This is a genomic window from Paenibacillus sp. AGC31 (assembly GCF_057334655.1).
The window spans coordinates 1-230,686 of record NZ_JBHFJH010000032.1 but is presented as its reverse complement, the minus strand read 5'-3'; the positions used below and the strand labels follow the sequence as shown (position 1 = coordinate 230,686).

Annotated in this window: 215 protein-coding genes and 3 pseudogenes (1 of these 218 cut by a window edge); 39 read left to right on the top strand and 179 right to left on the bottom strand. The window is 45.2% G+C overall.

Features of this window, described 5'->3' with window-relative positions:
- Positions 1-382 carry the beginning of a hypothetical protein gene (locus tag ACE04G_RS20690; protein ID WP_449004443.1) on the bottom strand. The gene continues 1,310 nt to the left of window position 1, outside the view, so the window shows 382 of its 1,692 coding nt (coding positions 1-382); the start codon lies at positions 380-382; its stop codon lies off the left edge, out of view.
- Entirely contained in the window at positions 379-7,089 is a 6,711-nt protein-coding gene (locus tag ACE04G_RS20685; RefSeq protein ID WP_221824885.1) for a DUF7507 domain-containing protein, read from the bottom strand. Before ACE04G_RS20685 ends, ACE04G_RS20690 begins: the two co-directional genes overlap by 4 nt.
- A 233-nt stretch (positions 7,090-7,322) precedes the next feature.
- On the opposite strand from ACE04G_RS20685, the gene ACE04G_RS20680 reads away from it, so the two are divergent.
- On the top strand, positions 7,323-8,462 hold the full coding sequence (locus ACE04G_RS20680; protein WP_221824887.1) for a GGDEF domain-containing protein: 1,140 nt from the start codon (positions 7,323-7,325) through the stop codon (positions 8,460-8,462).
- 103 nt (positions 8,463-8,565) lie between these two features.
- On the opposite strand, the gene ACE04G_RS20675 is transcribed toward ACE04G_RS20680, so the two are convergent.
- Both ACE04G_RS20675 and ACE04G_RS20670 read right to left on the bottom strand, forming a co-directional pair.
- Complete coding sequence (locus tag ACE04G_RS20675; RefSeq protein ID WP_449004442.1) at positions 8,566-9,087, bottom strand: hypothetical protein; 522 nt, start codon at positions 9,085-9,087, stop codon at positions 8,566-8,568.
- A 71-nt stretch (positions 9,088-9,158) separates the two neighbouring features.
- Positions 9,159-10,799, bottom strand: a complete 1,641-nt coding sequence (locus tag ACE04G_RS20670; protein ID WP_449004441.1) for a GGDEF domain-containing protein — start codon at positions 10,797-10,799, stop codon at positions 9,159-9,161.
- 301 nt (positions 10,800-11,100) lie between these two features.
- Here ACE04G_RS20670 and ACE04G_RS20665 point away from each other — a divergent pair, with 301 nt between their 5' ends.
- The 6 genes from ACE04G_RS20665 to mnhG are packed head-to-tail and all read left to right on the top strand — an operon-like array spanning position 11,101 to position 17,009.
- Positions 11,101-14,055, top strand: coding sequence for a Na+/H+ antiporter subunit A (locus tag ACE04G_RS20665; RefSeq protein WP_449004567.1), 2,955 nt, complete (start codon positions 11,101-11,103; stop codon positions 14,053-14,055).
- Position 14,056: 1 nt separating this feature from the next.
- Positions 14,057-14,395: a Na(+)/H(+) antiporter subunit C gene (locus tag ACE04G_RS20660; protein WP_036670645.1), complete on the top strand. Its 339-nt coding sequence runs from the start codon at positions 14,057-14,059 to the stop codon at positions 14,393-14,395.
- Complete coding sequence (locus tag ACE04G_RS20655) at positions 14,388-15,866, top strand: Na+/H+ antiporter subunit D (RefSeq protein ID WP_221824895.1); 1,479 nt, start codon at positions 14,388-14,390, stop codon at positions 15,864-15,866. Before ACE04G_RS20660 ends, ACE04G_RS20655 begins: the two co-directional genes overlap by 8 nt.
- Before the next feature lie 6 nt (positions 15,867-15,872).
- Entirely contained in the window at positions 15,873-16,349 is a 477-nt protein-coding gene (locus tag ACE04G_RS20650) for a Na+/H+ antiporter subunit E (RefSeq protein WP_047842677.1), read from the top strand.
- Positions 16,349-16,633, top strand: coding sequence for a Na(+)/H(+) antiporter subunit F1 (locus ACE04G_RS20645; protein ID WP_017688855.1), 285 nt, complete (start codon positions 16,349-16,351; stop codon positions 16,631-16,633). Before ACE04G_RS20650 ends, ACE04G_RS20645 begins: the two co-directional genes overlap by 1 nt.
- Positions 16,617-17,009: a monovalent cation/H(+) antiporter subunit G gene (gene mnhG / locus ACE04G_RS20640; protein ID WP_221824897.1), complete on the top strand. Its 393-nt coding sequence runs from the start codon at positions 16,617-16,619 to the stop codon at positions 17,007-17,009. Before ACE04G_RS20645 ends, mnhG begins: the two co-directional genes overlap by 17 nt.
- Positions 17,010-17,143: 134 nt before the next feature.
- On the opposite strand, the gene ACE04G_RS20635 is transcribed toward mnhG, so the two are convergent.
- The 6 genes from ACE04G_RS20635 to ACE04G_RS20610 form a co-directional block, all read right to left on the bottom strand.
- Positions 17,144-18,259, bottom strand: a complete 1,116-nt coding sequence (locus ACE04G_RS20635) for a rhamnogalacturonan acetylesterase (protein WP_339185387.1) — start codon at positions 18,257-18,259, stop codon at positions 17,144-17,146.
- A gap of 256 nt (positions 18,260-18,515) precedes the next feature.
- Positions 18,516-19,535: a dienelactone hydrolase family protein gene (locus tag ACE04G_RS20630; protein WP_339184483.1), complete on the bottom strand. Its 1,020-nt coding sequence runs from the start codon at positions 19,533-19,535 to the stop codon at positions 18,516-18,518.
- A 191-nt stretch (positions 19,536-19,726) separates the two neighbouring features.
- Complete coding sequence (locus ACE04G_RS20625; protein WP_449004440.1) at positions 19,727-21,973, bottom strand: MMPL family transporter; 2,247 nt, start codon at positions 21,971-21,973, stop codon at positions 19,727-19,729.
- A 114-nt stretch (positions 21,974-22,087) separates the two neighbouring features.
- Positions 22,088-23,242, bottom strand: coding sequence for a type III polyketide synthase (locus ACE04G_RS20620; protein WP_449004439.1), 1,155 nt, complete (start codon positions 23,240-23,242; stop codon positions 22,088-22,090).
- Between the two features lie 234 nt (positions 23,243-23,476).
- Positions 23,477-24,097: a flavin reductase family protein gene (locus ACE04G_RS20615; protein ID WP_076217035.1), complete on the bottom strand. Its 621-nt coding sequence runs from the start codon at positions 24,095-24,097 to the stop codon at positions 23,477-23,479.
- Positions 24,098-24,263: 166 nt separating this feature from the next.
- Positions 24,264-25,262: an ABC transporter substrate-binding protein gene (locus ACE04G_RS20610; RefSeq protein WP_486094659.1), complete on the bottom strand. Its 999-nt coding sequence runs from the start codon at positions 25,260-25,262 to the stop codon at positions 24,264-24,266.
- 220 nt (positions 25,263-25,482) lie between these two features.
- On the opposite strand from ACE04G_RS20610, the gene ACE04G_RS20605 reads away from it, so the two are divergent.
- The gene (locus tag ACE04G_RS20605; protein WP_449004437.1) at positions 25,483-26,133 is read left to right on the top strand and encodes a hypothetical protein; all 651 of its coding nucleotides are present in this window, start codon (positions 25,483-25,485) and stop codon (positions 26,131-26,133) included.
- A gap of 150 nt (positions 26,134-26,283) precedes the next feature.
- On the opposite strand, the gene ACE04G_RS20600 is transcribed toward ACE04G_RS20605, so the two are convergent.
- A complete protein-coding gene (locus ACE04G_RS20600; protein WP_449004436.1) occupies positions 26,284-27,507 on the bottom strand; it encodes a multidrug effflux MFS transporter in 1,224 nt (407 codons plus the stop codon).
- A gap of 6 nt (positions 27,508-27,513) precedes the next feature.
- Entirely contained in the window at positions 27,514-28,257 is a 744-nt protein-coding gene (locus tag ACE04G_RS20595) for a GTP pyrophosphokinase (protein WP_036608962.1), read from the bottom strand.
- Positions 28,258-28,691: 434 nt separating this feature from the next.
- Here ACE04G_RS20595 and ACE04G_RS20590 point away from each other — a divergent pair, with 434 nt between their 5' ends.
- Both ACE04G_RS20590 and ACE04G_RS20585 read left to right on the top strand, forming a co-directional pair.
- Positions 28,692-29,381 (top strand): alpha/beta hydrolase family protein, encoded by a 690-nt coding sequence (locus ACE04G_RS20590; RefSeq protein ID WP_486094687.1) that lies wholly within the window; start codon positions 28,692-28,694, stop codon positions 29,379-29,381.
- Between the two features lie 86 nt (positions 29,382-29,467).
- Positions 29,468-30,184 (top strand): YoaK family protein, encoded by a 717-nt coding sequence (locus tag ACE04G_RS20585; protein ID WP_449004435.1) that lies wholly within the window; start codon positions 29,468-29,470, stop codon positions 30,182-30,184.
- Between the two features lie 125 nt (positions 30,185-30,309).
- Here the strand turns inward: ACE04G_RS20585 and ACE04G_RS20580 are convergent, their stop codons facing one another.
- A complete protein-coding gene (locus ACE04G_RS20580; protein ID WP_036608744.1) occupies positions 30,310-31,206 on the bottom strand; it encodes a LysR family transcriptional regulator in 897 nt (298 codons plus the stop codon).
- Between the two features lie 138 nt (positions 31,207-31,344).
- Between ACE04G_RS20580 and ACE04G_RS20575 the strand changes: the two genes are divergently transcribed.
- From ACE04G_RS20575 to ACE04G_RS20565, 3 genes are all read left to right on the top strand, one after another.
- Positions 31,345-32,049: an O-methyltransferase gene (locus ACE04G_RS20575; RefSeq protein ID WP_449004434.1), complete on the top strand. Its 705-nt coding sequence runs from the start codon at positions 31,345-31,347 to the stop codon at positions 32,047-32,049.
- Positions 32,050-32,126: 77 nt separating this feature from the next.
- A complete protein-coding gene (locus ACE04G_RS20570) occupies positions 32,127-33,437 on the top strand; it encodes an MFS transporter (protein WP_449004433.1) in 1,311 nt (436 codons plus the stop codon).
- A 148-nt stretch (positions 33,438-33,585) separates the two neighbouring features.
- The gene (locus ACE04G_RS20565) at positions 33,586-34,701 is read left to right on the top strand and encodes an AbrB family transcriptional regulator (RefSeq protein ID WP_449004432.1); all 1,116 of its coding nucleotides are present in this window, start codon (positions 33,586-33,588) and stop codon (positions 34,699-34,701) included.
- A gap of 128 nt (positions 34,702-34,829) precedes the next feature.
- Here the strand turns inward: ACE04G_RS20565 and ACE04G_RS20560 are convergent, their stop codons facing one another.
- The 13 genes from ACE04G_RS20560 to ACE04G_RS20500 all read right to left on the bottom strand — a co-directional run bounded on the left by ACE04G_RS20560 (position 34,830) and on the right by ACE04G_RS20500 (position 52,094).
- Positions 34,830-35,033 carry a hypothetical protein gene (locus ACE04G_RS20560; protein ID WP_017688872.1) on the bottom strand — a complete coding sequence of 68 codons (204 nt, stop codon included), beginning with the start codon at positions 35,031-35,033 and terminating at the stop codon, positions 34,830-34,832.
- 75 nt (positions 35,034-35,108) lie between these two features.
- A complete protein-coding gene (locus ACE04G_RS20555; protein ID WP_449004431.1) occupies positions 35,109-35,372 on the bottom strand; it encodes a YkgJ family cysteine cluster protein in 264 nt (87 codons plus the stop codon).
- 222 nt (positions 35,373-35,594) lie between these two features.
- A complete protein-coding gene (locus ACE04G_RS20550) occupies positions 35,595-36,443 on the bottom strand; it encodes a chemotaxis protein (RefSeq protein WP_221824917.1) in 849 nt (282 codons plus the stop codon).
- Positions 36,444-36,669: 226 nt separating this feature from the next.
- Positions 36,670-38,688 (bottom strand): PTS system trehalose-specific EIIBC component, encoded by a 2,019-nt coding sequence (treP, locus tag ACE04G_RS20545; protein WP_449004430.1) that lies wholly within the window; start codon positions 38,686-38,688, stop codon positions 36,670-36,672.
- 28 nt (positions 38,689-38,716) lie between these two features.
- Positions 38,717-40,438, bottom strand: coding sequence for an alpha,alpha-phosphotrehalase (treC, locus tag ACE04G_RS20540; RefSeq protein WP_449004429.1), 1,722 nt, complete (start codon positions 40,436-40,438; stop codon positions 38,717-38,719).
- A gap of 376 nt (positions 40,439-40,814) precedes the next feature.
- Complete coding sequence (gene dctA / locus ACE04G_RS20535) at positions 40,815-42,170, bottom strand: C4-dicarboxylate transporter DctA (protein ID WP_339184446.1); 1,356 nt, start codon at positions 42,168-42,170, stop codon at positions 40,815-40,817.
- A 238-nt stretch (positions 42,171-42,408) separates the two neighbouring features.
- On the bottom strand, positions 42,409-43,101 hold the full coding sequence (locus ACE04G_RS20530; protein WP_339184443.1) for a metal-dependent hydrolase: 693 nt from the start codon (positions 43,099-43,101) through the stop codon (positions 42,409-42,411).
- A 103-nt stretch (positions 43,102-43,204) separates the two neighbouring features.
- Positions 43,205-44,890 carry a glycoside hydrolase family 13 protein gene (locus ACE04G_RS20525; RefSeq protein ID WP_486094651.1) on the bottom strand — a complete coding sequence of 562 codons (1,686 nt, stop codon included), beginning with the start codon at positions 44,888-44,890 and terminating at the stop codon, positions 43,205-43,207.
- Between the two features lie 371 nt (positions 44,891-45,261).
- Positions 45,262-45,720: a VanZ family protein gene (locus ACE04G_RS20520; RefSeq protein ID WP_221824926.1), complete on the bottom strand. Its 459-nt coding sequence runs from the start codon at positions 45,718-45,720 to the stop codon at positions 45,262-45,264.
- A 42-nt stretch (positions 45,721-45,762) separates the two neighbouring features.
- A complete protein-coding gene (locus ACE04G_RS20515; RefSeq protein WP_221824928.1) occupies positions 45,763-46,632 on the bottom strand; it encodes an effector binding domain-containing protein in 870 nt (289 codons plus the stop codon).
- Positions 46,633-46,896: 264 nt separating this feature from the next.
- Entirely contained in the window at positions 46,897-49,329 is a 2,433-nt protein-coding gene (locus tag ACE04G_RS20510) for a glycogen/starch/alpha-glucan phosphorylase (RefSeq protein WP_449004427.1), read from the bottom strand.
- A gap of 465 nt (positions 49,330-49,794) precedes the next feature.
- Positions 49,795-50,898 (bottom strand): glucose-1-phosphate adenylyltransferase subunit GlgD, encoded by a 1,104-nt coding sequence (glgD, locus tag ACE04G_RS20505; RefSeq protein WP_076217120.1) that lies wholly within the window; start codon positions 50,896-50,898, stop codon positions 49,795-49,797.
- A 26-nt stretch (positions 50,899-50,924) separates the two neighbouring features.
- On the bottom strand, positions 50,925-52,094 hold the full coding sequence (locus tag ACE04G_RS20500) for a glucose-1-phosphate adenylyltransferase (RefSeq protein ID WP_449004566.1): 1,170 nt from the start codon (positions 52,092-52,094) through the stop codon (positions 50,925-50,927).
- A 625-nt stretch (positions 52,095-52,719) separates the two neighbouring features.
- Between ACE04G_RS20500 and ACE04G_RS20495 the strand changes: the two genes are divergently transcribed.
- Complete coding sequence (locus ACE04G_RS20495; protein WP_449004426.1) at positions 52,720-55,206, top strand: P-loop NTPase family protein; 2,487 nt, start codon at positions 52,720-52,722, stop codon at positions 55,204-55,206.
- On the opposite strand, the gene ACE04G_RS20490 is transcribed toward ACE04G_RS20495, so the two are convergent.
- The 4 genes from ACE04G_RS20490 to ACE04G_RS20475 form a co-directional block, all read right to left on the bottom strand.
- Positions 55,177-56,265, bottom strand: a complete 1,089-nt coding sequence (locus ACE04G_RS20490) for a D-alanine--D-alanine ligase family protein (protein ID WP_449004425.1) — start codon at positions 56,263-56,265, stop codon at positions 55,177-55,179. The two genes, ACE04G_RS20495 and ACE04G_RS20490, sit on opposite strands and share 30 nt — an antisense overlap.
- A 44-nt stretch (positions 56,266-56,309) precedes the next feature.
- Positions 56,310-57,248, bottom strand: a complete 939-nt coding sequence (locus tag ACE04G_RS20485; RefSeq protein ID WP_449004424.1) for a tyrosine-type recombinase/integrase — start codon at positions 57,246-57,248, stop codon at positions 56,310-56,312.
- Positions 57,249-57,406: 158 nt separating this feature from the next.
- Positions 57,407-58,558 (bottom strand): iron-containing alcohol dehydrogenase, encoded by a 1,152-nt coding sequence (locus ACE04G_RS20480; RefSeq protein ID WP_449004423.1) that lies wholly within the window; start codon positions 58,556-58,558, stop codon positions 57,407-57,409.
- A gap of 246 nt (positions 58,559-58,804) precedes the next feature.
- Positions 58,805-60,499: a M3 family oligoendopeptidase gene (locus tag ACE04G_RS20475; RefSeq protein WP_449004422.1), complete on the bottom strand. Its 1,695-nt coding sequence runs from the start codon at positions 60,497-60,499 to the stop codon at positions 58,805-58,807.
- Positions 60,500-61,103: 604 nt separating this feature from the next.
- Here ACE04G_RS20475 and ACE04G_RS20470 point away from each other — a divergent pair.
- Positions 61,104-61,859, top strand: a complete 756-nt coding sequence (locus ACE04G_RS20470; RefSeq protein ID WP_449004421.1) for a hypothetical protein — start codon at positions 61,104-61,106, stop codon at positions 61,857-61,859.
- 117 nt (positions 61,860-61,976) lie between these two features.
- Positions 61,977-62,189, top strand: coding sequence for a cation:proton antiporter regulatory subunit (locus tag ACE04G_RS20465; protein WP_017688899.1), 213 nt, complete (start codon positions 61,977-61,979; stop codon positions 62,187-62,189).
- A gap of 50 nt (positions 62,190-62,239) precedes the next feature.
- Here ACE04G_RS20465 and ACE04G_RS20460 read toward each other — a convergent pair whose 3' ends face one another.
- Positions 62,240-64,987 (bottom strand): PAS domain-containing hybrid sensor histidine kinase/response regulator, encoded by a 2,748-nt coding sequence (locus ACE04G_RS20460; protein WP_449004420.1) that lies wholly within the window; start codon positions 64,985-64,987, stop codon positions 62,240-62,242.
- A 210-nt stretch (positions 64,988-65,197) separates the two neighbouring features.
- Between ACE04G_RS20460 and ACE04G_RS20455 the strand changes: the two genes are divergently transcribed.
- Positions 65,198-66,022 (top strand): protein-glutamine gamma-glutamyltransferase, encoded by an 825-nt coding sequence (locus ACE04G_RS20455; RefSeq protein WP_405132106.1) that lies wholly within the window; start codon positions 65,198-65,200, stop codon positions 66,020-66,022.
- Positions 66,023-66,207: 185 nt separating this feature from the next.
- On the opposite strand, the gene infC is transcribed toward ACE04G_RS20455, so the two are convergent.
- The 24 genes and pseudogenes from infC to ACE04G_RS20335 all read right to left on the bottom strand — a co-directional run bounded on the left by infC (position 66,208) and on the right by ACE04G_RS20335 (position 91,192).
- Positions 66,208-66,699, bottom strand: a complete 492-nt coding sequence (gene infC, locus ACE04G_RS20450) for a translation initiation factor IF-3 (RefSeq protein WP_017688902.1) — start codon at positions 66,697-66,699, stop codon at positions 66,208-66,210.
- Positions 66,700-66,819: 120 nt separating this feature from the next.
- Positions 66,820-67,752 (bottom strand): manganese-dependent inorganic pyrophosphatase, encoded by a 933-nt coding sequence (locus ACE04G_RS20445; protein ID WP_076217128.1) that lies wholly within the window; start codon positions 67,750-67,752, stop codon positions 66,820-66,822.
- A 444-nt stretch (positions 67,753-68,196) separates the two neighbouring features.
- Positions 68,197-68,664, bottom strand: coding sequence for a metallophosphoesterase family protein (locus ACE04G_RS20440; protein WP_405132105.1), 468 nt, complete (start codon positions 68,662-68,664; stop codon positions 68,197-68,199).
- On the bottom strand, positions 68,616-68,948 hold the full coding sequence (locus ACE04G_RS20435) for a metallophosphoesterase family protein (RefSeq protein ID WP_405132104.1): 333 nt from the start codon (positions 68,946-68,948) through the stop codon (positions 68,616-68,618). The genes ACE04G_RS20440 and ACE04G_RS20435 overlap by 49 nt, the downstream gene beginning before the upstream one ends.
- A gap of 99 nt (positions 68,949-69,047) precedes the next feature.
- The gene (locus ACE04G_RS20430; RefSeq protein ID WP_405132103.1) at positions 69,048-70,055 is read right to left on the bottom strand and encodes an LLM class flavin-dependent oxidoreductase; all 1,008 of its coding nucleotides are present in this window, start codon (positions 70,053-70,055) and stop codon (positions 69,048-69,050) included.
- A gap of 235 nt (positions 70,056-70,290) precedes the next feature.
- Positions 70,291-72,228 (bottom strand): LTA synthase family protein, encoded by a 1,938-nt coding sequence (locus ACE04G_RS20425; RefSeq protein ID WP_405132102.1) that lies wholly within the window; start codon positions 72,226-72,228, stop codon positions 70,291-70,293.
- A 115-nt stretch (positions 72,229-72,343) separates the two neighbouring features.
- Positions 72,344-74,704: a putative PEP-binding protein gene (locus tag ACE04G_RS20420; RefSeq protein WP_405132101.1), complete on the bottom strand. Its 2,361-nt coding sequence runs from the start codon at positions 74,702-74,704 to the stop codon at positions 72,344-72,346.
- A 260-nt stretch (positions 74,705-74,964) separates the two neighbouring features.
- A complete protein-coding gene (locus ACE04G_RS20415) occupies positions 74,965-76,059 on the bottom strand; it encodes a fibronectin type III domain-containing protein (RefSeq protein ID WP_449004419.1) in 1,095 nt (364 codons plus the stop codon).
- 168 nt (positions 76,060-76,227) lie between these two features.
- Positions 76,228-76,545 carry a hypothetical protein gene (locus ACE04G_RS20410; RefSeq protein ID WP_449004418.1) on the bottom strand — a complete coding sequence of 106 codons (318 nt, stop codon included), beginning with the start codon at positions 76,543-76,545 and terminating at the stop codon, positions 76,228-76,230.
- Between the two features lie 376 nt (positions 76,546-76,921).
- The gene (locus ACE04G_RS20405) at positions 76,922-77,101 is read right to left on the bottom strand and encodes a YolD-like family protein (RefSeq protein WP_221824952.1); all 180 of its coding nucleotides are present in this window, start codon (positions 77,099-77,101) and stop codon (positions 76,922-76,924) included.
- Positions 77,102-77,111: 10 nt separating this feature from the next.
- Complete coding sequence (locus ACE04G_RS20400) at positions 77,112-78,428, bottom strand: sensor histidine kinase (protein WP_449004417.1); 1,317 nt, start codon at positions 78,426-78,428, stop codon at positions 77,112-77,114.
- Complete coding sequence (locus ACE04G_RS20395; RefSeq protein ID WP_221824957.1) at positions 78,415-79,110, bottom strand: response regulator transcription factor; 696 nt, start codon at positions 79,108-79,110, stop codon at positions 78,415-78,417. The genes ACE04G_RS20400 and ACE04G_RS20395 overlap by 14 nt, the downstream gene beginning before the upstream one ends.
- A 26-nt stretch (positions 79,111-79,136) precedes the next feature.
- The gene (locus ACE04G_RS20390; protein WP_449004416.1) at positions 79,137-80,261 is read right to left on the bottom strand and encodes a dimethylarginine dimethylaminohydrolase family protein; all 1,125 of its coding nucleotides are present in this window, start codon (positions 80,259-80,261) and stop codon (positions 79,137-79,139) included.
- A gap of 557 nt (positions 80,262-80,818) precedes the next feature.
- Positions 80,819-81,133 (bottom strand): annotated as a pseudogene (locus ACE04G_RS20385) (VOC family protein); the annotation flags it as partial.
- A 147-nt stretch (positions 81,134-81,280) separates the two neighbouring features.
- Positions 81,281-82,747 (bottom strand): helix-turn-helix domain-containing protein, encoded by a 1,467-nt coding sequence (locus ACE04G_RS20380; protein ID WP_449004415.1) that lies wholly within the window; start codon positions 82,745-82,747, stop codon positions 81,281-81,283.
- A gap of 300 nt (positions 82,748-83,047) precedes the next feature.
- Positions 83,048-84,046 (bottom strand): ABC transporter substrate-binding protein, encoded by a 999-nt coding sequence (locus tag ACE04G_RS20375; RefSeq protein ID WP_449004414.1) that lies wholly within the window; start codon positions 84,044-84,046, stop codon positions 83,048-83,050.
- Between the two features lie 176 nt (positions 84,047-84,222).
- On the bottom strand, positions 84,223-84,597 hold the full coding sequence (locus tag ACE04G_RS20370; RefSeq protein WP_221824966.1) for a hypothetical protein: 375 nt from the start codon (positions 84,595-84,597) through the stop codon (positions 84,223-84,225).
- Positions 84,598-84,619: 22 nt separating this feature from the next.
- Entirely contained in the window at positions 84,620-85,282 is a 663-nt protein-coding gene (locus tag ACE04G_RS20365) for a 3'-5' exonuclease (protein WP_221824968.1), read from the bottom strand.
- Positions 85,283-85,343: 61 nt separating this feature from the next.
- On the bottom strand, positions 85,344-85,922 hold the full coding sequence (locus ACE04G_RS20360) for a histidine phosphatase family protein (protein ID WP_405132100.1): 579 nt from the start codon (positions 85,920-85,922) through the stop codon (positions 85,344-85,346).
- Positions 85,919-88,141: a class I SAM-dependent methyltransferase gene (locus tag ACE04G_RS20355; RefSeq protein WP_221824970.1), complete on the bottom strand. Its 2,223-nt coding sequence runs from the start codon at positions 88,139-88,141 to the stop codon at positions 85,919-85,921. The genes ACE04G_RS20360 and ACE04G_RS20355 overlap by 4 nt, the downstream gene beginning before the upstream one ends.
- A 280-nt stretch (positions 88,142-88,421) precedes the next feature.
- Complete coding sequence (locus tag ACE04G_RS20350) at positions 88,422-89,234, bottom strand: aminoglycoside phosphotransferase family protein (protein WP_221824972.1); 813 nt, start codon at positions 89,232-89,234, stop codon at positions 88,422-88,424.
- A gap of 13 nt (positions 89,235-89,247) precedes the next feature.
- Complete coding sequence (locus ACE04G_RS20345; RefSeq protein WP_221824975.1) at positions 89,248-89,838, bottom strand: GNAT family N-acetyltransferase; 591 nt, start codon at positions 89,836-89,838, stop codon at positions 89,248-89,250.
- 8 nt (positions 89,839-89,846) lie between these two features.
- Positions 89,847-90,293: a RidA family protein gene (locus ACE04G_RS20340; protein WP_221824978.1), complete on the bottom strand. Its 447-nt coding sequence runs from the start codon at positions 90,291-90,293 to the stop codon at positions 89,847-89,849.
- A complete protein-coding gene (locus tag ACE04G_RS20335) occupies positions 90,290-91,192 on the bottom strand; it encodes an AraC family transcriptional regulator (protein WP_221824981.1) in 903 nt (300 codons plus the stop codon). Before ACE04G_RS20335 ends, ACE04G_RS20340 begins: the two co-directional genes overlap by 4 nt.
- A gap of 127 nt (positions 91,193-91,319) precedes the next feature.
- Here ACE04G_RS20335 and ACE04G_RS20330 point away from each other — a divergent pair, with 127 nt between their 5' ends.
- From ACE04G_RS20330 to ACE04G_RS20300, 7 genes are all read left to right on the top strand, one after another.
- The gene (locus ACE04G_RS20330; RefSeq protein WP_221824983.1) at positions 91,320-92,609 is read left to right on the top strand and encodes a Gfo/Idh/MocA family oxidoreductase; all 1,290 of its coding nucleotides are present in this window, start codon (positions 91,320-91,322) and stop codon (positions 92,607-92,609) included.
- Positions 92,610-92,728: 119 nt separating this feature from the next.
- On the top strand, positions 92,729-94,546 hold the full coding sequence (locus tag ACE04G_RS20325) for a sensor histidine kinase (protein WP_221824985.1): 1,818 nt from the start codon (positions 92,729-92,731) through the stop codon (positions 94,544-94,546).
- Complete coding sequence (locus ACE04G_RS20320; protein WP_221824987.1) at positions 94,521-96,077, top strand: response regulator; 1,557 nt, start codon at positions 94,521-94,523, stop codon at positions 96,075-96,077. Before ACE04G_RS20325 ends, ACE04G_RS20320 begins: the two co-directional genes overlap by 26 nt.
- A 116-nt stretch (positions 96,078-96,193) precedes the next feature.
- Positions 96,194-97,108, top strand: coding sequence for a carbohydrate ABC transporter permease (locus tag ACE04G_RS20315; protein WP_221825208.1), 915 nt, complete (start codon positions 96,194-96,196; stop codon positions 97,106-97,108).
- A gap of 5 nt (positions 97,109-97,113) precedes the next feature.
- Positions 97,114-97,953: a carbohydrate ABC transporter permease gene (locus ACE04G_RS20310; protein ID WP_221824990.1), complete on the top strand. Its 840-nt coding sequence runs from the start codon at positions 97,114-97,116 to the stop codon at positions 97,951-97,953.
- Between the two features lie 38 nt (positions 97,954-97,991).
- Positions 97,992-99,320, top strand: coding sequence for an ABC transporter substrate-binding protein (locus ACE04G_RS20305; protein ID WP_221824993.1), 1,329 nt, complete (start codon positions 97,992-97,994; stop codon positions 99,318-99,320).
- A 23-nt stretch (positions 99,321-99,343) separates the two neighbouring features.
- Positions 99,344-100,999, top strand: a complete 1,656-nt coding sequence (locus tag ACE04G_RS20300) for an MGH1-like glycoside hydrolase domain-containing protein (protein ID WP_221824995.1) — start codon at positions 99,344-99,346, stop codon at positions 100,997-100,999.
- A 171-nt stretch (positions 101,000-101,170) separates the two neighbouring features.
- On the opposite strand, the gene ACE04G_RS20295 is transcribed toward ACE04G_RS20300, so the two are convergent.
- Positions 101,171-101,515: a hypothetical protein gene (locus tag ACE04G_RS20295; RefSeq protein WP_215075235.1), complete on the bottom strand. Its 345-nt coding sequence runs from the start codon at positions 101,513-101,515 to the stop codon at positions 101,171-101,173.
- 124 nt (positions 101,516-101,639) lie between these two features.
- Between ACE04G_RS20295 and ACE04G_RS20290 the strand changes: the two genes are divergently transcribed.
- Positions 101,640-102,062, top strand: a complete 423-nt coding sequence (locus tag ACE04G_RS20290; protein ID WP_405132098.1) for a hypothetical protein — start codon at positions 101,640-101,642, stop codon at positions 102,060-102,062.
- Positions 102,063-102,261: 199 nt separating this feature from the next.
- On the opposite strand, the gene ACE04G_RS20285 is transcribed toward ACE04G_RS20290, so the two are convergent.
- The 13 genes from ACE04G_RS20285 to ACE04G_RS20225 all read right to left on the bottom strand — a co-directional run bounded on the left by ACE04G_RS20285 (position 102,262) and on the right by ACE04G_RS20225 (position 118,334).
- Positions 102,262-105,435 (bottom strand): bifunctional cytochrome P450/NADPH--P450 reductase, encoded by a 3,174-nt coding sequence (locus ACE04G_RS20285; RefSeq protein WP_449004413.1) that lies wholly within the window; start codon positions 105,433-105,435, stop codon positions 102,262-102,264.
- A gap of 299 nt (positions 105,436-105,734) precedes the next feature.
- Entirely contained in the window at positions 105,735-106,289 is a 555-nt protein-coding gene (locus ACE04G_RS20280; protein ID WP_449004412.1) for a glutathione peroxidase, read from the bottom strand.
- A 213-nt stretch (positions 106,290-106,502) separates the two neighbouring features.
- Positions 106,503-107,228, bottom strand: a complete 726-nt coding sequence (locus tag ACE04G_RS20275) for a LutC/YkgG family protein (protein ID WP_449004411.1) — start codon at positions 107,226-107,228, stop codon at positions 106,503-106,505.
- Entirely contained in the window at positions 107,218-108,738 is a 1,521-nt protein-coding gene (locus ACE04G_RS20270; RefSeq protein ID WP_449004410.1) for a LutB/LldF family L-lactate oxidation iron-sulfur protein, read from the bottom strand. The genes ACE04G_RS20275 and ACE04G_RS20270 overlap by 11 nt, the downstream gene beginning before the upstream one ends.
- Positions 108,735-109,463, bottom strand: a complete 729-nt coding sequence (locus ACE04G_RS20265) for a (Fe-S)-binding protein (protein ID WP_449004409.1) — start codon at positions 109,461-109,463, stop codon at positions 108,735-108,737. The genes ACE04G_RS20270 and ACE04G_RS20265 overlap by 4 nt, the downstream gene beginning before the upstream one ends.
- 271 nt (positions 109,464-109,734) lie before the next feature.
- On the bottom strand, positions 109,735-110,496 hold the full coding sequence (locus ACE04G_RS20260; protein WP_221825011.1) for a DeoR/GlpR family DNA-binding transcription regulator: 762 nt from the start codon (positions 110,494-110,496) through the stop codon (positions 109,735-109,737).
- Position 110,497: 1 nt separating this feature from the next.
- Positions 110,498-111,991, bottom strand: a complete 1,494-nt coding sequence (locus ACE04G_RS20255; protein WP_076216147.1) for a rhamnulokinase — start codon at positions 111,989-111,991, stop codon at positions 110,498-110,500.
- Between the two features lie 235 nt (positions 111,992-112,226).
- Positions 112,227-112,742 carry a DUF2500 domain-containing protein gene (locus ACE04G_RS20250; protein ID WP_256704335.1) on the bottom strand — a complete coding sequence of 172 codons (516 nt, stop codon included), beginning with the start codon at positions 112,740-112,742 and terminating at the stop codon, positions 112,227-112,229.
- Between the two features lie 111 nt (positions 112,743-112,853).
- A complete protein-coding gene (pepF, locus tag ACE04G_RS20245) occupies positions 112,854-114,656 on the bottom strand; it encodes an oligoendopeptidase F (protein WP_221825014.1) in 1,803 nt (600 codons plus the stop codon).
- Between the two features lie 392 nt (positions 114,657-115,048).
- On the bottom strand, positions 115,049-115,408 hold the full coding sequence (locus ACE04G_RS20240) for a winged helix-turn-helix transcriptional regulator (protein ID WP_062833989.1): 360 nt from the start codon (positions 115,406-115,408) through the stop codon (positions 115,049-115,051).
- 266 nt (positions 115,409-115,674) lie between these two features.
- A complete protein-coding gene (gene hxlB / locus ACE04G_RS20235; RefSeq protein WP_221825015.1) occupies positions 115,675-116,238 on the bottom strand; it encodes a 6-phospho-3-hexuloisomerase in 564 nt (187 codons plus the stop codon).
- Positions 116,239-116,242: 4 nt separating this feature from the next.
- Positions 116,243-116,875 (bottom strand): 3-hexulose-6-phosphate synthase, encoded by a 633-nt coding sequence (gene hxlA, locus ACE04G_RS20230; protein WP_036670570.1) that lies wholly within the window; start codon positions 116,873-116,875, stop codon positions 116,243-116,245.
- Between the two features lie 376 nt (positions 116,876-117,251).
- Positions 117,252-118,334, bottom strand: coding sequence for a lactonase family protein (locus tag ACE04G_RS20225; protein WP_221825016.1), 1,083 nt, complete (start codon positions 118,332-118,334; stop codon positions 117,252-117,254).
- A gap of 213 nt (positions 118,335-118,547) precedes the next feature.
- On the opposite strand from ACE04G_RS20225, the gene ACE04G_RS20220 reads away from it, so the two are divergent.
- Positions 118,548-119,477, top strand: coding sequence for an AEC family transporter (locus ACE04G_RS20220; RefSeq protein ID WP_449004408.1), 930 nt, complete (start codon positions 118,548-118,550; stop codon positions 119,475-119,477).
- On the opposite strand, the gene ACE04G_RS20215 is transcribed toward ACE04G_RS20220, so the two are convergent.
- The 5 genes from ACE04G_RS20215 to ACE04G_RS20195 all read right to left on the bottom strand — a co-directional run bounded on the left by ACE04G_RS20215 (position 119,455) and on the right by ACE04G_RS20195 (position 123,482).
- The gene (locus ACE04G_RS20215) at positions 119,455-120,045 is read right to left on the bottom strand and encodes a DUF2062 domain-containing protein (RefSeq protein WP_449004407.1); all 591 of its coding nucleotides are present in this window, start codon (positions 120,043-120,045) and stop codon (positions 119,455-119,457) included. The genes ACE04G_RS20220 and ACE04G_RS20215 overlap by 23 nt on opposite strands.
- A gap of 58 nt (positions 120,046-120,103) precedes the next feature.
- The gene (locus ACE04G_RS20210) at positions 120,104-120,562 is read right to left on the bottom strand and encodes an OsmC family protein (RefSeq protein WP_338594104.1); all 459 of its coding nucleotides are present in this window, start codon (positions 120,560-120,562) and stop codon (positions 120,104-120,106) included.
- A gap of 20 nt (positions 120,563-120,582) precedes the next feature.
- Positions 120,583-121,350, bottom strand: a complete 768-nt coding sequence (locus tag ACE04G_RS20205) for a DeoR/GlpR family DNA-binding transcription regulator (RefSeq protein ID WP_449004406.1) — start codon at positions 121,348-121,350, stop codon at positions 120,583-120,585.
- Between the two features lie 137 nt (positions 121,351-121,487).
- On the bottom strand, positions 121,488-122,618 hold the full coding sequence (locus tag ACE04G_RS20200; protein ID WP_449004405.1) for an NADH-dependent flavin oxidoreductase: 1,131 nt from the start codon (positions 122,616-122,618) through the stop codon (positions 121,488-121,490).
- 186 nt (positions 122,619-122,804) lie between these two features.
- Positions 122,805-123,482: an SOS response-associated peptidase gene (locus ACE04G_RS20195; protein WP_091016984.1), complete on the bottom strand. Its 678-nt coding sequence runs from the start codon at positions 123,480-123,482 to the stop codon at positions 122,805-122,807.
- A 228-nt stretch (positions 123,483-123,710) separates the two neighbouring features.
- On the opposite strand from ACE04G_RS20195, the gene ACE04G_RS20190 reads away from it, so the two are divergent.
- The gene (locus ACE04G_RS20190; RefSeq protein WP_124114211.1) at positions 123,711-124,232 is read left to right on the top strand and encodes a zinc metalloprotease; all 522 of its coding nucleotides are present in this window, start codon (positions 123,711-123,713) and stop codon (positions 124,230-124,232) included.
- A gap of 43 nt (positions 124,233-124,275) precedes the next feature.
- Positions 124,276-124,947: a hypothetical protein gene (locus tag ACE04G_RS20185; RefSeq protein ID WP_449004404.1), complete on the top strand. Its 672-nt coding sequence runs from the start codon at positions 124,276-124,278 to the stop codon at positions 124,945-124,947.
- A gap of 132 nt (positions 124,948-125,079) precedes the next feature.
- On the opposite strand, the gene ACE04G_RS20180 is transcribed toward ACE04G_RS20185, so the two are convergent.
- From ACE04G_RS20180 to ACE04G_RS20135, 10 genes are all read right to left on the bottom strand, one after another.
- Positions 125,080-126,990 (bottom strand): AraC family transcriptional regulator, encoded by a 1,911-nt coding sequence (locus tag ACE04G_RS20180; RefSeq protein ID WP_449004403.1) that lies wholly within the window; start codon positions 126,988-126,990, stop codon positions 125,080-125,082.
- 236 nt (positions 126,991-127,226) lie between these two features.
- Positions 127,227-128,321, bottom strand: a complete 1,095-nt coding sequence (gene msrB, locus ACE04G_RS20175; protein ID WP_449004402.1) for a peptide-methionine (R)-S-oxide reductase MsrB — start codon at positions 128,319-128,321, stop codon at positions 127,227-127,229.
- A 16-nt stretch (positions 128,322-128,337) separates the two neighbouring features.
- A complete protein-coding gene (locus tag ACE04G_RS20170; protein WP_449004401.1) occupies positions 128,338-128,919 on the bottom strand; it encodes a redoxin family protein in 582 nt (193 codons plus the stop codon).
- A gap of 18 nt (positions 128,920-128,937) precedes the next feature.
- A complete protein-coding gene (locus ACE04G_RS20165) occupies positions 128,938-129,663 on the bottom strand; it encodes a cytochrome c biogenesis CcdA family protein (protein WP_339185385.1) in 726 nt (241 codons plus the stop codon).
- A gap of 34 nt (positions 129,664-129,697) precedes the next feature.
- The gene (locus ACE04G_RS20160) at positions 129,698-130,738 is read right to left on the bottom strand and encodes a sensor histidine kinase (protein WP_449004400.1); all 1,041 of its coding nucleotides are present in this window, start codon (positions 130,736-130,738) and stop codon (positions 129,698-129,700) included.
- A complete protein-coding gene (locus tag ACE04G_RS20155; protein WP_427465834.1) occupies positions 130,735-131,439 on the bottom strand; it encodes a response regulator transcription factor in 705 nt (234 codons plus the stop codon). Before ACE04G_RS20155 ends, ACE04G_RS20160 begins: the two co-directional genes overlap by 4 nt.
- A 77-nt stretch (positions 131,440-131,516) precedes the next feature.
- Entirely contained in the window at positions 131,517-132,068 is a 552-nt protein-coding gene (locus tag ACE04G_RS20150) for a hypothetical protein (protein ID WP_221825040.1), read from the bottom strand.
- A gap of 161 nt (positions 132,069-132,229) precedes the next feature.
- Positions 132,230-134,779: a beta-mannosidase gene (locus ACE04G_RS20145; protein WP_449004399.1), complete on the bottom strand. Its 2,550-nt coding sequence runs from the start codon at positions 134,777-134,779 to the stop codon at positions 132,230-132,232.
- 247 nt (positions 134,780-135,026) lie between these two features.
- Complete coding sequence (locus tag ACE04G_RS20140; protein ID WP_449004398.1) at positions 135,027-136,058, bottom strand: LacI family DNA-binding transcriptional regulator; 1,032 nt, start codon at positions 136,056-136,058, stop codon at positions 135,027-135,029.
- A gap of 187 nt (positions 136,059-136,245) precedes the next feature.
- Positions 136,246-137,193 (bottom strand): DMT family transporter, encoded by a 948-nt coding sequence (locus ACE04G_RS20135; protein ID WP_076216195.1) that lies wholly within the window; start codon positions 137,191-137,193, stop codon positions 136,246-136,248.
- A gap of 165 nt (positions 137,194-137,358) precedes the next feature.
- Between ACE04G_RS20135 and ACE04G_RS20130 the strand changes: the two genes are divergently transcribed.
- The gene (locus tag ACE04G_RS20130; RefSeq protein WP_339184367.1) at positions 137,359-138,234 is read left to right on the top strand and encodes a LysR family transcriptional regulator; all 876 of its coding nucleotides are present in this window, start codon (positions 137,359-137,361) and stop codon (positions 138,232-138,234) included.
- Between the two features lie 42 nt (positions 138,235-138,276).
- On the opposite strand, the gene ACE04G_RS20125 is transcribed toward ACE04G_RS20130, so the two are convergent.
- The 5 genes from ACE04G_RS20125 to ACE04G_RS20105 form a co-directional block, all read right to left on the bottom strand.
- On the bottom strand, positions 138,277-138,474 hold the full coding sequence (locus ACE04G_RS20125) for a DUF3040 domain-containing protein (RefSeq protein ID WP_237175835.1): 198 nt from the start codon (positions 138,472-138,474) through the stop codon (positions 138,277-138,279).
- Between the two features lie 29 nt (positions 138,475-138,503).
- Positions 138,504-138,986: a tetratricopeptide repeat protein gene (locus ACE04G_RS20120; RefSeq protein WP_339184364.1), complete on the bottom strand. Its 483-nt coding sequence runs from the start codon at positions 138,984-138,986 to the stop codon at positions 138,504-138,506.
- A gap of 239 nt (positions 138,987-139,225) precedes the next feature.
- A complete protein-coding gene (gene cyoE, locus ACE04G_RS20115; protein WP_339184361.1) occupies positions 139,226-140,083 on the bottom strand; it encodes a heme o synthase in 858 nt (285 codons plus the stop codon).
- A gap of 157 nt (positions 140,084-140,240) precedes the next feature.
- Positions 140,241-140,807, bottom strand: coding sequence for a hypothetical protein (locus ACE04G_RS20110; protein ID WP_221825058.1), 567 nt, complete (start codon positions 140,805-140,807; stop codon positions 140,241-140,243).
- A 546-nt stretch (positions 140,808-141,353) separates the two neighbouring features.
- Positions 141,354-141,707 (bottom strand): DUF3243 domain-containing protein, encoded by a 354-nt coding sequence (locus ACE04G_RS20105; RefSeq protein WP_036609024.1) that lies wholly within the window; start codon positions 141,705-141,707, stop codon positions 141,354-141,356.
- Between the two features lie 246 nt (positions 141,708-141,953).
- Between ACE04G_RS20105 and ACE04G_RS20100 the strand changes: the two genes are divergently transcribed.
- A complete protein-coding gene (locus ACE04G_RS20100) occupies positions 141,954-142,169 on the top strand; it encodes a hypothetical protein (protein ID WP_076216209.1) in 216 nt (71 codons plus the stop codon).
- 111 nt (positions 142,170-142,280) lie between these two features.
- Here the strand turns inward: ACE04G_RS20100 and ACE04G_RS20095 are convergent, their stop codons facing one another.
- From ACE04G_RS20095 to ACE04G_RS20040, 12 genes are all read right to left on the bottom strand, one after another.
- Positions 142,281-143,198 (bottom strand): NAD(P)/FAD-dependent oxidoreductase, encoded by a 918-nt coding sequence (locus tag ACE04G_RS20095; RefSeq protein ID WP_091017013.1) that lies wholly within the window; start codon positions 143,196-143,198, stop codon positions 142,281-142,283.
- A gap of 388 nt (positions 143,199-143,586) precedes the next feature.
- Positions 143,587-145,218, bottom strand: a complete 1,632-nt coding sequence (locus ACE04G_RS20090; RefSeq protein ID WP_339184356.1) for an S-layer homology domain-containing protein — start codon at positions 145,216-145,218, stop codon at positions 143,587-143,589.
- 94 nt (positions 145,219-145,312) lie between these two features.
- A complete protein-coding gene (locus ACE04G_RS20085) occupies positions 145,313-145,912 on the bottom strand; it encodes a nitroreductase family protein (protein WP_074094703.1) in 600 nt (199 codons plus the stop codon).
- Positions 145,913-146,058: 146 nt separating this feature from the next.
- Positions 146,059-146,313, bottom strand: coding sequence for a hypothetical protein (locus tag ACE04G_RS20080; protein ID WP_221825065.1), 255 nt, complete (start codon positions 146,311-146,313; stop codon positions 146,059-146,061).
- 136 nt (positions 146,314-146,449) lie between these two features.
- Positions 146,450-147,313 carry an AraC family transcriptional regulator gene (locus ACE04G_RS20075; RefSeq protein ID WP_339184354.1) on the bottom strand — a complete coding sequence of 288 codons (864 nt, stop codon included), beginning with the start codon at positions 147,311-147,313 and terminating at the stop codon, positions 146,450-146,452.
- A gap of 65 nt (positions 147,314-147,378) precedes the next feature.
- A complete protein-coding gene (locus tag ACE04G_RS20070; protein ID WP_076216217.1) occupies positions 147,379-147,927 on the bottom strand; it encodes a glutathione peroxidase in 549 nt (182 codons plus the stop codon).
- Between the two features lie 189 nt (positions 147,928-148,116).
- Entirely contained in the window at positions 148,117-149,013 is an 897-nt protein-coding gene (locus ACE04G_RS20065; RefSeq protein ID WP_339184352.1) for a carbohydrate ABC transporter permease, read from the bottom strand.
- An 18-nt stretch (positions 149,014-149,031) separates the two neighbouring features.
- Positions 149,032-149,913 carry a carbohydrate ABC transporter permease gene (locus ACE04G_RS20060; RefSeq protein WP_074094700.1) on the bottom strand — a complete coding sequence of 294 codons (882 nt, stop codon included), beginning with the start codon at positions 149,911-149,913 and terminating at the stop codon, positions 149,032-149,034.
- Between the two features lie 208 nt (positions 149,914-150,121).
- Positions 150,122-151,438, bottom strand: a complete 1,317-nt coding sequence (locus ACE04G_RS20055; protein ID WP_339184350.1) for an ABC transporter substrate-binding protein — start codon at positions 151,436-151,438, stop codon at positions 150,122-150,124.
- 168 nt (positions 151,439-151,606) lie between these two features.
- Positions 151,607-152,458 carry a response regulator transcription factor gene (locus ACE04G_RS20050; RefSeq protein WP_221825073.1) on the bottom strand — a complete coding sequence of 284 codons (852 nt, stop codon included), beginning with the start codon at positions 152,456-152,458 and terminating at the stop codon, positions 151,607-151,609.
- Positions 152,459-152,481: 23 nt separating this feature from the next.
- The gene (locus ACE04G_RS20045; protein WP_449004397.1) at positions 152,482-154,302 is read right to left on the bottom strand and encodes a sensor histidine kinase; all 1,821 of its coding nucleotides are present in this window, start codon (positions 154,300-154,302) and stop codon (positions 152,482-152,484) included.
- Between the two features lie 198 nt (positions 154,303-154,500).
- Positions 154,501-155,268, bottom strand: a complete 768-nt coding sequence (locus ACE04G_RS20040) for a helix-turn-helix domain-containing protein (RefSeq protein ID WP_405132083.1) — start codon at positions 155,266-155,268, stop codon at positions 154,501-154,503.
- A 152-nt stretch (positions 155,269-155,420) separates the two neighbouring features.
- Between ACE04G_RS20040 and ACE04G_RS20035 the strand changes: the two genes are divergently transcribed.
- Positions 155,421-157,685 carry an FAD-dependent oxidoreductase gene (locus ACE04G_RS20035; RefSeq protein WP_405132082.1) on the top strand — a complete coding sequence of 755 codons (2,265 nt, stop codon included), beginning with the start codon at positions 155,421-155,423 and terminating at the stop codon, positions 157,683-157,685.
- A gap of 243 nt (positions 157,686-157,928) precedes the next feature.
- Here the strand turns inward: ACE04G_RS20035 and ACE04G_RS20030 are convergent, their stop codons facing one another.
- The 16 genes and pseudogenes from ACE04G_RS20030 to ACE04G_RS19955 form a co-directional block, all read right to left on the bottom strand.
- On the bottom strand, positions 157,929-158,351 hold the full coding sequence (locus tag ACE04G_RS20030; RefSeq protein ID WP_405132081.1) for a DUF1801 domain-containing protein: 423 nt from the start codon (positions 158,349-158,351) through the stop codon (positions 157,929-157,931).
- Positions 158,352-158,370: 19 nt separating this feature from the next.
- Positions 158,371-159,171, bottom strand: coding sequence for an aminoglycoside phosphotransferase family protein (locus tag ACE04G_RS20025; protein WP_405132080.1), 801 nt, complete (start codon positions 159,169-159,171; stop codon positions 158,371-158,373).
- 11 nt (positions 159,172-159,182) lie between these two features.
- Positions 159,183-159,458: a hypothetical protein gene (locus ACE04G_RS20020; RefSeq protein ID WP_091031581.1), complete on the bottom strand. Its 276-nt coding sequence runs from the start codon at positions 159,456-159,458 to the stop codon at positions 159,183-159,185.
- Positions 159,459-159,622: 164 nt separating this feature from the next.
- Entirely contained in the window at positions 159,623-160,162 is a 540-nt protein-coding gene (locus ACE04G_RS20015) for a GNAT family N-acetyltransferase (protein WP_449004396.1), read from the bottom strand.
- Between the two features lie 204 nt (positions 160,163-160,366).
- Positions 160,367-161,554: a glycoside hydrolase family 5 protein gene (locus ACE04G_RS20010; RefSeq protein ID WP_449004395.1), complete on the bottom strand. Its 1,188-nt coding sequence runs from the start codon at positions 161,552-161,554 to the stop codon at positions 160,367-160,369.
- Positions 161,555-161,761: 207 nt separating this feature from the next.
- Entirely contained in the window at positions 161,762-162,178 is a 417-nt protein-coding gene (locus ACE04G_RS20005; protein ID WP_405132078.1) for a hypothetical protein, read from the bottom strand.
- Positions 162,179-162,204: 26 nt separating this feature from the next.
- Positions 162,205-163,232 (bottom strand): annotated as a pseudogene (locus tag ACE04G_RS20000) (alpha/beta fold hydrolase).
- Between the two features lie 51 nt (positions 163,233-163,283).
- On the bottom strand, positions 163,284-163,919 hold the full coding sequence (locus ACE04G_RS19995; protein WP_449004394.1) for a hypothetical protein: 636 nt from the start codon (positions 163,917-163,919) through the stop codon (positions 163,284-163,286).
- Positions 163,916-164,455: a GNAT family N-acetyltransferase gene (locus ACE04G_RS19990; RefSeq protein WP_449004393.1), complete on the bottom strand. Its 540-nt coding sequence runs from the start codon at positions 164,453-164,455 to the stop codon at positions 163,916-163,918. Before ACE04G_RS19990 ends, ACE04G_RS19995 begins: the two co-directional genes overlap by 4 nt.
- 167 nt (positions 164,456-164,622) lie before the next feature.
- Positions 164,623-165,075, bottom strand: coding sequence for an NUDIX hydrolase (locus ACE04G_RS19985; RefSeq protein WP_405132076.1), 453 nt, complete (start codon positions 165,073-165,075; stop codon positions 164,623-164,625).
- Positions 165,076-165,242: 167 nt separating this feature from the next.
- Positions 165,243-165,701 carry a GNAT family N-acetyltransferase gene (locus ACE04G_RS19980; protein ID WP_339184316.1) on the bottom strand — a complete coding sequence of 153 codons (459 nt, stop codon included), beginning with the start codon at positions 165,699-165,701 and terminating at the stop codon, positions 165,243-165,245.
- Between the two features lie 26 nt (positions 165,702-165,727).
- The gene (locus ACE04G_RS19975) at positions 165,728-166,267 is read right to left on the bottom strand and encodes a P-loop NTPase family protein (protein ID WP_405132075.1); all 540 of its coding nucleotides are present in this window, start codon (positions 166,265-166,267) and stop codon (positions 165,728-165,730) included.
- Positions 166,264-166,806, bottom strand: a complete 543-nt coding sequence (locus ACE04G_RS19970) for a GNAT family N-acetyltransferase (protein WP_339184312.1) — start codon at positions 166,804-166,806, stop codon at positions 166,264-166,266. The genes ACE04G_RS19975 and ACE04G_RS19970 overlap by 4 nt, the downstream gene beginning before the upstream one ends.
- 2 nt (positions 166,807-166,808) lie before the next feature.
- The gene (locus ACE04G_RS19965; protein ID WP_260633026.1) at positions 166,809-167,309 is read right to left on the bottom strand and encodes a GNAT family N-acetyltransferase; all 501 of its coding nucleotides are present in this window, start codon (positions 167,307-167,309) and stop codon (positions 166,809-166,811) included.
- 25 nt (positions 167,310-167,334) lie between these two features.
- On the bottom strand, positions 167,335-167,691 hold the full coding sequence (locus ACE04G_RS19960) for an NIPSNAP family protein (protein ID WP_221825102.1): 357 nt from the start codon (positions 167,689-167,691) through the stop codon (positions 167,335-167,337).
- A gap of 125 nt (positions 167,692-167,816) precedes the next feature.
- Positions 167,817-168,188: a hypothetical protein gene (locus ACE04G_RS19955; RefSeq protein ID WP_221825105.1), complete on the bottom strand. Its 372-nt coding sequence runs from the start codon at positions 168,186-168,188 to the stop codon at positions 167,817-167,819.
- A gap of 290 nt (positions 168,189-168,478) precedes the next feature.
- Here ACE04G_RS19955 and ACE04G_RS19950 point away from each other — a divergent pair, with 290 nt between their 5' ends.
- Positions 168,479-169,066, top strand: coding sequence for an SMI1/KNR4 family protein (locus ACE04G_RS19950; protein WP_449004392.1), 588 nt, complete (start codon positions 168,479-168,481; stop codon positions 169,064-169,066).
- A gap of 109 nt (positions 169,067-169,175) precedes the next feature.
- On the opposite strand, the gene ACE04G_RS19945 is transcribed toward ACE04G_RS19950, so the two are convergent.
- The 9 genes from ACE04G_RS19945 to ACE04G_RS19905 all read right to left on the bottom strand — a co-directional run bounded on the left by ACE04G_RS19945 (position 169,176) and on the right by ACE04G_RS19905 (position 178,206).
- Complete coding sequence (locus ACE04G_RS19945; RefSeq protein WP_221825111.1) at positions 169,176-169,706, bottom strand: P-loop nucleotide/nucleoside kinase family protein; 531 nt, start codon at positions 169,704-169,706, stop codon at positions 169,176-169,178.
- Positions 169,707-169,718: 12 nt separating this feature from the next.
- Positions 169,719-170,204: a GNAT family N-acetyltransferase gene (locus ACE04G_RS19940; protein ID WP_313771520.1), complete on the bottom strand. Its 486-nt coding sequence runs from the start codon at positions 170,202-170,204 to the stop codon at positions 169,719-169,721.
- 240 nt (positions 170,205-170,444) lie between these two features.
- Positions 170,445-170,975, bottom strand: coding sequence for an AAA family ATPase (locus tag ACE04G_RS19935; RefSeq protein ID WP_486094606.1), 531 nt, complete (start codon positions 170,973-170,975; stop codon positions 170,445-170,447).
- A gap of 191 nt (positions 170,976-171,166) precedes the next feature.
- Positions 171,167-172,228 (bottom strand): polysaccharide deacetylase family protein, encoded by a 1,062-nt coding sequence (locus tag ACE04G_RS19930; protein ID WP_449004390.1) that lies wholly within the window; start codon positions 172,226-172,228, stop codon positions 171,167-171,169.
- A 221-nt stretch (positions 172,229-172,449) separates the two neighbouring features.
- Positions 172,450-173,502 (bottom strand): ABC transporter substrate-binding protein, encoded by a 1,053-nt coding sequence (locus tag ACE04G_RS19925; RefSeq protein WP_449004389.1) that lies wholly within the window; start codon positions 173,500-173,502, stop codon positions 172,450-172,452.
- Positions 173,503-173,574: 72 nt separating this feature from the next.
- On the bottom strand, positions 173,575-174,549 hold the full coding sequence (gene yjfF / locus ACE04G_RS19920) for a galactofuranose ABC transporter, permease protein YjfF (protein ID WP_017689006.1): 975 nt from the start codon (positions 174,547-174,549) through the stop codon (positions 173,575-173,577).
- Positions 174,539-175,582 carry an ABC transporter permease gene (locus tag ACE04G_RS19915; RefSeq protein WP_083657362.1) on the bottom strand — a complete coding sequence of 348 codons (1,044 nt, stop codon included), beginning with the start codon at positions 175,580-175,582 and terminating at the stop codon, positions 174,539-174,541. The genes yjfF and ACE04G_RS19915 overlap by 11 nt, the downstream gene beginning before the upstream one ends.
- A 4-nt stretch (positions 175,583-175,586) precedes the next feature.
- The gene (locus ACE04G_RS19910) at positions 175,587-177,098 is read right to left on the bottom strand and encodes a sugar ABC transporter ATP-binding protein (protein ID WP_449004388.1); all 1,512 of its coding nucleotides are present in this window, start codon (positions 177,096-177,098) and stop codon (positions 175,587-175,589) included.
- Positions 177,099-177,183: 85 nt separating this feature from the next.
- On the bottom strand, positions 177,184-178,206 hold the full coding sequence (locus ACE04G_RS19905) for an ABC transporter substrate-binding protein (protein ID WP_449004387.1): 1,023 nt from the start codon (positions 178,204-178,206) through the stop codon (positions 177,184-177,186).
- 242 nt (positions 178,207-178,448) lie between these two features.
- Here ACE04G_RS19905 and ACE04G_RS19900 point away from each other — a divergent pair, with 242 nt between their 5' ends.
- From ACE04G_RS19900 to ACE04G_RS19890, 3 genes are read left to right on the top strand one after another with little or no spacing between them, the layout of a single operon-like run.
- Positions 178,449-180,260, top strand: a complete 1,812-nt coding sequence (locus tag ACE04G_RS19900; RefSeq protein WP_211081381.1) for a cache domain-containing sensor histidine kinase — start codon at positions 178,449-178,451, stop codon at positions 180,258-180,260.
- 5 nt (positions 180,261-180,265) lie between these two features.
- Positions 180,266-181,855 (top strand): response regulator, encoded by a 1,590-nt coding sequence (locus ACE04G_RS19895; RefSeq protein ID WP_449004565.1) that lies wholly within the window; start codon positions 180,266-180,268, stop codon positions 181,853-181,855.
- On the top strand, positions 181,848-182,813 hold the full coding sequence (locus ACE04G_RS19890; protein WP_449004386.1) for a sugar ABC transporter substrate-binding protein: 966 nt from the start codon (positions 181,848-181,850) through the stop codon (positions 182,811-182,813). The genes ACE04G_RS19895 and ACE04G_RS19890 overlap by 8 nt, the downstream gene beginning before the upstream one ends.
- A gap of 117 nt (positions 182,814-182,930) precedes the next feature.
- Here ACE04G_RS19890 and ACE04G_RS19885 read toward each other — a convergent pair whose 3' ends face one another.
- From ACE04G_RS19885 to ACE04G_RS19860, 6 genes are all read right to left on the bottom strand, one after another.
- Complete coding sequence (locus ACE04G_RS19885; RefSeq protein ID WP_449004385.1) at positions 182,931-183,455, bottom strand: GNAT family N-acetyltransferase; 525 nt, start codon at positions 183,453-183,455, stop codon at positions 182,931-182,933.
- 166 nt (positions 183,456-183,621) lie between these two features.
- Positions 183,622-183,816 (bottom strand): hypothetical protein, encoded by a 195-nt coding sequence (locus ACE04G_RS19880; RefSeq protein ID WP_449004384.1) that lies wholly within the window; start codon positions 183,814-183,816, stop codon positions 183,622-183,624.
- Between the two features lie 79 nt (positions 183,817-183,895).
- Positions 183,896-184,309, bottom strand: coding sequence for a GNAT family N-acetyltransferase (locus ACE04G_RS19875; protein WP_449004383.1), 414 nt, complete (start codon positions 184,307-184,309; stop codon positions 183,896-183,898).
- Positions 184,310-184,492: 183 nt separating this feature from the next.
- Positions 184,493-185,431, bottom strand: coding sequence for a hypothetical protein (locus ACE04G_RS19870; RefSeq protein ID WP_449004382.1), 939 nt, complete (start codon positions 185,429-185,431; stop codon positions 184,493-184,495).
- Between the two features lie 15 nt (positions 185,432-185,446).
- Positions 185,447-186,217 (bottom strand): methyltransferase domain-containing protein, encoded by a 771-nt coding sequence (locus tag ACE04G_RS19865; protein WP_449004381.1) that lies wholly within the window; start codon positions 186,215-186,217, stop codon positions 185,447-185,449.
- 66 nt (positions 186,218-186,283) lie between these two features.
- Complete coding sequence (locus ACE04G_RS19860; protein ID WP_339307947.1) at positions 186,284-186,454, bottom strand: class I SAM-dependent methyltransferase; 171 nt, start codon at positions 186,452-186,454, stop codon at positions 186,284-186,286.
- Positions 186,455-186,611: 157 nt separating this feature from the next.
- Between ACE04G_RS19860 and ACE04G_RS19855 the strand changes: the two genes are divergently transcribed.
- Positions 186,612-187,061, top strand: a complete 450-nt coding sequence (locus ACE04G_RS19855) for a DUF1569 domain-containing protein (protein WP_339307945.1) — start codon at positions 186,612-186,614, stop codon at positions 187,059-187,061.
- A gap of 107 nt (positions 187,062-187,168) precedes the next feature.
- Here ACE04G_RS19855 and ACE04G_RS19850 read toward each other — a convergent pair whose 3' ends face one another.
- The 28 genes and pseudogenes from ACE04G_RS19850 to ACE04G_RS19715 all read right to left on the bottom strand — a co-directional run bounded on the left by ACE04G_RS19850 (position 187,169) and on the right by ACE04G_RS19715 (position 206,584).
- Positions 187,169-187,672, bottom strand: a complete 504-nt coding sequence (locus ACE04G_RS19850; protein WP_449004380.1) for an HAD-IA family hydrolase — start codon at positions 187,670-187,672, stop codon at positions 187,169-187,171.
- Between the two features lie 107 nt (positions 187,673-187,779).
- Positions 187,780-187,914, bottom strand: a complete 135-nt coding sequence (locus tag ACE04G_RS19845; protein ID WP_449004379.1) for a hypothetical protein — start codon at positions 187,912-187,914, stop codon at positions 187,780-187,782.
- 12 nt (positions 187,915-187,926) lie between these two features.
- Positions 187,927-188,406: a DinB family protein gene (locus ACE04G_RS19840; RefSeq protein ID WP_449004378.1), complete on the bottom strand. Its 480-nt coding sequence runs from the start codon at positions 188,404-188,406 to the stop codon at positions 187,927-187,929.
- A gap of 35 nt (positions 188,407-188,441) precedes the next feature.
- On the bottom strand, positions 188,442-189,230 hold the full coding sequence (locus ACE04G_RS19835; RefSeq protein ID WP_449004377.1) for an AAC(3) family N-acetyltransferase: 789 nt from the start codon (positions 189,228-189,230) through the stop codon (positions 188,442-188,444).
- 84 nt (positions 189,231-189,314) lie between these two features.
- On the bottom strand, positions 189,315-189,851 hold the full coding sequence (locus ACE04G_RS19830) for a phosphotransferase-like protein (protein WP_449004376.1): 537 nt from the start codon (positions 189,849-189,851) through the stop codon (positions 189,315-189,317).
- 54 nt (positions 189,852-189,905) lie between these two features.
- Positions 189,906-190,388 carry a DinB family protein gene (locus ACE04G_RS19825; RefSeq protein WP_449004375.1) on the bottom strand — a complete coding sequence of 161 codons (483 nt, stop codon included), beginning with the start codon at positions 190,386-190,388 and terminating at the stop codon, positions 189,906-189,908.
- A 30-nt stretch (positions 190,389-190,418) separates the two neighbouring features.
- On the bottom strand, positions 190,419-191,075 hold the full coding sequence (locus ACE04G_RS19820; RefSeq protein ID WP_449004374.1) for a DUF4367 domain-containing protein: 657 nt from the start codon (positions 191,073-191,075) through the stop codon (positions 190,419-190,421).
- Positions 191,076-191,114: 39 nt separating this feature from the next.
- Positions 191,115-191,669, bottom strand: a complete 555-nt coding sequence (locus ACE04G_RS19815) for a helicase (protein ID WP_449004373.1) — start codon at positions 191,667-191,669, stop codon at positions 191,115-191,117.
- A 182-nt stretch (positions 191,670-191,851) separates the two neighbouring features.
- Entirely contained in the window at positions 191,852-192,379 is a 528-nt protein-coding gene (locus ACE04G_RS19810) for a YfiT family bacillithiol transferase (protein WP_449004372.1), read from the bottom strand.
- A 300-nt stretch (positions 192,380-192,679) separates the two neighbouring features.
- Entirely contained in the window at positions 192,680-193,081 is a 402-nt protein-coding gene (locus tag ACE04G_RS19805; RefSeq protein WP_449004371.1) for an NUDIX hydrolase, read from the bottom strand.
- Positions 193,082-193,204: 123 nt separating this feature from the next.
- A complete protein-coding gene (locus ACE04G_RS19800; RefSeq protein ID WP_449004370.1) occupies positions 193,205-193,561 on the bottom strand; it encodes a hypothetical protein in 357 nt (118 codons plus the stop codon).
- Positions 193,562-193,647: 86 nt separating this feature from the next.
- Entirely contained in the window at positions 193,648-194,172 is a 525-nt protein-coding gene (locus ACE04G_RS19795) for a P-loop NTPase family protein (RefSeq protein WP_221825149.1), read from the bottom strand.
- 199 nt (positions 194,173-194,371) lie between these two features.
- On the bottom strand, positions 194,372-194,575 hold the full coding sequence (locus ACE04G_RS19790; protein ID WP_036670472.1) for a helix-turn-helix domain-containing protein: 204 nt from the start codon (positions 194,573-194,575) through the stop codon (positions 194,372-194,374).
- Positions 194,576-194,677: 102 nt separating this feature from the next.
- Entirely contained in the window at positions 194,678-195,079 is a 402-nt protein-coding gene (locus ACE04G_RS19785; RefSeq protein WP_449004369.1) for a GNAT family N-acetyltransferase, read from the bottom strand.
- A 133-nt stretch (positions 195,080-195,212) separates the two neighbouring features.
- Positions 195,213-195,434: a helix-turn-helix domain-containing protein gene (locus ACE04G_RS19780; RefSeq protein WP_449004368.1), complete on the bottom strand. Its 222-nt coding sequence runs from the start codon at positions 195,432-195,434 to the stop codon at positions 195,213-195,215.
- 265 nt (positions 195,435-195,699) lie between these two features.
- Positions 195,700-196,353 carry a lysozyme inhibitor LprI family protein gene (locus tag ACE04G_RS19775; RefSeq protein WP_449004367.1) on the bottom strand — a complete coding sequence of 218 codons (654 nt, stop codon included), beginning with the start codon at positions 196,351-196,353 and terminating at the stop codon, positions 195,700-195,702.
- Positions 196,354-196,558: 205 nt separating this feature from the next.
- Positions 196,559-197,209: a DUF4304 domain-containing protein gene (locus ACE04G_RS19770; RefSeq protein WP_449004366.1), complete on the bottom strand. Its 651-nt coding sequence runs from the start codon at positions 197,207-197,209 to the stop codon at positions 196,559-196,561.
- Positions 197,210-197,425: 216 nt separating this feature from the next.
- On the bottom strand, positions 197,426-197,959 hold the full coding sequence (locus ACE04G_RS19765) for a GrpB family protein (protein WP_449004365.1): 534 nt from the start codon (positions 197,957-197,959) through the stop codon (positions 197,426-197,428).
- Positions 197,960-198,147: 188 nt separating this feature from the next.
- Positions 198,148-198,606 (bottom strand): annotated as a pseudogene (locus ACE04G_RS19760) (VOC family protein).
- A 120-nt stretch (positions 198,607-198,726) separates the two neighbouring features.
- Entirely contained in the window at positions 198,727-199,497 is a 771-nt protein-coding gene (locus ACE04G_RS19755) for a nucleotidyltransferase (RefSeq protein WP_449004364.1), read from the bottom strand.
- Between the two features lie 57 nt (positions 199,498-199,554).
- The gene (locus ACE04G_RS19750; protein ID WP_221825157.1) at positions 199,555-200,181 is read right to left on the bottom strand and encodes a Type 1 glutamine amidotransferase-like domain-containing protein; all 627 of its coding nucleotides are present in this window, start codon (positions 200,179-200,181) and stop codon (positions 199,555-199,557) included.
- A gap of 253 nt (positions 200,182-200,434) precedes the next feature.
- Positions 200,435-201,334: a GIY-YIG nuclease family protein gene (locus ACE04G_RS19745; RefSeq protein ID WP_221825160.1), complete on the bottom strand. Its 900-nt coding sequence runs from the start codon at positions 201,332-201,334 to the stop codon at positions 200,435-200,437.
- Positions 201,335-201,617: 283 nt separating this feature from the next.
- Positions 201,618-202,715, bottom strand: a complete 1,098-nt coding sequence (locus ACE04G_RS19740) for a Gfo/Idh/MocA family protein (RefSeq protein ID WP_221825162.1) — start codon at positions 202,713-202,715, stop codon at positions 201,618-201,620.
- Between the two features lie 58 nt (positions 202,716-202,773).
- Positions 202,774-203,946 (bottom strand): Gfo/Idh/MocA family protein, encoded by a 1,173-nt coding sequence (locus ACE04G_RS19735; protein WP_221825164.1) that lies wholly within the window; start codon positions 203,944-203,946, stop codon positions 202,774-202,776.
- Positions 203,943-204,857 carry a sugar phosphate isomerase/epimerase family protein gene (locus ACE04G_RS19730; RefSeq protein ID WP_449004564.1) on the bottom strand — a complete coding sequence of 305 codons (915 nt, stop codon included), beginning with the start codon at positions 204,855-204,857 and terminating at the stop codon, positions 203,943-203,945. The genes ACE04G_RS19735 and ACE04G_RS19730 overlap by 4 nt, the downstream gene beginning before the upstream one ends.
- Positions 204,858-205,198: 341 nt before the next feature.
- Positions 205,199-205,696, bottom strand: coding sequence for a metallophosphoesterase family protein (locus ACE04G_RS19725; RefSeq protein ID WP_047842548.1), 498 nt, complete (start codon positions 205,694-205,696; stop codon positions 205,199-205,201).
- A 34-nt stretch (positions 205,697-205,730) separates the two neighbouring features.
- A complete protein-coding gene (locus ACE04G_RS19720; RefSeq protein ID WP_076208829.1) occupies positions 205,731-206,165 on the bottom strand; it encodes an Rrf2 family transcriptional regulator in 435 nt (144 codons plus the stop codon).
- 41 nt (positions 206,166-206,206) lie between these two features.
- On the bottom strand, positions 206,207-206,584 hold the full coding sequence (locus tag ACE04G_RS19715) for a DivIVA domain-containing protein (RefSeq protein WP_017689054.1): 378 nt from the start codon (positions 206,582-206,584) through the stop codon (positions 206,207-206,209).
- 199 nt (positions 206,585-206,783) lie between these two features.
- On the opposite strand from ACE04G_RS19715, the gene ACE04G_RS19710 reads away from it, so the two are divergent.
- Positions 206,784-207,350, top strand: a complete 567-nt coding sequence (locus ACE04G_RS19710; RefSeq protein WP_449004363.1) for a TraR/DksA C4-type zinc finger protein — start codon at positions 206,784-206,786, stop codon at positions 207,348-207,350.
- A 191-nt stretch (positions 207,351-207,541) separates the two neighbouring features.
- Here ACE04G_RS19710 and ACE04G_RS19705 read toward each other — a convergent pair whose 3' ends face one another.
- From ACE04G_RS19705 to ACE04G_RS19675, 7 genes are all read right to left on the bottom strand, one after another.
- Positions 207,542-208,234, bottom strand: a complete 693-nt coding sequence (locus ACE04G_RS19705) for an ArsR/SmtB family transcription factor (protein ID WP_449004362.1) — start codon at positions 208,232-208,234, stop codon at positions 207,542-207,544.
- A gap of 133 nt (positions 208,235-208,367) precedes the next feature.
- Positions 208,368-209,657, bottom strand: coding sequence for an MFS transporter (locus tag ACE04G_RS19700; protein ID WP_449004361.1), 1,290 nt, complete (start codon positions 209,655-209,657; stop codon positions 208,368-208,370).
- Positions 209,658-209,917: 260 nt separating this feature from the next.
- Complete coding sequence (locus ACE04G_RS19695) at positions 209,918-210,193, bottom strand: barstar family protein (protein ID WP_449004360.1); 276 nt, start codon at positions 210,191-210,193, stop codon at positions 209,918-209,920.
- 14 nt (positions 210,194-210,207) lie between these two features.
- Positions 210,208-210,648 (bottom strand): ribonuclease, encoded by a 441-nt coding sequence (locus ACE04G_RS19690; protein ID WP_449004359.1) that lies wholly within the window; start codon positions 210,646-210,648, stop codon positions 210,208-210,210.
- Positions 210,649-210,910: 262 nt separating this feature from the next.
- On the bottom strand, positions 210,911-211,918 hold the full coding sequence (locus ACE04G_RS19685; protein ID WP_449004358.1) for a Gfo/Idh/MocA family protein: 1,008 nt from the start codon (positions 211,916-211,918) through the stop codon (positions 210,911-210,913).
- A 2-nt stretch (positions 211,919-211,920) separates the two neighbouring features.
- Entirely contained in the window at positions 211,921-212,295 is a 375-nt protein-coding gene (locus tag ACE04G_RS19680) for a replication termination protein (RefSeq protein ID WP_105598241.1), read from the bottom strand.
- Between the two features lie 515 nt (positions 212,296-212,810).
- Positions 212,811-213,959 (bottom strand): acyltransferase, encoded by a 1,149-nt coding sequence (locus ACE04G_RS19675; protein WP_449004357.1) that lies wholly within the window; start codon positions 213,957-213,959, stop codon positions 212,811-212,813.
- A 72-nt stretch (positions 213,960-214,031) separates the two neighbouring features.
- Here ACE04G_RS19675 and ACE04G_RS19670 point away from each other — a divergent pair, with 72 nt between their 5' ends.
- Positions 214,032-214,424: a YidH family protein gene (locus ACE04G_RS19670; protein ID WP_017689063.1), complete on the top strand. Its 393-nt coding sequence runs from the start codon at positions 214,032-214,034 to the stop codon at positions 214,422-214,424.
- A gap of 177 nt (positions 214,425-214,601) precedes the next feature.
- Here the strand turns inward: ACE04G_RS19670 and ACE04G_RS19665 are convergent, their stop codons facing one another.
- The 11 genes from ACE04G_RS19665 to ACE04G_RS19615 all read right to left on the bottom strand — a co-directional run bounded on the left by ACE04G_RS19665 (position 214,602) and on the right by ACE04G_RS19615 (position 229,560).
- Positions 214,602-215,207 carry a general stress protein gene (locus ACE04G_RS19665; RefSeq protein ID WP_017689064.1) on the bottom strand — a complete coding sequence of 202 codons (606 nt, stop codon included), beginning with the start codon at positions 215,205-215,207 and terminating at the stop codon, positions 214,602-214,604.
- Positions 215,208-215,556: 349 nt separating this feature from the next.
- A complete protein-coding gene (gene hrpB / locus ACE04G_RS19660; protein ID WP_449004356.1) occupies positions 215,557-218,076 on the bottom strand; it encodes an ATP-dependent helicase HrpB in 2,520 nt (839 codons plus the stop codon).
- Between the two features lie 153 nt (positions 218,077-218,229).
- Complete coding sequence (locus tag ACE04G_RS19655; RefSeq protein WP_221825180.1) at positions 218,230-219,036, bottom strand: SDR family oxidoreductase; 807 nt, start codon at positions 219,034-219,036, stop codon at positions 218,230-218,232.
- Positions 219,037-219,219: 183 nt separating this feature from the next.
- Positions 219,220-220,062 carry a hypothetical protein gene (locus tag ACE04G_RS19650; RefSeq protein ID WP_221825183.1) on the bottom strand — a complete coding sequence of 281 codons (843 nt, stop codon included), beginning with the start codon at positions 220,060-220,062 and terminating at the stop codon, positions 219,220-219,222.
- Positions 220,063-220,072: 10 nt separating this feature from the next.
- The gene (locus tag ACE04G_RS19645; protein WP_124114120.1) at positions 220,073-220,825 is read right to left on the bottom strand and encodes a vWA domain-containing protein; all 753 of its coding nucleotides are present in this window, start codon (positions 220,823-220,825) and stop codon (positions 220,073-220,075) included.
- A gap of 255 nt (positions 220,826-221,080) precedes the next feature.
- Positions 221,081-223,156, bottom strand: a complete 2,076-nt coding sequence (locus tag ACE04G_RS19640; RefSeq protein ID WP_221825185.1) for a protein kinase family protein — start codon at positions 223,154-223,156, stop codon at positions 221,081-221,083.
- A 158-nt stretch (positions 223,157-223,314) separates the two neighbouring features.
- Positions 223,315-223,590 carry a WXG100 family type VII secretion target gene (locus tag ACE04G_RS19635; protein ID WP_017689071.1) on the bottom strand — a complete coding sequence of 92 codons (276 nt, stop codon included), beginning with the start codon at positions 223,588-223,590 and terminating at the stop codon, positions 223,315-223,317.
- 188 nt (positions 223,591-223,778) lie between these two features.
- Entirely contained in the window at positions 223,779-224,327 is a 549-nt protein-coding gene (locus tag ACE04G_RS19630) for a WXG100 family type VII secretion target (protein ID WP_017689072.1), read from the bottom strand.
- A gap of 6 nt (positions 224,328-224,333) precedes the next feature.
- On the bottom strand, positions 224,334-225,164 hold the full coding sequence (locus ACE04G_RS19625; RefSeq protein WP_221825187.1) for a hypothetical protein: 831 nt from the start codon (positions 225,162-225,164) through the stop codon (positions 224,334-224,336).
- Between the two features lie 16 nt (positions 225,165-225,180).
- Positions 225,181-229,185, bottom strand: coding sequence for a type VII secretion protein EssC (gene essC / locus ACE04G_RS19620; RefSeq protein ID WP_221825189.1), 4,005 nt, complete (start codon positions 229,183-229,185; stop codon positions 225,181-225,183).
- A gap of 54 nt (positions 229,186-229,239) precedes the next feature.
- Positions 229,240-229,560, bottom strand: coding sequence for a hypothetical protein (locus ACE04G_RS19615; RefSeq protein WP_221825192.1), 321 nt, complete (start codon positions 229,558-229,560; stop codon positions 229,240-229,242).
- 422 nt (positions 229,561-229,982) lie between these two features.
- Here ACE04G_RS19615 and ACE04G_RS19610 point away from each other — a divergent pair, with 422 nt between their 5' ends.
- Positions 229,983-230,222 (top strand): hypothetical protein, encoded by a 240-nt coding sequence (locus ACE04G_RS19610; protein WP_074094612.1) that lies wholly within the window; start codon positions 229,983-229,985, stop codon positions 230,220-230,222.
- Positions 230,223-230,316: 94 nt separating this feature from the next.
- On the opposite strand, the gene ACE04G_RS19605 is transcribed toward ACE04G_RS19610, so the two are convergent.
- The coding region (locus ACE04G_RS19605) for an IS3 family transposase (RefSeq protein WP_486094295.1) at positions 230,317-230,686 on the bottom strand (370 nt) is incomplete at its 5' end.

The window sequence follows — 230,686 nt, the reverse complement described above, 5'->3', positions numbered from 1 at the left end:
CTTGGAAGTGGTATCGCAACGTGGCTCCCGGCGCGATTTCAGCTGGAGGCAATCCTCTCTCCGGTGATGCTCCCGGTAATGGAATACCATCACGCAATACACTGTTGGGAAGCAGTGCCGTCTCTGCAGATAGCTGATCCAATAGGTGCACTAGGGCCGTAAGATTTCCGGTGTTAACAATTTCAACAAGGTAGATAAGAGACTGCCCCAAGGCAGCCTCTGTGACATTGCAGACTTTTCTGACTTCAAGCCTGGGGCCGATCCACGGTGTTACAACTGTATTCGAATAGGATACCTGTTCCAGTTCAGTCGCACCCGAGCTGAATCGAACCAGGGACTGATTCTTTAGCCAATGGGACAACGGACCGGAAGATTGGCTCATATCACCACAACCTCTACTCTGAATGTAACCGTAACGGAAGCACCCGCAGCAATCGAACCAAGCGTGATGCCTGTATTCGGATTGCCTGTTGGTCTTGGCACACCATCCACCGTAACACTTCCTGGCACAAATACTGTACCGACAGGTACCGGGTCAACCATGACCACATTATTCACCACTTCAATGCCGCTATTGGTTACTACAACCGTATAGGTGATTACATCACCAACAACTGCATCAATGGCACTTGTGCTTTTGGCAACAACAACATTTGGTGCAGATACAGGGATAACCAGAACATTCGAAGATACGGTCCCCGTCAACAGACGGCCATCTGGTGGGCTAAATGTATAGTTGGCCACCGCCTGGTTAACCAGTTGCTGATCCTGCGGTAACGAATCTACAGTCACTTCGAGGGTAACCGTTACAGTAACCGTACCTCCGGACGGTATAGTACCCACAACGATGCCCGTCTCCGGATTGGCACCTGGCTGTGGAACACCATCAATCAGAACACTGTTGGGAAGCAGCACCGCTCCGTTCGGTATACTGTCGATTAATGTCAAATTAGCAGCAAGATTCCCACTATTAATAATGGCAAAAGAATACGTGATGGTGTCACCAATCGTTGCATTGGAAGTGCTCCCTGTTTTGGTTAAGTCAATAATCGGCTGATAGATTGGTGTTACAACCGTATTGGAATACGCTGCTCCCGAGAAAACACCCGATGTGAAACTTACGGAAGACTGACTGCTTACTTCCGGTGGTGTTGGCAGTGTATTGACCCGCACTGCATACGATACCGCTATCGATGCTCCAGGGGCTAAACTACCAAGGGCTATGCCCAGCGCAGGGTTGGCCAAGGCACGTGGGACGCCGTCCACCAGAACACTGCCTGTAACAAATGTGGTGGCTGGGTTAATCGGATCGGTGATCACAATGTTGTTTACCGGGTCAATTCCTTCATTGGTCACAACCATTTCATATACAATCGTGTCGCCTACCACGGCATCAACTACCGAAGCCGTCTTGACTACACTCACATTCGGAGCAGATACTTGAATGTTGAGTGCGTTGGACGTAATCGTGCCTCCAAGTGTTCTTCCATCAGGTAAGGTATACGAAAATGTCGCAGAAGCCTGATTGGTAATGGACTGGCTCAAAGGTAACGTCACAATCACCACGGAGAAGGTAACTAGAGTTGTTGTGGAAACGACACCAAGCGGAATACCCGAAGCTGGATCTGCACCTGGCGCAGAAGCCCCGTTAATAATAACGCTATTTGGAACAAGCTCTGTTCCTGCCGGAATGGTATCCGTTAAAGTGACAGATGCCCCATAGTTCCCGGTATTGGAAATGGCGATGCTGTACACAACGGTATCCCCCACTGTGGCTACTGTCTGATCTCCCGTTTTGACTGCAGCCAGAATAGGTTGATAGACCGGAGTTGTAACTGTGTTGGAAAATGTGGTCGCTGAGAAAGCCCCTGATGTAAAGCTGACCGTGGACTGATTGTTTAACACTGCACTCGCCGGGAGCGCCGTAACCTGCACACTAAATACAACGGTTACCGTAACGCCAGGTGCGATGGAACCCAGTGTTATTCCCGTAGAAGGATTGGCTCCAGGGCGCAGAACACCATCGACAAACACGCCGGTTGGCGCAAGAACGGTACTTGTCGGCACTGCATCCGTGAAAACCACATTGTTCACCGTTGCGATTCCGTTATTGGTTACCGCGATGCTATACGTTACGACATCACCAACAGATACCGCCGTCGAAGTTGTTGATTTGACGACATCGACATCTGGTGCCGATACAGTAATAGTCAGCACATTGGATAGAACAGACTCCGTGATGTTCCGCCCATCCGGCAATGTATATGATAGAGCTACCGTAGCCTGATTCACCAGTTGTTGCGGACTTGGCAGCGTATCAACAACCACTGAAAAGGTAATGGTGGTCGTAGCTCCGGGAGCCACATTGCCTGCGGGGATGCCCGTTGCCGGATTTCCTGCTGGCAGTGGTTGACCGTTCACAATAACGCTATTTGGAACAAGGATGGTTCCGGCTGGAAGGTTATCTGTCAGGTTAATCTGGGCTCCATAGTTTCCCTGATTGCTCAAGGTTATCGTGTAGCTGACCGTATCCCCAACGGTAGCATTTTGTGTACTGGCTGTTTTTTGTGCTAAAAGAATAGGCTGGTACACCGGAGTGACCACGGTATTAGAGAATGTTGTGCTTGAGAACGTACCTGAGGTAAAACTGACCGTAGAGCGATTGCTCAACTGATCACTTGGCGGGATCACGTCGACACGGATACTGAACGTGACCGTCGCGGACGTTCCGGGCCCCAATGTCCCAAGGGATACTCCACCTGCCGGATTGGCTCCAGGTTGCGCAACCCCATTCACTGTGACACTCCCTGTAACAAAGGAGGCTCCGGCTGGAATCGGGTCCGAAAACTGAATATTGTTCACCGGTGCAATTCCGCTGTTGGTCACCAGAATGGAATAGGTCACCGTATCGCCTACAGTTGCCGCAGTGGAAGCTGTGCTTTTGACAACAGCGACGTTTGGTGACGAGACCGGGAACGTGAGTGTATTCGATGTGGCTGAGCCAGTTAACGTCCGCCCATCTGGGGGTGTAAATGTAAAGGATGATGTAGCAAAATTGCTAAGTTGCTGCGGAGATGGAAGTGAATCCACAACAACGGCAAACGTGACAACAGCCGTCGCCCCCGCTGCTACAATACCTACTGGAATACCTGTTCCTGGTGTTACTCCCGGCTCTGGCACACCGGATACAACCACACTGTTGGGTACAAAAGTAGTCGCAGAAGGAATGTTGTCTGTGAGAGTAACATTTGCTTCCAGATTGCCAGCATTGCTGACCGTTACCGTGTATACAACTGTATCACCTACAGTTGCATTTACGGTATTTGCTGTTTTGACAAGTGAAATCTGCGGTTGTATGACCGGAGTCTGAGTGGTATTGGACGATGATGACCCTGAAAATGAACCGGATGTGAAGCTGACCGTCGACTGATTGTTAATCTGCGAAGGAATCGGCATGGTAATCGTCACCTCAAAAGTTACGGTAACCTCGGCTCCTGGAGCCAACGTACCGATTGGAATGCCGGCGGTCGGATTGGAGAGCGGGAACGAAGTCCCGTTCACAATGACACTTCCGGGTACAAATGGGGTATTCGAAGGAAGAGGATTGACATATACCACATTATTAACAGCTACTGTGCCGTTATTACGAATAACAGATGTGTATCGAATAACATCCCCGACTACGCCGTACTCTACATTGTCACTGTTAACAATCGTAACATTGGGCAGAGACACTGGAATAGTGATGGTGTTTGATGACGAGAGACCGGCAACCGTTCTCCCACTTGGAAGCGTGTAGGCAAATGAAGCAACCGCCTGATTAATTAACTGCCTTGCATCTGGCAAACTGGTAACCGTCGCAACAAAGGTGACCGTTGCACCTGAACCCGCAGCAATCTCCCCTAGACTGATTCCCGACTCCGGGCCGACCCCAGGTGTAGGTACGCCATTAATAATGACACTATTTGTGCTGAATACTGCTCCAGCTGGAATGGGATCTGTCAAGGTAACCGTTGCAGCTATATTACCTGTATTGTTAATTTGGATGGTGTAATTAAACGTATCGCCGACCGTCAAACTTGTTGTACTTGCTGACTTCACCACTTGGATCACTGGCAGAAATATGGGGGTATTTACTGATATGGAAGAAGAAACACCATTAAAACTGCCTGATGTAAATGCTGCATTGGCCCGGTTACTAACCAAACCCGTGGATGGAACAGAACTCACTCGGGTCTGATAGGTCACAGTTACACTGCTTGAGCTATTTAATGTACCCACTGCGATTCCCGCAACGGGACTTGCGGTGGTAACAGCAGATCCATTAATCGTGACACTACCCGGGACAAATTCAGAGCCGGATGGTGCATCCGAAATCACCAGATTTTGTACTGCACTAATTCCTGCGTTTGTTGCAACAACGGTATACGTAAGCACATCTCCTACTGTCGCATCCGGTGTGTTTACTGTTTTACTAATAGAAACATTGGGAGCCGATGCAGGTATACGAACGATATTGGATAAGCTGCTGCCGGAGAGATTCCGTCCACTTGGAAGCTGGTACATATAACTTGCAGTCCCTTGATTCTCCAGTGTTGGGGGAGTCGGAAGTGTGGTGAGTGTAACGCGAAACACCACCGTAGCTGTAACTCCCGGCAGGAGGCTACCCAGTGTTATTCCGGTTAACGGGCTGGCTCCAGGACGTGCAGTACCATTCACGGTTACCGAATCCGGGACAAACGTCAACCCCGCTGGAATGGTATCGGTCACATTCACTTGAGTCGTTATGTTTCCACTGTTCGTGACCGCAAGTGTGTATGCAATCTGATCCCCCAGTGTCGCATTGGTTTGGCTTGCCGACTTGTTGATACCGACAACGGCTTGGTAGACAGGGGTTGTAATGGTATTGGAGTTGGAAATGCCCGTGAACGAACCAGAGCTATAGGACACTACCGCTCGATTGACTAATGAACCTGAAGCAGGCAGAGACTGCACATTCACCTGAAATGTCACCGTTGCAGAACTTCCTGCATCCAATGTCCCAATAGAGATGCCACTGCTCGGATTCGCAGACGGTACGACAGTTCCCCTTACGGTTGCACTGCCGGAAACAAATGTTGCTCCGGCAGGGAGCGCATCTGTAAGTACCACATTGTTAATCACCTGAATACCGCTGTTGGTAGTAACTACGGTGTACGTGAAGGTCTCCCCGACAGCAACATCGGTAACGGATGCTGATTTTACCGTGGTCACATTGGGCAATGTTACCGGGATTGTTAAGGTATTCGAGGCGATGTTTCCCGTGACCGTCCGACCATCAGGTGAATTGAAGGAATAAGAAGCCGTCGCCTGATCCACAAGAGTCGGCGGTGTCGGCAAGCTTGTTACAAGTACCTGAAACGTCACCGTATTGGTACTTCCTGCCGCCAGGCTACCCAGATTAACCCCGGTAACCGGATTGGCGCCAGCAATCACATTTCCATTCAGACGAAAGCTACCTGCTACATATGAGCTGCCACTTGGAATGTTATCCCTCAATGTAACGTTGGCCGCAACATTCCCTCCGTTGTTCACCTGGAGTGTATAGGTTACCTGGTCACCCACCGTGGCATTGGTGGTACTCGCCGATTTCACAATGGACAGGTTTGGCGAATAAACAGTAAGGGTGGAGTTATTGGACGGAATAACTCCGGTAATGACCGGCCCCCCTGCTACACTTTGAAATGTAAAGGCTGCATTGGCCGAATTCACCAGTTGCAGGATACTTGCATCCTGACCGATGCGTGCTCGATAGGTTACAACGACACTGCTGGATAAAGTTAACGAACCCAGTGGAATGCCTGCCGTCACATCAAGTGTTGGACGGGATATACCTGCAACCGTGACACTGCCTGGAATAAAGGTAAGACCTGCAGGAAGTGAATCGGATAAAACAACACTGGCCGCACTCGCAGTGCCTGCATTGGTAACGGTAACCGAATATAGAATACTATCCCCGGCAACTGCACCGGCGGCGACCGTTGCCTTAGCCAATGTGATCTTGGGCGCATTAATATCAACTTGAATCGCATTGGCGTTGACAATGTAGGCATCCCCCGAGGTCGTTAATGTCAACACCGCAGATGACTGGTTATTGATCAGTCTTGCTGAAACATCCACATTGGTAATATCCCAGCCTTGACGTCCACCGATAATATTGGTACCTGGAGCTCCGTTAATCTGATTTCGTGTCCCAAACGTTCCTGTTGTATTAAGCGCTCCGGTATCTCCGTTAATCTGAGAAGCAAAAAAGTTCGCAGCTAGATTATTGGGCCCGGACAAAGCAACCGATGTAGCTGAGGTTGGCCCGAATAATGCCTGGTCACCGGTCCGGTTCGCGTCGCCCTCCTGCGCACTAAACAGTATTCTTCCTCCCAATGCACCAGAGATTGGCGTAGCAAATCCAGTCAGTGTGGTAACAACTGGTCCAGAGTTGGCTTGAACCAGTACCCCACCTGCACGCAAGGACATGTTGCGAAAGGGCAGACTGGGATTCTGATAAATGACTCCAAGTGTCCAGCCTGCATGATTGGCTGTAGAATCATTAGTGATGACAATAGTCCCTACCACTGCTCCAGTGGTGTATGTACCGGCTCCCCCATTTTGTACAAGTGAAGTAACATTGGCTGAACGCACATAGCCGGCAGCGCCGTTCCCCAGATCAAACTGATTATAAGTAGCTGGGTCAGGAGTAATACTGGCTGTCCCTGCGGGAGTAATAAACGTAACTGGATTGTTGATGGCAGCACTCAGATTGACTGTACCATTGATGTAACTGCCGCCCCAGATCAATTCTGCATATAGAACGGTACTTCCAGCAGGCAGTGTAAGAATGGCTGCTGAACTGTTGCTCTGATACAGACTTGTCGTTCCCAATGGATAGATGCCGTACTGGAGGCTGGTGTTGGTTGTGGTAAAACCTCCAATACTGTCCTGTGTTCCGGGTACCCCTGCTGTTTCCGAACGACTCAGTCCAAGCGTATTTCCTGTAAATGTAATTGCTCCCGTAGCATTAACGGTTGAACGAACGACAAGAGGAATGAAGATCACCTCCCCTTCATCAATGATTTCCTACATATGGATCGGAGCCATGTTATATAGTCTATGAGTGTATCATTGAGTTTTGTTTGTCCTCCATAAAAAGTTTGTGACAACGCGAAACTTCTGTGAGTCTTGTTTTCATAGAACAGTTAAATACATTTGCGTTTTGTTCATTGTGATTTATAATCATCTTATACGAGAGTAATTCTGTCGTACCATTATGATGCAGTCAGCGGTGATATATGAAAGGTTTCGATACTCACAATAGTCATATTCCAACAGAATACGAGTTCAAACATTCCAAATGGATTCAAAAAATGCTCCATGCCTACTGGGTTGTTATTATTGCACATTTCGCCATTCAGATTGGCTGTTTCCTGTATCTGGAGTATGATCGCACACCTACAGATTTCTTGATAAATGTCCTGTTCTGGCCTACGGCCGTCAGCAGTTCATGCATTTTGTTCGCAAGTTGGGTTGATCGGCGCTCCAGCTCATATTCCTTTTACACCATGTCTATAGCCAGCACGGTTATCGCTTGGACGATTATTTATGTCAACTATGACATTCGGATTATATTAGCAATCTGTCTGTTGCCCATCTTCGCTTCAGTTCTGTTCTTCAGCAAAAAGAGAGTCTGGATTGTTTTCCTGATGCAGATGATTGGTTACCTTCTCGTTCTGTTCGACCCTGCCTACCGATCCTACCTTTCTTCATTTGACATGGTATCCATTCCTGCTTTTCTAATCTTAGGCACATATGTAGCACAGGTTATCGTAACCAGCGGCGTTGAGGTGCTCGATGATCTTGAGGCCAGCATGCTTGCCAAGCAGGACCTTATTGTGCGAAATGCCATTATGACCAAACAGTCCAAAACAGACGGTTTAACCAACCTTTATAATCAAAGCTCATTCAAGGATTATTATGAAAAAGCATTTGAGTATGCCAACAGTGGCATGAGTCTGCACCTGGCCCTGATCGATATTGATGACTTCAAATCCATTAATGATACCTTTGGTCATCGGGTTGGAGACATCATTTTGGAGAAAGTGTCCCTGATCATTCAGGAAACCATTACCTCAAGTGATATTGCAGCACGGTACGGGGGCGAAGAGTTCGCCTTATTGATATTTGAGCAATCTTTCAAGCAGGCCTATGCCTTGGTGGAACAGATTCGTCAGAAGATTGCCCTGATGGGCCATCTTGAACTTGAAGGAGCTTCCGTCACGGTGAGTATCGGTCTCAAAAGCTACAGTCCTAATCTAACCAAAGACAAACTGTTCGAGGAAGTGGATGCCTGTCTGTATGCAGCCAAACGAACAGGTAAAAATAAAACCGTAACATCACTTGATCTGACTTCATCCTTGTCAGAGAAACTATAAATAAAAAAGTTGTGCTGTACACCGAAGTTCCGGTTTGTACAACACAACTTTTTTTGGGTCTGAATACGATCAGCAGGCCAATCTTCTTCATACGTCTATGTTTTCATTCCGCCCATTCCCAGCGATGACGATTTTGCTCCAGTCCAGGATGCAGGTATTCGGACGATCCGTCAATGATGAGACGCAGCTCTTTGATCCAATCCTTGAAGGAATCAAATGAAGCAAACATATTTGCCATCTCTATCGTGAAATAAAGAAAGTGAGGGGCTGGATATTCCGCAGTGATATGGCGCAGCGCGCTATCCACAGGTGTATATTTCTTTCTCTTGCCCTCAAGCCCCTCCACACGTATACGAGAAGTTGGATGTTCTCGCCGCCAATCATGCAGGCGGTCTTCTCTTTTGTAATATGCCCGTATCGGTTCCTTGCTCATGCGCTTAAACGTACTCTCGTGTAAAGGATACAGCACAAGTTGTACGAATGAACGGGTATCCACTGTTGAAGCGGCACGCTCGAGTTGCTCATTAGTTACATGTTCAAACGAGTCATAAAAAGTCAGTGTGCCTTTGCGGCTGGCCGCAGGTGGCTCATAACCATAAGGTACAGTTGTATATTTTCCAGACATTTCACCCCTCCTTGTTTATACGTACATTCGCACAAAGATGATTGGGATAACCCAGCTAATGTTATTATACGCTAATGGTCCTGCTTCAACTCGGAATAAAATGTCATTCTGTTCTTGCCTGAACGTTTGGACTCATACAGAGCTTCGTCCGCCATCCGAATAATCTCACTTGGGTTGTCGCTGTTGGTTGGATATTCAGCACCTCCAATGCTACATCCAATTCGGATTCGCTCGTATTCGATAATAAACGGCTTGTTCAGACTTTGAATGATGGCTTCTGCATAAGCCATGGCTTCTTCCCTCGGATGACTTCCAACAGACTGAAGTACAATCAGGAATTCATCTCCGCCCAATCGGACGGTTATCCCCTTCACTTGACCAAGAGCAGACAGTCGCTGGGCCACTTTCTGTAGCAGCACATCTCCAGTCTGATGTCCAAGTGTATCGTTGACCCGTTTGAATCCATCGAGATCCAGATAGAGAAAAGTCAACGTGTGATTTTCACTTTCGGTCTCCAGAGACTCCTCCAGATACACTTCAAGGGCAGTCCGATTCGGCAGTCTAGTCAGCTGATCAAAATGCGCCAGATTCTGCATCACGACCAGCTCTGAGTCTTTATTCATAAGAGAGGTCAGCATATCCCGAAGCGAACGGGACAACACTTCAATCTCCTTAATTCCCTTAATCGCAGGAATCTCAAGCTCTTCCCCTGCACGCAGTCGATTGGCTACTCTGGTAAGACGCACAAGGGGGGCAGAGATCAGACGTGAGACAAACCAGCCAATCAGTGCAAACAGCACAGTAACGGCGAGTCCAGTCCACACATTAAACCACATCAGATCAAACACAGAAGCAAAAGCAGACGACTTGACTTGACGAATGACTACGGTCCAGCCTAATCCGGGATAATCCAGATGGCCCTGGCTGTAGGCAAACCCTGTCACATATTCATTACCGTCAGGCCACTTTTCAATGGACCAACTGCTTTTGTTGTGCCGGGCCTCTTCGATACCAGGCAATACCAACGGTTTACCGACCCATTCCTTCGGCCCGAGTAGCACGGTATGTTCCTTTTTGCTCACGATAAAAAACTCAATGTCTTTTTCTTCCCTTTTCAATGGGGCAAGTACGGATTCCTCGACTTCCTTCGCCCATTCCCAGCTTAAATGTGCAGCGAGCACACCTTGAATCATTTCTTTGCTATCCTTCAGCGGAAAACTGATATCGACAAATTGCAGCGGCTCTCCCGTTGGATTCGGAAGCAGCTTGGCAAGAAGTACTGCATTATGCACATCTCCAATGAATTTACCCTTTATTCCCTCCTGATACACAGGTCGCTCTGATAAATTTTCCCCAAGCAAGATACCATCCGTGGCAGCTAACACTTTTCCCTTCGGGTCCATGAATCCAACCCATGAGAATGAGGGAAAGCTATCTTGTAACTGATCCAGCAGCATCTGAATCTCATCAGGTTGGAATCCATCTTCCAACGAAGCCATTTGGCCCAGCAGGTCCAGTTCACCCGCGCGAGCGGACATGAATCGATCCAGCTTGTCCGAAGCCTGTGAGGCCGTGCCTGTAAGCGAGTGACCAATCTCAGTCTCTACAGCAACAAATGACTTTTGGCTAAAAATAGACCCAATCGTCAGGGTAACAAGCAAGGATAACACAGCAAAGATGACTGTAAGCACAGTTCTAATTTTGAATGACATTACTTCCTCCATTACACGGTGAAACCATCTTGCCTTTCAACATAACTATGCTGCAAAGAGTACACGGAATGTCACCTAATCGTTTTCATATTTATCGGAACTTGTATGTTTTTTTATTATACATGCCCATATAATATTATACTGAAATCTTCACCGTGTTTCTTCCATTCAAAGAATAGACACGATTCTGTATATACATACTTGGGTTATGAATATAGAGAGCAAGCATATCCTTCAAAGGATCATGCGCCTGTATGTCACAGAGAGAGTAATCGAAATACTAAACATTGGGGGTGTAATGTTGAGCCTGCTTCATGTTGCTGTTATTTTGCCTTTTGCCGCTGGCATTTTTCTTGCCATGCTGCATCGTTTCTTCCGTAAAAAACATTTGGGATGGCCGGTTCTCCTTGTCCCGGCACTATTATTTGTATACTTTGCGAGTCTCATACCCGCTGTGTCACAGCGCAATACCGTATCTGGAAATATCCCGTGGATTCCTTCACTGGACATTGGATTTAATCTGTATCTGGACGGTCTGAGCCTCATGTTGACACTGCTAATCACCGGAATCGGTGTCCTCGTTGTTCTCTACTCCATCTTCTACATGGATATGAAAGAAGCGCTGAACCGTTTCTACCTGTATCTGTTGATGTTCATGGGAGCCATGTTGGGCGTGGTGCTGTCTGATAATATGATCGTGCTCTACGGATTCTGGGAATTGACCAGTATTACGTCATTCCTGTTGATTGCATTCCATTACAAACGTAAAGCCTCGACTTCAGGAGCACAAAAATCATTCCTGATTACGGTATTTGGTGGTTTCGCCATGCTTACCGGATTCATGATGATGTATCTCATTACCGGAACATTCAGTATTCGTGCAACCATTACAGGATTGGGTCAGTTTCAGGAGAGCGCATTATTTCTACCCGCACTTGTCTTGATCCTGATTGGAGCTTTCACCAAGTCAGCTCAGTTCCCATTTCATATCTGGCTGCCGGATGCCATGGAAGCTCCGACACCTGTTAGTGCCTATCTTCACTCAGCCACCATGGTTAAGGCCGGACTGTACGTTGTAGCCCGGTTTACACCAATCTTCGGTGGACAGGGACTCTGGTTCTGGCTCGTTACCGGCGTTGGTCTTCTGACTTTGTGTTATGGATCATTCCTGGCGGTGAAAAAAAACGATCTCAAAGCGATTCTCGCCTATTCGACCATCTCTCAACTTGGTCTGATCATGTCCCTCTTAGGGGTTGGATCTGCTGCTCTCTACTTCGGATATGGCGAATCCTCTGCGATGTATACCGTGGCAATAACCGCTGCACTGCTTCACCTGTTTAATCATGCGACCTTCAAGGCCGCTCTGTTTATGGTCGTAGGCATTGTCGATCATGAAACGGGTACACGTGACATTCGAAAGCTCGGTGGACTTGCTTCATTCATGCCAATTACATTCACCGTGGCTTTGATCGGTTCACTTGCCATGGCGGGTATTCCGCCGTTCAACGGATTCCTGAGCAAGGAGTTATTCTTCCAGGCGATGGTGGAAGTCACGCATCTGCGAATCTTTGGACTTGGGTCCTGGAGTGTTCTATTGCCGGTATTCGCTTGGCTTGCAAGTGTGTTTACCCTGATCTATGCGCTTATTATCGTGTTCAAAACATTCCTCGGTCGTAGCCAAAGCGAGATCCCTGCCGAGAAGCTGCACGAAGCGCCCGCTGGCATGCTCATTCCGCCTGTTGTTCTAGGTGTTCTTGTCATTGTATTCGGACTCTTCCCGAATCTGCTGGCCGGTTCACTGATTGAACCGGCAATGGCAGCTGTGCTTCCATCCCTCTTGAATGGGAATGAGCGCTTCGATGTACATTTCTCCCTGTGGCATGGATGGACTCCGGAACTGATTATGACGATCGGAGTTGTGATTCTCGGAATCACTCTCTACAAGCTGTTGCCACGATGGAGGAATATTTATGAGCACTATCCACAAGGATTAACGATTAACAATATGTACCATGTCGTACTGGATAATCTCCAGCATTATGCACGCAAATGGACGGAAGCCTATATGAATGGCTCGGTTCGTAATTATCTCGTTTACATTTTCTCATTCACGGTCGCGTTGCTGGTCTATGCCTTCTTCCGTTCAGGTGAAAATATTACCTGGAATCTGCAGGGCAATGCACCTTACTCATTCTATGAGGTGGTACTGCTAGTCACGCTCATCGGTGCTGCAGTTTCGATTCCTTTTGCCAAGAACAGACTGTCGGCAGTCATTATGACCGGAGCAGTTGGTTACCTCGTAACCCTGCTGTTTGTACTTTTCCGGGCACCGGATCTGGCGTTGACACAGATGATTGTTGAGACCGTGTCCGTTGCATTGTTCCTGCTCTGCTTCTACCATCTGCCTGAGCTTCAACGTGGCAAATCAAGCCGCAGTTATCTCACGGTAAATATGATCGTAGCGATTGCAGTCGGGATCGTCATGACTTTTGTTGCATTGGCCGCAAGCGGAACAGCATCACTGGACAGCATTTCAACCTTTTTCCTTCAGGAAGCGTATGACTCGGCTGGTGGTAAAAATGTCGTGAACGTGTTGCTGGTAGATTTCCGTGGCTTCGATACGTTATTGGAGATTATGGTGCTTGGCGTTGCTTCATTATCCATCTACTCCATGATTAATCTGAACCTCGAAGCGAAAGACCTCGGAGCCCGCTTGAAGTTCCGTAAGAAGGACGAGATACAGGATTCCGAACCTGCTCTGGATGATGAAGCGGACAATACGAAAAAGTATGGTAACCGGGAACGCAGCTCATCCTCGTGGGATACCGTCCCCTTGCAGAGTAATGATGTATTGCTGCAAACGACCACCAAAGTCGTTGTGTTCATCATACTGACGTTTGCCATGCACCTCTTCTTTGCAGGTCACCACAATCCGGGCGGAGGTTTCATCGGCGGCTTGGTAACAGCGGCAGCACTCGTATTGATTGCTCTGGCATTCAGTACAGATACGATACGCAAAGCGTTACCGGTTGACTTCCGTATTCTAACAGGAATCGGATTGGGTATAGCCTTACTTACAGGTGCGGGTTCATTTATATTCGGAGTCCCGTTCCTAAGTCAAACCTTCGGCTATTTCGAACTTCCTTTGCTGGGAGAGACAGAACTCGCCACGGCCATGCTATTTGATCTTGGCGTGTATCTCGCTGTCCTGGGTGTCACCATGACCATCATTCTACAGATCGGGGAGGATCGCTGATATGGAAATATTGATGTGTGTAGCCGTTGGCATTCTGTTTGCGGTTGCCGTCTTTTTAATCTTGTCGCGGAGCCTGCTCCGTATCGTACTAGGCATGTCCATACTAACCCATGGCGTGCATCTGCTCTTGATCACCATGTCACGTCTCAAAACCGGGGCACCACCACTGCTTGGGGAGATGGCTGAACGTTATGTCGATCCTCTTCCTCAGGCTTTGATACTCACTTCGATTGTTATTAATTTTGGACTCACTGCGTTCTTCTTTGTTCTCTCCTATCGTTCTTATCTGAAGCTGAAAACAGACGATATGGAAGAAGTAAGGGGGCGCCCATATGAATAATCTCGTCGTTCTGCCCATTCTGTTGCCTTTGATTACAGGTGTTCTGGCCCTGCTATTTTTCCGAAAAATAAATATCCAGCGGATCATTAGTGTCATTGGACTTTTGTTTACAGCAGCGGTCTCAACGATACTCATTACGCGGGTAGCTCAGACTGGAGTTCTAACGCTTAATATGGGTGGATGGGCACCTCCCTATGGTATTGTGCTTGTTGCAGACATGGTCTCGGCGCTACTTGTCGTTGCCGCTTCCATCATTGCACTGGCGTGTCTGCTGTATGCGTTCCGCAGTGTGAACAAGGAGCGGGAAGAGCATCACTTTTATCCGTTCTTTCATTTTCTGATCGCAGGAGTTAACGGTTCATTCTTAACCGGAGATTTGTTCAATTTGTTTGTCAGCTTTGAACTGATGCTCATCTCTTCTTATGCACTGATCGTATTGGGAGGTACGGAAAGACAGCTTCGGGAAACGATCAAATATGTCCTGATTAACATCGTTTCTTCAGCACTGTTTGTCGCTTCCATCGGCTTCCTCTACTCCATTACTGGCACACTGAACATGGCAGACTTGTCGGTAAAGATTGCTGAAGTGGGACAAAGTGGGGTCATTACCCTGATTGCCGTACTTTTTCTGATCGTATTTAGCATCAAGGCCGGACTGTTCCTGTTCTTCTGGCTGTCGGGCTCTTATGCGGCACCACCTGCTGTCGTCACTGCATTGTTCGCAGGATTGCTAACCAAGGTTGGCTTGTACGCGATTGTGCGAACATTCACACTGATCTTCTATCATGATCCGGATTTCTTCCATGCACTGATCGGATGGATGGCTGGTGCAACGATGGTCCTTGGTGTCATCGGTGCGATCTCATACCGCGATGTAAACAAGATTCTCATCTACAACGTGGTCGCAGGTGTAGGGTTTGTCGCTTTTGGTATGGCCTCGGCCAGTCGCCCTGCACTGGAAGGTCTGCTCTTCTATATGCTGCATGATATGTTGATCAAAACATTGCTCTTCCTGCTCGGCGGTGCCTTGATCGCTGTTGCCGGAACATCCAAACTCGATAACATGGGCGGGCTGATCCATCGCTATCCGCTGCTCGGCTGGATGTTCTTCATCAGCGCACTTGCCTTGGCAGGTTTGCCGCCATTTAGTGGATTTCCAGGGAAGTTGCTTCTCTTTGAAGGAGGCTTGCAGGCAGGCCTGTATGGTCTTACCGGCATTGCGGTGCTTTCGAGCTTATTGATGTTATATTCGGTACTACGCATCTTCATACAAGCGTTCTGGGGCGAACCACCTGCCGGGGTTACAAGACGCCCTTACGCGGTGAACGGCCTTCTGATTCCTGCCGGAATTCTGTTTGTATTCATCATCGTAATGGGTGTGGGGGCTGAAGGCATGTTCCAATTGACCTCCCGCGCAGGCGATATTCTACTGCATCCCAATATTTATATTGATGCCGTATTGAAGGAGTAGATGTCTATGGCCTTTCAGATTGTACTGAATCTTATCATTGCTTTTGTATGGATGTTTCTGAACAATGCCTGGAATGGTGTTGGTTTTCTCATAGGTTACCTGCTCGGACTGCTTCTCATCGGGGGGATGCGCAGATTCTTCCCCCAGCGCTTCTATGTTGTTCGAGTCTGGGCCATCTTCAAACTGATTACACTGCTGTTCAAGGAACTGGTGCGAGCCAGCATTGAGGTTATACGCCAGATTATCAAGCCAAAGTTAGATATAAGGCCCGGTATTTTTACGTATAAAACTCAATTGTCCTCGGATTGGGAAGTTACTCTGCTCTGCTTACTCATCTCATTGACACCAGGTTCTCTGCCGCTTGAGATCTCGGGTAACCAACGCAAACTGTTTATTCATGCACTGGATATCAAGGATGAACAGAAAATGAGAGATGATATCCAAAATACATTCGAAAAAGCAATTATGGAGGTGACGCGTTAATGTTATCCTCGCTGTTGTTCATCTCATTGCTCATTCTCTCCTTAGCCATTCTGGGTTGCTTGTACAGGGTGCTTCGGGGACCATCCATGGCTGACCGGATCACGGCACTGGATACCATCGGTATCAATGTGATTGCCATCGTTGCCGTTCTGTCGATGATGCTGCAAACCCAAGCCTATCTGGATATTATCTTGCTGATTGGCATTTTGGCTTTTCTAAGTACAGTGGCATTTGCACGTTATATCGAACGGGGGGCGGTATTCAAAAATGATGGAGATCGTTAAAGTAGCCACTGAAACCGCTATAGGTCTACTCGTACTGCTCGGTGCACTACTCAGTGCACTCAGCGCATTTGGACTTATTCGTCTGCCTGATGTATATCTACGTGCCCATGCCGCAACCAAAAGTATGACACTCGGAGTGTTCTGTGTATTAAGCGCTACATTTTTCTACTTCTGGTATTTCGATAACTATATCAGTGCCCGCTTGTTGTTAGGTATCCTGTTTGTATTCATCACGGCTCCGGTCGCCGGACATCTGAACGGACGGGCCGCCTATCGCACTGATGTACCCCTGTGGGAGCAGAGCGTACAAGATGAATTGGAACCCTTGTTAAAAGGGAAAAAAGTGAACCATGAAGCCAAGGATATGATGGAGTAATCCCCAGCCTGGGCATAACAAATAACCCCGAGGATCAGCCGCCCGTTTCGCGGGTTGTTCTCGGGGGTATTTTTTTTATTTTGCATACACGGATCCTATCAGCCGTGATTATGCAGACTGTTTAAGTAGTAAAGTCAGAATCCATTCAGTCCCTGTCTTCTCAGATCCGCAGCCACAATACGTGCAAGCTCCGCAGCCCCTTGACGATTCGGATGCAGACTATCCCCTGTCATATACAGAGCAAGTGTTGCAGCAGGACCAATAGACGTGAAATAGGCAGAACTCAGCTTGTTCAGTTCAACAAGGGTGACTCCCTCTTCCTGAGCAAGTGCACGTGTGGATTGATTGTACCAGCGGTTCTCCGCTTGATGTACATTGGCTGTATTAAAGTCTGTTGCCCGGCCCTGAGGCGTGGAGAGGATCACCGTTGCTCCTTTGTTCTTCGCCTGACGCACCATATCCCGCATAATTTCCTTGAACTGTGCCTCCGTTGTATTATTCTTGGCATTGGTATCGTTAATTCCGAATTGCAAAATAAAATAATCTCCCGGCTTGATATACTTCAGAATCGCTTCCATCTGACCATCATCGCGGAAACCTCTCGCAAATTGACCACTTGCCGCCATATTTCGAACCTGGAAGGTGGAATTGTTCACATAGGACGGAAACAGCTGTCCCCAACCTCCTTGTACACTGCTACCCAGCGGATAGTAATTGCAGACTGTTGAGTCACCACCAATGTAGATTGTGCGGTTGGTAACGGTCTGATTGGATAACTTTCGGATTTCGAGTGCACTAAGTGTGAAGGCGGTGCCTGTCTTTCCTTCCGTAACCAGGAGGTTTAATTGCCCGTCAGTCACCGGAACTTGAAATTGGTCCGTTGCCCCGTTGCCCGTCATATTAATAATCTGGTACACACCTTCTGCAGCTACACTCGCTCTGGAGGTGTTACCCAGGATCACTTTAACTTCATATAGGCCATTGGACAGATTCACATTGAAGGTATTGGTGCTCTTGGTGCCGTAAGTCAGAAACTGCACAGCGTCACTCTTAACCCCGCTTCCTGAGGCAGACACATTCCTCATCTGTGCAGGTGTGTTGAAGCCATAACCTTTCGTAGGCGTATAGGCATCTCCTGCGGACACGCCTGTGTAACCGCTCTCAACAGCACCCGAACCAAAATCAAATCTGTAATTGTCCGTTGCCGCTTCGGCGACTTGCCCTCCACTGCTTCCCAAACCGATGCCCATTGTACTCGCAAACAGAACAAAACAGAGCAGAAGCTTTACTGATATTGACCATTTCATCACTGAATTCTCCTCTCGAATATACTACGAAGACAGAATAACCTTCCAATCGCTGTTATCCCAGATTTTTCGATTTCCTTTTCTCAAGGGAAAATCCGGTGATAAAGGCGAACGCTTCGCTTTTTCAGGTTTTTTCTATCTTCTCCGTTATCGTGTAAATGATTAGTTCAACTTATATAGATGGTAATAAGCCTCAGCTTCACAGCACTTGATCAAGCCAGTCATAAGCCTTCGCACCGCTAATCTCATGTCCACCTGTAAAGAAATCCGCATCCAGTGATTCTGATGCTCCCGCCTGCTCATATATGTGTGTCAAACGGGCATACGCCTCTCTCGCTGCATGGATTGGGAACACCTGATCATCACTTCCGGCTTCAACAAAAAGTGGCCTAGGCACAATCAGGCCGATGAGATCCGGCAACTCCGCTTCACGCAGGATACCTGGCACATAGTTGTCCAGACAATGGTTCCGATCCAGTATGCTGCCCTGGAATGTACTTGCATAACCACTTACTACAGTTGCCCTGAACCGTTCATCCAACGCGGCTGTAAATGCGGTCACCAACCCACCACCCGAGATACCCATGCTTCCAATTCGCTCCGAATCCACTTCTGGCCGGGTCAATACATAATCCAATACACGTGTTGTTTCATACACCCTATGACCGGCGAGGGTCTTCCCCACCATGAGCAGATGCGCAGCAATCTTCGTGCAGGAGCTTACCCCTGGTGGCGCATCGCGGTCCTCTTCCAATCTTCGATCACCAAATCCGAGCAGCTCTGGAGCCGCAACCACATATCCACGCTTCACAAGAGCTACTGCAAAGTCCTTGTGTAATCCGGGCTCTCCTGTCCGTGGCGATCCATCCGGTTCCATGCCCGATATCTCTCGGCTACCGTAGCCATGCCCATGACAAGCAACAATAGCAGGTCTCTTTGTATCAGTAACGCTTCCATCACCCGGAATTAATAAATATACAGGCATGCGAAGTCCTGCATAGGTCGTGATTTCAATCCGCTCCCGAATATATCCGTCACATGTAATGCGCTCCAGTAAGACAGGATTCAGTGTGGCCGCCATCGTTGGAAAACCGCCCAGCCGCTCTTTCACACGAGTACGTAACTGACTGCACCATAACTCCAGGGGTTGATCTGCATGATACGCGGAACGACCACGAAGATTCGTTTGTTGTTGTAGATAGGCTTCAATATCAGACATGGGCCTGTGTCCCTCCTGTTTTTCATAAGATAACGTAGATAAAAGACTGTTGTATGGAATTAATCCCATCCATTATAGAACATCTAGGTCACCCATGAATTGAACATGTTTGCCTGTTTTGAATGGAATCACATGATTTCTAGCCAAAAAAAGGATATCTCCAACCTGAAGACAGGTTACGGAAATACCCTTCATTTCGTCTGACCTGGCAGCCACCAGTTCCACCTGCCCATTAATTTCATCAATGCTGGTACCAGTATTAGACGGATTAATGTAACGTCAATCAACACCGCTGCCGTGATTCCGATCCCTAACTGCCTCACACCTGCAACTTCGGCAAAAGCAAACGGCACGGTCACCGCAAGCAGAATTGCCGCTGCGGAGGTAACCAGACGGCCAGTGGAAGCCAATCCCTGTTGGACAGCCACATCACTGTCTCCGGTTCGTCTATACACTTCCTGAATACGGCTCAGCATAAACACACCATAATCCATGGATATGCCAAACACCAGTCCTGCAATGAATACAGGAATCATAATGGCAATAGCTGACGGCTCCATACCTAGATGTCCTTCATTGAACACCCACACCAATATGCCAAATGAAGCGGCTAAGCTGAGCAGATTCATCACAATTGCCTTGATTGGAATGAGCATCGATCGGAATGCCGCCAGTAACACAAGATAATTGGTGACCACTACAAATACCAGCACTTTGGGCAGTTGACTTGTGACTTCCTGCATTATTTCATACTGCTTGGCAGCTTCCCCACCATAACGTAGTTTTACGTTGTTGGAACCTGGTGCATGATCGCTATTCCTCATTTGTTCCAGCCAGTCTGCGACCTGCTCCGACCCGGGCTCCCCGTACACGTTGGCTATCAACCGTATGGAGTGATCAGAGACCGTTGAACGCAGCCATGCCGTCCTTGCTGACTCCTTGCCTTCTATGGAAGGAGTTAATGCCGACGGTGGAATTTGAAAAAGGCTTTGCGAGCCAGTTTGATTCGGCTGTAATAGGCCCCATGGTGAAACAATGCTCAATACGCCTGAGTCCTGCAGTAGTTGACGGGCTTTATTGTGGGCCAAATGCCAGTGAGAGGCAGTCAACAGTTCCTGCTGTCCGCCAATCACGATCTCGATGGCGGAGGTATTCTTTTGCCCCAAATCATGTTGCAACTGCTCTGCTGCCTGGCGGGAGTCCATTCTCTCTGGCAGTGAAGAGGCATCCGGGACGGACAGTTCCAGCCGGGTTACTGGATAAACACACAGGAGAAGCACAACCGTACCTCCAATGGCCATACTGACGGGTCGTTTCATGACCATTGCTGACCATCGATGCCAGACCGAGCGTCTGGGTAACCAATGGACTAACTTTCGCCTGAATACCCGATCCGCAGACAGTGACAGGAGAGCTGGCAGCAGCGTAACATTTAACAGTAGCGACAGGAGTAGAACAATAATGGCCCCCAAGGAGACACTTAGAAACATCGGCAGTCTGATCCAGAGCAGACCCAGCAGCCCAAGGAGCACGCAAGCTGCCGAGAACAACACTGCTCTGCCTGCTGTACGCAATGTTCGCTGAAGAATCTCACTCCGCAAAACCTCGCTCTGCATATCCAGGCTGCTACCCGTAACGTTAGCTTTGCCTTCATCTTCGTAGACGTGCTGAAGTTCTTCCCTGTACCTGCTCAGGATGATCAGGGCAAAGTCTATACTCAGTGCCATGCCCACCATGGGAATCACATTAATGATAAAGTTGGACAATTCCAGATGATAACCAAGGAGTGACGTAACTCCCATAGCGGTAATTACAGCACTGATCCCCATCATGACAGCAATCAACGCGGCATATAGCCCCCTGAATGCAAAACACAAAATGACCAGGGCAATCGGCAGTCCCACCATCTCTGCCCGTTCCAGATCACGAAAGCTCAGATGATTGACATCCTGCTGGACGACTGCCTTTCCCGTCAATCGCACCGTACCTGGACCGTCTGTTGCCAGTACGGCGCGCAACTGCTCCAGCGGAGGACCCATCTGATGCGCGAGCACATCCATTTTCACAAGGGCATATGCCCTTTGGTCTTGAAGCGTTAACCTTTCGCTAGCATCCAGAGGGGACGTGATAGAGGTTACTGCAGGCAGCACTTGGACCTGTGTCAAACGATCCTTGATCCACTGCCGGAACTGTAACGGTGAGGTATTTTCCTTTTTCTCAAAAACCAGAATAACCGGATCAGCAGGAGATCCGAATTCGTCCTCCAGAACAAGTTCAACCGCTTGCGCATCCCCGTGAACCCGTTTTAAGCCGTGATCCTGAACAATGTCAGGTAACTTCCACGCCCAGACCGCTGACATCCCGATGATAAATACCCAGCAGAGAATAATGAACCGCGGATATCGGCTGATGAAGGCAGCAAGTCTGCGATAACCCATACCTTAGCTCCTCTGCGATCAGATTAGTCATTCGATTATATTCATTGGCAAGGGTAAGATCATAAGCACGTTCATACACTTGCGGTGTATATCTCCTTCACTCGGGTTCGTGAACTATTGAATGCCATGATTCACAGGTGTTCTGTTCGCTATGGGGGCAGGGATGTATGTAAAAGGAAGTAACTCTGCTGTTAATCCCGGGCCAAAGGCCAGCGCTATCCCACTGGAATGCTCTTCCTTCTGTCTGTAATCCTCGCGGATCGCTTGAAGAACAAAAAGAATCGTCACGGACGACAGGTTGCCATAATCCCGCAGGATGTTTCGGCTGTAGGAGACCTGCTCATCTGTCAACTGATACAGCTTCTGAATGGCATCCACGATGCCTCTGCCTCCCGGATGGATCGCCCATATTTCCGGTAAACCGCTCCCCTCCAGCAACCGTTCTACCTCTGGACCGAGATGCAAACCAAGCAGCTTCGGAATCTGTGGTGACAGGTAGAGATCAAAGCCTGTATTGCCCACTTCCCAGATCATTTCTTCTGCACAATCCGGGAGTAGCGTTGAGTGCCCTCGGCCCAGTCGAAAACATTCATTGCGGTCTGTTCCGGATGCACCAATAACACAGGCAGAGGCTCCGTCTCCGAAAAACGATGCGGCATACAGGTCGTCCCGTTTGGCAGATGGCTGAAAGTGAAGTGTGCATAGTTCCACACACACGATGAGAACCGTAGCTTTCTGATCTGTCGTTACGATTGAATTCGCCAGTTGGATCGCCTTCAGACCGGCTGCACATCCTTGAAACACCAGTGGAATCCGGTTGATCTGCGGTGACAATTCAAGCTGCTGGATCAGCCGAACATCAAGTCCGGGCAGGAATTGCCCCGTGCAACTCACCGTAATGAGATGTGTAATTTCCGAGGAGATTACGTCTGCATCCTGAAGGGCCTGTCCGGCCGCCTCCAGACCAAGTGGAACAGCAGCGGCTTTGTATTTGCCCATACGCTCGGATGTAGTCGGAACCTCCTCCGCATTGGTAAAGGGTAAATATCGACAAGAATCAACAGGCTCAAGCAGATTCGGTTCACACGTATAACGAGTCTCCACACCGCACTGATTAAAGATCCGTTTGGCCCACCTTCTCGCATCCGGCTCATGTTCCAGCGCTTGCGCGAGACGGGCAGACACATCCTTTTGCTCAATACGGTGGGCAGGCCATGCCGTTCCTATTCCCATAATACTTGCCCCAGTATTTGCCTCAAGCTGGTTCATCGGCTTAACCTCCTATATCGTACGTGTTCAAAAGCAGGCTTTTTAAACAACCTATATATAAAATAGGTTCATATGACATGTGTGCAGGATATAGTACAAGTCTATTCACTCCCTGTCCGGTTTATGTTCATATTAACAAGCAAAGGCGGACAACATATGCGAGTTTCGCACGTGCTGTCCGCCTTTGCTACAGGATTAAACCCATTCCTATATTACATATTCGATCTTTCAGAACTATTCAGGTCGAATCACTGTGAATCTCTCCCCAAGCTTGGCATAATCATTACCCGCCAGTCGGCTGACTGGTTTCAAATGGTCCATCAGGATATAGCCCTTGTCCGGATTGTAGACTTGTTCGCTGAAATGATACTGTACAATGCGTACCAGCAGCAGGTCACTCACCGGTTTGCCCTCATCATTCGTTATCGGAATGTGCTGATACAGCTCACACTCCATCCGAATGAGTGCTTCCTGAATTCCTGGCACAGCAACCTTGGTACTTGGCACTGTAGTAAGTTTTGTCCGCTCAAGCTCACTTTCGTGGGGTTCCAGTATGGCTGCTGTTTCATTGACTTCTGTTATGATTGCTTCATCACAGATATGCACGACCAGTTCTTGATGAGCAAGCACATTACGTGCAGTATCTTTCATGATACCGTCTTTACGTGCAATGGATATGGATAACAACGGCGGGTCCGAACTAACCACATTAAAGAAACTAAACGGCGCCGCATTAATTACACCATTCTCATCTGAGAGTGTCGTCACAAAAGCAATTGGACGTGGTACCACCGAACCACTCATCAGTTTATAATTGTCTCTTCCCGTTATTTCACGTGGATCCAATGTATACATATGTAAATATCCCCTTCCATGCTCGTGTAACAAGTGTCAATTTCACTTCAGGACACGATAACACACTCATATTTATTATATAACGTAAAATGCTGAATTAACAAAAAAACTCCCTGGTGCGATTGCACCAGGAAGTAGGAACATGTTTTTTCATACCGACTATTTCTTATTTAACAATGCTGTTCTGAATGTCTTCCATAATTTGAAGGTTCGCTTGAACTCCGCTGTACAACCAGCTACTGGACCGGGTGAATTCAAAGACATTACCTGTCTTTACAGCAGGAATGCTCTGCCATACGGCATCTTTCAGCGCTTCTGAGCCTGCTCCCTTGTCACTGTTCACCAGGAATAGATAGTCTGCGTCCATTTCCGCGATCTTCTCCAATGAAATCTCAGACCAGTTACCCGTTGCCTTCGCAGATGCTTCCTTCACAACATTAGGCTCTGCAAGTCCAAGTTCGTTGTACATCACTTCACCACTGGAAACATTGTTGCTTACAACATAAAACTTGTTATTGAACAACCACAACGCTGCGGCCGACTTTGTTCCTCCAGTAACAGCAGTTACTTTTTCTTTGATTTCCTTTGCCTTGGCATCATAATCGTCAAGCGCCTTCTGCGCTACATCCGATTTGTTCAGAAGCTCGCCGATCTTGAGCAGAGCCTGACGCGAGTCCTTGTTGACCTCATCTCCGAGTACATAAGTAGGGGCAATTTTGTTGTACTGTTCGTATTTCTCCCCTTCAACTGTACTTTCAGAACCCATAATAATCAGGTCTGGTGAGAAACTGGCCATGGCTTCAAAAGGTAGATCACTTGCAATACCAGGTATGCCATTCAGATCGGTTTGCAGATAATCCTGCAAACCACTGCCGTTGTTGATGGCCCATTGTGCTGCTGGCTTAACACCGAGTGTAACAAGATGGTCTTCCAGATAAGAGGCGATGATGCGCTCCGGATTAGCCGGGATGGTAACCTCGTGTCCCATTGCATCTGTTAATGTGCGCTCTGTAGCGGATTCTGTTTGTGTCTCTGTCTCCGTTGTTGTATCGTTCTCTCCTGCTGCTCCATTCTCAGCCGTTTTTGTACCACACGCGGCCAACCAGATGGACATAACCATCACCGTAATCAGAAGTATGATCATCTTTCTATTTTTCTTAAGCAATTTGTTAACCCCTCTCATTTCATTATAAAAACCTTATTCGGCGTTATTGTGACAGATTTTAATGTTCAAAAATATTGATACATATAATATCCGTATGTACATTTGTCCGATTTCATTGACAATGATAATTGTTATCAGTTCAGTTGTCAATCCGATTATGCGACGAGTTGATCATATACAATCTTCTTGACGGCACTCACATATAGGCGGATGCCGCCATATGCTGAATGCAGAATACGACGACAGGAAGGATGTTCTGTACATGTATTACGAATATAACCCTTATCTAAGTTATGGAGAAGACCGTTCATTTCAATTGCCTCCACTGTTCCCGGGAGGTGGCGGTGGCGGCACACCGGGTGGTCCGACGTTTCCGGGTATACCTGGCGGTCAAGGCTCCTATCCTCCATACATTCCAGGCGGAGTACCCGGTCCGTATATCCCCGGAGGCATTCCAGGTACAATCCCGGGTACAGCACCGGGTGTACCTACGCAACTGACTCAAGGAAACCTGCCCACCCTGCTTAGTGCCTATCCTCGTCCGGTAGGTCAGCCTCCGGCAGAGATGCTTTTTCTGTATAACCTGATCAAAAGCAGCCCGGGTCTGCTTCCGCTCTTCCTCCAGCAACAGCCGCAAAACCTCACTCAAGCTGTGCAATTTGCACAGACTGGTGCAGCGGCACCACGAGATAACGAAGAACGTGCGCTGCCCAACTTTTGTTATAACCGGTGGTCCCTTGTCTTCACATACAATGATGTCTACCTGATGTGGCCTGCGATTAATCTGTTTGGTTTTGTGGTGGGGTACTTCTATCCATTCCTCACGCCAGGTATACTGTCCAATACACAGATTTTGTTTGCGCTCTGTTAAACCTGTCCTTACCTACAGCAAGAGCCTCATTTGGAAGCATGATTCCTTCCAAATAAGGCTCTTTTTCGTTCTTTTAACCCAAAGTCACTTTACACTATTAAGACTCCATAAACGCAAGGTTGTGCAGAATCAGTGCATTTAACTCAATACTTAATTGTTCTGGCGCTTCCTACCTCTACTGACCATTAGGAAATAAATCACCAAGGCACCGAGATCAGCACACGCAATAACGATTCCCATTGGCACAGCTGTTCCTTCTCCCCCAAGACCTACGAGGGGAGCGACAATACCTCCGAACAGGAACGTCATCACACCAATAAGTGCAGACGCACTGCCTGCCGATTTCTCCTGATTGGCCATTGCCAAGGCGAAGGACGCGGTATTGACCAACCCAACACTGGATACCACCAGAAATAACGGAATCAGCACAGAGATCAGATTACCTCCGGCCAGAATGGCGATGAGCAGTGAAGTTCCTCCGAGCGCCGCGGTTAGCAGCCCCGCGATTAACAGCCGGGTTTCAGATACCTTACCTGCAAGTCTGCCAGCAACCTGACTGGCCAGAATAATGCCTACCCCGTTAATGGCGAAGCATACACTGAACATTTGCGGGGATACCCCGTATATCTTCTGAAGCACAAACGGTGAACCGGATATGTAGGCAAACATGCCAGCCGCTACGAAACCCTGGGTCAACGCATAACCCATAAACTGACGATCCCCTGCGATTTGGCGAAACGTAATTAATGTCTGCTTCAGTCCCCCGCTTGATCTGCGGTTGGAAGGCAGTGTCTCCCCGAGACCGAAAATGACAGCCAACAACGTCAGTATACCGATGAGGCTAAGCATAATAAATACGCCGCGCCACGACGTATACGTCAACAATTGTCCACCAATGATTGGTGCAGCAATCGGGGCTACGCCGTTAATCAGCATTAACAGAGAGAAGAACCGTGTCAGTTCTGGGCCCGAATATACGTCTCTGACGATTGCGCGCGAGATGACAATCCCTGCCGCTCCAGCTACTCCTTGAATGAACCGCAGCACAACAAAAGAGCCCATCGTCAGGCTAACCAGGCAAAGTATGGAGGCGATCGTATAGAGCACAAGCCCTGCAATGAGCGGTGTTCGCCGACCACGTACATCACTTAGAGGTCCGGCAAGCAACTGTCCAACCGCAAGTCCAATCATACAAGCCGTCAGACTGAGTTGAGCATACGAAGTAGAAGAACCAAACTCATCAGCCAGCGTGGGCAACGCGGGTAAATACATATCCAGGGACAACGGCCCAAAGGCCGACAGTGTCCCCAGAATTAAAGCCATCCGTACACGAGATGTAGAGTTCGTGTTCAATGAAGCTGTTGTACTTTTCATCAAATACTACTCCCCGCTACCCAGCAGCTTGAGCAGGTTGGACGGCAGTGTGAACTGTTGATTGTTAATAATAATACGGCGTAATTCTTCTTCATCCCGCTCGTTATCCGCGTCCTTGATCTCCTGAATTTCCCGGTGAAGTCGCTCCATCTGTTGATCCAGCGCATTTGCCGAATCTGCCGCACTCTTTAACTCTCTCGTCAAATGCTCGGGAACATCCTTATTGTATTTATAAAAAATCTTATGCTCCAGACTCGCCCAGAAATCCATCGCGATTGTACGGATCTGAATCTCCACACATGCTCGTTCCTCACCATTGGACATGTACACAGGCACTTCCACCAGAAGGTGAAGGCTTTGGTAGCCGTTTGGCTTTGGATTCTCGATGTAGTCTTTGACCTCCAGTACACGCAGATCACTCTGGTTGCACAGCATATCCTTAATGCGATAGATATCCGAGATAAAAGAACATGTAATCCGTACCCCGGCGATATCCTTGATATTTTGCTTGATGCTCTCAAACGTTAACTCATGATTTTTGCGGAACATCTTATTCATAATGCTCTCAGGAGATTTCAGTCTGGACTTTGTATGCTCAATTGGACTGTAATCATGCAAAGACTGGAATTCTTCCTTCAGGACTTCAATCTTGGTCTCCATTTGATCCAGAGCAAATTTATAGATCATCATAAATCTGGTAATTTCATATTTGAATTTCTTGAATTGATCGATTGGATGTGGAGCGTTCATCATGGCTTTCTCCCTTTCTTTCTGCACACTAAAATTAGTTTTATGAATATGAGAACAAGCGGTCAATCCACAGGTCTCCTGAACCATTATAAATCATATGGAGCCAATAAACGAATTTCTCACATTTGGGCTGGCGATTCTGCCTGGAAGGTATGGGAAGTTATTTTACGCGCATCCTATAGAAACATCCCTGTCATTTGGCCCGCAATTATTAATAAAAGAGGTGGATTTTCCTGCTCTATCAAGTGACGTATTCATCCGATACACTTCGGGTTAAAGCTTATTTATACCTGCCACAAGGTTGTTCATTACCTGATATCACGACATATGAAACTTCTCATTCCGGCTCTGTCTCCTCTGCCTTTCCGGAATTCGCTTCCATACATAAGTCTCTACATTTGCAACCGCTCGCCAGCCACTACCCTTCTGCCAGAATGCATGATATCGCTCACACACAGGAACAGTGGCCTGTGCTGATCTATTGTCGCGGCGGACTTGGCAGCTATGGCGGGGTAAATACCGTTTGGCTTGAGCAATTTGTACATAAAGGTTATATCGTGTTCGCTCCATCCTATCGTGGCAACGAAGGAGGTGAAGGTCGTGACGAGTATGGCGGGAAAGATGCCGAAGATGTGCATGCCGCTTACCGGTTGATGAAACGATTACCTTTTGTCGATCCGACTCGGATATCGTTAATGGGGTTCTCCCGTGGAGCCATTAATGCTGTACATACCGCAACTGCCTATAATGAGGGACTGGACAGAGTACATAAGTTAGTTCTTTGGAGCGGTGTCGCCGATGTGGAACGCACTTACCATGAGCGAACCGACCTGAGGCGCACATTGAAACGGGTGCTGGGTGGCTCCCCACGCGCAGTTCCGGAAGCTTATCTCGCCCGTTCTCCCTTGTCAAAAGCGAACAAACTATCTTGTCCCGTGCTAATCATGCATGGCACATCGGATACACAGGTGAATTACAGTCATGGCACCCGAATGTATCACTGGCTTAAACGCCGAGGTGCGGATGTCACATTTCACGCTTATGGCGGGCAGGATCATCATTTTCACGAGAAAATACATCAGTCAGCGGTTAACAATATGTTTGATTGGCTCGCTGCACCTTAAATCTTGCGCGATGAATTTCATTTTGAAGATGCATGGGTTATGGCTGTATACTGGAGGAGCTACGTTTTTTTGAAAGGACGGATAGGATGAATCAAAGCACCCTCCAAAAATACGCCATGTTGCTTCTCTGTATGTCTGCCGGAATGGTGGACCTGATCGGATATCTGGGACTGGGGCATGTGCTCACAGCCAATATGACGGGAAATATTGTTTTGTTGGGTATTGCCATTGCCCGTGCTCAGGAATTTGTCGTGCTGCGGTCACTGCTTGCTCTCATTGGTTTTATTACTGGCAATGCCATTGCAGCACATATGGTTGGACCTGTGCAGACCAAAAATGGCTGGTCTTCTAAGGTCACAGCCGTATTTACTGTTGAAAGCATATTGCTCCTGCTGTTCGCGATCGCCATGATTAGTCCATTTTCAGAACAACTGTCTTATCTGTTAATTGTCATCCTAGCCGTTGCAATGGGGATGCAAACAACTGCGGCACGCCGCATTGGAATTGCTGGCATCTCAACAACCGTGCTCACCAATAATTTGGCCGCTGTGGTTGAGGATACCGTAAACATCCTCAAAAAGCTGCGACATGCGAATATCCGATCGTTAACCAAAGCCTTGTCCACAGACGCCTACCTTCGTGCAGGTGCTGTTGTCATCTATTTGATCGGCGTCATTGCAGCCGCATTGTTATTCCACCGTGTGCCCATGATTGCAGTCTGGATTCCTGTCCTGATCATTGGCGGCGTAACCCTATACGCCCGATTACATGCATGGGGAACTTCACAACAAAGCGAAAGTTAATAAAAGTTAATAGTAGAAGAAGCAATCTGTCCATTCAAGAGGCTGTGCAAAAATCCACTTTAGGATACTGAAAACTGGTCTTTTTGAACATGGACTTTAAGTTATTTTAAGTACAATCACGCTATTTATTTCATCAAAGCAGCTTCTTGGCGGATAAGCTTGACCAGATGCTGTGCAGCAGGTGATAATACCTCCCCGGCTCGTGTACATACGGCAACCGTATTTCTCAGCTGTACACCTCGAACAAACACACGTGCCAGCCTGCCTTGCTGCACATCTTCGTTCACAACCAAAGAAGATATAAAGTTGGCCCCATAACCTGCCTTCACCGCACTAATCGTTTCGTTCAGCCCGTTGAACTGAAGCGCAATGCGGGGAGCGGCCAGGTTATTTGTTGTGCAAAGGGAAACGAGTCGCTCACGCGTGGCACTGCCTTCTTCGCGCATGATAAACGGCTCCGCCATCATCTCATGCAGCTCGATTTCTTTGCCCGCATACGGATGGTCAGGGTGCACAACAAACCACATCTCATCGTCAAACAATTCATCCCATTGGACACCTGCATGTGTAATGCCACTTCCACCATACACTGCAATCTCTGCCTCATAACGAAGTAATTGGTCAAATGCCATCCGGGTGTTGGTTGTGCTAACAACAATCTCCACATCCTCGTGCATTTGCTTAAACCGCGCAATCCAGCCCGGCAGCAGAAAATTCGAAGGCAAGTAGGTTGCCGTAAGACGGATCAGTCCTTTCTTGCCCTCCCGAAAATCCTGCACAAAATTCTCGACATCCTGCTCCAGCATGAACAGACGTTCCGCATAACCTGTCAACTGTATCCCCGCATCCGTAAGCACCAGTCTTCTTCCCTCCGAAACAAAAAGCTGGATTCCCAATTCACGTTCAAACTTCTTCACCTGAGAAGATACTGCTGGCTGACTAATATTTAGTTCCTCTGCGGCACGAGTGACCCCGCCATATCTCACGATGGCATGAAATAATCGTAATCCATGCAGATTCATGTTTACACCTCTTCCACGTCAATTACATAATCTAAAGTTATATTATCATACATAATATATATTTTATTTATATATCTGCTTCATTTATAGTTGAAATATGAAATCCAATACAAGGAACAAGGAAAGGAACATGTGAACATGAAAAATATAAATACGACCAACCTACAGCATACCTGGACTCAAGTCGACGACTACATGAATGATCTGCTGATTCCATCAGATTCCCTGCTGGAACATACACTGCAAAGCAATGCCGAAGCTGGACTCCCTGCTCATGACGTAACACCAAATCAAGGAAAGTTACTTCAACTCCTGCTTCAAATCCAAGGCGCATCCCGTGTACTTGAAATCGGCACATTGGGTGGATACAGTACCATCTGGATGGCAAGAGCGCTGCCTGAACACGGACGCATCGTCTCACTGGAATCAGAATCACACCATGCAGACTTGGCCCGGGCCAATCTCACACGAGCAGGGCTGATGCACAAGGTTGACCTTAGAGTTGGTCCTGCCCTAATCACCCTTCCCGATGTTCAGGAAGAATACAGAGAACCGTTTGATATGATCTTCATCGATGCTGACAAACCGAGTAATCCCGATTATCTGAGATGGGCCCTGCGACTGACTCGGCCGGGGAGTCTTATTATTGGTGATAATATCGTCAGGGACGGTGAAGTGATCCGCACAGACAGCACAGACCCCAGAGTTCAAGGCGTTCGATCATTCCTGCAGTTGATCTCGGATCACCCTCGGCTTGAAGCTACAGCACTGCAAACGGTTGGTAGCAAAGGTTACGATGGATTCGTCATTGCTCGTGTGATTGATGCCCCTGAACCAAAATAAACAGTGGTCAATTCTTCCGCAAATTCCCCTTTCCTGTTAAACTGGAATCACTGCACAGGTAGACTGGGGGGAACCACTTGAGAGTTTTACAACATATTAATGATGAAATTCGCGGCTGGTCCCGCAATATTCAACTGTTTTTCCTGGCTAGCATTCTGTATCAGATCGGAAATGGCATGTTCTCTGTCTTGTACAATCTGTACATTCAGGGTCTGGGCTATAATGATACAATGAACGGCCAGATTGTAAGTATTCAATCACTCGCAACAGCCATTATGTTTGTTCCTATCGGTCTATGCGGTGATCTGTTCAGCCGCAAGCGATTACTCATTACCGGGGCGTTATTCAGCGGAATCTTTCTGATCGGACGCTCCTTCGATTATTCGGCTACAGGGCTGATCTGGTTCGCTGTATTCTCTGGCCTTTTCGCTGGGGTATTCCAAGTACTGGCCATTCCTTATCTGGCGGAAAACGTCAAGAAAAGCCAGCGGCTGAAAATGTTCAGTTATTATTCATCCCTTGTGCTCGCTTCCCAGGTGCTTGGTAGCCTGGGTGGCGGTGTATTCGCAGATTTGTTACATACGGCAGGACTCGCCAAAGTGACCGGATTGCAGACGGTTTTATTTGTCGGTGGTGCAGCAACACTAGCTGCATTTATTCCACTGTTATTTGTAACCGAAGGCAAGGCTGCTCCGCAGACCACGATTACGGCGCAACCCGTTCTTCAACCCGATTCGGGTCTAGAAGGAAATTCAACGAATACCCCAAGCACGGACGATTCGATCACGAAGAAAAAAGATTCCCGACTGATTGGTCAGTTTATAGTGACTCAGTTGTTAATTGGATTAGGTTCCGGACTGGTTGTACCGTATCTGAATCTGTATTTCACCAATCGATTCTCGGTTTCTCTGAGCGGCATGAGCTTACTAATTGCACTTGGTCAGATTATGACGATTGTATCCATGCTGATTGGTCCTACCCTGGCGGCAAAAGTCGGAAGCGTAAGAGCCGTTGTCATTTTCCAGGTCATGTCGCTGCCTTTCCTTCTATTAACAGGCTTCACCAATCTGTTGTTCATCGCTTCGCTCAGTTTCTTATTCAGACAAGCATTAATGAACGCAGCCAATCCCATTCATTCAGCGATACTGGTGGATCGGATCTCGGACAAACGTCGTGGCATTGCCAATTCACTGATGCAGACCTCGTTCATGATTGGATGGGCGACCATGGGACCCGTTCAATCCTATCTGGTCACTACATACGGAACGTACTGGGGTTACGCGATCACATTCAGCATCACAGGCTGTCTATATGTTATTTCATCACTGATGTACTTTGTAATGTTCAGAGAACCCAAACCTTCCGCTACGGCTCTCGCAGGATCTTAATGAGTTGAACAGTAGCAGTCTGGTTGTTCCGCAGATAACGCAACGTATCTAATCATCAGGAGTGATCACACATGAACATGAATCCTTCATTAAACCTGAATGCATACCCGAATCTCATACCACCTCATTCAACCGGTAGGCTAAACGGATGGAACTGATGCGCAAGCTTGGTTCCCACGTTGTCTTTCGGTTTTTTCTTAGTCTGGGTGTCTCTGTTCTTGGCGGATTGCTGTTCACAGCCATTCATACACCGATCCCGTGGTTGCTCGGCCCAATGGTATTCATGCTGCTTGGTTCCCAAGTCGCCAAATGGCCACTCATGTGGCCTGCCTCTATTCGGGACTACGGCATTCTGATTGTTGGTTATTCGATTGGACTCACCTTAACAAAAGAGGCACTGCACGGCATTTTGCAACAACTTCCTATGATGCTTCTGATGACCTTGCTGTTAATCGGATTGTGTGTAATTACGGCCTACATCGCTTCAAAGGTAACCGACTTTGACTTCCCCTCCCTGCTGGTTGGCAGCATTCCAGGAGGACTGTCCCAGATGGTGTCCCTTGCAGAAGAGATGAAATCTATCAATCTGACGCTAGTTACCTTTTTGCAGGTGACTCGGCTGATCATGATTGTCTTCTGTGTTCCGTTCCTGCTGTTCAGTCCGTGGATTGGAGGTACCGCAGGTGGAGGTTTGGATCATACGTTCATTGACGTAGCGACGTGGGGTTCCCTTTTCCCCGAGATTCTTGTCTATGCTCCGCTCTGTGTAGCGGGTGCATGGGTTGCACGCAAACTCCGATTTCCGACAGCCTTTATGCTGGGTCCCATGATTGTCATGTGTGTCGTTCAATTAAGTACAACGATGCACACGCCCAGTCTGCCAACCTCCCTCTTAAACGTATCGCAATTGATGATTGGCAGCCACGTTGGACTGATGCTCAAGCCGGAACAGTTGCAACGTAAGACACAGACGGTGACCCTAGCCGTGATTAGCAGTGTACTTCTCATTGCTGGTGCGCTTGGATTGAGTTATCTGTTAATGAATGTATTCTCCCTCTCGGCGGCTACCTCACTACTCAGTATGGCCCCTGGCGGAATGGATCAGATGAGTATCATGGCACATGAAGTGAATGCCGATCTTTCGGTTGTATCCGGGTACCAATTATTTCGCATCCTGTTTATTTTCTTCATCGTCTCTTCCGTACTGAAGATGATTCTTGTACATATGTTGAAAGAAAAGAAAGTTAAGCCCTCACTTCAATGATCATATTTCTAGCTGATCCCATGACAAAGAGAGTATCCATTGATGTCACGTCCTGCGGATACTCTCTTTTATTTGTACAGACTTAACTTCAGCATTTGGCTTCATTCAATTTTAAGCATAATGACTACTTATGAATAAATTCGGTTGTACATCCAGCCTACAATGCCCACCGTAACCACTGTTGCCCCAATAATAAATGCATAATAGCCAATCTTACTTTTGGACTCCGAAGTCTGATGGTCATAATAATCCGAGTTACGTCGGTAAAACCCCATCCATAACTCTCCGATCATATTCACTACAACCAATACAAAACGTTTAACAAGCCCCATTGTATTCGCGTCTCCTCTCTAATCAACCTTCTTCCCTATTAAGTATAATTATCCCAATTCATTAAAACAACCTACTCATATTACCTTTGGTGCAGTTTCTTGCTCCAACCAGGTTAGAATATCAAAGGCTTCTTGGTCGGTGCTACCACACATCGCTTCCTCAGCTTGCAATCCACTGCATACCGCAGGACGATCTTTTTGGCCAAAAATTCCGCAGCGATTATCATCGGTAAGCTGCACACAACGTACACCTGCCGGCTTGCCATGAGCCATGCCCGGTATGGGTGACGATATTGAAATCGCGATACAACATGCGGCACAGCCTGTCCTGCATTCCATACACATTCCCTCCTAATTTTAATACTTATAGTACTGACAATACGTGTTCAAAAAGACCGGTTTTCAATACCAAGAAGATGGGATGAAGATAGAAATGGAGTAGCGGAGCGTAGATAGAGCTACGTGAGCAACGGACATTTCGGCTGAATTCCATATTCGATGCTGATGATGCCATTAGGCATCCTTCGTAATCAAAAGCGGACTTTTTGAACTACCTCTTAATTATGAACGATTTATCCAGGTCCAGGTTCGAGCCAGTCCCTGAGCAATTCTCCGATTCATACTTCGATTGGAAAAATACCCCCCATGACTTAGCGGATTCCAACTCATAGCCACGCCGCCAGAGTTCACTTCAATGTCTTCTTTGACCGCTTTCTCATAAGCGGGATCAATGGGGCGTAATGGATAACCCAGAATATCATCCCGATCGTAGAAGTTCACCCACTCCCCTTCCAGCCCAGCATAGTACTGATTCACATGGGAAGAGGGCACCTGAATTGGACAACTAAAGTCATGGTAACGCAAACTCCATAAGGGCAAGGTTGTACCAAACGAGTAAAAATGGGTCAGGGTATCCCCCCGCTCCAGAGCCGAGTTCACATCCACAACCTCAGGCACACGACTGGACGGATATTGCAGATCGTAGAAGAAGTTACTGGCGATTACGGCACCCAAACTATGGGCAACCACACAGAGCGGAGCTTCCGGTCCATTACGCTGTGCAAGGGTATGCATCGCCTGATTCAACGTTCGATGTACGGCATCGTAGTTATGGCCTTGATTTTCCACCGGTTGATAAGCAACCGCATCAGCCAGGTAGTGGATGACAAATCGGCGCAACGCCTGAAAGTTCAATCCCGGAGAGCTGACGAGCTGTTGAAAGAGCGCCTCTTCCCGCTCCTCAAATACATCCGCCCAATATACAGGTTCGATATCGAGCATCTGTTTGGAGGCTCCAGGCAAGACCATCACCTTGTCCAATTCCTTATGCAAACAAGCAATCAGCTTGTCCGCGTACCCATCCTTCCGCATACCCAGCCCATGAATAACCATCACCGCAATACGTGTCATGGCTCTCCTCCTCATCGATCTAGGATCTCTTTCTCCACCATATGAACGCCACGACTCGAACATGCCTGAAGCTTGCTTTGTCAGAAGAACCTTTCCAACCACCATTATTTTAAAAATGTGATTCTTCCATTTTATATACAGTTTACCATGATCGCCATGAAAATAACGATCTCACAACAAAAAAGGAGCTGCACATCACGCAGCCCCTTCTTGTTGTTGTATTCAATTAACCTTTCAGATGAACCTTCAACACACCATTTTGATTGGATCTAACATCACCTGTCGTGACTTCCACCCGTTCAACCATATCCTGACCATCTGGAATGATAATCGGGGTAATCAGCGGGTATCCCGCATCTTCAATTACCTTACGATCAAACTCCAACAGCTTTTGTCCAGCCTTTACATGCTCGCCAGCTTCCACATGCATGTTGAAGCCTTCACCCTTGAGGGATACGGTATTAATCCCGACATGGATCAGAACCTGTAATCCACTCGCGTGTTCAAGAATCACCGCATGTTTACTTTTGATCACATGAGCTACCTGAGCATCAAACGGGGCAACAACAACATTGCCGGAAGGTTCAATTGCTACACCCTCACCCATCTGTTTCTCGGCAAAAGCCGGATCTGGTACTTGCTCCAGTGATACGGCCTGGCCTGTTAATGGCGCCATGATTTCCAGTGTATTCACGGCTTCGTCTCCTACTTGAGCTGCACTACGTGTGCGCTGGTTTGGATCTGTTTTTGCAGTTGAAGAGGTAACACCCGAAGCAGACTGCGACGTAACCGCTTTAGGCTCATTAATGGTTTCATTGCTTGCACTACGATCTTCTTTTCTCAGTTTGGCTCTGCCAAAAAGGACGGTCAGTACAAATGGTACAACCAGGACAATCGCCATGCCGATGAAGAAGACACCCCATTTGTTAGGGAAAATCGACAGGAATCCCGGTACGCCACCTACACCGATGGATGTTGCCTGAACATTATTCATCGTCAGCAACACACCGCCAATCGCGGAACCGACCATACCAAAGATAAACGGATAACGATAACGGATATTCACGCCGAAGATCGCCGGCTCAGTTACCCCGAGGAAGGCCGATACCGAGGACGTTGCTGCAAGTCCTCTCATTTTCTTCTCACGCAGGACAAGCATCATCGCAAGTGCCGCTGAACCCTGTGCGATATTAGACAATGCCAGCATCGGCCACAGGAACGTACCACCCTGACTACCGATGAGCTGAACATCGACCGCGAGGAACGTGTGATGCATACCGGTGATAACGAGCAAAGCGTATAAACCACCGTAGATCAGACCACCCAGCGCCGCGTATGAATCGTATACATAGATCAAGCCGGATGTAATTGCATTTGCAATAGCAAATGTAACCGGTCCAATAATCGTAAATGCCAAGAATCCGGTAATCAGCAACGTAACTGGTGCAACGACCAGCAGTTTAATTGAATCATGTACCCTTTTGTTCAGGAAAATTTCCATCTTTGCAAGCAGATAGGCCGATACCAGTACTGGCAGAACCTGCCCTTGATAACCGATCTTCTCAATCTCCCAACCGAACAGATTCCATGTTGGCACCGTGCCATTATTCACAGCATCAGCGTAACCATATGCACTCAGCAGATCGGGATGTACCAAAATGAGACCCAGCACGATCCCGAGCAGCGGACTGCCTCCAAACCTTTTTACAGCTGCCCAACCAATTAGAGCCGGCAGGAACGTGAAGGCTGTACTGGCAATCGTATTAATAATGGACGCAAGATCCTTCCAGGCTGGATAAACATCCACCAGTGATTTTCCATCAAAGAAAATGCCTGGACCTGTCAGAATATTGTTAATCCCGAGCAAAAGACCTGCCGTAATGATTGCAGGCAAGATCGGAATGAAAATATCCGAGAGTGTTTTAATCGCTCGCTGAATTGGATTTTGCTTTTTACCAGCAACCACCTTCACATCATCCTTGGAAGAACGATCTCCCCCGGTAATCTGAATCATCTCATCATAGACTTTATCTACCAGACCAGGCCCAATAACGACCTGGAATTGTCCTTGGGAAGAGAATTGTCCTTTAACCAGATCATTCTGATCCAGACTTTCAGTATCCACTTTACTCTCATCATACAAGGCAAACCGGAGTCGTGTAACACAGTGTGTAGCAGCTTCAATATTCTCTTTGCCACCGACTGCCCGGACGATCTCCTCAACCTGTTTTTTATCGATTGCCATAGTGTCACTTCCTATTTATAAAATGTGATTAGTCCTGTTGTGGCACAAGCCACATATAGGATGCATACGGACTGAGAGAGATTTCCTGCGTCAGCGCAGGGGCTGCCTCCGTATTTCCTATGAGTAACTCTGCTGATTTGCCTGTAATGTGATCATTCCAGACCACTTCCGGAAGCGAGAACGTGACGTCTCGTTTACTGAAGTTGGATACAACAATCAGGGTTTCACTTCCATTGGTCCGTGCGTACGCGAATACATCCGGGTGTGCATCGTCCAATCGTTCATACAGACCGTCGATCAGCACGTTAACCTGTTTACGTAGGGCAATCAATTTGCGGTAGTGGTAGTAGATCGAATCTGGATCAGCCAGCTGCTGTTCCACGTGAATGGAAGGATACCGCTCATCCACCTTCAGCCAAGGTGTTCCGGTAGTAAATCCGGCGTTCTTACTTCCATTCCACTGCATCGGTGTGCGGGAGTTGTCCCGGGAACGCTCTTTTACAATGTTGAAAGCCTCTTCAGCGGATTTACCTCGTTCTTCCTGAAGCAGGCGGTACATGTTCGTTGATTCGATATCGCGGAACTCGCTAACGTCATTCCAGACCGGATTCGGCATGCCGATCTCTTCACCCTGGTAGACATAAGGTGTACCTTGCATGCCGTGTATCGTTGTTGCAAGCATCTTCGCACTTTCGGCACGATAATCACCATCATCGGCGAATCGGGATAATGCCCGAGGCTGATCATGGTTATTAAGGAACAGGGCGTTCCAGCCACCACCAGCTTGCATGCCTGTCTGCCACTCACTAAAGAGCTGCTTCATCGCTTCGAAATCATACGGCATCAGTTCCCACTTCTGACCATTCGGATAATCCACTTTCAGGTGATGGAAGTTAAACGTCATCGAAAACTCCCGGGAAGCCGGGTTCGAATATTGGATACAATGTTCCAGTGTTGTGGAGGACATTTCCCCTACGGTCACCATGTTGTAAGGCCCGAATACTTCATCGTACATCTCGGTGATGTACTCATGCACACGCGGTCCATCCGTGTAGTATTTGCGTCCATCACCCGGTGACACGCTACCATCATCATCAGGGAACCGCTGGTCTTTGGAGATCAGGTTGATCACGTCCATACGGAAACCATCCACACCTTTTTCGGCCCAGAACTTGATCATATCCCGTACAGCTTTGCGTACTTCTTCATTCTCCCAATTGAGATCTGCCTGCGTTTTATCAAATAAAGTCAGGAAATATTGTCCCGTCTGTTCATCGAACTGCCAAGCAGGCCCACCGAACTTGGATTGCCAGTTGTTTGGCACACCGCCATCCGGAGCAGGATCTTTCCAAATATAATAATCCCGATACGGATTATCCTTGGAAGAACGGGATTGCTGGAACCACTCATGATCGGTCGAGGAGTGATTCACCACGATATCAATCATCAGTTTCATATCACGAGCCTTCAGACCTTTCAGCAATTCGTCAAAATCCTCCATCGTTCCATAATCCGGATTAATCCGATAATAGTCCGCTACGTCATACCCATTATCATGCTGCGGAGATACATATACCGGCTGCAACCACACAATATCGATACCCAGATGCTGCAAATAATCAAGCTTCTCGGTTAATCCACGAATATCTCCAGTACCCGATCCGGTTGTATCATTAAAACTCTTCGGATATACCTGATACACCGTTGATGTCTTCCACCAAGATGACGGAGTTGTGTTATTAGAACTCATGTTAACGCCTCCAATAAATTGTAATGCTCTTATGTGATGTTCTCGGTTAACTTCATATCTATATTACATAAGTAAACATGTATATACAAGTTGAAACTATAATATGTATATTCTTCGCCTCTTCTACACATTCCCCATAAATCTTTCCTCTGTAACATTTATTTTGGAACCTGCGTTCGTGAACCCAATGATATCTGTATTGGGACAACAAAAAACCGTCTGTTCTTCCCACCATTGGTGCGGGCAACAGACGGTCTAATTTGGTTGAACTTGGTTGAACTTTTTAAATGTATTCTACTGTTTTTTACTGTTGTAATGGATTGTTATTATAGGGTTGCTGTCACTTGACTTCATCACCACAGCGGAGACACGCCTCTTACGACATCTCCGGTGAAACTACGGTTTTCCCTTGTTTTTCCTGCATATTCAACATTAATAAAGATAGTGCAGCTTGCTCTTCCCTTTCCAGTTCAGCAGCACTGATCTCACCAGAGAGTACGGCACGCATTCGCTTTTGATCCAGCAGACCTTCCCATTTTGCCACCACAAATGCTGCGACACAGTTGCCCATCAGGTTGGTGAATACACGCATTGTATCCATGAATCGATCTGCACCAAGCAGCAGAGCAACCGCTGCTACCGGAAAAGCATTGACAGCCACTGCCGTTGCAGACAGGGCCAAGAATGCGGAGCCAGGTACTCCTGCCATGCCTTTGGAACTTAACATCAACACCAGCAAAATCGTAATCTGCTGCATCAATGTCAGTTCAATCCCTACGGCCTGAGCAACAAAAACCGTTGCCAAGGATAAATAGATCGAAGCGCCATCCAGATTAAACGAGTACCCCGTCGGCACTACAAGACCCACAACCGCACGATCACAACCCGCCTTGGTTAGTTTGTCCATCATGCGTGGCATCACCACTTCTGAGGATCCGGTTCCAATTGCCAGCATCACTTCAGAACGGGTATACTTCACAAATTGCAGGAAATTCAGCCCGGTAATCCACCAGGCAGCCAATGCCAGCATGACCAGAAACAGCAGCGCTGCGCCGTAACAGGCCAGAATTAACAGACCAAAGGATGATAAAGTGGAAGCCCCATAGGCACCTACCGTGTAAGCCATGGCTCCAAATGCACCAATTGGCGCGAGTTTCATGATATAACCGATGATGCGGAACATAATGCCGAGCAAGTTCTCAATCAGCGTAAGTACATTCTCTTTTGCCTTACTCTCCGTTGCTGCCAGCGCAACCCCGAACAGGCAGGCCACGAGCAGTACTTGCAGAAGTGCATTTTGTGCAAAGGCATCCACAACACTTGTCGGAATAATATTCATGATAAAGTCTACCGTGTGCGGTAACTCGGAACCATTGGTTTTCGCTTCAATGCCGCTTGCGTCTATGGTTGAAGGGTCCACGTTCATTCCGGCACCGGGGCGAAGCAGATTGGCTGTTCCCAATCCAAGTACCAGCGCCACTGTAGTTGCAATCTCGAACCACACGATGGCTTTCAGCCCGATGCGACCTACCGACTTCAGATCACCGATTTTGGCAATGCCTGTTACAATCACCATGAAAATCAGTGGTGCGATGATCATCTTGATCAATTTGATGAAACCTGTTCCGAGCGGTTGCAGCAAGCTACCCAGATCCGGCCACAGAATGCCTACGCCAATCCCGATGATTACCGCTACAATAATTTGAAAAAATAATGATTTCATAAATGACATGAACGCTCCCCCTGTTTGCGGTCAATTCGGATTTCTGTTTGGTTTCCGTGTAACTTTTTATATCATTCTAAAAGGGAGTTCAACAATGGAATTTCAATGTTTTTGTCATTTGTACCAACTCTATCGGTGAAAATTGAACCTAAAACCGAAAAAAGACGAATATCACGTCAGTTATCTTAACGTGATATTCGTCTTTATCCATAAATCCATTTATTATTGAACAGCGGTTAAATGTGCATCACAGGGTAATAGATTCTCCGGGGGCGAGCACACGGCCTTCCAACCCTTTTCCAGCTAGTTGTTGCACGAAGTGTTCCGCATCCTGACGAATCACCGGGAATGTATCATAATGAACCGGAATCGTCAGTTTGGCATTAAACCATTCGGCCGCTTGCAGCGCATCCTCAGGTCCCATAGTGAAATGTCCACCAATCGGCAAGAAAGCTACATCAATATCATGACGATCACCGATCATTTTCATATCCCCGAAGAGACTTGTGTCTCCGGCATGCAAAATCGTTTTACCACCAATATTAATGATATATCCAGCAGGCAAACCTGCATACATGATCCGTTGTTCTTCTTCCAGCACAATCCCCGAAGTATGGAACGCCTGAATCATTTTGGCTTGAGCAAAATCAAGATCTACCGTTCCGCCCATGTTCATGCCGAGTGTATCCAGACCTTTCCAAGACATATATGTAGCCAATTCCACAATAGCCACAACTTTGGCGTTATTTGCTTTGGCAATAGGCTCAGCATCGAGGATGTGATCCATATGTGCATGTGTCAGCAACACAATATCTGTCTTAATATCTTCAGGCTTCGTGACGGCAAGCTCGTTGCCACGCAGGAAGGGATCAATGATCAGAGACTTTTCTTCTGTGCCCAGCTGAACACTGGAGTGACCGTGGAACGTAATATTCAACAACTTGGATTCCTCCCGACATATGTTTTGATTATTTTGAAACCACTATTCATTATAAATCATAGCTCTTCACCAACGCAAAATTACGCTAGCCTCCGTGTCACCGCTACTTACGATATACCCTTGCTTCATACGGCTGAAGCTGAATGGCACCTTCATCGGTAGAATAACGTCTGCTTACGTTACTAATGATCAGTTTGGCATGCTCGGAATCCCAGCCTTCCGGCCAGTGCATCTCAGGTTCATGGCCACGGAAATTCAGAATGACCAGCATCTGCTCATCTTCCAGCGTTCGGGTATAGGCATAGATATCCGGATCATCCGGCAGTAACAGCTCATATGCGCCATAGATAAGCACTTTATGTTGTTTGCGAAGCGCAATTAACTTACGGTAATAATGCAAAATGGATTGCGGATCACTTTCGGCATCAGCCACATTAATCTCAGGATAATTATCATTCACCTGAATCCACGGCTGCCCCTGGGTAAACCCTGCGTGTTCCGTCTCATCCCATTGCATCGGCGTGCGGGCATTATCGCGGCTCTTCAGCCAGATCGCCTGCATGACTTCGTGCTTCGACTTACCTTGACCAATGTAATGATTGTAATAATTTTTGGTCTCAATGTCCCGGTATTGTTCGATATCCTGAAAAGCGACATTGGTCATGCCGATCTCTTCTCCTTGATAGATGTAGGGGGTCCCTTCGAGTGTAAGCATCCATGTCGCCAGCATTTGAGCAGAACGCACCCGATATTTACCGTCATCACCAAAACGGGAAACCGGACGTGGCTGATCATGGTTGCCCATATAATTGGCGTTCCAGCCTCTACCATGTAAAACTGTTTGCCACCGGCTCATGATTTCTTTGAGATCTGTCAATTTCCATTCCTTATAGTTCCATTTACCAATTCCGGAGGATTTGGCATCGATAAACATATGCTCAAACTGGAATACCATATTAAGTTCGTCACGATCCGTCCCCACATAAGCCAAGGCCTGCTCAGGCCCAAGTCCGGAAGTCTCGCCAACCGTCATGGGTCCGTAAGGTTTCAGGATCATGTTATTCAGTTTCTTCAAAATCGAGTGTACCTGTTCCAGGTTGGAAAAGAGCTGATACGCTGGAACCACCGGCAGATTATCCGGATTGTGGGCACTTGGCAGACCCTCTGCCTTGGCGATATGCGCTACTGCATCGAAACGGAATCCGTCGACCCCTTTTTCCAGCCACCAATGCACCATCTCATACATCTCTTCTGCCATCTGTGCATTGTTCCAGTTGAGATCCGGTTGCTGTTCCGAATACAGATGCAGATAATACTCATTTGTCTCGGGATCATGCTTCCACACCGAACCTCCAAAATAGGACTCCCAGTTATTCGGCACCTGACCATTTTTGCCTGAACGCCAAATATAATAATCCCGTTTCGGATTTATCTTTGATGAACGCGATTCAGCAAACCACGCATGTTCATCCGACGTATGATTCAGTACCAGGTCCATCATGATCTTGAGACCACGCTTGTGTGCCTCTGCCAATAATCGATCAAAATCCTCCATCGTCCCATACTTACGTAAAATGCCGTAGTAATCCCGGATATCATATCCGTTATCTTGTCCTGGTGAATCATAAATGGGACAGAGCCAGATCACATCTACGCCTAAATTCTCCAAATAATCGAGCTTCTCATAGATTCCCTGCAAGTCGCCATATCCATCCCCGTCCGAATCTTTAAAGCTGCTCGGATAAATCTGGTATACCACACTCTCTTTCCACCAAACGATATCGCCCACCTCGCTCTCATCATTGTTCAATATATAAATTGAACAAAAGAATATTTACACTAGACACTCCGATGACAGAACAACCTTCCGATCGCTGTTATCCCCAGATTTTATGAATTCCCCTTATAAGGGGAAAATCCGGTGATAGCGTATGCTTCCGATGCAGCTTTCTTTCAGAAAGCTTTTAGGCGAACTCTTTCGCTTCCTCAGGTTATTTCTGTCCTCTCCGTTTCGTGTAAATGTTTAGTTCAATTTATATATATAATCTCTGCTCACGATATAAATAAGCCGTTAATATGTTTTATCCGAAATGATTCCCTTGTAAACATTTGAAAGGTATCTTATGCAAAAAGACCCGGTGATGGACCGCGATCTGCGGCTCAATTCCGAGTCCTTCTTTGTGAAAATAAAATTAACTTAAATCCGGCGTAACCTATCCAGGCACCGATCGTGTTCAGAATGATGTCATCCACATCAAACGAACCTACACGTGTAATCAATTGTGTGACCTCGACACCCAGCAGAAGCAAAACAACTGTAGATGTAAAGGTCAGGAACGAACGACACCTCCGAAACAACCATGGAATCCAGATGCCCAACGGAATGAACAATACGATATTGCCAAACAGGTTTTTGACCCAGGTATCTGTATTGTACCTCTCCCTCTCCAATAGAAGTGGCCGAATGGTCTCGAAGGGTACGAGATTATATTGATAATACATGCCTGGTGTTCGGCCGCTGATGAACAGTAAAATGCCCATAATCAGTATGTAAAGGACTGCCATGCAAGCAACAATGGTCAGCATCCACTTGGAGTGGAGCCACGACTTTTCGTTCATTCCTTCTATCCTCCGACCTTGTTTTCCGCGAAGCGGTAAGGTCTATTTTAACGGGATATAGATCTTCATGTCCAGTTGTTCAGGGGTCGATTTCCAGACATCTGTCACTTCAAAGTCCGGCCCTTCCCTCCGTTCATAGTTCGACTGCGGCAGCCAGCTGCCATAGATCATTTTACGGATATCCTGCCCGGAGCCTTCCACGGTGAACTCTGCATACAAGCCGCCGGGAATTTCAATCGAGGTAAAACCGGGTTCTAGTATCTGCGATGCTCCACCGCTTTCTTCACCCACAATAAAAGAAAATGCTCCATTCTCTTCAAAATGACAAGCCACACCGTATGCCATATCAGGGCGTGTCCTCTCCGGGATAACCATGAATCTCTGTTCCAACCCAAAATCGTGATAAAATCCGGGTATCTCGGCATAATGCTGATTGTCATTCAGATTGGTCTTATAATCATAGCCGACAATCCAGTTCGGTTCCCGTGTAACTAGACGGGGTGTGTTCATGTGGAATGTTCCACCAAGCGAAGTTCGATAATCATTAAAATCAATGCTCTGTTGCATCTTCAAAAGAGACAATTGCTCCGCTTCCAGCTTACGCAGCTTCGCGGGTGTCATTCCAAAGTAGGCTGAAAATGCACGGGTAAATGCCTCTTGGGATTGATAGCCAAAGCTCATTGCAATGTCCAATATGCCTTGGGATGTGTCTCTCAGTAACCCTGCGGCTTCCGTTAATCTGCGTCTGCGCACATATTCGAGTACTGTGAACCCGGTGATCGCCTGGAATAAACGTTGAAAATGAAACGCCGAAAAGCTCGCAGCAGCGGACGTCTCTCTGATATTAAACTCATCTTGCAAATGCTGCTCCAAATATTCAATAGCAAGCTGAATTCGTGTGTAATGATCCATAGTGACGGCTCCCCTATCTAATTCAAAATATCAAACGATTTCTTATGTAGTATGACTGAGATCCAGATCATTTTTTTGATTTTGTGTGCGAACTTGTATGATGAAAAATACGCGAGTTTCGGTTATCTTCAAGTTGAATGACACTATGATACGCTGTATGCCAAAATCCCCTTGTTCTACAAGGGGATGCTCTCTACGCTGGTTGATTTACCAGCAGAGATCTCTCTTGCGAACAAGGGGACTTGGTTGTCTAACAATCTATTCTTAACCTTTCCAGTTCCCGGACACGGGATGAATACCCCAGATATCTGACGCATACTCACTAATGGTACGATCACTGGAGAATATGCCGGAATGTGCCGTGTTTAATATCGCTTTCCGAGTCCAGCCCGGAATATCGCGATACGCCTGGTCAATGGCAGCATGCGCGTCTGCATAAGCAGCAAAATCACGTAATACAAAGTATTCATCACCATGGGCCAGCAAGGAGTCATAAATATCCCAGAACTCCCCGTCACGATAACAGAATGCACCTGGATGCACTAATTGCTCCACGACCTCGCGAATGCGTTCATCGTGCTGCACAATCTCATTCGGACGATAGCTGCCAGAACGATAATACTCAAGCACTTCGTCTGCACGCAGACCATAGATGAACATATTTTCTTCCCCAACCTGCTCTGCCATCTCCACGTTGGCTCCATCCATCGTGCCAATCGTTAAAGCACCGTTCATCATAAATTTCATGTTGCCCGTACCGGAAGCTTCCTTACCTGCGGTTGAGATCTGTTCACTAACATCCGCAGCGGGAATGATTTTCTCTGCAAGAGAGACGGAATAATTTTCGAGGAAAAATACCTTCAAGCGGTCATTCACGGCCGCATCCCGATTCACCGTGTCAGCCACGTTGTTAATTAGCTTGATAATTTTCTTGGCAAAATAATAACTCGGCGCTGCCTTGGCACCAAAGATGAACGTACGTGGTACCATATCAAACGAAGCATCATTCTTAAGGCGGTTATACAAATGCATAACATGCAGAATGTTCAACAGTTGACGTTTGTACCCGTGTAGTCTCTTCACCTGTACATCAAAGATGGAATCCGGATTCACTGCTGTTCCGGTATGGTCCAGAATATACGCAGCAAGCCGCTCTTTGTTATCCCGCTTAATCAAACGGAACTGCTCCTGGAATGATGTATTATCCGCAAAGCCAGCCAACTGGTCCAGCTTGCCCGGCTCTGTTATCCAATCGTTACCGATTGTATCCGTAATCAGATCCGACAGTTTCGGATTGGCATGCATTAACCAGCGGCGATGGGTGATACCATTCGTTTTGTTATTGAAACGTTCTGGATACAGTTCATAGAACGGAGCCATCTCGCGCTCTTTCAGAATCTCGGTATGCAAAGCAGCAACACCATTCACGCTATGACTGCCTACAATCGCCAGATGTGCCATCCGTACCTGATCGTTCGCAACAATCGCCAGATGCCCTATGCGATCCTGATCTCCCGGATACCGGTCCAGCAGCATGCCACAGAAGCGTTTGTTGATCTCTTCAATGATCATGTAGATTCGTGGCAGCAGCCTGCTGATCATGGATACAGGCCACTTCTCAAGAGCCTCACTAAGCGTTGTATGATTGGTATACGATACAGTACGAGTTGTGATATCCCATGCTTCATCCCAGCCATACCCCTTCACATCAATCAGGATGCGCATCAGTTCTGGAATAACCAAGGTTGGATGCGTGTCATTAATGTGGAAGGCCACTTTATCAGGCAAACGATCATACGCTAGCTCCAGCTTGTTGAACGTACGCAAGGCGCTCTGTACACCTGCTGAGCACATGAAGTATTGCTGCTTCAATCGCAGCAGCTTTCCTTCGTACTGGGAATCATCCGGATATAGAAACTCCGAGATCGATTCAACCGATCGGCTATAATCCAGATAACCGTAGTAGTTAGAAGGGGTGTCAAGTGAAGTCTCGCGCTTTGGCTCGGCACTCCAGAGTCGCAATGTATTCACATGGGTTTGACCATAACCGATGACAGGCACGTCATAGGGAATGGCGACAACCGATTCGGCATCTTTTGTAACAAACTGATATTCTCCATCCTGCTCATGAGCTTCTACCCGGCCCCAGAACTGTACTTCCACCTTTTTGTCTGGACGGCGGACTTCCCATTCATTGCCCTTATCCAGCCAATTGTCGGGCAACTCGACCTGATTACCATTGATGATTTTTTGCTCAAACAACCCGTATTTATATCGAATCCCGCAACCATGTCCTGCATATCGGAGTGAAGCGAGTGAATCCAGGAAACAGGCAGCGAGTCGTCCCAGACCTCCGTTACCGAGTCCTGCATCCGCCTCCTGCTCTTCCACCTCTTCCAAGGAGAAACCCAGATCAGCTAAACTATCACGAACCAATTCCAATTCATTTACATTCAGCAGATTGTTGCCGAGCAGACGTCCAATCAGGAATTCCAGCGAGAAGTAATAGACCTGTTTATCCTGGCGCTGCTTGAACCCCTGATTCGACGCTGCCCAATCCTGGCCTGCATATTCACGAATCATGCTTCCCAGTACGTGGTACACGTCTTCCTGTGTTGCTTCTTCAATCGGTTTGCCCAATTTGCTGACCAGATTCCGTGTAAAGATACTCTTGAACGTTTCCTTGTTGTCAAACAAAAGTAGGTTCCTCCCGGGGAAATCCTGCAGGATGGTGGCGATTCATACAAATCGAACTAAATTATATTTACACTGGCCACTTCGATGACAGAATAACCTTCCGATCGCTGTTATCCCCAGATTTTTTTGATTCCTTTTTAAAATGGGAAAATCCGGGGATAAAGGCGAGCGCTACGCTTCTTCAGGTCATTTCTGTCCTCTCCGTTTTGTGTAATTATTCAAGTTGAATTTATATAATACAGGATAAAATTTGAAACCAGCATATGCTTTCGAAGCAGCTTTCTTGCAGAAAGCTTTTAGGCGACCGCTACGCTTCAGAATCGATTTCGTTCCCTTCACTACGTTTGCATGCTGGTGAGAACTTTCGAAGATGCAATTCATTCGTCGAAAGTGTATGAACCTTAAATCCATCCTACAGGATTTTTATTTTATATATTTATAGAAGATATCGGTTACGTGCGGGCATTAGATAATAGTACTTTTCGCTAAAATGTATGGATTCGACGGGTCACCGATCAGCGTCTGTCCTCCGGTGAGCTTCACGTCTTTATCGAGAATGACGTTCTCAAGTACGGTTCCTTCACCAATGTAGCATTTTTGCATGATGATTGAACCCTTAATTTTGGCACCTTTAGCCACCTGTACGCCCCGGAATAAAATGCTGTCTTCCACCTCTCCAGCTACAATGCAGCCATTCGCGAGAAGTGAATGTTTAACATCGGCGGTATCCAGATATTTGGCAGGTGCTTCGTATTTAATTTTGGTCTGGATCGGATCTTCCTTGAACAGCTGTTCATATTGCCCTGTGTTCAGCAGATCCATACTGTTGCGGTAATAACTGTCAATGGAATTGATGACTGCGTGATAGCCATCATATGCATACGCAGCGATATTCAATCCATCCGGATTTTTTTGAATCACATCCCGAAAGAAATGGCTCTCGCCATGATCAATGCAGCGCTGCACCTGGCGCAGGAACAATTCCTTTTCCATAATGAAAATTTCTGTATATATATTCGGGTGATTAGCGCTTTGGTGAATGTCCACCACGTTACCGTCCCCGTCATGATCAACTTTGACACAGGCGTCATGCTCAGGCAGCAGCTGATCTACTTTTTTGCAGACCAGTGTAACGTCCGCTCCTTTACTGATGTGATACCTGTAGACATCCTGGAGGTCTGCTTTGGTCACGTGGCGACTGCCCGCATGCACTACATATTGCCCTGCACCTCTGCGGAAGAAGTCCAGATTGTTATGGAAATGCTGCAAGTCCCCCTGTGATGTATCTGTTGGATCGTTCCAGTCCGGCGGTAAAATAAACATGCCCCCATGCTTACGATCCAAATCCCAAGGCTTGCCGTCACCGAGATGGTCCATCAGCGAGCGATACTTACGACGGACAAATACCCCTATGCTCTCAATTCCGGCATTCATCATATTAGATAGAACAAAATCGATCAGACGGTAACGCCCGGCATAAGGCACCGCGGCTCCGCAGCGAAAGTACGTCAATTCCTTCAATTCCTCAAGTTCATGGTCAAGGTTAATAACTCCGATCAATGATTTCATCGCATGCACCGTCCTTTTGGCTTCAATTAGGCCTTGCTGGTTATTCCTTGGCGAAGCTGACGCTCCAGTTCTTCCTGATCGACGAGTAATATATCACTCTCATCTCCCGGTGCGGGCGAAATCTGTGTTCCATCCGGAATAACCAATCCTTCTGCAATGATTGCTCGGTGAATATGCACATTTTGCCCGATCTTCACCCTTGGCATGATGACAGAATCTATAACGGCGCTGTTCTCCCCAACCTCAATTCCGTAGAACAGAACGGAGTGATTGACCTCTCCATGCACCACACTGCCTTCACTAATAATACAATTCCGCACTTTGGCCGAAGGCGAAATGTATTGTGCAGGTTGGTTTGGATTACGTGTGAAAATACGCCAGTCCGGGTCATTCAGATTAAACGGGGTATCTTCATCCAACAAATCCATATTCGACTCCCACAGACTGCGAATGGTACCTACATCTTTCCAATACCCTTCAAATGGATATGCGTATAAGGATTTTTCATTTTCAAGCAATAACGGAATGATATCTTTACCAAAATCATAGGAGGTGGATGCCTGTTGTTCATCCTGGATCAGGAAACGTTTCAGTACATCCCACTTGAAGAGATAGATACCCATGGAAGCAAGTGTGCTCTTGGGCTCAGGAGGTTTTTCTTCGAATTCATAGATGCTATAGTCATCGTTGGTATTCAGCACACCGAACCGGCTGGCTTCTTCCAAGGAGACATCAATGACCGATATGGTGCAATCCGCATCTTTTTCTTTGTGATACTGGAGCATTTTTTCGTAGTCCATCTTATAGATATGATCCCCTGACAGAATGAGCACATGCTCAGGATCGAATTGTTCAATAAAGTTCAGGTTGCGGAAGATCGCATCCGCTGTACCCCGGTACCAGTTGCTACCGTCTTCACGTTCATGCGGAGGAAGTACGTATACCCCGCCGTTTTTCCGATCCAGATCCCAGTCACTGCCAATGCCAATATAGGAATGTAAGACAAGTGGTTCATATTGAGTTAATACACCCACTGTATCAATACCAGAATTAGAGCAGTTACTCAGCGGAAAATCAATGATTCGGTACGTGCCCCCAAAATATACAGCCGGCTTAGCCAGTGATTTGGTCAATCCTTTTAACCTCTTACCTTGCCCTCCGGCAAGTAGCATCGCTACAACTTCTTTTTTCGCCATCATTACAGCCTCCTCCACGTGCATTCGTTCTGATTCATTTCAGAGCCCATAATCGATATTCTGTTGTGTGGACACTGTTGTCATGATTAGGAGCATGCTGTACAGATGTGTAACTGGATGAATCTTATTGCAGTTGAACTTCTTGGATTGTAAAGCCTGAAATAGAGATGATGCTGGTGTAGAATTGCCTTGACTGTCTTACAGAGGTGAATGTTAGATGCAGAACTTCAGGTGTAGCTCGTGAACAATGAAATAGACTACTCCTATTTACATTAAACACGAAACGGACTGGGGAATCTTACTGGAAAACATCGACATCAAGTTATGGGTAAGATCACCCTTTCTCGTGCCGCTGTTATTCATATTATATTCGATAATAGAGAAGCAAACTCCTTTTGGAAAATTCATGGTAAAAGTGTGACACTACTAGACCCATAAACCTATATAATTAAAAATACAGGTACTACGAATCAGAAAACGGCAATGAATTTGTAAATTTTTAGAGGAATATATAGAAATGTGTCGAATAGAATTAGATATGGTACAGAAAGTTATGATCAGAATTGCTAAAGCAATCTATCAGAAAATTACATACTAATAACTATAAATTATTTGGAGGTCGCGAATGACTTACTCTTTACTACATCATCAACAGGAAATTAAGCAACATATTTTAGGAGGAATAAGAGATAACAGAAAGTTATTTCTTATTGAAGGCTTGTCTGGAACAGGAAAATCTTATCTCACTCATAGTATTATCAGTGAATTATCATTGATAGATGAGTTTGAAATTTTCCTCATGGAAGGAGATAGTCAGTGTATAACTAGAGATTATTATCCTTTTGAAAGATGCATATCTTCAAAAAAAAGTGGTTTGAAAAATCGGAATAACAGTAAAACTCTAAAAAAAACAGTATCCAAAGCGAGTAAAGGTATTCCCTTTGTGGGAGACTTAGCTGAACATATCTCAGAAGAGTTTCTTAATCATAATGATAACGAATTCGATAAAGACAATTCTTATTTAACGGATTCTGAAAGAAGCATAATATATAGAATACGTTATCTAACAAAAAAAAGAATTGTGTTTATCATAGAAAATTTTCAATTTTGGGATGAAAAGTCAGTAAGTTTAATTTATCAAATTCTGAAAGAGAGAGAGAATAACCTATCCATTCTAGAAGAACTTGTAATTATTATTAATTGGACATCGGATCAGACTTTAAATAACGAGAAATTCAAAAATGGAATTCTTAAAGAATTTCATTTCGACACGTACAAACTAAATGTTATCGAAAAAGTTGGATACAAATCTGCTTTGGTATCAATGGGTTTGATGAAAGAGATTAACAATGATTTAATCAACGGGTTATACTCTATAACAGGTGGACATTTGCATCTTACCAAAGAAATCATCCAATTTTTTAACCATTCTTCTGTAGAATCGACTGAATTGATAAGCTTAGGAAATACAGAGAAAATTATGACGTTGATTGAAGACAGACTAAAAAATCTTGGAGCAAGAGGCGAGGTTATCTCGGAAGTCTTAAAATACGCTTCTATTCTTGGTATATCTTTTACCTTTTTTGAACTTGAAAAAATAACTAAGAGAAACCAAGCTGAGTTACAACAAATTATTACTGAAGCAAATAAACTTTATTTTGTGGAAGAAAACAATAAAAAAGTTAATTTTGTACATGAGATTATTCGTAATTTATTTGAGAGCAAATTAGAAGATAAGAAAACATATTTTCAAGCTTATGCAGAGTGCCTGAAAGTAATTAAGCCAAATGACTATATTGCGCGAGCACGCGCTCTGTTAAAAGCAAGTTATGTAGATCAAGCGGCATTGCAATACATTCTTGCTTATGTAAAAAAGCTTCGTAATTCAGAAACAATTAATCATGACTTCTCTCAAGAAGTTTTAATGTCTATAAGCGAGCTTCGTGCTGCTGAATATGTTGATATCATGCAACAAGCCTATTCAGACTATTTGAACAAAAATTTTGATAAAGTTATTGAAGAGTTAGGGTGGATTGAGGATTCTTATCCAATTTTGCTAAGAGCAGAAAGAGATTATCTCTTAGCCATGTGCTTGACAAAAAAAATAGACAGTGATTCGCGTAATAAATCTGTTTCTATCCTTGATAAGTATAAAGATATTAATTCACTTAATGGTGAAAGTGAATTATGGTCAAGAATTTTATCTGTGCAAATGATTAGTTATATTCACATTAATGATAAAACAAGCGCTATAAAAAATGAGAATTTACTTATGCATTACTTAGGTGATCGGGCATCATATGACATGGATGCAGAAGACAAAATCAATATCCTCCGTCGAAAATCAAGTGCTGTTCATTCTATAATTTTTGCTCAAAGAAGTACTATGAAAAGTGTAAAGTACTTTGGGCCATTAGAAATTGGTGGAGTTCCACTTAATCCAATTCAGTATTATTTTTCATTAAACAACCATATTGCTAACACACTAGTTTTGGGTAAGTTTGAAGAAAGTTTCGAAGATGCTACACAATTAAGAAAGTTTATCGCCAACCATAAAGGAATCCCATTTCCACGCCCTGAGATTCCTTTAAATAACTATATATTGAGCGGAATAGCTTCAGAAAATATATCTTTTGAAAAAGGGCTAGAGATATATAATGAAATGTTTAATAAAATAAAATCAAGTGCAGATAGTATACTACTTAAAATTAATCAATCTGTGTTGTATGCAGCAACTAACCAGTTAGATCAAGCTCGGGATATACTTGACACTTTGAAAAAGAAATTGATTCGAAAAAAAAATATAGAGTTATACTATCAATTCTATGTTGACTCTAATCTCATGGTAGTAGAATACTTACTGGGTAACCAATCAGAAGCTTTAGAATTATGGAATACTATTTCGTATATGCCTTCTATTGGAGATCAGAATTATTACGAAAAACGCCATGAACTCATAAAAGAATTGTTTGATTCTAACATACAGTTATCAGGATTAGAATGGTTTACTATTATTGATAAGATGTATCCCGAATTTGTTGAACGTTCAAAAGAAAAATCATATGGAAATGGATTCCTTATGTCAGATATTCAATTCTGGTCGGAATCCTAGGTCGTATTTTGAGATTGTAATTGCTACAAATGTAGCCAACATTTCATTATATGTATAACCTAATTCAATGAATGATTGATGAAAAGAACTATGTTTAACAATATGTGGGTTCGTGGCAATATCTGTCACAAAAAACTCATTTTTTTGATTTATTCGATAATCAACTCTCCCAAAACCTGTTATGCCTAATACTTCAGCAACTGCAGCTGTTGTCTCAATTAGTTTAGCATTTATTACTTGATTTTCTGTAGAATAATTATAAAAAGAATACTGATCCTTACCTCTTATTTCATAAGTCAAAATTTGATCAGAAAGATTTCTGCTGTCGTTCAGTTGAACTCCCATAGGAATTAAAGGCGTAATTTCTTTATCAACTACAACCGGATGCTCTACTTCATATCCTTCAATGAATGCTTGAACAATGATTTCCTGTCCGTATTCTATGCACAATTGTTCTATCATTAAATCATCTGATGATTCGTAATTAATGATGTTATTCTGATCAATCCCAATACTCGCAGATTCATTATTCAATTTAATAATAACTCTACAACCTTGAGGTGGCTTTTGTTCAAAAAGCCACCCTTTTTTTGTATATAACCAGCTCTCAGGAACAAGAATACCATGCTGTTTCAGTAATATACCTGAGTGATATTTGTTTCTACACAGGCTAACGGTGTATGGATTGGAACTTGTATATTTTAAATTGTATAGATCACAAAAGGCTGGTAACAACGATTTTCTGCCGATATTTTTTCCTTTTTGGGCCATACTTAATACTATTCCAATATGATTTCTTTTTAATATTGGATGTTTGCTCGTAGCTACCTTTTGTATAAATTCTGTCTCATCAAAGTGAATGATGGTTCGGAAACCAAAATTTTCAAACCCTTGATTGAGTACTTCTAGCTCAGATTCGCTTAAGTACTCTGAAATTAATGAATTATTATGATAATCTTCAAATTCATTTGTCTGATTATCCACATTAGTTACTAGCACCACGGTCACTTTTTCTTTTTGTTGTGTTATTTCATCAAGATACTTATTAATTAATTCCACAATCTAAACCTCCAAATAATTTATAGTTATTTGGAGGTTTTTCTCTACACTTTTAGATTATTTCTCGGATTAAACCGTGAAAGCACATCCTTCTTCCGTTCAACAGACACTTCTGTGTATATTTGCGTGGTGCTTACATTGGTATGTCCGAGGATTTCCTGGACTGATCTTAGATCTGCACCATTGTTCAGCAGATGTGTAGTAAAGCTATGTCTGAGGTAATGCGGTGTTGATTTTTTGCTAACCTTAGATAAGTCCCTGTATTTAGAGTAAATATCCTCAATGGAGTAAATGGAGAGTCGATCACCATATTTGTTGAGGAACAGAGCATCAGATTGGGGGTCGAAATGTTCGCGGGCATGCAACCATGTTTTAATTTTATGGATGACTTCGCTACTTGAAATGTAGAGCAGCCGCTCCTTACGACCTTTTCCAAAAATCAACACGGTTTTCTCTTCGAGATCGATGTGCTCCATATCAATATTCACTAGTTCTCCAATTCGAATTCCAATAACATAGAGCAGTTCAATAATAGCATCGTTGCGAAGGTTGATTCTTCTTCTAAAACTCGTGTGTAATTGTTTCATGTGCTCTTGAGGTGCATTTAATAACTTTTCTACTTCATTGACAGAGAGTGTCTTTGGAATACGTCTTGCCGTTTTGAATTTTTTTCCGAAACCAATAATTGGGGACTCGCTTATATCACCGCTTTGAACCAAATAATTAAAAAATGCTTTGAAGCATATGTACTTTCTTTTAATGGTCGAGTCTTTAAGTGTGTGTTCACTGTTTAATTGTTCCAGATACATGCGTAAATTTTCTCTGGTTACATCGTGGATATGTTTAGTATCAAGCCATTCTACAAGTCTGTTGAGATCAGACAGATAGGCTTTAATGGATTTAAGGGATAGATTACGCTCCACGCTTAAATAAGTCTCATATTGCTTAATATAGGTGTTTAGGTTACTTGTACTAAGTCTCATGATGCCTCCTGATGTCGATGTCATATGTTGCCAATGGCCCGACCTACATTATTACGCATTGAACTCCATTTGTGAAGATGCCCAAAGGCATATATACAATATCCAAGTTTTGAAAAACAAAAAAGAGTCGGATTCCCTCCGACTCGATAACTTCGCACTTATATTATTTTGCGGAACAGCTCCATCACTTCATCCTTGGATGGTTGATAGGGATTGCCTGGTGCACAGGCATCTTTCATCGCGTTATCGGCAAGCAGTTCCACATCGGGATCTTTTACACCCAGTTCAGACAGTTTCTCAGGGATCCCGACTTCCTTCGATAGCTGACGTATGGCCTCTATGACGTACTCCGAACACTCCTCATCACTTCTACCCTTCACATCCATACCAATGGCTTTGGCAATATGACGGAATTTGCCGGGGACATGCTTGGCGTTCAACTCTTCCACATAGGGGAGTAACATTGCGTTACAGACACCGTGCGGCAGATCATATACGCCACCCAGTTGATGCGCCATCGCATGGACATAACCCAGGCCCGCATTATTAAACGCAATACCGCCAAGGAAACACGCATACGTCATATGTTCCCGCGCTTCCAGGTCACTGCCGTCTCTCACGGCTCTTGGCAAATATTCAAAGATCAGTTCAACAGCTGCTGCAGCTGTGGCACTTGTCACTGTAAATCCACCAGGTGTAACCATCGCTTCTACGGCATGGGTCAAGGCATCCATTCCTGTCGCCGCTGTGAGACTTGCAGGTTTGCTGAGCATCAGCTCCGGATCATTAACCGACAGCGAGACCAGACTGTTGCGGTCTACCATAACCATCTTCACTTTACGTTCCTCATCTGTAATCACGTAGTTAATTGTCACCTCGCTCGATGTGCCCGCTGTTGTGTTAAAAGCCACAAGTGGTACGGACTTATGTTTCGATTGATGCAGTCCTTCATATTCACGGATATGCCCACCATTCGTAGCTACAATACCAATCCCTTTGGCAGCATCCTGCGGTGAACCTCCGCCTATCGATATAATGGCGTCACAGCCATGATCCTGGAATACTTGAAGTCCATCATGTACATTCTGACATGTTGGATTAGGCTGAACCTCATCATATACAACATATTCTAACCCTGATTTTCTTAGTATAGACAGTACCTGTTCAGCAACGCCTGAAGTAATCAATTGACGATCACTTACAACCAGCGCCTTGCGGATACCCATCTGTTCAATCATCTGACCTGCTTCCTGTAAACAGCCTCTACCCATCAAGTTCACGGGCGGAACATAATATGCATGTGTTGCCATTTGAACCAGCCTCCTGTAACCCCTGATTTACTATCTCCATTGTAACTGAATCCGTTTTCAGATATAGTGAAATAAATCACAATGAGTCCGATAAATGTTACACTGAAGGTTGATTTTTACCTATAATGAAAAAGACGACCCAGACACCCGAAGGTCTCCAAGCCGTCTTACTTATCTATCTTAAAGCTTTATCCACTACTTATACCTTACTGAAGGTACTATTACTAAAAGCATCCTTACGAAGGCTTACAGCGCCTTATCGTTCACGCCGTCAAGCCATGCCTCAATATCGCCAATTACGGAGGATACACAGCCATCCTCGAATGGTGAGTTCAATCCAGCCAGTTCAACCAATCCGGTGAAGGACAGGCTTCCTCCCGCTTTGCACAATGTCAGATAGTCGGCCCATGCGGACTTCATGTCCTCATTGCTGCGTTTCCAGAACTGGAATGCACAGATTTGTGCCAACGTGTAGTCAATGTAATAAAATGGCGATGAGAAAATGTGACCCTGCTTATGCCAGAAACCACCCTGCTCCAGATACGCATTGTCTTTGTAATTGATGTGTGGCAGATAGGTCTTCTCAATGTTGCGCCATGCCTGCTTACGCTCCGCTGGTGTTGCATCCGGATTCGCATATACAAAATGCTGGAATTCATCCACGGCTACGCCATAGGGGATAAACAACAAACCGGAAGACAGGTGATCAAACTTGTACTTGTCCGTATCTTCCTTGAAGAACAACTGCATCCACGGCCATGTGAAGAACTCCATACTCATGGAATGAATCTCAGCCGATTCATATGTCGGCCAGTTGTATTCAGGCACTGCAAAATCACGGCTCTCATACACCTGGAAAGCATGACCTGCTTCATGTGTCAATACATCAATATCACCGGATGTACCGTTGAAGTTGGAGAAGATAAACGGCACTTTGTAATCGTTCAGGAACGTACAATATCCGCCGCCCTGTTTACCTTTTTTGCTTACCAGATCCATAAGCTCGTTTTCGGTCATCATCTGGAAAAAAGCATCCGTCTCTGGCGATAATTCAGCGTACATTTTTTTACCATTATCGATAATCCAGTCCGCGTCACCCTTAGGTGTCGGGTTACCCGTCTTGAAGCTGAAGCCCTGATCGTAATAATACAGTGTATCCACATCGATCCGATTACGCTGACGCTCTCTGAGCTTGGTCGCTACAGGCACGATATAATCGCGAACTTGTGCACGGAAGTTGGCAACCATCTCGGCGTTGTAATCTGTACGGTTCATACGATCATAACCGAGTTCTACATAGCTTGGATAACCCAGTTTCTTCGCGATCTGTGTACGTACTTTAACCAGTTCATCGTAAATGCGATCGAATTCAGCCTCATGTTCAGCCATGAAAGTGTATCTGGCTTCCGAAGCGCGCTCACGCATGGAGCGATCCGTGGACAGTTCAAATGGATGAAGCTGTGGCAACGTGCGTTCTTCACCTTCGAACGGAATTTTGGCGGATGCGATCAATTGATTGTATTCTGTGGAAAGTTTGTTCTCCTTCTGGAGTTCTTCAATAATTTCCGGGCTGAATGTTTTCAGTGAAAGATCTGCCAGCTGGAACAGCTGTGAACCCCATTTCTGTTCCAACTCATTGCGGAATTTGGAGTTAACCAGTGCGCGGTAAAAATCCGTAATATATTCCTGCACAATTGGTGCATTCTCATCCAGAAATTCGTTCTCTGCCTTGTAAAACTCATCATTGGTATCAATGGAATGACGGATGTAGACCAATTGGGCTTGTGTCTCAAAATCACTGCGCAGCGCGTTAATCTGATCCATGAATCCACTCTGTTCTTCAACCGTTGCCGCAGCTTCAAAACCGCTCAACAGCTCACGGAAAGATGTCTTGATGTGTTCCAGATTCGGACGTGTATACGTATACTCACTAAATTTCATTATGTACACCCTTTCCTGTTTGGCAGAATTTCGGGAGCATCCCGAGTTAAACTACCCCCTATTATACAAAAGAGCAGCTAAAAAATCCCATCTTTACGAAAAATATTTGTCCATCGGTCAAATTGTGCAACACGACTGGTTACATATATTACGTACTTATGTAAGGTCAGTGCCTCAACATTTTCCCCACACAAATAAGCCCGCCTCGCGTTAGCGAAGCCAGCTTATAGGTTGTCTCTCTTCTTTTCACATTTAAACAATACTAGCTTTGGTCTTTATCCATAATCTGATAGAACCAGCCCATTCCGACCATGCCCACGACCATAATAACAGCCATAATAATGATATATGTCATGAATGTAACCTCCCTGCTTCCGTATATTCATCACACTACTACTAGTGTACACTTTGAAGCGCCATTTGAATTGACCGAACATTGACAAAAATACGAAATCTTTAATTTTAATAAATGGATTATTTCCCCGATCACACTAAATCATACGTACCTCGCTACACGGTGCAAAGTTTCATCCGCCATGCTTACGGTGTATACTATACTTCTATGAAATGGAATTTGGATTTTTAAGCAGAAAGGTTGAAAGACATGTCAACTCGCATCCCCTTACGTCAGTTATTTCTTACTGTTTTATTAGCCCTTATGTTATCTGTTTTATCCGCTTGTGCTGATGGAGAAGCCCATTTAACGGTGAATATGGATGGATCAACGGATCTGGATCTCAATCTCAACGTAAAGAACTCCGCTCTTGGAAAAATTGGACAAGACAATCTCATGCCTCTGATTGCAGATGCATTGAATCGAAATAACTTCCAGGCAGAGGTTTCGGAACAAGGAGATCAGAAGCAACTCACAGCGACCACCCATTATGAAAAAAGCAATAAAACCAGCTTTAATACGTCCAAGTTACCACAAGGGATCAAGGTTGAACAATCAACTTCACCTGGCTTCTTCACTTCCAAAATGCATATTACAGCAGAAGCCGATCTCATGGAGTCCATGCCCGATGGTGAGATCAAAAATCAGATTAACAAGGTACCCGGCTTTCTTAAAAATCTCTTGTTAAAGGATGTTAACTTTGACTTTAAGTTGTCTTTGCCCATCAAGGCAGCTGATTCCAATGCAGATCAGGTAGAGGATGGCGGAAAAACGCTGATTTGGCACGTTTCACCCCTCCAGATGAATAAACTGGATCTGACTGTACAGGTTCCCAATATTCGGAACATCATTATCATGGCAGTCATTGGCCTACTATTAATCGCTGCTCTGCTCATTTGGTTTTTTGTTCGTCGCAGACGGGCCAGACAGCACCAAAGTGCAAGGTCACATCGCGGAAAAAATTAATTCTTCACACCAATTTTATTTGTGACTTGCCAAACGGTGTTATGGATAGTAGAATACATCCGTACTGTGTGAACGGTTAATTTTTTATTAAGCAAAGCTAAAGAGGTGACAAGTTTCATGAATATCCGCGAATGCCCACTACCTGGTATCGGAGTTAAGTACCAGTTTGATACAAAGGGCGGCCATCAGTTAGTCATTATTGTGCATGAGGACGGACGCCGTGAATTATTCTCCGTTGATCCACAAGACAACGAAGAACTCACTCTGATTGCAGATTTGGAAGATGACGAATGTGTGACTCTCTCCGGTTTAATCGGAGGCTGGTCGTAAATGACAGAATAACCTGTACCTTGAATTTCAAGGCGCAGGTTATTCTTCCGTTACGTTACCCTTTGAGAGCGAATATATGGAACCCATGTATTCAGTACGCGGCTAATCTCCGTGGAATGAAACGGTTTGCTGATAAAGTCCTGCATCCCGCATTTCAGACACTCCTCACGGTCACCGGCGCCTGCAAAAGCTGTAATCGCTGCAATAACCGGTATGTCTGGGTGGCTCTTTCTGATGTGGCAGGTCGCTTCAATCCCATCCATAACTGGCATTTGAATATCCATAAACACCAGGTCATATTGAACCTTGTTCAAAGAATCGACGGCCTGTGCACCATTCTCAACGATATCACATACTCCGCCAAACTTGCGCAGCATCTCCTCCAACAGATGACTGTTGACCGTTTGATCCTCAGCAATCAAAATTTTGATGTCATGGGCAAGACTCGCTCGATCCAATTGCAGTTCATCATTCGCGGTGATTTTGATCGGATCATTACTTTCCTCTAACCACCGCTCCACTACGAGGGTGAACTGGAATTCTGCCCCCTCACCGATCTCACTCTGTACGCCAATCGCTCCGCCCATTAACTCAACCAGTTTTTTGCTGATCGCAAGGCCTAGACCTGTCCCGCCAAACTTGCGATTGATGGCCGGATCAAGCTGTGAGAAGGATTGGAACAATTGATGCTGCTTTTCTATTGGAATTCCGATCCCTGTATCTCTCACCTTAAAGGTCAACATCAGTTTATCCTGACCATGCTCATCTGAGAAATCAGCACCTACGCTCACCTCAATGCGGCCTTGCTCTGTGAATTTAACGGCATTACCCACCAGGTTAATCAAAATCTGCCGGATTCGTGTCTCATCCCCTCGAATGCGTTCAGGAATGTGATCCGACACTTCACAATAGAGTTCAATATTTTTCTCTGATGCCTTCAGTGCAAACAGCTCGATCACCCCGCCCAGCATCGCCTTAATATCTACAGGCGCGCGCTCAAGATCCATTTTGCCGGCTTCGATTTTGCTGAAATCCAAAATTTCGTTCAAAATGTACAAAAGGGATTCGCCACTATCAATCATAATTTCCGTAAAACCTTTCTGTTCATCATCCAGCTCGGTTTCCATTAACAGATGAGCCATGCCCATGATGCCGTTTAATGGCGTACGAAGCTCATGACTCATGATGGCGAGAAACTCGGACTTGGCTCGGTCTGCATGCTCTGCTGCTTCCTTGGCACGTATGATGTCCTTAACAGATGTCATATCACGGAAGACCAGAACTGCTCCGCGGGTTCTACCCTGATCCATAATCGGCTTCAATTGGAACTCCGCCAGAAAACTGGACCCATCCTGTCTCCAGAATACGGATTCGGTACGCGGCAGACCTCGTCCCTCACGAACAGCCTGTAGAATAGGTGTATCCCTGGATGGGTATGGGATGCCCTCGCTCTGCATTTGGATCATCATCTGTTCAAGGGGTTGGCCATTCATTTCACTTGGACAGAAGTTCATGATCTCCGCAGCGGCCGGATTGGCAAAGTTCAGATTCCCATCCAAGTCCAGTCCAATAACCCCCTCAGACATGCCATTCAAAATCAATGCCCGTTCATAACTAAGATTCTCGATCTCCTCGACGTAACGTTTGGACTCAGTAATGTCACTGGTAATCCCATAGACCCCGACAACTTTCTCCTCAAGTATAATAGGAACATTAATCACATTTGTTTCAATTCGCTGCCCATTTTTGTGAATTAGGCCTATCTCGTAACTCTGTGCATTGCCCTTCACCGTTTCCTCAAAATGGTATCGAGTCTTCTCCAGATCTACAGGATCAATGAGGTGATCAAAAGGTCGATTCAGCAGCTCCTCCTTGGCGTGTCCTGTCAACTGTTCCTGACCCATATTGGCTTTCAGCAGATTGCCTTCCAGATCAAGAGAAGCCACACCTAGGGGATTGCAGTCAAATAACGATCTGTACTCCTGCATGCTTAACTGTTGTTGCTGGCTGGCTGTGATATCCCGGGTTACGGCGACCATCTCCATCAATTCACCTGCATCGTCATATACATAGTGCGTAATCGTATCTGCCCATACCGTAGATCCATCCTTATGTAGCAGGCGATAATTGAGCCGTTTGGGAGCCAGACCCTTTCTCTGCTCTTCTACGTACGCTTCAACCAAAGGCACATCCTCCGGATAGATAACAAATGTTCCCGGCTTACCTATAACTTCTTCCAACTCATAGCCCAACATGCTTTTACATGCATTTGATACATATTTAAATGTACGACTAGAATCGGCATCATGTATTGCAATCAGGTCTAGTGAAGACTCCGCCAACAGCCGAGAGATGCGACTGCTCTCTTCCAATTGTTTACGTTGCACAATGAGGATCTGCTCTGCATCTTTTTGTTTCGTAATATCAGCAGCTTGTACCAGCAAATACAAGGGCTCACCATTCGTTTCATCCCTAACAATACAAGCTCTAATGGTTGCCCATAATAACAAACCGTCCTTTCGTTTCAGACGAACCTCCATCTCGTACATCGGACTTGTTTCATGGGTCATTTCCCAAAACTTGCTGCGGAATTCCTCCATGTGCAGATCTTCTTCGTAGATCATATGTATGACCGAAGTATCGATCAGTTCATCTTCACTGTATGCAAGCATCTCGCAAAATGCAGGATTAAGCTGCAACCACCGTCCATTTACATGCGATGCGACAGCAATGCCGATTGGTGCGTGCGTATACAATTGTTCAAACAGAGATCGGCTCTCTGTAATGGATTTCGACATTACATGTCCTCCTTTATGAGAATCTGAATGTATTCCGTATGAATAGATCGACCTGAACATAACTTCATCTATAGAGTACTACCCCAAATGCCATGATTGATAAACGAGATCGGACAAAATTGCTGCATGAATCGACATATACTACACAATACCCGTGCTCTCCCGATTATACAATGTTGAATATTCGAATAGGAACGGAGGTTATGGATCATGATCATTGTTGCTAATCAACCCGCCCAGCTGAACCGCTCGGAATGGTCTGATTTTGAATGGTATTGGTTACAGCAACTACAGGATCGTCCTACAAGGTATGTGTACCAATCCATGGATCATCTTCGTTTTGAGTGGGACTTGAGGGGCTCTCTCGTGGATGCAGCGGAAGGATTGGATCGAAGTGGTGTGAGTTTTGCATCCTTTGAAAAATCCAGATGTAATCCTGCCTACTGGAATCGTAATGCGGAAGGTGGGTTCGAACTAAGATCAAACGTGTCCCCCGCCGACGGTATCCGGGATATCTGGAGGAATGGACACTTATATGCCTTTGAATGTGCAACAGCTACCGTTATTGTGCTGTATGGTGGCGTGCTGGGAAGCATTCGTGAAGACGCTTTTAATTCCCTGTTTCGAAATCTGTTACTCTTTGACTGGCATTATGACAGTGACCTGCGATTAACCGAAAAAAACGGTAGCGAAACCGCCCTGCCAGGAGATGTGCTGTATTTCAAGAATCCGGATGTTTCTCCGGAAACTCCCGAGTGGCAGGGAGAGAATACGTTCATGCTGCGCGAGAACTGGTATTACGGACACGGCATTGGTATTGCACGCGGCGAAGATATTATACGTACCCTGAATCAGTTCCGCGTTCCAGGTAGTCGGGTCTCCGCCTACTTGATGGATATGGTGATCTATCCGGACTTCTTTTATTTATCCCGATTCGCCAAAAACAACCAGAATAATATGGCCGCTGGTTCTACGCCTGTATTACCCGGACAGTTATATGTACGACTTGGTGGCAGCCGTTATTTACGTAGCTGAACTACTGGAACAGAAACGGCTTTTACATTAAATTGCACGATACTTCAATCCAAGTGATGACAAACAAGCCCAATACAGCAGCAGTTAACCTGCCACCTCATTGGGCTTTCTTTACATTTAAAAGATCATTACGGTATCGACATTCGCCTTACCTTTGTGCTACATCGAGGATCGCTCCTGGCAGTTTAAGCAATCGGGTCCAGTTGCACAACAACCTGTTTACCACTTACCTGAACACCTGTCGTTTTGCTACCGAATTCAGCCAGCGATTTACTCAGTTGCTCAGCCCACTCCTTGCCTGCAACTCCTTCTTTGGCTCCATGCACCTGGATGACGAGTTTTACCGAATCACCCTTCTTCAGAATGCGCTCCGCTTGAGATTGCTTCGTATCCCGGTCATGATCCTCCATTGCAAGGTTCAAGCGAATTTCCTTTACTTTACGTTTATCGGGGGATTTACTCGCTTTTTTCTTCGCCTGCTGCGCTTCCGCTTTGGCCGCTCCAGCTCCAATCAGCTTGCACGGTGGCGGACTCGTCATCAAGGACAGGCACACCAGATCTACCTTATGCTGCTTTGCAAGTAGAAGTGCTTCCTGCGTGGACATCACACCCAGATCTTCACCATTCAGGCCGGTCAACTGCACTTCGGCTGCTTTGATCTTTTCATTTTTGATCATGATTTCTTCCTCCTCTACATCAAAAGCCTGTCCTGACCATTTACGGATCAGAGCAGGCTAGGATGGTGTTGCTACTATTTGTAATACATATCAGCGTACAAATACGCCAATCGGTTTGAGTTACAGCGTGTTGAATGCTTCCGTCAGAACCGGTACAATTTGTGATTTGCGTGATACTACGCCTTTCAAGATAGCTCTGCTATCAGACAGCGTCACATTGTAGGCTTTCTCCACTGCTTTAGTGGATGTACCATATGCCAGAGCTACGGAATCGTTGTTCAGAATGTCTGTTACGACAAATACAAACAGATCGAGACCTTTGCTGGAAATGATCGCTTCAATAGCTGCTTCAAGCTCAGGTTGCTTCACGAGAACATCATTCACGTCAACGGCATTAACCTGTGCAATTTCCACTTTGGATTGACCCATTACGAATTCTTTGGCATCCAGGGAAATCAGTTCAGCAATTGTTTTTTGGCTCAGATCCGCGCCGGCTTTCAGCATGTCCAGACCATATGTGTCTGCATCTACACCAGCAATGGCAGCCAGTTCACGTGCAGCGGCTACGTCCTGCTCTGTGCAAGTCGGGGATTTGAACAATAGGGAGTCGGAGATAATTGCAGACAGCATCAGGCCAGCAATCGGTGCACTCACTTCGATGCCATTTTCTTTGTACATTTTATTCAAAATGGTTGCGGTACAACCTACAGGCTCTGCACGGAAATACAGAGGTCCGCTTGTCTCAAAGTTAGCAATACGGTGATGGTCGATAACTTCAACAACAGTCACTTCCTCAATATCGCTTACACTTTGCTGACGCTCGTTGTGGTCAACCAGAATAACCTTGTTTACTTCATTTGCAGCTGTTTTAATCAGACGTGGTGCTGCAATTTTGAATTGATCCAGTGCAAACTGGGTTTCACCATTGACTTCGCCGAGGCGAACAGCTTCAACGTCCTGACCCAATTTTGTTTTGAGATCCGCATAGGCAATTGCCGAACAGATCGTATCCGTGTCGGGATTTTTGTGACCGAAGATTAACGCTTTTTCCATATTCATAGCCCTCCGTCAATTCTGATTTATATAAGTTTAACCAAAGAATGTTTACACTTGCCACTCCGATGACAGAATAACCTTCCGATCGCTGTTATCCCCAGATTTTTTGATTCCCTTTTTAAAGGGAAAATCAGGTGATAAAGGCGAACGCTCCGCTTCTCCAGCTTTTTTCTGTCCTCTCCGTTCTCGTGTAAAAAGTTTAGTTGAACTTATATAGAAAATAAATGTCATATTTTAATCATACCCTTACTGATTATAGCGCTAATAAGGCTTAATTCCAATCCCTTTACAGCGAATTAATTGCAAATCATTCTCAGGCAAGTCATTTTGAAAATAGCCAAACTTGGTCATACCCCTCAAGTCGATATGATATGTATCCTGTTTATTCCATCGTACAACCTTAAAAATTAGCATATGAAACTCTGATAAGCAACGAAAACATTAGATCTCAGGCTCTTCCGCGCTCTGCCCTTGCCGTACAAAAAGGGTCTGTAGACTCCCGTCTTCTCTAATCTCCAGCAGGTTCAATTGTGCTCCGTAGGCACAACCACCATCAATGCCAATTTTGTCTCCGCTCGGGTCAAACCAAATGCCTGTCTCATCATGCAAATGCTTCACGGGGGTGTGTCCAAATACGACCGTCTCTCTAATCGTCGTTGGTCTGGAATAGAATGATTCACGAATCCAGATGAAGTCCCGCTCGGACTGGCTTCTCCAATCCTCGATATCCGGGTTGATCCCGGCATGCACAAAAATATAACCCGGAATTTCGTACACCAGCGGAAGCTGTTCCAGAAAGCGTAGATGGTGTTCATAGTGTGTACGTATCCACTTTTTAGCTTCAGCATAAGCTTCCCAATCTATCTGTTGCTCATCAAAAGTAAGCTCCAGGTCCAGATAACTTGCCATCGTTTGTAATCCGCCATACGAATCCAGTGTTGATCATATTGCTCAACATCCTGGGTAAGCGCCTTGACCATCATGGCATCGTGATTACCTTTGATCACCATAATATGGTGCTGTTGTTGAAGCTGCATAATCTGTTCAATGACCTGTTTGCTGCTTGGACCACGATCCACATAATCACCGAGTAAAATTAATTCATCCTGCTGCGGATTATAATCTGCAAGCTTAAGCAGTGCATTAAATTCATCGTAACAGCCATGAATATCACTAATGACACATCTGCGCATGTGAATCTCTCCTCTCCCTGATCACGCAAGAGTATAACCGGAACCTTGCAAGAGCAAGATTCCAGTCTGTTTAGAGTAGTTATTCCCGCTTGCTCAGCATTAGTCCTGCTTGAGTCCAAAGGCTTCTGCAATCAAGCCGAATGAGCGCAGACGTGCTTCAAACGAATGGACTGCTGATGCAATAATGACTTCATCTGCTTCATGGCGTTCTGCCATTGCGGTAATTTTGTCTTTCACCTGATCCGGTGTACCCACGATGGAAAAAGAACGGCGCTGGCGGATCTGTTCCATCTCCATCGCTGTGAATGGATAGTTGTTCACCGTCTCCAGAGATGGGAATGAACTTTGTTCAAGACCTCGTCCAAGGCGTAAGAAGAAAAGTTCATTACTGCGCGCAAGTTCAGCAGCTTCTTCCTCTGTCTCCGCGCAGAATGCCGAGACAGCAATCATTGAATGTGGTTTGTCATTCAGGATGGACGGCTTGAAATGTCTGCGGTAATGTTTCATCGCTTCTTCGCCGCCTGGTGTTCCGAAGAATTGGGCAAACGCATACGACGTCCCTTGCGCTGCAGCAATTCTTGCACCTTCAGAGCTGGAACCCAGCAACCACACTTCTGGTACCGTGGGAACTGATGGTCCGGCTACCAGAGATGCAAACCGATGATCTTCGGGCAACTGCTCGTGGAAATATCCGCCCAGATCCGCGATCTGTTGGGGGAAGAAGTGTACATTCGAAGATTTCCCCTCATTCAGCGCTCTGCTGGCAATCGGCATGCCTCCTGGCGCTCTGCCAATCCCAAGGTCAATCCGTCCCGGATGAAGAGCTTCCAGCAGACGGAAATTCTCTGCAACCTTGTAGGCACTATAATGAGGTAGCATAACGCCACCGGAACCTACGCGAATTCGATCCGTATGGGCAGCCACATGTGCAATCATAACTTCAGGACTGGAGAATGACAGCGCACCACTACCGTGATGCTCCGACATCCAGAAACGGGAGTACCCCAATTGATCCGCATGTTGTGCGAGTTTGACGGTTTCCTGCAACGTATCCTGTACATTTCGTCCTTCGTTGATATGTCCATGTTCAAGTACACTCAGTTTCATTTATATTCAATCCTCTCGTCTGTTAGGTTCATAAGTACTTTGAATATGAGATCTGCGAATATTACGCGCTTTTGCTCACTTCATTCTTGCTCATTCCATTGTAACATTAATTATTACAGTTTCAAACTTTAGTTATTCTCTTTATTACCACACTTGTGCAAGAAACATGCAAAAAAACGTCACCAGCTTTTGAACTGGTGACGTTTTTGATCTGACCTGTTGCAGAAATTTTGATTTATGGTGCACGTTTTGGTAACAACTTCACATACTCGTCAGACAGTTTCATCAAGCTGAGCACATGTTCATAATCGGAACGATACGGTTCCAAATCCGTTACCGTCTCGTAAGTCTTCAGCGAATAGGCTGTTCCATCGTCAAAGCCCGCACCCGGGATAAACATAATGTCATCGTTGACAAATGAACCCGTCGGCAAGTAATACCGGATACCGAAGGCATTGTGGTCCATGTTGAGCAGATCATGTCCGAAGGCAGTAAACTTCTCATCTTGAAGGGAGACACCCATCAGGTTCATGATCGTTGGCAACATATCCAACTGACCGCCTGGCTGCTCAATCACTTGTCCTTTGGTCTGTTTCGGCGTATGAATCATTAACGGAATGTTGAATCGACTTACTTTACCGTCATAAGGGACGCCAAGATTCGCCTGGATTTGCTGTGTAATCTCTTCGTCAGCAGGCAGACCAAAGTGGTCCCCGTAGAGCACTAACGTTGTGTTATCCCATAATCCGTTCGCTTTCAACTCATCAATGAGCTGACCGACCGCGTAGTCCGTATAGTTGATCGCTTGCAGATAATCGTGAAGCAGTTTATTCGTGATGGTCGCAGGAATCGTGATCCGTGCACGATCAGCTGGAACCGTAAACGGCGAGTGACTTGAAGCCGTAATGAACTGAGCATAGAACGGCTGATTCGCAGCCTGATGCGCAGTCATTTTTTCCACACCTACACGATATAACTCTTCATCCGATGGTCCAAAGTCATTGAATCTGTCGTTCTCGAAGCTGGGCTTGTCGAAGTAACGAGTGAATCCGAGTGCCGGATACATTTTGTTCCGGTTCCAGAAGGTAACGTCATTCCCATGGAACGTCTCTGACTCATATCCCTTTTCCGCCAGTACCTTGGGTAGACTTGGAAGATCACGATCGCTATACCCGGCTGACATGGGAACAACGCCAGTTGGATAGATAGACGTGTTCGACATGAACTCCGCGTCTGATGTGTTTCCCTGTCCGATCTGTTGGAAGAAATGAGAGAAATAATAGCTTTCTTTGGCCAGATCATTCAGTACCGGTGTTAACTCCTGACCGTCTAATGAAGCATTAATCGGGAAATTCTGAAAGGACTCCAGTTGCAGTACAATCAGGTTACTACCTTTGGCCTGACCAAAATATTTGGCTTTCACGGCTGTACCATCACTTGGCTTATCCTGATACGGATACTGGCTAACCAGCTCATTGATCTTGGCAATCGTTTCGTTAATGTTACCATTCGCAATGGCCTCATTCTCTTTGCTCGTTAGAATGGCAGACGATACCTGATAGTTCAGGAAACCGAGATTCTCGGCTCGCACCAACTCATTATCAATTGTTTCACCTTTGACAATAAAACTGCCAGACAGCACGATGCAGAATGCGGCGGTAAGCGCGACGCCGAGCTTGCCCCAGTAACGTCTCCGGATTCTGCCAAACGTCAACCCGCTATCGTGATAACTGTTGCGGTTACGCCCGGCTGAACGTCTTCGCATAATTAGCCATATTGGCAACGCCAGGATAATGTCTACGAAAAACAAAAAGTGCGTTGGTCGTACAAGAGGCCCTATACTTCCCCGCACTTGAGCAACTTGCCCCAGTTCACTAAGCACAGTATAGGTGGGTACCGAACTGAAATGAACGTTATACAGCGTAGCCGCGAACAGCACCAGAGAAAACAGAACATTGAATCCTCCGTATACTGCTCGCTTCCAGCCTTTGGGCACGATCAGATCCAGCAGGCATACCACAGTTAGTGCGCCTAATGCGTCAGTTAACAGACCGATGCCGGACAGACCCTGGAAAAAGAAATACCGCAGCAGTGACAGCTTCAACAGCATAAGAATGAATAACACGGCGAATAAGGTCCGTGATGGAGTTCGTTCATTTTTGGAATTATACATGGTCGCCTTCAACCCTTACCCTGAAATTTTACGTTCATTTTACAAAACGCATATTTCAGTATAACAGTTTTCTGGTTGCTATTCCATGGAAGTTCCGTGTAAGACAGGGTGAGCGTTACGCAATTGTAGATATATCCGTGTTCTGCGTGTCCGCTCCCTCTCTCTGTCCCTTAATGGCTGCTTGTGCAGCAGCAATTCGTGCATAAGGGATCTGTTCAGGCAAACAGCTTACGTAATCCAGACCAATGCGGTGGCAGAACGTAATCGACTCCAGATCTACAATATTTTTTCCACAGATCCCTGTCTTCAGATGAGGTTTTCGAATTCGACCTTGGACTACAGCCATCTCCACCAGTTGTCCAACTCCCTCGATGTCCAGCACATGGAATGGATTATTCGTTACCGTACGAGAGTCCGTATCACGTTGAAGGAATCGCTTCTCGGCTTCTTGGCGACTATATCCAAATGTCATCTCTGTCAGCTCATCCGCGCCAAACGTGAAAAAGTCTGCCTGGCGAGCAATGTGAGTCGCCGTTAGCGCTGCTCTCGGAGCTTCGATCATCGCTCCCACTCTATAGAGACAATGCCGCTTCTCCTCACCAAGTACTTGGTCAGCCACATGATCCACCAGATCTCTCATAACCTGAAGTTCATGCACATGACCGATCTGCGGGATCATAATCTCGGGACGTACCCACCAGCCTTGCCGGATGCCTTTCACCGCTGCGCGGAATATCGCTTCCAGCTGCATATCAACGATTTCCGGGAACACTGTACTCAGCCGACAAGCCTGTTGCCCCAATGTCGGATTATGTTCATGCAATTCACAGACTCTGCGAATTACGCGCTCCAGCTCCTCCAGTTCAATCTGATGGTCTTTTTGCTCCTGCCACTCCTCTGCTTGTAACCACTCACGTCGTTTCTCCAACACTCCCAGATCCGGTAGTAGTTCATGTAACGGCAAATCGAGCAAACTTATCGTTACCGGGCATCCATCCATCGCTTCGAATATCTGTTCAAAATCAGACTGCTGCATCGGCAACAGACGCTCCAAACCACGCCTGCGTTCGGATTCACTGTCTGCCAGGATCATTTTTTGTACAAATGGGAACCGCGCAGGTGATAACAGCATGTTCTCTGTCCTGCACAGACCTAGCCCCTCTGCCCCCAGTAGCCGTGCTTTCAGGGCATCCTGTGGTCGATCAGCATTGGCCAGTACCTTCAGCTCTTTCACTTCATCAGCCCAATCGAGCAGTAGTTGCAGATCTGCTGATAAAGGTGGACCTGAGTTGTTATAAGCTGGACATTCATCATTAGCTAATGGCTGGATCTGTATGGGCAGATGTCCATTGCTCGCTTCGCTGTTAGAATCTGTGTAGTATTGCTCCAACACTTCCGTGATATGCCCAGGCTCTATGCGTAACAGTGCATCCTCTTTGGTGATAAGTCCTTCATGCACAAAATATACAGTACTCCTTAGTGTGGCTGTGGAGGATAATCGTGCGGGCTGGGTCTGCACAACATACAACGCGCCGGATTCAATCACAAAGGTGATTTCCTGCACTTCTCCATTACGCGTCTCCAACTGGTCTCCAATCTCCAGCAAACTTGTGTACAGCTCAGGTTCGTCATCTCTTAACCGCTCTAGACCTTGATCCGTTTGATGGTAGGTCCCGGTTATGACGTATTGTCCAGTAATTCCCCTCTCTCCTGTCAGTGGGTTACGTGTATATATTGTTCCGGTCCCGCTTGATTCTCCGCATGTTCCATGCATCATCGTCTGTATAAGAACAGGAGCGCTTTGCTCCGAAGAGATGTAATATGGTTTACGCACGATCTCGTCCTGAGATCTGGATGCTATAATACGCTGTGAATGATATACCGCACGTACTGCTTCTTTGAATTGAATTTGAACATCTTGAGGAAAAGGGTTACGCCCCTCCCCTTCAATTAAATATTTAAATTTGGTAATGCTTAATTCAAGTTCCGTTTCATCCCGACCCTTGACGTGACTCGATATTTCTGTGAAAGATTCAGACGGAATTGCATATACCAGCTGTCCATATTCCTTTAAGTAATCTAGATAACATTGGAGTGCATACAACCGATCACCGGTTTGACGTGCGAGTCCTTCCACAGTAACATCATTCAGACCAACATTGAGCAGTGTCGCAGTTGCTGAGGCTCGATCCTGGTCCTTACGTACCGCGAGTAGTAGCGGGTTCTCCGAGTGTCCGAAGAACTTCCCGGTTTGCTGTTCCAGATGCCGGATCGCGTTAATAATCTCTTTCTCTCCTTCATTGGAAAGATGTCCAAGACGGGTACAGAACTCGCGACAGCATTCCGTAGTGACTACAAATCCGGCCGGCACAGAATACCCTGCATGGATTAGCTCTGCAAGATCAGCCCCTTTACTGCCCATTAGCCCTTTCATCTCTGCCGTACCTTCTTCCAACAGAATTACCCGTTTTGTCATTACAGTTCTCCCATCCGCCGTTCATGGCTATGCTTGAAGACTTCAAACCCTGCGTTACAGATCAGCCTTCATTCTAATGGTATGTCGCAATCGTTCAGTCAAGGACATTCGCTTTTGCATTTTGTGCTCGTTATCCAGTTTTTTTGTAAACGCTACACTAAAATAAGATCAAACTAGCCTTTTTGGTAATTGTATTGGCTCATTTATCAAAATAAACAACAAAGAAGCCCCTTCAGCTAAGCTGGAGGAACTTCACATTTTTAGTATTCACTTACCTCAAACGTCAGTACCCGATCAAACAGGATATAATCCTTCCGACTCTTAAAAGGTCCTTTGTTGTTGTCGTGTTTATCTATCGCATACGATGCCTTGCCACTTCCAGCTTGCTTGGCTTCATACCAGTCGATGAAATCATTTACTTCTTTCATGCTTAGGTCGAATTCTTTCTCTAAGCCCGTTGTCATGGTAACGACGAAGATGGCACGGTTAGTGGAAGGTTCCTCTGGTTGTTCCGGAGTTGTAGGTTCTTCTGGTTCTGGTGTGGTTGGTTGCTCTGGTTCAGGATCAACCTGACCGTTGCTCTCAATAATTGCCGAGGCTTCATTTGAGTCAATACTTTCTCCAACAGGATTAACACCCGTCACTACGTAATAATAGGTGGTACCTGGAGTTACATCTAAATCTGTATAATTGGCCTTGGTTACACCAGTGGCCAATGTTGTATATGGCCCATTTGCCGTAGTGGATCTTTTAATCGTGTAACTGGTTGCTGTCGTTACTTCATTCCAGGTCAATCCAATGGATGATTCATCTGCAGATGCTGCGAGATCTAATGGATTAGCTGGAGGTGTCATATTATACAGCTGAAACTCGGATACACTGACTGTCCGTGTATTGGAATAATTAAACAAGTTAACTTTTGCTATTCCTTTGTACGTTGTAGGAAGATAAATTAATCTTCCATCAGCCTGATTTGCTTTTACTGTGTACCAATACGTCGGTAAAATTGCCTTTCCAGTGGAATCGAATAATCCAATTGAAACATCAAAATCTGCTTTTACACGGATAGCATTCGCTGTAACTGTTCCATTAAAGATTCCAACTGCATGATCAACCGCTGTAGATGGAGTGTTCCATTTTTCTATAATCGCGCTTGTAGCTTCATTATTATCTGTTAATGCATATGTAGATTTACTTCCCTTGCTTTCAGTATCGCTGAGTGTCATTAACATCTTATCCATGAGCCCTCCGCTATAATCTACCGCAGCATGTACCCCTGAATTAGGTGCGAAACTGATAGCAAAAATTAATGCTCCAATCAATAATCCGACTTTCTTAAACAATGTTGTTTTCACATGAATCCTCCTAAAGTGTTTATGTACAAACTCACTTTAGTGTACATAGGTTCATGTGTCTAAACATAAACTTGCTCATCTATAAAATTCAGCTAAATTCTTGAAATTTTATTTTTTTATTGGATATAAATCTTCCTAGCGCTCCTAAATTGTAAATTTATGAACTTCCTATTCCCATTCGCCTTTTTTAACGTAAGTTGCATCATAAGCAACAATTACATTCGTTTTATCTGTTACCTTTTGTAAATCATCGAACACAACTTCTTCTTCGCCGTAATCTACTAAACTCGAATCAACTTTCTCGAAGACCCCACAATCCTTCACATAAATTATATCTGGATGTTTAGAATCATATCGTAAGCTTTCAGGAAGATCTTCACCCAAAATTTCATGCGATTCGGCGACCGTAGTCGTTGATATTGCTGTAACAGGGGCCATTCCAATAACAGCTACTACTATAAGCGAGGCCCAGATTTTTTTCTTCATAGGATGTCTATTCTCCAGTTCATTTTTCCTATATTATACAGTAAATCAGATTAGTAGAATATTTTTTAATTTCTTCGAGTTTAATTTAATATTGAAACCAGCTAGTTTGTAGTTTTAACTCCCACACCTCACGCTTATAAACCTCAGTACATCCTCAGTCTTCTTACCATGAGAAATCACATCATGGTTCATCCACGACATGTTCTATCTATATTCTCATGCATTTTCCTTGAATCGTTTAGGCTAATTTTCACTGTTATTTAGCGGGTTTATCATACTTTAAAGTCGTATGAATTCACCAGCATTCGCAGAGATTGTTATTTTTTCGTGATTTTTGTAGTTGTGTTACTCTAGCCTTAAAGGCTAGAGTACTTTTTTAGTTCCCGGCTGTAATAATTTCCTCTAATTTAATCCAACTGTAATCTTCTTCGCCGCGTTCAATTTTGACTCTCTTGCTTGGTTTGTCAATTGATGTGATGACTCCCTTTATCTCTTCATCGTCGAACGAATTGAATACAGTCAACGTGATAGATCTACGAAAACACGTTACATGCAATTTTAGTCAGCTATTTAAAAGCTCGACTTATTTTAAATTTCAAGATAATTTTGTAATTCTCTTGATTTTCAGATGAAGAGAATTGTCCTAGCATCCGATGCATAACTTTTTCTATGATTTTTTCACCCAATTTATAACTTTCTACAGATTCATTATTTATTTTTAATTTGTTTTCTACACAAATCACAAAATGGTTATCTTCTATATAGGTAAATAAATTAATTTTCTGCTCTCGATCTGCATATTTCAGTATGTTTGACAGAAAATTATCAAATACACGTCCAATATTTTCCATATTTACAGTAATCATGACATCCGTAGGGGAACCATTTACAAGCACCTGAAATCCTTCCGCTCTGAGTACAGTTGTAATATCTGACAATACATCATGAATTGATTCCCGAACGGAAAGGGTTACTAAATCTGCCTCCCTCTCTTTATCTAATAAAAAATATGAAAACAAATCGTCTGTACGATTCTTAAGTTGGAGAGCCTTTTGATACGCACTCTCGATTTGATACCTTGTTTCTACACATAAATCTTCTGGTGTATTACGGGCAAACTCTAAATACATGATGAGAGATGTCAGTGGCGTACGCATATCATGAGACATTTCGGTTGCAAGATTTCTACTCTCATTTTGCAAATTGTCTATCCTTTCTAACCTGCCTAAAAATGCTTTACGTAGTTCCTCTATACTTTCCGCAATCATCGCCAATTCATCATACCCTCGTACCGTTATAGAATAGTCTAATGAGCCGCCTTCAAGGATATGAATTTCATTATTAATTGTGCGTAAATATTTGATTCCTCTACGTATTCCAAATAAAACAATGGTTATAAATAACATTGCGGACAGCAATATTTCAAGCATGTAGGCCATATTATAGTAGTGGGAAAAATAAAATCCATAGATTGAAACGTTACCTGTCCCATCCTTAAATTGTACTGTGTAAGAGTTCCGTCGATCATAATCAGTTTCAGGCTGACTTCCATATGCTCCTTCGTCATCAGCATGGTACAAGGAATCATATTGAAGCACCTGGTTCTGAAATACGTATAAAAATAAATTACTCTTCTGACTTTTAATCCAGTCTGAAAACGCAATACGATCTGTCGTTGACAGATCGTTTGCTGAAACATATTCTGAAAATTTTTGGACGTAAACTTGAGATTCGGACTTTAAACGCTCATCAGAAGTAAAATAATGATCCATAACCCGATTGCTTATGGACTGCAAAAGTAAAAAACAAAGAACACTTATGGTGAGAGCAATAATTATTAAAATTGTCAACTTTTTAGATATAGTAAGTTTATGAGTGGCCAAAACGGTAACCTCTTCCCCATTCTGTTAAGATATACGCTGGTTTTGCTGGATCTTCTTCGATTTTCAATCGTAATTTTCGGATGTGTACTACTACCGTATTATTTGAACTGTAGAAATAAGGTTCCTTCCAAATACTCTCATAAATATTTTGGGCAGAAAAAATTTTATTTCTTCTGGTCATCAACAGTTTTAGTAGACCGTACTCCAGATCGGAAAGCTCAATCTTCTGACTGCCTTTCCATACATCGTTAAATTGTTCACTTACTTTTAAACGTCCTCCGATAAGAAATGTTTCGCCATAATCCTTTTTATCTTGATAAATCGTATACCTACGCAACAAAGCAATAACTCTTGCCAGAAGCTCCTGTTCAGAAAAAGGTTTAGTTAAGTAATCATCTCCACCAGCAAGCAAACCTTCCGTTTTGTCCAAAGTTCCGGATTTAGCAGTTAGAAAAAGAATAGGAACATTGTATCGTTCTCTGATTCGTATACAAGCCTCCAGTCCGTTTATTCCAGGCATCATAATATCCAGAATCACCAAATCCAATGACTCATTTACTAATTCAATTCCCTGTTCTCCATCTTTAGCCGTTGTTACTTCATAACCTTCACGGACAAGAGACATACGTAATAGATCACGAATCTCCTGATCATCTTCAACTACTAAAATCCGGCTTGTCATAGTTCACCTCATACTTGATTTAACTTTTAACTATCCGTGCGAAGCAATGGCTGTGTACTGCAACGGAAAGCTCCGCCGAAAGAACGAGAAATTTCGTAATCAACATATTCTACTTTGATTCCTCTTTTCTCTAGCTCTTTTCCAATTGTATTTTTGAATGCAATGTCCGTAACATATACTTTGCTACTGATTGGCAATCCATTTACCGCCAAATCTTGAGCATCCTTGTAACTCACTTCGATTTTGTCCCAATTTTTAAGTTCTTCTGGGAGCCCATTGGCTAACGAATCCATGCTAACAATCATTAATCCATCTCTTACAAAACTGATAGCACAATCCAGGTGCAATGTGCCAGGCTCTAGCTTCACCTCAACCACCTTATACCCTGATGGTGTCAAATAGTTTCTGAGCCAATCAATACCGGCTTTGTTTGAAGCTAGACCAGAATTACCGACGAATACAGTCTTTCCATACACGAGGATATCTCCACCTTCAAGGTAAGGACCGGCAGCAGAGTTGATTCCTTTAGAAACGTCTGGTTGTGGGACAGCTACATGCGGAACGTTATTTTGGGCTGCTTCCTTATCCAGAATACTTCTAACAGGTAAAACCTCAAGTCTCCGGTAAGCCGATTTAAATGAACCTTCAATTAGATGATTTCCGATTGTGAAGAATGGATCTCTCACAAAGAAATTAGTTACTCCTTCTCCACCTGTAATGCCATCTTTCACAGCCCCTAGTTGTTTTTCTTTTTCATTTAAAAGGCGTGGACGTTGAACCTCAACACCGTATTTTTCAAGAACCTTTTTAAGGTCTTCACGCTCTTTCTCCCACTTTTTCTGTGCCTCTGCCGGATCCGTATTCATTATAGACATGCCTCCTTCAGGCATAGGCATGTCTCCTTCTGGAGAATCATCAAAATTGAAGTGCATAAAAGCTTCAGATTGTGTCAATACAACTCTTTTTAGCGTAGCGAATTCACTCTCTACATATACATTGTTTTTCTCACTTTTTGTAGTCACAGTTCCATTCACTTCCGTAACTCTATTAACTTTAGACACACCAGTCGCCCCTGCCACTGGTAATATGCTAGTTACCAGTACAAGTGATAATGCTGTTGATCCAACCCACTTCAATCTCTTTTTTTTCATATTAATGCCCTCCTAATAATTTGTTTTAATCCTTACAGTTTGAATTATAGAGAGCAATTCTTAACAGTTTATGAAGGCATACTATTTTAATTTAAGCAGATGAGATTCGGATATATTGTTTCTAATGGAACTTATAACTTTCTTACTAATATTAACAAACAAAAAAGATACTGTGGGTGTTATGCCAATAGCGTCCTCTTTTACCGATGCTTTCGGATTCTAATCTTTAGTGCATCTTTAGTGCCACAATTATCCCTCTCCTTCAATCTTCTTCAGTCGTGGCATGAACATAGATGAACTTGCACAGCTCTTATTTTATAAGCCGGAGCGCATTACATAATTTATAGATAAGAAGCGAATCATGCCTCTTAAAATCGCAATATCTATCGCCGACACAATTGGATGTAATGTGAACGCTCTGTATGAATTAATTTCAATTGAGCTAAGTTGAAGCTTAAATATATATGTCTGTTTCAACAATCAAAAAGGATATAGACTCTTTTCTTAACTAAGAAAAGTTCTATATCCTTTAATATTTGTTCCGTGTATATTTAAAATTACATGTTCGTGGAACCATCATCGTAACTAAACTGCCAAGTAATCCCGAATTTATCTGTTAAGCCACCGTATAATTTGGACCAAAAGGTTTCTTGAAGCTCCATGACTACAGTGCCGCCTACTTTAAGTTTATCGAATGCAGCTTTAATTCCATCCATGTCAGCATTAACTAAGGAAAGGCTTATATTATTTCCAGCAATAAATGGCGAACCTTGATAAACATCAGAGAACATTACATTGCTTCCATCAATATTAAGTCTTAAGAGCATAACTAAATTTTTGGCTTCTTCAGGAAGCGGATAGTCTGGATAAGGAGCATAGCCAGAAACTCTATCAGGAGTTCCCCTTTGCTCGACTGCCTCCCGGTTGGCCCATCAGCTGTTTTGCTTTTGCTGAGAATTGGAAAAGGCGAGATGAGGAACACACCAGTCATATGCCGCTATTGCAGCCTCCACGGTCATTTAACCCATATACCGCAGTATATCGTCGATTTTCTTCCCATGAGAGATCACACCGTAGTTCATCCAGCTCATAAAATCCACCTCATACACATTGCCACTCTTCACCGCAGGCAGACATTTCCATTCATCCCTTTCGAGCAGTTCGCGCTCATCTCCAGGTTTGGCCGAGTTTCCAGTGTCAAATGTAATCAACAAGTGATCCGCATGAAGCTGACTTAACTGCTCCAATCCAATGAAAATCCTCCGCTCGTGTCTTGTCCATTGCTGCACACGGGAGTGTGGAGTCAGTCCAAGATCCTGATAAATTACAGGTCCGACGTAGCCCTGCTGATCCCCATAGAGAGTAATATCCGAAGCGGATATGCGTAAAAAAGCTACAGTCTGGCCACGCATATAACGTGATAACCGACTCTTACCTTCCATTGCCTTGTCCTCATACGCACCAATTACATCTTGAACCCGATTCACCTTCCCCAACACATCAGCTGTCGATCTCAGAATGGAGCGCCAATCTTCTCCCAGATGTTCTACGTAAAATGTAGGTGCTACCTGCTCAAAGCGGTCCAGATTCCATCGATCAAATCCCTTGTCCAGCATGATAAAGTCAGGTATGTTGCCCACATTAAATTGAGCATCCTGCTGGCTTACATCAAATTCGGGTACATCATCCAACCCCAAATATTGCTGTCTCCCCCAAGAATGATGGGAGCATTGCAGTACAGGTTTTACACCAAGAGCCAACACAAAGTCCTCCAGATACGGAGCAAAGACACGAACCTCTTGACGGTGATGACGGCGGTATAACCCAGGTGAAATACCAGCATATTGCTTGAAGCGACGACCAAAATAATACTCGCTGCTAAATCCCACATTCTGTGCAATTTCATGGATGCGATCATCCGTGAGCTGCAATAGTTGCTTCGAGCGCTCCAGCCGAACCGCATTTACATATTCAAGCGGGAGCTTGCCCGTAATTTTTTTGAATTGCCGAGTGTAGCTGGCTCTTGTTAGACCAATATCTGCTGCGAGCTCATCCACAGTTATCGTCTGATCATAGTGGTCGCCAATATAACGAATTGAACTTTGAAGACGGGCACGGTCATCGGGTACTTCTGTTTCGGGGGCACTCTGGCGAAGCAAGGCACGGAACCACTCCTGGAAACGAAGCTGTACCTCCCATTGATCCAGCCAATCGCCAGTGACCTGTTGACGCAGTATTTGTTCCAAGGCTTCCAGACAGGTACTCCACGGGATGTAACTGAGTTGCATAAGAGGTAATAATGTTGGAGAAACTGGACTTTGTGAAAGTTCCTGCCGCTCCTCCGTGTTTCTTCTAGACAAAGCGTTCGAAGTCTCTTCGCTTAACTCACCCACCATCAGATCAAGCTTATAATACTGCAATTCACTTTCTGTCCAAGGCGAACCTTCTATTTTAACGGATGTTCCAGCCGGAACAAACATAATCATTCCTTTTTCCAAATGAGATTCCCGATCTGAGCAAACTATTGACCCCTTCCCAGACGTTACAACAAATATGGCGTGTGAAGACGACATTCTGTATAACAAACGTTTATCGATATGAGACTTATGGTGATCTACGTATTCCATATGCTGAAGTGAGCATAGCCAGGGCTTGGGGATAAGTTGTATTATGGTGTGGCACATGTTCATCGTCCTTAACTGAGAATTATTATCATTTAAAATAGTGTATACGAAAAAAGAAAGCTCTTCAACCCTGGCTGAAGAACTTTCTTTATGAGATTATACTTATGGAGTCATTTTTTCCAAGAGATCATCAATTTTCATGGAATTCGCTGTAATCGCACCTGATTGCCAATGTGATCTTTCCATTATATATACCTGATTGTTCTTAACGGCCGGAAGAGATTTCCACAATTTGCTGTCAAGTACCTTCAAGGCTTCCTTGTTCTCAGGAGAAGACCATTCACCATTGGAAGGGAAAACAATAAGATGATCTGCATCAAGTTGCGGCACGGCCTCCTCAGACAGAATTTCCTGGTATTCTTCCATCTTGCTAACCAGAGGATGAGGTGTTAGACCAAGCTCGGAATAAATAAATCCGGTAAATCGATTTTTCACACCGAACAGCGCCAGTGTGTCATCGTTAACATTCAGTCGGACAACTGCGACAGTCTCGTCTCCAACCGCTTCTTGCAACTTCGCCTTAGCATCTGCAATCTTGGCCTCAAATGCCGCAGCAACTTCTTCACCCTTGTCCGGTTTACCTACAACATCGGCAATGGTTTTCAAAATTTGGTTCGAATCCTGCAGTACGCTCTCAGGCAGACGATACGTCGGTGCCACCTTGGAGTACATCTCATATTTCTCCATATCTACCCCACCATCTACAATGATGAGATCCGGATCATACTCCAACAAAGCTTCAATGCTCCCTGTGGTATCAAATTGAGGAACATCCAGTCCTAAATAATCCTGTACACCCCACATCGGATTATACCACTGCACTACAGGGTTAATATCGAGCGCCTTCAGATAATCTTCCACATATATTCCAGCAATCCGCTGTGGCTGAACCGGAATTGTCACATCTCCAAATTCATCCTGTACAACCCGTGTAGCAGGCTCTGTTTCGGTTTCAGTAGTATTTTCTCCAGAGGCTGCACTTTCAGTTGCAGGAGTCTGTTCCGCATCCGTAGCGGTATTTGTACTACATCCTGAAATAACCAGACCCATGAGCAGTAATGTAATCATCCACCCTTTGAAACCTTTAACTAAACCTACCATGTTACCCTTCACCCCTATGTGATCTGTTGATGTAACCGTGAGAATATTTCACATATAATGATTATCATTCTCATCGATTGCTTAGGTGAATTGTACCTTATGCCTCAGTCGACCCACAATGTACATTTGATGCTGTTTTTTTATACAAACGAAACAACCCTGTGGTCCTCCCCCGCTTATCGCAGGGGCAACCTGCCTTGACGATAACTTTCCAACAGCTTCTCCACAAAGGAATCGTTCGCCGTACTCTGTAACAATGCAGCACCAATTAAACCCATATCATCACTTACATACCCCGCTAACTCAGGTTCGCCGGTGAGAGCCAAGGTCTGTTTGAACGCCTGTTCCCTGCATGCGCGAAGCACCTCTTCTTCAGCCACCGCGGTATCTTGAGCCCATCGTTCAAAAGCTTGCATCCACTCGTCAGCAAATGCAGAGGCATCCCTTTTATCCAGGTAAATTTCCACATCCAATCCTTCGAATGTCTGCTGGGTCAGAATCCGCCCCTCGTTAAGATCCCCCAGTAGCTTCTCCACGTCTGCTTTGCTCATTGATCTCCCCTCCAGTTCATCATCATGTCAGATACATCTCAGGTATAACAAACCGCTTCATCATTCGATTAGAATCAGCTGTAAAATGATCCAATTGAAGTTCCTCGTATTCGCTAAGGATACTTTCAAAGATACGAGCAATCACACCACAATCTGCCAAAGCATTGTGCCTGTGTATTCCATCCGTATTCAGATCGTAATACCGAATCAAAAAATCCGTAGAGACGACCTCATTAATCTCAGGATGAATGTAGGTGAACATCGCTTTTGTATCGAGTACCGGGTTAGTCAACATCGGAAGCCCATACTCATCACAATGCCGCTTCAAGATGGGTAGGTCATACTCATATCCTGCTTGTGTTACAAGCACATTATCCCCAATAAATTTCAGAAATTCCTGAAATGTTTCTACGAACGATGGAGCCTCTATCATATCCTCATTCGAAATGCCTGTTAATTTTGCCACAGCTTCTGGTATAGGTTTGTTTGCACGTGCAAGTGAAGAAAATGTTGTGTTACACCGTTGACCTCTTTGGTAGTGCATCCCACCAAATTGAGTCACACTCTCCACCACGGGATTAATGCCCGTCCCTTCGAGATCAAATATGCAGTACATTCTATCCTGTAATGAAGATACGATTAGATTTTCAATAAAGTATGTATCAGGCAACAGCGTAATTTTCATCCGTCCAAGTCACTCCTCCCCACTATCATTCTGGCTAATGCATTCCTCATATATAACTCTGTCACTCCCACAATCGGGTGACCTGGACCAACTTGCGCGTTCCATCAAACTGCAACTTATAGATATCCGGCATCGTAGTCTTCTCCCAGAAATCATACCCGTAGGAAGAATCATAATGTTGTAAAATAAGCGTCATGACATCTCCATGGGTTCCAATGACTACCTTGTGACCCACATGTGTATCCAAAATTTTCTCGATCACCGCTACTGCCCTTGAGCGAGCCTGTTCACCAGACTCCCCACCTGGATACGCATACGTAGGATTACGGTACAACCGCTGCTTGGCTTCACGAAAATTATCATGCTTCACATCTGAACTCGACAACTGGCGTTCACGCAGATCTTCCTCTGTCACCACAATTCCACCTGACCGATCTGCCAGAATCTGAATCGTATCCACCGCTCGCCTGTAAGGGCTAGAATAGAACAGTTGAATCTGCTCCCCATGGAGCAGACTGGCAACCGTTCCTGCATCTAGATGACCTTGCTCTGTGAGTCCACGCTCGCGTTCCTGTCCTTCAACATATCGAGACTCCGCATGTCTGACAAAATACAAAAACGTACTGGCCTCACTCATCATCCATCCGCCAACCCTTTTTTCTTCTCAATGACAATCAGGCAGGTACTGTCTGGCAAAGGCGCAGGTTCACCATTTTCCTTCATGAAGATCATTCGTTCTCCGAGTGCTTCCGTGTACCCCTCTTGAAGGAAATGTCGGAGAGTAATAATTTCGGCTTGTTCACCCAGCGCTTCTCGAATACAGCTCTCATAGGCTGTCGGCGTGAATATACCGAACTGCTCCTGAATTTCATGCACGTATGCCTCTTCACCCCACGTATACGTGTAAAGAAATTCCATCGCATCGTTAATCGGCAATACGACCTCATCGTCTGAGATCCGCTCATATTCAATTGCACGTCCCTGAAAATCCTCTGCATACCGCTCCAGCCAGCGCATCCCATCCTCTTCCAGGAAACGAATCCGGCGCTTCTGTGCCTCCGGTTCACTCATGATCCCATCCCGAATCAGAATTCTTCCTCCAGGTGACAGCACACGGAATGAACTTCTCAGCGCTGCTACAACCGTATCGGAATTAAATCTTCGACCGTCCAGTTCAATATATGAATATAATTCATGCAGAATGGATGAAAAAATAACCGTATCCACTGTGCCTGGCTGCACATATTGCTCCAGTTGCAGGGCATCGCCTTTCATCACTTGCCAGCGATGTCCCTCACGCTGTTTTTTGCGCTCCAGCGCTTCAATGACATTGGCTGAGATATCGATACCAATCGGCTCCACTTCCGGTTTTTCCTGCTCAATCAGATCCAGCAGAATTCCTCCACCTGGACCGATATCCAGTACCCGTTTACCAACGATATAGTCGAGCAGTACTTTTTTATAATCACCGGAGCTGTTCATATCGGACAAATACGTTTCTTCGTTGTGGAAGCGGTCATAGGCATCCCGGCGCAATCCGAACAGGTCAAATAACAGCAGTACAGCCTTCTCGTATAACGGTGACTTTTCTGCTTCAATACAGAATGCAATCAGCTTCTCCGCCGCTGGAGAAAATTCAAAGGTCACAAACAGTGTATCCGGCAGATCCGCATGACGCTCAATGCGATGTGTTAGATGGGGATAGACGATCTGCTCCCCTGCCGTAATCTGTTCCCACGCATACTGTTCCAAATATTTTTCAATCATTCGTTTCTTGTAAATATTGAGCTTCTTGACGCCTTTGTAATCGTAATACATCGTATTCATCAATGGTTCGAAGCTGATATGGCGAACGATTTCAGATCGACTCTCCATGCATGCGGGATGCATGCTATCGCTGCGAAGCGTCAACAGGAACACTTTCACCATCTCTTGCAACGAAAAATCCTGCATGGCCGACTCCACATACCACAGAGTACGATGAGCCAGCGGAGCCAACGCCTGTTCTACATCCAGTTCGGTTTGGAGTTTGGCGTACGCCGTATCCATTGCCTCTCCCTGCCGAATGGATGAACTTCTTAAGCGGGATAACCGTTCCTTCACGTTCCAGTCCTCATGATCCGGTCCAGCGATAATCCAGCCTACAATTCGCTGTACCTCAGCCTGAACCTGATTCCATAACGCTCGATCAACACCTGCGATAATGCACTCATTTAGTGCCATCAGTATGGTGTGCAACTCATCTGTAGTAAGCCATCCTTTGACGATCAAGGCGTGGAGCGAAGCATTCTCGGCAAATGGAATCTCGCCGCGTATGTATTGACCAATAAGTCCATGCGTAGCAATTAGAGTACGAATAACCTCATGCCTTGGTGTGTGTGAATTCAGCGCATCATGCTCGTTTATATCCGCATTTTTACTTAAGGCATCGCCCGGAGATCCAAGTTGATTTAAACTCGTCTCCCTGCTCTTACCGATGTCATTATCCAGGTGGTCTGCCCCTGCGTATAGATCATATAACTGAGCGGACCCCACATTATGTACAAACAAGTTAACGCCCTGCTTTTGCCATACCCGCCGCTGCTCCAATGATCCGGCCTTCGCCGTCTCTGACCAGATTAATACGTCCTCCATAATTTCTCGCACCCAAAAAGAAACCTGAAGCTCCTCCAGCACGTGAAGTGTACGCTCTGTGTAGTCCAGCACCGGATTTGTTCCCTCAAGTTCGGCAATGGAATGAATGCGTTCGAGGTTAATATGGGGCTTCTCTGCTGCTGCCAGCAGTTGCAGCCATAATGGCTGGGCTTCCGGCGTGTTTCCTGACTTGTATGATTGTATGGCCTTTAATGAATGCAGCATTAATATGTCCCCTCTCTTTCTCTACCCTTATATATAAAATCATTAGATTCGTCTATAGATGTTGAACTAATCATTAACACGATAACGGAGAGGACAGAAAAAACCTGAAAAAGCGAAGCTAAAAGCTTTCTGCAAGAAAGCTGCTTCGGAAGCATATGCTTCGCCTTTATCCCCGGATTTTCCCCTTCGGAAAAGGGAATCAAAAAAATCTGGGGATAACAGCGATTGAAAGGTTATTCTGTCATCGTAGTGTCAGTGTAAATAATATGTAATTCAACTTTTATAACAGACGAATTCGTTCCTGAACAAACTTGAGCAGCTGTTCCACCTCTTGAGCAGGCAGATCCTCGTCAAGACGCGCGGCGGCAACTGGCAGCATCCAGGACTCTATTGCTACACGTGTAATCCCGGAAAGTTGCATATAATGATGGATGTAATATTTGACCAGCGATTCACGAGCCGTTTCAAACCCCATTCGTATAGCAGGATCTGTATCTTCCGGCAATGTGGCACTCATTAATATTACCCAGCTTCGAGCCACATCACCCGCAGGATCACCGGACATTCCAGTCATCCAATCAATGACCCGGTATTGATCGCCAGCCTCACTGAGCATAACATTATCAGGGTGAAAATCGCCATGACAGATCTGCTGTCTATCAGGCAATGTTGTTAAGTAAGAAAGGACTCGCGCTTGATCGTCCTCCGACAATAATCGAACATTGCGGATCGCTCCCGATAAAATCTGCTTCTGTAAGGGGAGTGTCCCTTCATCATCTCGCTCACAATGAAGTCTGTAATGGCAGTCAGCCATTTTAAACGCCAGCTGCTCTAGGAACTCCGGTTGCTGAATGATAAGTGATAACAGGGTAATCCCTTGGATTCGCTCAAAAACAATGCCAGCACGCGACGTAGTATGTTCTATCAAGGATACTGCCTGCGGGACGGGTAGTCCTTTTTTGTATGCCAGCTCACTTATTCTAAATTCATTTTGAACCGCTTCGTGAGGAAAATCCATTCGATATAACTTCATAATGTGCTCGTTCGAATAGGCATAGATTTCCGCAGTTCTTCCCTGACCAATTCGCTCCATATCTACCCTCCCTTTACTCGAACTCACTGCCTCTGACTTTGGAGAAAACCATACAATCAACCAGCGTACCTGTGCTGTCACGCCGCATCTTGCGCAGTATACCTTCCAGCGTATAACCCGCTCGTTCGGCTACTTTGGCACTTCGCACATTGCGGGCATCACAGCGGATCTCCAGCCGGTTCGCCTCCAGATGAGTAATGGCAAAATTCTCTATCCCTTTCACCGCTTCTGTCATCAAACCCTCACCAGCTCGCGATGTTCGAATCCAGTAACCGATCTCAAAACAGCGTGCATTCCAGTCGATGCGATGTAACCCGCTGCTGCCTACGAATTCATCCGTATGTCTATCACGCAAATGTAACATCATGTCGGTACGTTCCAGATATTGCAGTCTTGCTTTGCGAACAGTGACTTCTGACTCTTCCAATGAAGGAATTTTCTTGGCAAAAGGTAACCACAACCGCAGCTGCTCCGCACTCTCACGGACGGCTTCATTAACAGCCGCACCGTCCCCCCACTTCGGTGCTCGAATTGTGAGGCGTTCCGTATGGAAGCTCTCGGGTATCGTTAACATAATTGGATTAAATGAAGACGATTCGGTCATCGTTATACTTACTCCTCTACCTGAAATATGGAATCAATGATCAGCGGAAAATTATCCCTTACGGACACTGCACCGAATACGGAACGAGCGTGTACCCCCTGATCCCCAAATACCTCCATCATCAGATCCGAGAATCCATTCAGCACTTTATGATGCTCCTGATACGAAGCGGACGCATTGATAAACCCCTGCACTTTAACCACTCTCTTCACCCGATCCAGTGAACCCAGCACGTCTCGAACGACAGCGAGTACCTCCAGTCCAGCGTTCCGGGCAAATTCATATCCCTGTTCTGTTGTGAAGTCTGCTCCAACTTTACCGCGTTCGGAGGTATCAGGCCCTTTCCCGGATACATACATGATTCCATTCACAATAACGGCATTGGCATATTTCGCTGCGGGGGCGCTGGCCTGTGGTAAAATAATCCCCAGTTCATTTAATCTCGCTTCAATCATCGTACATTCTCTCCCTCTTTTAAGGTCCTCACGGAACCCGATTCATTGTATTCCTGCCTATAGACTCTTGGTGATACCTGAACGGTACGCTTGAACATCTTGCCAAAATGAGAGAAGTTACTGAATCCCGCAAGCCAGGCGATGTCCGTAATGGATTCTTCACTTTCTCGCAGCAAACGCTGTGCTTCCTTCACCCGTAACAGATTCAGATAATCACTGAAGGTAAAGCCCGTCGTTTGTTTGAACAATCGACTCAGATAATGCGGACTAATGCGAAACATGCTCGCCACCTCCGGTAATGTCAGTGGTTTCTGATAGTTCTCATTCAGGTGACGTACAACTGCCTGTGTCTTGGGGTGAAGAACCGGCTCACGATCATCGGAGCTTAACCTGCCCAGGTGTTGATTACGATAGGCATGCAGCAACAATTCAATAGCCCGGTGACGAAGCAACAGGTTGCTTCCAGGTTGAGGACGAAGCATTTCATCCACCATTTCGCTAACCATCCGTTCCAGAACCTCAGTGACTTGAGATGGAAACCTTACAATAGGAATCTCCCAGCAAAAGGGTTCCTTCAATCCTTCAACTAACTCTGCGGAAATAGCTATGGCTTCAAAAAGCTCAGGCTTCATATACAGCACCATCCGCTCATGGTCAGGCATGCCGCTCTCCAATGTCTTGTGAACCGTATTTCGGTCAACAAACACTAGGTCGCCAGCCTTTACCCGATAGGTTCGGTCCTTAATGAAATAAATACGCTCGCCAGACAACAGGTAATACAACTCATAATGATCATGCAGATGGTCATCCGTCATCGAGAAATATCCAATGCGACGATCATATTCGATGTGCAGCAAATCCGTAGGATCATGAAAATCCGCACGAAAAGGTTCTGTCATGTCTCCCTCTCTCCTTTCCATAAATTATAGCAAAATATGCGGCATTTGAAAGCGGTTACGCATAAAATGCGGCGAAAGAAGTACTCCCTTGTTATAGTCTAGAGCTATATTCAAGGAGGCGATAGACATGAGTAACAAGAAACGTTATGTATTAGTTGGAACCGGCGGCCGCGCCGAATTTTTTTATGGTGCTTTAACCCGGGATTACAGGGATACTTCCGAGCTTGTCGGCTTTTGTGATATAAATCAAGTCCGTATGAATTACGCGAATCAACTGTTGAAGGAAAAATACAATTATCCCGAGGTACCTACTTATCCTGCAGATCAGTTTGATCAGATGATTGAGAACGAGAAGCCTGACTATGTCATCGTAACGAGCGTTGACCGTACCCATCACAAGTACATCATTCGCGCGATGGAACTGGGTTGTGACGTTGTCACCGAGAAACCAATGACGATCGATGAGGAGAAATGTCAGGATATTCTGGATGCTGTCAAGCGAACTGGCCAGAATGTAAGGGTCACCTTTAACTACCGTTATGCACCGCACCATACTAAGATTCGGGAACTTATTCAAAATGATACCATTGGAAAAGTCACTTCCGTTCACTTCGAGTGGCTGCTGAATACCCGCCACGGGGCAGACTATTTCCGCCGTTGGCATCGGGACAAGCGTAATAGCGGCGGACTGCTCGTGCATAAATCTACCCATCACTTCGACTTGGTGAATTTCTGGATCGGCTCACAGCCGGACACCGTGTTTGCATTTGGTGATCTCATGTATTACGGCAGAGAAAACGCAGAAGAACGCGGTGTAACGCAGTTCTACAATCGGGCAACTGGCAATCCGATCGCAAAAGAAGATCCTTTTGCACTTCATCTGGATTCGGATGCTCATATGAAGTCCATGTATCTGGATGCTGAATCAGAAGATGGTTATCAGCGGGATCAAAGCGTATTTGGGGATGGCATCAACATTGAGGATACGATGGGTGTTCTGGTGAAGTATCGGAACAAAGCCATTCTGACCTACTCCCTCGTTGCCTACCAGCCATGGGAAGGTTACCGCATTGCCATTAATGGCACCAAAGGCCGGATTGAAATGAACATTGTGGAGCAATCCTATGTCAATTCATTGGGTGACAAAAGTAAAGAAGGTGCTTTGATCGGTAAAACGTTACGGGTTCTTCCAATGTTTGATGCGCCATATAAGGTTGAAGTGGAAGAGAAAGCAGGTGGACATGGCGGAGGTGACCCGGTTCTGCTGAACGATCTGTTTGGAGAGCCTGTAGAAGATCCGTTCCATCGTGCAGCTAACCACGTGGACGGTGCCAGATCCATTCTGACGGGTATTGCGGCCAATCGCGCTATCGCCACGGGCTTGCCTGTCAACGTCAATAATCTGGTTCGTTTCTAAGTCTCCCAGGCCTGCACTACATTATTAATTTCATTTAAAGGCTGCGCATGTTACGCAGTCTTTTTTATATTTTTATAATTAATTTGCACGAAAGTCGACTCGTTAGAAGGAGGAAATCTATGTTCTTCTCTTTAAAAAACCGCCTGATTGCCTTTATCGTTGTCCTGTTTGTCCTCGCTTTTGGCACACTCTCCTACCTGCTCTTCAAGGAATCACGCACGGTCATCCGCTCTTACATCGAATCCTCTGCTCTTGAGAAAATGGAGGAATACGGTTCATACGTAGACATGGTGCAGATGCAGATCTATGATGTCGCCTCTCTTGTTTTCAATAGTGATATGGGCAAAAACTGGGATAATGCGATCGGTGATCCGAACCTTCCCGAAGGAGAAAAGATGCTGGCCAACCTTGCGATGAGCCGTTTTCTCACTCAGGCAACCAACAGTTACACCAGCATCTCGGATGTATCCATCTATCGACGGAATGGACTGCGAATTGGCATCGAGAATCAGGTAGTCTATGACCCTGCCTTTGTACAAGAATCCTGGTATACGAATTTCTACACGTTGGGAGAACGCTGGTTACCTGCACACACTGATCAACAGGAACGTGTCAGAGATCATGGTAATCCGGTGGTCAGTCTGCTGATGCCCATTGGCACCTTTCATCATGCTACAGCGCAGAATGTCATGAAGGTGAATGTCAGTGAATCTTATTTTCTGGAACCGCTCCGGCGCATACATCTTGCGGAGAATAGCACTATTTTTCTACTGGGCGAGCAAGGAAATCCCATTCTTTCACAGCAGGTAGACGCGTTAGGTGCTATAGCTACCGCAGAGATCGATCGTATTCGAAACAGCCCGCTCAAATCCGGTGTAACATACCTCACGAACCAGGAAGGACAGAGAGACATCCTTGTATTCAAGAAACTGGGACGTACCGGCTGGATGTTGGCGGGTCTGGCCCCCGAAAAGGAAATGTACCTCTCTCTCCATAAGCTCCAAAGCACGATTGTGGTCGTGACGATTGCCCTGATACTGGTCTCCCTCTTGGCTGCTGCATGGCTATCTCATGGCGTAACCAAACCTTTGACCAGACTGGTACTGGCGATGAGACAGGTTCAACGAGGTGCTTTTGACCAAGCGGATTCACTTCTCCCTCCAGATAAAAATGTAAAAAGTGAGATCAGTTATGTGATCTTCACTTTCCGTTATATGATCAGCCAGCTGCGCCAGCATATCCAGAATGAATTTGAACTGAAACTTCTTCGCCAGCAAGCAGAGTACAAAGCACTTCTCATACAGATTAATCCACATTTTATGTTTAATACCCTGGAGTTGGTGAGCAGCCTTGCCATTCAGCGTAGAACGGATGATACGGTTCAGGTCATTGAGGATTTGGGTAAAATGATGCGCTTTTCTATCAACACCAATGACGACCGTGTTCGCCTAACCGAAGAGCTAGATTATGTACAGCGTTATATCTCCATTTTGCAGACCCGTTTCGGACATAAGCTCAACATTTCGATAACGACGGAAGGCACACTGAACACCTTGGTCATCATCAAGTTTATTCTTCAACCACTTATTGAAAATGCAGTGAAATACAGCTTCCAGCATCAGACAACAGCTCAGGTACGGATACGGATCAACCGGATGTATGATCGTCTGCATATCAGTGTTTCAGACAACGGACCGGGTATTCCAGCAGAAATCATCCAAAAGTTGCAACATCCGGTTGCTCCCTCCTCATTGGAATCCATATTGCATAATGAAGGCTGGCATATTGGACTGGGCAATGTCATTGCTCGTTGCCGTCTGCATTATGGTGGCTTGTTCACGGTCCATATGGAGAATGATGAGCGCGGAGGCGCATGTATTGAACTGATTCTACCCGTACAGGAGGAATATGATGTACAACGTATTAATCGCAGATGACGAGATCGAAGTTCGCGAAGGCTTGAAATTGAAAATCGATTGGCATGGCATGGGTTTTGTCATAACAGGAGAAGCCTCTAATGGGATCGAAGCGGATGAACTTATGAAATCTGAACATTTTGACTTGCTGATTACCGATATGAACATGCCTGTCATGGATGGCGTGCGATTACTTGATGCCTGCCGCAGTTATAACCCTTCCATTCAGATTATCATTATCACGGGTTATGAGGATTTTCAATATGCCAGAGCGGGTGTTCGCAGCCAGGTGATGGATTATTTACTGAAACCTGTAACCCGGGATGAACTGAAAGCCACCTTAGGCAAAATCAAAGCGGATCTGGATGAACAACGTAAAGTTCGAGGTGATTCCGAATTTCTGCAATGGCGACTCTCTCAGTATTACCGCGAAATGAAGGAACGTTTCCTTCTTGATCTCGTCAAAGGCAATCGCCTACCGCCTTCCTCCATGCCAGAACGGCTCAGATTATTCCATCTCGAATCATGGCAGGATCAGAAGGTCTGTTTTATCACCGCCAGTATAAGTCACTCGAACAAGCAGGATATTCGAAAAGATCGATTACACGAGCAGATGCATCTTCCTTTCGAAATGGTATGTTACGAAATCGCCCAGTCTAATTCAGAACATGTCCAGGTTTTTCATGATTCGGCACACGGAGGGATCATGCATTTCATGGTACAAGACGGTATGCAGCACGAATTTATCCCACAGCTCACGGGACACATGACATCCGTTTTTTGCTTGGAACTCAAGATTGGGGTGGGACTTTCTGTATCTGGGCTTGAGCACTGGAAAGAAGGTTATATCCATTCCCTTCTGGCATGGAATTCAGCTGAACGGGCTGGCAGCGGTCCAAATCCTCAAGCAGGAACAGACCATAGTCCATTACTACCTGAAGAAACGACACGCAAGCTGCATCGTTGCCTCATTCGAGGGGAATTGGACTCTTTCCGCAGCATCATCCGCAAGGAACTTCACGAGGCATTCCAGCTTTCTCCCTCCCGAATGACACGAAGTATTTTTCAAATTTCATTGTTGATGGATTTTCCTATGGCCCCGGAATGGATACTGTGGCTAAAGACGCCAGATCAAGCAGAACGCTTATTAATGCAATGGGCTCAAGACTTCCTGGGTCAACAACTCCCCTCGGAAGATGGGGATGGGACGGTTATAGAGTTAGCCAAGCGATATATTGAGGAGAACTACATGCAGGAGCTAACGTTGACGTTACTCGCTGGACGATTTAACTATTATCCTACCTATTTCTCCGAATTGTTTAAGGAAGGCGCAGGTACCTCTTTTATTCAATATGTGACGGACGTTCGGATGAAACACGCCTTGCAACTGCTGAAGGAAACCCAATTAACCGTGTGGGATATTACAGAACTGACCGGTTTCAGTTCACCAAGTTATTTCAGCTCGAAATTCAAAAGAATGTTCAACATGAGTCCTTCAGACTATCGTTTGCAGCATTCCGAAAAAATCGATAGTCATGATCCGAAGAAATGAGATTCAAGCGGCTCCCCTTCCCCGGTATGATGTGGTTACCAAGAGAACGCTATATGTTGTAAGCGGATTCATATCTGGTAACCATTATTCTTAACCATTCAGAAGGGAGGCACATGATGAGAAAACAGACCAAACCCTTATACGGTCAGCAGAATACTACAGCCTACTTGTTTCTTCTGCCCTGGCTGATCGGACTCTTCTGTCTGACACTTGGACCGATGGTTGCGTCCCTGTACTTATCCATGACCAAATTCAATCTGCTGTCATCACCGACTTGGACTGGACTTAGCAATTATGTTCACATCTTTACCGAGGACGATACTTTTCGCAGGTCACTCGGGCTGACGTTTTATTATGTTTTTCTATCTGTCCCACTAAGGCTTGCTTTTGCTTTACTGGTGGCGATGGCACTGAACAAAGGTATTCGAGCCCTTGGCATCTACCGGACCGTATATTACATCCCTTCTCTATTGGGCGGCAGTGTCGCGATTGCAATCGTCTGGCGTCAACTTTTTGAGGGGAACGGTCTGGTCAACCAGTTTTTAAGCTGGTTTGGTATCTCAGGTCCATCCTGGATTGCGCATCCGGATTATGTAGTCTATACCATCATCACACTATCCGTGTGGCAATTCGGGTCTGCCATGGTCATCTTTCTTGCGGGCCTGAAGCAGATCCCCGCAGACTTATATGAAGCGTCCGATGTCGATGGAGCGGGAAAGATACGTCAATTTTTCGGAATTACCCTGCCCATGCTCTCCCCCGTTATTTTTTTTAACCTGATCATGAGCATGATTAATTCATTCCAGGCGTTTACACCAGCTTACGTGATCGGAGATGGCCGCGGGGGTCCACTCGACGCAACAATGTTCTATACCTTGTATCTGTATCTGAAAGGTTTCTCGTTCTTTGATATGGGTTATGCTTCGGCTCTGGCTTGGATCATGTTAATCATTATCGGGGTATTCACCGCAATCGTCTTTGTTACATCCCGATTTTGGGTGTTCTACGGGGATAATCAGGAAGGAAGGTAATGCATATGCCAATCAAACGACAACTGGTTCAGGCAGGGAGGCATGCCGCCATTATACTCTTCGGTCTGCTGATGTTATATCCAGTACTATGGTTGATTCTCAGTTCGTTTAAACCGAACCATCTCATTTTCACCAGTAGCAATCTTTTCCCTACCAGTTTCACGCTGGAGCACTATATTAATGGCTGGAAAGGTCTGCAAGGTATCTCCTTCGGCCGTTTCTTCGGCAACTCCGTGCTGATCTCGGTCATGAGTGTGTTAGGTAATGTGATCTCCTGTTCCCTTGCAGCATTTGCTTTCTCCAGACTAAAGTTCAGATTCAAAGGCCTGTGGTTCAGCATGATGTTGGTCACGATTATGTTGCCTTACCATGTTACTCTGGTACCTCAGTACATTCTCTATAATGAGCTTCAATGGATTAATACGTATTTCCCGCTGATTCTGCCTAAGTGGCTTGCGCAGGATTCTTTCTTCATCTTGCTTATGGTTCAATTCATACGCGGTATACCGCGGGAGCTGGACGAGAGTGCAAATATTGACGGTTGCGGGCAATCACAGATCTTTTTCCGAATCGTAGTGCCTCTGCTCGTTCCGGCCCTGATTACAACAGCGATCTTCACCTTCCTGTGGAGCTGGGATGATTTTTTCAGCCAGATGATCTATCTGAGCAAAATTGATCTGTTCACCGTGCAGCTGGGCATCCGATCTCTCTTCGATCCGTCAGGACAATCCGATTGGGGTGCATTACTCGCCATGTCCACCCTGTCACTGCTTCCCGTGACCCTCATCTTTTTATTGTTTCAGCGATATTTCCTTGAGGGCATTGCAACAACAGGTCTGAAGTAACAACATGCTTCTCATATCAATAGACAGGGGGATTATCCATGATCAAACGTTTCATGATTGGTATGATCACTTCACTTTTGTTTTTCGTAACAGCTTGCTCTGGAACCGACCATACAGGGGCTAATGATAATGCAGGCAATGGTAATGATAATGGAACAACCGAGGGCGGACAGGTCGAACTTCGCATCATGTGGTGGGGTGACCAGAAACGGGCAGATATTACGAATGAAGCGCTGAAGATCTTTCAGGCAAAACATCCGGATATTAAAATTTCAGGTGAATTTGCACCTTCCTCCGGGTATTTCGACAAGCTGAATACCCAGTTGGCATCAGGCACAGCACCGGATCTCTTTTTCCTTGGTGGAAATGTCGTGGATTATGCCAAAAAAGATGTCCTGCTTAACCTGGACCCATATGTTGGCAACGAACTGAATCTGGACGGTATGGATGAAACCATGATCGAATACGGACGTCTCGACGGGAAGTTACAACATATTTCTGCTGGTGCAAACGCACGGGGAATTGTTATTAACAAGGCACTCTTTGAAAAAGCCGGCGTGCCTTTGCCAGCTTCGGATTGGGACTGGGCAGAGTATGCCTCCATCAGCAAGGAGTTGTCCGACAAGCTCGGAGACGGCTTCTATGGAACGTACAATTTTACCGTCGACGGGATGGATATTTATCTAAAACAAAGGGGTAAACAACTGTATGACATGAAAAACGGTACACTTGGATTCGCCAAGGAAGATATTCTGGAATGGTTCCAATATTGGGAAAAGACTTCGGCATCCGGCGGTGTAGTCACACCGGAATTGCAGGTATCCAACCCGCATGATGACACCAGTAAGTCCCTGTTGATCACAGGCAAAGCAGCCATGACTCTACTGCCATCCAACCAACTCGCTGCATTCCAGAGCTTGACGGAAGATCCTTTGGTGCTGCTCCCTGTACCACGAGGCCCTAAAGGAACGGGTGTTGTATTTGAATCCAGTCAGGGATTATCAGGTTACGCAAATACCAAACATCCGAAGGAAGTGGCCATATTAATGGACTTCTGGATTCATGATCCTGAAGCAGCCAAAATCCTCGGTAATGACCGTGGTGTGCCCGTTACGGAAGCCAACCGAAATCTTCTTCAGGAAGGTGCAGGCCCTGTGGAGGAGATTGTCTATAACTATACAAACCTTGTCTCTGAAGCAACGAAGACAGAACCTTTTGACGTGAGTTACAACCCACCTGGATTTGCAGAGTTCTCCAAGTTAGCTCAGACGACGAATCAAGAGATCGGATTTGGACGAAAAAGTGTGGAGCAAGCTGTCTCCGACTTCTATAACGGAACCGTTCGTATCTTTGAATCGAATCAATAAGCAGACGCTGTGAGGAGGACCATATGACAGAAGAGATAGTGAATCGGCTACGCAACATTTCGATTATGGATCAAGTTCAGCCAGTAAAACCGGAAGATCAGCATTTGTTACAGGAATGGCATGCGTCGGGTATCCGGTTTGCGGCATCGGGCGGACAACTGGAAGCTACGTATTATGCAGCAGTAGAGAAATTGCTTGCTTGCATCCTGCCCATGGGAGACAGTAATCCTATTTTACAAGAAGGTGGCATCTATCTGGGATGTTGGTTAGAGAGTACAGGTACCATCAATGCGGAGCTGCTGTCTCGCCTGCTGCCTTCCGTGTCCGAAACAACTTACCTTGCATTTGCAGAGCAGCAAAGAGAAGATGGATTGTTCCCGTATAAACTCACGGCAAACGGGCCCTCTTTCCGGCAAATCCAGTTGGTCACTCCACTGGCACGGAGTGTATGGAACCACTATCAGCTTCATGGCAATCACGGGAAGCAGTCGCCTTTCCTGAACACGATGTATAAGGCTATGGTTCGTTACGATGAGTGGATTGCACGCAACCGTAATACCCGAGGAACTGGCTGTGTAGAGGCCTTCAGTACGTTTGACACCGGACATGACTTATCCCCCCGTTTCTGGCATGTTCCGGATACACCTTACATGAATGATGCCTCTGCCTATCACCCGGATTCTCCGATTCTGCCTTTTCTGGCACCAGATCTGACTGCCAATATCTATTGTCAGCGCATGTATCTGTCCCGTATGGCGGAGGAGCTTGGAGAATCGGGAACGGATTGGAAAGCAAAAGCCCAGTCCAGCCTGGAAAGTCTCTTCCGTTATTGTTACGACGAACAGGATATGTTCTTCTATGATCGGGACCGCAATGACGACATGGTCCGAGTCCAATCCGATGTGCTGCTTCGCGTGATGGCCTGCGAGGTGGGCGACCGTGAATTGTTCGATAACCTACTGCGTCGGTACCTGTTGAATACAAGCAAGTTTTTCGCTAAATACCCGTTTACATCGATTTCAATGGATGATCCCAGATTTGATCCCTTTTCCTCCTATAACAGCTGGGGAGGGGCATCCAATTTCCTGAGTCTGATCCGGGCACCACACGCATTTGAGTATCATCACCGATATGTGGAGCTAACCTGGGTAATGCAGCCAATCTTGTCCGCGCTATCCAAAGATAAGCGATTTGGTCAGGTACTAAGCCCATGGACCGGAGAACAAGGTTTTACCGAGACTTACTCACCCTCCATCCTCTGTCTCCTTGATTATGTGGAGCGACTATGCGGAATTATGCCTGTTGGATCGAATCAGCTCTGGTTTACCGGACTGCTCCCCATCGACATGGATCATGGTGAGATCATATCTGGCAACACGGCTTATAGCCGAAAAGTCAACGGAGTAGGTTATGAATTGGTCAACACGCCAGATCGCATGACGGTATATCTGGAAGGCAAGGTTCATCTGGACGGCCCCTCAGGGATTCGGCTTGTAACGGATCATAGTGGGCATCTGGAGGCAGTCATCGGAATGACCGTTCGTACCGTCGAGGGGGAGCTTTACTATCAAGGGGAGTGTATCCCGATTCGGATCAAAGGAAATGAAATGCAGCGTTACGCTGATGGAAATTTGAAAACTGAACGCGATATTGGCATCATCCATCCTACGTATCGTTAATTGTTTGTATGTAAAAACGCAAGTTGCGGAGGGTTACTGCCCCTGCACTTGCGCTTTTCCCTTTTGCGCGTTTACATCTCTTTATTTCTTATTCATAAGGACACAAGATAGAAATTGACTACCACTTCGGAAATCATTCTCTCTCTGGTTACAGTAGAGATGAGTTTCGCCTTACACCTTCCGGTTCCACGCCGGGTGACGATAAAATTCAATCGTATCAATATAATTTACCGTGAACTGCTGTTCCACATCCGACAGGTTCAACAGCTTGCGGTCGATTTGCTTCATCCCCATGACCACATCGTGCCTGAGCAGGTCCATCGCAATTTTGCCTACAAACCCACCTTCCATCTCTTTATGTTTGGTACGAAACTCTTCATTGTAGATCAGTTCAGGTGTGAATGCCGCTTCAACGAATGCATTAACAAGCGTAAGCTCATTACCATCCATCTGTACTGCCAGATAATAATTGCCACGCTCATCCTGAATGAGATCTTTATACATCTCTACGATCATGTGAATCACTCCTCTATTATAAAATGAAACCCCGTTAGCCGTAACGAACATGGGCTATCAAACGTACACCTTCCTACCCCGTTCCTTCATATACTAGGTACAAATGGCGAACGGAGGAATACTTATGAGCTGGCAGCATCTCCATACTGGAAAAACACTTCAGCAGCGTCTGGCAGAACTCCAGGGGCACCTTGCAGAACTGAATACTCCACTCTCCGGCTTGGAACCGGGACGTATTCGTCGTGTCTATCCAAGGCAGTTTATCAAAGTAAACCGGCAGTTATTCATTCCACTCAGTCTGAATTCCATTCGGGTATTCGATATTCCTCGAACACGGCGAGGCGTCAGAGTGGGAATCCGCACGACTTTCCCTTCCAGGAATGCATTTAACAATATCAGACTTGTGGGCGTGGGACTGAATTATCTTGAACTCCAGGGAAAAGGCAGAGTCCCTTCCCGTATTTTATTTCCTCTCTCCAGCGTTGAGTCGATCTATCGACCAACCGTCGGAAGAAAAAAACTGAAACGACCTTGTAGGCGGAAGTAAAGCTGGTTCTTTTTGCAAGCCATACAAAGGTTCCCAAATGTCTGCATACGGGTGCTCCCTTCCAATATATAATTATAACCCATGCAACCACTCATCTGCTGAAGAATCATTTTATGTCAAAAAGCGGTGAGAACAGAACTGCTTCTGTATCTCACCGCTCAGCCAGTTACGGATCAAGCTGAACCTTCACATGTGTACATCAGATGCCTGTCCACACATCCTTGGCATAACGACCTTCCTGCTGAAGCTGATTAAGCCAGTCTTCTGCTTCTTTCGCGGACTTGCCATGAATATCAGCGTACGCATGCTGGAGTGTAGCTTCCACATCAGGTGCCATCTTGCTGCCATCACCGCAGATATACAGATGCGCACCCTCTTCAAGCAAAGGAATCAGATGATGGGCATCGTCTCTCATCAGATGCTGTACATAACATTTCTCCTCCCCGTCTACACGGGAGAAGGCCGTATGAAGTTTCACAAGCCCTTCTTGCTGGGCTGCTTCCAGTTCATTTTTGTACAGATAATCATGCTCAGGGTTCCGGCATCCAAAGTACAGATGGGCTTCGCCAACCTCTTGGCCTTGTTCCTTCAATACATGCCTTGCCTGCAAGAAACCTCGGAATGGAGCAACACCTGTACCCGGACCTACCATGATGACGGGAACCTGTGCATCCTCCGGCAGTTGAAACCCGGATTCCGGTGTCCGCGTAAACATCACGATCTCATCACCCGACTTCAGGTTAGCCAGATAGTTGGACGCAATACCTCTGTATTCTCCCTGCCCACTCCATGCCGGGGCACGCACAACACTGACCGTAATACTCGCTTGATCGGGCTGAACACGCGGTGAACTGGAGATCGAATAATATCTGGCTTTTAATGAAGGCAGTAATTCAAGGAAACGCTCAAACGGCAGTTCACATGCCTCATATTTCACCAGATAATCCAGCATGGAGATCCGTTTGTTCCGCACTTCATCCATATACACAGATTCATCAAGCAGCGCTTCAAGCTCCTTCTTATGCGGTGGACATACGGTGTATGCTGCCATTTCTCTCAGTTGCGCACGAGTTGCCGCCTCCTGAAGCTCAACGCTATGACTAAGCAGATCATACAGGTTAACCGGTTGATGCAGCGGCAGATGCGCGGCACTTCGACCAGATGCATCCAGAACGAGATGCTCCGTTCCGGTGAATCCATAACGACGCAATACACGTTCCACCAGCTCCGGTGGATTCTGCGGCAGAATACCCAGATGATCCCCTTCCTTGTAGGTTATGCCTTCAGGCAATTTGATCTCCAGGTGACGTGTACTGCGTTCACTGCCTGCGTCGTGAAGCTCTCTGTTCTCCAGTACTTCCGCTACATGGGCATCATACGTATCCGCAAGCGGTGTTACGGCGAGCCCACTGACAAACTGTACAGATAGTGAACTGCGTTCGCTATTGGAGGTTGTATTTAGCTTCAGTCCCATCGTTCGTGCGAGATCCGGCCATAGTTGCTCCGTCCAATCCCCCACCTGTTTCTCAAAATCACCGCTGGCATCTGACTCACCCAGCGGTGATAACCGCTCTGCTCCTCTGGAAGATAACTGTTCATCTATTAAACGCGGAATACGCTGATAGGTGCTGGCCCAGTTGTGGTCACCGCATCCAAGAACGGCGAAACGCACCCCTTTGAATTCATTGGCATCCGCATGTTCAATCCACTCGACAAACATCTTGGCATTACTTGGCGGCTGACCGTTATAGGATGCACTGACAATAATGACGGCACCCTCCTTTGGCAGTTTGCCAACACGATCATCCAGCGTAGCGACCTCACTCCGGAAACCCTGATATCTGGCGGTATCCGCAATTTCACGTGCAATGCCTTCAGCGGTACCCAGATTGGAACCGTACAGAACAAGCATCGGTGTGTGGTGGGCATTCGCTGCATCCGGCTCCGTTCTTTTGGCAACCGGCTTTGGTTCTTCGACCGCTACACCCGGAACGGCCATGACTGGCTGCCCCCCACGCGCACGTACCCGAATTGTGAAGTTATCCGGTTTAAGTGTCAGCGTTTCTTTCACCTTTAACTGATAATCAGAATGATCTATGAAGTCAAAATGCTTCAACACCATGCCCAGTACCAGCGTTGCTTCCTGAAGTGCAAACTGCTGACCAATACAGGCCCTTTGACCATTACCAAAAGGTTTATAGGCATCATGCGGCACTTTGCTCGGATCTTCGAACCGTTCCGGGCGGAATTCCTCTACGTCGTCTCCCCATGCTTCGCGGTCACGATGCAGCTTGGGAATAAGTACACTGACGCTGTCTCCTTTTTGCAAAGGATATTGACCCGCAAGTACCGTGTCCTCTTTTGCATACAGAGAAAATGCCGGGGCCGTAGGCCATAACCGCAATGCTTCATTCAAAACCATGCGAACGTACTTCAGATTGCGAACCTGGTTGTACGTGGGAACCGGATTTTTCAGAATCTGATCCACCTCAGCTTGGGCTTTAGCCAGCGTATCCGGATTCTTCATCAGATAATAAACGGCGAAGGATAACAGCCCACTTGTGGTCTCATGTCCAGCAATCAGGAATGTAATAATCTGATAACGGATGTTCTCATCATCCAGTGTTTCTCCTGTATCCGGGTCCTTGCCGCTGAGCATGTGGGACAACAGATCATCTGCCCCTTCCTGCGGTTTCTCTTTACGCTCAGCAATAATGTGATCCACCAAGGAGAACATGGAACGGATATCCTGTTCAAACTGTTTCTTTTTGGTGATCATTAGCTTGTCTTGCAGACGTAGTCGCTGCAATGAACTCATGGATTCATCCAACGCCCGAACCATACTTGTAATGAATGGATGTGGTTCTTCCCGATAGAAGCTGTTAAACCGATAGTTGAACCCACACAGGCCAATCGTGTCGAGCGTAAGACGTGTCATATCATCTGGAACGTTAACCGTCTCATCCGGGTTCAATCGTGACCATTTCTGAACCAGCTGCACAGCCAGATCAATCATTTTGTTGTGATATCCCTGCATCGCACGTTGACTGAAACTTGGCAGCAGTACGTTATGGGCTTTTTTCCAATTCGGCTCCTCGGTCCAACTCGTAAATAGTCCATCTCCTGCAAATGCACGAACCTTCGCAAGGGGGGCCCACACACGTTTGTCGAATTTGGATTCATCTGTTACCTCGGCGACCAGTTCGTGACCTGAAATATACAATTCACTTCGCCCGGGGTACTCCATACGAAAGATCGGTCCATATTCTTCGGCAAGTTTCACCAAGGATTGCACCGGCTCTTCAAAATTCAATTGCGGCAAATTGCCCAATGGGCCAAATGTTTTTGGTTGAGGCACTGAAATTGGTGGCATGACACTCACTCCTTCTTTCCAAGTTAAGAGTTCTACAACTAAAAAATTATGACTTGGTTTACAGACGCGATTACACTTACTCTTCAGATCAACAGATTCAAGTTATTTTTTGCACATTTTCATATTTCATCCAGATAACGACAAAACCATCAAAGAACTAACTGACCGAAATGGTATATTGGTCATTTTTGATTAAAAAAAATGGAGGACTTCGTTATCTTCTTTTACCCTAACATTTCCAGTTCCAATCTTCAACAGTCCCAAAGTCATAGGACCTCAGGACAGTGATTAAGGGTTACTTATGATTTCTTTAACAGAATCTGAATTGCCAACTCCATCTCTAATGGAGCAACTGTCGTTTCAAAACGGCCATGGATATCCCCATTACGGTCAATCAGGAATTTGGTGAAATTCCATTTGATGCCGTCACCTTGATACAATTCTGGATGCTTCTCTTTCACAAAGGTGTCCATCCACTCTCCTTCCTTCGTGTCCAGATCATAACCTTGAAATGGCGCTTCTGTAGTCAGATAACGAAACACAGGATGCATCGATTGCCCAACGACCTCAACCTTCTCCAAAATCGGAAAGGATATCTGAAACTGACTTCTGCAATACTCAGCTACCTCAGCGCTACTACCAGGTTCTTTGTCGTTAAACTGGTTGCACGGGAACGCCAGAATCTCCAGCCCCTGATCACCATATTTCTCATACATCTGCTGAAGTTCACTGAATTGCCGGGAGTAGCTGCACCGACTTGCTGTATTCACAATAAGCAGAACCTTCCCTTTAAAAGCAGAAAAATCACCCTTAATTCCATCCATAAACGGAACTTGGTAAGAAAATATACTCATCTGTATTCATCCTCCTCTTTCTCTTTTGTATCTCATATGAATTCTCTCTTGAGATGGATTATACACCTCCATTATTAATAGGTAAAATATATAATTGATATAATTATGATAGTTTTTAACTATAGCAGGCCATATAAAAAACTGCCCTCAGCAGTCAAATACTGCATCTCGGACAGTTATCAAAATCATGATGTGCCATAACACTCGACACCGTTAACCCATAATTAAACCATAAACAATGCCTGGTCCGTGTACGCCAATGGTTAAATCATTTTCAATATCGGAAGATCGGCTTGGCCCGGAAATAAAGTGAATGCCTGCCGGAAGATTCTCTCTTCCCGCTTCGTCAAATCGATCCAGCGTCTCACCCAGTCTGGTGTACAGTCGGTCCACTGGAATAATGATGATGAGTACCGTAGGCAAGAGACTGACTGAACGACCTTTTTCCGGTGAAGAAAGTACAGTGACCGAGCCTGTGTATGCTGTTGCATAATCCGCCATGACCACACCGATATCTGCCTCAGCTGCACGAGCCTTCCAGTTCTCATCCGCCTGACTATTCCAGACTGAGATCTGTACGTCCGGAAGCTGCTCTTCCAATCCGAGTTCTTTTAGCGCCTGTTCATTCTGCCGAATGATATATTTGGCACTCAGTTCATGAGATTTGTTGGCTATAAATTGAGACACTTCTTCCATGTTCTGAACCCGGGCAATGTGTGCGCCTACACTCACAAAGTTATCCGTAAATGCTTGAATACGCTTCTCTTCATCCCATTCCAGTTCAGTCCAAAAGTCGGGGGCTCCCCGAAAGGGTTGGGTCGGCGCATGGCGTTGCCTTGGTCTCTTCAATTTCGAAGCAATGTCATTCATGAACTGCTCCTGTTTCTCCAGGGACTTCTTCTCCAATTGTGCGAGCCATTGCTGATGTTCAGTGACCATGCTTAGTACCCTCCCCTTCCTCTCGTTCACGAATAATCTGCTCCATACGGTTGCGAACGGAAGAATCCAAGGCCGGTTGCTCCTGGTTCAGTTCCTGATCCAGCTTGTTCCATTGTTGCCGGAAGGATTTCTTGGCGAGGCTTGGCGCAATTCGATACTTGTTCCAGCCTTTGAGTGGACCCAGCTTGAGAGAAATGCCGTTGTTGCGTACAACTGCCTTCTGCCCGATCTGTCCCAGACGTATGGCCGCACTGAAACGTTTGGAATTGGATACAACAGCCGCAAATCCCTTCATGCCCATGCTTTCCATTTTGTTTCCATGGCCGTCTTCCACTTTACGCCTACGTAAATAAACGAGCATATCATGCAGCGGAATTTTAACTGGACATGCTTCATAACAGGCTCCGCACAGACTCGAAGCACCCGCAATATCGTTCCATTCATCAATGTTGCCATTGAGTGCAGGTGTCAGTACCGCGCCAATCGGACCACTATAGGTTCCGCCATAGGCATGACCTCCAATATGACGATATACTGGACAAGCATTCAGACAGGCACCGCAGCGAATACAATTCAGTAACTCCTGGAATTCAGGATCACCGAGCTGTAGGGATCGACCGTTGTCCACGATAATAATGTGCATTTCATCCGGTCCATCAGCATCCGCTGTGCGGCGAGGACCTGTGATGCCTGACATGTACATCGTTAATTTCTGACCTGTTGCGGAGCGTGGCAACAAGGTTGCCATGACCTCCAGATCCGTCCACGACGGGATGATTCGCTCCATGCCCATCAGTGTAATCTGTGTTTTGGGAACAGTGGATACCATACGGGCATTGCCTTCATTTTCGAACAAAACCATGGAACCTGTCTCTGCAATCGCAAAATTGCAGCCGGTCATGCCGATATCTGATTCGAGGAATTTCTCGCGCAGCTTTTTGCGAACAAATCCGGCAAGTACCGTTGTATCCGGCTCCAGAATTTCACCCGCTTCCTTGGATAACAACTCTGCAATCTGGTAACGGTTCTTATGGATGGCTGGAATGACAATATGAGATGGGGCCTCGCCTGCCAACTGAATGATATATTCACCCAGGTCCGTCTCGATGGCTTCAATGCCCGCCGACTCCAGCACATGATTCAGATGCACTTCCTCCGACACCATAGATTTGGATTTCACCACCGTAGAAGCCTGCTTATGCGCCGCAATATCCAGCGCAATTGCCGCTGCTTCCACCGATGTATCTGCAAAATGAATATGAACCCCGTTCGCACGGGCGTTATTCACAAATTCATTCAGGTAATAATCCAGATACGCAATCGTATGCAGACGAATCTGACGGCCACGCTCCCGCCATTCATCCCAATTTCCATGTTCTTCTGAGGCAGACTTCTTCCCGTTACGCAATCGTTCTGTCGTGAATTTGACCGCTTTACGCAGAAAATCATCATTCAAGGCCAGTCCGGCACGTTCTTTGACTGTAGTATCCATAACTCCCGGTTGGCTCATCCTGTTCGCACCCCCTCATACAGTAGTTCCGCCAGATGCATCACACGCACCGGTTCATTCCGATAACGCAGATTACCTGCGATATTCATCAGACAGGCCATATCCAGCCCAACCAGTACTTCGGCTTGTGTCTCTTTGACATGATCGACTTTTTCCGTAACCATCGCTCCTGAAATATCGGACATTTTAATGGCAAACGTGCCCCCGAACCCGCAGCAATCCTCAGCAAACGGAAGTGGAACCAATTCCAGTCCCTTTACTTGGGATAGCAGCGCCATCGGTTCATCCTTCACACCCAGCAGACGGCTGCCATGACAGGATGGATGATAGGTTACTTTGTGCGGAAAATGTGCGCCCAGATCGGTTATCCCGAGTACTTGAACGAGGAATTGAGTAAACTCATAAGCTTTGGCTTCCAATCGTTTTGCCCTCTCCAACCATACTGGTTCATCCGCGAACAGTTCGGGATAATGATGAATCATATACGTACACGATCCCGAAGGACATACCACAAAATCACTGTCGTCAAACGCTTCAAGAATGGTCTTGGCCGCTACCCGAGTCTCATCCCAGTACCCGCTATTGTAGGAAGGCTGACCGCAGCAGGTCTGAACCGGCGGAAAATCCAGCCGAACACCATGAGCCGCGAGCAATCTGACCATAGCCTCCCCCACTCGGGGATAGATGGCATCGCTGAGGCAGGTAATGAATAAGGAGACCTTCATAATTACACGCTCCTATTAACTGATTAGTAGATGAATTGACTAAGAATATTTACACTGGACACTCCGATGACAGAATAACCTTCCGATCGCTGTTATCCCCAGATTTTTTAATTTACTTTTGTAAGGGTAAAATCCGGGGATAAAGGCGCAGTATATGCTTCCGATGCAGCTTTCTTTCAGAAAGCTTTTAGCTTCGCTTCTTCAAGTTATTTCTGTCCTCTCCGTTTCGTGTAAATGTTTAGTTCAATTAATATAAGTAAATTCTAAAATCTTAAACTGTAATGATCCCTATGTCGTATCCGCTCAACCGGTCTGTCTGTTCAGCCTCCAATGGCTGATCGGTAACGATCATATGGACTGCATTTAACCCGGATACCCGGGCGAAAGCACGGACACCAAATTTACTGGCATCTGCAAGTAAGATGACCTGATCGGAAATGCCAACCATCTTCTGCTTCAGCCTTGCCTGGAGTTCATTGGATTCACTGATTCCGCCACCTTCGAGATGTACACCTTTGCACGACATAAACATTTTATCCACGTGATACGTTTCCAGAGAACGCTCCGCCAGCGGCCCAACAAAAGATAACGAGCGCGATGCCAGCTGCCCCCCTGTTGAGATGACCTCAACCTTGTCACGGCTGCTGAGTTCAGTGGCGATTTGAATCGAATTGGTTAAGACCGTCAGCGGGAAATCCGGCATATTCGCTGCCATATAACCTGCCGTTGTGCTGGCATCCAACAGAATGCGATCACCCGGATTAATCATCGCCAGAGCCGCTTGTGCAATCCGCTTTTTCTCTTCCGCATGTGTTGTCTCCCTGATCCGGTAAGGGATCTCCGGTTGATCTTCCTTCACACTCACTGCACCACCGTGAGATCGGCGCAGTCGCCCTGCCTGTTCCAGCCGATCCAGGTCCCGCCGGATGGTTTCCTCCGTCACCCGGCAGCGCTCACTAAGCTCGGATACACGCATACTGCCCTTTACGTTCACCATCTCCACAATTCGGTCATACCGCTCGGCTGCCAGCATGTTACACCTCACTCCCCGCTTGTGAATTGGATGAAGCCGTCACACGCAGAAATCTGCCGTAAGCATCTTCCCAGATTGACTTGTCCTGCGGCTCATACGTAGTTACCGGAAATGAATCTCGAATGGCCTTACGAGCCTCCCAGATATCTTTAAAAGCTCCGCTCGCCATCCATTGCACAGCCATATTCCCGATGGCACTTCCCTCTGCCGGACCTGCCCATACCGGCTTGCCAATGGAATTTGCAGTCCACTGACATAACAGGCGGTTCTGGATGCCTCCACCGACCATATGCAATCCGTTGAACATCTGACCCGACAATTGCTCCGTCCATTCCAGAACTCTCCTATACTTCAATGCCAGACTCTCCAGAATTGCCCGGGCAATAGCCCCCTGATCCTCTGGTACCACTTGCCCTGTATCACGGCAATACTGACGTATACGCTTCGTCATATCTCCTGCGGGCATGAACAGTTCATCATCCGGGTCAAACAAACTAGCAAATGGAGGTGCCTGTTCGGCCTTTGCCAATAACACATCATAGCTAATTCCCTGCCCCTGGCGGTCCCACTCCCGCATGCTTTCCTGCAAAATCCATAAGCCCATAATGTTCTTCAGCAGACGGAATGTTCCGCCCGCCCCGCCTTCATTCGTGAAGTTCAAGGCCAGACTCTGGCTACTTATCGCAGGATGATCTATCTCCGTACCCATCAGGGACCAGGTTCCACAGCTCAGATAAGCAAATGAACGTTCCGTTGCAGGAACAGCCACAACGGCTGAACCCGTATCATGCTCCGCAACAGCGATCACGGGAATCGGGGACAATCCCAGATCGTTACAGATACTGCTTCGCAATTGTCCAACACGGGTACCTGGCAGCACGGCTTCACCAAACAGTTTCTCCGAAATGCGAATATGCGCCAGCAACTCACTATCCCACTGCCCCGCTGATGGATTGTATAATTGGGTTGTGGTTGCATTGGTAAACTCATTCACCGCTTCCCCGGTCAGGAAATAACGTAGTAAATCCGGAATCATGAGAAAACGCTCTGCTTCATGAAGTAACGGGGAACCGCTGCGTTGAAGTGTCGCCAATTGATACAAGGTATTAAAGCTAAGAAACTGAATCCCTGTACGTTCGAAGATTCGCTGGGAGCTCAGCTCTTGGCGCACCTGATCCATCATGCCGTTAAACTGTGTATCACGGTAATGATATGGGTTACCCAGCAACTCACCATTACTGCCAAGCAGACCAAAATCAACGCCCCACGAATCGATCCCCAGGCTCTCTGGTTTTTCTCCCTGCTGTTTCACAAGTGTAAGCCCTTGCAACAATTCATGATGCAATCGCAGAATATCCCAGTGCATCCGCTCGCCAACCTTCACTGGTTCATTCTTGAACCGATGAATTTCGCTCGTTTCGATCCCTCGATCATTCAGATGTCCCAGTAACGCTCTCCCGCTCCCAGCGCCCAAATCATAAGCCAGCACACTCACCGCGCTTCACCAACCTTTCGAACCCATCCTATTTTCCAAACGGTATCTCTTGATTCAGTCCGTAACCCTGTACTTTATTCTGTATTTATTGTTTGTTTGTTTTTGTTTAATACTGTTTTACTTTATTTTACGAGTATATCACCATTGTAAGCGTTTGAATACCCTTCGGTATTTCTTTCTTTTGGGTATACCAAAAACGACTCTCTCCCACTTGGGAGGAGCCGCATTTCTTTTTTTACGTATAAAATTGACCTTTGCTTACCCCGGACTGGGGCTGTACATCTCTCTCAAAATGCTTGAATCGTGTCCCCTGATACGTCAGCATCCCTCGATCATTTTCCACCATCATGCCATAATGGTTTCCGCCAACAATTAGTTCAGTGCGCTCCCCATTGTCGAATTCAAATGTAACATAATACCGGGTAGTCGCACGGCTATCCCCGCTGCCACCTGAAACTTCCGTTCGTTTGGTCACCACCGTTGAGTGCAGGGTTAACAAGGCTGCCGCGTTATTTGACATCCCTGAGCGTATGCCTGAAATAATAACAAAAACAATAACTCCCGCAATGATGAGAAATATGGCGCCAATGAAAATCGAAGCAAATGCATTCATTGCAGCAAACTCACTAAATCCCGAAAAAAAACCACCCTGATTGCCTTCAAAACCTGGTACTCCATTCATGTCGTCAAACACACCAAAGCCGTCTACGCTTAATCGGCCCATCGATGAGGACTCGCTTGTTAACGCCATTCATCATCGTTCCTTTCCCCTTGCAAAAATAAGATGCACCGCCCCCCACGCAAGGAAGGCGGTGCATGCAGACAACCCGTTCTGCCTTGTCCGTATACTATATGAACCAGATCAGGAATACAGACGTTCAAGTTCGTCGACCAGACTGCCGACATAAGCAACCGCAGAGCGAATCGGCTCAGGTCCGGACATATCCACACCCGCAAGCTTCATTAACTCCTGTGGCGTGAGACTTCCACCAGCTTTGAGTGCATCAAGCCAGCGATCTACCGCAGGCTGTCCTTCTTCACGAATCTGCTGTGCAGCCGCTGTGGAAGCCGTCAAGCCTGCCGCATAGGTATATGGATATAGTCCCATATAATAATGAGGTTGTCTCATCCACGTGAGCTTGGCCCCTTCATCAATTACCAGATCAGGTCCCCAGAATTCGGAAAGGATGTCTCCCTTGAGCTGACTCAACGTCTTTGCCGTAATGGGCTCATCATTGGTTGCGCGTGCGTACACCCTGCGCTGTAATTCACCTTCCAGCAGATGTGTAACGAAGTTATGGTAATATGTGTTCAACAATTGCAAAATGACCCAGCGACGCATTCTCGGATTATCGGAACGCTTCAATAGATGGTCTGCCAGCAGCATTTCATTCATGGTCGACGGTGCCTCAATAAAATAAAGAGATGGCCGTGTATTCGTGAGCCGTTGGTAACGTCCCGCAAGCATGAAGTGGCCTGCATGCCCCACTTCATGGGCAAGCGTAAATGCTCCGCGCATATTGTTTGCCCATGAAATTAAGATATAGGAGTGTGAACCATATATGGAGGAGCAAAATGCCCCTGTGGATTTGCCTGCATTATCTGCGTAATCCACCCAGCGATCACGGAATGCTCGCTCTACGATCTCGCCGTACTCCGGCCCAAGCACATCAAGTGCTTCTCGAATGAGTGTGCACGCCTCATCATATGTAATGGCAGGGCTAAATTCAGGATCAAGCGGCGCCTTCAGATCACAAAACATCAGTTTGTCCAGACCCAGCTCACGTTTCTTAAGAGCCGCCAGTCTGCGCATATGAGGTGCGAGTTCCTGCTGGATAATATCGAGCACATTATTGTACATCTCTTTGCTCACTTGCTGTGGGCTGAGAAGCATATCTGTAACATCGTCGTAACCACGTAGCCTGGATAAAACAACCTGTTTCTTCACTTCGGTTGCATAACCTTCTGCGAACGTATTTTTGTAATCATTTAATGTCGAGCTGAATGCAGCATAAGCAGAACGGCGTAGCTTTGTATCAGATGACATCTCATAATTATTTTCGTAGAATGACCAGGACAGTGGACGAGTATTATCCTCTCCATCAAGAGCATCGTCAAACGTCATGTCTGCCAGTTTACCGCGCAGATAGATACGGTATGGAGAATCCAGTACCTCTCCAAGTGAGGCAAGTACCTTCTCGGTCTCTGGCGTAAGCCGATGTGCTTTTTCTCGAATCAAACGCTCCAAACTGCGTGCATACGGCTCCAATCCCGGAAGTTCTTCAAGGTAACGTTCAACGGTTCCCTCCGGCAAATCAATGATCTCCGAATTGACAAAAGACAAGGACGACGACAGATTTGATAGGATATCTCCTGCTTTAGCTGAATTCTCAATATTCACCGGATTGGTGCTGTCCTCGGACTGCTTCAAGCGGGCATAAGAAGCCGTCTTGCCGATCCGCTCCTGCAAAGCTTCACGCGCATCCAGACAAGCCAGCAATTGTTCAGCGCCTTCGCCCAGACGTCCTTTGAACGTTTCGATCTGGGCAGCAGCCAGTGGAAGTGATCGAAGCTCCTGCTCCCATTCTGCATCGGTTACAAACAAGTCTCTCAAATCCCAAGTCGTTTCCTGATTTACCTCAGCGCGTGTACGTATTTTTTCCATCTTTAGTTGTCATCCTCCTTGCATTTTCCAATATCTCTCATCGTATCATATTCCGCTCATCTATACATGACATGACCTAAAATGAGACTTTTGGTATGGATTTATGGTAGAGCAGACAAATGGATTACTCCTTATTACTCCGCTGGCAGAATAGCCCTTCGATCGCTGTTATCCCCGGATTTTTTGATTCACTTTTTTAAAGGTGAAAATCCGTTGATAAAGGCGAACGCTTCGCTTCTTAAGTCTATTTCTGCCCGCTGCGTTTGGAGTAAACTATTGATCCACTGACCAAAATTTAAAAGTAACTAAAAAAACACGCCAGGTGATGGAAGTATCCATTTACCCGGCGGTTCATTATAGAACATACTTATTTAGCTTTCTTAGAAACTTGTTTAGCTTTCTTTCCAGATTACATTTTCACCGTAATTTTTACCCCAGTTATACATCGCGTGCAGGACGGGCATCAGGCTCTGACCGTGATCGGTCAACGTATATTCCACCCGAGGAGGTACCTCTGCATACACCTTGCGCTCAATCAGCTTGTCTTCCTCCAGCTCACGAAGCTGGTTGGTCAGCATCTTCTGGGTAATATGAGGGATTAGGCGTTTCAGCTCGCTGAAACGTTTGGTGCCTTCCAGACCCAAATGCCACAAAATAATCAGTTTCCATTTGCCACCGATCACCGCAAGGGTCAATTCCTTCTCACAGTTGATTTCTTTCAGATTAATCCGTTCCTTGACTTCGGCTGCCATGGCTCCGAGCCCCCTCATCTTCAATCTTATATCGCGTATGTTACACATATCACGGGGACACTTCACACGAGGTAAGCTTTCCGCTCTATGCATGATGTAATAAGTACATTCATTCGATACAGCTATCTAGTAATTCTACTACAGCCTGGTCGGGATGCAAAGTTTAACTGAAAATCACGGATAAAACCTACACAGATGAATGACTATGTATCGCAGAAAAGACCAGAACCCTTCATAATCAAAGGATTCCAGTCTTCAACTATTCACTATTCCAGGTTCGCGTGGCGGCCAAACATATCCGCTCCGGTCATACCCTTCATTTCCATCATCGTAAGGATGAGAGCATCCATGCCGATTAATAGTCCTTGTTCGAACAACGAGCCCATCGGCTGAATGGTTACTGCCGCTCCGGAAGTTGCTGTGTCCTCTTTGGCTGAAGCCGGAAGGCGCACTATCGTAGTCGCCAATTTCCCAATCGTGGACTCTGGCTTAATTGTAATGAGTCCTACAGGTGCACCTGCTTGACTGGCCTTCTGAGCCATGGCTGCCAGACTGCCTGTCTCTCCTGAGCCAGAGCACAGCAAGAGGAAATCCTTCGAGCTGATCCCAGGTGTTACGGTCTCGCCCACCACATATACACGAAGCCCCATCTGCATCAGTCTCATGGCAAAAGCCTTTCCCATAAGTCCCGACCGTCCTGCTCCTGCTACAAAAATCTGTTCTGCAGCCAGAATATGTTCAGCCATCGCTTGCATCTCTGCATCATCGATCTGACTTAACGTGCGTTCCAGCTCCTTCAAGATGTCAGCTGCGTATTGTGTTTTGGTCATTCGCTTACCCTTGTTTAACGAGACGTTGCATTTCAGCTGCAACTGCCGCTTTGTCTGCTTGTCCTGTGATACCGCCACCTACAATAACCAGATCCGGTTGTGCTTTGATGACTTCTGGCAATGTTTCCAGCTTGATTCCACCAGCGACTGCCGTTTTAGCATTTTTCACAGCTGCTTTGATCGTTTGCAGATCTTCGAACGGGCTTTGTCCTTCAGCTTGCAGGTCATAACCTGTGTGTACACAGATGTAATCTACGCCAAGCGCATCAATTTCACGAGCACGTTGTTCAAGGTTAGGCACGTTGATCATGTCCACAAGAACTTGTTTGTTTTGTTTCTTCGCTTCTGCTACTGCACCTTTGATCGTACTGTCATTGGTTGCCCCAAGCACAGTGATCAGATCCGCACCAGCCTCAGCTGCTTTCATGATTTCATAACCACCAGCATCCATGATTTTAAGGTCTGCAAGAACTTGCAGATTAGGGAATGCTTCTTTCATCGCTTTAACCGCGTGCAAACCTTCATTAATAACGATTGGTGTACCAATCTCAACGATATCAATATATTGTTCAACCTCTTTAACCAGTGCGATACCTTCAGGGATATTTACCAAGTCAAGCGCCAATTGCAATTTCATCATTTATTTCTCCTTTGTTGTTCAAGTATGAGTCGTTCCTGTACAAATAATAATCAGATATTTAGCCTGCACCAATTTGTCTGTTCAGATGCATGCAGTGTTTGTTTTGGCTACTCACTTATTGTAGACTCTGACTATCCATTCAGGAAGTACGCACTTTGAAGTGGGGTAGTTACTTGGGCGATACTATTGACAACTTTTCGTTGTTAGATGAATCCAACATAGAATTAATCCTCTATTCCAATACGCCTGCTTACAGCAGAACAGCAACCTAATCATCCCATTAAATATTCAATATAAAAGACCCCGCCACATGGCAGGGTCTTTATCTTTATCATTTTCAATCCAGCCAGGGCTGGTTTAGAAATTTATCATTTTACAGATATACAGGTTTCACGCATACCGGCTTGGATACACCTGTGCTGTGACCTGTGTATTTCAGACGTCCGCTGTCCTGATCTACCGTGAATGTCACGAGGTTGTTCGTATCACGGTTAGCTGCGATCAGCAATTTGCCGTTAGGTGTCAGAGCAAAATGACGCGGGTGCTCACCTTCAGCAGATACATGTTCAACCAGTGTCAGGTGACCTTGGTCTGCATCTACTGCAAATACAACGATGCTGTCATGTCCACGGTTGGAACCATATACATAACGTCCATCATTGGAAACCGTGATTTCTGCTGTTGTATTTTCTTTGCCATCATATCCATCAGGCAGTGTAGATACTGTAGACAATTCAGTCAACGTGCCCGCTGCTGCATCATATTGGAACGAAGTAATGGATGAATCCACTTCATTGATGACATAAGCGAATTGACCATTCGGGTGGAACGCCAAGTGACGTGGGCCTGCTCCCGGATGTGTTTTGGTTTCACTGTGCAGCACAAGTTCATTTTTGTTTGCATCAATGGAATAGATCGCGATGTTATCTGCGCCCAGATCCTGTACCATCATGTATTTACCATCCGGGCTGAAGAATGCGGAGTGCACATGTGGCTTGTCCTGACGTTCAGGATGCGCACCTTGTCCTTCATGTTTCTTCTCGTCCAGAAGCGCTCCAACTTCACCGTTATCCGTCAAGGCTTGCAGACCTACCAGACCACCGTGGTAGCTGGAGAGAATCAAGAATTTGCCGGAAGGGTCACGCTGGATGTGACATGGCGGAGCTGAAATGGAGTTATTCCGGTTCAGCAACGATAATTTTCCTGTAGAAGGATCAATGCTCAGAGCTACAGCTTCAGACATTTTGTTGCCCTCAGCTGACGCTGTTTCACCAATCGCGTACAGTTTGTTACCCTCAGCATCCACGTTGACAAACGTTGGGTTTTTCACGCCCGCGATGCCGTCAAGCTTGGACAAGCTTCCTGTATCCTCATTCAATTCATATGCATAAATGCCCTCATTTTCCGCTTCAGCGTAAGAGCCAGCAAGTACGAGCAAGCGTTTTGATTCACTCATTACAGTTTCCTCCTCTATGTGTATGTAATCTTGTTGCACCTCTTCTATAATAAATCTGCCATATCAAAATAGCAATCCGCTGTCGCTGCCCTCAGGGGAATCCTTAGTTAAACAAGGCGATTACTACACATCATCATACTGAAATCCATTCATATGAGATGCATCTTCTGCTATGATAAGATAGGTTTTTCATCCAGAAGGGACTGAATTGCATTGCTTCACTCATTTTTACTCACGTTATACCATGTGTTCTTGCCGATATCACTTCCCGTGATCGGAGGTATTCTGTTAAAACGCTTCAAGAATTGGGATACCCGGTCGCTCTCGACCTTTTCCCTTTATATTTTGAGCCCTGCGCTCATCTTCAATACATTGCTGCATGCAGAGATTACCTGGACGGACGTCACCAGCACGTTCTGGTTCTCTATTATTAATCTGATGGCTCTGTGGGCACTCGCCGAGCTTTTAAGCCGGATTTTCCGTCTGGGTGCAAGCGAAAAAGCGGGTCTCACCCTCGTCTCCACGTTTACAAACTGCGTGAATTACGGGCTCCCGCTTGTACTGCTTGCCTTTGGTCAGCTTGGACTGGACAAGGCTTCCGTCTACGTCATTGGACAGATGATCATTGTTAATACGGTAGGTATCTTTTTTGCCGCGCGATCCGAATTCACGGTGAAAGATGCGATCCTATCCGTTTTCCGCATGCCATCCATCTATGCTGCTGGCATCGCCATTGCGCTGCGTGCATCCAATCTGAGCCTGCCTGAAGCGCTGGATGGAGGGATCTCCATGCTGGCTGCGGGATACTCTCCTGTCGTTCTCGCCATTCTGGGAGCACAGATGCTCAGACCCAAAGGTGCAACGGTGCCTTGGCTACCCAATGTACGCCGAGCTTTCTGGACCGGGCTTGTGGTCCGTCTCGCAACTGCGCCAATTCTGTCCTGGCTGATACTGACCGCGCTTCAGGTCGAAGGCACGTTGTTCAGTGTGCTGCTGATCCTCGCATCGATGCCAACCGCAGTGAACGCCGTTATTTTGGCTGAACAGTTCAATGCTTCTCCGCAGTTTGTATCTCGCTGTATTCTGTGGACCACCGCTGCATCCATGTTGATGCTGCCCATTATGATTGTGATGGCTTCCTGATTAATACCGGAGGTGATACCGAAGCGATATCCGCTTGTCGGCGTTTCTCCAGCCGGCGTTCATAACGCCGGTTGAGCGCTCTGACGTAGAAGAATTTCACGACAAAGTACGAAATCACACCCAGAATGACACCAAACGCGGACATGCCTGCCAGAATATCCAGTCCACCAAGCAACAATTCACTCACGGCCGACCAGTTCCCTCGAAACAGCTCCATGAATGCACTCTCATGTACCAGTCCCTGTCCCATGCTGTGAGCAGGCAAAATCCATGAGCCAATTTGTTTCGCGAGCGGCATCAGGATAATAGGTAAAAACGTAAGCTTCCCGATCACATTACCAACAATCGCTGCTGGCACCGAACCCCCAGACAGTCGCACAATCGGATAAAATACAAGATAGATCAGGGAAGCGGTCGAGATCACGATCAGTTCCAGTCCGAACCCTATAGCAAATCCGGTAGATACTTTATGGGCACCTCCGGGAGCACGTAACAATTTGAGAAAATTCAGCTTCATAGCACGTGTTAAACGTACCCAGCGGTTAGTCTTGCGCTTCTGTGTGTTCATACTGAATTACTCCTTATTTTACACAAATGACAACTTGAATCGTCTATTCTTCAGTATATCACACCGCGTTAGCTCCTGTAGTAACAATGACCGGCTGTGTCTCCATCTGGACATTACCTGCCACCGCTCGGGAGATCATACAGGAGGATTCAGCCTTATGCGCCAAGCGCTCAGCTTTGGTCAGATCCGCCTCAGAGGCATCTGCGCTGAGCACAATCCGGGGTCTATGTACGATCCGTTCGTACGTAAATACGTTATTCGTAACATCTACCGTTGCTTCCGATTCAAGCGTTAATTCATCCGGTGTAATATCCGAACGCTCCAGCATCGCTGCCAGCGTGATCAGGTAACAGGTGGAGGCTGCACCCAGCAGCATCTCGTCCGGGTTAGTTCCCGTACCGGGTCCGCCCATCTCCTGCGGAATCGATATGACCGTTTTTAATCCACCTGCATCGATTGTTCCCTCACTGTTACGCCCACCATTCCATACCGCTTTCAGATGAAAAGGATGTTTCATGACATTCATTCCTTTCTTGTTTACACACGTATACACGTAATATTCTGCTCGATCAAAGCGCTAACGTGCTCTTCATCAACACCCTGATCTGTAATCACTTTGCCTACACTGCTCATCTCAGCAACTCTGGTAAACGCCTGTATGTTAAATTTGCTGGAATCTGCTAGTAGAATGACCTCATCCGCAATATGGATCATCTTTTGCTTCACCAAGGCCTGTAATTCATTGGATTCACTGATGCCTTTGGTCAGATGCACCCCTTTACATGACAAAAACACTTTATCAACATGATAAGCATCAAGCGAACGTTCCGCCAGCGGTCCTACAAAAGACAGTGACTTCGAAGCCAATTGCCCACCTGTGGCAATCACACGAATCTGTTCCTTGTTACTCAGCTCTGCGGCGACCTTAATCGAGTTGGTTAATACCGTCAGTGGAATGTTCGGCAATCCTGCCGCCATATACCACGCCGTTGTACTTGCATCCAGGGCGATCCGGTCGCCGGATTCCACCATTTTCACCGCTTCGCTTGCAATTCTGCGCTTCTCTTCTGCATGGGCTATAGCCCGTACCGGATACGGAATCTCCGACTGTAACTCATCCTTGTATTTCACGCTGACCGCCCCGCCATGGGACCGTCTGAGCCTGCCCGCCTGTTCGAGCTTGTCCAGATCACGACGAATCGTCTCTTCTGTCACCCCGCAGCGCTCACTAAGTTCGGTCACACGCATGCTGCCTTGCGTATCCACCCATTCCACTATTTTCTCATACCGTTCAGCTACGAGCATATTCCTTCACTCCAAACCGTTGATTATCCAGTTGATCCTGTTCATCCATCATACCACAGAGCGATGACCAGGAGAATTTGGACCATGTGCAAAAAGAGGGAGCTTTCGCCCCCTCCATTCCAGTTCTGAAGTGTATCTTATTTATCTTCTGCCATAGGGAACCAGCCCGGTGTGTGGATGATTGCATTCCACAACCCGTCAGGGATAACCAGACGTTCCTGATCCGATTTGGTCAGAATCGTCTCGATATCTTCTTCGCGTCCGCTCTCGATTTTCTCAACCCAATCCGGTTCAATAATCAACTCACGTCCAATGGCAAGTAGTGGTACTCCCGTTTGGAGTGCCTCAGCGGCCTGATCTGCCGTATGAATTGAACCTACGCCGATAACAGGCAATTTGCCGTTCACACGATCCAGGATGAATTCCATTCTCGAACGCGTTTCTGCTTCGCCACGTCTTGGCTTGGACCAGAATTCGTTCAGGGAAACGTGCAGGTAATCCAGGTTTTTATCTTTAAGCGCATCTACCAGTGCATACGTATCTTCCATTGTGAGTCCCGGTGTTTCCGGTTCTTCCGGGGAGAAACGGTAACCAATGATGAACGGCAGTTTGGTATGTTCGGCAACCACTTTCTGAATCTCATCCACTACAGCAAGTGGGAAAGTCAGACGTTTCTCGACACTACCGCCCCAACGGTCTTCACGTCGGTTGGAATGTGGGGAGAAGAATTGCTGGATCAGATAACCATTAGCACCATGAATCTCAACACCATCAAATCCGGCTTCAATGGCACGACGTGTCGCTTCACCAAAGTCTTTGATAATCGAAGTAATCTCGGAATCTGTCAACTCTCTTGGTTCAGGAGAGCCCGGACGCTCGCTTGCAACCGCACTAGGAGCAACAACTTGACCCGCAGGTACAGCTTGTTCAGGAGTTAGACGGCCCGCATGGAAAATTTGCAATACGGCTACGGAGCCCTGTTGTTTCATGGTATCAGCCAGTTTTTTCAGACCAGGAATGAAGCGGTCGTCATAAACACCAAATTGAGCCGGGAAACCAATGCCTGTCTCTGTTACATGCCCTACAGCCGTAATTGACATGCCAGCACCACCGGTGCGACGTGCATAATAAGCAAGTTCAGCGTCGGATATTGTACCATCAGCATTCGAGGACATATGAGTCATCGGAGCGAGCACGATACGGTTTTTCAGTGTAATGCCAGTCGGTAGTGAAACTTGTTCAAACATCTGGTTAAACTTTGGATTCATTCGTGGTTCCCTCCTGATTATAAATATCTCTTTTAATAGATATATGAATATGTGCGTTCACTTACTGTAATGATTATAGTTACGTTTCACCGCAATTGCAACTTTTCATTTTCTGAAAGGAAAAAAGAGCAGAGTGTCTCCAGACTCTCAGCCCTCTTCATTTTCTTCACATCATGCAAAGGATACTCAGAAACTCCGAACGTAAGCCAGCTTCTGATCCATCTCTTCCACGCATTCGTAACAGTCGTGTTCATCGTTGGCGACCATTGGGGTGACTGGATACAGATTCATCTCTGTACTGTTATACGATTTCAATAGCGGTAACAACTGAGTCACTCGTGTATTGGCAGGGTCAAGCCAGGTGTTGATCTCTTCTTCGGAGAGAATGGCTGGCATTTTACTGCCAAACTCGCGTGTAACCATGTTTGCGCCTGTCATAAGCATCGTGCAGGTCCGAAGCGGCTCTTTCCGTGTATCTCTCCACACCTCGTATAACCCAGCAATACCGAACAGACCGCGATCCGGCATGACAACACGAACTGCATAACTTTTTTTGCCCTCTTGCCGCCAGTAATATAATCCATTGCAGGGAATGACGCAGCGCTTGGTCTCTACCAGTTTGTAATAGGAAGGATTCTCATGTACCGTCATAAGATTCGCGTTAACGGCATCACGACCCCAGAATGGAATGAACCCCCACCGGAATTCATCCAATACACGTTCACCATCCTGATGCAAAATAATCGGCGTATGCTGGGTTGGGCTGATATTGTATCGGTTTTTGTAATAATACATCACTCGCTGAATCTTGAAATGATCTCTGACTTCGTCCAAATCGGCTGCCAATGAAAAACGGTTGCACATGCTCAAGCACTACCTTTCCCTGTGAGAAGTTGAACGTATTGTTTGTTATTTTAGGGAAATTATGCATGAACATTGAACAGAAAATGACTTATTTTGACACCATTAGGGTCGGATCAAGGTATATTTCATGTTTTTCACAACAAAAACAACGACCTCGGACTCATTTCAACTCCAATATTACTTGTTACTATAATAGAGAATAAAATACATTTATTGGAGGTTTTAAGTATGAAAAGGAAGTTTTTGATGAGCATCATGTTGTTCTCAGCGATTGCGATGTTTGGCAGTACCATCTATGCGGCAACCTTTCTAACCTACGGTTATCCCAGCACTACCATCCCCATTCGTACCTATAATTACGCCTCCGCATGGCAGACTCCCATGGACGCTTCCCTTACCAACTGGAACAATGCAGGTGCCAAAGTTAAATTCACCAAAACAAGTAACTCCCCAAACACCATCACCGCAGGAAACTTCAATAATACAGCATATGGTGTCAACTACGCCTCCGTATCTGGCAGTCAAGTCGTAAGCTTCCGCATCGAACTCAATGCATCCACAATCACCCCTGACGCAACCAACTTATCCAACTTCATTCAAAGCGTATTTGTCCACGAACTCGGACACTCCATCTGGCTCGGTGACAACCCAACAACAAGCAGTCCTTCCATTATGTCTTACTCCCGCAACCGCAATTCCATGACCCAACCCCAAACTTTTGATATCAATAACGTAAGATCCAAGTACTAATCCGTTACGAACTTATCCCAAAATCCAAGGAGGATTCCTATTCATGAACAAAAATCGAGTATTAACGCTGCTTCTTTCTTCCATTTTCATTCTATCTGCTGTTGGATGTTCTTCTGTTACACCTACCGCGTCCCCATCCGATGCACCCATGACCATTATTGCTTCTGAAGATTACCCGAGTTATGCCAGCATTGGCGACCTGTCCGAGAGAGCAAATACCATTGTGAAAGGCAGTGTTGTTGAGACTCGTGTGGAAGCTTTAAACGATATCGTACAAGTTACTGACGCTGCCAATGAGAACGAGTTAAACCCCGCGTCCGATCCGGGCGGAGAGCCATCTTCCTTTGACAAAATCTATACGATCCATACGATTCAGGTCGCTGAATCCTATAAGGGCAGTTACACTGCCGGGGAAAAACTTGAAGTGAAGCAACTTGGCGGACAACTAGGCAACACCGAGATTATTAATGATGACAACCTCAAGCTGATTCCTACCAAAGACTATGTACTCTTCCTGGAAACGTATGAAGACACCCCAGCCAGCCTGCTCAACTCCGTTCAAAGTCTCTACGTGATCAAATCTGACGGCAGCTCCAACCAGCCAGGTCAGCAACAATCACAGTCAGAAGTCATTGTGAGCGCCAACCCCGAGAATGACCTTACACTCCAGCTGGAGGATCTGCAAGAAATTCAAAACGAACCAAAGAGCGAATAAACTCTTATACGGTAATCACACTGCTACTTCATCTCCGTACAGGCAGCTAATCCCCTCTACTGTTCAGTCCTACATAAGAAAATGAAAACCGTGCTGCTCAGCAAACTGGGCGGCACGGTTTTTTGAAGTTCCTTATTTAGACGGTGTATTAAGTCCAATAATCCATTCAGCCAGATCCTGTGTCTGTTTCAACAAGGCGATCGGATCACGGAACCAGGATTGCTCTTCCGTCCATATGTACACATTTCCATTTTTGATAGCAGGCAATGAACCCCAGATCGGATCTGCCTGAAGGTCTTTCAGTTGAGAGTTGCTGGTCAGCACAATGTAATCTCCAGCGTATTTGGAGAGCAGTTCTATGGAGAATTCATGATAAGCGCCCTGCATCAGCTCGGATGGAATGTTCTTTGGTGCTTGCAATCCAAGCAATTCATAGATGTTACGTCCTCCTCGGCCCGACTGATTGCCAAAAATGAACACTTGGCGATCATATTCCTGCATAACGGAGAATGTAGCATCAGCTGGAACAACGCTCTGCACCTCCTGTTTGATTTTGGCAACCTCCTCATCAAAATCAGCCAGCCACTTCTCTGCTTCCGCTTCTTTGCCAAGGACTTTACCGAAATAGTTCACTTCATCCTTCAGTGTCGGAAATGTGATGGATGCGATCGAAACGGTTGGAGCAATCTTGCTGTATTTCTCATAAGCCGCCTTGTCCGGATTCAATGTAATAATGAGATCAGGTTCCAGCTCCATCAATTGTTCAACGGAATCCCCTATCGTTTCAAGACCATCCAAGTGACCTTCCAGATAAGGACTGTTCATTAGAAATTGGCCTCCACCAATCGGTTTGACACCAAGAGCAAGCACCGTTCCCAGATAATCTATGGCAGCAACTCGCTCCGGATGTGCAGGAATCTCTACCTCACCAAAGGTCGTATTTACCATTTGGGTTTCCACGACTGCCGGTTGTTCGGGTTCAGCCGCAGCTTCGGATGTTTCTGCCCCCTGCTGGGCTGTTCCACAAGCACTCAATGTGAGTACAAGCGCAAGCGACATGATCGCTGATTTAAAATGGTTAAACATGTTGATTTCCTCACCTCCCTTATATTGATAATGATTATCATCATCAATTAAAGGATAACGTTCATCCCCACCTGTTACAATGGATTCATTTGTTGCATTTAATGTACTTTTTGAAACTGATTTCGAGTTTTCCTGCTGCTTCAACCGATATTGCCCCGGTGTGATACCGGTCTCTTTTTTGAATATGCGATTGAAATAAAACGGGTCCATATAACCCACATACGCAGCAATCTCCTGTAATGAAGCTTCTGTGGACGCAAGCAGACTCCTTGCCTCACCCATTCGTAACCGAATCACATATTCTGTCGGTGTACATCCCGTCTGTTCCTTGAATTTGCGTGATACATATTGCGGACTGTAACTCAAGGACTGGGCAAGCGAATCAAGTGAGATGGATTCCCGGTAATGAGCTTTGATATATCGCAAAACCTGATCGGTAAGCGAAGGCTGTTGAACTTCGTTAAACATGCGACTCCGCTGTAACAAAACTAGCTGTACCAGTTGAAAAAAATACACTTTGACTTGAATTTTGCTCACTCGCTCCTGCCCTGACCAATATTCATGTATATTCCGCACAAGCTCACGTAGCTCAAGTGTATGATCCGGCACTGTCGCCCAGGACTCTTCAAACGGATTACGCTGGTTCAACATCAATCGGTACTCCACAAGCACGTTGGAGGGCAAGGTTGATTTGTACAAAATCAGATGTACCTCCATAACCCCTGTCGCTTCAAGTGTCAGACGTCTTCCTTTTCCACCATGCAGCAGCAAGAACTGGCTTGTAGTCCATACCTCTTCATCCAGCCAGACCTGACCCCTGCCTTGAACATACACAAATGCACTGGTTGGTAACACATAATTGCGTATGAACTCGTGTGTTGCGAGTGATATAAGACGCACATCAAGCACGCGAACCTGTACCTGATCCCACAGCTTGATGTCATTCTGAATTCCCATATAAACTCCCTCTCCTGAGCGATCAAACACACACAATACCTTGGCATTGTGACTAAAAACCCACCTATAATTGATAATGATTATCAATTATAACAATGATGGAACCATCTTAGAAGCCTACCTCCGTTTTTGTTAGATGCCGCAGAACAAAAAACGGTCGAAATCCCTCATAGAGAGATCTCAACCGTTCTAAAATTATGGCCTTATTATCTTTTGATAAAGTCAGCTGCCCTTCTTTACTCGACAAAAGACAATAAATACCCGTATCGTTCTTCCTCCATCTTGTCTAACGGAATAAACCGGATCGATGAACTGTTAATGCAGTAACGTTTGCCGCCGCGATCTTCGGGACCATCATCGAACACATGACCGAGGTGGATGTCACCTGCCCGGCTTCGTACCTCCGTGCGCTCCATCCCAAAGCTCGTATCCGTTGTATAGGTAACAACCTCAGGTACAATCGGTTTTGTAAAACTTGGCCACCCGCAACCGGAATCGTACTTATCCAGGCTGGTGAATAACGGCTCTCCCGTTGCAATATCCACATACAGACCGGGCTCCTCATTATCCCAGTATTCGTTACTGAACGCATGCTCCGTATCATTGTTTACCGTAACCGCATACTGTTCGTCTGTTAATTGTTCCTTTAATTGTTCATCTGTTGGACGTGGATATTGAGCCGGATCAATTCCAATCTCCAGGTCATCCAGGACAGTCATATCAATGTGACAATATCCGTTCGGATTTTTTTCCAAATAATCCTGATGGTACTCCTCCGCCAAATAATAATTCTGCAGAGGCATCACTTCCGTTACAATGGGTTGGTCATATTTTTCTTGCTCTACCGCTACAGCATGCTCAATGATTTTGGCATCTTCAGGCAACGTATAATATATGCCAGTCCGATACTGAACGCCACGATCATTGCCCTGCTTATTCAAGCTGGTAGGATCAATAACTCGAAAATAAGATTCAAGCAATTTCTGCAAAGAAACTTGCTGCGGATCATATTTTACATGAACCGTCTCCGCAAACCCCCGGTCCCCGCGAATAACCTCCTCATAGGTTGGATTCTCTCCTTCACCGTTGGCATAACCGGAAGTCACATCCTGAACCCCCGGAATACGAGCCATATATGCCTCCACACCCCAGAAGCAGCCTCCTGCCAAGTACAAGTTACTCAGGTTTTCCTCGGAGACACTCGATGCCTTGACAGGTTGAGTGGATATCGAAGATGAAGATGAAGCTGAATGGCTCTCAGCCCTGTTTCCACAAGCAGACACAACTATCGCTATAACAAGGAGGCACAAGCCGAGCAGCGTCCTTTTCATGACACTTCCTCCCTTCTCACAAAATCTCTTGTAATGATTCCATGATCTGTTCATTGGATGCATGCCCTGGCTGCGATTTCGTTAAAATACCATCAGAGCCAATATAAAAGGAACTAGGATACGCTCTTACGCCAAATTCCTTGGCCCATACACCTTTCTCATCCAAAAGAACAGTTATGTTATCATACGGCTGTTGGTCAAACCATTCGGTAAACGCTTGGGAGGATTTCTCCCCTTTGTAGTCTGGCGTCACAATCGTAATGACTTGAAAATCATTGTCTTGACCAGCTAGATTGTTCAGGTCTTCCAAACCCGCAAGGCAGATGGAACACCAGGAAGCCCAGTATTTCACATACACTTTCTTGCCTTGAACATCAGAAAGTCCAACCGTGTTTCCTTTCAGATCAAGCAATGAAAATTCAGGAGCCGTCTCTCCCTTGTTCATCATCGTTGACGAACTCATATCAGATGTTGATGCTGGGGTTGATGATGACCCCGTTTGTTTTGATTCAGTTTGCTGTGATCCACATCCGCTCAAGATCAACAGGACTCCAGCAAATACGATTACAGATACCATCCATTTCCGTGCCATCTTCATACCAAATTCCTCCAATGATTATTGAAACCAGGTCACCAAGCTGTTTAGTCGGTCTGTCATTAACAATAGTCCCATGATAATAAGAATACAGCCGGAAGTTATTTTGATGACACCCATGTACCTGTATAAACGACGTATCCGCTTCATAACATATTCCGAAAAAACGGACAGAATCAGAAAGGGAATCGCTAACCCAAGGGTATACAGGAACATGAGAAACCCGCCATACAGTGGAGAGCCTTCTCCTGCGGCGATACCAAGAATGGCCGCCAGCACAGGCCCGATACAAGGCGTCCAGCCAAAACTAAACGTCAGACCCAACAGGAACGCTCCGACATACCCTCCCCGTTTGGCTTGATTGTTTGACAGCTTTCTCTCCCGTTCCAGCCAGGATAGCCGGATCAACCCGGTTTGATAAATCCCAAAAAGCACCACGATGGCTCCGCAGATGGCAATAAACACAGGACTTGTGATCAAATTACCAACGATGCCCGAACCAAAACCGAGTAAAACAAATACCAGGGACAGCCCAAGAACAAATAAAAATGTCCGCAAAACAAGTGTAGACCGCAACCGAACCGAATTGGTGTCAGGCTGTTGCTGATTCGTAGCGTTGACCATACTTCCCGACAGATAAGATACGTATACCGGGATCAGTGGCAGAATACATGGCGCAAAAAACGATAACAATCCTGCACCAAAAACGCCGAAAAGGAATACTAAATCACTGGTCAAGTCATTCACCACCTGAATAAATACTGCGTTTGATTAACCAAGGTTAACGACTGACGTAGATCGGAAGTGTGAACCAGAAGCAGCTTCCTTCTCCTTTTGTACTCTGAACCCCGATCTCGCCACCATGGAGTTCAACAATTGATTGAGCGATGGCAAGGCCAAGCCCGGCCCCCCCATTGCTCTTGCTGCGTGATTTGTCAATTCGATAAAAACGTTCAAATATACGCGAAGTTTCCTCCGCTTCAATGCCTCCCCCTTCATCCGTAACTGAAATTCGTATAAACGGCCCCTTCTCTTCGGCAGCCAGAATGATTTTTCCTTCAATAGAAGAGTATTGAATGGCATTTTGCAGCAAATTGGAAAGGACCCGCTTCATTTGTGCAGGCATCATGACCGCGGCTGGTAATTTATCGGGCAAATCGATTTCAACGTTCAGCGTTTTCTCGGCGAGGTGAAACGAAAAACTCTCCAACGTACTGAGCAGCAACTCATCGACGTGACAAGGTTGAGGCTCAAATACCTCCCCTTGCGCTTCCAGGCTGGATAATTCGAACAAATCTTGAATAAGCCCTCCCAAACGCTTCGTTTCAAGTCGTATCGTGTTCAGGTAACGTTGAAAGGTTTCTTTATCCTTAATGACATCATCCTCCAACGCTTCGACGAATGACTGAATGGATGCCAAGGGAGTCCGTAAATCATGGGAAACATTGGCGATCAACTCTCGTCTGGCAGTTTCTGAGTGATGCAGATGATCAAAGCTTTCCTTCAGCTTGGAACTCATTTCATTAAATTGCTGTGCCAGGAGCCTAAATTCCTGCGTACCGATGAGAGGGACTTCCGTATGGAAATCCCCTTCGGCAATTCGTATCGTCTGCTGTGTAATTCGCGCAATTGATTTCTCTAATGGCTTAGTCAGCAAATATTGAAGAATAAACGAAAGTAAGCCTACCCCTGCCGTTATAGCCGATAACCAATACAATTGTTCGATCGTAAGCAGCATTTTGGAATAACTGATGAACAAACAAATTAATAATACGCCAATGCCTGTGAGACTGGACAACACCAAGTATGTGCGAAGTTTCATGAACTGCCACCCGCAAACTTGTAGCCTATACCCCAAACTGTTTTAATATATTTTGGATCAGAAGGATTCTGTTCGATCTTCTCTCGTAGTCTCCGAACATGTACAGTCACCGTTGTTGTATCTCCCTCATAGCTAAAATCCCAAATCTTGCTTAACATCTGATTACGGGAGAACACCTGACCCGGGTGACTTGCCAGCAAATACAACATCTCAAACTCTGTAACGGTCAATTCAATGGCCTGCCCGCTGATGTGCACTTCACGCTTGGTAAAATCAATGGTAAGCCCTTCATAATTGATCGTATATTCAGATGTTGTTACAGGTGATGCCTGCGCGGTTCGCATTCTCCGCAGGATTGCCTTCACACGCAAAACAAGTTCTCTCGGACTAAATGGTTTGGTCAGATAATCATCCGCCCCCATCGTCAGTCCCATCAGACGGTCCTGTTCCTCACCACGGGCCGTCAGCATTACAATGGGCACATCCTCAGTTTGCCGAATCTCGTTGCAAACTTCCCAGCCATTCTTATGTGGCATCATCAGGTCGAGCACAATCAAGCTTGGCGTTTGGCTGCGCCACAGCTCAATAGCCTCCAAACCGTCCTTAGCCGTCACGACAAGATAACCTTCCCGTTCCAGATACCTGCGACAAACGTCCGTAATATTTGTATCATCATCGGCAACCAGTACACATTCATTCAAACGAACCCACCCCATATTCCAGAAAATACATTTGAGCCAATCATATCATATGGTGATGGCGATGCTTAGCCCTTAAATTACTTCATTCCCATGGCTGGCATCATGTATTGTTTAATTACAGACTCAGCCGCATACGAATTCCCTTCATGGATGACAGGCATCGATTTCAAGTTAACTTGCATACCGTCTACCATGATTTTTTTCGATCCAATCCACAATTTTATCGTTTTCCCCGCAGGCATCATCGTTTCTTCCATCTTCATGTCGTCTTCCATCATGTTGTCATCTTTCATCTTCATGTCGTCTTCCATCATGTTGTCGTCTTTCATCTTCATGTCATCTTCCATCATGTTGTCGTCTTTCATCTTCATGTCATCTTCCATCATGTTGTCGTCTTTCATCTTCATGTCATCCATTTGGCCCATATACATCAAAGTTACAGATCTATCCTTGCTGTCCCACATAATGCTGTAATCATACATTTTCGCCGCCTGTCTCAATTGAACAAGCTCCATGCCATCCTTTTTAATCGTTTTCATATCTGCAGCACTTGCCAATCCAGAAAAGGCCATAGACATCATCAATACCGCTGCTACCATCACTTTTTTGCTCTTATTTGTTTTCATCATTCTTATCACTCTCCATTCGTTTATTACTTACATGGATTACAATAAGCAAGACAGCTTACGATTCTCTAAGCGAAGTATTACGAAACCATTACGATATATAAATGGGGTCAGGATAAAAAAACGGTTGAAATCTCTCTTACGAGAGACTCCAACCGTGTCTTCTAGGTCAAACGAATAAAATCAATCATGGATCGAACCTCGATCGGTCCCGGATTTGATATCACATCATTAGACTGCATTCCCTCTCTGGACGTAAAGTGCACCTTCACCGGAATGCCAGGAATCAAGTCGAAGAAGTTATCTGAGAAGACACCCTCCACATCCGAAGATAGCCATACCTGTTTAGCAAGCACATCACTTTCCAGTACCAGATGAACGCCGTTCTCATCCGCTCCCCCGCTTACATTGATGTTTGCAGGCTGCAGAGCAAGGTCTTTGGACGGTACAAAATAGTGTTCCTGTACAATATTCGCCGCACCTTCCTGTTTCAGATCCAGGCGCAGCAGCGTGTTAGCTGTATCATGACCTTCAAGCCACTCCGCGTTACGTAATGACAGCACTTGATCTCCTGTATTAGATGCCAAGGTCACGTCATGTATTTCATTACGATGCACCGTTCCATCGAACCCGAGCAAACGAATCTGTAACTGCCCTATTACAGGTTGTAATTGATCCGAAATGATATATATATCTGTTGTATCTTCTTTTGTTCCATCTACCGATACCAACACATCGCTGAAGCTGCGTTTCGCATAATATTGCAATGCTTTCCAGCGACCAAGGTAGTCCATACCTGCCCATGAAGCCACCGGCCAGCAATCATTCATTTGCCAGTAAAGTGTGCCCATGCAGAATGGTTTGCGGCGACGGTGTGCCTCGATCGCTGTCTTCATCGCTTCGGCCTGAAGCACCTGGCTCATATACAGGAACGATGGGAAGTCCTTCGATTCATGCATGTACATATCCATGTACTGTTTGATCAGGCGATTGCCTGCCCCATTCTTCTGATGTGCAAGCATGACTTCCGATTCCAGAGCAAGATCCTCTTCTTCCGCGTAAGTGCGTACTGACTTGTACTCCGGGAAAGACTGGAATCCGTATTCACTCATGAAACGACCCACATGCACGTTATAGTTCTCGAATGGTTCTACATTGTGCCACACACCCCAGTAGTGGATATCCCCTTCGGCTGTGGACGGGTGCGCATGCTGCGTCTCATCCCCTGTCAGGGATACAAGTGGTGAAGAAGGCCAGTAATCCACACCTGGAGCATACGCTTCAACCACTTCTGACAGCAGATCATGGAAGATGGCTTCGTAATCGGCCCAGATGCTTTCACGCTGCTCGGCAGTAAATTCCTTTTTCCAACCCCAGCCACCATTCTCAACATAGTGAGCCCATGCCGAATCAATCTCGTTGTTCCCACACCAGAGTGCAATACTTGGATGATTGCGCAGACGTTTCACATTATCAATGGCTTCATGTCTCACACTGTTCAGGAACGCTTCATCTCCTGGATACATGCTGCATGCAAACATGAAGTCTTGCCATACCAGGATTCCGTATTCATCACACAGTTCGTAGAACACATCCTGCTCATAGATTCCGCCACCCCACACACGCAACATATTCATGTTGGATTCGGCTGCGGATACGATCTCATGACGATAACGTTCATGAGTAATTTCAGTGATGAAGCTATCATTCGGAATGTGATTGGCCCCTTTGGCAAAGACCGCAACCCCGTTTAATTCAAAATAAAAGGATGCTCCCGCTTCATCTTTGTCACGTACCAGCCGAATGGAACGAAGCCCAGTCTTCACTGTAGATTCAGCCACAGCTCGCTCACCTTGAAGCACTTCGGTAAGGAAAGTGTACATATGCGGATCACCAAGCCCACGGCTCCACCACAGTTTCGGTTCATCCATGGAGATTGGAATCTCCACAGTCTGAGTTCCAGGTTGTAGCGATACGGATCTTTCCCATCTCTGTCCATCTGCGCCGATACGAATAATCGTATCTACCGCTTGTGATGTCTCGACTTCCACAACAGCAGTTAATGAAGCTGAGGTAGCGCTTACTTCATTTTGCTGGATATATACATCATTGATTCGTACCTGTGTCCAACCTTCAAGACGTGCTTCACGCCAGATCCCACTGGTTACAAATCGCGGACCCCAGTCCCAACCATAGTGATACGGGGCTTTACGTGCAAAAATACTTACTCTCTTGTCGCCAAGTCCGCCAACATCGGACTGATCATTGGATGCAGGTAATGCATATCCGAGCTTCTCCAGCTTCGGCAGATCTTCCTGAATTGGAGACCGAAAACGTATTCGGAGAATGTTCCCGTTTCCCTTCAATACCGCCTTCACATCCGCCTTCCATACTCGGAACATATTATCTGCTGATAACACATGCACATCATTCACATACACATCCGCATATGTATCCAGACCATCAAACACCAGTTCCAGATGTTCCTGCGAGAACAACCCTTCGGCAACGTCAAATTCCGTCTGATATTCCCAATCTATCTTATCAATCCATTGTACTTCCTTTTCGTTCGTTCCATAAAAAGGATCTGGAATCTTGCCCAGCTTCAGCAAATCTGTATGCACACAGCCGGGCACCTGAGCCGGCATCCACTCTTGATCTTCGCAAGCCTTGAACGTCCAATTCTGAAAAACATGTGATTGTATTGTGCTCATGACAGCCTCCATTGTTGTTAGAGTTGGTAAACATTATTTTGTTAGGTTTTGTTATTATAAAAACGAATAACTTACAAAACAAAATTAACACGATTTACTTCTTATAGTCAATCTGTTTTGTAATTTAATTTGTTAAATGGTTTCTGCATAACAAAAAGACATGAAGCTCTAACCTCTCCATGTCTTTCACCTGATTTCATTTACCCATATGATCATTGTTAAAATAAGCCCGTAAGTTCATATCCCATTACTGTATACTGGCGTTATATTCATTACGAATAATTAATTCCGAATATATCAGCTTGCGTTCATATGGTTCATCCAGGTGTTTGATCCGCCACAATAGCTGATCTACTGCTCTCGTTCCCAGATTCTCTTTGTTAATATGTACCGAAGCAAGAATGGGTTCTTCCGTCTGCGTATTGTCAAATCCGGTTACGGCACAGCGTTCAGGCACCTGAATGCCTCGACTTTGGAGTGCCTGAATGACAATGACAGCTGTATGGTCATTTGCACACACGAATACTTCAGGGATATCCTCCAGCTCCATTCCAGCAATGGATCTCCGGATCTCATCATACTCTGGTCCCAGCAACCCTTCTTGCTGTTCCCCCTCCAACTGCTTCTCTTCCAGCACCGTACGATATCCAAGCCAGCGTTCTCTAAAACTTGCCGCATCGGGCAGTTTCCCGGCAAACTGGAACTTTCTATACCCTTTTCCAACGAGCATCAGAACCAGTTCTTTCATACACTTCATATTGTCCGTAAAAACCGAGTCAGCGTATATGGCAGGGTCTTCATGATCCACCATGACAAGCGGAATACGCAGCCTGTAAATCTCAAGCAATACCGATGTCGAGATGGTGCCCACGGTAATGACTCCGCTGATTGCGTCGGGATTAAGGACCGAGAACATCCGATCTGAAGAGGGTTCTGTCAGCGTTAGAATATCCATTCCCTTCTCATTCAGCCTCTCAGAAATGCCATCAAACACTGGACCCCAGTATAAGGAAGATCGATTCTGAGAACGAATGTTGGGAAACAAAATCAATATCGTGCCTTGTCGCTCCGCTTCTGGCTTCATCTCCGTTGATATCTGTGTCTCGCCCGGATAACGCTTAGGCTCAGTTCTGAAATACCCGAGCTGCCCCGCTGTTCTGACAATCATCTCGCGTGTATGCTCACTCACACCAGGCTTGCCCGTCAGCGCACGGGAGACTGCGAATTTGGACACCCCCGCAGCATCCGCAATTTGCTGCATCGTTACTCTTTTGGCCATCCTACTCACCCGTTTTTCCTAATTTTCCATTCAGTGTAGCATAAAAAATAAAAATCAACAAAACAAGGTTATGTTATTTTGTTTTTGTTAGGTAGATGTTTATCTGTTTCACAAGGTGTACGACATAACCAAAAAAGGCCCTCTCCCCACCTTCATAGAAGATGACGAAAGGACCCTTTGTCTCCAATTATACACTTGGTGCTCCCTGATCGCCGAGTTCCGACTGTAAAACCGGGCGTTTTCTGCGCCAGAAGATAGGCTGTGGAAGTTTGATCTCTGTGATCAGAACACCGACCAACATCAAAGCTGCTCCTGCATACCCTTGCAACGTTAGCGACTCTCCTTGAAAGGTAAATGCAAAGGCTGCTGCAAATAGTGGTTCGAGTGAAAAAATCAGACTTGTTCTTGTAGGAGAGGCATGACGCTGCGCGAGTGTCTGCAGAATATACCCCAAGCCACTACACAAAACACCTAACCCGAGAATGGCTGCCCAGGATTCAGCCGTATCGGGCATACGTGGCGTCTCCAGCATAAATGTAGCTGCAATTCCCCACACCGCCGCAACACCCAATTGAACTGTCCCTAATGTTAATGGATCATGCTTCGGTGTGAACTTGCCAGCAATCATGATATAGATGGCATACACAAGTGCTGCTAGTATGCAGAGAATATCTCCCGTGTGCAGACTAAGCTCATGTTGAAGCGTCAACAAGCCAAGCCCGGTAACTGCAACCAGGATACTGAGCGTCAATCGTTTGTCTGGCATACGACGATGCTGGATGGTCGTTAGGATCGGTACAAAAATAACGGCCAAACTTATCAGGAATCCCGCCTGCGATGTCGTTGTTCGTTGCACACCATAGGTGATGAATACAAATGCAGCGAATAAAGCTGTCCCCATAATCGCTCCTGCCACAAGTGTTCTGCGATCCATCTTAAACAACCGCCGATGAAAAAGAAGTCCTGCGGCAATAAAGGCAATTCCAAAACGAAATGCGACCAGATTCAATTCTTGCATGGACTCCAGGCCCGATTTCATAAACAGATAGGATGATCCCCATATGACCGTTGCGAGCAGCATCTGTATGTCCGCTCTTCTTGTTGCCTGACCTTGATTAACCTGTACACCATTCATCTTGCTTCAACCTTCATTCTATGTATTCTGATCTGTGTGATCGTGCGTCAAAGTAACTCGCCTTGGCAAGTATAAACGATCTCTTTGCATTATAAAAATGAATATTTATAATGTATTATATGAAATAAACTCATGTATCGAAAATGGGAAGGAACGGAACCATTCATGTCACTGATCAAATACGAAATTTTGAATACCGTTGTGGAGTATGGCAGTCTCACCAAAGCAGCTGAAGCTCTGAATATCACCCAATCCGCAGTCAGCCATGCCATCGCAAGTCTTGAGACAGAATGTGGTTTTTCACTGCTCCATCGCGGCCGCTCCGGTGTGCGTGTTACCGCTGAAGGCGAACGTATTCTGGGATACACCCGTGAAATTCTGCGCTGGACGGAACTCATGAATCAGGAAATCTCCCTCATTCGCGGCGCGGAGATTGGTACCGTGCGTATTGGTACTTTCGCCAGTGTGTCCACACAGTGGTTGCCGGGCATCCTGAAACAATTTCGTCTGCGTCATCCCGGAATTGAGATTAAGCTGTGGGAAGGTGATTATGCTGAGATTGAGGGCTGGTTGGCTGGAGGTGCTATCGATCTTGGATTTCTGTCCCTCGGCGATTCATCACCTTTTGAGACGATCCCATTGCAAAAAGACAGGATGATGTGTATCCTGCCTCTGGATCATCCTCTCGCCTCAGAGGAGTCTGTTTCGTTTGATATTCTGCTGGAGCAACCCTTTATTCTGCCCAAGTGGGGCGGAGATAACGAGATTGAACGACTGATCCGGCAGCATGCAGCCAAGCTTAATGTCGTCTATGAAGTTGCAGAGGATCAAGCCATCATGGCGATGGTCCGGAATGGTCTCGGAATCAGTTTGCTGCCGGAAATGGTACTTCAAAATCATACTGATTCACTCGCGCTCGTGCCACTCACTGGAGATCCTTATCGTACGATTGGCATGGCCTGCCCATCTTTGGGTAATCTATCGCCCGCTACGCGACGTTTTATAGAAGAGGTGCAACAGTGGCTTGGCCCTGCTATGTAAATTTGGAGAACTCACTAGCTCTGTAGTTAAGATCGATTTCTCCTATCCGATACTCACAAATTGGATAACACCAAGAGTCAGCAGCAGTACAGATATAATCGCAATCGTGATGCCAAAACCAATCAGGAAGCGCACGCCAGGTGAGCGTTTGTTCCGCTGGCTGCCTCCCAGGTTATCCAGCTTTTGCTCAATCTGATCCAATCTTTCATTTACCTGTTTCAGTTCTTGATTGGAGTTCATTCATACATCCCCTTTTCTGTGTATTCGATCTATTCCCACACCCGATCGAGCTGATCTGCGTAGTAACGGATTGCTCTGTTATAGTCATTGATTCTCTTGTCACTTGATGTGTCCGCAAGTTGCACGAGCAGTCTTTGCATCGCTTCTGCATGTTCACCCAGATTGTAGAGCACCATGGCATAGAAAACTTCAAATTCCCGGTACGCCGGGAATTCTTTCATGCCCGTTTCAAACCAAACCTTCGCCTGCTTATACTGTCCAAGCGTTCGATATGTACTGCCTAGTCCAAGTATTGCACCTGCTCTGTCCTCGCCAGAAAGTCCAAGACTTAGTGCCTTCTCATAATGCGGGACAGCCTCCCGCTCTAACCCAAGCGAATCATGTGCCCAAGCGAGCTGATACCAGACATTGGCATTCTCGGGTTCCTGGACTGTAATCTCTTGCAGTAGTTCAATCGCTTCCTGCACCTTGCCTTCTTGTCTCCATCGTACGGCCTGTTCCAAATTACTCATGCTGTCACTTCCCATCTTGCAATATAATTTCCACATATATGATTCAATTGTTTTATTATACCAAAAAAGCACCCCAGAGAATATGTTGTAACAACTTAAGGTTGTCCAAACGCTATTCCATCGTGTGCTTTTTCATTCGATGCAGCTTGTTATAAAAAATGGACTAAAGCATATTTCCACTGGACACTTCGATGACAGAACGGTGAAATCTCTCTGAAAATGATCTGTTCATCGTCTAATTAAGACCATACCGTATTTGCTACCATGACAATAAATACGAGCATGAGATAATTAACCGAGATCAGAAAGTTTACTTTTGCCCACTTCTCATCATCCTGTGTCTTCAGTCCGCTAAGTGTATGCACGAACCAGATCAGTCCACCGACCAGAGATACAATCAGAAATACCAGACCTACGTAGTTGTAATAATACAACAGAAATACAGCAGGAAGCAGCAGAAAAACATAAGGAATCATCTGAAACTTTGTGCGTTTCACCCCTTTAACCACTGGCAACAACGGGAAGCCCGCAGCGCGATACTCCTCTACCCGGCGAATACCCAATGACCAGAAGTGTGGTGGCTGCCACAAGAATAATAGTGCAAACAGCAACCAGGCACCTGCATCAATCTCATTGGTTACAGCCGTATAACCGATGACAGGCGGCATCGCTCCCGCAATTCCACCCAGCGACGTGCTCCACGTCGAACTGCGTTTCAACCACATCGTGTAAATCACGATGTAAGCGAACCACCCAAGCAGTGCCATCCAGCCTGATAACGGATTCACCAGGAGATACAGTACTGCTAGTCCCACAACACCCAGGATAATGCCATAGCCAAGTACAAACCCTGGCTTCAGATGGTTGATGTAATCCATCCTTTTTTTGGTGCGCTCCATCTTTTGGTCCAATTCACGATCCCAATAATTGTTGATTACACAAGCTGAAGCAATAACCAAAGTTGATCCAATCACGACCATGAGCAGAGATAACCAGTTGATATCCCATTTTGAAGCTACCCAGAATCCTACCGCCACCGCAAACACATTTAACCTTAGTAGTCCGGGCTTAGTTAATGCAATCATGTCTTTAAGCATGAGGCTCCTCCTGAACTATGTAAAAACGCCATTCCAATAATGATACATGTACCTACCATTAATTACAATCGCTTTCATGAATTTGTCATAACCAAAAAGCATCCCTCACCGTTCCAATGAACAGGAGGAATGCTTGAATGATGAATTTCATCTTATTTTATGGGATGTATTGTTGCACAATTTTAGTCACTTTTCCATCCTGCACCGTCAGATGATACGGGAATACGGACAGATCAAGAATACGGGTATTCTCATACAACGATTCGAACTTGGATAATGTCACGGGTTCGTTCCACTGAATGTCTACGCCCTGCATCGTACCATCCCGATCATACAACTGCATCAACACTTCAGCATTGGCACTAACCTCAACTTGTTCCTGCTCTTTGCTGTCATTGACAATATAGTAACCATCTGGAGCACCGTCTATACCTGCTTCTGGATTACGCTGTGCAAAAATTGCATCGGCTTCTTCACCCTGATACCAGCCAATCTTGTCCACTGTCATAAACAATTTGCCGTCTTCTATATGCATACCTTCAACATAGGCTGTAAACATCTCGGAGTTTGCAACTTGAGCTTCTTTCGCAGAAGGTTGTTGAGCATCCGTACTACCTTGAGCATTCGCAGGGGTAAGTAAATATGTAGTCAGCACAATCATACCAAGTAAAGCAACAACTGCACCGATCATTCGTAGTTTCCATTGTTTTGTCGCGTTCTTCATAGGTAACATCTCTCCTTAATATGAACGTTATTATTCCTTAACCGGAAGTCTTGCTTCTCAAACGCTCATGTGAACTATCGATTCCAACGTTCTTTCTTTTCCTATCATACTTAGAACAGGGATTATAAAAGTATCAGCCAGATTAAAAATAGTTACAATGCGCGTCATTACTTCTGTCTATAGTCTCCGTAAACAGCAAAGAACCAATGAAGGCATCGCCATTCAGAGGTTCTTTACTAGGGTGTGTCTTTTAAACTCAGGCAAGTGATACGTTGAAGGATGTCTGTGTCCAAAACATCTTGAAGTCCAAGCTGCCTCGTCCTGACGAATGGTCCAGACAACTAAGGAGCCCAGGACGTCTTTTTTGCTCTTCTGGCGCTCCTTTTATTTTGAAAGGAACATGAGACACGTTATTTGCCAAAATTCCCTGAAACACGAAATTAACGGCCGTTTATACCAATATAGCGCGTCTCAGATTCCTTAGTTTGCTGCGGGACTTTCAAACCCTTGAATAAGACGTCACAGGTTCCCGCATAGATGTTAATCTTAATGATTGGGTGTGGAGCTTTGTGCCAAACGAACGAGCATATGAGCGAGCATGTGACGTTCATCTTCCTTGCCGACATTCCACAGCTCCTGAAGCAGTTTTTCTTCACGATTCCGGGGTTCCTCCCGAGCTGCCAGATAATCCGCTACTTTCTCGGCAATTTTGGCCATCTGCTCCTCACTTAGTCCAATCGATTCTCCCATGGCAATTCGCTTACCCAGATATTCTTTAAATGCATCAAAGTTCTGTAGAATCTGTTCTCTTTCTTCCGGCGCAATCTTCTCGATTGCATTGTCCACCTTGTCCGTTGAAACCTGGCCATCTTTATGGATTACATGATTTTCTTCATTCATTTGAATAACCTCCTGCATAATAGTTGTTTATTGGTTTGGTGCTTTAAACTTAATACTCACTGGTTATCTATAATATAAACGTATTGCAGAAGTTTAATCAGTACGTTCAATTCTGTATAGATCTTCTATATATGAGCAAGTACACGTTTCAAAAGTACTACAGCGGTTAATCGTTTACATATACGTAACGGTGTTTGGATATGTTAATGAACACCTTATACAATATCGAACCAGGAGGAATTTCCCATGCGTGATAAAACCAAACATGAGAAGACAAACGATGAACTTGAACCAGGAGTAAATACCGTTATCCATCCAGACAAAAATAATCCCGGACCAACCGATATGATCGAAGGCGTGGTTGGTGATATCGTGGACAACATTCGCAAAGATTTCTCACATGACTCAAAGGACGAGAAGTCTTCTTCCAAGTCAACGGATTCATCGGATAAACAAGCGTAATCCTTTTCTCCATAGCAAAAGTTAGCTTAAAAAGTCCTCCTGCCATACGCATGGCTTGGGAGGACTTTTTGGTAATAATTGAATAATCAGCCTCTTATCCAGAGGTACATTTCAACGTGAATCCTTTGTCATCTGCTGTAACGCCTTATGAATCCAGATCGCGGCAATGGAACCTTCACCCATCGCAACAGTTGCTTGCTCTGCGTGCAGGCCCAGATCCCCGGCAATCCACACATTTGTCGCTGCCTGCAAGCTACGTGGATCAGCTTCCACATGTTTATTATCTGCGATTACAGCTCCAAGTTGCTCCGCCAGTTCATAGTGTACACGATTGCCTCCAAATGCGATAAATCCACGCTCCGACTCAAAGATCTGACCATCTTCGGTCAGAACACCGGTGATATGGCCATCCTCAATCTGTTGCACTTCCTGAACAGCCGCTTCCAGATAACGCACTCCCGCCTCTTTCATGCTGCGATGCAGCTCTGCAGATATGGGAGCCTGCTCATGATTGATATATAACAGATCATTCGTACGCTGAATTAAAATCATCGCCATATTGGCACCTGGTTCGCCAGATCCCAATAGTACGGTACGTTGATCCTGAATCTCATAACCATCACAATCAGGGCAGACATACACGGTTCGGCCCAGCGTAGGGGTTAGTCCCGGAATGTCCGGAACTCTATCCGTGAGCCCCGTTGCCAATAACACGGTTTTGCTCCTATATTCAGTTCCTGAAGTACCGAACAATTGGATCTTCTCTCCATGACGTCCTGCTTTAACAATACGGTCTTTCTCAAAAGATACACCGGTCCGCTCTGCCTGCATCCTGCCTCGTTCTCTAAGCTCTTCACCGGATACCCCATCGGGGAAACCGAGGATATTATGATAAGTCCGGCACAACGTCGATCTGCCTTCTCCCGCGTCGATTACCAACACCTGATGAGCTGAATAACGTCCAAGCTGAATGGCTGCCTGAAGCCCTGCGAGCCCTCCACCTACAATTATGCAATCAACCTCTCGCATGCTTCTTCTCCTCCTGAACTATATACATTGAACTAAAGAATATTTACATTGGTCACTCCGATGACAGAACAACCTTCCGATCGCTGTTATCCCCAGATTTTTTTAATACCTTTTACAAAGGGTAAATCCGGAGATAAGCGTATGCTTTCGATGCAGCTTTCTTTCAGAAAGCTTTTAGGCGCACGCTTCGCTTCTTCAGGCTCTTTCTGTCCTCTCCGTTATTGTGTAAATGTTTAGCTCAATATATATATATTTTGTCCTTATATACATTAAACCGTTCAGCCAAGCTTAAACGATTCCTCATATTGCTTATCTTATACCAAAACAAACAGACCCAAACCATCCGGCAACATCCCGGTTCGCTTGAGTCTATCAAATTCATGAATATTTAGAAGTTATACGATTCAAATCGCGAAGCATTTGAAATGGCGTTCCATACATCGGCTGTTTCGCCGCCCATATACCAGTAAGCCAGTCCAGCAATTTGCCGTTGCTCACTCATTAACACTTTGGCTGATAAAGAACGACTATCCTCTGCCCATATATATCTTGGCATACCGTTACTGTTGTACCCAATAATATATTGAACCAGAGTTGCATCCCATCGTCTTACAGATCCCGTAGCATGCGCACGCATTCCCTGCTCTGCCAGTGTAATGTCCCAAGAACTGGTTGCTGGATTAACGGAAGACCAGTCCCGTGTATATAACGGAAGGGCCAAAATTGTTTTGGCACGTACCACCTCGGAGAGCATGGTATCCAAAGCTTTTTCCACCCATGGAAGAGAGGCCACAGACCCTGCTTTTGGATCACCATTCCAGTGTTCCTCATATCCCATCAGCACCATATAATCCGATACAGCGCCCAGCTTGGCATAATCAAATGCATCCGTCCAATCTGTACCCAGGTCTGGCGATACATCCACGGAGACAACTGCACCCAGTGCGTGCAACGTTGCCGTCAACGAGGTGACAAATGCCGTTAATCCTTCACGATCCACAGGATCGACATTCTCGAAGTCCACGTTAATGCCGTCCAGTTTATAGGTTTTGACATAAGCGGCTACCTGTGAGATCACTGCCGCTCGGTTGGCCGAACTGGATAACATCTGATGCGTAAGTGCCGAATCGGAACGATTCCCAAGTAATGGCCATAGCTGCCTGTCGGTGGCGGATGCCCAGGAAATCAATGCAGGGTCTGCGTGATCAGTTACTTTCATACTGCTGTTCAGGAAAAACCAGCGCGGGACAAGCGTATTCACTTCAGACTGTTCCACTTGCTTCTTGAACTCAGCTGTAGTGGAGTTATATTGCCAGCCCAGCTGAACGCCAAGTTCATCCCCACGTTGTAACTGCTCAGACCATGTTTTCTTTTGTAAAATGGCATCAAGCATGACGGCTGCTTCTTCCCGCGTTACCTGGTCATGTGGTCGGAACACGCCTCCGCTTCCCCGCATTAGTCCAAGTTGATATACTGTCTGCACATAAGGACGTGCCCAGTCCGAGATATCCGCTGCATCGAAATACGTTGAAGATAAGAGTGATGTCTCTACGGGTTGTTGTTTTAACATTCGCACAAGAAGGGCAGCCGCTTCTTCACGCGTAATGGAAGCATTAGGCTGGAACGTTCCCTGACCCTTTCCTTCCAAAATAAAAAGATTCGTCATGGCGGCAACGTTGCCGTAATACCAAGCATTCATGCTTATATCCTGATAGGGATTTATATTATTTTTTACGGACTTCAAACCTAGCAATCTAACCGCAAACGTCGCAAACTCTGCACGAGTAACGGCTTTCTTCGGTTCAAACGTAGTCTCTGACGTACCGGCAGCAATACCTTTGGCCACCAGATGTGTAATGGCATCCTTAGCGTAACTGGTGTGCGTATCCTGAAACTGTTGCTGCACGCTTGCAGCCTGAACGGTAGAGCCGTATCCAGCCACCGATCCAAGTGTTAATAACCCGCATAAAGCTATTTTCCATATCCGTTGGTTTGTTATGTCTTTTAATCTATTATTCACATCAAAAAGCCTCGCTTCATTGGATTACGATCAACTATCATCGTATCAAATTAAAGCGAGGCCGTATGTGGTTAAATGTTGGGAAATGCGAAGTCTACTTGTGTACTTTTACGCGCTCTTCAATGGGTTGGAATTCTTTCTCACCCGGTGCTGCCGTTGGTTTACCAAATGGCATCTGAGCGATCAATCTCCAGTTCTCAGGAATGCTCCATTCTTGCTTCACTTTCTCATCAATCAACGGGTTGTAGTGCTGCAAAGATGCACCCAGACCTTCTTGTTCCAGAGCAGTCCAGATTACCAGTTGCAACATGCCGTTGGATTGGTTAGCCCAGATTGGGAAGTTATCTGCATAAGCTGCAAAATTTTGTTGAAGCTGTGCGATCGCATTGTTATCTTCGAAGAAGAGAACCGTACCATATCCGCTGCGGAATCCAGTCATTTTCTCTGCTGTGGATTTGAAGGCTTCTTCATTGCCTACCACTTCACGCAAAATTTCTTCTGTGTGATTCCACAATTTATCATGTTGTTCACCGAGCAATACAACGGCACGGGATGTTTGTGAGTTAAAGGAAGTTGGTGTATATTTCACCGCTTCTTCTACGATTTCCTGGATTTTAGCATCCGAAATTGTAGATTCCTTGCTGATCCCATAATAAGATCTTCTGTTTTTCAACGCATCAAAAAAAGTTGTCATTCTTAATCGCCTCCCAATTTTTTTTCAATTGCCAACACAGTAACTATAATATAGTAACATACATTAGTCAACAAACTAATTTATTTTCACTAAATATACATTCACCGAAAACAATTCAACAAGTTTGCCCAATACAGCAATTGAAATTATCCTTCGCCCGTCTTTTTACGATAATCCGCCCGGTATTTCTCTTCAGTAGACGAGTTGCTTTTTGTCTGGTCTTTATTCTTCTCTTCCTGAGCCTCCATATTCAGATCTTCCATCGGAATTGGATCTACAGTCTGTTCTTCTTCATATCTGTCAAGCAGACTTTCGTGCTCTGTCTTATATTGTTCAGGATTGTCACGGGATTGCTCCTGATGGGTATCGCTGTTATTCTGATCCGGTGTGCGCTGTTTCATTCATATTCGCCTCCTCTGGGTTCATTACCTTTCTTTACCTGTTCTGCGTGTCCTCTAAACACAGTGGTATGCATTCCTCAAGCGAAAATCAACAAAAAAAGCCAACCAGACAAGCTGGTCAGCTCAAACAAGACTTCTATGATTGGCGATGCAATTGGGTACGGTACAGATCAGGCGAACATCCCACACTTTGTTTGAACATCCGACTAAAATGCGAAAGGCGTTTGAAACCGGACAATCGACTTGCTTCTGTCACGGTGATCTCAGGCTGAAACTGAAACAAAAGCTTCGCCTGATTGATACGGCGGTCATACAGATATTTGAATATCGTCAAACCTGTCATTTCCTTAAACATGCCTGCCAGATATGGCTTGGACAGATGTAATTCCAGTGCCAAATCATCCAGACCAATGTCCTTCATATAATGGGTATCCACATAACGAATAATGTGTTGGACATGCCGCTCTCTCTCCGATGAGGGAAGTTGTTCCTGGACATCACCCTGGCAGATCTCTGCTACAAAATACAACAGATCACACAGTCTGACATTCATTCGCTCTTGCCTGAAATTGCTCTGACTTTGAGACAGACGATGAAGATCATGCAATAGAGCTTCGAATTCAAAGCGGCTATCTCCCTTCAGATTGACCCGGCAATTTCTGAGTTCTTCAAATGGCCTCAAGACCTCAGCCATACGGTCCGGATGCAGGCTGCTGCGGATTGCAGACGGATCAAAATGCAGTGTGCTTCGCTCATAAGCACTGCCTGGTTTCGGATGCGGTCGATGAAGAGTCAAGCCATGCATCAGCACCAGATCACCCGGCTCCAGGTTATATACCCGGTCCCCTATGATGTAAGTACATTCTCCATCATGAAAATAATAAATCTCATAATGTGGATGTGAATGGAATCCATCTGACTTGCCTGGGTTAAACGTGCTAGTGGATCGGTAACTATACTCCAGTGAAGCACTAAATTGCATCATGCTCGGCACATTCATGCACCTCCTGTTCGGAAGAGGGAAACGATTTGTGTCATGCCCCTGTAGGATATATGAAAGTGAAATTATAGAAGCTGTTTAATACTCTCTTGAATCTCGTCGATGGAGTCGATAGGTTCGAAGCGTCTGACCACACGACCCTCTGCATCAATCAGGAATTTCGTGAAATTCCATTTGATTGCATCGCCGTGTAACCATTCTGGTGCCTTCTCAGCCACCATTAATTTCAATAATTTGGCCTGTATATCTGTTTCATCAAAGCCAGCAAAAGGCCCTGATCTTTTCAAAAAGTCGTAGAGCGGGTGCGCCGCTTCTCCATTCACATCCAGTTTGGAGAACATCGGAAATTTCACACCATAGTTAATCTGACAAAAGGATTCCGCTTCCGAACTGCTTCCAGGCTCTTGCTCTGCAAACTGGTTACACGGGAAACCAATAATCTGAAGCCCTTGATCCTTGTACTGGTCATACAGCTTCTGCATGTCATCAAACTGGTGCGTATATTTACATTTACTTGCCGTGTTTACGATGAGCACAGGTTTTCCTTCATATTGATAGAGCGGGAAACGCTCTCCACTGGTTCTGGTTACGGTAAAGTCGTAGATGGTTGGCATAAGTCTAGTGCACCTCGCGATAGTTATGTAGTCATACAGCATCATATGTCATTGTTAATTATATACGAAGTTTGAACTATTGTATTGGAGAAGATAAGTTACTCTCCCTCACAACAGAAAACCCTTCTGCCACGAAAATCTCTTCGTTCAGCAAAAGGGTTATTATATGGGATCACAGTGACAGCAGTTTCAGCCCTTCACGGCACTTCCGGCCACGCCCTGAATGATATAATGCTGACCCACGAGGAAAACGATGATCATCGGAATAATGCCTGCCGTGGCAGCGGCCATCATGCCGTTGTAGTCCACATTGTTCTCCAGAATAAAGTTCTGCAGTCCGAGCGGCACAGTGTACAGGTCTTTGTCGATCAGGAACACTAGCGCATTCTCATAGTCATTCCAGTGCCAGGAGAAATCGATAATGGCCAGGGTAGCCAGTGCAGGCTTCGCCAAGGGCAGAATCAGCCTGAAGAATATGCGCAGGTGACCGGCACCGTCGATGAACGCCGCTTCCGAGATCTCTGAAGGCACGGACAGGAAGAATTGCCGCAGCATAAACACCCCAAAAATCGTGAATATTCCAGGCAGGATTAATGCCCAATGCGTATTATATATGCCAACCCATTCAAACATCAGGAACTTCGGTACAAAGAGTACCTGCGGTGGCACCATCATCATTGAGAGATAGATCAGGAACAGTGTCTCCCGGCCTTTGAATTGAATCCGTGCGAAGCCATAGGCTGCAAAAGCCGAGAGAAATACAGCTCCGATCGTGCTAATTAGCGATATTTTCAACGAGTTCAGATAATATGTGGCAAAGGTATCCACTCCGCTCCAGACCTTAATATGATGCTCCCAGTTCAGGCTGGAGGGTATCCACTGGATGGGATAGGTGAATACGTCCGCAGGAGATTTGAACGACGTGCTGATCATCCAGATGAACGGCATAATCATCAGCAAAGCAAACCCGGACATCAGAATTGTCAGTATGATTTTTCGAATCTGCGTCAAGGACTCCATGCGGACTTTAACTTTAGGTGAATGTGGAGCTGGGGGCTTCGCACTCGCGGCAATTTGTTTCTCCATAACAATTTCCTCCCCTCCTTAATAGTGAACCCAACGTTTCTGACCGAGCCACTGTAATACAGTGAAGACCATGATGATGGCAAAGAGCGCCCAACTAATGGCAGCAGCATATCCCATCTCGTAATATCGGAAGGCATTCTGGTAGATAAACAGCGACAGGACGGTTGTACTGTTCCCTGGCCCACCCTGGGTAATCGCTTGAATGATACCAAAGTTTTTGATGGTCATGATCAGCCCGGTAATTAGCAACAAAAAGGTCGTTGGACTCACAAGCGGCCAGATCACTTGGCGTATTGTCTGCCAGGGACGGGCTCCATCTATCCGTGCAGCCTCAACCAATTCCTCCGGAATTTCCTGCAAAGCGGCCAGATAAATAATCATGTTGTAACCCAACATGAACCAGATCCAGATGATATCAATCGCATACATGGACCATTCGGTTGTTGATAACCAGCCGGGTGGATTCGTAATACCGATTCCCCGCAAGAAACCATTAATCGGCCCCGATGTTGGCTGGAACAGCAGCATCCAGACAAAAGCGATGGCAACGCCGCTGGTGATATAGGGCATGAAATAGAGGGCACGCAGCGTTTTTTGCCAATACACCGACTTGTTCAGCGCCACCGCCACGATAAAAGCCAACCCCATTGATACCGGAACCGCTAACAGAAATACAAATGTATTTCGCAGCGCCACGCCAAACAGATCATCATTCAACATCCGGCGGATATTGTCCAGCCCTACGAAATTCGTCTCCGGGCTCATGAATTTGTAATCAGTGAACATGAGATAGAACGAATAGACAGCCGGTATAATAAAAAACAACAGCACGCCAATCATATTGGGCCCAATAAACAGATACCCGAGTCTGCTCTGCCGTTTCATCCAGGATTTATGCATATGCTCCCCCACTCCTTAACATCTGTTCTGGAATTAAGCATAACAAGATGTCCTCTAACATTTAAGGAACATAACCCTGTACCTGATATCACAGATATATGTATTTCGGCAGTGCCTTTCGGGAGAGAAATAACATGGAATTGTTCTATTGTTTATATAGAAAAAACCGCCCCATTGGGACGGCCTTTGGACTCATTGCTTTTGCAATCTATTGATTCTGTTTCAGCCAGTCATTATGTCGTTTGACCATGTTCTGTACCGTTACTTCGGCAGTCTGGTTACCGAGGAAGAACTTTTCATACTCCTGTGCACGCAGATCGACCACTTCCTGCGCAATGCTGCGGACAAACGTAGGTGTCTCGTCACCGTACAACACAAATTCCAGAGACTCTTTATCATAAGAATCAGCATAATCGCCAAGCAAATGATCAATGGCAGTCTGCTGATCAACGGCATTCGATGAAGGCAGACGTCCACCCGCAGCCATCGGCATCATTCCCCCATCGGCGTACCATTTCAGGAACTCCCATGCGGCTTCTTTATTTTTCGACTTGGAATTGATCGCAATAAAGTCACCCAGTCCTCCACTCTTCACCATATCCGCTTCCTCTGCAGCCAGTCTCGGTACAGGGGCAAAGGCGATTTTCCAATCCCGAGGGAACTCAGTCATATTGTTGGATGTACGGATCAGCCATTCGCCGATATTAATCATGGCAGACTCACCGCCAAGGAACATGTTTTCCACCGGCATTTTGGAAGTCAGCTGCTCCCCGAGTGGAGGCGTGGTTGCATCCTCCTTCATCATCCCGTTCAACGTCTCCAGCCATTTGGTAACGAGTGGATCATCGAGGTTGGAAGAACCGTCTGCCTTAACATAACCGTTCTTCACCAGAACGGAATCGAGCGGGTCTACATAGGAAGCGGTATGCTGCACCAATCCGTACTTGAAGCCAGCTGTCTTCAGTTTGAGTGCATATTCACGGGCTTCATCCCATGTCCAAGCTTTCGGTACACTCAGTCCGGCCTGATCAAGCGCTTTCATATTTAAAGCGAAGAAGGCAGCGTTTTTCTTGGTTGGCATCCCGTAATATTTACCGTCCACTTTCCAGGAAGCCGCATCTTCACCCATTTTCTCATCAATGTTGTAGTCGGTGAACTCGCCCAGATCCAGCGCTGTCCCGCCCTTGATGCGTTTATCCAGATTTGTAAGGGTATAGTTGACATACAGGTCAACGTTCTGCCCGGTGGACAGCGCCGTATCCAGCTTCAGGTTGCCATCATCGTCATTCACAAACCGCACATATTCCACCTGAATATCAGGATGCTCCGCATTCCAGGTATCCACCACTTCCTGTGGACCATTCTCAGGCGGCACCGCGCCCCACATGGTGAGCTTCACTTTTCCCTCTGCCGCTCCACCTCCGTTATCTCCACCGTTCGTCTCATTTTTACCTACACAGCCGGCAAGTAATCCCAGCATCAGCGCGCCTACGATTAACCCCGTTAATCCTTTTTTGATTTTCATCTGGTCACATGACCTCCCTGAATTGAAGTGTACCTTCCGTTACATCGTAGCAGGGACCTTGCTGGGTTCATAAGATACATATCCATGATTCGGATTGAACAAAAATGCGGATTTACTTGTGCTTGCCTGAGCACTCGGTACACATATTCCTTCTACTCATCCTGTGAGTCACGAACGATGGCGATACTGGCTGGGCGTGCAACCGGTCCAACGCTTGAATATTTTGATGAAATAATTATCACTTCCGAACCCTACCCGGTAACCAATCTCCTGTACAGGAAGGTCCGTCTCACGCAAGTATTCAGCCGCTTTCTCCATCCGTACCCCATGCAGGTAATGAATCAGGGTATGACCGGTTTTCTTTTTGAACAGAGCACTCACATAATTCTCGCCCATCATCACATATCGTGACATGGATTTGACGGTAATGTCCTGGTCGTAATGCTGTCCGATATACTGAATTATTTTGCTAATCTCCGGATGCTTCACAATCGGCTCACGAACAGGTGTAAATGGAAGATCCGTATCAGACGGGGGCGCAGAAGAGACCGTAAGAGAATTAGGCAAATCAGGCGTTGATGGGAGAACCGGTGTGGAAGGTGGCACTTCATGATGATCTGTCTCTGTCCGGGCTTCAGTTGAAGCTCCCAGTTCTGCACTTACTTTACGGAGTGTATCACGCAGTGAATTCACACTCATGGACAGTTTCAAAATATAATTGGATGCCCCGTATTCCATTGCCCGGCGTACATATTCGAACTCCCCCATACAGGTGAGCATGACAAATTTGGTTTTTAACCCGGCCTGACGGGTCTGTTTAAGTAATTCCAGACCATCCATACCTGGCATGACAATATCGGTCAGTACCAGATCCGGTGTATCCTGTATGATCATCGCCAGCGCTTCGGTCCCATTACCGGATTCTCCGATGACCGTGAAGCCCAGCTCTTCCCAGGAAATAATCTCTCGCACCGACTCACGTACAAATACCTCATCTTCTACAAGTAATACTTTCCACATGCCAGATTCCCCTCTCCAGTCGGCTAGTCAGATCGCTTCTGTACGTACGGCGTCGACAATAAAAAAGGAATGCTGAACCTCACTAATGTCCCCGGCTTGGTATCAATCACTTCGAGTTCACTTTGGCCTTTGAACAATAATCGCAATCGTTCCTTAAGGTTAGACAGGCCGATCCCCAGACGTGTGCGAGTCATCTGCTGACGCCGGGATTCCTCCATTCCAATTCCGTTGTCTGCCACCTCCAGCATCAGCTTTCCTGTGTCTTGCCTGTAAATTCCGATGCGGATCTGACCAAGTTGTTCCAGTGGCCCGACACCGTGATGAATGGCATTCTCCACCAGTGGCTGCAAGCTCAGCTTGGGCACGAGCGCATATTCCAGTTTATCGTCAAATTCACAAGTCACCTCAAAGCTATCGCGGTAACGAATCCGCTGAATATGAAGGTAGGCTTGAACCAACTCAATCTCGTCCTTCAGGTATACCAATTCGACCTGTGAATTCAGGCTGACTTCCAGTAATTTGCCCAAGGAAACACACATCTCGGAGATCTCTTCATTCCCGCTGCGGATCGCGCTCCATTTCATTGTATTCAATGTATTCAGGAGAAAGTGCGGATTCATCTGGGCCAGAAGCATATGAAAATGTACCACTTCCTTTTGACGTTCCTCCGCCTTGAGTCTGTTGATCATCTGATTAGCATCATCCAGCATCGTATTAAACGTGCGTGTCAATTCCAATACTTCCCCACGGCTGCGGCCTTCGGGAATACGAATCTTGAGGTTTTTGCGGACAACCTCCTTCATCTTGTTCTGTAAGTGCGACAAGGGGCGCGTAAACGTTGCCGAGATCATAAAAGCCATCACTACAAATGCTCCTGTGAAACCAAAAAAGGTCAGAAAGTAACGTTGTTTAAGCTCGGATATCTCTGTAAACAGGATGGAAAGTGGAATGCGATTCACCATATACCAGTCCAGTGATTCGATGTACACGTAGTTAATCAGCGTATCCGAGGCTGGATCGGTCAGGTAAGCCTGTGCCGGATGAAGAGCTATTTCACGCGTAACCTCCGGGGAGAGCACCGCTGTTTTGGATGAACTGGTGATGGTCTCTCCACTACCTGTAATAAGGTAATACTCCTGGTTACTCTGTGAATCCTTCAACATGGTCTGGAACCAGTAGGAATAATCAATGCTAATTCGTGCCAGCCCGTATCGCTTGCCGCCGCTATCTTTCATGTAAGCATACAGCGACAACAGATATGGGCTGGAAGATAACTCTCTAAGCACAGGGTTGGAATCCCGTGCATCCCAGCGATAGAAGAGTTCTTCCGGTTGAAGCGAGTGTGAATCCGCACCGCCTTTTGGAATGGTTATTTCCCCCAGACGCTCACGGAATTGTTCCAGATAGGGGCCATACGTCAGTGCTTTTTTGGGCAAATACGAAGTGTAAACGCTATCATGAAAATCCAGCAAGGTAAAGTACACCGAAGGATTATATAGGAAAAAACTGTTGTTGATCATCTTGAACTTTTCTTCTACCAGCGACTTGTTCTCAAGCGGCGTACGACTGTCCGGGGAGGTTAGCACATTTCTTACCGCGGAATCCTGTTCCAGAAAAATGAGCGTTTTGAAGGCAATGCTCATCTGGTCCTCCAGAGAGCGATACATCTGGACTAGCTGCTCATGACTCTGCTCACTGATTTTCTGCTCGACCAGGGATTCAATTTGCTGATAATTGTAGACATTCAATGCACTGAACGGCAAAAGAATCAACACCACAAATGCACCGAACAGGCGGTATCTGAGCCGCTGTGGCAACCAACTCTTCCAATTTGGCTTCTTCATTCCTTAGTGCTCGCTCCCCTACAATTAATGACCCCATTATAGCACCTGCCTGCCATTTACAGCCGGAGTCGAATGATTTGCATGGATTTGTGATATTCGCTACCTGCATCCATGTGAACTACACAGATATGTTCTATTGGTGTAAGCAAGAAATGAATGAGTGAATGGATGGAAGGCTGGATGGACGAGACCCTTACCTCATACTTGATGTCGTTTTCGATACTCTGAGGGACTGATTCCTATGGTGGACGAAAATACACGGCTCAGATAAAATCCGTTCTCATATCCACATCTCTCAGCGATCTGCGTGAGAGTCAGACGGCTATCTGCCAGCAAAGCTTTTGCTTTTTTGAGACGAATCGCTTTCAGATAATCGGATGGTGTCTCTTGAAAGGCCTCCCGGAACCTTCGGGTGAGCTGGACTGGACTCAAAGCCAACTGTTCGGCCAACGTTCGAAGACTGACCGCCTCTCCCGCCCATTCCTCCAACAATACTGCCGCTTCAGCCATGAGGGCATCCTCCGTGAACTTCGTTTCCATTAGCCTGCTCTGTCTGCGCTCCCATTGATATAGCCGCCACAAATCCAACATCAAGTGGGTTTTCCATCCTGTTGTAGCATCATCGTTGTCCTCACTCGCCTGACGCAGGTAGGCATATGTTGAAGCCAGACGCTTTGTATCATTAATGAGGGATTTTCCGATTGGCGGCAGGAGACGCTCATCCTCTGCGGAGTTACAACGGAACAGCATATAGTGAAACGTCAGCGGGGTTACCGTCTCTCTGCGAAAAGGAACGTGGGGCGGACATAACACCAGATCAGCAAAACCCGCCTCTCCGCTCTGTCCATCAATCTCGTAACGAAATACACCCTCTTCAACGGCAAAGACCACCCAAGCGTCGTAGATATCTTCTGTCAGAGCAAATTCAGCTTTCTTCTTCCAGTAGATGTGATTAAGGAGGTCCATGACACACCTGCCTTTGTTATGAAATAAAGTATATGCTCGATGATAATATAGTGTATTTGAAAAGTAAATATATAGAACTAATATGAAATTATAGATATGAAATATGAAATCTGAGCTTAGGCTCATCCATATTCAATGAGAGAGGTGTTCACATGAAGCACGAACTCGTTAAACCGGATATCACCGTCATCGGGGGCGGGCTTGCTGGCGTATGTGCTGCCATATCTGCTGCCCGGCTGGGCCAACATGTCGCTCTGGTACAGAATCGTCCTGTACTCGGTGGCAATTCCAGCAGTGAAGTACGCGTGTGGGTCTGCGGCGCTACCGCCCACGGAATTAACCGCTATGCCCGCGAGACGGGCATCATGGGGGAACTATTTGTAGAGAATCAGTATCGTAATCCTGAGGGCAATCCTTATCTCTGGGACTTGATCATTCTGGAAGCCGTTCGAGCTGAATCCAACATTAACCTGTATCTGAACACGGATGTACATGAAGTCGAGGCCACTGGGGATGAAGAGGAACGCATGATTACCTCTGTTACCGGGTGGATGATGGGTTCTGAACGCAAAATCCGATTCGAGAGTCAGATCTATATAGACTGTACGGGCGATGGGTTGGTTGGCTTTCTGGCAGGTGCCAAGTTTGCACTTGGTCGGGAAGCCCGCAGCGAATATGGCGAAGAGTGGGCACCAGAGGTAGCTGATCAGATCACGCTGGGCAGTACACTTCTCTTCTATACCAAGGATGCTGGTGCGCCTGTCCGTTATATCCCGCCTTCTTTTGCCAAAGATATTACACAGACCAGCATTCCGATTCGCCGGGTCATTCGCAGCGGGGATTCCGGTTGTCATTACTGGTGGATTGAATGGGGCGGTGAACATGACACCGTTCATGACAATGAGCTGATTCGTGATGAACTGTGGTCCGTGATCTACGGGATCTGGGACTATATCAAGAATTCCGGCAAGTTTGATGCCGACAATATGACGCTAGAGTGGATTGGTTCTCTGCCTGGCAAAAGGGAGTACCGCCGCTTCACGGGTGACTATGTGCTCACCCAGAACGATATTATCAGCCAACGGGAATTCCCGGATGCCGTTGCCTTTGGCGGCTGGTCCATTGACCTGCATCCTCCGCAGGGCATGTACGCCGAAGCGAGTGGCTCGAAGCATATGCATGCCGATGGCGTATATCACGTGCCGTTCCGCTCGTTGTATTCCGCGAATGTGCGGAATATGCTCATGGCCGGACGCGACATCAGTGCATCACATGTCGCCTTCGGCACGACCCGCGTCATGGCAACATGCGCGGTCATCGGCGAAGCCGCGGGTACAGGCGCGGCGCTCTGCGCGGCCATGGGGGTGTCGCCGCGCGAGCTGCACGCGAGGCATCTGGCGGTGCTGCAGCAGACGTTGCTGCGGCAGGACGCTTCCATCATCGGGGTGCGCAGCCACGATGAGCTGGATCTGGCCCGGCGTGCCAAGGCTACAGCCTCCAGCACGCTGACGGGCATCGCCCTTGAGCAGCCTGGCGAGACGTACCCGCTGGGTACGGATGTTGCCCTGCTGCTGCCTGTGCATCCAGTGCTCAGCGGCCTGGAGCTGCTGCTGGATGCATCCAGCGATACCGCGCTGACGGTAGAGCTGTGGGATACGGGGCGTAAGGAGAACTACGTCCCGCATTTGTTACAAGTTACGGCGACTGTTAACGTTACAACGGGAAATTCGCAGTGGGTGAAGCTTCCGCTCGAATGGCGACCGGAAGAACCGCAGAATGCTTTTATAATCATCCGCTCCAATAAAGCCGTCTCACTCTATCATTCGACAGAAGCACACAGCGGGGTGCTGATCTTCTTCAAAACAGAAGAAAACCACGTGTCCAAAAATCTGGAGGACCACGCCACTGATCAGCCTGTCGTATTATGGTCCATGCAAGGGTTGGCGCGTCAGCCCTTCTGCTGTCGTACCCTCTCTGAGACCACGGCCTATTCAGCGGACAACACGATCAACGGTTACCATCGCCCTTATGGTGGGCCGCAACAGTGGATGTCACAGCCGATGCAGTCTGGCAAGCCAGAATGGGTACAACTGACATGGGAAGAGCCACAAACCTTGACTGAATTGCACTTGACGTTTAATGATGATGTGAACGAGGATTTGGTTAATTTACATCACCATCAGACCGCATTCCGTGTGATGCCTGAGCTGGTGTGTGATTATCGAGTGGAAGTATTGAATCCGTCTGATGAGTGGATCAAGATTATAAACGTATTGGAAAACCGCAGAAGAAAAGTCATCCATTCCTTGGATACACCTGTGTATGTGCAAGCGCTTAGAGTAATCATTGATGCTACTAATGGCAGCAGGTATGCGGAATTGATCGAGATTCGGACTTACGGGCAAGCTACACGGTAGAGGACTCTGAGCGTATTCATTTTGTTAACTGATTATGGTCCTGCTCAACATATACGTTGGATATTTACGGTACGAATTAAACATGTCATATGTATAAGATTCTCCACTCCTGAACGAGAACTGCTGGCAATAAACAGGTTGTCTTGATCTTCAAGACAGCCTGTTTATGCGTTATAACGTTTATGTGATAGATAGAAGCGTTTTATGTTCTCCAGTAATTCAGTACTTGTTGAGCGTGCAGATTTATTGATTCGGATAAGTTTCTTTTAAGAACTCAACAGACTGCACGATTAGCGCTTTCAACACATCCAGATGAATGTCCGCGACCTTGTTGATGTACACACATGCTTTCCCTGTTGTATGTTTTCCAAAGTCCTTTAATAGATTTTCTCGCTCGCTATCCCCTGTGGCAAAATACAAACTGATCTTCGCCTTTCGTGGCGAGAAGCCCACTAGTGGTGCATCTCCTTCGTGACCCGATTCATATCTGTAATGATATGCACCGAATCCAATTATACTCGGTCCCCACATTTTCGCATCATAACCTGTCCTCTCCGTGAAGATATCCAATAATTGATAAGCGTCTTCACGTTTCTTTGCATGCTCGATCTGTTCAATAAATTCAATGACACTTTGGTCTGTTATTATTGTTTTAAGTTTGTACATTGAAGTGATCACTCCTTAATTAAGTCCAATCCTCAAAATGCTTTTCCAGAAAGACAAGCTCTTTCTCATAGTGTGCGAGATGACCTTCCTCTACCATTTTCATAAAAGCATGTTCCCCAGCAGCTGCGCGATCTGATAGTGTTTTACACATAAAACGAATGCGTGATATAACCCATTCCTTCAGGTCTGTGGGCACACTCAGTCCATACTTGCTCATAAATAATGTAATGCGTTCTTTTCGCACAGATCCATGCGCCTGGCTAGAGTAAGGCATAACACCCTTTCCATCCATCATTGGTGAGAAATCTGCGAGTGGAACGGACGTGTACAAGGCATAGGCGATATCCCACAGACGAGGACCCGGACCTGCCATATCAAAATCAATCACTCCTTGAGGACGGCCGTCCCTGAACACCATATTATACGGCGCAAAATCATTATGACATACAACTTCATCTTCAGTTACGCCTGGATATCTGTTCGTTGATACTGATGTTGTTGTAAATCCAACGGTCGCATCATGGTAACTTCTCAACAGTTTCGCGACTTCAATCAAAGATTCGTCTGACCACATATACTCTTCTAGATCAGGATAATCATTGCCTGGAACGATGCCTTCGAGGTAAGAAAGTACTTCTCGCCCTTGTTCATCTATTCCCAGAAATCGAGGGACATGATCATAACCAACCTTTTCGAGATGTAAAAGCAGTTCATGCACGTATGGATTTGGTTTGGCATACCGGCGAACCGTCTCACCTATTCTGACAACCTGATTCACATTACCTCCCGATAACGCTTCCTCCTGTTCGGACACTTTCATCCCTCCTCAAGCTAAACTTCCTTGCTATGCCCATGATTACGATTTTTCTTATAACTCCCCGGGAATCCCGCAACCAATAGTATGAATCCAACAAAGAACATGAAGTATACGAGTAAACCTGTTGGATGCTCGTTCGTCTGAGCAAACTGGGGTACGTTAGTCCCTCCTGAAGCATATCCTGCTTCTACTATAGCGACAGATACTCGTATTGAAATTCTCTCCATTGTCGAAATGAACACACTGCCAAGCATGAGGACTACACCCAAAATCTTGTTAATATTATTCATTTAATGCCTCCTTCTTGAGCCGTCCACTATTTTATGAGGTTATCTACTTAATGTCTTTCGATTCTCTAGTCCATATTCCTGCATTTTATATTAACGGTCCGTTCCTATATCATATCAAATAGCGGCGTCATCACTGACGCCGCTGTTAACGCTCTCTGAATAAGTTACGTAGCTAACACTTGGTGCAGATCCATACTATTTTGGAAAAAGGCTGACCGTTCAACATAATACAGATCGTACATCTGTTCATTCATATTGATCCGTTGATATACATCTGGATACACATCATTGGCTAATTTCACATAAGGCAGTTTTTGTACGGCTTTTCTGGATCTTATATTCTGCTTGCGTATCTTCATAAATACCGTTTCAATCCCATGTTCCAGAAACAATTCAACAAAGAAGGCTGATTTGGCTCTTTGGCTATACCCATTTCCAAAAAACGGTGATCCAATCCATGTGGCTAAAAAACCGGTTCGATGCTCAATATGATATAGATCAATGGTACCAATAGGCTGCCCTGTTTCATTCAAAATCGTTCGGGATATCACTGTCTTTTGTTCTTCTTCAGCCATCAATTGTTTCGTCAGGAATAGATATTCCTCATACGATTGGCATGCATAACGAACGTAAGGAGAAACTGCGGGGTCCATCATTAAGCTGTACAGTGAAAGGCATTCCTGCAAATCACGTTTTTTTAACATTCTGTCTACCACCTAGTCCTTTTAGTTCGCTATATCAAGCAAATTAAGTATATAAAAGGTAGTGTGGGATTTAATGAATTCTGTATGTGGCTTATGTAAAATGCATTGGTAAATGTTGTTCAACTTTATCTCAGTGTAGCACAAAAAACGGCATGTCCCTTTTGAAGGAACACGCCGTTTGCACGAATGCAGATAGACAGTAAATTATTGCATACCTTGCATGATCGCATTAATGATATTTTGCTGAGTCACGGTATTATTTGAACGGTTAAATAATGCGAATCCATGTTGACCATTGTGCCCGTTATCCCAATACACAGGAACCATTTTGTATTTCTTGGCTTTTGCTGTAACTGCTTTGGCATATGCAGCACGATAAACATTGTTGCTGGAATCGTAAGACGTTTTATCAATGGAACCGAACTCACCAATCACTACAGGATAGCCCTGAGTCACAAATTTGTCGTACATGGACTTGAATTGCGATTCAAGATAATCCTCTTGTCCCCAAGTAGACTTTTTGGCAGGATTCGTAGAAGTTGCACCCCACTGTGTGATATTGCCGTTTTCCTCACCTGCAAAATCCCACGGAGAGTAATAGTGTGCCGAGATCATGATTCTCTTCTGCGAACTAGGAATAGCCGAGGATCTGTAATTATCTGTCGGAAGAGTAAAGCCATAATTACCAACAGTGTAGTCAATGTTGGTGTTCCAGCCTGGAACTAGCAACCATCTGGCATTGTTGTTACCTCCAGTCTGACGAACCGTATCCACGAAGATTTGGTTGTATGCGTTCAGATTGGTGTAATAGGCCGAGTTTGGATTGCCATAGTTACCATCAAAAACTTCGTTCATGGATTCGAAAATAAGGCGATCATTGTAGTTGCTAAACTTGGTGGCAATCTGCTGCCAAACCTTCTTATATTTTTCCTTAATGGCAGTCTGATTGCCACCATTCACGAGCAGCCATCCACCCTGTACGGAATTATACCCATCACCATGAATATTGATGATCACATACAGACCTTCATTGTACGCATAGTCCACGACTTGCTGAATTCGATTCAGCCATGCCGCATTAATTGTATAATTGGGAGCGCTTCCAATGTTGTTCAAATAGGAAACGGGAATACGAATGGATTTGAAGCCTGCCGCTTTTACCTTTTTGATTAACTCTGGAGTTACCGTAGGATTGCCCCAAGCTGTCTCATTCGGTGTACCGTTCACCGCTGCTTCCAGCTGATTGCCGAGATTCCATCCTGCACCCATCTCAGACACTATTTGCGAAGCGTCCGCTGCTGATGCTTTAGCGCTCCATCCGGTAAAAGCTACCGCAGCCACTAATACCAGTGCCAAGCTGCTGATGCCAAATTTCTTCCATTTTTCGAACATAACCATACCTCCGCTTATTCTATTATTTTTAACAAGCAGTGCAGTTAATCTATGCATACAGATTGAATGATTCGAGAATACGTGCCTCCTCTCTCTATCGATCAAACAAATGAATTCTTCGTCCGACACCAACATAATAACACATTTATGGAAAATAAAGCGATATCTTTATTGTTTTTTTTGACTATTTACTACAAAATAATCCATCTATCCATTTAAGTGGATTGCTTGAATTTGTTCTCTATCAAAATCAATAATCATGATGTGATCGCGCAAAATATGATCTCCGCAAGATATTGTTGCGCCGTAGTCGGTTATACTGTTAAATGTGATATCCACACGATAGACTTCAATCTCATTCAACCAATTTTGATGTACTTTTTCCTGAAGTTCATTCTCATAATAATCTCGAAAGACAGTCTCACAAGTTGAAAACCACTTAATGTAGTCTTCTATTTTATGAATAATTGAATCTAACGGTGTATTTGTGGACACATATATTCGGACGTCATTTAAATCCTCATCCTGTATGCAATGTTTGAATATTTGCACTGTATTTTGCAGAGTGTAACACCGGTAACTCTCATCACTCTCTTCTTCAAGCTCAATGAATTCACTTAACAATATGATCTTACTCCTCTCAATGCATATTATAATAGCCCATTTAACCACTTTACGAATTTTTCTTTCTCTTCAAACTGTGGGTAATGCGCTGACTCGTTGAATATAATGAAGTCTTTGATCGGTGCATCCAATACGTCAAAATAATCACGTGCTGCATTCGCAGTGGTCATATAATCATATTTACCCATTACAAAATAGGTAGGAATCTCCAGATGATCAACAATATCAGGTAAATTTTGATCAAATGCTTCCTTCAGTAAGATGTCTTGTGAACTAAACATCCCTGAATAAAAGCGAATCATATCCAGTCCATTGTATTCAGGATTTAAAAGGAATCCTGAAATATAATCTCTATTCTCATGGATGAGCCTGGCTGCACCACCGTACTTTTGCAACAACATTCTAGGTGTAAGTTCCTTTCCTTGCTCAATCGAGCCCGAACTAGCTCCAGTTTTTTAACGTCCTCTGCATTACCGGCTTGTTTCGCTTATTCGTACGTGTACTCCAAACTTTCCAGTTCGCTCTGAAGCGTATTAGCCATCTGTCCAATGCCGATATAAGCGTGAAACTGAGTGGGTGCTTTAGCCGCAGCTTTCATCCCGATGTATGTACCAAATGAATGACCAATTAATATAACCTTCTCTTGACCTAACTCCTTAGATACATAATTCCTTAACGCTAACAAATCATCTACTAATACATCTGTTGTGAGATTCGAGTAATCCTCAAAAAAGTGATAGGACTTCCCACTCCCACGTTGATCGTAATGCACCACCGTGAAGTGTTGCTCAAGCTCTTTCTGATACTTCCTTACGTATGGAATCTCCGAGCATCCCGGCCCGCCATGCACAAAAATCAGGATAGGGTTAGTCCGATCAACACCCCTGATCATGACTTCATGTCCTGTACCGTTAATTTCGACCTGCTCTAACATGCTGATGCTGTTTTCACCTTTAATTTTGGGTGTCCATGTGGGAAATATCAGAGCTACTATAACCATTAAAATAATACTAAGTATGCTGTATTTGAGTGTTTTACGTATTTTTTTGCGCATGTAATGCTCCTTAAATAATAAGTTTCATTTGTAATTCTACCAGCGATTCCTTTATCGTAACGGATACAACAATTCAACGGGTTCTATCATCAGCTCTTCGTGGAAGATGTAATTGTGATCAGCTCCAACGATACAGAGGATTCGTTTTCCTGGATGAGCTTCAATTGTATTTTTGACTCTTTGAACCATAATCTGATTACGGACCACCCAGCGAAAGTTCTGTGCCTTCGCGTTTACCTGATGCAACCATTCATATTTTTGTCTGGTTACACGATCGAACTCCTTTGAATTAAAAGGGATTTTGCCAAACCTTGACGTCTCCATTTGCTCTACAAACCAATGATCATCCCGTTGTTCAAGTGCTTTGCGTTCCACGCCCGAATAACCGTTGAATGGATCAAAAGCATTCCACACATCCAATTCAAACCAGTCAATAGGGACAAATGGGATGTTATGCTCCTCGCATAAAGGGAAGACCAATTCCCAATACTCACTAGCTGGTTCTCCCCAGTATCCTCTATCATGTTTGTCCTTCAGATACCTCATCCAACTCTGCGGATGAACTTCACCACAAATGAGATCTGGTTTAAACTCAGTAATCACATCCTTGTAAAGAGAAAGGGAACAATGATATCGCTCCCTGAGTTCAGGATTATGAATGGTGCCAAGTATCCCAACCGTTGTCATGTGCCCAGCTCCTTTATCATATATATATCGTTCGGCTCTTTGTCATAAAGTTCTTGATCGATGTCGCTTGCAATCTGGCTGCCCTGACTTTTATAAAAGGATACCGCTGATTTCGTCTCTGTGGAGGAGATATACAGATACTGTGCACCACGTTTCTTAGCCTCTTCACCTAACTCGTTTAGAATACGTTTACCAATACCTTGTCTTCTGTACCCGCGTGAGACATACATCAAGTCAACTTGTAATTGATTTCGTTCTTTTCCTCTATATTGATGTGCCAGCACACCAAATCCGATTAATTGATCGTCAGCAAACGCACCATATGCCATGCCACCTTGTTCTAATTCGTACACATATCGATTTTGAATCTCTTTCAAAAGCATCTCATCCCAGTTTGAGCATTCATGATTTTGTTCAAGCTCAACCAATCGGTTCTCTCTCATTTCATAGATGAGATCAATATGTTCCGAACGATCTATTTCCTGCAGCTGATTCATATCATCAAGGGTCAACGTTCTATACGTTATCATGGTCATTGCCATCTCTCCTTCCCCATGTTATTTCTAAGATCCTATGGCTTTATAGATCGAAGTCTGTATTTATCAAAGACCCTTTTATCGTACAAAATAGTGTATTCCTTGTTCTCTTCAATTAGTTTTGACATATCCATTGGAACGGCTATTGTTCGTTCGTGATACTTAAATCAGTTTATTTTAATTTCAGGTAACTCATTCAAATGATTTATTTCGATAGTGTATTTCTTAAGCTTATGGTTCTCAAGTCCATCCCATCTGTCTGAGAAACGATATAACATATCTCCGAAGTTCATCCCTTCAGGTAATACATCCACAAGCTTTATTTCATCGATTTCAGACTCCGGTAAGCTCTCCAGCGATTTAACCTCAGCATAAGAAACCATACCAAAGCTCCCATTCCATTCATATACACCATAAGGAGTTAATTCGAAGCGTACTGCCCCTGTCTCTTCATAGAGTTCTCGACTCGCCGTGTGTAAAATGGTTTCCCCTATTTCTTTGTTGCCTCCTGGGATCTCCCAACCTCCTCTTTTCCTATTTTTTATAATGATGAATTTATTGTTGTATTTAGCGATCATAACTGCAAATTTGATTAACTCTGGATCGAGTTCATAGATCAAACCAGTGGCTCATGTTATCTCTCCTATAAACAACTATTCTTCAATATAAAATTGTTAAACCAATGAAGTGATAACAAGCTATCATTGGATATAATTGTAGTGAATACCGCAACCAATGGTAGCTCTTGGTTAACAAATATGTATTGCCCTCTGACATGTTGAGTCTGTCATTTTATTTCCAACCTGTAGATCACTTCATCATCTGAATTGGTTCTATTCTCACTAATGAAAGACATGCTCTTGTACAAGTTCTGTGCTATTTCGTTATCCCGTTCAACCGTTAATGAAATAACCTTGCATACCGGATGCTGTTTTGTAATGTAATCTAAAATGGCTCTTATAGCGCGCTTTCCCATTCCTTTGCCTTGATAGAATTGATCGATTTGAAAACCACCAATCCAGTAATTATCTGTACTATTGGGAGTATAACTTAGATAAAAGAAACCAAAAACCTTCCCATCGATCTCAAGTACGTAAGGATCAAATGCTTCATCCCACGGTTTTATATAGGCGTAAGCTATCCCCTCAATAACAGATGGAACTAATGACGCTTGGTGTTCATACAAAGAGATCTTCAGCGCCTCTTCCCAATTCTCTCGTGTGACTGGTTGTATTTTTATATTCACCACTGTATCTCCTCTTTCGACATTCCTTAATTCATTCTAACGTTCTTTTCACTCTCACTTACATCCGCTTCCAAATGATGTTCAATCAACTGTATCACTTGTTTTTTATTCTTCGTGATTGTTGCAGTCTTATGGTTTTCATTAATTGAACATATAACTTCTTCTATATTATATTGATGGTTCCATTTCACAATCATCTTGCATAAGTTCTTGAATGACTGCTTGTAATTCCAAGGTTGCAAGCCCATTCTGGACAATACAAACCTCTTTATAATCCGATAATCTCTAATGAAAACATTTGGAGCTAATACAAAAATCAAATCCGCTTCCTGGATGGACTTTACTGTCCAATCTTTGCACTGTACTCCTTCTATGATCCAAGCCTCTGAACTGACAATAGATTGGACAGATTCATCCCTAACACTTTCAGGATATCTCAGATTTTCTGCGCTTCTGTCCCATATGAGATTGTCTAATTCATAGGAAGGAATACCATATTTATCCGATAATTCTTTGGCTAATGTTGATTTCCCACTGCCGCAAGATCCAATAATTCGTATTCTCATACATATTCTTTCTTCAGAAATGCATAGATAACATTATCAACAAATCGATTTTTCCAATAATAATGTTCTTTCAATATGCCTTCTTCACTGAACCCCATTTTCTCAAGCAACTTCCTTGATCCCGCGTTCTCTGGCTCCACAAAGGCTTCAATTCTGTTTAATTCAAGGTTCTTAAATCCATATTCAACGATTTTCCGAGTTACCTCGGTCATGTAACCCTGCCGCCAGAACTCCGGTGTTAACTCATATCCCATCACAGCTTTATGATGTTGTTTCATCCAACCATGAAATCCGCATGTTCCAATAATTCTGTTGTCCGATTTCAAAGCAATTCCCCAGCGGATCACCTGACCATTTTCGAATCGTTCTTTCCTCCTTTGTATAAGTTCTTCTGCTTGTTTTATAGTTGTGAAACTTTCTACATCGTAGAATCTTGTAACTTCATCTGAAGAAAAAATATGAAATATGTCTTGGGAATCACTCTGTTTAATCTCTCTTAACAGCAATCTTTTGGTTTCTAGCTCAGGAAATCGAGTCATATTCACTTCACCTCAATCGAGTATACTGCTACATTTTTCCCAATTATATCTACGTCCTTCTCGTGTTTCATGCCATTCTTTTGCGCGACTTTCATAGAACCCACATTGCCATGTTGAATCAACGATATTAATCTTTTCTGCTTCAAGTGATCCATTCCATATTCTTTCCACGCTTTTGCTTGTTCATATCCGTAACCCATTCCCCAGTATTGCTCTACAACCCAGTAACCAACTTCTAGCTCATCAGCGCCTTCAATGATTTGAGGAATCAGTCCAGAGGTTCCAATTAACTTGTTATCCTCTTTATTGAATGCGAGGAACAGCCCTTTATCGTCTTTATTCCAGTTGATGAACTTTTCCAGACTTTGCATGGTTTCTTCCTTCGTCCAAGGTCCTCCATGTCTTATAAATTTCATCATATTCGGCTCACTTGTCATATCAAAAAGTAAATCGAAATCATTTTTGGTATATTTCCGAAATATGAGTCTTTCTGTCTCCATCATTCTCTCAGCTCCTTATGCATTTACTTCACTTCAAAATCGTTTGTTCTCGATCTACTGTCGATGTGAAAAACGCTTGTCTAATCTCTTCTCGAAATACTTCTTTATACCGATGTCTTCCAATCTGATCAAAACGCGCTTGAACTCGCTTTACGTGTTCTGTATCTGATTGTATCTTTTTCTCAATCTCTTCGTATTGTTCAAGGGTATCGTATTCCCACATCGCAAAAATTTCACTGGTTTCATCATCGATAGGCGTGTGCCATCTCCCAATCAGTCTTGATCCGTATTTCAACTGTGATGGCAGCAAAATATCATTAAATAAAGCGTTAAATTCTTCTACAAAAGAAGTCGCAATAGTATAGGTTTTTCTCCGATATATCATTATCTTCCCCTTCATATGATGTAATCGTATTCATAAATATCAAATATTATAGGAGATTTCCACTCACTCACATCCTGGTTATGGAGCTAGTGAGCAAAACTCTCATAAAACGCCTATCATATTTATTAAAATTGCCGTGCACTGATCGTTATATCAACTTTATGTCCTGTACTGCTGAAAACATAAACTTTGAAGTCGGTTGTTACCCCCACAGCCAAATTCACTTTTTTTTGAGTTCCTTTATCAATAGGAACTTCAAGTGAAGTGTTATTGCCCACGGAAATTTTCATATAAAGATTGCTCTTACTGGTATTTTCAATCCACAGATGCGCATCTTCACCGTTATCAGGGTCCATTGTAAAGGTCTTTTCATAAGAAGCATAACTACTATGATTTGTAGAATGGATGAGTTGAACGGACGAGGGTGCATTAACTGAATTTGTGGGGGACAATAATGATAAAGCTAGGCCAATTCCTAAAAACATATGTAATGACAATGTATTCCGCTCCTCTATATCGTTACTATAAAACCAAGGATTCCAATTACTTACATAATTGTACTACGAAAGCATGGGAGGGTCTATCTAACCTTAGCAGTTAATCCCATGCACCTTTATCACCAGACAGACAGTTAATACTTGTAGTTGCCAATAAACTAGAGAAAAATGATAAACTGATCTTAGTATACAGAACATATTGTAGGGGGAAAGATTTTTCACACCAACGCAGTACCTTTACTTTATCTGCGTATATTTGCTTTATATTTTATGATTGGGAGGTCATCATAATGGATTTGGTAAACAAATTTTTAAATGGATTAAGAGCAGCATTATCACCAGAAGAACTTGAGGAACTGAATACAGCGAGCGGTGCTACAAAAGAAGATATAACTACTTTAAGATCAAAATATCCAAATTGTCCAGAATCACTCATCGGTTTACTAGAAAATATTGATGGTACATATTGGAGGAAGTACGGAGGAAAAGAAATTACGGTTTGTATTCTTGGCTCAGATGTTGAAGAAGGCAGATATCCATATTACTTACTCTCTACCCAACAAATGCTCGAAAGTTCAAAAAATGAAGAAGACGTCTCTTATCTTTTAGAATACGAAGATGAAGAGTATGCCGTTGACTCTAAGATCAATCGTGAGGGGCTTCTTCCAGGGAAATACATTCACTTTTCAGACTGTATGAATAATGGTGGAACATCGAGACTTTATATTGATTTTAACCCTACTGATGAAGGTGTACACGGTCAAATTGTTCGCTTTTTGCACGATCCTGACGAATACGTAGTGATTGCAAACAGCTTTGACGAGTATTTACAGGGGCTTATTGACAGTGATTTTGTTTTTCTAAATGAAGAAGAGTAACTTCGATAGGTTTGTATAAAGTTGTACATAAATTGGTTTAGAAGAATAAAAGAGACAGCTTTTTCGCTGTCTCTTTTATAATCAAGTATACCAAGTGAAGAGTGAAGGATTATTTCACTCGATATTTCTCATTATTTATAATTTCACTTACTATTTCAGGTAATTGTGCTTCTGTAAAATGATTAGTATAGAGCTTGTTGTCTACTCTCAAATCCAGATGATTTTCAAACTCATCCAGCAGAATTATACTTCTTTCTTTCATTTGATATTCTTCTGCTCTTAGACGGTCTCTACGAATAATCGTTTGACGATCAACCATGAGTACAACATAGATTATGCGAACATTATAGTCTGCCAATTCTGTCATTAATTCATCAATGTCTTCCGGAAAGGCCACATAGTCCAGCACTACATCGTATTTATAATCCAATAAGTTTTTCACTAGACTAGATATATTTTTCCAAGTTAAGTCGTTTGTATCCTTATCAAGCCAGGGTTTACCTCGCCCTTTGACCGGAAAGTGACTAACCGCATCTCCAGAAATGTAGGCACTTTTATCTAAAGTCTGAACCAGCAGCTTGGAAGTTGTAGATTTCCCTACTCCAGGGGGTCCAGATATAATATATAGGTTTCTACTCATTTCGTATTCTCCTTACAATATCTTTTGGAAACTTCCAATATCCAGTTTTCTATCGAATTTATATCCAATCTCTTTAAACAGAGCACATTGTTCATAACCATTTCTCTCAAATAATGATTTACTTCTTGTATTCTCCATGCAAATCGTCGCAATTAAGGTATGGAACCCTTGTTCTTTTGCAATCTTCTCAATAAAACTTAATGCTTGTTTCCCCAAGCCTTTTCCCAAAATATCGGGCTTTAAATATATGGTGACTTCACCGCAAATGTCATATGCCTGTTTACTCTTATACTGGGTGATCAGAACATAGCCCATCATTTGATTGTTTTCAAGAATTATATAAGTTTTATACCGTGTATCCTTGTTCATTACAGAGGATTTAATCTGATCAAGATCTAATTCCTCCGTATGAAACGAAATCGTTGTATTCATTACATAATAGTTATAAATCTCTCTAATTTCAGGGAGGTGTTGTTCGGTTACCTCTTCAAAAGTCACAGTCGTCAATTAGGTTCCATCCTCTTCTGTTCATTTCTTCATCATATGTATGAAATACCGCGTCTAGATTTAATTCACCGGAAATATGAGGATATTCCCTGCCTTCATTATACAGATCTTCCCATATAACTTCTGACTTTATTTTAGAATGCCATTGATCAACGCGGCTTCCCATTCTGTTCTTAAGAGTACATGTACAATCATTATCATAAAACCCTCCTATTTAAAAACATATGATAATTATTTGGATAGGACCTTTTTTAATATGAGTTCTATGATTTCACGGGTCTCCAGATGATCGGTAACAATGTGGGTTTGAAATTGTTCATCCTTGAAAGCTTCAACACACTTTGGTGCTTGTTGATACTGCCAGCCTCCATATTCATCTCCGCGTTTAGCCAAACGATGATAAATCGTCTCTTCTGTAGCCGTAAGGCAAAAATGATAAATGTCCTGATCGATCTCTTTTAACCCGTTGTAAATGTAATTAAAGTTTTCCTCTTTATAGATGGTCATGGGGATAATTAAGTGTTTGTTGTATTTCTGCTTTACTTCTTTAGCCGTCTTTACGGTTAGAATTTTCCATAGATCGATATCTTGAAAATCATCCGTACGTTCCCTTTCCTCTCTACAATTCTCCGGAAGAAGTTTTCTGAGCATATAACCTATTTCTTCAGGATCGTAGATCATGCTGTTTGCAATTAAGGGCTGAAGTGCTTCTGCTGCAGAAGTTTTTCCCGAACCAAACGCTCCGTTAATCATGATGATCATTTGATGATTTCACTCCCATTCAATGAAACTTTTCAATAGAAACCAGATTCTTCACATACAATTTCATCCATTATAAATGTTTTCCTTCCACTTTTGTGTTACAAAATGGCAAAAAACATAATGAAATCCCATTGGGTCAACCCAACGGGATTTCATTATAGTGCATTAGTTTTCAATCAATCTTGAGCTTGTTAATGTATTTCCAAGTAATCGATGTATATATCCCATGTCCCGTCATCGGCTGTTACAACCAATTCAATGACCTGATTTCCCGTCCCATGGCTGATATTATTCAAGGTATAAACCGCTGGAGTGCTTCCGCCAAAATAAAAGGTTCCCTTCGTCTGTCCGCCAATCTTCAAATCAACTCTAGCCATGTTGGCATTGTTTGAAGCTCCACGAAGCGAGAAATTATGAGTGCTCGTTGCAAAATTCTGAGTGTATCTAACCAAATCATTGTTGGCATAAAGGACCACACCATTGAAAGGAGAACTGATATTGCCGGTGTATTGTCCACCTTTGGTCATGTTCTCAGCTTCCACTTTTGTTCCGTTCGGGGGATTAGTAGTGCTATTATCGGGTGCGACTGCCCGACCGGTAGTTGATGAGATCATGCCGGAGCAAAGGCCACGATTCTTCAGATTTTGTGCAATCTGCGGAATGGCCTGAAGTGTCGTCTGGTACTGATCATGCATTAAAATGACGTCACCACTTTTCATCGTGTTCACAGCTGCCACGATCTGGGCTGCGCTGGCACCATTCCAGTCTTTGGAATCTACGTTCCACAGTACTTCCTTCAGGCCGTTTTGGCTCACAACGGATTTCAAGGTCGCATTTGTCGCACCGTAAGGAGGTCTGAACAGTTTAGGTGAACTTCCGGTAATAGACTGGATCGTCTGTTGTGTCCGTGTAATCTCTGACGACATCTGAGAACTGTTCAATGTAGTCATGTTTGGATGTGTATAGGAATGATTGCCAATCCACATACCAGCTGCTACTTGTGCAGAAACCAGAGATTTATTATTTTGTGCATTTTGTCCAACATTGAACATCGTTGCCCGTAAGCCAGCCTGCTTCAACGCGTTAAGCATGTTTGTTGTATTTCCAGATGGGCCATCATCAAACGTCAGACCTACATAACCATTCGGACAACTTTCATCTGCAGCACGAGCATCAGGCACCCCCGGAATAGAAAACAAGGTACCGAAAAGTGCGAGAGATATTACCGCCTTTGCCAGCTTAACTTTGAACATAAAATTACCTCCTCATAATATATTCACAGCATACTACCTTCTACACTCCCTCTCTTTATCGAACTCTCACCCCTCGAAAAAAAGCGCTTTCAAAAGTATGTAATTCGCTACGTCCTTTCTCATAGAGAAGAGCTTTTAGTTCAAGGTGAGTTCAGTATAAACTATACGTTTATTTAAAGTAAATTGAATTTTATCCAAAATGTTCTATTTATTCACGTATTCTAGAATCGCCTGTTGTACATCTCCCGTCTAGCACTCTCCTGTGTAAAAATGTCCTCCGGGGGCACCATGCGCTTCGGGAGTGTACGCCCTGCAATAATTTCTTTTGTAGCCTGCATAAGCTGAGGACCAAGCAGCGGGTTACATTCCACCACAGCGTTGATTTTCCCACTCGCCAAAATTTCAAGTGCTTTGCGGGAGCCGTCCACCGAGACAATGATAATGTCCTCTCCCGGCTTCAGCCCAACTTCTTCTATCGCTTGTATGGCGCCAAAAGCCATTTCATCATTATGGGCAAAAAGAACCTGCGGCCGTTCGTCTTCCGGGACCTGAAGGAATTCTTTCATCACTTGTTTCCCATTGTCCTCCGTAAAATCGGCAGGAGCACTTTGTGAGAAAATGATATCTGCTCTGGTTTCGAAAATGCTTCTAAAGCCCTCGCCACGCTGGATAGAGGGTGTAGAACCACTCGTGCCTTGCAGTTCGGCAATCCGTATCAAACCCGGATGATTTCGCATCCGATCCTGAATGTACTTCCCGGCCTTCACACCTTCCTCATAAAAGTCCGATCCAATCGTTGTCACAAAAAGTGAAGTGTCTTTGACATCAACGGACCGGTCTACGATGATCACAGGTATGCCTGCATCCCTGGCCTCCTGAAGAATACCATCCCAGCCCGATTCCACGACCGGTGCAATGGCAATGACATCCACCTTTTGCCTGATGAACGACCGAACAGCCTCGAACTGTTTCGTCTGAGACTGTTCTGCATTTTTTATGACAAGGGAGATTCCCGATTCAGCCGCAGCATTGCGAATAGACGTGGAGTTTGCCAGACGCCAGGCACTCTCTCTGCCCAGTTGTGAAAAACCCAAGACAATCGGTTTCGTAGAGGTATCCCTTGCTACCGCTGATTCCATCCATTCCTCAACGGAGGGAAGAGTTTCTAAGTTGTTAGACGAGATGGGAGGAGGAACAGATTCAGACTCAGGGGTTGTGCAGCCGACAAGCAGCAGTAGAATGAACAAACACAACCCGTTCACATGTCTTCTCACTCACGCATCCCCCATCTCATTGTTATATCATTGTTTCGGTATCCGTGTTCAATATTATTTAATTCGATCAACTTAATGCAGTGATTTCGAGGATACTCGCCGCCCGCTAAGAAGTCGCTGGAACAATATAAAAACAAACAGCATCAGGCCAATTACAATCTTGGTCCACCATGAGCTGAGCGTACCTTCGAAGCTAATTATAGTTTGGATAGCCCCCTGGATCAATACACCAATAAAGGTTCCCGCCACATACCCCACACCACCTGTTAACAAGGTGCCACCTATCACAACAGCCGCGATGGTATCGAGTTCAAGACCCATGGCGTGTAATCCATAACCGGATAACATATAGAAGGTGAAGACCACACCGGCAAGCGCGGAGCACAAACCGCTGAACGTGTATACCAAGATTTTGGTACGTGCAACCGGCAGTCCCATGAGCAGCGCGGATTGCTCGCTTCCGCCGATGGCGTAAACGTTGCGCCCGAACCGGGTGTAATGTGCCAGGTAGATCGCGAGCAGTACAATAACCAGAGCAATAATCACATTAATGGAGACAAAGCTGCCCCCTGGCAGGGAAATTTTCGCCTGCGCAACCTGTGTGTAAAATGGATTCGTAATAGTAATGGTGTCGAGACTGATGACATAACACAGCCCCCGCGCCAAAAACATGCCTGCCAGTGTCACGATGAAAGGCTGGATTTTGAAATAGTGAATGATAGCCCCCATGACTGTGCCAAAGAGCGCACCCATGACAAGCACCATAGGTATAACAATCGCAGGCGACCACCCTTGCTTCTCGACCAGACTTGCGCTAATGATGGTCGTCAGCGCAATGACAGAGCCTACCGACAGGTCGATTCCTCCTGATACAATCACAAAAGTCATGCCAATCGCCGTGATAATCAGAAATGCGTTATCAATGAGAAGATTAAGCAGTACCTGTGTGGAAAAGAACCCCGTGTACCGGAAAGAGCCTATGGCAAACATCACGGCCAGCAAACCGAAGGTGACAAAGACCGGGAGATACTTACGATTAAGAAACATGGCGGTTAACCCCCTGTTCGGCTGGAAACTTCCGTTTTTTCCAACGGATCACCATGGAATTGCGGAATGAATCGGATTGAATCAAACAAACGGCCAGTACAACAAAGGCTTTGACAACCAGCGTAACTTCTGGCGGGACTCCAATCATATAGATCGTCGTTGTTAAGGTTTGGATAATGAGTGCTCCAACGACGGTACCCATTAGATAGAAACGACCACCATTGAGCGAAGTACCCCCGATGACTACAGCAAGAATGGCATCAAGTTCATACCACAGACCTGCGTTATTGCCATCCGCACTGGATACATTCGAGCTGAGAATAAGCCCGGCAATGCCGGCACACAGACCACAGAAGACATATACCGTGAGAATAACCGTTTTTGAACGAATACCTGCCAGTTGGCTCGCGTTTGCGTTACTTCCGACCGATTCAATAAACAGTCCAAGTGCCGTTTTTCTCGTCAGCAATGAGGCAACAAGCAGCACAGTTAATACGATGAAGATGGAAAAAGGCAATGCTGCAAGCGAACCTGCACCGATATAGGCGTAGTTCGCGTTGGATACAGTAATAATCTGTCCACTCGTAATCAATTGCGCAATCCCACGTCCGGCTACCATCAGAATAAGCGTTGCAATAATGGGCTGGATTCGGGCAACCGAAACCAGCGCCCCGTTCCATATGCCCAAGATCAGTGAGAGACCTATAGATAATCCAAGTGCACCCAACACAAGCCAGAGAGAACTCTGATCCACTCCTCTGCTGATGCTCATACAAGCCACGGCACCGGAGATCGCTACAATGGAGCCCACGGACAAATCGATACCTCCGGTCGCAATCACCAGTGTCATGCCGATCGATACCAGAATTAAAGGCGCTCCAAAATTGAGAATATCAATCAAGCTGCCATACAGATTCCCTTCACGCATGACGAGGGAGAAGAAATCCGGAGAGTACAGCAAATTAAAGATTAAAAGTAAACCAAGCATACATAACGGCCAAAACAAATGATGTTTACGCATCTTGCCCGCCATCTCTTTAACCTCCTGCCATTGCTTTCATGATTTGCTGTTGATGGATCTGATCCCCGCTAAGTTCTTGCACTTTTTTGCGATCCCGGATTACGGCAATCCGGTGGCTGACACGAATCACTTCTTCCAGCTCGGACGAAATGAACAGCACGGCCATGCCCTGCTTCGACAGAGAGAGCACCAGCTTCTGTATCTCAGTCTTTGCACCGATATCAATTCCACGCGTAGGTTCATCGAGAATCAACAGATCGGGGTTCATCAGCAGCCACCGTGCAAGCAACACCTTTTGCTGATTACCGCCGCTCAGATTTTTAATTAAATGCTCTGGGTTTTTCGGATGGATATTTAACAGGTTGATGTACTTTTCGGCGATCTCATCCTGCTTCTTGCGTGAGACTGGTTTGGACCAACCTCGTGTCGCTTGTAAGGCCAGAATAATGTTCTCCCGAATGGTCAAATCATCGATTATGCCTTCGGTTTTACGGTTCTCGGAGCAAAAAGCAATATTCTGATCAATTGCATGACGCGGCGACTTGACCGTACTTCCTGTATCTACAACGAGCAGCTTGCCTACATCTGAACGATCTGCACCAAAGAAAAGGCGAGCGATCTCGGTACGACCAGACCCCAATAACCCAGCCAAGCCCACGACTTCTCCTTTGCGAATGTCCAGATCGAACGGCTCAATTGCTCCTTTGCGTCCAAGTGCCTTAGCAGTAATTAACAGTTCTCCCGACTCCGCCTGGGCAGCATCCGCTTCCTTCGGAAGCTCCTCAAGCACCTCGAGTTCCTTGCCGATCATCTTGAGAACCAGTTCCATGCGTGGAAGTTCTGCGGCTATGTACTCTCCTTCCAATTCCCCGTTACGGAGCACCGTTAGACGATCCGACATTTCGTATACCTGATCAAGAAAATGAGTGACAAAAAGAATTGCGAGACCTTCACTCTTTAATTTACGCATAATACGAAACAGTTGCTGAACCTCGTTTTTGTCCAGACTGGATGTGGGTTCATCCAATATGAGCACTTTTGCCGAGATGCTGAGTGCTCTTGCAATTGCAATCAGTTGTTGCATCGCGACCGAATAGGTCTGTAAAGGAGCCTTAACGTCGATGGACAGATGTAATCTGTCTCGCAGAATGTTCTCCGCATCTTTGTTCATTTGCTTCCAATTGATTTTGCCAAATCGCATCGGTTCCCGCCCGATGAAAATATTCTCAGCAACCGTTAAGTTTGGACAGAGATTGACCTCTTGGTAAACGGTACTGATTCCCGCCTTTTGCGCTTCAAGCGGACCGGAAATCGAGAGATCACGGTTATCCATGGTTACCGTTCCTTCGTCAATGGAATAAACGCCGGTCAGAACTTTAATAAGCGTCGACTTCCCCGCTCCGTTCTCACCCATCAAGGCATGAATCTCGCCCGGAAACAAGCGAAAGCTGACGCTGGATAACGCTTTAACCCCGGGAAATTGTTTGGTGATGCCTGTCATTTGCAAAATGGGTGCTTGCTCGGCCATATAACCCTCTCCTTTGTTATGGAAAAAAGTCATTTAGCGACAGCCTGGTCGAAAAATGACTTTTCGGTGTTATACGAATCTGCTTTTAATATTCACGTGTTGGCAATGCTTCTTTGGCTTGCTCTGATGTGAAGGTCGTCTCATCCGTAACGATTCGGGGTTCGATGTCTTTCCCGTCCACTACCGATTGAACCGCTTCCATTAATTGAGGTCCTAACAACGGATTACATTCAACGATAAAGTTGATTTTGCCATCAGCAGCAGCCTGCATCCCATCCTTCACGGCATCCACAGAGATAATGATAATATCTACGCCTGGTTTCAATCCTGCCGCTTCAATGGCCTGAATCGCACCAAGTGCCATATCGTCATTATGTGCATAGAGAACATCTATTTTTTTATGTGCTTTGAGGAAAGCTTGCATGACTTCTTTGCCTTTGGCACGTGTAAAGTCACCTGATTGTGAAGCAATCACTTTAAGCTTCGAATTGGAAGCAATCAATTCCATAAAGCCCTCTTGACGGTCATTCGCTGGTGCGGAGCCTGTTGTACCCTGCAGCTCAACGATGTTGATCTCGTCTTGTGTGTCCTTGTATTGGTCACTAAGCCACTGACCTGCTTTGCGTCCTTCTTCTACAAAGTCGGAGCCAATAAAGGTTTTGTAGAGGGTTTTATCCGGCGAATCCACAGCACGGTCCGTCAAAATCACGGGAATGCCTGCATCCTTCGCTTCCTTCAATACGGTATCCCAACCGGATTCTACAACAGGGGAAAAAGCAATCACCGTCACCTTCTGTTGTATGAAGGATCGCAAAGCTTTAATTTGATTTTCCTGCTTCTGCTGCGCATCGGAGAATTTCAAATCATAACCTGCTTCTTTGGCTGAATCCTGAATCGACTTGGTATTCGCCGAACGCCAGCCACTCTCTGCACCAACCTGCGAAAAACCAAGCGTAATTGTTTTGGCGCTGGCAGGTGTACTGCCATTCCCACTCGTTGAAGTTTCATTATCGGAGCCTGCTCCTCCATTGGTACTGCTACATGCCGTGCTGACCAGCATCACCATAGCCAATGTTATGGCAAGTCCCCACTTTTTTTTGGTTCGCATGTTGTGATCCTCCCTTTTTCGTTTCACCTTGTGGTGTGACCACATTATAGAACGCTTTCATTCCGAGCTTATATGGAGTCTCATACTTTATTTATGTAATAATTTAGTGATTTCAAAAAATGGAGTTTAGAACGTGTAATTTCTTTGTTTAATTGTGTAGTATTTAGCGATTCTCTTACATATTAGAAAATCATGTTATACTAATGATACATTTTTGATCCCTTCAGATGGAGTGGAATACGTTGAAACTCATTCAATGGATTGCTTCAAGCCTCAGGCTTAAATTACTCAGCATGTTTATCATCCTCAGTTCAGTACCACTGATCGTGGTTGGATTGATTTCTTACCACAAATCCTATACAGTCGTATCCAATCATAACAAGGCCTCGACACAGCTGGTTGCCGACCAGCTTGCCAGGAACATTGACATCTTGTTTGAGGATACGGAACGGCTGCTCGAACTGGGCAAGAACCCGCAAGTGCTTCAATACCTGTATTCTCAATCGGAGTCCTACCCGGAAGCCAAAGCCATCCTTCAGACATACAATCTTTATCGGGAAACCTACAAGTATGACAAGGTACTTAATATCTCATTCGTGAATTTCTATGGAAAAGGCATAAGTGAACGAAAAGGCGTGTTCAAGCTGGAACGAAATCCGCTGCGTAACCCGTACTTCAAGTATCTGATACAGTATCCGGATGCCATTCTGCGCATCCCTCATTCTGCAGCCTATGCCGAATATAACAGGCTGGATGGGTTTGCTTACCCTAAACAGAATGCGCTTTCAATTATAACCACGGTCAAAGAGCGAATTACACATGAGGTCATCGGGTTCATCGTGATTGATTTGAATGATTCGTTCATTGATGATTTTTTGACGAATACCCCTATTAAGGATTCCGGTTTTTTCTATATTAGTGATCAATACGGAAATACACTCTTCAGGCCGGATGCCACCCCGGCATCCATAACCATGATGGATCAGATCCGATCGGTCCCTTTACATCTACAGCACGATAGCTTTATCCTGTCTGCAGGATCCAAGCCCCAGTTTGTTGTATACAGCACCTCAAAACAGACCGGATGGAAAATGATCGGGGTAGCTCCTTATCAGGAAATCATTGCAGAGGCCAATAGCATTCGCCAATTGATCATCATTACGGTTTTGTTAAGTGCTTTCTTTGCGATATCGTTATATTTTTTCCTGAATAATCGACTGATTCTTCCCATCCGGATTCTGATGAACAAGATGCGTAAAGCTGCAAACGGTTACTTGGAAGCCAAAGTCACACCACACGGCTCGGACGAAATTGCTGATCTGGGCAAAAGCTTCAATGTGATGCTGGATAAGCTCAAAATGCTAATCGAAAAGAGCATTCGAGAGAATGAACAGGTGAAAATAGCTGAACTACGTACGTTGCAAGCTCAAATCAACCCTCATTTCCTGTATAACACGTTGGAGTCTATTTTATGGATGGCTGAAGCAGAGAAAAAAGAAAATGTAATCAAACTTGTGCAAGCCCTCTCGAAGTTCTTTCGTTTGAGTCTGAACAAAGGATTCGACTGGGTATCCATTCAAACCGAGCTTGAACATGCGCGGAGTTACTTGGTTATTCAACAGATGAGGTACCACGATATTCTTACCTACGAGATCAGCGTTGATCGTGAGCTTCAGGATTATCCCATTTTGAAGATGACGCTGCAGCCCCTGATCGAAAACGCGCTCTACCATGGGATCAAGAACAAACGCGGTCAAGGGCTGATATCCATACACGGATATGTAGAGGACAATAGCATCATTCTCACCGTACAGGACAACGGAATTGGCATGTCTGCGGATCGATTGGCACAATTACGTGAAGAGCTGGAGAAGCCGGCCGGTTCCCGTTCACCCCAAGATGACGAGCAGGAAGGCGGATTCGGTCTGCTCAATGTACATCACCGGATTCGACTCTATTTCGGACCAGCTTATGGTGTTGAAATGGAAAGTACGTATATGGAAGGCAGCACATTTATGATTCGTATCCCCAAAAGCAAGGAGGTTAACCGTTGAAAAAGGTGATGATTGTGGATGACGAAATTGGAATTCGGGAGAATATACGCAGCTGCATTGATTGGGAAAAGGAAGGTTTTCACTATTGCGGGGATGCACCCGACGGCGAACTTGCGTTACCACTAATTCATGAATGGGCTCCGGATATTCTGATTACAGATATCAAAATGCCATTTATGAACGGATTGGAACTGACCTCCATTGTTCGCACTCAACAACCTGATATCAAAATCATTATTATGAGTGGTCATGATGAATTCAGCTATGCCCAGGAGGCAATCCGACTTGGTGTGACCGAGTACTGTCTAAAGCCCATTAGTGCAGCAGAGCTAATCCAAATGCTTCATAAGGTCAGCAAACAAATGGATGAAGAACATCAACGCATGACAAACCGAACGATCACCAAAGAAAAACTGCTGGCCGATCTGTGCGGAGGACTCATCGGTACAACCGATGCGATTGAATCAGCCAAACAACTCTCACTTCCACTCTCGGCCCGGTATTATACAATTGTCATTATCGACGTTCGATTAACAGATGACTCCCGGGACCCGGAATCCCTGATGAAGAAGCTGCTTCCCATACTGGAGGAAACTCGTGATCCCCACGTCGAACTTCTTCCTTATATTCGAAGCCGGACCGAGTTGGTGCTTCTGCTCAAGTATCACTCCGATGACAGCATATCCGTATATCTGGAGCAGCTTCGCGGGCGGGTTCGTATGGAACTTGAGCATACGTTCAAATGTAATATTATTCTGGGCATTGGCAGTCAACAGGAGCGGCTGCAAGGAATTCATGTCTCGTATCTGGAAGCGGAGGAGGATAAATATATTAATCGACTCACCCTTCAGAACAGAGCTTCTCTACATGAAATTAACCTGGATGAGCAAACGACTCTTTTTCTCGACAGGAATTCGTTTCTTGAATTTCTCAAAATCGGCAGCCCCAATCTGCGTGACCATTTTGTGCAAGAGTTTGCCGCTCCATTACAGTCCTTCGACTGGAAGTCCTCCTCGTATGGCTTCTATCTGTTGAATGATCTTACGCTGGAGTCGTTTCGGCTCGCGAATCAGTTGTTCCGCATGAGTGACCATTCGGATGAGAACATTACTTCCCTGCAACAGACGATTCGGAAGATTACGTGCTGGGAGGATTGTACCCAATATCTGTGTTCCCTGCTTAACCTGTTATGGCAGAGAAGAGCAGCGTGTTCTGGGAAATATAGTGATGTCATTGATCAGGTGAAAGCCTATGTATCCCGTGAATACAATAACGAACAGGTCTCGTTGAAGATGATATCTGCACACGTCAGAATCAGTCCAAGTCATCTAAGCAAGATTTTCAGTCAGGAAACTGGTCAAACGATAACGGAGTATCTAACCCAGATTCGAATCGGCAAAGCCAAGGAGCTGCTGAAAACAACCAACAACAAAACCTTTGAGATTGCTTACAAAGTTGGTTACAATGACTCTCACTATTTTTCTAATATATTCAAGAAAACAACAGGTTTTACGCCAAGAGAATACCGAACTCAAGGAACCGAGGAATCGCAGGCCAGACCATCAGATATGAGAAAAGAGCCCATGTATGAATAAAGCCAGATTTGCACTTTTACTTACACTAAGCCTTCTGTTCCCGATGATCGTTTCATCCGGTTCGGCACACATTCGCCCACAGCAGATGGCCGCAATACTTCCTGCGACTTCACCTGTAGAGAAATCTGCAGCGAGCAAAACTTTCGGTATTATTTATCCAATGACGTATCCAACCTATGAGATGATCACGAAGGATGCAACGGAGTATGCAGGGAAACACGATATTACATTAATTGTAAACGCACCTGATGAAGCCAATACCGAACAACAGATCCGTATCATGGAGAATATGGTCAAACAGCATGTGGACGGGATAGCTATATCTCCTGTGGATGCTGTTGCACTTACACCCGTTATTGATGCAGCCCAAGCTGCAGGTATTCCTGTCATTACATTTGAGTCAGATGTCCCATCCAGTCATCGAATCGCTTATGTGGGCGCCGATAACTATCGCACTGGCCAGCAGTTCGCGATGACGACTACACGACTCCTGCATAATCAAGGTATGATTCTTGTCGAGAATGGCTTGGAGGAGATGCAAGGTTTGCAGCAGCGGCTTAATGGATTCATTGATTATATCCGCAGTGAAACAGACATCGAGATCTTGGAAGTTCGTTATCATCAAGGGAATGAAGATCAAGCCATGTCCGATATGGAGAACATGATTCAAGCTCACCCTCACTTCAATGCGATTATCGGGCTCGATTTTGTTTCTGTCTCTGCCTCTACCCTGATCTGGAAAGCAAAAGGCCTTAACCGGCATTTAATCGCGTTCGGTGATAGCCCGACTAGTGAAAACGGGTTACTTAACGGTCAATTGTCTGCCGTTATTTCGCAGAATGAAGGAGTCTGGGGTGCCAAAATGATGGAGACCCTGTTACTCGCTAGCGACGGTGTGCCTGTGGAGGAATTTATTGATACGGGGATCATTGAAATAAACCAGGAAGGTAGTAATTAAGGGAGGTCCTGCTGTCATTCTGATGACAGTAGGACCTCCCCATTTAAATTTTCGTACACGTAGTTATTACATCCGTTCATCGAAGTGTTTCTCAAGAAAGATGACCTTTTTGAGAAGTCATTTTTTCCATTCGTTTTCTAATATGCTCATCTCGATAAGATTCCAGAATGTATCTTCGTATTTTCTCACATCACGAATAAGTCCTTCTTGTACAAAGCCCGCTTTTTCATAACATCGGATGGCTGAGACATTAAAATCAAATACGCCCAGACTGATCCGGTGTAACTTCTCCTCTTCAAATCCAATTCGAAGTGCCTCATCGATCATTTGCTTCCCATAACCTTTACCTTGGTATGGCTTGCCAAGAAGCACCTTACCGATACGCCCTGAACGATTATATCGATCGATACCGCCAAGAGTAATATGACCCACAATCTCCTGAGTCGATTCATCCATCACTTTATAAATGAACTTATTTGAGGTGTTCTTATCATTGGCACCCTGCAAATAATCCGATAGCTGCTCTCTGGAAAGTGGATAATGGAACTGAGGGCCGGCCCACTGGAGCAAAAATGCTTCATCCCCACTCCATTCGATCAGTTGATCAAAATCTTCCGGTTTAAAGTATTGGAATGTAATCATATCGATCTGCCCCTTCTTTTTTATGTCACATCATAATCTATTTCAGTTCTCTTGTGTCGTCATAATTATGAGTTTCATCAAACGCTTTGTTTCTTATATTCATTTCACGAATGGAGTTCTGAACCCAATTCATTCTAGCTAATAAACAGATAACTCCACCAAAAATTCATATCGCGCCTATCCAATAATTCAGTACAAAATTCACTTGGTAATCACTCGGAGTATAACTGCCAGCTGCTGCTGACTGGAATGCTGCATACCCTAGCTTGGGAATCACCTCTTCAATCATTTTCGAGATCGTAATAATCACAATTCCTAACATGATGAAGAGTAATGAGAAAATAATGTGTACATACTTCAAAGACAAGCTACCTCCTTTACAATCCAAATCACTTGTGATTTGGCACTACTTGCATCTTAGAAGCCGAACGACTTCGCCATCAATCAATCCCCTCACTTACGCTGTGAAAACCAAGTGATTCATACAGATTTCCGGCGATACCATTTTCCGGCCTGTGTCCAATCATGATGCGTTTGCAATTCAGCGATTCTTTCATTAGATCAATCAACTTCCTAAGCGCTTCTCTTCCATAACCTCTGCCCTGATATTTTGTATCTACCATTAAAGCAAGAAGCCAGTAGTTATCCTCATGATCCGGCTTATCTGAGTACACAGCAAATCCAACCAGATCCGAATCAAAATAGATGGCCATGGGTTGAAAGTCTTCCACTACTTTGGATTCAGCAATCCAATATACAACTGGCGCGGGAAAACTTTTTTTCTGTTCTTCCGTTACATTCAGTTGAGTACATGCATACCAATTATCCACCGATACACGTTTTAAATGAATCATATATTGAAATTCCTCCTCGTGAAAATTACATAGAGGAATCCCTCCGAACCCTTCCTTGGGGGTCCTCTGCGCTAGACAAAAACACCTCTTGAACTTCATTTCTTCTACTCGGATTTGTAATGTTTCTCATATCACATCACTCCTCTCACGTTGTTGTGCAGGCCTCTTGCGACTTAAATCACCTCATGCTAAACCTTTGATTTCTGATAATTTAGGAGTATGTTTCACAAGGTCCGCTATTTCATAAGATGCATTATCTGCTAATGCATCTTTAACTGCCTCAGCCCCTCTTGTCTTCCAGATCGAATATATCCATTTGGAAAAGCCATGTGCCTTCATGTGGTGACCACGTTCCTCTATCTGCATAAACAATTTCACACTTTCCTCATACTTTTCGATATCCGTTAAAATACATGCCAAATTGTTTAACGCAATGTTGATATCTCTCTGCGAATTTCTGGAGACATTAAAATCCTCCCAGCTGCCGACCACTTTATCTTTTCTTGAAATCCGTAGTGCTCCATCATTCATTTCATCAATCCAGTCCATCGTTTCGTTTACAAGAGCTTCGACGCCCACCAAATCCCCGGCATGATACAGATAGACCAGACGCTGTTTGTTGTATGTAATTCGGGCAAAAAGAATATTGGACCATGTCTCATCTTCTTGTATAAGCTGGTTCATATTTTCAAGCACACTGTCCATTTCACTGTATCTCTCCAAAACCCAAAGCGAACCACCCAAAGCCCGATGGCTCTCGAATCGAACACCTCGGTTGGTATCCAACTTCGGAGCATGATCGCAAGCATATTGGTACCAGTCCATCCAATGATCAAAGTAGTTCCCCAGAGATAACGACAACGCTTGTGTCGAATCCGAAACGATCCAGTGTAACTGCTCCGGGGCGAGATTTTCTTTCCCCCATTTGAAGAATTCCCGGTGATTGGCATAAAGCGGTTTCGGCTCTCTTAACAAGGCATAACCATCTGAAATATTCCAGTAGACCCAGCCTTGTTCATGGACAGACAATTTCCTGGATTGTTCGAAGTTTTTCAGTAACTCAATCATACCCTGATGATCCCCTCGAACTACTAATTCCTGAAAAGATTGAACGATATTCATCCCCATTCTCCGTCCCTAATTAGTTTCAACCCAGCATGTCAATGGCTTCGTGCCGCAAGCTGTAATGAAATTCATCATGGCATAGGCTTCCGGCGAATGATTTATCGCTTCAGAAGCTTGTTGCAGCTGAGCAAATTCCTCCGAACTGATCACACCTTTTTCAGCAAAATGTACAAAACGATTAAGATTAAACTGGTGCTTAAAGCCTTCTATGCCTAACAGATCACTATGTTGAAGGACAGAATCAATGTCAACATCGATGTATCCGTTCTCAGAAAGGAGACGCGGCAGACTTCTACCAATTAAACGATTACCGCCGTGTTGTGCCACATAATCCGAAATTTTCATTAATACCGTATGCAAAGCAGGAACATCAGGATTCACTGCTCCAAAAACGCCGTCATCCACATCAATAATGGCAAGACGGCCGCCAGGCTTCAGTACACGATATATCTCTTGTGCAGCTTCGTTTGGATTGTTCAAGTGAAGAAAGATCAGTCTTGCCACGACAAAATCAAAAGAATCATCAGGCAGATCCATCTGGTAGATGGAAGACTCTACAAATTGTAATCGCTTGGAAGGAATATCTTTCAGCCGTTCTTTGGCTTGTGCTTGCAGTGAATGATCAATCTCAAGTGAGGTAAGCTCGCTGTCCGGCAGACTGTTCAATAATTGCTCTGTAATGTAACCTGGTCCGCTTCCGACCTCCAATACACGGATTCCATTTTTCAAACCATACCATTCTAGATTTCGGAACTCTTTGGACCACCCCATTATCGCCTGCATCTTTAACCTCTCTAATTCCTCTTGTAAACTTAAAACTGCCGTTTGGATACTGTATGTTGAACATCCTTATGATTCAATTGTTCCCCTGTGGCTTGTCCCACAACCAATCTCAAGAATGGAATCCTCTTTATTAAGATTCAGGTATGTAAAAATATCATCAAACATTTCACTCGGATAGACGGGTCTATATCGTTCATATTCATCTGCTACGAGATTAAACGTTTCCTTATTTTCCAAGTTCGCATCCTCCGATTTCAATTGTGGTTTTCCTATAATTCATTGACTAAACTTACCATATCTTATTATTCTTGATAGTAAGAGGATAAACCTTTCAATAAGAGAATGATGATAGTTTAAGTTCAAATTTTATATCCTAGAGGACTGAGGTGTTCTTGTGAAAAGCATATTTGATACGATCAATGCTGCTGAAATTACAGAGCGCATGGCTCAACTTAGTGAAAACTCCATCCCTGAATGGGGCACGATGCAGGTGTCTCAAATGCTGGCTCACTGTTCAGCATTTCATGATATCCCCTTAGGAAATGCTTTTCCACCTAGAGGATTACTTGGTAGACTGATAGGACGGTTTGCAAAACCAATGTTTTATAATGACAAGCCCTTGCCCCATAATATGTCTACGATCCCGACAATCATTATTGATGACCAACGACAGTTTATGGCAGAAAAAGAAAAGCTTGAGCAGCAAATTAATATCTTTCAACAAGGTGCTTCAGAAAAATTCTCCCGCCACCCCCATCCCTTCTTCGGAAAATTAACAGCCGAGCAATGGGGTAAAGGCATATACAAGCATTTAGATCATCATCTAAAGCAATTTGGAGTTTAGCGGTTATGCACGGTGTGCCAGTTATGCATGCTGTTCTATTATTCTCTTTCATGGACTGACGAGTTCAGCAGGTATTATCCGGAACTTATTGGTTTCTGGATTACATTCTAAATTAGCAATGACTCAACTTCATTAACCCAATCTCCTTCTTTGTCAGCCAGTAAAGTCTCCCAGCCAAGTAGCTTAGCAGAATGTAAATTTTTCTCTTGATCATCTATAAATAGAACCTCTTCTCCAGCTACCAGGAAGGTTTCTACTCGTTGGTATATCTCAATCTCAGGTTTGCATAAACCCACTTGATTAGAAATGGTTACACTTTTGGTAAATGAGCTTAAACGGCTCAGATTCGGCTCAATCCATTCCTTACAATGATTGCTGAGTAGATGGATATCTGCGAACTCACTCCATCGCTCAAGGTATTGAGCGGCTGGTAAGGGAACAATTGAATTGTATAAGATGTCCTTCGCTCGGCTTATTGATAATTCGGGATACATCTCCTTCAACGATTGCCAGAACTCTTCTTCCCTCATCATTCCTGTCCAGAGCTTTCGTTTGATTCCTGCAAAATGTACTTTCAAAGATTCTGCCGATAGGTTGGTTTCCTCACTCATATCTTTCCAGCACGTCAACGACATATTACTTAACAAAACCCCTGCGATATCTAAAACGATTTTATCGACCCCCAAGTCATCTAATACGACGTATAACAGACCTCAAGTTACTTAAAAGCGTCATGTGGAAGGACAGCATACACACCCTTAACGCCATTCACAATTTGAGTGATACGCAGGTCAATTACCGCGCTTCCAAGTGCAATCGCTTCCACTCGATCTATTCCGTACAACTCACCCATCTGCTTAATCCTTTACGCTTCAAGGTTGGCAAGATATTTCTTCAACGGTTCCATATGATGCTGGTCATGCCATATAAAATCTTTAAGGTATTGGGGAATATAAAATACGTTCCCCTCTGCGTCCAAATACGTGTGATGAAGCTGCTCTTCCGATAACACCCGAATGTCATTCATAATTTTATGACGGTACGTGATAGCCTTATTTACGATTTCGGACGTCTCAGTGCGGTTCCCGTACTCAATAGCTTTGCGATTAAACTCTTCAAAATTCATATGTTTCAACGTAACTGTCTGCTTCAGAGCAATCTTCTCAATCGCTTCCTTGTAAAAATATCGATCCCATAACATCACATGACTTACGATTGATTTTATCGTCCACTTCCCTTCTTCCATGCTGGAATTCCAGGTCTTCTCCTCGAGATGATTCATCGTCTTGACAAACAACGCCCATTCTTCAAAAGTTTGAAGCAAATGTTCAATTTCTTTGGTCATGATTACATTTCCCCCTTCTTTCTTTTTGAGATGATTCACTGCTCTCTTCGGTTCCGATTCATCCATCCCAAAGCATAATCAACCATCTCTCTTTGGGGTATCAGATAACTCACAGCCCCCCCTACCATTCCTTCGGTAACAGCGTTAGTCTGGATCTTAAACTCATTAAAAATCAATTCAAAATCATCTGATTCATTGTTAATATCATTGTATGTAGTCCATTGCTCAAGTCCATCCACCAGCATTTTTACTCCCCAGACTTTTGGCTTAACAAATGAATTCTGCTGTTTATATTCGGCCAGGTGCAAGGAGGTGTTACTATTTGTAGGCGCACCAAGTAACAGAATGTATCCACTCAAATCATAGATTTTTCCTAACGGAGATTTCTCATTTAATGCATAATGCAAGTTGTGATCTTCCGTTATCCGTTTTGCCTCTTTCCCCCAGGCAGCAAAAGACATGTGCGGATGTGAGCTTCGTAACACACCAACTTGCCTCCGAAACACCTCAGGAATGATGCCCATATACGAGGTTGGGGTTAGATCAGGATAATAAATAGGCATATTGTCTTTGATGAACTCAATTTCCGCTGAAGACAGGTTCGCGTCATGCTCTGAAGGTTCACAAAGATGTTCTGTTTGAGTGGGCATGACAATGGTTCCATTGATTCCAACGGCTTCTTCCAGAGCTAAAATAACACTTACCGGACCGCCTATAACCTTACCTATTGCTTTGAAGGAGGAATGAACGATTATCGTCATGCCATCCCTTATCCCCATTGCCTTTAAATCATTAACTACACTTTTTCTTGTTTGTAACTCCATTGAAATCCTCATTTAATCCTCCAGACCAAAGCAGACAAAGTTGTTACTAGATATCGATTCCACTACAGCTTCGTAATATAATTTTTACATATTTTTCAATGGTTCATGATGGGGCTTGAACAGCGCTGCAATAATCTTCTCCGCACATTCTTCCGGTGTGTTCATACTTGTATGAACCGAATAGCTATAGTTGATGTTTTGGGCCATGATTTGATGCTGTTCATCCGATTGCTCTTCTCTGCGATCACCACGTTCAATGTTCCGCTGACGACGATATCGAGGACAGTGCAGTTCCACAATATCCAGTGGATACCCTTCAAAAATCTGTTTGACTTGTTCATAATGCGGCGTGAGCTCTGGTCTTTCCACAAGTATGCCATCGATCAGAACATGCTTGCCATGGTCTGAAAATACTTTTGCCGTATGATACATCATTACAATCGCTTCACTCAGATACTTCCAGTAATCCGTCTGTAGATGTTTATCACCGATCGTATTTTCAAATAAATCATTAGCCACCACATAGAAAAACGGATCATCGTATGATTGCATCGCCTCTACAATCGAAGTTTTACCAGAGCTGGTTACACCGTTCAAAAATATAATTTTGCCTTTTTCCATGATAGTCATCTTCCTTTGCTTAAGTATAATTTTATAAACGTAATACAGCATGTACTACGTGTTTTTCATTGATTTTTTGAGCAGCATGATCTGACCAATATGATAGGCGTTATGAATACATAGATTTGATACAACTCCCCACCATGGCGCGTTGAAATAAGAAGGGATTTCACGTGTCAATTTATGTTCTTCACTATCTTCAAGTGCCCTGTTCCAATCACTAAAGACGGTTTTCAGTCTATGTAATGTCTTGCCCCATTCCACATCATTCAAGTTAGACAGATCTATGTCGAATGTATCCTCATTATTCACTGAATTCTGCCCGTTGACCTGTTCGGCAATATATCTCTCAAGCCACTTCTCATTCCAGAAAATAAGATGATTGACGATCGCCCAAATGGAAAGCTCCCCCTCATTCTTTACATAAGCGGCTTCCGCCGCATTGAGGTCTGTCAAAATATCATGAAGCGGAATAAACCAGCTCTTGTCATGATAACAGGCGTTTAATTGGTCTATGAGAATAGTTTTGTAACTCATCGTTGCACCTCCCTCAGATAATATAAAAATTTATAAGTTCATTGACTTCGCAATCTTCATCACAAGATCTTCTGACATGTTTCCGCCAATGATCTCGTATTGCAACGCCTTCCCATGCACATCCTCTTCGATCCATACCAATTGGGAAGTTTGGTTATTGAAAATATAAAATGCTTCGACGCCACGGATGGCTGCTTGTTTAACCTTAGTACCATCATGATCAGACAATGCGATCCGGCTCTTTGTTGTCCCGAAAATATTAAGTTTATAACCACCATATTCTTTATAGGTGATGCTGATGCCCACAACCTTCTTATTGGGCTTCAAGTCGCGTATCACTACATTTCTGCCTGACCTGTTACTTTCTTCAATCATTTCATCGATTTCTTGCGGAGTTAAATTATCAAATCCATAAAATATATGAATGGCATCTATATCAGAATCAATCGGAATTTTCGGCTGCCATGGAGAATAATGTTTCTGCAGTTGTTCCAAACCGTCTTCCCATGGAATGGGTGCATAATTGGTCTGTTGTGTGAATTGATTTTCTATAACATCTGCGGTATAAATCGCCTTCCCGTCACCAGGCTTTAAGTCAATGACGATTCGGTCAATCGCATTATCATTGCGTAAGGATTCAATTTGAATCTTTCCAAGCACATCTCCGCTTTTGTTTTTGATATCCATTGATCTTCACTCCTTTCCTTTCAAAACATCTTCCCGATCCTAATACAATAGAAGCTGAGACCTACAGAAGATAAAACGATCATGAGGACTCCAAATATGCAAATCGTCGGCAAGATATCCTCGTAACCATAACTTGTCGTTTATTCGTCTGAGATAAAAACCTTTTGGAAATTCATTATCCTCCGTAAGGGCTGCAGATGCTATCGTAATGGAGCCGGACGGAGCTTTGTTACCCTCTGAAATATTGGTAGAACATATCTCAGGCTGATCTAAATATTGCATTCTTAGATAAGGACCTAACTCAACCGGACAACATTCCAACCCAAGATCATTTGCTCTTCGAAAGAGCTGAAAAGTCGTAGCACCATCCGAAAATCCAAGTTGTCTGACGGTCAACTCAACCGTTTGCAAGCTTCGCTTTGTACTGGAAACTATAAATCTCTCATCATTTAACAACTGTTCTCCATATTTATTCAATAAAATAGAGTGTTGGTCCAGTTTCTGTATAAGCTGTGGTTTTGTTAATCCGCCGACGTCTACTATTCTTATTTCAACTGCGCAATCAGGGTATACTTTTTCATCTTCAATCAACATCCGTATCCCCCTAATCAAGATTACTTCTATTTGACTTTATATTTAAAACGCAGTCACTCATCTAGTTCTGAATCCGTTTACATACTAATCCTAGGTAATTGATAGCAGCAGCCCAAGGCTCCTCAGAAATTCAATTCACAATTTCCCATTATGTTACCTCCACACTTGAGATGTATAAAACCCTACCACCTCTGCGATGTTATACAAGATTTAATTTGAGCAATATGATGCTGCCCGTGCCATACAAATCTTTGAAGGGCGATATCCAATGAAATTGTACCTAACACTTCTGTTCGGAGTTTTCGTCTAAACTGATCGAGATGTAAACTATACAACAGCGTGAGAAATCGCTTGTGCAGTATCTCCATCAGCAAAATTGAATCTTCGATGGGCGTATTCCTGTAATCATGTAATGATGCCCATAAATCCTCTCGATATGAGCTTGCCATCGGTTCATCCTCAGTTAATGCTCTCTTAAATCTGATATAAGCGTTCATGTCATTGTCCGCAAGGTGGTGCACAATCTGTGTAATCGTCCAACCGCCATCACGATAAGGAGTACAAAGTTGATCATCATTGAGATGTTGTGTAATCTCTCTTAAGGTCTTCGTAATTCCGGGAATTTGACCTATGATGTGGATTCTTTCCTCATTAGAGAGTTTAAGATTTGGCTCAAAGTGTCCTATCGGAAAGCGTATATTTTCATCCAAGGTTGACCACCTCTCTCCATTTCTCTACTATAGAACCAAATCATATCCAATATAACCCACAATGTTCCATTTGCGAAGTATAAAAGCAAAAAAGAAGCAACCTTTATTCTCGGGCTGCTCCTTATATTACACTACTCTCATATCTGTATTTGGATTAGAAAACTAGCACAATTAAACCTGAGTTACGAAGGTACAATTATATAAGAAGCGCCCCTATCTTGGGTAGAATGGTGCTTGTCTAGAACATCACCAACCAAGAGAGGAGCGACTTTATGGTGGAGTCTACCATAATGAGTGACCTTATTCTGAAAATTCAATCAAAAAAGGATGGCTTTGCTCATCTAATGCATTATGAATTCTGTTATAGAAATTCCCCCATGTTATCATCTGCCCAGCTTCTTCTAAAGTAAAGTAGCCCACCTCTTCACTTTCATCACTGGTAGTTAAAGCTCCACCAATCGGTTTTCCAGTAAATATATTGTTGCATACGCCTCGCGTTATGTTCTGATACAATCCACAAAATTTAATTAATTCAATGTCAATCCCTGTTTCCTCTTTCACTTCTCGAACTGCTGCCTGCCTAATAGTCTCTCCTTCTTCAACACAACCTTGAGGCATTTCCCAGCCTCTTCGGCCTTTCATAAGTAAAATCTCATTATGTTCATTGAGAACGATTACACTAGCAGAAACGATAAATTTCATTCTAATTCCTCCTATGGTGGTTTAAATAACCACTCTTCCTCGAATGGAATAGCTAAATGCCTAGAACTGAAACAAAATCTTGAGTTGTTAATTGCTTTTCAACCCATACAACAAACTCTATGATTATTCACGAAGTCTCTGAACACTATTGAGAAAATCTTGTTGAAACTCATCTTTAGAACTGCCAAAGAAGAAATATACATGTTCATTTATTAATTCCATTGTTACTTTTTCATCAAGGAGATTAGCAAGCGTTTTCAAATCCTCAAGGATCACCTCCCACGTTTTTCGATGTATTTCGTTAAATGCATAATGATCATATCCAGAAAATATATTTTCTATTGATTTCTCTATATAGCCGAATACTTCCTCATCAAAGTAAATTGAGTCCTCATTCCAACATTGCCCAAGGTACTTCCCGGGTAAAACTTCAATATAACCAGTTCCTTCAAGTTCTTCCCTATCTCTTATTATCTTCATCGTTCACCCTCATTAAATAGTTTCGTCGATTTCACATACTTTTCTGTATATAAGACCCAGCGTATGCTGGGTGTGTGAATGCGGAGTTATGTGATTTCACTGCCTTCATTGAGTAAACTTATCATTTGCCTGTTGGTTTTTAAGATTATCACTTTGTCTTTATAAGGGGACAAGAAACTACAGATTTCTTTCCGATTTGTACTATTGAATTTATGATTCCAAATAAGCATTTCAATTAGTCCTCTTAATGTTTGCTTGTATATAGATCTTTCTGCGCCTATTCTTTGTTTAACAAATCTCATGATAATTCTAAAATGTCGAATCAATACATTAGTGTCTAGGTAATAAATTACATCTGCTCTTGAAAAGCTATCAGAAAGCCATTTATAATATACTCCCTCTACAATCCAACTATCATTATCAATTATTTTATGTAGTAATTTATCTCTCATGTCTGGAGGGTTCTTTCCTGAAAATTCCACTCTACTGCTCCACATGACTGTATCCAGTTCGTAATATTTTATATTTAATTTCTCTGATAAAACTTGACCAAGATATGTTTTCCCGCTACCGGTTGAACCTATAATATGAATTCTTAAAGGTCTAGACATAATTAGCTTCTCCTCTTTAATTTATTGCAGTGATTTCTAATCACCTTCCTGTTTTTATGCAGTTCAACAAACTCGGAGGCGTCTACCATAATATCAACTTCGAAATCCACTTAGCAGACCTAGGCTCCGTTAGGAGCCGTTGCTTTATGTCATACGACGGAATCTCAACTTTGAGTAACCAGCAGATGTTATCATCCCATCATTGATCTGCTATATGCTCCAATAGATCTCCAGGCTGGCATCCCAATGCCGTACATAATTTATCAATTACTTCTAAAGATACATACTCATTCGTATTGAGTTTTGCCATCGTTGCCGATGAGATCCCCGTGATTTTTAATAAATCCTGCTTCTTAATCTCCCTGTCAATCAATAATTTTTGAAATGGTTTATAACTTATCATCTGGTATCCCTTCATATCCGAATTGAAGCTTTATATAGGACCTTCTCAAAAACAAATCCATCTATAATCAATTCTTATCTGATCGAAATCTTTACTTCAATGCTATACCATATCTGAAATAAACATGGCTTTTGTTCCTTCTTCTGGCTTAAATCCAAATAATCCATAGAATTTTTCTGCACTATCATAGGATATAAGCACTTTTGTTTTGAAATTAGAATATCGACTAAGCATTTGTTCCATCATTCTCTTTCCAATTCCTAATGATTGATATTCTTTATGTACTAACATGTAATGAAAATATACTGTCATCACGCCGTCAGACAATGCATTTATTAAGCCAACTAATTTGGTATCATCCCATGCTGTTATAACCGTATGCGAGTTGTATATTGCTTGTCTAAGATCTTCTGGGAAATCTCCTGATTTCCAGTCCACCGAGTGAAACAGTTCTTGAATTGCTTGTGTATCAATGTCTTTTACTTCTTTGAAAATGATTGTCATAATATTGCTCCTATGCTTGTTGTTTTGATTGGGAGTATTGGATAACGTTTCTGTATTCTTGAACCCAAAGGGGGGACTGCTGAAATTCCTTCTCAAAATCTATCCACTGACCAAGGCTCCGGACCTTCACTATTTATTTTTCTCCTGGTACGTATTCGATCAAATCAGATAATTTACAATTAAATGTATCGCATAGCTTGAATATGGTTTCCAGCTTTGTTGTTTCTATATTTGTTTCCCTATAGAGCTTATTGATCGAATTCCGACTTAAGCCCGATTTTTCCATCAATTCAGTTATATCATCTATTCGATGTTCTGCCATGAGTTCTCGTATATTACACTTGATTATGTTCATCTTTCCCCTCCGTAATTCTATCTTCTGGGGTTATATGACCCTCTTTTTCTATTGTTTTTGATTCTGTTGTATAACGTCCTGCACGTTCACGAAAATACCCAGCCTTAGATAGCTCTTATCTTAGGCTGAGTCGTGTTTTCTGAGTGTTCTTCCATGATTATACATCTTACAACCAAAGGGTGGTATCCCTACAGCTTGAATACATTGTTATGTGCCGTTACTGCTTTGAAGCATCACCTAAAAACCTTTAATCCAGATTCCAACTCTATTTTTTACTTTGGTATAAAAACTCAACTTCACCATCTAGCAAATATCGATATTCAAATAATTGCATTGTTCTTTCCCTAATTCTCTCCCGTATAACCATGCCTAGGCTTACCGATCCTTTTGATCCAAGATAACCATTATTAATAAATGTCTTCTCTACAAATTTTGTTTCCTTTAAGTGATACTGTAACCATTCTTTCTGCGATTCAATTAGTGCTTCTCTTGGTTCTTCATCCAACTTAGAAAGAAGCTTTTTATATATTTGATTCAACTCTTTATCCCAAATCTCTGTATATTTGCTTTCCAACGCCCCCCATACCAATGTTGTAATAATCTCTTTGGAATTTTGAAGTTTATTAAATTCCACTTCATAATCATGATCTATAGGATTTCGAAGCATTTCATCATAAAAATCTCCAGTCAAATCATAGTTCCCAATACTCATGGATAACACTTGATTGTTAGAAGGATCTGATTGACCTTCAGTTATTTCTTTCGAGTCTGTTCGATTACCTGTACTCACTACATCAGGAGGCAGTTCAGAATTCATTATTGATTTAGTTTCGCTGTTCATGGTAGTCAATTGACTACTATTTTGGCAAGATGAAAACACTATCGCAATAAATAATAAGAAGAGTATCTTACCTTTCATAAATTATCTCCTTAAATATTATCTTTGATATTTACCGATAATGGGGCATAACGTTGTTGTATCCATGACCCTCCCACCGACTTAAGCGACCAATTGGAGCGACCGCGATGCGGTTAGTCTTAAGGATGTGTCCGCTAGTTCTCTCCCCTGCCAATTGCTTCTCGCGGACCGTGGAGCCTTTAGGCGCCGAAGCACGGATATTATGTTAGAAACTCCCTAGACCTATGGTCTTAAAGTCCTTAATGAGTCCTTTTGCTTCCCCAATATTATTTAATCCCCATTGAGCATAAACTTTCGCGTCCCTATCATTACCTAGAAATTTATGCGTTCGTGCAATTAACAAAACCAGCCTTAAATCAAGTGGAGCTCCAAAATCTTCAATCTTCTTAGATCTAGCTATTATCTCGGCCAATGAAATTGATGTAATCATCCTAGGATCATTAAATTGAGAAAAATAACTCATTCCTTGATTCAAAAACAACTTTTTCATTTCATTTATAGTAACTATTGCATCATACTCTGTTTCTCCGTATTGAAACCATCTTTCACGCTCCACAGTAAAAAATCTCTTCAGCCAATTTGCTTTTTTATTAAGACGTTTTCTGAATTCACAATCATAGGTCGTGATTTCATTTGAAGACTTAAATTCACCAATAGAATTAGGAAGAAAATCTAGATGCACCCCCATCTCCATAACACAAGATCCACCGGATTTATCTGCCTGAATCACCAGAGTGTAAATAAAGTGATTATCAGTTGTCTTCACAAAATGGTGATCGGTTCCCATAAACCCAACCTCATGTAGTTTTGGAACAAAATACACCCTAATTAGCTTTCTAAAATCTTTAGTATTCACGTTTTCATATCCTTTGTAAGATTTCCGATAACGTTGTTGTATTCACAAACCCGAGAGCTTAAAGAGCACCAGCGATGGGTCGAAAACTTAGCCTCGTAGGAGTTGTCGTCTGATACGACTTCCTCGAAACATCTCTGGCAGGCCAAGGGGCGTTAGCCCCGCAGCGTGAATAATTTGCTATCGGATGTTTTAATCCCATTGAGCAACCTACAAGTTCTATCCATATTCATTAAGTACTTTATTTACAAATTCGGTCTTCCCATCCGTATAAGACTGACGATTTTCTCCATATTTAATAGCAAGTTCTTTCTTTAGATTGCCATATTCGACTACAAATTCGGGATTGCTAATTAGTGCATCTCTGAAGGATATATGTCTTAATAACTCTTTGCTCTCTTTATTACAAACATATAAATGATGTTTAGGTTTCTGTATTTTTACTATACTATAAGGAACATTTGCATCTTTTCTTGCAAAAGCTTCTCTGTTCTCAACACCCAAATTCCCTTCATGATAGTAACCTAAACTTTCTAATCCTTGAATTACATCTGGAAGCAAGTCCATAGAATCAATTACTACATCAATATCTAAAATAGGTTTTGCCGCTAGTCCAGGTACTGCGGTACTACCAACGTGCTCAATTCTAAGTACTAGATCCCCGAGTCTTTGTTCTATGATGGATTTCAGATCAGAAAACATTTCAGGCATTTCATTGTTGTAATCTTCAATAATTATTGTTTTTTCACTCATCCTTGAGATGCCCCCAAAAAATAAAGTATTTACGAATATTTCCGATAACGTTCCCGTATTCATGACGCCTGACGTATGCCAGGTGTATCCGCGACTGCCCGGACCGAAGACGAATCCTCGATGCGTGGATATTATGTTATCTGATTCCGGCACTTCTTTTGAAACATCCCAATAGTAAGTTCTTTAACTCATCTCTTCAAAAGGTCTTCCCATTCTTCAATTGATAATTTATTAGATATATTCTTTAAGTTTTCAGGGACACTTACAAAACACATTAATTCTAAACTATTTCCATCTGGATCATTGAAGTAGACCGAAGCATTTCCCTGATTAGGACTAACAAATGGATCTATTGAATCTCTTTTTCCAAATGGAACAGGCTCTATTTCAATGTTTTGAAGCCATTTCACACTGTCTCGAAGATCTTCATAACTCACTCGAAATGCTATATGCCTTAATGATGGATGATAAGAAGTTTTATGCTCTTTGCCCTGTCATAGACCGACCCAACTCTTTTCTTTCTCAATCCAGAAGAAAGCTGTATCTTCATCTCTCCAGGCCAGCTCTAATCCTAATTTAGAATAAAATTCGATTGATTGATGTAAGTTACTTACTGGTAAATGTGCTTCATACAACCCAAGTATCATATTTTCTCCTTTCAATCTTGCCAGTTTCAGATAACGTTTTGTATTGGCGGTGTCTCGACGGGCTTAGGGACTGGATGTGGTCACTCGCTTCTCAAGGTGATTACGATCGTTAATATATTGTTAGTCAAATGAATTTCTGGAAGCAGCCATTGAATTTAAAGCGTTCTCAAAATAGCGATATACTTCATCTGCAATTCTCAGAAACTCTTCAACAAGTACATTGCTACTATCCAAGTAACAAGCATATAGATACTCAACTAAAGCGGAGTCAATCTCACAATAGTTTAATATGGCATTCTTCATCTTAATGATTTCATCTTCCCATACCCCTGTATCTTCTAAAACCAAAGAGTATAATGCACGAATTAATCTCTTAGAGTAACCTTTAATATATCTAGTTTTCATTGAGTGATCACTAACATTAGAAAGTGAACGATGTACACGATCTACTTCCTCCTTGGTCTCTGTATTTAAGTCTAAAATGAACTCTGGAGAAATTATGATCGGGGGCACTTTTTCACCAATGTCCTCCCCATGTATGCAAACACAAATGATCTTAATCCAAAACCCCCAATCATTCGGTCTACTTAATACATCATCAATCGAGCAAATGATCGTATCCATCTTAGTGACGAATGGATATTCTTCCAAAAGCCTGTCTTTAATCATTGACAATCTTTCGTAATCAATATCTTCGGGATTTGCACATACAATAGTAAAGTCTGCATCTGATTTAAAAGGTTGAGCTGTTCCTTTTGGAATCGAGCCACACATATAAATGCTATGAATCTTACCTTTAAAATCGTTAAGTATATGATCTATATACTTATCAACCAAATCCTTATATTCACTTTGTATTGCAATTCTATTTATAACTTTTTCTAATATCATATAGACTCCTCCTAAAATATGAGCTTCTTCGAGCTACTTTCAATGAATTTACGACTTTCAATGTGCTTGGTTCATTAAGATTGAGATATATTCTTCATCTTTAAGCCTTGTCACCTTACATTTCTCATTGCATTCAAATTCTAATATTCTCTCTTCAATTGTTTTATTAGAACTATCTTTAAATACGTCCTCTCTGTCATAGTGAGGGAAAATAAGCTTGTCGGTTACACCTAATGCCTTAAAATCCGTTAAATCCATTGTGTTCATCTGTGGAGTAAAGAAATCGACAATGTTAATATTCGGCCCCAGTAATAACGTTCCAGCACTTACTCCAACTATAATTACATTCTGTGCGGCCAGTGTTTTAATAATTTTATCAGCACCACTTTTCTTAGCGTAATACAATAAAGTAAATGGATTTCCACCATTGATATATATAACATCTCTATGTAAGAGAATTTGCGGGTCATCAAATTCAATATCTACAAAATTGATATGTTGAAATCCCATGTCCTTAAACTCTTGCATCGCACTTTGTGCATATCTATTAGTTTCTTTTCTAGGGGATGCTGTTGTAATAATTGAGACTTTTAATTGAGAAATATCTCCATCAATAAAATCCAGAAATTGATTTTTAATATCTTCAGTATAAAAACCACAAGAGGTTAGTAACAAGCTACTCATTTTAATCCCCGTCCTTAACTAATAGTTATCAATCTTTTAATTAAGCATTCCCCTGATTTTTGCTAACTTTTTTGTGTTCACAAACTTACGCAGCAAGTTGTCACATAAATCAACTCCCCTGCCAAAAACATCATTTTGACCAAGGGGTAACCGTAGCAGTGGTTGTCTGCTGAAATCCCTCTTCGATATCCTTCCCGCAGAGCTAGGCTCCATCAGGAGCCGCTGCTAGAATATTATGTTATGAGATGTCAAATTACTCTTCATTGCTTTCACTTTCAAATTTCTTTTCTTGATTTTGCTTAAACGTTCTTCCGTTAACATCTATCCACTCTACAGGGCCTGCTGCTTGACGGCCTAATACTACAGCAGTCGCTGCACTGATACTGGAGAAAATCGCATTCTCATTAAATATATAAAATTCCCCGCCATCAATCAGAACTCCAGTTTCTATCAATTTGTTTCTCTGCTTGATCCATCCCTCGGAAATTGAACTTGACGTCTGTTTACAGCTTTGAGATCCAGATAGAACTACATAGCCTTTTTCAGTTTCTATCAATTTAGCAGAAGCTCTTTTGCTTTTTAGCGTGTATATGATATCACTACTAACCGGAGGTGATGAAATTACATTATCATTTGATTGTTTAAGGGTAGAAGGAACCAAGAACATAAAATTAACTACTGGAAAAATCAACTTCATCTGCTCTAAAAAGTATTCCATATCTGAAATATCAGCTTCAGGGAGAGTTGTTAACTCAGGCTGTACAGCATTATCAATTTCGGCTGTTTTCGCATCCTTAGATAAAGAAATAATTCGAGATTCTAAATACTTGATATGAGATTTAGTAAGCATTCCATCCTTGCTTATAAAGGCTACAATTTCGATAAAATCCTTATCTGAATCCGCTAAGTGTTGCTTTAATCTCTTTTTAAGATTCTCTGCTTCACCTATGTATATGCGTTCATTATAGTTTTCGTTGTTAGGTAAAGATTTTAGAATGTAGACTCCTGGTCTATTAAATTCGGGTCGCTCTATGATTTTAGGCAAAGAAGAACGCTGTGAATATAAAGCCTTACCTGACCAATTACCGATTTCAATTGTTCTAGGCCCTGTTTCTGACCCATCCACAAGAAATATAGTTAGTTTTTTTCCCACTCTTGGTTTCCCCTTTAATTTGATTTCTCATAACATCATATCTACGAACTTCGTAAATATCTCTCTTATCAAACAATATCCGAACTACATATAATATAACCCATATTAATCCATCTGCGAAGTCACGAACATACTCAAAAAAAGCAGCCCCAGTGCGAACTGCTCCATTTGTTAGAAAAGACTAACCTGTTGGATGCAGTTTTACATTTGGGCTGCTCTTTCTTCGCTCAACTTTACTCATAACCTTCAGTAATCAACCTTTGCTCCCCTTCACCTAAAACATTTACTTCGCTCCGCTACTCCACACCACGCGTTCGCTCATCGCTTTATGTTGTGCAATCAGGCAGAGTTCTGCCGCTTTGAATGCATGTTCTTGTGTCATGGCTGTCTCGGTGCGATCCAGACAATCGCGAATCAGTTGACCAAAGAACGGATAACCGACCTTGCCCTTCACGCTGTAGCGAAACTCGCCTTCATGGTTTACCAGATAGACCTGATCTCCTTCCGGTTCTCTCGCTACATCGATATACTTCCGCAGCTCGATATAACCGTCCGTTCCCAGAATAACTGTACGCCCATCACCCCATGTGCCCAGACCATCCGGTGTGAACCAGTCCACTCGGAAGTAACCGGAAGCTCCGTTATCACCAATCAGAGAAGCTTCGCCGAAGTCCTCCAGTTCCGGGAACTGTGGGTGATTGAAGTTATGCACACGACTGAACCCTACCTCAGCGTCCGTACATGATGCAAACGTCAGAAATTGTTCGATCTGGTGACTCCCGATATCACAGAGAATACCGCCATACTGCTCATGCTTGAAGAACCAGTCGGGTCTTCCTCCAGCATTCAGGCGATGCGGGCCTGTACCCATAACTTGCACTACTTTGCCGATTGCCCCTTGTTCGATGAGCTGCCCCGCATAGATCGCACTTTCTACATGCAGTCGTTCACTGTAATACACCATATACTTTTTGCCCGTTCGCTTCACTTCTTCTCGTGCAAGCTTTAATTGCTCCAGCGTGGTAAATGGGGCTTTGTCTGTAAAATAATCCTTGCCTGCGGCCAATACTCTCATGCCAAGCGGCGCACGATCTGAAGGGATCGCTGCACTTGCCACCAATAACACCTCATCGTCTGCAAGCACCTCCGCTTCAGATCCAGCGACTTGAGCCTGTGGGAACTGCTTCCGAAATGCCTCCACCTTCGCCGGGTCCGGATCATACACCCACTTGAGAGTAGCTCCAGCCTCCAACAATGCCCCAACCATGCCGTAGATGTGTCCATGATCCAGCGCAACAGCAGCAATCGTGAACTCACCCGGACCACATACGACCTCTTTTGTAACGCTTTTTGGTGCATAAAACATCCCATCTTTAGCCATGTCATCCCATCCTTATTATAAAATGTTGATTACAATGAACTCGTCTTATATATCATCTTCATTTAAACGTCTGACTCAAATCAGCAGGTTGACTGCCACTGAATGCCTTGTCTTTCTTCGTCGTTGAACCAGCAATGCGTTCCTGCAGATGCTCGTAGAACAGATCCTCATCGATCGGCAGATCGACCCAGTTATCCGTCCAGGTAGACAGCAGCATAGCGTTGGATAACGTCAATCCGTGTATACCATCCTCACCGGGAGCAATAAGTGGTGCGCCTGTAAGAATCGCATCAACCCAGTTACGAATCAGACCCGGGTGACCCGTTTCCACACCTGTAATCGGGATTTCACATTTCCAGCATTCTGGCTGTCCAAAACCTCCGGTAAACCGCTGATTGAATTCAGGCTCAGATTCCCGAAGTCGCCAGAACGTAAGTTTTCCATCTTCGATCACGATTTTACCTCGGTCTCCGTTGACCTCGAATCGATTGGTACCCGGTGCTTCGCCAGTGGTCGTTACAAAGACACCTGTTGCTCCATTTTCATACTCCACATAAGCCGTTACATCATCTTCCACTTCAATGTTCCGATACTTGCCAAACGAACAGAAAGCACGCATTCGTACCGGCATCATGCCGATGGTCCACTGCCACAGATCCAGTTGATGGGGGTCTTGGTTAATCAGTACACCGCCCCCTTCACCTGCCCATGTTGCCCGCCAGCCGCCGGAATCATAGTAACTTTGGGATCGATACCAGTTCGTAATAATCCAGTTGGTACGCCGTACCTCTCCCAGTTCCCCTGAAGCAATCAAGTCTCTCAGTTTAATATAGAGTGGGTTGGTCCGCTGGTTGTACATCATGGAAAAGACTTTACCGCTGGCTGCGGCCGCTTCATTCATCTTGCGTACCTGTTTTGTATACACACCTGCTGGCTTCTCAATCATGACATGCAAGCCATGCTGGAACGCCTGAATGGCCTGTTCCGGATGATCATAGTGCGGCGTTGCAATAATGACTGCATCAATCGTACCCGAAGCCATCATCTGCTCTGCATCCTGCCAATAGGTTACCGTTGCCGGAAGGTGACTGGATACCCAGCTCTCCATCTCTCTTCTTACATCACATACGGCGACCAGCTCTGCACCGGGTACTTCTCCAGCCACCAACGTTCTGGCATGTGCTGCTCCCATGTTTCCTATACCAATCACCGCTACTCGTACGATACTCATGACTGCTCCTCCTCGTCCACACGACGCTCAATTTCGGCGAAAACGTCTGCAAAATGCTGTAACATCGCCTTGGATTCCAAGGCACCACTAAAGTCCTCAATTCCGTAGTATCCGTCATACCCAACGGCACGAAGATCTCGCACCATCTGTACCCAATCGACCATGCCTTCAGTCAGCGGCGTCCAGTGACATTTCCAGGCTGTATTCAGAGCCACTCCGCTGCTCTTCTCCGTCACATTAGCCTTTTGTGAATCTTTCCCTTCTGGTTCAAACCACCCGGCATTTTTTACATGTACATGAGCCAGATAAGGCCCTAGCAACTCAAGTCCCATCCGATGGTTCTCATATCCTTCATGCACCATATTGCCTGGATCGTACAATACACCAACATGCTGCGGGTCGAGCGATTGCACAAGTCGATAGGCCAGCGATGCCGTCGGTGCAATCGTCTGGTGATGTGTCTCTACAATCGCCTTGATGTTGTACTGTTTGGCCAGATCTTGTACTTCACTCAGGTAATCAACGGCTTTACGATACAACTCAGGATAACTGGTCTTGCGATCATATCCAGGAACACCCACACGCATCATAGATGCTCCTAAACCAGCCGCAGCCTGAAACGCTTGCTTGGTGGCAGACAGATCTTCACAGTTCAGATACGGTACAAGTGCGATCGATTTTCTACCTTGCCCTAACGCTGCTTCACGAAAAACAGGAACCTGTTCCTCCCAGCGGCTCGGATCTACCGAGCATCGATTATTTCTCCAGTAAGAAGGCTCTTCAGATATAGCATCTTCAGGAATTCCACGGAATCTCCACTCAATTCCATCAATTCCCGCTGCTGCCGCAGCCGATGCCAGTTCTTCTGCATTCAGATCAGGGGTAGCCACCGTGAATACAGACAGTTTCATCATGATCCATCTCCTTATGTAAACGTATTCATTTCATGTCGTAAAGGCATTGTATCATTCCACTGAACGTCACCATAGGGGAAAACGCCAACAGATGAATGACAGATAACGAACAGAGCACATTCCCCATTCAGAGATAACTTCCAAGAGAATGATGTGATCAAAAATCAAAAAAGACATCCCTGGAACAGATTTGAATTCTGCTCAAAGATGCCTTGTACAATAAACATATATATAAGATGAAATTTATGGAGAAGGTTCCCTATCAGTTATCCAGTCGCGACTTAAGTAGCTGGTTCTGGTTCTTGTACTCGTCCAACTTGCAATCAGCGCATATCTATCTAATCCCGATCAAAGAACACATGTTCAGCCTGTATTTTCCCCTGTTCTATTGTCATGATGCCAAATGAGTATTGTTTCTGAAAACGCCGATCCGTAGGCGACCCCGGATTAAATACCAGTGTGTTGTCCACGGTATGCATCACCGGGATATGTGAGTGTCCGTAGATCACAGCATCCACATGCTGGCCTGCAAAGGTATGAATTGCATTCTGTTCCGTACCCTTTGATCCCAGATGACCGTGCACAAGACCCAGACGAAGCCCTTCAACTTCAACAATACGGGAATATCCCAGTTTTTCAGCGATTTCGGACGGGTCCGTATTACCCGCTACACCTTCAACTGGTGCATACTCGCTAAGCAATGGGTATACGCTCCAATCCGACCAGTCACCGGCATGAAGGATGAGATCTGCACTCGGCAATACATCCAGGAGCCTAGTCGGTAACTTCCGTGATTTACGTGAACAATGCGTGTCGGAGATGACAACAATTTTCATATAACAACCCACCTTTCCTTCGTCTTATTGCAATCTATTCTGTCTGTGATGGAACAGCTTGCATCTGAGTACAGGAACGTTCCATATCTTCGAGTGTAATGGATGCAAAGAACTGCTCCACCTTCGCCTCGGCAACCTGATACAGATTGGTCAGCAAGCCGTCTATATGCAAGCCCACTTCACAATCCGGGTTACAATTGCCGTGAATCGGGAACAATGGACCTTCGTCCTTGGCAGCCTGATAGATCATGGCTAATGTGATTTCACTTGATGGCTTCGCTAAGTAGAAGCCTCTTGTTCCAGGAGAGGAGTTCACCAATCCTGCCTTTTTCAGCCCGCCCAGAATACGTCTGACGACGACAGGGTTGGTATTCACGCTACCTGCAATATGTGCAGACGTGATTCGTTCAGGCGCGCTGAGTGACAATAACAACAAACAATGCACACTGACCGAAAAATGAGTACTCATGATTAACCACCTTTATTTAATATAATCCTAGTCATACTGACCTATTCAGAGAACAGATCCTTTTCGGGACGTGCTCTGATCTTGAGCTGTCGCACACTGTATTCCAGTTGTTTCACAATATCATCCAGTTGTTTGCGATCAATCTTGGTTGGATCTTCCACCGGTTTCGCGGACGACTTGAGATCGCGGATCGTTAACTGCTGTTCTTGCCATTTGTCCATCAGATCTGCAATATTGGCATAGAAACGTTCGTAATCTTTGATGACCAGATCAAGATAAGCATCTACCTCATCCGGATCATAACCACGAAGTTTATAATTAAATTGTTTTTCATGAATCGATAACGCATCTAGCTGCACACCCAATTGTTTGAACAATTGTCTTTGTTTATCCAATCTTCGTTTCATATGTTCATCCATATTGACAACCTCCATTATAAGCCAAGCCGTAGTTCTATTTCGTGGGAAGAACACACGGCAATTTCTCTCTCTATTTTTTATAACACATAATCCGTCAGATATAAAACGATACAGCCCTATTCCTCACGAAAATGATTGCTTTTCTTCCAATTCGGGTAAAGACTCACTACACCCCACAACGGGAAAGGAGCATGTCCTTATGAGTACATTAACTAAAGATCAACATCAAATACTGAAAAACGCCCTTTTGGAGCAACGTGAAAACTTGCAGCGTCATTTTGAATCCAGCATGGAAGACGGTGCTCCAGTCGAGTCGCTGAAAGATTCAACCGGTGAGCTGTCCTCCTATGATAATCATCCGGCAGATGCCGGTACGGAAACATTTGAACGCAGCCGTGATCTGGCGATTGACGATACATTAACAGACGAATTCAATCAAGTGAACGACGCATTGGAACGTATGGAACAAGGTACATACGGAACCTGTGTAACGTGCGGAGAAGATATTCCTTTCGAACGACTTGAGGCTATCCCTTATACCGCTTACTGTATTGACGACACACCTAATCGGGAGATCAGCAACGATCGGCCTGTTGAAGAAGAAGTAATGACCATGCCTCCAAGTGGTGCTGGAGAAGGAAGACAGCAGCGGGTCGGCAAGTTCGACAACGCAGATGCCTGGGAAGCGGTCGAAGAATATGGCACATCTAATTCCCCCGCAACCGCAGCCAAACGTGATGTGAAGGGTTACGATGAGAACATGTAACTTCGTTATGAACTGAAACGGGATGCATCAAAATTGAATTCGATTCAATAGGTTGCTCTACCATTAGCCTTCCTTATCACGCATTAAAAAGCCGCCATTGGGCGGCTTTTTCTAGTTTTCTCCAAAGCAGTCTCTCACGTTTGCGGTTACTTGCTTCCAGCGATAAGGCTGAACCCATGTATTCCATCCGTTTATTCTTCCGACTCACTACCAGATGATGCAGATTCCTGTCGCTTAGACACAGATCGAGACTTTTTCGTAGTTGCTTTGTCCTTATCAGACGTAGCATTCTTTTTCTCTTTTGCCTCTGTCTTAGAAGCAGGTATTTTCACTATAGGTTTGGAGAGAGCAGAGAATAACTGAAAAACCTCCTGTTCCCCTTGCCGATTCTCTTTTGTAGTATAGGGTTCACAGAGTTTTATGATGTTTTTATACAACTGCTCTACTTCCTCACGGGTTGCATACAGCGTGATGTCCGAGAGGAACATCCGATCTTCGTTTTCCGCCTGATGCATGAATCGCTGACGACTCTGTTCGAACATCTCATTTAATAATTTGAGTGTCTCGGACCGAAACACCTGTTTCAATGGAGAGTTTTCCTTGTCTTCATCTTCGTGACGGAGATGGATCTCTCCGGTGAATGGTTCGTAGTATTTTGCAATAATCCCATTAATCTCACGTGTGGAAACGATGGTCAGCAGACCAATTTTCTCCAGCTTTTTTACATGATAGTGCACTTTGGCTGGCACCTCACCCATCTGGTCGGCGATCTCTTTGACAGTGGATGGTCTGCCCTGCTTGTTAAACATATTCATAATCTGAATCCGATACGGATCGGAGTAGATTTTAATTTCTTCAATTGTTGAAAGAACCTTGTGCTCCATCCCTGTATCCTCATTTCCGGGGTACCTGTTGTCCATCGATATCTCTATTATAACGTTGCGTCAGGACTTCGGTCAAAACGAGCCAGAAATGACTTGATACAGAAAATCGGCTAAGGATCACTTCTGAATATCTTTACAGAACACTTCGAAAACTTTTGCTAAATAACAGCATACCTGCGGACATGGCAAGCATAATACCAGAAACGATAAACAGAACAGGCATGGTCATCCAATCTGCAAGTGCTCCCGAAGCCAGACTCCCAAGGGGTGAAACACTCAAGACGAGCATACCCTGAAGGGCATACACTCTGCCCAGCATCTCCGAAGGGGTAACTTCCATAAGATAGGTGGCCAGCGGTGTTGTAGCCAGCGGAATCCCCATACCCATCAGTAGACAAAAGGCCGCTGCAACCGGCAGTTGGAAGGAAGTCATATAAGCGGGTAGTGCCGTCATCGCATAACTGAGACCCAACATGACAATACCGCTGATGACCAGCACACTTTTACGATAATTCGCTCCCCTTTGTGTCAACCATACACCACTGAGCAGCATGCCTCCCACCATCAGCCCACTAAGCAGACTTAATCCCCCAGCGCCAGCATGCAGCGTTTCAATGACATAGGGTGTACGGAGAACATTAAACGGCATCAGGCAGAAATTAACGAAGGCAAACAGGATGGAGACAATTAACAATAAGGCATGTTTACGGAGAAAATGAAAAGCTTCCGCCATTTCGGAGAATATACTACTTTTGTCGGATGGAAGAGAATTTATTTCAATTGATGTTTTATCTTCATTGTTAGCAGATGTTAAGGCTTCAGGGTAGCCTACTCGGCTCATAATCAAAGCACTTAGCGCAAACAACCCCGCATCAATCAGGATCGTCCAGGCAATGCCTATTGTAGCAATAAGGGCACCCGCCACTGCAAGTCCTGCGAGTTCGGCCACTCTGGTTGCGGAAGAGGACATGGCATTACCCGAAAGCAGCATCGATGGGGGAAGCAATCTGGGGACACTGGACACTTCCGCAGGACTAGTGAAGCATTCCAGCAAAGAATTCAGAATTGTAATGACAAACAGATGCCAGACTTCAAGTTGGCCCAATCCAAACAGTAGAGCTGTAATACCAACAAATAATCCGCGACCAGTATTGGTAATCACAATCACTCTTTTGGGAGACATGCGATCAACCAAAGCCCCGGCGAACAGACCCAGAAGGATATTGGGCAAAAAATTCACCGCCAGCAACGTACCCATCAGCACTTTCGAACCGGTTAGAATGTACACCATCCAACTGTACGCAATCGAATCAATCGAATCACCAAATCTGGATACAACTTTACTAAGCATAAATTGCATGTACGGTCTGATTCGTATTAACTCACCCATACCTTGCTTGCCAACTGCTGTGTTATCGCTCATCCCTTTTCACTCCTCAACGTTAAAATATTTTTCATGTTAATTTTATTTTAACGTAAGTTATGCAGAAATCAATACCTCCGTGAAAATAATTTTAACGATAAGAAAAAAAAGTAAAATCTGCTCTGCTTTTAGAAGATTCGTAATCAACACAAAGAATTTTTTAACAACCTTTTTGGACAACCTCCTATAACACAAAAAAACAGACCACATGTGGTCTGCTCGGCTTGACGGATTATATTTGAACTGCCTTCATTTGCTGCCTACTTCTCAAGACGCAATTGAAATCCAGCTTGCTCAGCCTGAACCTCCAACATCAAATCACGTACCCGGCCTGCTTCATTCCCCAGGCGTTCTTCGCTGATTAGGTAGTTGGTCCATTTTAGCTCTAGTGGAAGTTCAATCGTACCCGTCAGGCAATCCCACAGAGCGTCGAGATTACCCCCATAAAAATCCGGCAGCTTCAGCTTATCCTTTAATTGTTGATGAAGTTCAGCGCTACTAGCAAAGTCTTCTCCATCCAGAATCACGGTATTCATGGCTGCTCCTTCCTCTATTTCAAACGTGTAAATGATGCATAGTGATCTGTCGTTTTGTAGATGAGCCCATCATTGGAGTACACAATCCGATCCGAATTACGGAAGCCGGAAGTATAGTTAATATCCGCTTCGCGCCATGTACGTCCGCTGGCCGAAGGCAGAAGCCCTTCCCGATTGCCAAATGTGTCCCCACCGATGCTTTTCCCAGGAGCAACTACAGCCAAGTTTCCTTTTGACGCTACCCAGCCAAGTCCTGTTGCCTGTGATTTGGTAATAAAGTTACATGGCAACGTTCCGTTTGCACTCACATAGTTTGCTACACCCGTAAACGTATTGATGATGGTACATGTTGCAGCAGATGCCTTCTGCTGTGCGACTGGAGTGAACTGTGAACCTGTGAGGAAAACAAACGTTAACAACAATGCCAGTAATGCGGTAGATATCAACTTTTTCATCAATCCGGCCTCCCGATCCCTCAAAGTAGATGAACGTTGTCACGATATGCGTTTTGCAAGCTGTAACGTTCTAGTTGTATGTTCTGCTAGATTATAGTAAACAAGTCATCTCATGACTATTTATATCACATCATTTTGGTAGAAAGATCAAATGAAGACGTTTAATTTGTAAAATATTATAATTGTAACATTTTAAGACAGAAAAAAGACTCTCATCCTGAAGATGGAGTCAACTTTTCTAGTATGTTTAAACTGACCTAATCTAATCGATCAGTTGCACCCGTTGACGAGTTCGAGCCGATTCCAGGCACGCATCAATAACGCGCATGTTTTGAATGGTATTTTCCGGACTGAAAGGTAGGGCAGCTCCATCAAGCACAGCCGTTGCAAATGTCTCCACCTGAAGCACATAGGAATTGGACACGGATACACGTTCCTCACGGCTGACCGAATCGGTGTGCACAATAATCTGAGGTGGAATATCACTGTTCTCCCAGCCAAATACTTTTGGCAGTTCAATCCGCCCTTCCGTCCCGAGAATCTCCATCTCCGCTCGTCCTGAAGCCCACATGCCACAGTCAAAAGTTAAAGCTACCGAATTCGGAAATTCTACCAGTCCCGACGCCATCATATCCACGCCATCATGCTCGTCCGAGAATAGAGCGTGTACTGTCACCGCTTCCGGTTCCTGTCCCAGATACATCCGGGCTGCCGAGATCGGATACACGCCAAGATCGAATAATGATCCGCCGCCCATCTCTCTTTTGAACCTTACATTCTCCTTGTCATCAGCGGTATTACAGGTAAAGTTACCATGGATGGCTCTGACGATGCCTATTTCTCCACTAGCTATAATCTCTTGCACACGTCTGTGCTTGGGATGATATCGATACATAATCGCTTCTGCAAAAAGAACACCATGCTGCTCACACGCCTCGATCATTTCTGCCGATTCATCTGCATTCAAGGCAGCAGGTTTCTCACACAACACGTGTTTGCCAGCCTGTGCCGCTTTGATGGTCCATTCTTTGTGCATATGGTTAGGCAAAGGAATATAGACGGCTTCAATGTCCGGATCAGCGATGAGCTCTTCATAACTGCCATACGATCTGGCAATGCCGAGTTCTTCGGCAAGGGTTTCCGCTTTTTCCTTGCTGCGGCTGGCAATTGCCAAGACTTCACCACGTTCGGACTGCTGGATTGCTGGAATGACTGCATTTTTGGCAATGGTTGACGTACCGAGTACACCCCACTGTAACTGTTTATCCATGCTTATCTTCCTTTCGTACCGTAATTGTCCTCATCTGCCTTGTGTAACATGCCGAGACAACGATCCAGATCCGTTTTGACCTGTTTTTTGTATAACTCAGCTTTTTCCGCACCATCATCCGTAAAATGATATAAAACGATTTCCTGAAAATCGACCTTTGGATCATTGCCCTTCAGCTTCTTCGTGCGATAAAAAACACCTTGCTGTACCAATTCATGCAGTGCCCGATATACCTCGCTCTGGGGTGGTACATAACCGTAGTCTTTGAATTCCTGCTTCATCGCCTCCAGCATCTCGTAACCATACCCCCTGTGCTGTTCAACCATCGTAATCAGATACAGCTTGATAAATGCCCGCTGTGCAATCATAAAAGCCACGTTCATTCCCCTCCTGTCAGAACCTATATATCTAGTATTATAAAACTTATGTTCGGGTTCTGCCATCTTTCTCCGCTTTGCCTCCCTTTTATCTATCTTCAAAGAAGGTGAGAAAGATATCGTGTGGATACGCGTTAACCTGGGGGAAGCACGGAAAAAGGTTTTCTGTTGTGAATTTTTCATGTGATGAAATTTTAATTTTTATTCAAAAGAATTAATTTCATAATACCTTTAGCTGCTTCAATCAAGGCTGGATATAGATCGAAACGGTTCAATTTGTCTATATTCAGTTACAGAAATTCATTTTTAGTGAGTTATGAAATTAGTTTAAAAGTTGTTTATTTCAGAGCTCAGGGAGTCGTGTGCAAGAATTTTAATAATAAGAAAGACTGTGCAGAAGCTGTAAAAGCTGTAATACCTGTGCTCCTGTATCTTGTGTTCGTATACTCTCGTACTCCCGTACACTTCTATGCCGCTCTGCTGATCTATTATGAATTTTTCATATGTTGATATATTCATTTATTGCGGGCAGACTTGGGTACAGATCCCACAATCCATTTGCCCCAGCTTACACGCGAGATAAGCCATGTCAGTACACAGGATAATGTAAGAGCCAACAACCAGGTGATGATCATTCGGACGACAGGGTTCCAGCCCATAGCAACGTAAAACAACTCATCTGGAATGTAGCTATACCGCAGCATCAACATATGCATCAGATAACCGCCATACGATACACCACCAATCCATCCCAGCAATCGTGTAGCCCTGAGGTTATGCAGTTTCCCGGCCAGCTGGTACATGACCATAATGGAAGCGATCAGAAAGAGTGCCATATCAGGGCGGATCAAGCTGACTGTGTAGAATGTAATTTTGATTCCTTCCGGCTTCTGAAACTCCAGCATTAATAAATAAGTAAACCGCAGACCCAGAACAATAAACACTGTCCAGTATATCCAGCGTAATCGATGAATCCATTCATTCCAGTGCTGGACGGATAATCCCGCGGCTGCACCTAGCACAAAATAAATAAAAAAATAGAGGAAATTGCGGTCTGCATACGTTGTAAAAGCATCTGTCAGCACTGGGATATTCAGCCGTTCCATGAATTTGGCGATGTTTCTTAATTGATCTGCAAGCACCAGATACACCACGCCAGAAATCAATAATGCGATCAAGCGTCCCTTGGCCTCATATCGGTTATATACATAACGAATGGCTCGCAAGAAGAGCGGAAATAACAGATAAAACTGGATCAGCATAATGATGTACCAAAAGTGTGAAGTCGTTTTGCCCGTAAGCAACTTCAAGCTTAGGTCTGGTATGTCATTCCATCCAAATCCGGTCCAACCACGCGGTGCTAGTGTAAAATAAATGAGTGACCAGATCAGATAAGGCACGATCACGTCGTTTACTCTTTTTCTCATGAACTGGCCATAATTCAGCTTGTCTCCCGTGTTATAAAACAGCACCATCCCTGTTATGAATATGAATAAAGGAACTGCAAATTTGGAGAGCATCAGCAGTATGGCCAGTAACACGCCATCCTCCAGTCTCGTTTCCGGCACCACAGAGTAATGTGCGATGGAATGCTGGAGAACCACTGCTCCAAAGGCAATTCCCCTTAAGCTCTCTATTTCTGTAATTCGTTCTTTGCGAGGCATACATTCAGCCATCCTTTCTTGGTTTTGCGATACAAACAAAGTACAATGAAGCCGTATATTTAATGAACGGAGTTGATACACATTTCTTTAACAGACAAAGACGTAACCACTACTGATTCCAAGTATGTCCAACAACATCTGGCTAACGAGCGAACTTTTCTGGCCTGGGTACGCACAGGTATTGCCATGGCGGGCATTGGCTTTCTTGCTGCCGGATTTGGTTTCAATTCATCGGCGTATGATCGGCTTGCACATATTGCGGCGATTATTACCGGTATCACTTCTCTGATTGGTGGCATATCCATCATTGTATATTCGGCAGCAGCCTATCATCGGAAGCGTACACAAATCAATGAACAGACGTTTCAGGCATCAACCGGATTAATCCGGTTCCTTACCATGATGCTACTGGTGATTGGACTCGCTTTGGCTGTACTGTTATATGTATTGTTATTCCCTGCTTGACTGGGTAAAAACACCATCCGACATTATTGACACCCACCCATATGCAACACAGGGACAAAAGCCGGCTTCCCTTAAGGAAACCGGCTAATGACCATCTGGTGGATCATATATGTCATTCCATTTTACAGATAATAAGTTATTGGTTTTTATTTCATTTCGATTAAATTCGCGGCAAGATTACAGGAATGTATTGTTACCAAATCGCGCTGCCTTGTTTTGGGCTTCCAATCTGCGTTCTTCCATATCCAGATCCGGACGTTCGGCTGGCACATCTCCGCGATGAGCTGCTTCGGCTCTGTCCCGGTTAAGCTGGCTGTTGCCACTGAACACATCGTACACATCGGAGTCCCGATCCGTAGAATCTACGAGCAGCAGGATTTTACCATTCTGTACATACTCCTCATACTGTTTAGCGTCCTCTTCCGGAATACCAAGACCTACCAGTCCACCCACCAGTCCGCCAGCTCCCGCACCTACGGCTGCACCGGTAAATGCTGCTGCAATGGGGCCTGCGGCCAGAATGGGACCTATGCCAGGTATGGCTAGTGCACCGATACCTGCGAGCAGACCGGCTACGCCACCAAGGACACCACCTGTTGCTGCACCAGCAGCCACACCTTCAGGGGCTTTGGTACCTGTCTCTTCCCGAATAGCCTTCAGTTCATCCCGATCCTGTGTAACAACGGAGATTTCGTCTGAAGTGAATCCTTGTGCTTTCAGACCTTCGATAGCCTGTGATGCTTCACGTTCTGTATTAAACACACCTACGATTTTCTTCTGCATAGTGAATTCCTCCTCATATTATTGAGTGGTTCGCTATGTTATTACCCGCCTAAGTTTCTTTTAAACGCTCGCAAGTCAATATACTATGTGTTGATAGCAAATAATTGCTGAGGTTCATTCCTTTTATTCCTCATCATGGTGTGCCTTAAAACTCAGGCATGTGATACGTTGTCAGGCATGCTCTACGTTGAAGGATGTTAGGGTCCAAAACATCTTGAAGTCCAGACTGGCTGATCCTGGCGAATTGTCCAGACGATTTCTAAGGAACCGAGGACGTCTTATTTAGCCTTTGGGTCTTCATTTTAGTTTATATGGAATCGTTGATGTCTTAAAGAATGAAGTAATTCATCTACTTGCCCCGTGGTTTGGCTCGATTCGTGGCGACCGCTTCAAGTGGATTATCCGGCCAGTAGTGCTTCGGATAACGACCTTTCAGGTCTTTTTTGACGTCAAAGTACGTCTCTCGCCAGAAATTCGCCAAGTCTCGTGTGACCTGTACAGGTCGCTGAGCCGGTGATAATAGGTGGATGGTCAACGGGACTCGCCCACCCGCTATACGCGGTGTCTCCTGTTGTCCAAACATCTCCTGTAATCTTACCGCCAGCGCCGGGTCCTCTGGACGACTGTAGTCCAAGGGTATACGAGAACCACTGGGCACCTGTATATGCGTCGGCGCTTCATCGTCCAGTTGTTGTCGTTGCGTCCAGCTCAATCCACCCAGTAATACATCCTGCATCGACAATCTCTTCAGGTCGGCTGCCGATCGCATGCCTGTCAGATAAGGGGTAAGATGTTCTGCCAACTCTTCTGTTAGATTATCTTCGATCAGGTCGGGCCACTCAGGTAGATGGAGATGCAGGAACCGCAGCCTGTCCGCAAGTTGTCTGGATGTTTTTGTCCAGGGCAAACAATCCAGCCCTTCCATCCGTATCCCGGTTAATAGTGCTTCCAGCACCTGATCTTCAGGCGGCTGTGCAATACTGCTCTCTTTAATCACAAGGGCTCCAATACGAAGTCTCTTATGTGCGCGAACGCTGCGGGTATTGGAATCCCAGGCCACTTGCACTTCATCGTGCAGCAGGTACTGCCCTGCCTGCAACAAGGTCTGCTCCTGCAACGGCGCAGCCAGCAGGATGCGCGCATCTGCGCCCTGGTCGTCTGCCTCGGCTGCGACCAGATACGCTGAACGGCTCAGCGATTCTGTCGCTGCGAGCCGTACGCCGCGGCCGCTGCTCAGCAGATAGCGGCCGTCCTCCCGGCGTTGCCCGATCCGGTCCGGATAGGCGAAGGACAGCAGCAATCCGCAGCTGTCCTCATCCGGCCGCACCGGATCGGCCGCCGGGCCGATCGCCGAGCGCAGCTGGCGGCTCTCCTGGAGCATGCGCCGCACGGCCGCGCTGTCTGCGACAGCCGCTGCCGCTTGAGGCATGCCGCTGCTGTCCGCGGTCAGCAGCGCCTCTACGCGCGGGCGGAGGTCCGTGCCCGCGCCTGCACTGCCACTGCTGCGGAGGCCCGCAGGCTCCTGCAGCAGTGCCGCCAGCATGATGGCGTAGCTGGCCAGCCCAAGCTCCGCTGCGCGGAGCAACATGCTGGCCAGTCGCGGATGCACGCCAAGCGTGTTCATCCGCCGCCCGAAGGGCGTGATGCGGCCTGCGTCGTCCAGGCCGCCCAGCTGGCGCAGCAGCGCCTGAGCCTGGCCGTAGGCGGCGTCAGGCGGGGTGTCCAGCCATTGCAGCTCTGCTGGGGACTGGACACCCCAGACGGCAAGCTCCAGCGCCAGCGGCGCAAGATCCGCGGAGGTGATCTCCGGGCGAGCTGCCTCAGGCAGTCCCCCGTGAACCTCTTCGCTCCATAGCCGGTAACACACCCCCGGGGCAATTCGCCCTGCACGACCCCGCCGTTGATCGGCTGACGCCTTGGACACCGGCAGGGTGACAAGTCGGCTCATGCCTGTACGCGGCGAGAATGCCGATGCACGGCTTAGCCCTGCATCCACCACAATCTTAACTCCAGCGAGTGTGAGACTGGATTCCGCAATGGAGGTGGACAACACCACTTTGCGCGAGCCCTCAGCCGCAGGGCGTATGGCCTCATCCTGTTGTTCCACCGGCATACTGCCGTACAGAGAATGAACTTTCACATGTCCAGGAAGAGATCCATTTGATAACTCCCGCTCTGTACGGTGTATCTCTCTAGCCCCTGGAAGGAAAACAAGCACGTCCCCCTCCTGTTCGGCTAATGCCCTGTTCACCGTCTGAGCCGTGAATTGTTCCAGTGGCATGGCTGTTGGTTTCGGTACATATCGTGTTTCCACCGGAAACGTACAGCCCGGACAATGAATTGATCTTGTGCCTTCACCAAGCAATGCACAGACCGGAACAGGATCAAGGGTTGCCGACATGATCAACAGTTTCAGATCCGGACGTAACATCGCTCGCGATTCCAAGGCCAGAGCCAGACCCAAATCCCCGTGTAGATGCCGCTCATGGAATTCATCAAATATAATCATTGCCGTGTCCTCAAGACCCTGATCCTGCTGCAACATCCGGGTCAATACGCCTTCCGTCACTACTTCAATACGTGTTGCCTGACTCACCCGGGTATCCATGCGTACACGATATCCTACCGTCTGACCCACCTTTTCCCCTAGTGTAGCCGCCAGTCTCGATGCAGCTGAACACGCGGCCAGCCTTCGAGGTTCCAGCATAATGATTTTCCGTCCCGCGACCCACGGCTCCTCCAGCAAAGCCAGCGGTACAACCGTCGTTTTTCCCGCTCCTGGCTCTGCAATTAACACACCTGTATCTTGATTCCGAAATAACTGTCTTAATTCAGGAATAACCTCTTGTATCGGTAACTCTATATGCATATAATCGCTCCTAATGAATGTACCCTACTGCTCTTCAGTATCTCTATTCGAATGTTAGCATTATAACAAAAAAAGCCGTTCCAGAGGAACGACTATCGCAGACATATCCTAAGACACGACTTAAGTAAAATGGAATTTATCCAGAATGCTCACTTAGCTGAGCAATGATTCGGCACCATCAATGACGATCTCTGCTCCGGTAATATGTCTGGATTCAGACGAAGCGAGGAAGCTTACCAGATCCGCAACATGTTCCGGCTGACCAGGTCCATCTGCAAGTGGCTGCTGGCCTTCCGGGAACTCCATTGGAATAATGATCTGTTGCAGATCATCCGTTTTGACCGTACTTTGATCGATATTGGTCGCAATTGCTCCCGGACAGATCACGTTAACACGTATCTTGAACTTCGCGAGCTCAAGCGCCGCCATCTTCGCAAAAGCAACCTGCCCTGCCTTGGATGTGCTGTACGCCGACATACCAAAGCTTGAGAAGCGTTGATTGCCGTTAATCGAACTTGTAATGATAATGCTGCCGCCACCCCGTTTTTTCAAGTGAGGCAATGCATATTTAACGGTGAAAAATGTGCCATCCAGGTTGGTTGTAATAATCTGCTGCCAATCTTCAACCTGAATCTCTTCAATGGGTGCCGATACCCCATTAATGCCCGCATTGGCAAAAACAATATCCAAACCGCCGAATAACTCAACGGTTTCCAGTACAGCCTTTTCCACACGTGCCGGGTCGGCAATGTCTACATCAAATGCTCTTGCCGCACCAGGGTGCAGCGCATTAATCTCTGCTTCCGTTTCCGAGATCCGATCATTCACCAGATCAAACAATGCAACATGTGCACCCTCTTTAGCCAGCTTGACTGCAGTGGCCTTCCCAATCCCGGAGCCTGCTCCGGTAATAATTGCAACCTTCCCTTGAAACCGTGACTTGCCGTTATGTTGTGTCATTATCCATTCCACTCCTTTGATTTAGCAATTATGTAAGAATGTACGTTCAAGCTCAAAATCAATTCTTCACAAGATTACCCAAAAAGAGTGTCTTTTAAATCAACACCAGCAAGTTTTTTCACCGTTGATCTACACCAACGTCACAGCAACTTCAGGATCAGTCCACAACTTTATAACCGGCACTCACCATTCCAGCTCAATGAAAGCGGCATCATCTTCAAGTCCGCCCGTATGTGTAGCATCCAGCAGTACCTGAATGTGTTCATCCGGGACATAGGCTTGAATGGCATCCAGGTCGTTCAGTCCATCCGTATATAACTGGAGCCGCAGCGAATCGCCTGCTGAACCTTTTGTCTCATAGATGTGCGGCTTGCCACCCACGGGACCATCAAGTGTAGACCAACGCTCATTCGTTTTGCAATGTGCCTGGAACATGTCAGACTGTTCCTGATTATTGCGCCAAAGGCGAATACGTGAATCTCCTTGCCACGCTAACCACACACGGCTTTTGCGTCCTCCTCCCGTGAGCTCAATCCGCCCACAGACATACATGGCCTGGCTCCCACGGCTTCGTTTTTCCATTAATACTTCACGCAGTAACAGAGGGGAACTTTCCAGTGGTTGTAATTTCTCCAGTTGCTCGGATGCAGGAAGGGTCAGATCATGAAGAAGACGTTCCACGGCCTCAACCGTCGGATGCTGCGTCGTTTCCAGCCAATCCAGCAAAGCATTTCCCAGAAACCGTGCTGCAAAGTCGCCCAGATAACTCATGCCTACTCCATCACATAATACAAAATTGCAGACATTCCCATTCATGCGGACCGCAGCAAAATCCTGTCCGGAATCACCCTGATTAACCGTCTCTGCGGCTCTGCCGTAACCATATCTGCACTTGAATGCACCTTGATAACGAGTTAATGGCTGTTCTCCGGTCTGCACACTCACATACCGAAAGTTGCCATGCCGTTGCTCGACATGGCCCCCCTTATCACCAGCAGACAATGTTGCCAATCGTATCGCTCTCATGATTCCCCTCCTATCTAACAGGCGTAGCAGCGGACATCTGGAACCCGATCGATACCAATTCTGCACAGGTACCTGGCAGCATCATGAGTGCACCGGGAGCAAGCAAATAATCAGCTTCAACAAGCATTTCCCGATAACTTTCGGGCAGGACGGATGACATATTCCGCAGCTTCTCTCCATGCTCATCCTGTAGATTCGTTTCCGAAGAGATTCCCTTCCATCTTCGAGGTTCAGCAATTGGCCCATCCAGCAGATGATCCGATATAAAAATATTCTCGACCAACACATTGCCGTCCGGCACACTCATGCCCATGATTCTCTTGGCAATCGGTTCGGGATCTTCACCTGTAGCCACCCCATCGGTCATGTGGCATACAAGTGGCGCAGGACAGTCCTGCATATTCGGAATCTCGGCCTGTAGAATCTTTTCCGCCTGCAGGAAAGCCTTCGCAGAATCTGAAAACCGTCTCGGTGTCAGGTCAGGCAAAGAACCAACTGCAGCAATTTCGTCAATCCCTTTGATTCCGTTCAACAAGTCATATACATCATCACTGTAAGCCAATATGGCTATACGATAGCGCGGTGTCAGACGATTTCCCTTAGTAGACCGAAATACCATTTGCCGGATCGCGAGAGATAAGGCATCATAGACGACGTCAATCCGTCGACGATTTTCCAGAACCATGTTCATGGAGGCGCTAATATCAATTAAATATATAATAAGTGCAGGTGTACGCTGTGATGCTTGAATCGTGTAGTTCATCTAGGATGAGTCACCTCCATCATTCACGTGTTATTTTATAAGAAGTTGTTCAAAAAGTCCTCTTTTGATTACGATGGATGCCTGTAGGCATCATCAGCATCGAATATGAAATTCAGCGAATAAGCTTATGCTTACGAAGTATGTTTCTTTCGGAAACATTTTAGTTGCTCACGTAGTTCTTCCTACGCTCCGCTACTCCATTTCTAGCTTCATCCCATCTTCTCGGTACTGAAAACCGCCCTTTTTGAACACGTATTATAAGTTAGGCAACGTGTAGCTGTTGTTGCTCAGGAATTTGTTAATGGCACTCATTCGAGCAGCCACTTTGCCGACACCTTTGAAATAGGAAGCATCGGTATTGTAGAGATTTTTGAAATCACGGGCATATGCTTCCGCATTTTCAATTTTTCTGCCTTTTTGCGCGTTATACGTCTTATTGTAATGAGCAATCAGCGTGACCACATTCTGGGCACGTTTTTTCTTCAGAGCTGCTTTTTGAGCAATTTCCTGTTGACGTTTAACTTCAGCTGCCGCTTTACGCTCCGCTTCCTGTTTTGCAAGCTTCGCATCATTCTCTTTTTTCCAGACCAGATAAGCTTCGTATTTCGCCTGTTTATCGTACTTCTCCTGCTGCGCTCTCTTAGCGGCTTCTTTCTTCTGCTGTTCCTGCTTCACCAGAAAGGCCTCATATTTCGCCTGTTTGTCGTACTTGGCCTGTAACGCCTTACGTTCTTCTTCCTTTTTCTTTGCTTCAGCTTCCTTCTGCTTGGCTTCAGCGAGCTTTTTCTTTTCCTCTGCGTCCAGTTTTGCAGCATCTGCGGCCTTTTGCTTCTCTTGTTCTTCCTGTTGTTTGAGCGCAGCTGCCTTTGCTGCTTCAGCCTCTTCCGCAGCTTTGATATCTGCCAGTCGTGTGGCTTCCTGCTGTTCTTTCTGCTTCACCTCTGCCTGATCGGCGAGTATTTTGACCGTTGGCACGCCACCTGCCAGCAATACAATAAGCACAGCAGAGGATATCATGAACTTTTTGGATCTGTAGAATGGCACAGGTACAGGTTTGTCTGTGTCTTCTTTTGGATTAAGCTTGGCATCCAGTTCCTTGATTGCAGCCTCCACTTCCATCTGCATCGCGCTGTTATGAGGAATAAAATGATAAAGCGAGCGGTACACTTCCAGTGCTGCAGCCGGTTTATCTTCATCCTCCAGGGCTCTTGCTTGCAGGAACAGACGGTTCACAACCGCTTCCTGATCGGGAGAGTGCGGCGTTTGAGGACGGTTCCCGTCTTGCGTATTCACCGGTTCAATTACTGGTTCTGAGCTCTTTTTCAGATTCACATCAGCTTCGGACGGATTGGCAGCTTCTTCTTCCGATGTCGCAGCAGCAGCCGCATTGGCCTGATTCACGTCTACCGCAGCCAATGCAACATACCACTCACCAAACGTCGGGCAGCTGCTCAGATCGTGACTTTCCCAAGCTCGAATGAACAGATCGGACAGTTTGGAACCCCAACGCTTCTCAAGGGACTCCCGCATCGCATAATAGCGTTCACTCACCGTTTGCATTTCATGCTGGTCAAAATAACTTTCGCCCCACGCTTTCTCTACAATCACAGGGTCCGACCAGCTTAACATTTCAGCAATGATAACAGCTCCGGCAAATCGGTCAGCATATGAACTCCACAAACCGCTGTGCACTGTTCGATGGGCTGCATAACCGGGTGACCCGGCAAGCAGGGCATCCGGACGATCCATCTTGGAACCGTACATCTGCTCGACATCCACAAGTTCTACCGCAGACGCCTTCCCCAGGTTCTCCACTTCGGAAAAAAACGGAATCATTACATTGGGAGCGGACATATCACAATGAGCCAGTCCACGTTGTTCCATAGCCGAACCCGTTCCAGCAAGCGCTCTAGCCAGCTTCAGGCTCTCCTCAGCCGTCAACTGTCTCTGATCACTGATCACATCGAACCAGGTCTGACCTTGCACCCATGGCATCAACACCGCATATAACAGATCGGGATGTTTTCCAATGAGCGCTCCGTTTCTTTCCGGAGTGAGCACATCACGCTTGCATACCTGCAAACCTGGCAGTTCACTATAAGACTCCATATGTTCAGACTGATATACCATAGCCGGAATACGGAATTTAGGAAAAAAGACTTTTAGTGCTTTGGACCCATGAATGGAACCATTACGGGGTATCAACTGATAAACAATCCCCTGCCTTCCGGCTTGGGCATAAGCCAGACCCGGCGCAGCCGGATGTTGCCCAATCGTATAGGCAATGTCGTTAATCACCACTTCATCCCCGGGATTTGGTTGAAAAGACATGCTTATCCCTCTCTCTGTCCTAGTGTCATAGTTGCAACAAAAACCGGGTGTTGTGAAAACGCCCGGTTTTTGCTGTAGTTGTACATCTTCAGCTTGCTATCCACCTATAATTCAGGACGAATTCAGACTTCACATCGGCCTGATCTATGTAAAGCAGATTAACGAGCTTGGTCAGCTGTACGGAATTTGTTAGCAATAGCTGTAAGTTCAGCGCTGATACTGTTCAGCGTTTGAACGAATGATTGCATTTGTTTGCTAGCTTCCTGGAACTCCTGGAAGAAGCGTTGCTTTGTCATACCTTCCCATTGTCCTTCCATGCTTGTGATGGATTGAGTCAATGTAGATACGATTTGCTGACTTTGCTCACCGCTTTGTTTAAATTGGTTGGAAACCTGATCAAGCTGCTCTGGGGTAACTAAAATACGTCCTGCCATTTGTAAATTCCTCCTTGGTTTGTGCAATTAAATTTTTAGCTTGTTCAAATTGTACTATACCAGGATCGATCGGACAAAAGCCGAAGGACCTAATCCTATTTACCCCATTTTCAGCATTTGAAACTTCTCCTAACAGCCTATTTACAAAAAAAAAATTCACTTTCTGCTGTTACTTTCATTTACTTTGCTCAGGAAACCACAGGCTCGGTCCCTCTTCTCCCCCGAAAGGAAGGATCTGTGAATCTCCATGCTACAGGCTCAGGCTGCATAGCCTGCACCAGTGTAGCCGGGGAGCCATCAGGCGGAGCGGCATCCTGTACACGATATACGGCCGCCATTGCGGAAAGGGGATCGGATACTACAGCTACAGTTGCAGAATGTGCAGGCATGATTTCTCCTGTACGATTGTTCTGAAGAACATTCAGCATATTGACCGCATTACCATAGGCTGTGTTCACATGACTCAGCACGGAACGATACTCCATGTCTGCCTGCTGGAATAACAACGCTTTGCGTCCCAGCTGTACGCTTAAGTCCATTAATCGACGCAGCGCATCCTCGCCCAGTCGTTTACTGTGATTCCATTCATTCATCACCGCTGCGCGGGATTCAACCTCCCACTCCAGCGAATGAATCGCCTGATCCAACACTGTCATCTTTTGCTGTATTTGCTCCGCTGCATACTGAATCTGCTTGCTCAGTGCCCGAAGCACATCCGGTTCCACACGAATGCGCATTTACCATCACCTTTCCTCTTCCCCTGCAGGCTGTTTAAGCCAGTCCAGCAGCATCTCGTGAAACTGTTCTCTAGTCGTCAGTGCTGCAACAAGCCAATCATCTGAAGCCGCAGTGCTCATCCGGAACAACCAGTTGGAGACCGCACTTGCAGCAAATGCTGCCGACTGTGATTTCCACCCATCTTCATTCCATACAAGCAACCTAAGCTCCCCGTCTGACTCCTTACCCACCAGACAGCGTGCCAGTGCAAGTGAGCCCTCAGGATCACTTGTCTCCTGCTCGAGCTCCTTTGCTACGGTCTGTATCCCGCTGTTTTCGAGCTCATTCATGACATCATAAAATTTTTTCTTGGAGCACATTAGGGCCGGTTTCTCCGCAGGAGAATGGCCGCTCCATTTCATCCGCTCTATCAGAACATCAATGGCTTCACGAACACTTCCCAGATCGCTGAGCCGGAACGAGTCCGGTACGTCGTCAACACGGGAAACTTCAACGACCCGCTCATCCGTGCAATGGATATAACTCTCATACGACTTTCCGTTGATCGTGTAGCGAATCCAACAAGCTCTGTCGGACAATCCGGCAATGGCTACCCTGGAGAAAACGGTCGGTGTCATGATCAGCTCATCGGTATCCTGATCCCGAATCAGATATCCTTTGTCCAGCAGGGAGGTTTTGACACGCTCCCACTCCATCGCGATATCCTCCGCCATATAGCCGCGAAACGGATCTTCCACACCAAGCAGTCGGTCTGAACCGAGAATACCAGCCAGGAAAAAAAGTTCCTTTGTTTGCAACGTGACTACCTTTTGCTTAGAATCATGAACCGTCAACATTATGAGCCACCTCCCCTCAAACTACAACATGCCATCGGTCACGAATTTCAGAAATCCAATCGGTCATTTTCCAGCTGTCATCACATGGAACTGCACCTTTAACCCTGGAATATTTACGTTTTACATAATAACCTTGACCCGGAGGCAGTACCTTCAGCCCACCTGTACTACCTCCAGATTCGGAATAAGGTATACGGAAGAACGAGAGATCGTTAGGGTCTAAAGTCCCGAACAGCATTCCGCTCTGGGAAGCCTTCACATCCGTTACCCAGTCAGAACCAAAGGTTGGGAAGTCTGCCGGAACCCCGGACAGAATCACGTGTACACCGCGATCCCTTCCTTGACGAACAATCGCTCCCAATTGATCTTTTACATTAAAATCGTTTAGCTGCTTGGACAAGGTGTCCGCATCGTCGATAACGAGCACAAGTTCCGGTCCACCGGAAATCTCGCCTCTTTTCAGAACTTCATCGTACAACTGTTGAATCACAGGTGCAAGCTGTTCTTCTCGCGATACATGTCCACGGACATGGGGCAAACTGCTGATTTCCCCCAGCCCACCTGAGCCATAACGCATATCTACTGTGTATATTTGCACATCTTCCGGAGAAGCATGATAAGCCAGTGATAACATCCATGTCAATAAAAATGTCGTTTTGCCGCCTTCCATCGGACTCGTTACCATGAAATGCGGACCTTCACGCAGATTAAGCTCGAATGGTTCCAGATCATCCGTAAGCAGTCCCACAGGAACAGTTACAGACGATGTATCCCAAGCCTGACCATAAGATCCTGTCTGAATGAGCAGATCTTTCAGTTTGATCTCTTCCGGAAGTGGAGCAATCTGCGGCGCTTCTTCGCCTGTCCAGCCTTGGCGAATCTCAGCAATCGTACGGCGCAGTGCAGATGAACGCTTGCCCTCATCTGCCCCGGAAGAAGGTAATGCCGCCTGGAACATTAACGGAGGCACTTGCCCTTTGACCAGACCTCTTCCTGGCGGAAGTTGACTTGGCGCCTTGGAAGGTCTTCCCACGGCATAATAATAATCGCTTGGATCGGATAACTCAAATGAAACCGCATTGGGAATATTGCTTCTGAATTTTTCAAATACATCTGTTACCCGATTCGCAGTAAGCACAAAGGTGATACCCAGACTTCCGCCTTCACGCAGGATCGTCTCCAGAAGTTCATTTTCTTCCGGATAGGCATTGCGGAATGAAAGATAACCATCAATAACGACCACAACCTGCGGGACTGCGGCGTGAGCTGAACGGCGGTACGCCGAAATCGTTTTAACACCCGCCTCCGAGATGATATCTTTACGTTGTGCTGACAGCTTGAGAATATAGCGGAATAATCGCTTGATCCGGTCTTCCTCTTCAGCCATCATCACGCCACCGATCTGAGGTAGTGCTGCAAAATCCTTCATCATACGGCCCATGTCGATAATGTAACCATGCCAAGGCTCCGTTCTATGGGAACGTGCCAGGGACATAAGCAAGGTCTGAACAAATGTTGTTTTGCCCAGTCCTGGCATGCCGTACACGACCAGATGTCCTTGATCCACAGGCAATGCGAGCGGCTGCTGGCGTTGATTCGGGAGATCATCCAGCAAACCCACCAGTGGTTTCAAACCACTCGCTCCGCCATCAAGCAGCAAATCCCGATTCTCTTCTTCCTGCCAGTCCTGAAGACCTTCCCATTCCAGTGTCTCTGGTAAAGGTGGCAACCATGGTCCTGGCAAACGACGGATACCCGCATCCGCTGCAGACTGTGCAACATAATCAATAAATACCTGAAGCTGTTTCGGAACATCTTCCCCTTTGAGAACGGCTCTGCGCTCACCAGTTAACAGAGGCTCCCGCTTACCGTTCAGGCGCACTTCCATAACAGGCAATACCGTCGTTGAATCCTCCTGCTGGTTATATGGTGCACCACTCCAGGCAAATTGCATTTCTTCAAACACTTCATCACTACCAACCTGGAAATATCCACGACCAGGCTTTGTAATCCAGGCAGCATTTGGAATCTTGATCATGTCCCTGCTATCTCCCTCACTCTGTACGCGAAGGCAGATCCGGAAGCGCGAATTACTCCATATTTTATCGTCCACAACACCAGCAGGCTTTTGGGTTGCCAGAATTAGATGAACCCCTAGTGTCCGGCCAATGGCCGCGATACTGATCAATTCATCCATGAACTCCGGCTGATCCCGTTTCAATTGAGCAAACTCGTCAATGATAATAACCAGATGTGGCAGTGGCTGTTCATGTCTGGAACGCAGAATTTTATAATATTCATCAATATGCTGGAGATTTCCCGCATCATTTAATATCTTTTGCCTTCTGACCAGTTCGGCACGAAGTGAGATATTCGCCCGCTCGATCAGATTCCCATCCAGATTGGTGATCGTCCCTACCACATGAGGCAGATCGACAAATGTGTTGGACATACCGCCACCTTTATAGTCAATCAACATAAACGCCAGATCATGTGGATGGAATTCAGCAGCCAGTGAAGCTACGATGGACTGGATGACTTCACTTTTACCTGAACCAGTTGTACCTGCAATCAGACCATGGGGACCATGACCCTGACGTTCGATTTTATCATGCAGGTTAAGAGCAATTTTTTTGCCACCAGCTCTTACGCCCATAGGAACGGGAAGTGTGTCAGGATATCTTGTCTGTCCCCACCTGGACACCACATCCAGTTCCTCCACACGTGATGTGCTCAGCATATCGAATAACGGGAGCAGTTGCGGGATATCCGACGCAGATGAACGCTTCAAACGAATCGGTGACATATATCGGGAAAGTGCCTCTGCCATCTCCTTCGAGATTACATCAGGCTTGTACGTTTGCTGAATAACATCCGCATCTTCCGTTTTTTTGATATACACCCCTTTGCCTTTGGAGGCATCCATAATCAACTGACAATGCATCGGTAGAGACTCCTTGCGATTAGCCAGTATGATGGTGCATACATCAATGTCTTGAGCCGACTCCAGCAGCAGCGGAAGTAACGGTTCTTCTTCAATCAATTGTGTATCGGAGAGAATCACAACGTAACATGGCGTTTGTATGCTTTTCTTGTAGCGGTCTTCCTTATTGTTACGGCGCCGGTTCAACACGGAAAACAAGCTGTCCGCTAATTGATGCGCACCGCTGTGCCTGTCGGCCATATAGCGTTGTCCTTGGTCTTCATCCCAGATATGGGGCATCCAGCGAAGCCAGTCCCATTCCTTGCTGTCCTTCTCTTCATAAAAAGCAGCAAGCTTCAGTTCATCCGGGGAATGGCGTACCGTCAGTTGTGAGATGATGACTCGCAGGGAAGCAAGCACTTCCTCCCGATCACCGACAAGTCCCATAACCTTCGATTGGAACAAAGGCAATGTAATGGAAGCATCCGGTACCGTCTGGAATTCAGCCGCAAGTTCATGGGCCGCTTCAATCAGCTCATCCTTCTCATAACCATCAATCCGCGGAACCTGAAGTTTGATGCGGAATGGAATCTCTCCCGTACCAATGCGCACCTGAAGGAAATCATCATCCTCTGGTGAACGCTCCCACAAGGAACTGTTCCGGTTCTTCACCACTTGAAGACACACACCCGGATCACCATGAATTTCGTACAGGCTCTTCACTTGCTCCGCCTGAGCTTCTTTCAGTTCTTCCCGGTGTTTGTCCAGTTGGGCAAGATACATTATTTTTCGTTCTTCCAATTTTTTGCGATATGATTTCTTGTTGCTCAGATACACGAAGAATGGAATGGTGTAAGAAGTAAGCATCATCATGACCGTCATCATCTGAAACATCATATAATTACTGTTATTCATTTTGCCGGTCATATTGATATATACGTAGAAACCAATGCTGACCATGGTCATCATGATCGGCACAATAATGGATATCATGGAAAACGTGGGTTTGCTCGGTTCTGTTGGAGGCCTGAGTATTTCGAGTCTCTCTTCCTTGAGAACCGGTGTCATTCTTGGAGAACGCTGATATAACACATTCACGAAGAGAAGACCTCCTTTAGTTAGTTCAATAATGAATGTATACGTTCAAAAGCCCTATTTGTTGCTGTCCTGCTGAAACAATGAACGTCTTCCATATACAGGCGCTTCTTCTGAAGTCGTTGAAAATGCCCGCTGGACACGTACGCAACTGCCTTGCCGCAACCCGGTTTCCATTAACTGCTGCGCGTTCTGTGGAGAGAACCACAGACCTTCCGGAAACTTGGCTTCAAGGATGTACTGAATGCCGTCGCCCGGTGCCTGTCCAAAAATGCGAACGCCGAGTAATGTCTTCAAATGTTCGATGGTACATTCGTCCGGAACATCGATGTCGAACCATTCTCCTTCCTCGCGGCCGGAATACACGGTTAGAATCATCCGAATCCCTCCCATGGTCTCATATGTAAATTGTCCTAATGTCAGATTAAATCAAAAAAAAGAGAATGAATCGTTATATCAACCCTATTTTCTTACATAAACACCCTGTTTGCAATGTACCACCTGTAATTTTGTTACATATGACCCACGTATATATTAAAATATCGTACGTTCGACTCAGAACTTTCGTGGCAGTTATGCAATTAAATATTGCGAGGATACGAAAATTATCGTTTTTTGTTCCATTTAAATGGTAATTAAGTTACGTATTTCAGGACTTTTATTCCTTCGCTCACAATTGAATTGTGAACACTTTTCAAACATTACCCACCTTTATGTTTTCATAAGCTGATTTTAAGGTAATTTTAAGCATTGGAATTTAATATTAGCTGTATGAAATAACAACCGTGAGGTGATTTCAAGTGAGAACCCTAATAACCTTTCAAAACAAATCAATCCCTGTATATTTTAATCAAGAAAACAAACAACCTATGCAGAAGACATTAAGATTGCTTAGCAGTGCTCTTGAGCATAAAATTAGCAACGGTAAACGCGCCATTCAAAAATGTCTGCATTCTTTAATTAGTATTGAGATTGTTAATGGAGAAGCCATTCTCCACAGTCGAAGTGAAAACGACTCCCTTGCTTTATCCTTATATTAAAAGGAGTCAAACAAGACACAGTCAGTACAAGACATGAAAAAGGAAGCTGTCGTTATTAAACTGTACCCTATGTAAAGGACATTTCTAAAAAAAACTATATGGCTTCAAGAAGATGATCTCTGTATTGTACAGGGGTCATCCTTTTTAGGTTCCACTGGTATCTATAGTGATTATAGTAGGTCATATAGGCTTTAACTTCACGTTTGACTTCGTCTAACGTGGCATAGCTCTTTAAGGAAGTTTCATCCTTAAAATGACCAAAAAACGACTCCTGCGGTGCGTTATCCCAACAATTTCCTCGTCTTGACATGGATTGTCCAAGCCCCATCCGTTTCACTTTCTTCTGAAAATCCGGATGAGTGTAATGCGTACCTTGATCGGAATGAATGAAGGCATTACGACTCTTCTTGAATTTGCGATTTTTCTGTAAGTGAAGCAACGTGTTTGTCGCCAGATCCATCGTC

Coding starts and splice junctions, on each gene's coding strand:
- ACE04G_RS19890 (WP_449004386.1), top strand. CDS start 181,848: ATGAATAAAGCCAGATTTGCACTTTTACTTACACTAAGCCTTCTGTTC.
- glgD (WP_076217120.1), bottom strand. CDS start 50,898: ATGAAATCATTGATCGGAGTTATTAACCTTGACCATGAACTTGAGGAA.
- hrpB (WP_449004356.1), bottom strand. CDS start 218,076: ATGCATATAGAGTTACCGATACAAGAGGTTATTCCTGAATTAAGACAG.
- ACE04G_RS19725 (WP_047842548.1), bottom strand. CDS start 205,696: ATGAAAATTGTTGTCATCTCCGACACGCATTGTTCACGTAAATCACGG.
- ACE04G_RS19800 (WP_449004370.1), bottom strand. CDS start 193,561: ATGAAGATAATAAGAGATAGGGAAGAACTTGAAGGAACTGGTTATATT.
- ACE04G_RS19835 (WP_449004377.1), bottom strand. CDS start 189,230: ATGGAGTTACAAACAAGAAAAAGTGTAGTTAATGATTTAAAGGCAATG.
- dctA (WP_339184446.1), bottom strand. CDS start 42,170: ATGTCATTTATGAAATCATTATTTTTTCAAATTATTGTAGCGGTAATC.
- ACE04G_RS20080 (WP_221825065.1), bottom strand. CDS start 146,313: ATGAAACAGCGCACACCGGATCAGAATAACAGCGATACCCATCAGGAG.
- ACE04G_RS19870 (WP_449004382.1), bottom strand. CDS start 185,431: ATGAATATCGTTCAATCTTTTCAGGAATTAGTAGTTCGAGGGGATCAT.
- ACE04G_RS20660 (WP_036670645.1), top strand. CDS start 14,057: ATGGAAATATTGATGTGTGTAGCCGTTGGCATTCTGTTTGCGGTTGCC.
- ACE04G_RS20330 (WP_221824983.1), top strand. CDS start 91,320: ATGAGTAACAAGAAACGTTATGTATTAGTTGGAACCGGCGGCCGCGCC.
- ACE04G_RS20070 (WP_076216217.1), bottom strand. CDS start 147,927: ATGCCAACCATCTACGACTTTACCGTAACCAGAACCAGTGGAGAGCGT.
- ACE04G_RS20035 (WP_405132082.1), top strand. CDS start 155,421: ATGAAGCACGAACTCGTTAAACCGGATATCACCGTCATCGGGGGCGGG.
- ACE04G_RS19700 (WP_449004361.1), bottom strand. CDS start 209,657: ATGAGCGATAACACAGCAGTTGGCAAGCAAGGTATGGGTGAGTTAATA.
- ACE04G_RS19910 (WP_449004388.1), bottom strand. CDS start 177,098: ATGGCCGAGCAAGCACCCATTTTGCAAATGACAGGCATCACCAAACAA.
- ACE04G_RS20470 (WP_449004421.1), top strand. CDS start 61,104: ATGTCAACTCGCATCCCCTTACGTCAGTTATTTCTTACTGTTTTATTA.
- ACE04G_RS19945 (WP_221825111.1), bottom strand. CDS start 169,706: ATGAGTAGAAACCTATATATTATATCTGGACCCCCTGGAGTAGGGAAA.
- ACE04G_RS20675 (WP_449004442.1), bottom strand. CDS start 9,087: ATGTCTGGAAAATATACAACTGTACCTTATGGTTATGAGCCACCTGCG.
- ACE04G_RS19805 (WP_449004371.1), bottom strand. CDS start 193,081: ATGAAATTTATCGTTTCTGCTAGTGTAATCGTTCTCAATGAACATAAT.
- ACE04G_RS20345 (WP_221824975.1), bottom strand. CDS start 89,838: ATGACCGAATCGTCTTCATTTAATCCAATTATGTTAACGATACCCGAG.
- ACE04G_RS20650 (WP_047842677.1), top strand. CDS start 15,873: ATGGCCTTTCAGATTGTACTGAATCTTATCATTGCTTTTGTATGGATG.
- ACE04G_RS19905 (WP_449004387.1), bottom strand. CDS start 178,206: ATGCGAACCAAAAAAAAGTGGGGACTTGCCATAACATTGGCTATGGTG.
- ACE04G_RS20040 (WP_405132083.1), bottom strand. CDS start 155,268: ATGGACCTCCTTAATCACATCTACTGGAAGAAGAAAGCTGAATTTGCT.
- ACE04G_RS20185 (WP_449004404.1), top strand. CDS start 124,276: ATGAACAAAAATCGAGTATTAACGCTGCTTCTTTCTTCCATTTTCATT.
- hxlA (WP_036670570.1), bottom strand. CDS start 116,875: ATGAAATTGCAATTGGCGCTTGACTTGGTAAATATCCCTGAAGGTATC.
- ACE04G_RS19740 (WP_221825162.1), bottom strand. CDS start 202,715: ATGGCTAAAGATGGGATGTTTTATGCACCAAAAAGCGTTACAAAAGAG.
- ACE04G_RS20105 (WP_036609024.1), bottom strand. CDS start 141,707: ATGAATGAAGAAAATCATGTAATCCATAAAGATGGCCAGGTTTCAACG.
- ACE04G_RS20435 (WP_405132104.1), bottom strand. CDS start 68,948: ATGCGCAGATGTGTCATTAGTGATATTCATGGCTGTTACGATGAATTT.
- ACE04G_RS19825 (WP_449004375.1), bottom strand. CDS start 190,388: ATGAGTTACAAAACTATTCTCATAGACCAATTAAACGCCTGTTATCAT.
- ACE04G_RS19655 (WP_221825180.1), bottom strand. CDS start 219,036: ATGACACAACATAACGGCAAGTCACGGTTTCAAGGGAAGGTTGCAATT.
- ACE04G_RS19885 (WP_449004385.1), bottom strand. CDS start 183,455: ATGATTACATTCCAATACTTTAAACCGGAAGATTTTGATCAACTGATC.
- ACE04G_RS20195 (WP_091016984.1), bottom strand. CDS start 123,482: ATGTGCAACCGTTTTTCATTGGCAGCCGATTTGGACGAAGTCAGAGAT.
- ACE04G_RS20025 (WP_405132080.1), bottom strand. CDS start 159,171: ATGAAAGTGTCCGAACAGGAGGAAGCGTTATCGGGAGGTAATGTGAAT.
- ACE04G_RS20160 (WP_449004400.1), bottom strand. CDS start 130,738: ATGAAACTTCGCACATACTTGGTGTTGTCCAGTCTCACAGGCATTGGC.
- ACE04G_RS19690 (WP_449004359.1), bottom strand. CDS start 210,648: ATGAAAAAGTTGATATCTACCGCATTACTGGCATTGTTGTTAACGTTT.
- ACE04G_RS19720 (WP_076208829.1), bottom strand. CDS start 206,165: ATGAGTACTCATTTTTCGGTCAGTGTGCATTGTTTGTTGTTATTGTCA.
- ACE04G_RS19735 (WP_221825164.1), bottom strand. CDS start 203,946: ATGAGTATCGTACGAGTAGCGGTGATTGGTATAGGAAACATGGGAGCA.
- ACE04G_RS20295 (WP_215075235.1), bottom strand. CDS start 101,515: ATGATCGTAGAGATGTATAAAGATCTCATTCAGGATGAGCGTGGCAAT.
- ACE04G_RS19915 (WP_083657362.1), bottom strand. CDS start 175,582: ATGGCGGGCAAGATGCGTAAACATCATTTGTTTTGGCCGTTATGTATG.
- ACE04G_RS19650 (WP_221825183.1), bottom strand. CDS start 220,062: ATGAGAGCGATACGATTGGCAACATTGTCTGCTGGTGATAAGGGGGGC.
- ACE04G_RS20670 (WP_449004441.1), bottom strand. CDS start 10,799: ATGTCATTCAAAATTAGAACTGTGCTTACAGTCATCTTTGCTGTGTTA.
- ACE04G_RS20485 (WP_449004424.1), bottom strand. CDS start 57,248: ATGAGACTTAGTACAAGTAACCTAAACACCTATATTAAGCAATATGAG.
- ACE04G_RS19960 (WP_221825102.1), bottom strand. CDS start 167,691: ATGATATATCGGAGAAAAACCTATACTATTGCGACTTCTTTTGTAGAA.
- ACE04G_RS19975 (WP_405132075.1), bottom strand. CDS start 166,267: ATGAGAATACGAATTATTGGATCTTGCGGCAGTGGGAAATCAACATTA.
- ACE04G_RS20590 (WP_486094687.1), top strand. CDS start 28,692: ATGCATGATATCGCTCACACACAGGAACAGTGGCCTGTGCTGATCTAT.
- ACE04G_RS20225 (WP_221825016.1), bottom strand. CDS start 118,334: ATGAGTGAATCAAAACGCTTGCTCGTACTTGCTGGCTCTTACGCTGAA.
- ACE04G_RS19630 (WP_017689072.1), bottom strand. CDS start 224,327: ATGCGCATTCGTGTGGAACCGGATGTGCTTCGGGCACTGAGCAAGCAG.
- ACE04G_RS20120 (WP_339184364.1), bottom strand. CDS start 138,986: ATGAGTAATTTGGAACAGGCCGTACGATGGAGACAAGAAGGCAAGGTG.
- ACE04G_RS20655 (WP_221824895.1), top strand. CDS start 14,388: ATGAATAATCTCGTCGTTCTGCCCATTCTGTTGCCTTTGATTACAGGT.
- ACE04G_RS19795 (WP_221825149.1), bottom strand. CDS start 194,172: ATGTCTAGACCTTTAAGAATTCATATTATAGGTTCAACCGGTAGCGGG.
- ACE04G_RS20555 (WP_449004431.1), bottom strand. CDS start 35,372: ATGGAATGCAGGACAGGCTGTGCCGCATGTTGTATCGCGATTTCAATA.
- ACE04G_RS20560 (WP_017688872.1), bottom strand. CDS start 35,033: ATGGGGCTTGTTAAACGTTTTGTATTGGTTGTAGTGAATATGATCGGA.
- ACE04G_RS19970 (WP_339184312.1), bottom strand. CDS start 166,806: ATGACTCGATTTCCTGAGCTAGAAACCAAAAGATTGCTGTTAAGAGAG.
- ACE04G_RS20085 (WP_074094703.1), bottom strand. CDS start 145,912: ATGACAACTTTTTTTGATGCGTTGAAAAACAGAAGATCTTATTATGGG.
- ACE04G_RS19665 (WP_017689064.1), bottom strand. CDS start 215,207: ATGCAGAAGAAAATCGTAGGTGTGTTTAATACAGAACGTGAAGCATCA.
- ACE04G_RS20180 (WP_449004403.1), bottom strand. CDS start 126,990: ATGGGAATTCAGAATGACATCAAGCTGTGGGATCAGGTACAGGTTCGC.
- ACE04G_RS20100 (WP_076216209.1), top strand. CDS start 141,954: ATGCGTGATAAAACCAAACATGAGAAGACAAACGATGAACTTGAACCA.
- ACE04G_RS20205 (WP_449004406.1), bottom strand. CDS start 121,350: ATGCTCGTAGCTGAACGGTATGAGAAAATAGTGGAATGGGTGGATACG.
- ACE04G_RS20065 (WP_339184352.1), bottom strand. CDS start 149,013: ATGGAGAAACAAATTGCCGCGAGTGCGAAGCCCCCAGCTCCACATTCA.
- ACE04G_RS20585 (WP_449004435.1), top strand. CDS start 29,468: ATGAATCAAAGCACCCTCCAAAAATACGCCATGTTGCTTCTCTGTATG.
- ACE04G_RS20250 (WP_256704335.1), bottom strand. CDS start 112,742: ATGGCGTTAACAAGCGAGTCCTCATCGATGGGCCGATTAAGCGTAGAC.
- ACE04G_RS20375 (WP_449004414.1), bottom strand. CDS start 84,046: ATGGTAGGTTTAGTTAAAGGTTTCAAAGGGTGGATGATTACATTACTG.
- ACE04G_RS20455 (WP_405132106.1), top strand. CDS start 65,198: ATGATCATTGTTGCTAATCAACCCGCCCAGCTGAACCGCTCGGAATGG.
- ACE04G_RS20580 (WP_036608744.1), bottom strand. CDS start 31,206: ATGAATCTGCATGGATTACGATTATTTCATGCCATCGTGAGATATGGC.
- ACE04G_RS20200 (WP_449004405.1), bottom strand. CDS start 122,618: ATGAATCCAAAGTTTAACCAGATGTTTGAACAAGTTTCACTACCGACT.
- ACE04G_RS19625 (WP_221825187.1), bottom strand. CDS start 225,164: ATGTTGACGGTTCATGATTCTAAGCAAAAGGTAGTCACGTTGCAAACA.
- ACE04G_RS20480 (WP_449004423.1), bottom strand. CDS start 58,558: ATGGCAACACATGCATATTATGTTCCGCCCGTGAACTTGATGGGTAGA.
- ACE04G_RS19845 (WP_449004379.1), bottom strand. CDS start 187,914: ATGGGTGAGTTGTACGGAATAGATCGAGTGGAAGCGATTGCACTTGGA.
- ACE04G_RS20210 (WP_338594104.1), bottom strand. CDS start 120,562: ATGAAACATCCTTTTCATCTGAAAGCGGTATGGAATGGTGGGCGTAAC.
- infC (WP_017688902.1), bottom strand. CDS start 66,699: ATGATCAAAAATGAAAAGATCAAAGCAGCCGAAGTGCAGTTGACCGGC.
- ACE04G_RS20095 (WP_091017013.1), bottom strand. CDS start 143,198: ATGCGAGAGGTTGATTGCATAATTGTAGGTGGAGGGCTCGCAGGGCTT.
- ACE04G_RS20125 (WP_237175835.1), bottom strand. CDS start 138,474: ATGAACTCCAATCAAGAACTGAAACAGGTAAATGAAAGATTGGATCAG.
- ACE04G_RS20260 (WP_221825011.1), bottom strand. CDS start 110,496: ATGCTGGCAGCCGAGCGGTATGACCGAATTGTGGAGATGGTGAACGTA.
- ACE04G_RS19615 (WP_221825192.1), bottom strand. CDS start 229,560: ATGATTCTAACCGTGTATTCCGGCCGCGAGGAAGGAGAATGGTTCGAC.
- ACE04G_RS19875 (WP_449004383.1), bottom strand. CDS start 184,309: ATGATTCATTTAAAACGTGTATCGGTGGATAATTGGTATGCATGTACT.
- ACE04G_RS19965 (WP_260633026.1), bottom strand. CDS start 167,309: ATGATGGAGACAGAAAGACTCATATTTCGGAAATATACCAAAAATGAT.
- ACE04G_RS19785 (WP_449004369.1), bottom strand. CDS start 195,079: ATGACAATCATTTTCAAAGAAGTAAAAGACATTGATACACAAGCAATT.
- ACE04G_RS19820 (WP_449004374.1), bottom strand. CDS start 191,075: ATGGATATCAAAAACAAAAGCGGAGATGTGCTTGGAAAGATTCAAATT.
- ACE04G_RS20440 (WP_405132105.1), bottom strand. CDS start 68,664: ATGGCAAGTTATCTGGACCTGGAGCTTACTTTTGATGAGCAACAGATA.
- ACE04G_RS19950 (WP_449004392.1), top strand. CDS start 168,479: ATGGATTTGGTAAACAAATTTTTAAATGGATTAAGAGCAGCATTATCA.
- ACE04G_RS20215 (WP_449004407.1), bottom strand. CDS start 120,045: ATGAACACACAGAAGCGCAAGACTAACCGCTGGGTACGTTTAACACGT.
- ACE04G_RS19685 (WP_449004358.1), bottom strand. CDS start 211,918: ATGGATAAACAGTTACAGTGGGGTGTACTCGGTACGTCAACCATTGCC.
- ACE04G_RS20325 (WP_221824985.1), top strand. CDS start 92,729: ATGTTCTTCTCTTTAAAAAACCGCCTGATTGCCTTTATCGTTGTCCTG.
- ACE04G_RS20135 (WP_076216195.1), bottom strand. CDS start 137,193: ATGAATGGTGTACAGGTTAATCAAGGTCAGGCAACAAGAAGAGCGGAC.
- ACE04G_RS20495 (WP_449004426.1), top strand. CDS start 52,720: ATGACTTACTCTTTACTACATCATCAACAGGAAATTAAGCAACATATT.
- ACE04G_RS20300 (WP_221824995.1), top strand. CDS start 99,344: ATGACAGAAGAGATAGTGAATCGGCTACGCAACATTTCGATTATGGAT.
- ACE04G_RS19790 (WP_036670472.1), bottom strand. CDS start 194,575: ATGATAAGTTATAAACCATTTCAAAAATTATTGATTGACAGGGAGATT.
- ACE04G_RS20410 (WP_449004418.1), bottom strand. CDS start 76,545: ATGAAGAAAAAAATCTGGGCCTCGCTTATAGTAGTAGCTGTTATTGGA.
- ACE04G_RS20130 (WP_339184367.1), top strand. CDS start 137,359: ATGTCACTGATCAAATACGAAATTTTGAATACCGTTGTGGAGTATGGC.
- ACE04G_RS20055 (WP_339184350.1), bottom strand. CDS start 151,438: ATGAAAATCAAAAAAGGATTAACGGGGTTAATCGTAGGCGCGCTGATG.
- ACE04G_RS20340 (WP_221824978.1), bottom strand. CDS start 90,293: ATGATTGAAGCGAGATTAAATGAACTGGGGATTATTTTACCACAGGCC.
- ACE04G_RS20190 (WP_124114211.1), top strand. CDS start 123,711: ATGAAAAGGAAGTTTTTGATGAGCATCATGTTGTTCTCAGCGATTGCG.
- ACE04G_RS19815 (WP_449004373.1), bottom strand. CDS start 191,669: ATGTTGATTGAAGATGAAAAAGTATACCCTGATTGCGCAGTTGAAATA.
- ACE04G_RS20475 (WP_449004422.1), bottom strand. CDS start 60,499: ATGAAATTTAGTGAGTATACGTATACACGTCCGAATCTGGAACACATC.
- ACE04G_RS19695 (WP_449004360.1), bottom strand. CDS start 210,193: ATGAATACCGTGATTCTGGATGGAGAAGACTTTGCTAGTAGCGCTGAA.
- ACE04G_RS20020 (WP_091031581.1), bottom strand. CDS start 159,458: ATGAATAATATTAACAAGATTTTGGGTGTAGTCCTCATGCTTGGCAGT.
- ACE04G_RS20605 (WP_449004437.1), top strand. CDS start 25,483: ATGCTGAATGCAGAATACGACGACAGGAAGGATGTTCTGTACATGTAT.
- ACE04G_RS20050 (WP_221825073.1), bottom strand. CDS start 152,458: ATGTGGAAAGTATTACTTGTAGAAGATGAGGTATTTGTACGTGAGTCG.
- ACE04G_RS20240 (WP_062833989.1), bottom strand. CDS start 115,408: ATGGCAGCCGAAGTCAAGGAACGGATTAATCTGAAAGAAATCAACTGT.
- ACE04G_RS19865 (WP_449004381.1), bottom strand. CDS start 186,217: ATGCAGGCGATAATGGGGTGGTCCAAAGAGTTCCGAAATCTAGAATGG.
- ACE04G_RS20600 (WP_449004436.1), bottom strand. CDS start 27,507: ATGAAAAGTACAACAGCTTCATTGAACACGAACTCTACATCTCGTGTA.
- ACE04G_RS20680 (WP_221824887.1), top strand. CDS start 7,323: ATGAAAGGTTTCGATACTCACAATAGTCATATTCCAACAGAATACGAG.
- ACE04G_RS19715 (WP_017689054.1), bottom strand. CDS start 206,584: ATGGATGAACATATGAAACGAAGATTGGATAAACAAAGACAATTGTTC.
- treP (WP_449004430.1), bottom strand. CDS start 38,688: ATGGCAATCGATAAAAAACAGGTTGAGGAGATCGTCCGGGCAGTCGGT.
- ACE04G_RS19640 (WP_221825185.1), bottom strand. CDS start 223,156: ATGTCTTTTCAACCAAATCCCGGGGATGAAGTGGTGATTAACGACATT.
- ACE04G_RS19755 (WP_449004364.1), bottom strand. CDS start 199,497: ATGATATTAGAAAAAGTTATAAATAGAATTGCAATACAAAGTGAATAT.
- pepF (WP_221825014.1), bottom strand. CDS start 114,656: ATGGAAAAAATACGTACACGCGCTGAGGTAAATCAGGAAACGACTTGG.
- ACE04G_RS20520 (WP_221824926.1), bottom strand. CDS start 45,720: ATGAACGAAAAGTCGTGGCTCCACTCCAAGTGGATGCTGACCATTGTT.
- msrB (WP_449004402.1), bottom strand. CDS start 128,321: ATGAAAAGGACGCTGCTCGGCTTGTGCCTCCTTGTTATAGCGATAGTT.
- ACE04G_RS20635 (WP_339185387.1), bottom strand. CDS start 18,259: ATGGGCATCGGTTTGGGAAGCAGTGGAGGGCAAGTCGCCGAAGCGGCA.
- ACE04G_RS20030 (WP_405132081.1), bottom strand. CDS start 158,351: ATGTACAAACTTAAAACAATAATAACAGACCAAAGTGTCATTGAATTT.
- ACE04G_RS20420 (WP_405132101.1), bottom strand. CDS start 74,704: ATGACAAAACGGGTAATTCTGTTGGAAGAAGGTACGGCAGAGATGAAA.
- cyoE (WP_339184361.1), bottom strand. CDS start 140,083: ATGCTTAAAGACATGATTGCATTAACTAAGCCCGGACTACTAAGGTTA.
- ACE04G_RS20275 (WP_449004411.1), bottom strand. CDS start 107,228: ATGGTCACTGAACATCAGCAATGGCTCGCACAATTGGAGAAGAAGTCC.
- ACE04G_RS19850 (WP_449004380.1), bottom strand. CDS start 187,672: ATGAGTGAGGAAACCAACCTATCGGCAGAATCTTTGAAAGTACATTTT.
- ACE04G_RS19990 (WP_449004393.1), bottom strand. CDS start 164,455: ATGACCATGATAACGTATAGAACGTTGACCCTTGATGATATGAATCAG.
- ACE04G_RS20445 (WP_076217128.1), bottom strand. CDS start 67,752: ATGGAAAAAGCGTTAATCTTCGGTCACAAAAATCCCGACACGGATACG.
- ACE04G_RS20360 (WP_405132100.1), bottom strand. CDS start 85,922: ATGATGAGTGAGGCCAGTACGTTTTTGTATTTTGTCAGACATGCGGAG.
- ACE04G_RS20015 (WP_449004396.1), bottom strand. CDS start 160,162: ATGTTAAAAAAACGTGATTTGCAGGAATGCCTTTCACTGTACAGCTTA.
- ACE04G_RS20045 (WP_449004397.1), bottom strand. CDS start 154,302: ATGAAGAAGCCAAATTGGAAGAGTTGGTTGCCACAGCGGCTCAGATAC.
- ACE04G_RS20075 (WP_339184354.1), bottom strand. CDS start 147,313: ATGAATGTGCCGAGCATGATGCAATTTAGTGCTTCACTGGAGTATAGT.
- ACE04G_RS20395 (WP_221824957.1), bottom strand. CDS start 79,110: ATGACAAGCCGGATTTTAGTAGTTGAAGATGATCAGGAGATTCGTGAT.
- ACE04G_RS20060 (WP_074094700.1), bottom strand. CDS start 149,913: ATGCATAAATCCTGGATGAAACGGCAGAGCAGACTCGGGTATCTGTTT.
- ACE04G_RS20270 (WP_449004410.1), bottom strand. CDS start 108,738: ATGAGCCAACCGGGAGTTATGGATACTACAGTCAAAGAACGTGCCGGA.
- ACE04G_RS20315 (WP_221825208.1), top strand. CDS start 96,194: ATGAGAAAACAGACCAAACCCTTATACGGTCAGCAGAATACTACAGCC.
- ACE04G_RS20460 (WP_449004420.1), bottom strand. CDS start 64,987: ATGTCGAAATCCATTACAGAGAGCCGATCTCTGTTTGAACAATTGTAT.
- ACE04G_RS20615 (WP_076217035.1), bottom strand. CDS start 24,097: ATGTATACATTGGATCCACGTGAAATAACGGGAAGAGACAATTATAAA.
- ACE04G_RS20110 (WP_221825058.1), bottom strand. CDS start 140,807: ATGAAGAACGCGACAAAACAATGGAAACTACGAATGATCGGTGCAGTT.
- ACE04G_RS19935 (WP_486094606.1), bottom strand. CDS start 170,975: ATGATCATCATGATTAACGGAGCGTTTGGTTCGGGAAAAACTTCTGCA.
- ACE04G_RS20280 (WP_449004412.1), bottom strand. CDS start 106,289: ATGAGTATATTTTCTTACCAAGTTCCGTTTATGGATGGAATTAAGGGT.
- mnhG (WP_221824897.1), top strand. CDS start 16,617: ATGATGGAGATCGTTAAAGTAGCCACTGAAACCGCTATAGGTCTACTC.
- ACE04G_RS20565 (WP_449004432.1), top strand. CDS start 33,586: ATGGAACTGATGCGCAAGCTTGGTTCCCACGTTGTCTTTCGGTTTTTT.
- hxlB (WP_221825015.1), bottom strand. CDS start 116,238: ATGACCAAAACACAATACGCAGCTGACATCTTGAAGGAGCTGGAACGC.
- ACE04G_RS20550 (WP_221824917.1), bottom strand. CDS start 36,443: ATGACACGTATTGCGGTGATGGTTATTCATGGGCTGGGTATGCGGAAG.
- ACE04G_RS20310 (WP_221824990.1), top strand. CDS start 97,114: ATGCCAATCAAACGACAACTGGTTCAGGCAGGGAGGCATGCCGCCATT.
- ACE04G_RS19750 (WP_221825157.1), bottom strand. CDS start 200,181: ATGAGTAGCTTGTTACTAACCTCTTGTGGTTTTTATACTGAAGATATT.
- ACE04G_RS19730 (WP_449004564.1), bottom strand. CDS start 204,857: ATGAAACTGTCTGTATTCACGGTGGCTACCCCTGATCTGAATGCAGAA.
- ACE04G_RS20515 (WP_221824928.1), bottom strand. CDS start 46,632: ATGGATCATTACACACGAATTCAGCTTGCTATTGAATATTTGGAGCAG.
- ACE04G_RS20285 (WP_449004413.1), bottom strand. CDS start 105,435: ATGCCACCAATTTCAGTGCCTCAACCAAAAACATTTGGCCCATTGGGC.
- ACE04G_RS19705 (WP_449004362.1), bottom strand. CDS start 208,234: ATGGAGCACAAGGTTCTTTCAACAATTGAAGAAATTAAAATCTACTCC.
- ACE04G_RS19675 (WP_449004357.1), bottom strand. CDS start 213,959: ATGCCTCGCAAAGAACGAATTACAGAAATAGAGAGCTTAAGGGGAATT.
- ACE04G_RS20265 (WP_449004409.1), bottom strand. CDS start 109,463: ATGAAGGTCTCCTTATTCATTACCTGCCTCAGCGATGCCATCTATCCC.
- ACE04G_RS20355 (WP_221824970.1), bottom strand. CDS start 88,141: ATGCTGCATTCATTAAAGGCCATACAATCATACAAGTCAGGAAACACG.
- ACE04G_RS19995 (WP_449004394.1), bottom strand. CDS start 163,919: ATGACAACGGTTGGGATACTTGGCACCATTCATAATCCTGAACTCAGG.
- ACE04G_RS20370 (WP_221824966.1), bottom strand. CDS start 84,597: ATGAGCAAAGCAGACGTGGAGAAGCTACTGGGGGATCTTAACGAGGGG.
- ACE04G_RS20290 (WP_405132098.1), top strand. CDS start 101,640: ATGAGCTGGCAGCATCTCCATACTGGAAAAACACTTCAGCAGCGTCTG.
- yjfF (WP_017689006.1), bottom strand. CDS start 174,549: ATGTTTCTTAATCGTAAGTATCTCCCGGTCTTTGTCACCTTCGGTTTG.
- ACE04G_RS20595 (WP_036608962.1), bottom strand. CDS start 28,257: ATGAACGCTCCACATCCAATCGATCAATTCAAGAAATTCAAATATGAA.
- ACE04G_RS19930 (WP_449004390.1), bottom strand. CDS start 172,228: ATGTTCAAAGTTAAGCTGGCAAAGGCGGTAATATCTCTCGCACTTTTC.
- ACE04G_RS20150 (WP_221825040.1), bottom strand. CDS start 132,068: ATGATGAAAACAAATAAGAGCAAAAAAGTGATGGTAGCAGCGGTATTG.
- ACE04G_RS20630 (WP_339184483.1), bottom strand. CDS start 19,535: ATGTCTGATATTGAAGCCTATCTACAACAACAAACGAATCTTCGTGGT.
- ACE04G_RS20625 (WP_449004440.1), bottom strand. CDS start 21,973: ATGGGTTATCGCAGACTTGCTGCCTTCATCAGCCGATATCCGCGGTTC.
- ACE04G_RS19830 (WP_449004376.1), bottom strand. CDS start 189,851: ATGGAAAAAGGCAAAATTATATTTTTGAACGGTGTAACCAGCTCTGGT.
- ACE04G_RS19765 (WP_449004365.1), bottom strand. CDS start 197,959: ATGAGTGAAAAAACAATAATTATTGAAGATTACAACAATGAAATGCCT.
- ACE04G_RS20365 (WP_221824968.1), bottom strand. CDS start 85,282: ATGAAAATTACGCTGTTGCCTGATACATACTTTATTGAAAATCTAATC.
- ACE04G_RS20335 (WP_221824981.1), bottom strand. CDS start 91,192: ATGACAGAACCTTTTCGTGCGGATTTTCATGATCCTACGGATTTGCTG.
- ACE04G_RS20500 (WP_449004566.1), bottom strand. CDS start 52,094: ATGGCGAAAAAAGAAGTTGTAGCGATGCTACTTGCCGGAGGGCAAGGT.
- ACE04G_RS20465 (WP_017688899.1), top strand. CDS start 61,977: ATGAATATCCGCGAATGCCCACTACCTGGTATCGGAGTTAAGTACCAG.
- ACE04G_RS20425 (WP_405132102.1), bottom strand. CDS start 72,228: ATGTATAATTCCAAAAATGAACGAACTCCATCACGGACCTTATTCGCC.
- ACE04G_RS20350 (WP_221824972.1), bottom strand. CDS start 89,234: ATGGAGCGAATTGGTCAGGGAAGAACTGCGGAAATCTATGCCTATTCG.
- ACE04G_RS19775 (WP_449004367.1), bottom strand. CDS start 196,353: ATGAAAGGTAAGATACTCTTCTTATTATTTATTGCGATAGTGTTTTCA.
- treC (WP_449004429.1), bottom strand. CDS start 40,438: ATGAGTTCTAATAACACAACTCCGTCATCTTGGTGGAAGACATCAACG.
- ACE04G_RS20645 (WP_017688855.1), top strand. CDS start 16,349: ATGTTATCCTCGCTGTTGTTCATCTCATTGCTCATTCTCTCCTTAGCC.
- ACE04G_RS20145 (WP_449004399.1), bottom strand. CDS start 134,779: ATGAGCACAATACAATCACATGTTTTTCAGAATTGGACGTTCAAGGCT.
- ACE04G_RS20305 (WP_221824993.1), top strand. CDS start 97,992: ATGATCAAACGTTTCATGATTGGTATGATCACTTCACTTTTGTTTTTC.
- ACE04G_RS20010 (WP_449004395.1), bottom strand. CDS start 161,554: ATGTTCGAAAAATGGAAGAAATTTGGCATCAGCAGCTTGGCACTGGTA.
- ACE04G_RS19645 (WP_124114120.1), bottom strand. CDS start 220,825: ATGAACTACACGATTCAAGCATCACAGCGTACACCTGCACTTATTATA.
- ACE04G_RS20620 (WP_449004439.1), bottom strand. CDS start 23,242: ATGAACCAGCTTGAGGCAAATACTGGGGCAAGTATTATGGGAATAGGA.
- ACE04G_RS20430 (WP_405132103.1), bottom strand. CDS start 70,055: ATGAAACTGAGTGTACTTGAACATGGACATATCAACGAAGGACGAAAT.
- ACE04G_RS19780 (WP_449004368.1), bottom strand. CDS start 195,434: ATGAACATAATCAAGTGTAATATACGAGAACTCATGGCAGAACATCGA.
- ACE04G_RS20320 (WP_221824987.1), top strand. CDS start 94,521: ATGTACAACGTATTAATCGCAGATGACGAGATCGAAGTTCGCGAAGGC.
- ACE04G_RS20140 (WP_449004398.1), bottom strand. CDS start 136,058: ATGGCCAAAAGAGTAACGATGCAGCAAATTGCGGATGCTGCGGGGGTG.
- ACE04G_RS19635 (WP_017689071.1), bottom strand. CDS start 223,590: ATGGCAGGACGTATTTTAGTTACCCCAGAGCAGCTTGATCAGGTTTCC.
- ACE04G_RS20170 (WP_449004401.1), bottom strand. CDS start 128,919: ATGAAGATGGCACGGAAATGGATGGTATCTGTAATCGTATTTGCTGGA.
- ACE04G_RS20575 (WP_449004434.1), top strand. CDS start 31,345: ATGAAAAATATAAATACGACCAACCTACAGCATACCTGGACTCAAGTC.
- ACE04G_RS20380 (WP_449004415.1), bottom strand. CDS start 82,747: ATGATTATGTTTGTTCCGGCTGGAACATCCGTTAAAATAGAAGGTTCG.
- ACE04G_RS20390 (WP_449004416.1), bottom strand. CDS start 80,261: ATGAAAAAAAAGAGATTGAAGTGGGTTGGATCAACAGCATTATCACTT.
- ACE04G_RS19710 (WP_449004363.1), top strand. CDS start 206,784: ATGAGTACATTAACTAAAGATCAACATCAAATACTGAAAAACGCCCTT.
- ACE04G_RS19840 (WP_449004378.1), bottom strand. CDS start 188,406: ATGACCAAAGAAATTGAACATTTGCTTCAAACTTTTGAAGAATGGGCG.